Origin of the sequence: Lysinibacillus antri (assembly GCF_003977595.1) — a bacterium.
Taxonomy (GTDB): Bacteria; Bacillota; Bacilli; order Bacillales_A; family Planococcaceae; genus Ureibacillus; species Ureibacillus antri.
In genome coordinates, this window is the sequence record NZ_RYYR01000009.1 from 1 (window position 1) to 164109 (window position 164109).

General features: G+C 35.7%; 161 protein-coding genes, 13 tRNA genes and 3 rRNA genes. 139 read left to right on the forward strand and 38 right to left on the reverse strand.

The annotated features are described in order from the left end of the window. The 16 genes from EK386_RS08075 to EK386_RS08150 form a co-directional block, all read left to right on the forward strand. A 23S ribosomal RNA gene (locus EK386_RS08075) occupies positions 1 to 87 on the forward strand; the annotation flags it as partial. Positions 88 to 148: 61 nt separating this feature from the next. Further along, positions 149 to 264, forward strand: a 5S ribosomal RNA gene (gene rrf, locus EK386_RS08080). Between the two features lie 218 nt (positions 265 to 482). Beyond that, a tRNA-Asn gene (locus EK386_RS08085) sits at positions 483 to 557 on the forward strand. Positions 558 to 642: 85 nt separating this feature from the next. Beyond that, positions 643 to 717, forward strand: a tRNA-Glu gene (locus tag EK386_RS08090). A 37-nt stretch (positions 718 to 754) separates the two neighbouring features. Next, a tRNA-Val gene (locus EK386_RS08095) sits at positions 755 to 830 on the forward strand. A 13-nt stretch (positions 831 to 843) separates the two neighbouring features. Beyond that, positions 844 to 927: transfer RNA gene (locus EK386_RS08100), tRNA-Tyr, on the forward strand. Positions 928 to 936: 9 nt separating this feature from the next. Continuing rightward, positions 937 to 1011, forward strand: a tRNA-Gln gene (locus EK386_RS08105). Positions 1012 to 1478: 467 nt separating this feature from the next. Beyond that, positions 1479 to 2384 carry an arginase gene (rocF, locus tag EK386_RS08110; protein ID WP_126658662.1) on the forward strand — a complete coding sequence of 302 codons (906 nt, stop codon included), beginning with the start codon at positions 1479 to 1481 and terminating at the stop codon, positions 2382 to 2384. Positions 2385 to 2538: 154 nt separating this feature from the next. Beyond that, positions 2539 to 3102, forward strand: a complete 564-nt coding sequence (gene sigW / locus EK386_RS08115; RefSeq protein WP_126658663.1) for an RNA polymerase sigma factor SigW — start codon at positions 2539 to 2541, stop codon at positions 3100 to 3102. Positions 3103 to 3114: 12 nt separating this feature from the next. Then, positions 3115 to 3723, forward strand: a complete 609-nt coding sequence (locus EK386_RS08120) for an anti-sigma factor family protein (RefSeq protein WP_126658664.1) — start codon at positions 3115 to 3117, stop codon at positions 3721 to 3723. Positions 3724 to 3989: 266 nt separating this feature from the next. Then, positions 3990 to 4826: a diadenylate cyclase CdaA gene (gene cdaA, locus EK386_RS08125; protein WP_126658665.1), complete on the forward strand. Its 837-nt coding sequence runs from the start codon at positions 3990 to 3992 to the stop codon at positions 4824 to 4826. Then, positions 4819 to 5859: a CdaR family protein gene (locus EK386_RS08130; RefSeq protein WP_126658666.1), complete on the forward strand. Its 1041-nt coding sequence runs from the start codon at positions 4819 to 4821 to the stop codon at positions 5857 to 5859. The genes cdaA and EK386_RS08130 overlap by 8 nt, the downstream gene beginning before the upstream one ends. Positions 5860 to 5953: 94 nt before the next feature. Further along, positions 5954 to 7306 (forward strand): phosphoglucosamine mutase, encoded by a 1353-nt coding sequence (glmM, locus tag EK386_RS08135; protein WP_126658667.1) that lies wholly within the window; start codon positions 5954 to 5956, stop codon positions 7304 to 7306. Between the two features lie 106 nt (positions 7307 to 7412). Then, entirely contained in the window at positions 7413 to 7937 is a 525-nt protein-coding gene (locus tag EK386_RS08140; RefSeq protein ID WP_126658668.1) for a type 1 glutamine amidotransferase domain-containing protein, read from the forward strand. Between the two features lie 504 nt (positions 7938 to 8441). Further along, positions 8442 to 10244, forward strand: a complete 1803-nt coding sequence (gene glmS, locus EK386_RS08145; RefSeq protein WP_126658669.1) for a glutamine--fructose-6-phosphate transaminase (isomerizing) — start codon at positions 8442 to 8444, stop codon at positions 10242 to 10244. Between the two features lie 155 nt (positions 10245 to 10399). Beyond that, positions 10400 to 11143 carry an amidohydrolase family protein gene (locus EK386_RS08150; protein ID WP_126658670.1) on the forward strand — a complete coding sequence of 248 codons (744 nt, stop codon included), beginning with the start codon at positions 10400 to 10402 and terminating at the stop codon, positions 11141 to 11143. A gap of 245 nt (positions 11144 to 11388) precedes the next feature. On the opposite strand, the gene EK386_RS08155 is transcribed toward EK386_RS08150, so the two are convergent. Further along, positions 11389 to 11694 carry a hypothetical protein gene (locus EK386_RS08155; protein ID WP_126658671.1) on the reverse strand — a complete coding sequence of 102 codons (306 nt, stop codon included), beginning with the start codon at positions 11692 to 11694 and terminating at the stop codon, positions 11389 to 11391. A gap of 282 nt (positions 11695 to 11976) precedes the next feature. Between EK386_RS08155 and EK386_RS08160 the strand changes: the two genes are divergently transcribed. After that, positions 11977 to 12612 carry a nitroreductase family protein gene (locus EK386_RS08160; RefSeq protein WP_126658672.1) on the forward strand — a complete coding sequence of 212 codons (636 nt, stop codon included), beginning with the start codon at positions 11977 to 11979 and terminating at the stop codon, positions 12610 to 12612. A 369-nt stretch (positions 12613 to 12981) separates the two neighbouring features. Beyond that, a complete protein-coding gene (locus EK386_RS08165; protein WP_126658673.1) occupies positions 12982 to 13365 on the forward strand; it encodes a YkvA family protein in 384 nt (127 codons plus the stop codon). 194 nt (positions 13366 to 13559) lie between these two features. Here EK386_RS08165 and EK386_RS08170 read toward each other — a convergent pair whose 3' ends face one another. Together EK386_RS08170 and EK386_RS08175 are read right to left on the reverse strand one after the other, a co-directional pair. Further along, entirely contained in the window at positions 13560 to 14237 is a 678-nt protein-coding gene (locus EK386_RS08170) for an ABC transporter ATP-binding protein (protein ID WP_126658674.1), read from the reverse strand. Further along, a complete protein-coding gene (locus EK386_RS08175) occupies positions 14238 to 15359 on the reverse strand; it encodes an ABC transporter permease (RefSeq protein WP_126658675.1) in 1122 nt (373 codons plus the stop codon). A gap of 383 nt (positions 15360 to 15742) precedes the next feature. On the opposite strand from EK386_RS08175, the gene EK386_RS08180 reads away from it, so the two are divergent. Both EK386_RS08180 and EK386_RS08185 read left to right on the forward strand, forming a co-directional pair. Next, positions 15743 to 16411, forward strand: coding sequence for a response regulator (locus EK386_RS08180; RefSeq protein WP_126658676.1), 669 nt, complete (start codon positions 15743 to 15745; stop codon positions 16409 to 16411). Next, complete coding sequence (locus EK386_RS08185; RefSeq protein WP_126658677.1) at positions 16408 to 17784, forward strand: sensor histidine kinase; 1377 nt, start codon at positions 16408 to 16410, stop codon at positions 17782 to 17784. The genes EK386_RS08180 and EK386_RS08185 overlap by 4 nt, the downstream gene beginning before the upstream one ends. 184 nt (positions 17785 to 17968) lie before the next feature. Here the strand turns inward: EK386_RS08185 and EK386_RS08190 are convergent, their stop codons facing one another. Next, the gene (locus EK386_RS08190) at positions 17969 to 19342 is read right to left on the reverse strand and encodes an aminotransferase-like domain-containing protein (RefSeq protein WP_126658678.1); all 1374 of its coding nucleotides are present in this window, start codon (positions 19340 to 19342) and stop codon (positions 17969 to 17971) included. Between the two features lie 136 nt (positions 19343 to 19478). On the opposite strand from EK386_RS08190, the gene EK386_RS08195 reads away from it, so the two are divergent. From EK386_RS08195 to corA, 14 genes are all read left to right on the forward strand, one after another. After that, positions 19479 to 20351, forward strand: a complete 873-nt coding sequence (locus EK386_RS08195) for a DMT family transporter (protein WP_126658679.1) — start codon at positions 19479 to 19481, stop codon at positions 20349 to 20351. Between the two features lie 138 nt (positions 20352 to 20489). After that, positions 20490 to 21050 carry a DUF4256 domain-containing protein gene (locus EK386_RS08200; RefSeq protein WP_126658680.1) on the forward strand — a complete coding sequence of 187 codons (561 nt, stop codon included), beginning with the start codon at positions 20490 to 20492 and terminating at the stop codon, positions 21048 to 21050. A 99-nt stretch (positions 21051 to 21149) separates the two neighbouring features. Then, positions 21150 to 21791, forward strand: a complete 642-nt coding sequence (locus EK386_RS08205) for an HAD hydrolase-like protein (RefSeq protein ID WP_126658681.1) — start codon at positions 21150 to 21152, stop codon at positions 21789 to 21791. 91 nt (positions 21792 to 21882) lie between these two features. Next, entirely contained in the window at positions 21883 to 22596 is a 714-nt protein-coding gene (locus EK386_RS08210) for a ZIP family metal transporter (protein ID WP_126658682.1), read from the forward strand. 91 nt (positions 22597 to 22687) lie between these two features. Next, positions 22688 to 23557, forward strand: a complete 870-nt coding sequence (locus tag EK386_RS08215) for an LppY/LpqO family protein (RefSeq protein ID WP_126658683.1) — start codon at positions 22688 to 22690, stop codon at positions 23555 to 23557. Between the two features lie 113 nt (positions 23558 to 23670). After that, the gene (locus EK386_RS08220; RefSeq protein ID WP_126658684.1) at positions 23671 to 24255 is read left to right on the forward strand and encodes a DUF6434 domain-containing protein; all 585 of its coding nucleotides are present in this window, start codon (positions 23671 to 23673) and stop codon (positions 24253 to 24255) included. Continuing rightward, a complete protein-coding gene (locus EK386_RS08225; protein ID WP_126658685.1) occupies positions 24248 to 24865 on the forward strand; it encodes a class I SAM-dependent methyltransferase in 618 nt (205 codons plus the stop codon). The genes EK386_RS08220 and EK386_RS08225 overlap by 8 nt, the downstream gene beginning before the upstream one ends. Before the next feature lie 19 nt (positions 24866 to 24884). Continuing rightward, complete coding sequence (locus tag EK386_RS08230; protein ID WP_246027622.1) at positions 24885 to 25655, forward strand: alpha/beta fold hydrolase; 771 nt, start codon at positions 24885 to 24887, stop codon at positions 25653 to 25655. Between the two features lie 78 nt (positions 25656 to 25733). Continuing rightward, entirely contained in the window at positions 25734 to 26363 is a 630-nt protein-coding gene (locus tag EK386_RS08235) for a DUF421 domain-containing protein (protein ID WP_126658687.1), read from the forward strand. Between the two features lie 125 nt (positions 26364 to 26488). Then, positions 26489 to 26896: a hypothetical protein gene (locus EK386_RS08240; protein WP_126658688.1), complete on the forward strand. Its 408-nt coding sequence runs from the start codon at positions 26489 to 26491 to the stop codon at positions 26894 to 26896. A 110-nt stretch (positions 26897 to 27006) separates the two neighbouring features. Beyond that, entirely contained in the window at positions 27007 to 27966 is a 960-nt protein-coding gene (locus EK386_RS08245; RefSeq protein ID WP_126658689.1) for a bile acid:sodium symporter family protein, read from the forward strand. Between the two features lie 227 nt (positions 27967 to 28193). After that, on the forward strand, positions 28194 to 28619 hold the full coding sequence (locus tag EK386_RS08250; RefSeq protein WP_439331226.1) for an SRPBCC family protein: 426 nt from the start codon (positions 28194 to 28196) through the stop codon (positions 28617 to 28619). Continuing rightward, positions 28619 to 28942: an ArsR/SmtB family transcription factor gene (locus tag EK386_RS08255; protein WP_126658691.1), complete on the forward strand. Its 324-nt coding sequence runs from the start codon at positions 28619 to 28621 to the stop codon at positions 28940 to 28942. The genes EK386_RS08250 and EK386_RS08255 overlap by 1 nt, the downstream gene beginning before the upstream one ends. A gap of 311 nt (positions 28943 to 29253) precedes the next feature. Then, on the forward strand, positions 29254 to 30216 hold the full coding sequence (corA, locus tag EK386_RS08265) for a magnesium/cobalt transporter CorA (protein ID WP_126658692.1): 963 nt from the start codon (positions 29254 to 29256) through the stop codon (positions 30214 to 30216). 6 nt (positions 30217 to 30222) lie between these two features. Here the strand turns inward: corA and EK386_RS08270 are convergent, their stop codons facing one another. After that, positions 30223 to 30489: a YqhV family protein gene (locus tag EK386_RS08270; RefSeq protein ID WP_246027623.1), complete on the reverse strand. Its 267-nt coding sequence runs from the start codon at positions 30487 to 30489 to the stop codon at positions 30223 to 30225. A gap of 114 nt (positions 30490 to 30603) precedes the next feature. Then, positions 30604 to 30831, reverse strand: coding sequence for a phosphate-starvation-inducible protein PsiE (locus EK386_RS08275; RefSeq protein ID WP_126658693.1), 228 nt, complete (start codon positions 30829 to 30831; stop codon positions 30604 to 30606). Positions 30832 to 31018: 187 nt separating this feature from the next. Here EK386_RS08275 and EK386_RS08280 point away from each other — a divergent pair, with 187 nt between their 5' ends. Beyond that, the gene (locus EK386_RS08280; RefSeq protein ID WP_126658694.1) at positions 31019 to 31519 is read left to right on the forward strand and encodes a pyridoxamine 5'-phosphate oxidase family protein; all 501 of its coding nucleotides are present in this window, start codon (positions 31019 to 31021) and stop codon (positions 31517 to 31519) included. 92 nt (positions 31520 to 31611) lie between these two features. On the opposite strand, the gene EK386_RS08285 is transcribed toward EK386_RS08280, so the two are convergent. After that, the gene (locus tag EK386_RS08285; RefSeq protein ID WP_370511991.1) at positions 31612 to 31878 is read right to left on the reverse strand and encodes a YunC family protein; all 267 of its coding nucleotides are present in this window, start codon (positions 31876 to 31878) and stop codon (positions 31612 to 31614) included. 149 nt (positions 31879 to 32027) lie between these two features. On the opposite strand from EK386_RS08285, the gene EK386_RS08290 reads away from it, so the two are divergent. From EK386_RS08290 to EK386_RS08310, 5 genes are all read left to right on the forward strand, one after another. Further along, a complete protein-coding gene (locus EK386_RS08290) occupies positions 32028 to 32759 on the forward strand; it encodes an urease accessory protein UreH domain-containing protein (protein ID WP_126658696.1) in 732 nt (243 codons plus the stop codon). Between the two features lie 175 nt (positions 32760 to 32934). Beyond that, the gene (locus tag EK386_RS08295; protein ID WP_126658697.1) at positions 32935 to 34656 is read left to right on the forward strand and encodes a methyl-accepting chemotaxis protein; all 1722 of its coding nucleotides are present in this window, start codon (positions 32935 to 32937) and stop codon (positions 34654 to 34656) included. A 92-nt stretch (positions 34657 to 34748) separates the two neighbouring features. Continuing rightward, positions 34749 to 34904, forward strand: coding sequence for a YpzG family protein (locus tag EK386_RS08300; protein WP_126658698.1), 156 nt, complete (start codon positions 34749 to 34751; stop codon positions 34902 to 34904). A gap of 173 nt (positions 34905 to 35077) precedes the next feature. Continuing rightward, positions 35078 to 35230 (forward strand): YpzG family protein, encoded by a 153-nt coding sequence (locus EK386_RS08305; protein ID WP_126658699.1) that lies wholly within the window; start codon positions 35078 to 35080, stop codon positions 35228 to 35230. A 115-nt stretch (positions 35231 to 35345) separates the two neighbouring features. Beyond that, positions 35346 to 35567, forward strand: coding sequence for a BCCT family transporter (locus tag EK386_RS08310; RefSeq protein WP_246027624.1), 222 nt, complete (start codon positions 35346 to 35348; stop codon positions 35565 to 35567). A 257-nt stretch (positions 35568 to 35824) separates the two neighbouring features. Here EK386_RS08310 and EK386_RS08315 read toward each other — a convergent pair whose 3' ends face one another. Further along, positions 35825 to 36220 (reverse strand): hypothetical protein, encoded by a 396-nt coding sequence (locus EK386_RS08315; protein WP_126658701.1) that lies wholly within the window; start codon positions 36218 to 36220, stop codon positions 35825 to 35827. Between the two features lie 352 nt (positions 36221 to 36572). Between EK386_RS08315 and EK386_RS08320 the strand changes: the two genes are divergently transcribed. The 11 genes from EK386_RS08320 to EK386_RS08370 all read left to right on the forward strand — a co-directional run bounded on the left by EK386_RS08320 (position 36573) and on the right by EK386_RS08370 (position 48325). Continuing rightward, positions 36573 to 37130, forward strand: a complete 558-nt coding sequence (locus tag EK386_RS08320) for a hypothetical protein (RefSeq protein ID WP_126658702.1) — start codon at positions 36573 to 36575, stop codon at positions 37128 to 37130. A gap of 130 nt (positions 37131 to 37260) precedes the next feature. Next, on the forward strand, positions 37261 to 38517 hold the full coding sequence (gene cypC / locus EK386_RS08325; RefSeq protein WP_126658703.1) for a CYP152 family fatty-acid peroxygenase CypC: 1257 nt from the start codon (positions 37261 to 37263) through the stop codon (positions 38515 to 38517). A gap of 113 nt (positions 38518 to 38630) precedes the next feature. Continuing rightward, positions 38631 to 39146, forward strand: coding sequence for a YfiT family bacillithiol transferase (locus EK386_RS08330; protein ID WP_126658704.1), 516 nt, complete (start codon positions 38631 to 38633; stop codon positions 39144 to 39146). Positions 39147 to 39397: 251 nt separating this feature from the next. Then, complete coding sequence (abc-f, locus tag EK386_RS08335; RefSeq protein ID WP_126658705.1) at positions 39398 to 41038, forward strand: ribosomal protection-like ABC-F family protein; 1641 nt, start codon at positions 39398 to 39400, stop codon at positions 41036 to 41038. A 117-nt stretch (positions 41039 to 41155) separates the two neighbouring features. After that, positions 41156 to 42760, forward strand: coding sequence for a spore germination protein (locus tag EK386_RS08340; protein WP_126658706.1), 1605 nt, complete (start codon positions 41156 to 41158; stop codon positions 42758 to 42760). Then, positions 42735 to 43850 (forward strand): GerAB/ArcD/ProY family transporter, encoded by a 1116-nt coding sequence (locus tag EK386_RS08345; RefSeq protein ID WP_281274252.1) that lies wholly within the window; start codon positions 42735 to 42737, stop codon positions 43848 to 43850. Before EK386_RS08340 ends, EK386_RS08345 begins: the two co-directional genes overlap by 26 nt. Beyond that, entirely contained in the window at positions 43847 to 45058 is a 1212-nt protein-coding gene (locus tag EK386_RS08350) for a Ger(x)C family spore germination protein (RefSeq protein WP_126658707.1), read from the forward strand. The genes EK386_RS08345 and EK386_RS08350 overlap by 4 nt, the downstream gene beginning before the upstream one ends. A 155-nt stretch (positions 45059 to 45213) precedes the next feature. Further along, on the forward strand, positions 45214 to 46071 hold the full coding sequence (locus EK386_RS08355) for an EAL domain-containing protein (RefSeq protein WP_126658708.1): 858 nt from the start codon (positions 45214 to 45216) through the stop codon (positions 46069 to 46071). A gap of 22 nt (positions 46072 to 46093) precedes the next feature. Then, positions 46094 to 47071: a GGDEF domain-containing protein gene (locus EK386_RS08360; RefSeq protein ID WP_246027626.1), complete on the forward strand. Its 978-nt coding sequence runs from the start codon at positions 46094 to 46096 to the stop codon at positions 47069 to 47071. A gap of 243 nt (positions 47072 to 47314) precedes the next feature. After that, positions 47315 to 47578 carry a CD3324 family protein gene (locus EK386_RS08365; protein ID WP_126658710.1) on the forward strand — a complete coding sequence of 88 codons (264 nt, stop codon included), beginning with the start codon at positions 47315 to 47317 and terminating at the stop codon, positions 47576 to 47578. A 111-nt stretch (positions 47579 to 47689) separates the two neighbouring features. Next, entirely contained in the window at positions 47690 to 48325 is a 636-nt protein-coding gene (locus EK386_RS08370) for a FusB/FusC family EF-G-binding protein (protein WP_126658711.1), read from the forward strand. A 140-nt stretch (positions 48326 to 48465) separates the two neighbouring features. On the opposite strand, the gene EK386_RS08375 is transcribed toward EK386_RS08370, so the two are convergent. Both EK386_RS08375 and EK386_RS08380 read right to left on the reverse strand, forming a co-directional pair. Continuing rightward, complete coding sequence (locus tag EK386_RS08375; protein ID WP_126658816.1) at positions 48466 to 49236, reverse strand: TSUP family transporter; 771 nt, start codon at positions 49234 to 49236, stop codon at positions 48466 to 48468. A 243-nt stretch (positions 49237 to 49479) separates the two neighbouring features. Further along, a complete protein-coding gene (locus EK386_RS08380) occupies positions 49480 to 50997 on the reverse strand; it encodes an NAD(P)H-hydrate dehydratase (RefSeq protein ID WP_158674395.1) in 1518 nt (505 codons plus the stop codon). Positions 50998 to 51372: 375 nt separating this feature from the next. Between EK386_RS08380 and EK386_RS08385 the strand changes: the two genes are divergently transcribed. The 12 genes from EK386_RS08385 to EK386_RS08440 all read left to right on the forward strand — a co-directional run bounded on the left by EK386_RS08385 (position 51373) and on the right by EK386_RS08440 (position 65275). Beyond that, positions 51373 to 53022 carry a peptide ABC transporter substrate-binding protein gene (locus tag EK386_RS08385; RefSeq protein ID WP_126658713.1) on the forward strand — a complete coding sequence of 550 codons (1650 nt, stop codon included), beginning with the start codon at positions 51373 to 51375 and terminating at the stop codon, positions 53020 to 53022. A gap of 104 nt (positions 53023 to 53126) precedes the next feature. After that, complete coding sequence (locus tag EK386_RS08390; RefSeq protein ID WP_126658714.1) at positions 53127 to 54056, forward strand: ABC transporter permease; 930 nt, start codon at positions 53127 to 53129, stop codon at positions 54054 to 54056. After that, positions 54056 to 54991 carry an ABC transporter permease gene (locus EK386_RS08395; RefSeq protein WP_126658715.1) on the forward strand — a complete coding sequence of 312 codons (936 nt, stop codon included), beginning with the start codon at positions 54056 to 54058 and terminating at the stop codon, positions 54989 to 54991. The genes EK386_RS08390 and EK386_RS08395 overlap by 1 nt, the downstream gene beginning before the upstream one ends. Positions 54992 to 55007: 16 nt before the next feature. Then, positions 55008 to 56054 (forward strand): ABC transporter ATP-binding protein, encoded by a 1047-nt coding sequence (locus tag EK386_RS08400; protein ID WP_126658716.1) that lies wholly within the window; start codon positions 55008 to 55010, stop codon positions 56052 to 56054. After that, positions 56054 to 56959, forward strand: a complete 906-nt coding sequence (locus EK386_RS08405) for an ABC transporter ATP-binding protein (RefSeq protein ID WP_126658717.1) — start codon at positions 56054 to 56056, stop codon at positions 56957 to 56959. Before EK386_RS08400 ends, EK386_RS08405 begins: the two co-directional genes overlap by 1 nt. A 434-nt stretch (positions 56960 to 57393) precedes the next feature. After that, on the forward strand, positions 57394 to 59028 hold the full coding sequence (locus EK386_RS08410; protein WP_126658718.1) for a peptide ABC transporter substrate-binding protein: 1635 nt from the start codon (positions 57394 to 57396) through the stop codon (positions 59026 to 59028). Between the two features lie 198 nt (positions 59029 to 59226). Beyond that, positions 59227 to 60156, forward strand: coding sequence for an ABC transporter permease (locus tag EK386_RS08415; protein WP_126658719.1), 930 nt, complete (start codon positions 59227 to 59229; stop codon positions 60154 to 60156). Beyond that, on the forward strand, positions 60156 to 61091 hold the full coding sequence (locus tag EK386_RS08420) for an ABC transporter permease (RefSeq protein ID WP_126658720.1): 936 nt from the start codon (positions 60156 to 60158) through the stop codon (positions 61089 to 61091). Before EK386_RS08415 ends, EK386_RS08420 begins: the two co-directional genes overlap by 1 nt. Positions 61092 to 61108: 17 nt before the next feature. Then, entirely contained in the window at positions 61109 to 62167 is a 1059-nt protein-coding gene (locus EK386_RS08425; protein ID WP_126658721.1) for an ABC transporter ATP-binding protein, read from the forward strand. Further along, complete coding sequence (locus EK386_RS08430; protein WP_126658722.1) at positions 62157 to 63065, forward strand: ABC transporter ATP-binding protein; 909 nt, start codon at positions 62157 to 62159, stop codon at positions 63063 to 63065. The genes EK386_RS08425 and EK386_RS08430 overlap by 11 nt, the downstream gene beginning before the upstream one ends. Before the next feature lie 379 nt (positions 63066 to 63444). Next, on the forward strand, positions 63445 to 64515 hold the full coding sequence (gene rsgA / locus EK386_RS08435) for a ribosome small subunit-dependent GTPase A (RefSeq protein ID WP_126658723.1): 1071 nt from the start codon (positions 63445 to 63447) through the stop codon (positions 64513 to 64515). Between the two features lie 151 nt (positions 64516 to 64666). Continuing rightward, positions 64667 to 65275: a DedA family protein gene (locus tag EK386_RS08440; protein ID WP_126658724.1), complete on the forward strand. Its 609-nt coding sequence runs from the start codon at positions 64667 to 64669 to the stop codon at positions 65273 to 65275. 36 nt (positions 65276 to 65311) lie between these two features. On the opposite strand, the gene EK386_RS08445 is transcribed toward EK386_RS08440, so the two are convergent. After that, positions 65312 to 66520, reverse strand: coding sequence for an MFS transporter (locus EK386_RS08445; protein ID WP_126658725.1), 1209 nt, complete (start codon positions 66518 to 66520; stop codon positions 65312 to 65314). A 519-nt stretch (positions 66521 to 67039) separates the two neighbouring features. On the opposite strand from EK386_RS08445, the gene EK386_RS08450 reads away from it, so the two are divergent. After that, entirely contained in the window at positions 67040 to 68290 is a 1251-nt protein-coding gene (locus EK386_RS08450; protein WP_126658726.1) for an MFS transporter, read from the forward strand. A 53-nt stretch (positions 68291 to 68343) separates the two neighbouring features. On the opposite strand, the gene EK386_RS08455 is transcribed toward EK386_RS08450, so the two are convergent. The 4 genes from EK386_RS08455 to EK386_RS08470 form a co-directional block, all read right to left on the reverse strand. Continuing rightward, positions 68344 to 69528, reverse strand: a complete 1185-nt coding sequence (locus EK386_RS08455) for an NAD(P)/FAD-dependent oxidoreductase (RefSeq protein WP_126658727.1) — start codon at positions 69526 to 69528, stop codon at positions 68344 to 68346. Between the two features lie 36 nt (positions 69529 to 69564). Next, the gene (locus EK386_RS08460; protein ID WP_126658728.1) at positions 69565 to 69987 is read right to left on the reverse strand and encodes a DUF1641 domain-containing protein; all 423 of its coding nucleotides are present in this window, start codon (positions 69985 to 69987) and stop codon (positions 69565 to 69567) included. Between the two features lie 434 nt (positions 69988 to 70421). Then, complete coding sequence (locus EK386_RS08465) at positions 70422 to 70985, reverse strand: isoprenylcysteine carboxyl methyltransferase family protein (protein WP_126658729.1); 564 nt, start codon at positions 70983 to 70985, stop codon at positions 70422 to 70424. Between the two features lies 1 nt (position 70986). Then, positions 70987 to 72069, reverse strand: coding sequence for a type III polyketide synthase (locus EK386_RS08470; protein WP_126658730.1), 1083 nt, complete (start codon positions 72067 to 72069; stop codon positions 70987 to 70989). Positions 72070 to 72392: 323 nt separating this feature from the next. Here EK386_RS08470 and EK386_RS08475 point away from each other — a divergent pair, with 323 nt between their 5' ends. Then, on the forward strand, positions 72393 to 73205 hold the full coding sequence (locus EK386_RS08475; RefSeq protein WP_126658731.1) for a cupredoxin domain-containing protein: 813 nt from the start codon (positions 72393 to 72395) through the stop codon (positions 73203 to 73205). A gap of 22 nt (positions 73206 to 73227) precedes the next feature. Then, positions 73228 to 74721, forward strand: coding sequence for a hypothetical protein (locus EK386_RS08480; RefSeq protein WP_126658732.1), 1494 nt, complete (start codon positions 73228 to 73230; stop codon positions 74719 to 74721). Between the two features lie 29 nt (positions 74722 to 74750). Here the strand turns inward: EK386_RS08480 and EK386_RS08485 are convergent, their stop codons facing one another. Continuing rightward, positions 74751 to 75446: a hypothetical protein gene (locus EK386_RS08485; RefSeq protein ID WP_126658733.1), complete on the reverse strand. Its 696-nt coding sequence runs from the start codon at positions 75444 to 75446 to the stop codon at positions 74751 to 74753. Between the two features lie 420 nt (positions 75447 to 75866). Continuing rightward, a complete protein-coding gene (locus EK386_RS08490; protein WP_126658734.1) occupies positions 75867 to 76622 on the reverse strand; it encodes a MerR family transcriptional regulator in 756 nt (251 codons plus the stop codon). A 178-nt stretch (positions 76623 to 76800) separates the two neighbouring features. On the opposite strand from EK386_RS08490, the gene EK386_RS08495 reads away from it, so the two are divergent. The 5 genes from EK386_RS08495 (at position 76801) to EK386_RS08515 (ending at position 81605) form a co-directional block, all read left to right on the forward strand. Beyond that, positions 76801 to 77454: a GntR family transcriptional regulator gene (locus tag EK386_RS08495; protein ID WP_126658735.1), complete on the forward strand. Its 654-nt coding sequence runs from the start codon at positions 76801 to 76803 to the stop codon at positions 77452 to 77454. Between the two features lie 158 nt (positions 77455 to 77612). Further along, a complete protein-coding gene (locus EK386_RS08500) occupies positions 77613 to 78812 on the forward strand; it encodes a quaternary amine ABC transporter ATP-binding protein (protein WP_126658736.1) in 1200 nt (399 codons plus the stop codon). Next, on the forward strand, positions 78805 to 79659 hold the full coding sequence (locus EK386_RS08505) for an ABC transporter permease (RefSeq protein WP_126658737.1): 855 nt from the start codon (positions 78805 to 78807) through the stop codon (positions 79657 to 79659). The genes EK386_RS08500 and EK386_RS08505 overlap by 8 nt, the downstream gene beginning before the upstream one ends. A 70-nt stretch (positions 79660 to 79729) precedes the next feature. After that, on the forward strand, positions 79730 to 80641 hold the full coding sequence (locus EK386_RS08510; RefSeq protein ID WP_126658738.1) for a glycine betaine ABC transporter substrate-binding protein: 912 nt from the start codon (positions 79730 to 79732) through the stop codon (positions 80639 to 80641). A 49-nt stretch (positions 80642 to 80690) separates the two neighbouring features. Beyond that, a complete protein-coding gene (locus EK386_RS08515) occupies positions 80691 to 81605 on the forward strand; it encodes a glycine betaine ABC transporter substrate-binding protein (RefSeq protein ID WP_126658739.1) in 915 nt (304 codons plus the stop codon). Positions 81606 to 81697: 92 nt separating this feature from the next. Here the strand turns inward: EK386_RS08515 and EK386_RS08520 are convergent, their stop codons facing one another. Further along, entirely contained in the window at positions 81698 to 81889 is a 192-nt protein-coding gene (locus EK386_RS08520; protein WP_126658740.1) for a hypothetical protein, read from the reverse strand. Between the two features lie 65 nt (positions 81890 to 81954). Continuing rightward, entirely contained in the window at positions 81955 to 83622 is a 1668-nt protein-coding gene (nagZ, locus tag EK386_RS08525; protein WP_246027627.1) for a beta-N-acetylhexosaminidase, read from the reverse strand. 233 nt (positions 83623 to 83855) lie between these two features. Between nagZ and EK386_RS08530 the strand changes: the two genes are divergently transcribed. Further along, on the forward strand, positions 83856 to 84803 hold the full coding sequence (locus EK386_RS08530; RefSeq protein WP_126658741.1) for a methyl-accepting chemotaxis protein: 948 nt from the start codon (positions 83856 to 83858) through the stop codon (positions 84801 to 84803). Between the two features lie 53 nt (positions 84804 to 84856). Here the strand turns inward: EK386_RS08530 and EK386_RS08535 are convergent, their stop codons facing one another. After that, positions 84857 to 85723 carry a GyrI-like domain-containing protein gene (locus tag EK386_RS08535; protein WP_126658742.1) on the reverse strand — a complete coding sequence of 289 codons (867 nt, stop codon included), beginning with the start codon at positions 85721 to 85723 and terminating at the stop codon, positions 84857 to 84859. A 228-nt stretch (positions 85724 to 85951) separates the two neighbouring features. On the opposite strand from EK386_RS08535, the gene EK386_RS08540 reads away from it, so the two are divergent. From EK386_RS08540 to EK386_RS20195, 11 genes are all read left to right on the forward strand, one after another. Continuing rightward, positions 85952 to 86611: a nuclease-related domain-containing protein gene (locus tag EK386_RS08540; protein ID WP_126658743.1), complete on the forward strand. Its 660-nt coding sequence runs from the start codon at positions 85952 to 85954 to the stop codon at positions 86609 to 86611. Between the two features lie 176 nt (positions 86612 to 86787). Further along, the gene (locus EK386_RS08545; protein ID WP_126658744.1) at positions 86788 to 88041 is read left to right on the forward strand and encodes an MFS transporter; all 1254 of its coding nucleotides are present in this window, start codon (positions 86788 to 86790) and stop codon (positions 88039 to 88041) included. Positions 88042 to 88101: 60 nt separating this feature from the next. Further along, positions 88102 to 88938: a putative RNA methyltransferase gene (locus EK386_RS08550; protein ID WP_179966015.1), complete on the forward strand. Its 837-nt coding sequence runs from the start codon at positions 88102 to 88104 to the stop codon at positions 88936 to 88938. A 57-nt stretch (positions 88939 to 88995) separates the two neighbouring features. After that, on the forward strand, positions 88996 to 89598 hold the full coding sequence (locus tag EK386_RS08555) for a lysophospholipid acyltransferase family protein (RefSeq protein WP_126658745.1): 603 nt from the start codon (positions 88996 to 88998) through the stop codon (positions 89596 to 89598). A 55-nt stretch (positions 89599 to 89653) separates the two neighbouring features. Beyond that, positions 89654 to 90121: a low molecular weight protein-tyrosine-phosphatase gene (locus EK386_RS08560; RefSeq protein WP_126658746.1), complete on the forward strand. Its 468-nt coding sequence runs from the start codon at positions 89654 to 89656 to the stop codon at positions 90119 to 90121. Between the two features lie 125 nt (positions 90122 to 90246). Next, positions 90247 to 90966 (forward strand): YebC/PmpR family DNA-binding transcriptional regulator, encoded by a 720-nt coding sequence (locus tag EK386_RS08565; RefSeq protein ID WP_126658747.1) that lies wholly within the window; start codon positions 90247 to 90249, stop codon positions 90964 to 90966. A gap of 210 nt (positions 90967 to 91176) precedes the next feature. Continuing rightward, positions 91177 to 92913, forward strand: coding sequence for a methyl-accepting chemotaxis protein (locus EK386_RS08570; protein WP_126658748.1), 1737 nt, complete (start codon positions 91177 to 91179; stop codon positions 92911 to 92913). A 153-nt stretch (positions 92914 to 93066) separates the two neighbouring features. Further along, positions 93067 to 94764: a M3 family oligoendopeptidase gene (locus EK386_RS08575; protein ID WP_126658749.1), complete on the forward strand. Its 1698-nt coding sequence runs from the start codon at positions 93067 to 93069 to the stop codon at positions 94762 to 94764. A 137-nt stretch (positions 94765 to 94901) separates the two neighbouring features. Beyond that, positions 94902 to 95981, forward strand: coding sequence for an AI-2E family transporter (locus EK386_RS08580; protein ID WP_126658750.1), 1080 nt, complete (start codon positions 94902 to 94904; stop codon positions 95979 to 95981). A gap of 79 nt (positions 95982 to 96060) precedes the next feature. Beyond that, positions 96061 to 96516 carry a hypothetical protein gene (locus EK386_RS08585; protein WP_126658751.1) on the forward strand — a complete coding sequence of 152 codons (456 nt, stop codon included), beginning with the start codon at positions 96061 to 96063 and terminating at the stop codon, positions 96514 to 96516. A 12-nt stretch (positions 96517 to 96528) separates the two neighbouring features. Continuing rightward, entirely contained in the window at positions 96529 to 96690 is a 162-nt protein-coding gene (locus tag EK386_RS20195; protein WP_158674396.1) for a hypothetical protein, read from the forward strand. 35 nt (positions 96691 to 96725) lie between these two features. Here the strand turns inward: EK386_RS20195 and EK386_RS08590 are convergent, their stop codons facing one another. The 4 genes from EK386_RS08590 to EK386_RS08605 form a co-directional block, all read right to left on the reverse strand. Beyond that, a complete protein-coding gene (locus tag EK386_RS08590) occupies positions 96726 to 98840 on the reverse strand; it encodes an MMPL family transporter (RefSeq protein WP_126658752.1) in 2115 nt (704 codons plus the stop codon). Positions 98841 to 98938: 98 nt separating this feature from the next. Next, positions 98939 to 99955 carry an inorganic phosphate transporter gene (locus tag EK386_RS08595; RefSeq protein ID WP_126658753.1) on the reverse strand — a complete coding sequence of 339 codons (1017 nt, stop codon included), beginning with the start codon at positions 99953 to 99955 and terminating at the stop codon, positions 98939 to 98941. Positions 99956 to 99974: 19 nt separating this feature from the next. Continuing rightward, complete coding sequence (locus EK386_RS08600; protein WP_126658754.1) at positions 99975 to 100595, reverse strand: DUF47 domain-containing protein; 621 nt, start codon at positions 100593 to 100595, stop codon at positions 99975 to 99977. 257 nt (positions 100596 to 100852) lie between these two features. Then, complete coding sequence (locus EK386_RS08605; protein ID WP_126658755.1) at positions 100853 to 102013, reverse strand: class I SAM-dependent methyltransferase; 1161 nt, start codon at positions 102011 to 102013, stop codon at positions 100853 to 100855. A 275-nt stretch (positions 102014 to 102288) separates the two neighbouring features. Between EK386_RS08605 and putP the strand changes: the two genes are divergently transcribed. The 11 genes from putP (at position 102289) to zupT (ending at position 114380) form a co-directional block, all read left to right on the forward strand. Continuing rightward, a complete protein-coding gene (gene putP, locus EK386_RS08610) occupies positions 102289 to 103776 on the forward strand; it encodes a sodium/proline symporter PutP (RefSeq protein ID WP_126658756.1) in 1488 nt (495 codons plus the stop codon). 371 nt (positions 103777 to 104147) lie between these two features. Beyond that, positions 104148 to 105425, forward strand: a complete 1278-nt coding sequence (gene hflX, locus EK386_RS08615) for a GTPase HflX (protein WP_126658819.1) — start codon at positions 104148 to 104150, stop codon at positions 105423 to 105425. A 321-nt stretch (positions 105426 to 105746) separates the two neighbouring features. Next, positions 105747 to 107234, forward strand: coding sequence for a peptide MFS transporter (locus EK386_RS08620; protein ID WP_126658757.1), 1488 nt, complete (start codon positions 105747 to 105749; stop codon positions 107232 to 107234). Between the two features lie 185 nt (positions 107235 to 107419). After that, complete coding sequence (locus tag EK386_RS08625; RefSeq protein WP_126658758.1) at positions 107420 to 108283, forward strand: DUF6612 family protein; 864 nt, start codon at positions 107420 to 107422, stop codon at positions 108281 to 108283. A gap of 224 nt (positions 108284 to 108507) precedes the next feature. Then, on the forward strand, positions 108508 to 109461 hold the full coding sequence (locus tag EK386_RS08630; protein ID WP_126658759.1) for an ABC transporter permease: 954 nt from the start codon (positions 108508 to 108510) through the stop codon (positions 109459 to 109461). Continuing rightward, entirely contained in the window at positions 109451 to 110404 is a 954-nt protein-coding gene (locus EK386_RS08635; protein ID WP_126658760.1) for an iron chelate uptake ABC transporter family permease subunit, read from the forward strand. The genes EK386_RS08630 and EK386_RS08635 overlap by 11 nt, the downstream gene beginning before the upstream one ends. Further along, the gene (locus EK386_RS08640; protein WP_126658761.1) at positions 110401 to 111165 is read left to right on the forward strand and encodes an iron ABC transporter ATP-binding protein; all 765 of its coding nucleotides are present in this window, start codon (positions 110401 to 110403) and stop codon (positions 111163 to 111165) included. Before EK386_RS08635 ends, EK386_RS08640 begins: the two co-directional genes overlap by 4 nt. A 184-nt stretch (positions 111166 to 111349) precedes the next feature. Then, on the forward strand, positions 111350 to 112342 hold the full coding sequence (locus EK386_RS08645) for a siderophore ABC transporter substrate-binding protein (RefSeq protein ID WP_126658762.1): 993 nt from the start codon (positions 111350 to 111352) through the stop codon (positions 112340 to 112342). 60 nt (positions 112343 to 112402) lie between these two features. Beyond that, positions 112403 to 112735 (forward strand): antibiotic biosynthesis monooxygenase family protein, encoded by a 333-nt coding sequence (locus EK386_RS08650; protein ID WP_126658763.1) that lies wholly within the window; start codon positions 112403 to 112405, stop codon positions 112733 to 112735. A 79-nt stretch (positions 112736 to 112814) separates the two neighbouring features. Further along, positions 112815 to 113435, forward strand: a complete 621-nt coding sequence (locus EK386_RS08655; protein ID WP_126658764.1) for a phosphatase PAP2 family protein — start codon at positions 112815 to 112817, stop codon at positions 113433 to 113435. A 126-nt stretch (positions 113436 to 113561) separates the two neighbouring features. After that, the gene (zupT, locus tag EK386_RS08660) at positions 113562 to 114380 is read left to right on the forward strand and encodes a zinc transporter ZupT (protein WP_126658765.1); all 819 of its coding nucleotides are present in this window, start codon (positions 113562 to 113564) and stop codon (positions 114378 to 114380) included. Between the two features lie 95 nt (positions 114381 to 114475). Here zupT and EK386_RS08665 read toward each other — a convergent pair whose 3' ends face one another. The 3 genes from EK386_RS08665 to thrC all read right to left on the reverse strand — a co-directional run bounded on the left by EK386_RS08665 (position 114476) and on the right by thrC (position 117285). Further along, complete coding sequence (locus EK386_RS08665; protein WP_126658766.1) at positions 114476 to 115123, reverse strand: NAD(P)-dependent oxidoreductase; 648 nt, start codon at positions 115121 to 115123, stop codon at positions 114476 to 114478. 195 nt (positions 115124 to 115318) lie between these two features. Beyond that, complete coding sequence (gene thrB, locus EK386_RS08670) at positions 115319 to 116236, reverse strand: homoserine kinase (protein ID WP_126658767.1); 918 nt, start codon at positions 116234 to 116236, stop codon at positions 115319 to 115321. Further along, positions 116233 to 117285 (reverse strand): threonine synthase, encoded by a 1053-nt coding sequence (gene thrC, locus EK386_RS08675; RefSeq protein WP_126658768.1) that lies wholly within the window; start codon positions 117283 to 117285, stop codon positions 116233 to 116235. Before thrC ends, thrB begins: the two co-directional genes overlap by 4 nt. Before the next feature lie 449 nt (positions 117286 to 117734). Between thrC and EK386_RS08680 the strand changes: the two genes are divergently transcribed. Both EK386_RS08680 and EK386_RS08685 read left to right on the forward strand, forming a co-directional pair. Next, positions 117735 to 118589, forward strand: coding sequence for a MurR/RpiR family transcriptional regulator (locus EK386_RS08680; RefSeq protein ID WP_255507946.1), 855 nt, complete (start codon positions 117735 to 117737; stop codon positions 118587 to 118589). A gap of 238 nt (positions 118590 to 118827) precedes the next feature. Further along, positions 118828 to 119751 carry a manganese-dependent inorganic pyrophosphatase gene (locus EK386_RS08685; RefSeq protein WP_126658770.1) on the forward strand — a complete coding sequence of 308 codons (924 nt, stop codon included), beginning with the start codon at positions 118828 to 118830 and terminating at the stop codon, positions 119749 to 119751. A 180-nt stretch (positions 119752 to 119931) separates the two neighbouring features. Here the strand turns inward: EK386_RS08685 and EK386_RS08690 are convergent, their stop codons facing one another. Next, positions 119932 to 121314 (reverse strand): FAD-dependent oxidoreductase, encoded by a 1383-nt coding sequence (locus EK386_RS08690; protein ID WP_126658771.1) that lies wholly within the window; start codon positions 121312 to 121314, stop codon positions 119932 to 119934. A 132-nt stretch (positions 121315 to 121446) separates the two neighbouring features. Between EK386_RS08690 and EK386_RS08695 the strand changes: the two genes are divergently transcribed. Both EK386_RS08695 and EK386_RS08700 read left to right on the forward strand, forming a co-directional pair. After that, positions 121447 to 122151, forward strand: a complete 705-nt coding sequence (locus tag EK386_RS08695; RefSeq protein ID WP_126658772.1) for a DsbA family oxidoreductase — start codon at positions 121447 to 121449, stop codon at positions 122149 to 122151. Between the two features lie 137 nt (positions 122152 to 122288). Then, positions 122289 to 122927, forward strand: a complete 639-nt coding sequence (locus EK386_RS08700) for an FMN-dependent NADH-azoreductase (RefSeq protein WP_126658773.1) — start codon at positions 122289 to 122291, stop codon at positions 122925 to 122927. A 57-nt stretch (positions 122928 to 122984) separates the two neighbouring features. Here the strand turns inward: EK386_RS08700 and EK386_RS08705 are convergent, their stop codons facing one another. Both EK386_RS08705 and EK386_RS08710 read right to left on the reverse strand, forming a co-directional pair. Further along, on the reverse strand, positions 122985 to 123329 hold the full coding sequence (locus tag EK386_RS08705) for a DUF2500 domain-containing protein (RefSeq protein ID WP_126658774.1): 345 nt from the start codon (positions 123327 to 123329) through the stop codon (positions 122985 to 122987). 243 nt (positions 123330 to 123572) lie between these two features. After that, positions 123573 to 124100, reverse strand: a complete 528-nt coding sequence (locus EK386_RS08710; protein ID WP_126658775.1) for a YceI family protein — start codon at positions 124098 to 124100, stop codon at positions 123573 to 123575. A 190-nt stretch (positions 124101 to 124290) separates the two neighbouring features. Here EK386_RS08710 and EK386_RS08715 point away from each other — a divergent pair, with 190 nt between their 5' ends. From EK386_RS08715 to EK386_RS20430, 9 genes are all read left to right on the forward strand, one after another. Then, positions 124291 to 124599 carry a winged helix-turn-helix transcriptional regulator gene (locus tag EK386_RS08715; RefSeq protein WP_126658776.1) on the forward strand — a complete coding sequence of 103 codons (309 nt, stop codon included), beginning with the start codon at positions 124291 to 124293 and terminating at the stop codon, positions 124597 to 124599. Between the two features lie 76 nt (positions 124600 to 124675). Next, on the forward strand, positions 124676 to 125596 hold the full coding sequence (murB, locus tag EK386_RS08720; RefSeq protein WP_126658777.1) for a UDP-N-acetylmuramate dehydrogenase: 921 nt from the start codon (positions 124676 to 124678) through the stop codon (positions 125594 to 125596). Positions 125597 to 125663: 67 nt separating this feature from the next. Then, positions 125664 to 126422: an exodeoxyribonuclease III gene (locus EK386_RS08725; protein WP_126658778.1), complete on the forward strand. Its 759-nt coding sequence runs from the start codon at positions 125664 to 125666 to the stop codon at positions 126420 to 126422. 128 nt (positions 126423 to 126550) lie between these two features. Further along, the gene (locus EK386_RS08730) at positions 126551 to 126832 is read left to right on the forward strand and encodes a late competence development ComFB family protein (protein ID WP_126658779.1); all 282 of its coding nucleotides are present in this window, start codon (positions 126551 to 126553) and stop codon (positions 126830 to 126832) included. Between the two features lie 167 nt (positions 126833 to 126999). Then, positions 127000 to 127410 carry a transcriptional regulator MntR gene (mntR, locus tag EK386_RS08735; RefSeq protein WP_126658780.1) on the forward strand — a complete coding sequence of 137 codons (411 nt, stop codon included), beginning with the start codon at positions 127000 to 127002 and terminating at the stop codon, positions 127408 to 127410. Between the two features lie 33 nt (positions 127411 to 127443). Further along, positions 127444 to 128298, forward strand: coding sequence for a CvfB family protein (locus EK386_RS08740; protein ID WP_126658781.1), 855 nt, complete (start codon positions 127444 to 127446; stop codon positions 128296 to 128298). Positions 128299 to 128394: 96 nt separating this feature from the next. Beyond that, the gene (locus tag EK386_RS08745; RefSeq protein ID WP_126658782.1) at positions 128395 to 129306 is read left to right on the forward strand and encodes a DUF1002 domain-containing protein; all 912 of its coding nucleotides are present in this window, start codon (positions 128395 to 128397) and stop codon (positions 129304 to 129306) included. A gap of 74 nt (positions 129307 to 129380) precedes the next feature. After that, a complete protein-coding gene (locus tag EK386_RS08750) occupies positions 129381 to 129662 on the forward strand; it encodes a GNAT family N-acetyltransferase (protein WP_126658783.1) in 282 nt (93 codons plus the stop codon). Positions 129663 to 130113: 451 nt separating this feature from the next. Then, a complete protein-coding gene (locus EK386_RS20430; RefSeq protein ID WP_246027628.1) occupies positions 130114 to 130410 on the forward strand; it encodes a YbyB family protein in 297 nt (98 codons plus the stop codon). A gap of 35 nt (positions 130411 to 130445) precedes the next feature. Here EK386_RS20430 and EK386_RS08760 read toward each other — a convergent pair whose 3' ends face one another. From EK386_RS08760 to EK386_RS08770, 3 genes are all read right to left on the reverse strand, one after another. After that, entirely contained in the window at positions 130446 to 131594 is a 1149-nt protein-coding gene (locus EK386_RS08760; RefSeq protein WP_126658784.1) for an MFS transporter, read from the reverse strand. Positions 131595 to 131732: 138 nt separating this feature from the next. Then, positions 131733 to 133253, reverse strand: coding sequence for a succinyl-CoA:acetate CoA-transferase ScpC (gene scpC, locus EK386_RS08765; RefSeq protein ID WP_126658785.1), 1521 nt, complete (start codon positions 133251 to 133253; stop codon positions 131733 to 131735). 302 nt (positions 133254 to 133555) lie between these two features. Continuing rightward, entirely contained in the window at positions 133556 to 134206 is a 651-nt protein-coding gene (locus tag EK386_RS08770) for a LytTR family DNA-binding domain-containing protein (RefSeq protein WP_126658786.1), read from the reverse strand. Between the two features lie 638 nt (positions 134207 to 134844). Between EK386_RS08770 and EK386_RS08775 the strand changes: the two genes are divergently transcribed. From EK386_RS08775 to EK386_RS08785, 3 genes are all read left to right on the forward strand, one after another. Then, entirely contained in the window at positions 134845 to 135639 is a 795-nt protein-coding gene (locus tag EK386_RS08775; protein ID WP_126658787.1) for a helix-turn-helix transcriptional regulator, read from the forward strand. A 146-nt stretch (positions 135640 to 135785) separates the two neighbouring features. Continuing rightward, positions 135786 to 136550 carry a membrane protein insertase YidC gene (gene yidC, locus EK386_RS08780; RefSeq protein ID WP_126658788.1) on the forward strand — a complete coding sequence of 255 codons (765 nt, stop codon included), beginning with the start codon at positions 135786 to 135788 and terminating at the stop codon, positions 136548 to 136550. A gap of 174 nt (positions 136551 to 136724) precedes the next feature. Beyond that, entirely contained in the window at positions 136725 to 137570 is an 846-nt protein-coding gene (locus EK386_RS08785) for a M15 family metallopeptidase (RefSeq protein WP_126658789.1), read from the forward strand. A 121-nt stretch (positions 137571 to 137691) separates the two neighbouring features. Here the strand turns inward: EK386_RS08785 and cls are convergent, their stop codons facing one another. The 3 genes from cls to EK386_RS08800 all read right to left on the reverse strand — a co-directional run bounded on the left by cls (position 137692) and on the right by EK386_RS08800 (position 141366). Then, positions 137692 to 139149 (reverse strand): cardiolipin synthase, encoded by a 1458-nt coding sequence (gene cls, locus EK386_RS08790; protein WP_126658790.1) that lies wholly within the window; start codon positions 139147 to 139149, stop codon positions 137692 to 137694. Positions 139150 to 139224: 75 nt separating this feature from the next. Further along, positions 139225 to 140031, reverse strand: a complete 807-nt coding sequence (locus EK386_RS08795; RefSeq protein ID WP_158674398.1) for a YwqG family protein — start codon at positions 140029 to 140031, stop codon at positions 139225 to 139227. 168 nt (positions 140032 to 140199) lie between these two features. Next, the gene (locus EK386_RS08800) at positions 140200 to 141366 is read right to left on the reverse strand and encodes an MFS transporter (protein WP_126658792.1); all 1167 of its coding nucleotides are present in this window, start codon (positions 141364 to 141366) and stop codon (positions 140200 to 140202) included. A gap of 434 nt (positions 141367 to 141800) precedes the next feature. Here EK386_RS08800 and EK386_RS20570 point away from each other — a divergent pair, with 434 nt between their 5' ends. Then, on the forward strand, positions 141801 to 141932 hold the full coding sequence (locus EK386_RS20570) for an Lmo0850 family protein (protein ID WP_255507945.1): 132 nt from the start codon (positions 141801 to 141803) through the stop codon (positions 141930 to 141932). 95 nt (positions 141933 to 142027) lie between these two features. On the opposite strand, the gene EK386_RS08805 is transcribed toward EK386_RS20570, so the two are convergent. Beyond that, the gene (locus EK386_RS08805; RefSeq protein ID WP_126658793.1) at positions 142028 to 143221 is read right to left on the reverse strand and encodes an FtsW/RodA/SpoVE family cell cycle protein; all 1194 of its coding nucleotides are present in this window, start codon (positions 143219 to 143221) and stop codon (positions 142028 to 142030) included. Positions 143222 to 143529: 308 nt separating this feature from the next. On the opposite strand from EK386_RS08805, the gene EK386_RS08810 reads away from it, so the two are divergent. The 7 genes from EK386_RS08810 (at position 143530) to EK386_RS08840 (ending at position 151891) form a co-directional block, all read left to right on the forward strand. Further along, positions 143530 to 144279, forward strand: coding sequence for a hypothetical protein (locus EK386_RS08810; RefSeq protein ID WP_126658794.1), 750 nt, complete (start codon positions 143530 to 143532; stop codon positions 144277 to 144279). Between the two features lie 166 nt (positions 144280 to 144445). Continuing rightward, positions 144446 to 145519, forward strand: a complete 1074-nt coding sequence (locus tag EK386_RS08815) for a D-alanine--D-alanine ligase (RefSeq protein WP_126658795.1) — start codon at positions 144446 to 144448, stop codon at positions 145517 to 145519. A gap of 11 nt (positions 145520 to 145530) precedes the next feature. Then, a complete protein-coding gene (locus EK386_RS08820; RefSeq protein WP_126658796.1) occupies positions 145531 to 146901 on the forward strand; it encodes a UDP-N-acetylmuramoyl-tripeptide--D-alanyl-D-alanine ligase in 1371 nt (456 codons plus the stop codon). Positions 146902 to 147143: 242 nt separating this feature from the next. After that, positions 147144 to 147833 (forward strand): alpha/beta hydrolase, encoded by a 690-nt coding sequence (locus EK386_RS08825; protein WP_126658797.1) that lies wholly within the window; start codon positions 147144 to 147146, stop codon positions 147831 to 147833. Positions 147834 to 148294: 461 nt separating this feature from the next. Continuing rightward, positions 148295 to 149815: a degradosome RNA helicase CshA gene (cshA, locus tag EK386_RS08830; RefSeq protein ID WP_126658798.1), complete on the forward strand. Its 1521-nt coding sequence runs from the start codon at positions 148295 to 148297 to the stop codon at positions 149813 to 149815. 110 nt (positions 149816 to 149925) lie between these two features. Then, a complete protein-coding gene (locus EK386_RS08835) occupies positions 149926 to 150405 on the forward strand; it encodes a PH domain-containing protein (RefSeq protein ID WP_126658799.1) in 480 nt (159 codons plus the stop codon). Then, the gene (locus EK386_RS08840; protein WP_126658800.1) at positions 150398 to 151891 is read left to right on the forward strand and encodes a PH domain-containing protein; all 1494 of its coding nucleotides are present in this window, start codon (positions 150398 to 150400) and stop codon (positions 151889 to 151891) included. Before EK386_RS08835 ends, EK386_RS08840 begins: the two co-directional genes overlap by 8 nt. Positions 151892 to 152000: 109 nt before the next feature. Here the strand turns inward: EK386_RS08840 and EK386_RS08845 are convergent, their stop codons facing one another. Beyond that, on the reverse strand, positions 152001 to 152603 hold the full coding sequence (locus tag EK386_RS08845; protein ID WP_126658801.1) for a rhomboid family intramembrane serine protease: 603 nt from the start codon (positions 152601 to 152603) through the stop codon (positions 152001 to 152003). 229 nt (positions 152604 to 152832) lie between these two features. On the opposite strand from EK386_RS08845, the gene acpS reads away from it, so the two are divergent. From acpS to EK386_RS08950, 21 genes are all read left to right on the forward strand, one after another. Further along, positions 152833 to 153201 (forward strand): holo-ACP synthase, encoded by a 369-nt coding sequence (gene acpS, locus EK386_RS08850; protein WP_126658802.1) that lies wholly within the window; start codon positions 152833 to 152835, stop codon positions 153199 to 153201. Between the two features lie 96 nt (positions 153202 to 153297). Beyond that, positions 153298 to 154311 carry a LolA family protein gene (locus EK386_RS08855; protein WP_126658803.1) on the forward strand — a complete coding sequence of 338 codons (1014 nt, stop codon included), beginning with the start codon at positions 153298 to 153300 and terminating at the stop codon, positions 154309 to 154311. 205 nt (positions 154312 to 154516) lie between these two features. Continuing rightward, positions 154517 to 155644, forward strand: coding sequence for an alanine racemase (gene alr / locus EK386_RS08860; protein WP_126658804.1), 1128 nt, complete (start codon positions 154517 to 154519; stop codon positions 155642 to 155644). Positions 155645 to 155786: 142 nt separating this feature from the next. After that, on the forward strand, positions 155787 to 156077 hold the full coding sequence (locus tag EK386_RS08865) for a transcriptional regulator (protein ID WP_126658805.1): 291 nt from the start codon (positions 155787 to 155789) through the stop codon (positions 156075 to 156077). 5 nt (positions 156078 to 156082) lie between these two features. Further along, positions 156083 to 156433 carry a type II toxin-antitoxin system PemK/MazF family toxin gene (locus EK386_RS08870; RefSeq protein ID WP_126658806.1) on the forward strand — a complete coding sequence of 117 codons (351 nt, stop codon included), beginning with the start codon at positions 156083 to 156085 and terminating at the stop codon, positions 156431 to 156433. 277 nt (positions 156434 to 156710) lie between these two features. Next, on the forward strand, positions 156711 to 157112 hold the full coding sequence (locus EK386_RS08875) for an anti-sigma regulatory factor (protein ID WP_126658807.1): 402 nt from the start codon (positions 156711 to 156713) through the stop codon (positions 157110 to 157112). 13 nt (positions 157113 to 157125) lie between these two features. Next, entirely contained in the window at positions 157126 to 158124 is a 999-nt protein-coding gene (locus EK386_RS08880) for a PP2C family protein-serine/threonine phosphatase (protein WP_126658808.1), read from the forward strand. A gap of 56 nt (positions 158125 to 158180) precedes the next feature. Beyond that, on the forward strand, positions 158181 to 158525 hold the full coding sequence (locus EK386_RS08885; RefSeq protein WP_126658809.1) for an STAS domain-containing protein: 345 nt from the start codon (positions 158181 to 158183) through the stop codon (positions 158523 to 158525). Beyond that, a complete protein-coding gene (gene rsbW / locus EK386_RS08890; protein WP_126658810.1) occupies positions 158512 to 158982 on the forward strand; it encodes an anti-sigma B factor RsbW in 471 nt (156 codons plus the stop codon). The genes EK386_RS08885 and rsbW overlap by 14 nt, the downstream gene beginning before the upstream one ends. After that, positions 158960 to 159742 carry an RNA polymerase sigma factor SigB gene (gene sigB / locus EK386_RS08895; protein WP_126658811.1) on the forward strand — a complete coding sequence of 261 codons (783 nt, stop codon included), beginning with the start codon at positions 158960 to 158962 and terminating at the stop codon, positions 159740 to 159742. The genes rsbW and sigB overlap by 23 nt, the downstream gene beginning before the upstream one ends. 239 nt (positions 159743 to 159981) lie before the next feature. Further along, the gene (locus EK386_RS08900) at positions 159982 to 162153 is read left to right on the forward strand and encodes a Tex family protein (RefSeq protein WP_126658812.1); all 2172 of its coding nucleotides are present in this window, start codon (positions 159982 to 159984) and stop codon (positions 162151 to 162153) included. 135 nt (positions 162154 to 162288) lie between these two features. After that, positions 162289 to 162750: a SprT family protein gene (locus EK386_RS08905; RefSeq protein ID WP_126658813.1), complete on the forward strand. Its 462-nt coding sequence runs from the start codon at positions 162289 to 162291 to the stop codon at positions 162748 to 162750. A 309-nt stretch (positions 162751 to 163059) separates the two neighbouring features. Further along, positions 163060 to 163134: transfer RNA gene (locus EK386_RS08910), tRNA-Asn, on the forward strand. Position 163135: 1 nt separating this feature from the next. Next, positions 163136 to 163210, forward strand: a tRNA-Glu gene (locus tag EK386_RS08915). Between the two features lie 28 nt (positions 163211 to 163238). Continuing rightward, positions 163239 to 163314, forward strand: a tRNA-Asp gene (locus EK386_RS08920). Positions 163315 to 163317: 3 nt separating this feature from the next. Continuing rightward, positions 163318 to 163392 (forward strand) — tRNA-Gln (locus EK386_RS08925). 7 nt (positions 163393 to 163399) lie between these two features. Beyond that, positions 163400 to 163474: transfer RNA gene (locus tag EK386_RS08930), tRNA-Lys, on the forward strand. Positions 163475 to 163531: 57 nt separating this feature from the next. Further along, positions 163532 to 163617: transfer RNA gene (locus EK386_RS08935), tRNA-Leu, on the forward strand. Between the two features lie 25 nt (positions 163618 to 163642). Further along, positions 163643 to 163719: transfer RNA gene (locus tag EK386_RS08940), tRNA-Arg, on the forward strand. Positions 163720 to 163736: 17 nt separating this feature from the next. Next, positions 163737 to 163810, forward strand: a tRNA-Gly gene (locus tag EK386_RS08945). A 128-nt stretch (positions 163811 to 163938) separates the two neighbouring features. Further along, positions 163939 to 164109 (forward strand): 16S ribosomal RNA (locus EK386_RS08950); the annotation flags it as partial.

A 164109-nucleotide genomic window follows, 5' to 3' on the forward strand; every position in this document is an offset into this window, starting at 1 on the left:
TCAAAGACGATGAGGTAGATAGGTTCGAGGTGGAAGTGTGGTGACACATGGAGCTGACGAATACTAATCGATCGAGGACTTAACCAAATCTTGAAATGCAATCAATGTCTTTATCCAGTTTTGAGAGAACGAACTCTCAATTAAATAGTCTAGTGATGATGGCAAAGAGGTCACACCCGTTCCCATACCGAACACGGAAGTTAAGCTCTTTAGCGCCGATGGTAGTTGGGGGCTTCCCCCTGTGAGAGTAGGACGTTGCTAGGCTCAAAAAGTCGTTGCTGATTAAGTCAGTAGTGGCTTTTTTATTACGTTTTTTTGCTTACAAAAATTTCTTTCTTCTTATCCATTGTGATGTTTTGCAATAGACTATGATGAAACGAAACATAGTAATGGATAAAAAATATATAAAAATACTTGCAATAATTCTGAATATAGCTATAATAATAAATGTACTTAATTGAATATTAAGTTAATAATAACGTTCCGAAGTAGCTCAGTGGTAGAGCAACCGGCTGTTAACCGGTTGGTCGTAGGTTCGAGTCCTACCTTCGGAGCCATTTTTTTTGGAAAAATGACCTAAATAGTTGCATTTTCTAAACGATGTTGCTATAATAATTCTTGTCGGTTTAATACATATAAATAGGCCCGTTGGTCAAGTGGTTAAGACACCGCCCTTTCACGGCGGTAACACGAGTTCGAATCTCGTACGGGTCACCAATTTTATACAACAATAAATAACACCAGCTTAAAATATGGAGGATTAGCTCAGCTGGGAGAGCACCTGCCTTACAAGCAGGGGGTCGGCGGTTCGAGCCCGTCATCCTCCACCATAAGTGTTATTCCGGAGGGGTAGCGAAGTGGCTAAACGCGGCGGACTGTAAATCCGCTCCTTTGGGTTCGGCGGTTCGAATCCGTCCCCCTCCACCATTTTCCTATTGGGGTATAGCCAAGCGGTAAGGCAACGGATTTTGATTCCGTCATGCCCAGGTTCGAATCCTGGTACCCCAGCCATTTTACTAAAATATACATATTATAATTCCAATCCTTTACTCTGGTGAGTAGGGGATTTTTTATTGAGAAATTCCTGAAACTTGCCAAGGGAGTATAGCTCCTCGAGGTGGATTACAGCATGTATCTTCTCAATGCAAAGTACACCATGCTAGTATTTGTGTGATTTTATTAATATCAATATCTAATGTGTTTTCATTCAAGTAAAAGTCTACATACCATTAAGAACAGACTAATTCACTGATTTGATTTACACACTGTAAATAGATTTATTTCTCAAGTAAATATTAAATCTCAATTACCACATAGTCATTAATAAGTAACATGAACCTCAGTTATTGCCTGCAACGAAAGATACTTTCTTCCCTTATAAATAACCTAAAAGAAGTGAATAAATATTCATAGTAGTGTTTTGTTGAGTAAAACACTTTTTCTTATATAGAATAGTATTACTACAAGGAGGAATTTTCATGAAAAATAGTAAAATTTCAATCATCGGAGTACCATCAGATTACGGGCAACATCGTCGAGGTGTGGATATGGGGCCAAGTGCTATTCGCTATGCAGGTGTTGTAGAACGTTTAGAGGAATTAGGATATGAAATATTGGATGAAGGAGATATTCTTCTAAAACGAGATAAGGTGAATAAACATGAAGATACACAACTGAAAAATTTTAAAGAAGTAATTGAAGTTAGTACACAACTTTCTGATAAAGTTCAAGAGGTCATGACAAAAGGAAGGTTCCCTCTAGTTTTAGGTGGGGACCATAGTATTGCGATTGGGACACTTGCAGGTTTGGGAACGAAATATAAAAACTTAGGTGTTATTTGGTACGATGCCCATGCGGACATGAATACACCTGAAACATCCCCTTCAGGCAATATACACGGAATGCCTTTAGCCATCAGTTTTGGGATAGGGGATGACCGATTAGTAAATATCAGCGGATATGGTCCAAAAATTAAGCCTGAAAATATCATTATTATTGGTGCTCGTTCAGTCGATCCTGGAGAACGTGAATTAATTAAAAAACATGGTATAAAGGTATATTCTATGCATGAAATTGATCGAATGGGCATGACAAAGGTAATTGAGGAAACGATTGAACATTTAAAGAAACAAAATGTTGATGGAGTCCACTTGTCATTAGACTTAGATGGTATCGATCCTATCTATACACCGGGTGTAGGAACACCTGTACCAGGAGGTATTACGTATCGGGAAAGTCATTTAGCGATGGAAATGCTAGAAGAAGCGGGCTTTATTACGTCTGCTGAGTTTGTCGAGGTGAATCCAATATTGGATGAGCGTAATAAAACCGCCGATGTAGCAGTGGCCTTGATGGGTTCGTTGTTTGGTGAAAAGTTAGTGTAATATAGTGTTTTAGGCTTATTATTGTATTGGATATAAATACTAATTTAGACTTTTTTAGTAAATATAAAAATTTGCTATAATATTTAAATTAGATGAAACTTTTTATAAGTCATTACGTAAATAAATAGTAAGCTGAGTAGGAGAGGGAACACAAATGGATGCGTTAGTGAACAAGAGAATAAAGCAAGTGCTAAAAGGTGATCAAAACGCATTTTCTGATGTTGTCAGCCTCTACCAGCATAAGCTTTACCAAATATGTTATCGTATGCTAGGAAACAAACAAGAAGCGGAAGATATTTCGCAGGAGGCATTTGTTCGGGCATACATAAATTTACATTCATTCGATCAAAAAAGGAAATTTTCAACTTGGCTTTATCGAATTGCCACAAATCTGTGTATTGATAGAATTAGAAAAAAGAAACCTGATTTTTACCTTGATGCAGAAGTTGCTGGAACAGAAGGACTTGATATGTATTCGCATATTGCTGCGACAGACCAATTACCAGATGAAGCCGTAGAACAAATGGAACTTCAAGATCGAATACAATATGAAATAAGCAGATTGCCAGATAAATATCGTTCGGTTATTGTATTAAAGTATATGGAAGAATTATCACTTCAAGAAATAAGTGAAATACTGGATATGCCTTTAGGGACCGTTAAAACGAGAATTCATCGAGGTCGTGAAGCTCTAAGAAAGCAATTAAACAATCTGTAGGAGGGGTTAGGCATGAGTACGTGTCCACAATTCATAGTTGACTATATGCACGAATACTTAGATGGCGATATTAGTCGTGACCATGAACAACAACTCAAGAAACATTTGCAAATGTGCCCTGACTGCAGGGAACATATGCACCAGTTAAGTGACACGATTGCTTTTGTAAAGAGTGCAGCGCAGATTACAGCACCTCCACATTTTGAGGAACAAGTAATGAAGCGTCTGCCAAAAGCGAAGAATAGGGTAGGCGTACAAAAATGGTTTAGAAGGCATCCAATCTTAGCAGCGGTAGCGGTATTTTGCCTCTTTATGAGCGCTACGATGCTAAGCAGTTATCAAAATGATGAGTTTTCGGTAACAAAACAACCAAACCTAGTTGTGGATGGTCAAACAGTAATTGTACCAGCTGGAGAAGTTGTAAAAGGTGACATCGTTGTGAAAAATGGTGATCTTGTGGTCGAAGGTGAAGTGGACGGGAATATCACAGTCATCAATGGACAATACATGGCATCTACGGCAGTTGTAACGGGTCAAATAGAAGAAATTGACGAAATGTTCGAGTGGTTATGGTATGAAATGAAAGATATGACTAACGATTTCATGGCACTATTTAAATAAAGAAAGTGAATTTTGAAAAATGAATATGTAGTAAAAATAGTTTTTCAAAAGTCTACTCGATTGAGTGGACTTTTTTCTTGAAAAGGTCTACTTTATACGAAGTGTGGTATACTGTTTTTAACATAAGATGGAATGATTTCTTGCACGATTGGTGTTAATCCTTTTGCTAAATAAACAAACGATACAGGAAAGTCTAATTTTACGTAATAACACCAACGAATAAATGATATAAATGAAATAAGCAAGGAAAAAGTGGGGGATGCCACATGCAAATAATTGAACAGTTTACAGACTTTACACCTGTAAATGTTGTATTTAGTTTTTTGGACGTACTCCTTGTATGGTACGTAATCTATAAATTATTAACCCTCATTAAAGGAACGAAAGCCGTTCAGTTATTGAAAGGGCTATTTGTTATTATTTTTGCTAGATTTGCTACAGTAGTCTTTGGTCTAGATACATTAGGTTGGTTGTTACAAGAAGTAATTGACTGGGGTTTCCTAGCAATCATTATTATCTTTACGCCAGAAATTCGTAGAGCTCTCGAACAACTTGGGAGAGGGAAAATATTTCAACGTTCTACAAGTCAATTAGAAGATGAGCAAACGCGTTTAATAGAGGCCATGAAAAAGGCTGTCAGTTATATGGCAAAGCGTCGCATTGGAGCATTAATCTCTATTGAAAAAGAAACGGGTCTAAATGAGTATATTGAAACCGGCATAAAAATGAATGCCGAAATTACAAACGAATTATTAATTAATATTTTTATCCCAAACACCCCTCTACATGATGGGGCCGTCATTATTCAAAAGGATAAAATTTCAGCAGCAGCTTGCTATCTACCTCTTTCAGAGAGTAGTTTTATATCCAAAGAATTGGGGACACGCCACCGTGCCGCAGTAGGGTTAAGTGAAGTAACAGATGCGATTACTATAGTGGTATCAGAAGAAACAGGAGCCGTTAGCTTAACGAAAAATGGTAACTTGTATCGGAATTTGACAATCGAAGAATTCGAATCGCAACTTCGTAAAATGTGGTACGGGCCAGAACAAGATTCAGAATTAGCCTCTAAGTGGACTTGGAGGGGGAAAAAGAATGGATAAATTATTTGATAGTCATTGGGTATTAAGAATTACGGCTTTAATCTTAGCAATACTATTGTTTATATACGTAAAGGCGCAGATGGATGATGGAAAAAATACAGGGCCGAATGTAGAAATGGATATTATCACAGCAGTACCACTTGAAGCCTATTATGATACTGAAAATCTAATTGTTACGGGATTGCCAAAAACGGTTGATGTAACCCTTGAAGGCCCGGTACAACTTGTATTACAAGCGAAGTTGAAAAGAGATTTTAAAGTATTTGTTGACTTAAGCGAATTGTTAATTGGTAAACATACAGTAACCATTCAAACTGAAAATTTTTCAGAAAAGCTTGAAGTATCTATTGATCCTAAAATTGTTGACATCGTAATTGAAGAAAAAGTAACAGAAGAAGTTCGTATAGAACCCGAAATGAACAACCGTTTAATCGCGGAAGGTTTTATCATATCCAATATGAGTGCAGATCCAGGCACTGTATTTGTAACAGGGGCAAAAAGTGTTATTGAAGATATAAGCTATGTAAAAGCAACCGTTTCAGCTGAAGGAGGTCTAAAGTCATCCTTTGAACAAGAGGCGGCTGTGAAAGTTTTAGATAGTAACTTAAATAAGCTCGATGTAACGATTGATCGAGAAACGGTGAAAGTTAAAGTCGATATTAAAGAATATAGTCGAAAAGTACCATTGTTGATACGTCAAAAAGGAACACCTATTGAAGGGGTTAGAGTGAATAATTTGACATCTAATACAGAAACAATTGAAGTTTTCGGTCCAAAATCAATTATTGACTCTTTAACGGAACTAGTCGTAGAATTTGACATATCAGAAATACAACAGTCGGGTAGTTATGATGTGCAACTAAATGTACCGAATGGGGCAACTAGACTCTCTACCGAAAAGGTAAAAGTAAATGCCAATATTACGAAAACTACGGTTAATACAGAAGAGGAGCCACCTGTAGAGGATAACACGGAAGAAACCAATACAGATGAAACAAATCCCGAAGATGAAACAACGCAAAATGGAGAGTAAACGTTGAACAAATATTCGCTTTTAAACTGATAATATATTTGTTGTCAATGACGAATCAACGAATGTCTAGCATTGATTGAAGGAGAGAATAGTAATGGGAAAATATTTCGGAACGGATGGCGTCCGTGGTGTCGCAAATTCAGAATTGACACCAGAGTTTGCCTTTAAACTCGGGCGTATTGGGGGATATGTGCTGACTAAACATACTAAAGAACGCCCAAAAGTGATTGTTGGACGAGATACACGCATTTCTGGGCATATGTTAGAGGGCGCTTTAGTTGCTGGATTGTTATCAATTGGAATTGAAGTAATGCGACTTGGCGTAATCAGCACACCTGGAGTTGCTTATTTAACGCGTGTAATGAATGCAGATGCAGGTGTTATGATTTCAGCTTCTCACAATCCAGTAGCAGATAACGGAATTAAATTTTTTGGACCAGACGGATTTAAATTAACAGATGCTCAAGAAGCTGAAATTGAGAAACTAATCGACGTTGAAGAGGATACATTACCTCGACCAATTGGAGCAGATTTAGGATCTGTTAGTGATTATTTCGAAGGTGGTCAAAAATATATATCCTACTTAAAACAAACAGTTGATGAGGATTTCTTAGGAATTCATGTAGCTCTTGATTGTGCGCATGGTGCCACTTCACAATTAGCAACACATTTATTTGCAGATTTAGAAGCAGACATTTCCTCAATGGGTTCATCACCAGACGGTTTAAATATCAATGAAGGTGTTGGCTCGACACATCCTGACAAACTTGCAGCGTTTGTTCTCGAACGAGATGCAGATGTAGGACTAGCCTTTGATGGCGATGGCGACCGATTAATCGCAGTAGACGAAAAAGGTCAAATTGTAGATGGCGACCAAATTATGTTCATTATTGGGAAATATTTAAACAGTAAAGGACGTTTAAAGAAAAATACAATTGTGTCAACTGTTATGAGTAACCTGGGCTTCTATAAAGCACTAGAGGAAAGTCAAATGACAAGTGTAAAAACGGCAGTAGGTGACCGTTATGTAGTTGAAGAAATGCGTGCTAATGACTATAACCTAGGTGGCGAACAATCAGGTCATATCGTTTTCCTAGATTTTAATACAACAGGCGATGGTTTATTAACAGGTATTCAATTAGTCAACATTATGAAAGCAACAGGTAAACGATTATCTGAGCTTGCTGCAGAAATGACGATCTTCCCTCAAAAACTAGTGAATATCCGTGTGACAGATAAAAATGCAGTCACACAGAATGAAAAGGTTGCAAACGCCATTGCAGAAGTGGAAGCAGCAATGGCTGGGAACGGTCGTGTGTTAGTTCGTCCTTCTGGAACAGAACCGCTTGTACGTGTAATGGTAGAAGCTGCAACAGCAGAAGAGTGCGAAAGTTATGTCAACCGTATTGCTCAAGTCGTACGTGAAGAATTAGGCTTAGCAGAGTAAAATAAAAATCCAGCAACGAACTTTAATGTTGCTGGATTTTTTTCGTTTAGTTGCCTATAAAAATGGACATAGTAATGTTGACGAAATGCATGAAGGAGTGTTAGAAATGGCAAAAGTAGCAACATTAATTACGGATTTGTTTGAAGATATTGAGTATGTGAGCCCCAAAGAAGCGTTAGAAGAAGCAGGACATACTGTTGTAACTATTGATAAAGAGGGCAATAAGGCAGTTAGAGGGAAACAAGGGGAAGCACGTGTTGATATTGATTATGGCATTGCCGATGTAAATCCAGATGATTTTGATGCATTATTTATTCCAGGTGGTTTTTCACCAGATTTATTGCGTGATGATGACCGAGTAGTTGCTTTTGCAAAAAAATTTATGAGTGACATGAAGCCGGTATTTGCGATTTGCCACGGTCCTCAATTGTTAATTACAGCAAGATCCTTAGAAGGCCGCGATATTACAGGTTACAAGTCCATCCAAGTAGATCTAGAAAATGCGGGGGCAAACTTCCATGATGAAGAAGTGTTTGTCTGTCAAAAGCAGCTCGTTTCCAGTCGAACACCTAAAGATTTACCAGCCTTTAACCGAGAAATCGTCAATTTGCTAAAGGAAAGAGAACTTTAAGTAGGTAAATAAGATTTATCCTAATACCAATCCACTAGGGCTATTCTAGTGGATTATTTTTGTTATATGGACGAATCGAGTGAATGATTGACGAGACAGAGCATATTCTGTATGATGAAGGTGCTTGAAAAATCAAAGGCAAGTATCTTCAAGCGAGCGCGAGAAAAGGAGGAGACATTTGCGCTATACAAGAAACAAGGAAAACAATTACAGCGCCTGAGCTAAGGAAATCGAACGTACAAAAATCCTTAGTTGACGAGGTGGAGGATTATCGATCTTTTCGGCGGATACCTCCCGATCGCATGCCCGATTGTAACTTTCGTTTTTAAAACAAAAAAGTGATTTTTTGGCCAACAAAACGAAAAGGCAAATATAAAAATAAAGCAATGTCATTCAGCAATGCTTAGTTGTGAGTGAATTAGACAGAATTCCGACTCCAATTTTTAAGCGGTTGTTTTTATATTGTTTAAATTGATGTTGCTTTTACAAGGAGATATTTAGAATATGTGTGGAATCGTTGGTTATAACGGTGCATTAGATGCAAAAGAAATTTTATTAAAAGGTTTAGAGAAATTAGAATACCGCGGTTATGATTCAGCTGGGATTGCTGTTCGTAACGAAGAAGGAATTACAGTATTTAAAGAAAAAGGCCGCATTGCAGATTTACGCGCTTCGGTAAACTTGAACGTAAATGCGGACATTGGAATTGGTCACACACGCTGGGCGACTCATGGCGTACCAAATAAACTAAATGCACACCCTCATCAAAGTGCTTCTGGTCGCTATACTTTAGTGCATAATGGAGTAATTGAAAACTATCATTTACTACAAAAAGCGTATTTAAAAGGCATTCAAATGCAATCTGATACAGATACAGAAGTGATTGTACAATTAATTGATTTATTTGCGAATGAAGGATTATCAACAGTTGAAGCCTTCCGTAAAACATTATCTTTATTACATGGATCGTATGCCCTTGCATTACTAGACCAAGAAGATGCAGATACGATTTATGTAGCAAAAAATAAGTCACCTTTATTAGTCGGTGTCGGGGAAAGCTTTAACGTGGTTGCTTCTGATGCAATGGCGATGCTACAAGTAACAGACCAATTTATTGAACTGCGTGACAAAGAAGTCGTGTTGGTTCATAAAGACAGAGTAGAAATTTCAACACTAGAAGGTCGCGCGGTTGATCGCAAACCATTTACTGCTGAACTAGATGCAAGTGATATTGAAAAAGGCACATACCCTCACTACATGTTAAAAGAAATGGATGAGCAACCAGGTGTTGTGCGTAAAATCATTCAAGAATATAGTGATGCAAATGGTGAGTTGGCAATTGATGCGTCCATTTTAAAAGCAATCAAAGCGGCAGATCGTTTATATATTATTGCAGCAGGAACAAGTTATCATGCTGGATTAGTGGGAAAACAATATTTTGAAAAGCTTGCTGGCATCCCAGTAGAAGTGCATATTTCAAGTGAATTCGGCTACAATATGCCACTATTATCTGAAAAGCCATTATTCATTTTCATCACGCAATCTGGTGAAACAGCAGATAGTCGCCAAGTGCTTGTGAAAGTAAAAGAACTAAACTATCCAACGTTAACAGTTACAAACGTACCAGGTTCAACGCTTTCTCGTGAAGCAGACTACACGTTGTTATTACATGCTGGTCCTGAAATTGCAGTAGCGTCAACGAAAGCCTATGTAGCACAAGTAGCTGTATTAGCAATTGCTGCATATGTTGCTGGACAATCAAATGGAAAAGAAGTAAACGTCGACTTAAAACAAGAGTTAGCGATTGTAGCAAACGGCATTCAAACAATTGTTGACTCAAAAGAAGAGCTAGAGCAAATTGCAGAAGACTATTTGAAAATTGCACGTAATGCCTTCTTTATTGGACGTAACCTAGACTTCTGTGTAAGTGTAGAAGGTGCATTAAAGCTAAAAGAAATCTCTTATATCCAAGCAGAAGGATTTGCTGGTGGAGAATTAAAACACGGTACTATTGCCTTAATTGAAAATGGTACACCTGTATTTGCCCTTGCAACACAAGAGCAAGTTGCTTTAAACATTCGCGGGAACGTGAAAGAAGTCGTAGCGCGCGGAGCCAATGCATGTATCATTTCAATGGAAGGCTTAAACGAAGAAGGCGATCGTCTCGTCATTCCAAAAGTACATCCATTATTAACGCCACTAGTATCCGTAATACCTTTACAACTAATCAGCTATTACGCTGCACTACATCGCCGTTGTGACGTAGATAAACCACGTAACCTAGCGAAGAGTGTGACGGTGGAGTAATCAAGTTACTCATTAAAAATGAACCGAAATTCCTTATATCTAAAAGGGATTTCGGTTTTATTGTGGATTAAGAAAACTACTACCCCGTATTAAGAACCCCTAGTTTTCTTTACGCACTGCATTTGCTATGTTAGAGAAAAGAAAGGGGAGTTTTAATGAGAATTTTTGATGCACATTTTCATATTATTGATTTTGATTTTTCCATTATCGAAAACCAAGGATATTTACCCCCTAGTTATGTAGTAGAAGATTATCAAAGAGAGACTGCTGATTTAAATGTTTTAGGTGGAGCGATTGTATCTGGGTCATTCCAAGGATTTGACCAAGCGTATTTAGTAAAAGCATTGAAACAAATGGGCCCAACCTTTTGTGGTGTCACACAATTACCTTTTACGGTAACGGATGAAGAAATCCTACATTTAAATAAAAACGGGGTAAAAGCATTACGTTTCAATATTAAAAGAGGTGGCTCAGAAGATTTATCAAAGCTCGATTACTTTGCAAGAAGAGTTTATGATTTAGTTGGATGGCATAGTGAACTTTATATCGATGCAAAAGAGTTACCTGAAATTACATCAACGATTGAAAAATTACCAGCCATATCAATTGATCATTTAGGGTTATCGGAAGAAGGACTGCCACATTTATTAAAGCTAGTGGATAAAGGGGTACATGTAAAAGCTACGGGATTTGGTCGTGTAGAGTTGGACGTTAAAGATGCCCTAAAATCGATTTATGAAACGAATCCAGATGCGCTTATGTTTGGAACAGATTTACCATCTACAAGAGCAAAACGACCTTTTGAATACGGAGATATTGAATTAATTCAACAGCTATTTGACGAACAAGCAATTGGTAAAATCCTGTATACGAATGCTTTCAAATGGTATTTCAAGTAGTTGAGCTTTGATGGGAAATTGTACATGCTTGGAGTCATTTCGATTATTAAAAAAGAGTGTAAAGAAATAGAAATCTTTACACTCTAAAATCATTCTTAATTTTGTTTAAAGTATTCTAAAAAAGCACTAGAAATTTCAATGCCTTGATATGCTAAAAGTGTGATAGAAGTCATAGAGAACATTCCAATCATAATAAGGCGAATCCACATCATTTTTTATTTCCTCCTTTGAAATAAATTAATTATCTATTTCAAAGAGTGGATTAAGTAATTCGACTGATAAAAAATGGTCGTAAGTAACATAAGTCTTCTAGTAAATGTTGCAAACAGACTAAGGGTATTAGTAACACTTAAAATAATCATGACAAAAATTGCTTGTGGGATAAAGGCAAGATCCTTAAATTTCCCATTGTCATCAATTGGATAGTCTGAATTTTGGTCATCAACTAAATGGATCTGTTGCTCATCAATAGCTTGTGGATGGTCATAAATAATATGACTACAAAAGCTATACAGTAAAACCAAAACAATGAGGGTCAAGTATCTATTCAAAACTGCATGCCCCCTTAATAGCGTTCTTAAAAATAGTTATAACACAATTAATGAAATTAGTATATGTAAATATTAATAGTAATTAAGGATACATAATGGAAAAATGGCTAATATTAAGATTCATAGAAATGTCGAGATAAGTTAGCTGTATATGTGTACTAAGGTTGGTACAATTTTCATGAAGCATTTGAACTATTGGAAGAATAGCAATGTTTAAAGGCCTTTTTCTATAGTTTATAAAAACAAAAAACATTTAATTCCATGGAGAAGAGGAATAGAAACATGAGTTTTGTAGATTTAGTGACTTCACGTCATTCAGCAGTTAATTTTATTAAAGAAGAAAAAATGACAGAAGAGGATTTTAAACAAATATTTGAATTAACCAGGTTAACACCAAGTGCATATAACTTACAATTTACAAGTTACTTGGTAATAACAGACGAAGAGAAAAAGGAACGAGTAAAAGAGTTAAGCTATAACCAATATAAAATTCATACAGCAAGTGCTGTGATTATTGTAATGGGCAATAAAAACAGTATTGAGCTTTCAGAAGCAGAGAAAATCTACGGTCCAATGAAAATGCTAAAAATGATAGATGAACTAGATTATGAAATGACAATGGAGGCAATTAAAACTTATAGTGAGGGCTTAAAAGGAGATTTAAATAATTTAGAATTAGAATTAGCTCGAAACACTGGCCTTCATGCAATGTTATTTATGCTAAGTGCAAAGCATTTTGGATTTGATACTTGTCCAATGCATGTTCACAATGTAGAGGAATTAAGAAATGAGTTTAATATCCCTAATCATCTTGTACCCGTGATGATGATTACAATTGGAAAAAGCGTGGATAAAGAGCGTCCACGTGGTTATCGTAAACCTGTTGGGGAGTTTGTTAATTTTAACGGATATAAATAATGATTTTATCCCGCATTAACGGGCAGTAAAGACTCCCACCTCAAGACTTAAGTAGAACAAAAAGGATAGGTGGGAGATCAACTGCCCGTAAAAGCCCGATTGGTTCAACTAACAATCCGTGGGGGATGAAGAAAACCCCCACGGATTGAAGTTTCACTTTATATTGCTTTGAATCTACAAAGAGTTTTTATAAAAAGTATAATCACGATCTTGCTATACCATAATAAGGCCCAATTCTTGTAAAGGAATTGGGTCTTATTTAGCTAAATGGGTAAATTGCAAACAGTTTCAGAGTAGCAGTAGTTTAATTTTATAAACAAACTCTTTGTTATAATGAAAACAAAATCTTAGTTGTTATTAGGAGATAAAATGTTTAAGAAAATTAAGGCTTGGGCGAAAAATTTAAAACGGCAAATATTTGTGCTTTACTTGGCTTACAAAGATAAAAGAGTACCTTTGTTCGCTAAAGTTTTTACTGCTTGTGTTGTAGCATACGCGTTTAGTCCAATTGATTTAATACCGGATTTTATACCGATATTTGGCTATTTAGATGATCTAATTCTTGTTCCATTAGGCGTTTTGATTGCATTAAAAATGATACCAAAAGATGTGATATCTGATTGTGAGATTAAGGCAGAAGCAATGATGAAAAATGGTAAGCCGAAGAATTGGGTAGTCGCCTTAATAATAGTATTGATTTGGAGTGTAATTGCTTTATGGGCTGTTATGAAAATGTATCAGCTTTTCAACTAATGGAGGTTTTACTTTAATCATACGATCTGTATAAAGTCTCCCATCCGAAACTTCAATTTTATCTTTATACGCTAGCTTTTATGTCCTATGAGGTTGTGAAGCAAAGCAAACGTATTAAACGAAAATTGGTCACTTGAGGTCAGTATAATACCGAACTCAGGTAACCAATTAGATGCTTATTTAAACGCTCATGTCTAACTTTCTAACGTTAACATACCGTCTGCCATGCGGTACACTTTATCACAAAACTCCAACATACGCTCATCATGGGTTACCATAACAGCGGCTTTGTTACGGTCTTTTACTTCCTTTTTAATTTGTTTCACCACTTCAAATGCGCGATTTGAGTCTAAGCTTGCAGTTGGTTCATCGGCTAAGATGATATTAGAATTATTGACAAATGCGCGTGCAATGGCGACACGTTGGCGTTCACCACCTGATAATTCATTCGGAAACTTCGTTAATTTTCCGCCTAAACCTAAATTATTTAATAACGTTTTTGCCAAATCGATTTCTTTAGAAGTTACTTTGCCTTTCATTTTGCAAACGAGTAAAAGTTGATCTAATACATTTAAATATGGAATTAGATTGGACGTTTGTAATATAAAGCCAATGTCAGTTAAACGAAATGATGAAAGCTCTTTTTCCTTCATCTTCCCAATGTCTGTCCCATTCACTAATACTTCACCTTTTGATGGTTGCAGTAGGGCACCAGCGATGGATAATAAAGTACTTTTCCCTGACCCAGAAGGACCGATAATGGCGATAAAATCACCTGGCTCCACAGTGAGTGAGACATTTTTTAATGCGTCAACCATTGTGTCGCCTTCTTTAAATGATTTTGTAACATTTTTTAATACTAAACCTGTCATTTATTCCACTCTCCCAATCGCCGTTAATGGATCTATTTTCGTTACTTGTCTCGCTGAAATAACAGAACCTACAACAGATACAATTAATAAGATAACTCCATATAGAAGTACGATCTTAAAGTCTAAGTTAAAGGGCATAGCTTCTGGTAGGGCTAGAGCAGTCAAATAAGTCAATGCAATACCAGCGATAATACTCACTAATGATAAGACGAATACTTGAGAGATGATTGAATTTTTAATAAAGCGGTCAGAAGCACCAATCGCTTTCATAACACCAAATTGCTGTGTTTTTTGTAAAATGAATACGTAGAAGAATACCGCAATAATAACTGCTGAGATGACGAACAAGAATGCAAGCATCATATAAATTGTGGCACTTTCTTCTTTATAACCAGGCATACCCATAACGGCTTCTGATTTAGAGAAGGTTTCAATTAAATCATAGTTATCTTGAATTTTTTCTATTTCAATATTTTCACCTTGTAATGCAATCATTGATACCGGGCTTTCTAAACCATTGTCCGAACCAGGTGCTGCAAATGCATACGATTGCCAAGTTTCAATATGACCAAAAATTGTAGGTAAATGGTTAAATGTTTCTCCTTTTGTAAAGCCAATTACTTTTAGTTTTAGGTTTGAACTTGTTACAACAATTGTGTCGCCAATTTCATAACCTTTTTTATGTAATGATTCGTCTATTAAAACTCCGAATTTCTCATTTGGATTTAGTTGCTGTCCCTCAACAGCTGTTGGTTCGATAAATTTATCTGGTTCAATCCCGATAAAGGCAACGTCATTTTTTTCGTTTGCATCCGTTATGTTTTCATTATGAACAATAATTGTTGATTGTCCAAATTTTGCCGCTTCATCAACACTATATTTCCCTTCGATGTCGTCCGCAATTGAACCAGACACTTTTGTTTTCATCATAGATGCCTCAGAGCCTTTTTCATAAATAAAAACATCTCCATCGATATTTTTCATCGTTGCAGCCGCTAATGATGATAATCCATTACCTAGACCTGATAAAATAAAAACAAGCCATGCAATTAGCATAATAATTGCCCCGATCATTACAAAGCGTGTTTTTGAATGTTTCATTTCTTTCATTGCTAAAAACATTTTCATTTCCTCCTATTTCTAAAAATACCGATAGCTGATTTTTTGGGTTCTTAATTCATCGAAAAATCGATCCTCCTTTTTTATAAAGCATGTATGTTAAATACAATGTTTATGGAAATCGTATAAAAACTATTTTTGCATCTAATCGAAGTATAGAGGGTGAATATGAACTTTATATAAACTATTCATATTTTTATGATGGTTGACAGCTGCAATGTAGCCGATTAGAGTGTAATTTTGAATAAGATACCTAGTTTGGATGTTTGTTATTTAAATAGTTAGAAAATATGGATTGTACAAAAAGCTAATCTTACCTCCTTCATAATAACTGAAGTTTTGATGCTATTCGACGCATCTTATTTAAGAGAAAGGTTGTGACTCTAATGCGCATATTAGTCGTGGACGATGATCCGTATATCCAGAAATTAATTGGAATTCATCTGAAAAAAGATGGATTCAACACAGTATTTGCAAGTGATGGTCTTGAAGCGATGAACTTGTTAAATGAAGGGGATTTGGACTTGGCAATTGTCGATGTTATGCTGCCCAATATGGATGGTATTTCATTAACGAAGCAATTAGCAACGCGAGAAATTCCAGTGTTGATGCTTACCGCAAAAACGACGCTTGAAGATAAAGAAAAAGGCTTTTTAGCTGGGGCTGATGATTATATGGTAAAACCATTTGAGCCTAAAGAATTACTGTTTCGCGTACGTGCTATTTTACGACGGTTTCAAAAACTTGAACGAAGCCAAACAATGCTTGGTAATATGTTAATTAACCGACTCACTTTTGAGATTAAGGTTGGTGAACAAGTACTACTTTTACCACTAAAGGAATTTGAATTGTTAAGTATTTTGTGTAGCAGACCAGATATTGTATTTACGCGTGACCAACTAATGGAACATGTATGGGGGTATGATTATGAGGGTGATGATTTCACACTAACGACTCATATAAAGCGCCTCCGCTCACGTTTAGAGGAAGTCCATGCCCAAGTAAAAATTCAAACAGTACGAGGAATTGGCTATAAAATTGAGGAAATCAAATGAAAACATTATACAAACAATATATTGTTGTGACTTTAGTAGTCATCTTTGCAAGTCTTACCCTATCTATATTTTTGCTTGGTCAAATTTACAACAATCAAATTCGTGTAGATACAGATGAAAAAAACTTAGAAATAGCCCTTGAAGTTACTGAGATTGTAGAAACAATGCCAGCTGAACGAATGGATGAATATTTTCAGTCTGTCGCTAAGTTAGGTTATCAGATCGTTATAGTTGATGGAAACAAAGAAATTACAAACTATGGTAATGAATTCGCGAAAACGAAATTGAATAATGAGATGCTAGCCCTCGTCGGCTCAAATGCTATTTATCACGGAATTCGAAATTATAAGCAAAAATTCTCGATTATGAACCACTATGCTAATGATATACAAAATACTGTTGGTGTTCCATTTAGAATTGACAATAAAAATTACGCAATGTTTATTCGCATGGATAATGCCTCCTCGTTTACAGAAATGCATTATTTAATTGTCGGATTTTTATTAATTAGTGCAATCATTATTTTCGTTGCGATGATTTTATTAGCGCGCCAACTTGTGCAACCGTTAAAGCAATTACAGCGTGCAACAGAACAAATTGCACAGGAAAACTATGACATTGATTTAAAAATTAAACGGAATGATGAACTGGGTCAGCTTGCACTACACTTTCAAAAAATGGCACAACGTTTAGCGGAAAATGATCAATTAAAAAAGGATTTTATCAATAATGTGTCACATGATTTCCAGTCACCACTTCTTAATATTCAAGGTTATGCGAATGTCTTAAAAGATGCAGATAATACAGAAGAAGAACGTGTCCAATATTTAGGGATAATAGAGTCAGAAACGAAACGATTGTCAGCACTGACGAAGCAGTTATTGTTACTAAGTTCACTAGATCAAAAGAATTTACCGATTAAGAAGCAAACATTTTCACTGGATCAGCAGCTGAAGGAGCTTTTATTTGCAAAGCGTTGGAAGCTAGACGATAAGCAGATTGAACTTATGTATGAGCTAGAGCCGATTGAAATTTATGCAGACCAGCATTTACTCGAGCAAGTTTGGGATAATTTATTGTCTAATGCTATTAGTTATAGTGAGGTAAAGGGAAAGATTGTAGTGACTTGTTCACGCGAAGAGCATACAGTTGTTGTGTCGATACGTGATTACGGAATTGGAATACCTAAGGATGCGCTAGAAAGAGTAAAAGAACGTTTTTACCGAGTTGACACATCCCGTTCTAGTCAAGGGAGTGGCTTAGGGCTTGCGATTGTGACAGAGATCGTCGGACGCCATGATGGGGAACTGGTCATTGAAAGTGAGCTAGGTAAAGGTACGAATGTGACTGTGAGGTTGTTGGCTCGAAATTGAACCTATGATTGGTAGGGACAAGCAAGCACTACTAGCGTAATAATTTATCGCAATTAAGGCAGTCCTACCTTAATTGCGATATGGCTTTATAAGCTGGAAATGTATACTACTAACTAAATAGATATGGATCCAATAATGAAGGATGTAATAGTTATTTTATAATCTCTAACAGGCTTTCTAATTTTTAATGATACGATTTAAACGAGAGTGGATTATATTTCTTTTTTTCACATAGATCAATTATCGTTTCTGCTAATTGTTGAATACCAAAGTTTATCTTATTTTCATTTACTTGTGAAATGCTTAGTCGAATGGCTTTCTGTTTGTTTTCGGCTAAGTACATTCTTGAAGCATTATCAACATATATATGCTTTTCATGTAATAGGTAAATCAGTTTATCGACATCTATTTGGGAAGGTAAAAAAATAGTGAGGTAAAAACCGTTTTTAGGCTTTGTAAATTGCACATAGTTTGGTAAATACAATGAACAAGCTTCTAACAATGTATTCATTTTTTTAATGTATAGCGTTTTTACGGTTTCTAAATGATATTGAAACATGCCATTTCTTAAATAGATTTCTAAAGCTCCTTGTGACAATGGTGATGTATTGAAATCAGTGCTGAATTTATAATGAATAAAAGAGGGAATCATTTTTTCAGGGAGTACAACCGTAGCAACACGTAACCCTGGTAAAAATACTTTCGAAAAACTCTTAACATAAATGACTCTTCCGTTAGGCTCGTATGCAAACAAAGGATCTGCCTTTGAATCCTTATCTAATTCTGCTAAGTAATCATCCTCAACAATGTACACATCGTATTTTTCTGCAAGAGCAACGATTTTTTTCTTTTCTTCATTTGTATAATGATGTCCTAATGGGTTATGGCATCTTGGAATGAGGTAAAAGAATTTAATATCATTCGTTCGAAATAAGTTCTCAAGTCTTTCAAAATCAATCCCCGCCATTGTTAATTCAATTCCGAACGTGGTAATCTGATTTAATTGTAAAGAATCTACCATGCCAAAGTAAGTAGGTTGCTCAATCACTACATTTTTCTTCCCATTTGGAAATGGCATGAGAGATAAAATATGAAGTGCTTGCTGTGAGCCAGAAGTAATGACAAGTCGCTCCGGTTTCGTGAATACTTGTAACTGTTGTAAATACTTTGCAAGCTCCTTCCGTAGAGAAAGAAGCCCCTGTTGCTCACTATAGGTAAATAATTGTTCTTTATAATGGTCAATTGCCTGATTCATGCAATGCTGAAAATCTTCATAAGGCATAATCCGTTTATCTGGACCTGCTGATAAAAAATCTATCTCATTTTCATGTGTGCTTGGTGTTTGATAATAATCAACAACGTAATAGCCACTTTTTGGTTTTGCATAGACGATATGTTGTTTTTCCAATTCAAGTAAGGCCTTTACAACCGTATTTTTACTACATTGAAATTGTTCTGCGAGCTCCCGAATCGAAGGTAATTTATCTCCTGTTTTTAATTTTTTATCCTCAATTTGTTGTTTCACCCATTCTAAAATCCCTCTATATTTTGTAGACATCTATACTCTCCTTTGTATCTGTCCTATGACAGATATGGAATTCTTAAGTTTAAAAAAAAGAAGGCATTAAATACAATGAAGTTAACTTATTCCTAATTATGGAATACATTAATCTGCTTGTGAAGGGGGGATTTGAATGGAAAACAATATAAAAAGAGGTATGCTACTTGGATTATTGGGCATTGTTTGTTTTAGTCTTACATTGCCCGCTACAAGTATCGCTGTCCCTTATTTTGGTGCGACAATTGTTGGGTTAGGTAGGACAGTGATTGCAGCGATCATTGTAAGTATCATTTTTATCATAAAAAAAGAATCATTACCGAATAAAAACCAAGTGAAAAGCTTAATAATTGTCGCTGTTGGTGCTGTACTTGTCTTCCCGTTATTAACAACATTTGCGATGAAATCACTTCCTGTATCCCATGGTGCTATTGAGCTTGCTTTACTTCCACTTGCAACAGCAGGTTTTGCAATGTGGCGTGGAGGTGAGCGACCCTCCAAACGATATTGGATTGCAAGTGTTATGGGTGCAGTAATCGTATTTATTTACGCAGTATATTTAGGTTTAGGTCAATTGCAAAAAGGCGATATTGCCCTAATTGCAGCTGTCTTAGTCCTGGGGTTAAGTTATGCAGAAGGTGGAAAACTGTCAAAAGAGCTTGGAAGTTGGCAAGTCATTGCTTGGGCCATATTAATTGGAGCGCCATTTTTTATTCTTCCTGTTGGTTTAAGTATTTCCATTGATATTTTACAAGCACCTATAGAAGCTTGGGTAAGTTTATTTTATCTAGCTGTTGTGAGTCAGTTTTTAGCGTATGTTGCTTGGTACGGTGGGATGTCTCTGGGAGGGATTGCAAGAGTAGGACAGATCCAATATCTACAACCCTTTTTAATGATTGGGTTTTCTGTATTATTCTTAGGAGAATCGATTACATGGCTAACGATTATTTTAGCGATTATTGTTGTGATATGTGTAGTAATTGGAAAAAATACACCCGTAACAAAGTAAGTGTCAATCTAGATAATTCCATGCTGTTGATTAAATTCCTCCAATAAATAAATGTTAATAAAGCAATAACCATGTATGATTATTTAAAAGGAAACTTTCCCAAAATAATCTAAAGAAAGCAATGAGGGGGCAACGAATATGACTACTAAGAGCTTGTCAGTAGAACAACAAGAAGAACTATTAAATGTATTAAAGGAACGATTTGAGAAAAACATGCACCGTCATGAAAATGTTAGATGGGTCAAAGTTCAAGAAAAACTAGAAGAAAACCCTAAAAAACTATGGTCGCTCTATGAAATGGAACGAACAGAAGGCGAACCGGATGTCATTCTGTATGATGAGGATAATGAGGAATACATTTTTTGCGACTGTTCCAAGGAAAGTCCTAAAGGGCGCAGAAGTGTTTGTTACGACCGGGAAGCGTTGGATGCACGGAAGAAAAATAAACCAGAAACGAGCGCTATGGATATGGCTACTGAAATGGGTATTGAACTGTTAACAGAGGAAGAATATCGCGAGTTGCAGAAACTAGAACATTTCGATCTAAAAACGTCTAGTTGGGTAAAAACACCTGCTGATATTCGAGAACTCGGTGGTGCCATTTTTTGCGATTACCGCTATGGTCGCGTCTTCATGTATCACAATGGAGCGGATTCCTACTATGCTGCTAGAGGATTTCGTGGTTCACTTAGAGTTTAATAATATGTTAATGGAGCAAGGGGTTTAAGGTCCCTTGTTTTTTTGCGGAAAATTGTTAAGTTAAGAACAGCACTAAATTAAAGAAAGGGGCAATTTTATATGACACAAGCCATTATATTCGACATGGACGGTACACTCTTTCAAACAAACTTAATATTAGAGCCTGCTCTAGAAGCAACATTTAATAAGTTGCGCTCTGAAAATCTTTGGAAGGGCGCAACACCCATCGAACAGTATCGTGAAATTATGGGCGTACCATTACCAATTGTTTGGGAAACATTGTGTCCAATGCATTCATTAGAAACACGAAACCAAAGTAACGAATGGTTTCAACAAGAACTGATTGTGCAAATAAAAAGTGGGAATGGCGCCCTTTATCACGAAGTAGAAGACACTATGAAGCTTTTAGCAATGAAATATCCTTTATATGTTGCAAGTAATGGCGAAATGGCGTATTTACAAGCGATCATAGAACACTATCAATTAAACCGGTTTATTCAGAAAGTCTATAGTATCGAATGCATCTCTTCGAATAATAAATCAGATCTCGTTCAATGGATCATAAAGGAAAATCACATTACAAAAGGTTACGTTATAGGGGATCGTTCATCGGACTTTAAAGCAGCAAAGGACAATCAATTAACCTCAATTGGTGTACGTTTTGATTTTGCTCAAGAAAGCGAGTTAGAATTAGCCAATTATGTTGTGACTTCATTTAAAGAGATACTAACGATCGTATAGTGCAGTAAAATCAGAAATTAATAATTTGTCCCACATATATTCTATCAATCAGCCATATACGTTATTAATCCACTAAAAAAGGTGATAACGTATGTGGCTTTTCGCATTTATAACGTCATTTATTGCAATCCTTATCGGGGGATGCATTGCGTGGTTGTTGAAACGGTTCCAAAAGGAAATGGATACCACTTATGCAATTTGCGCAGGATTAATTTTTGGTTTAATTAGTATAGAAATCTTACCTGAAGCTATTGAGATAGGTGATTGGGTAATTAGCTTTCTTGGCATCTTTTTAGGATTTATTCTCTTCAAAGGGTTACATAGTATTTTTCATTTCAATCAATCAGAGGCGCTCCTTTCAAAGGAAAAACGTTCGATTCGTACGGGATTATTATTAATGTTTAGTATTGCGATTCATAATTTTCCAATAGGAATCATGATTGGTACCAATTTAGAAGCAGAGCTCACCATCCCATTATTACAAACACTTTTCTTTCATAGTATCCCTGAAGGTGTCATTTTATTTACCGTACTAATGGTAGCAGGAACCAACGTCATTCAATGGCTAACCCTAAACGTCTTTGTTTCCATCCCTGTTGCACTGGGTGTTTATATCGGGAATTATATTCGTATTGAATTTCAATTACTCTCTGCTTTTCTCATAAGCTTTACAATTGGGATTATGGTGACGGTTACCGTAACAGAAATTTTGTTTGCGGCATTTAAAAAATCTTCAACAGTAAAAATTGTATTGTTTACCTTTGTTGGTTTTGGAATCATGGGATTATATCTATACGTAATTTAAAAAATGCCCATCTTTAAAAATGGCCCTGTCAAAATAAGTTTACTTGAATAGACTTCTATAGAGTAAATTTACTAGGAAGGGATATGTCGAAATGGATAAAATGAATCAAGTTGAACCAAGCGAGCTATGCCAAGAATTTGCAAGAATTTTAGGTGCTACGCCTGGTGTGATTAATGGGGTTTGTACTGCCACTCGTTCAAGAACGAATATCCGCCCAACTGTATTAGGTCGTGCAGCAGAGTCCTTTATGTTTGTACCTCAAGCATTTTCCTTTGAAAAAGTGGACAGTAAAGGAAATGCGTTATGTCTTGGAGAAACAGTTATCCTTGAAGAAGAGGTAAACCCATTTATTTCTCGATTAAGAGAGAATGGAATCATTGTGACGGCCTTACACAATCACTGGTTATTTGAAGAGCCCCGACTATTGTACATTCATTTTCAATCCATTGAAGAGCCACTGTCCTTTGCGCGGAAAACGAGAAGAGCGCTTAGAGTCCTTACGAAAAAAGACGTAGGAAGTTTCCGTAAAAATTGGCAACCTTCAACACAGGAAGCGGAGGGAATTTGCGAACAATTCCATAAAATCCTTGGGGGCATGCATACCTTTGAAAATGGCGTCTGTACGGTGATGGATTCAAGATTTAATATTAAACCTCGTGTAATGGGAAGAAGAGGAAAGTCATTCTTATTAATTCCTCAAATGTTTGTATTTGAATCACTTGCATCAGATGGAACAGCGCTTTGTAGTGGCGAATCGGTTATTCTTCAAGAAGAGTTCAATCCATTAGCGAGTAAATTACGTGAAAAAAATATTTTGATAACGGCTTTCCACAATCACTGGCTATTTGAAGATCCGCGTTTAATGTATATTCATTTTGTGAAGATAGACGAACCAATTTGTTTTGCTAAAGATGTAAAAGACGCATTTGAAGTACTAACGGAAGATGTTGTGGAGTGTTAAAATAAGGTATAAAAAGGGCTTTCTTACAAGGGAGCCTTTTTGTATGGAGTTTAAAGAAACTTAAACTTTAACTATACGTTTATACAGATATAGAGATCCTTGGGGGAATAGTGATGAGGCCTGAATTAACGAAAAATATTACACTTCAAAACTTTAACGACTTTTATTGGCTAAAAGAAGAGTTGCAATCTTTTTGTAAAGAGGTGGGAATGAGCGCTTCCGGTTCGAAAATGGAGCTGACAGAGAGAATCCAAACGTTTCTTACTACAGGTGAAATGACGAAACCTAGCAGAACAAAAAGGGTACATAAGAAAAGTTCAGGACCATTAACATTAGATACGGTTATTCCGGAAAATCATCGATGTAGCCAAGAGGTAAGAGCCTTTTTTCAATCGGTCATTCCAAAATTCCATTTTTCAACCTATATCCAAAATTATTTTAAAACGAATATAGGGAAGACATATCGTGATGTGGTAAATGCTTGGTATGCAGAAGAAGAACGAAAAAAGGATCCTTCCTATAGTAAGGATATTGCTTCACAATTCGAATACAATCAATTTATTCGGGACTTTTTCGCAGATCCAAATAATAAAGGGAGAAATCGAAAAGAAGCAATTGAAGCTTGGAATACCATTAAGATGCTTCCTGGAAGTAACAAATATTTTGCGTTAAGTAAGGGGAAAAAAGAAGATGAATAATAAGTGGAATCGTTTCATTTATAAAATAGGCTCCCCAATCTATGACAAGTTCTTTAATTCAGGTATTTTTTTAAAGGCAAGAAAACAAGTATTTGAAACAATTCCATTTGAAAAGCAACAAAAAATTCTATTTGTAGGGGTTGGGACCGGTGCAGACTTAGAATTAATGGATCATAAAACTCTAGATATTACTGCAATCGATTATTCACCAGATATGTTAGCAAAAGCTCAAAATAAATTTAAAGGTTCTCAAATTCAATTTATCGTAATGGACGCGCAACAAATGGACTTTGAAAACGAAACCTTTGATTATGTGGTGGCAAGTTTAATTCTTTCCGTCGTACCTGATGCAACCCAGTGTTTTCAAGAGATGTCACGCGTGTTGAAGCAAGATGGGAAAATCATAATATTTGATAAGTTTGCGCCCAAAAATAAACAACTATCACTACCGAAACGGGTAGTAAGACCAATAATTAGCACATTAGGTACAGATATCGGTCGAAGCTTTGAAGAAATCATTCCCCAACAGAACCAAGTAAAAATTGAAGAGGATTCACCTGTCATGCTAGGTGGTATGTATCGAAAAATAATAGTCGAAAAAATCCTCTAGGAAAGGAGTTTTTTTAATCTTGTATTATCAAGAGTTTGGTAATCAAAATGCGCCGTTAATCGTTTTTTTACATGGCGGGGGAGTTAGCGGTTGGATGTGGGAAAAGCAGGTCCAATATTTTCAAAATTACTATTGTATTGTGCCGGATTTACCAGAGCAAGGTAAGAGCGCGGGCGAGGGACCATTTTCAATTCAAAAGAGTGCCGAACAAATAAACCAATTAATCCGACAAAAAGCAAGTGGTCAAAAGGTCATTGTCATTGGGTTTTCCTTAGGAGCACAGGTAGCGATTCAAATGCTAAGTTTAGATGCTAAGTTAATTGACTATGCAATCATTAATAGTGCATTGGTGTTACCGAGCCCATTAATTAAAAAACTCATAAAACCAATAATGAAGCTCACTTATCCGTTAATAAAAAATAAATTCTTTTCAAAACTACAAGCAAAATCACTCTATATTGATGAAAATAATTTTGAAAGGTACTACAATGAAAGCTCGACAATAAATCTACATACACTTACTCGTATATTAGAAGAAAATATGTCTTTTACCCTTCCAAAACAATTTAGTAAAGCAAAAGCGAAAATATTAGTAACGGTTGGTGAAAAGGAAAAGGCAATGATGAAAAAGTCGACATTCAAGATTATTGAGAGCAATCCAAATTGTACAGGAATTATCCTTTCAAACATAGGACATGGGCTTTCGATGGCCAATCCAACTTATTTTAATCAAATGATTGAAAAATGGATTTGTCATGGCAGTTTACCAAAGGAAAGTAAACAAATATAGTTGCATCCTTCTTCTAGCATAGTTCGTAAATATCCGTTGATACTAACGGAAAATATGTAATGAAAAAGGAGTATATAAATGGACTTTGATTGGATTTGGAAAGCAATTTTAATTGTCATTGGTGGAACACTGCTTTTAAGGGTAGCCGGGAGAAAATCGATTTCTCAAATGACCTTGGCGCAGACAGTAATCATGATTGGGATTGGTTCCTTATTAATTCAACCTGTAGCAGGAAAAAATGTTTGGGTAACCATTGCCGTTGGTGCTGTACTAGTTTTTACGTTAGTTGCCATCGAATTTCTTCAATTAAAATTTGACAGTGTTGAAAAATTTATAACAGGGAAGTCCAAGATTTTAATTGAAAACGGGACATTAAATGAAAAGAATTTAAGAAAATTACGTCTAACGGTCGACCAGTTAGAGATGAATTTAAGACAACAAAATGTAGCAACTATAAGTGATATTCAATGGGCAACATTAGAACCAAATGGCCAGGTAGGGTTTATTTTAAAGCCAGATGCACAACCAGTGACTAAAGGGGAATTTCAACAATTACGACAAGATCTCCAACAGATGAGTTTACTATTGCATTCCCTTTATCAGGCACAATCCAATTTAAACATTCAGCAACCTGAAAATAAAACCAATTTATTCTCAGAGGTTGCTCAAAATTCCCACGACTACCAACCTCCAAAACACCTACAATAATGATCTGAGTAGCAAGTCGGTGAATCATCGGCTTTTTTCGTATAATTATTAATATTTCCCCCACAATATACTGACATAGTTTTGTAGGAATGATTCAAAGCTCAATTACAAAGGGGGTTGATTTGTTGAATTTCCTTCGTGGTGATGCACATAAAATCTATCTACGGTTAAAAAGGGATCCAAAAACGATAAAAGAATCTAAATACTTACGAGATATTCAAGAAATCCGCGCATTTTATCAATCCATTGACAGTGACATCTTAAAGTTAATTTACTATCGTTTAGTAAAAGAAAATAATGGCTCTGGAATGATTCCCATTTATGTATCATCCATTCCATTTTTATTTTTAATCTTCTCTCAAAATTTACAGTCCATTCTTTTTGTAGAAGGTAGTAGAAATTGGATGATATTTATTATTATTTATATTTTAGGGATCACATTCAGTCTCTTTATGCATTTTCGAGAAAAGGCATGGGCAGCTTCTCATATTGAGATTATTCAAGACATACTAAAAGAACGTAACGATACTTAAAAAGTCCTAATGATAGGGCTTTTTTATTTGAGCTTTGGATTGAAACATTAACAATTAAAAACTTTAAGTGTATAGTGAGGGTAGGATTTATAAGGAAAGAAGGCTTTTGGATGCTTGACAGTATAAATAAATATCTCCAAAAAATGATGCCAATTCTTACACCTGTCAGCTTACTTATTGGGGTGTTACTTTCAGATATTGGCGGACAGTTGTTGTTTTTAGTCCCATGGCTTTTTGCGTTTATGACCTTTGCTGGTAGTTTAAGTATGAACTTTCAAGGGTTAAAGAGTTTTACGAAATATCCATGGGTTATATTAGGGACGATCGCTTTTTTACATATCATCATGCCAGTGTGGGCTTATTTTGTATCAACCGTTCTTTTTGACGATCATTTAGTAACGATTGGCTTTGTCCTTTCTGTAGCCGTTCCCACAGGAGTGACAAGTTTCATCTGGGTAAGTATTTGCCGTGGCAATTTACCACTATGTTTATCCATTATTTTAATCGATACAATTTTATCGCCAATTGTGATGCCATTGTTAGTGAAACTTGTTGTAGGACGTACAATTGAAATCGATACGTGGTCGATCATGCTTGATTTACTTTGGATGATTGTATTACCTTCCATTGTTGCTGTATTGCTGAATGAATGGACGAAGGGGTCAATTAATGTCACTGTAGGAAAAAAACTTGCGCCCTTTCAAAAGTTAAGTTTATTTTTAATCGTCATGATTAATAGTAGTGTTATCGCACCTTACTTAAAAAATGTCACGTGGGAGATTGCTGGCATTATTGCTGTCGTGTTTGTACTGGCAATCTCGGGTTATGCCATGTGTCTAGTACTTGGTCATTTCCTTTTCAAAGATCCAAGTATCATCACAACGGTTGTCTTTACTGGAGGCATGCGCAATATTGCGGTGGGCGTTGTTGTCGCAAGTACCTACTTCCCAGGAAAAGTCGTTATGCCAGTTGTGTTTGGCATGCTCTTTCAGCAAATCATCGCGTCCCAGTTTAGTAGAGTATTAGATAAATATAAAGTGAAATACGAGAAAATTCCTGCGAGTTCATAAATAATAGCCAAAAGCTGCGAGTTATTAGCCAAAGAGAAAAGAATATTAGCCAAACTGGGGGCAATATTAGCCAAAGTCGCCCCAATATTAGCCAAACTCGAACAAATATTAGAATTTCTAAAACAGGAGACGATTATGGCTCCTGGTCGTTTGACATGACACCTTTTGGTTATATATAATACGCAATGACACTAAAAGGTTACATATTAACCGTAAAAAGGAGCAACATAAGAATGACAACAAATTTACCAGACATTATTCAAACAGTGACAATACAAGCACCGATCCAAAAGGTATGGGATTATGTATCGACTGCGGAGGCAATTGCAGAGTGGTTCATGCCAAGTGATTTTAAACTAGAAGAAGGATACGAGTTTACAATTCAATCCCCATTTGGTCCTTCACCATGTAAAGTGATCGAAATTGATGAACCAAACAAATTAGCTTTTCAATGGGACACAGATGGTTGGATCGTATCATTTCTTTTAAAAGAAGTAGACGGCGTAACGGAATTCACCCTTATTCATGGTGGATGGAAAGCAGAAGGTGTGGTTGTACCGAAAGCAGGAAGACTAAATACAGAAATCCGCAATACAATGAATCAAGGTTGGGGTGGCATTGTACAAAAACTAAAACAAGTGGTGGAAGGCTAATGTCCGCCTCTGCTCAAAAGTACGATGTGTTTTTTGCTATAGCAGACCCAACGAGAAGAGAAGTACTTTATTTATTATCTAAAAAAAATCAATCGATTGCGGAAATTTCCTCCCATTTTGATATGACAAGAACAGCGGTTGTAAAGCATTTAGCTGTATTGACGGAAGTTGGACTTGTACGCGGAGAAAAAAGTGGACGGGAAAAAATCTACTCCTTACAATCGGAGCCATTAGAAGAGCTAAAAGATTGGTTAGCTTATTTTGAACAATTCTGGCATAACAAGTTAAATAAGCTGAAATTTATTGTTGAAAATGACACATAAGAAATAATCAAGATTCCACAAAAAAGTGCTATTCCTCATAACATTAGAGGACTAGCACTTTCTCTTTTGTAGAACGCCTGTAGATTTAAGCACAAGGTTATCCAGTAAATCCGCAACTAATTTTCCGTAGCTATAATTATAATTCTCCAAGCTAAAACTGTTCGTAATAACTTTTGTTGTTCCTAATCTCCAGCGCTTAAAATGATTAACATTTGATAAAACTGTTAAGGTGAACATACGTTAACTGCTCCAAAATCTATATCTTTTTTTTACTATAACAATTGCGAATAATTGAAGAAGGGTTTTATTCGATGATAAATTTTTTAGGAATAACAAATGATGATCATCTTGAAAAAAATATCGACATTCACAGCGCAGTACTATCCGATTACAAATGGTTTTGGGTGGATTTTAGTGAACCAACAGAAGAAGAATTAAAGCATCTCTCGGATACATTTCATTTTCACCCACTGGCCATAGAAGATTGTGTACATGATTTCCAACGACCGAAGTTAGATTATTATAATAACTACACATTTTATGTAACCCATCTTGTTCGTGAAGACAATGAAAAGCTTGTAAAGGAAGAACTTGATTTTTTCGTTGGAGAAAATTGTATTGTGACCTTTCATAAAGTGCCATCCCTAGAGGTGACGAAAGTATGGAATCGGATCATCACGCTGGATTCGCTCGTGAATTGGGATGCTCATTATGTGTTTTATGAAATTTTAGATAAAATTGTAGACAACTATTTCCCACTGATTTATAAAATTGAAGATGAATTAGAGAAGATGATTGAAAACACAAATAACAACTCCATGAACCAGTTAATGAATGAATTATTTGAAACGCGAAATCGGCTACTGAATTTATTGCATACGGTAAATCCAATGCGTGATTTGCTCTATCGTATGTTAAATTCACATCATCTAAATTTAAATCGAGTTGAGGAAAGAAGAGAGTACTTTTCCGATATTTATGATCATCTCTTAAAATTATCTGAAATGGTCATGACAAATCGTGAAGTAACAGCAGATATTCGGGATAGTTATTTATCGCTAAACTCCCACCAAACAAATAATGTGATGAAATTATTAACCATTATTACGTCGATTTTCGCGCCCCTAACCTTTATTGCGGGAATCTATGGGATGAATTTTGAAAATATCCCTGAATTGCGTTGGGAAAATGGTTATTTTTTTTCCCTAGGACTCATGGCGGTTATTGGTGTTGTAATGCTTTTATGGTTTCGAAAAAAAGGTTGGTTTAAATAGTAAGCATTATTTCATTTTTAAGCTAATTAATATGAGCAATACACCACTAAATAAGCAAACCATTTTTAAAAAGGATATTTTCTCACTGAGCCCGGCGATCCCAATACCAGTCGTAATAATGAGTATCGTTGGACCAACAAGAGCAAGCATGGAATTAATGGCCAACGCCTTCTCCACGGACTGGAATTTATACATTAAGCCAGCTGCAGTAATTTCGATGCTTCCAGAAAGAATTCTTAAAATCACCATATAAAGTAGCGCACTTTCTAACATAACATCCTCCATTGTCGTGGCATTTGTAGAAAGTGTATGTTTGTCCAGTACTAAATATTTGTCCTAAAAAAGTGAAATAAAAAAGGAGGCTTTCAAATTAGGCCTCCTTTTGTCTTACATTTTTGCCACAATGCCGTGGATTGTTTCTTTTAGTTCTGGATCGTATTCAGCAAGTTCAACAAGATTTGCTAAACGTTCTTTTAAAATATGACGCTCAACTACTAATTGTTCATCAAGTACACTTACGAATAATTCAATAATTAAACGGTCACGAATTGATAATGCTTCGTCTACACGTTCTGGTGAGATTTTAGCATCTGTTTTTAATGCATTACTAGCCATTTGTTTTACCCCCTAGTTTGTTTACTATAAATGATTCTATCATATTCTTGTGTTTTTAGAAATAAAGTGCGAAACAAGTTTTTAATATAATTTACTTGTTACATAATTTTATGCAAAAAAGTATATGAAAATAAAGGGATTTAAAGAAGTATATAGAATATATATTTAAAAAGGGGGAGTAGAGCTTATGAGAGGTATTATGAACAACAAGAAACGAGAAATATCAGAAGAGGATGCGTACCACTTTTTAAAACATGCACAAGTAGCGCACGTCGCGACGATCGGAGAAGATGGATATCCATATGTCATTCCCTTTGTTTACGTGTACGAAGAAGGTACAAAACTATATATACATATAGGAAATTTACGCGAAAGCCATTTTTGGTCAAATGTACAAAAAAATCAGCGTGTAAGTATCGAAGTGAGCGAAATGGGTGATGTGGTTCCGGGGAAAAAGTATGCCTGTCAATCTGCATTAGGCTATACGAGTGTAGTAATTTTTGGGACAATTAAACATATTCAAGAAGATGCAAAAAAAGAATGGTTCTATGATTGCCTGTGGAAAAAGTATGGCGATCCAAATTGGACATTTGAAAAGGGTGGATATCCAATCCTACCAAAAACTGAATTGTTTGAAGTGGAAATTGAAAAGATGACGGGCAAATTTAGTGATGCAATGGGTCACTAAAATGGAGCACCTATTTAGCGAATGACGCGAAAATAGGTGCCATTTTTATTGAATTAGTAAAATAAAAATAACCAGAGAAAAGTATTCCCTGGCTAAATCATTTTTAATAAAGCTTCTTCTCCAATCATACCTTTTACAATGCCTAATTTTTCTGCTTCATAAGTAACGGATTCCAGTGGTGCTTTTAATAATTCGTCAATTGTTCGTACACCAACAGCGCGGCCGGCAATGATTTTTCGATCAGCTAGTTTACTGTTTAAAAGGCCAACGTCTAGCGCACCACACATGATATACCCGTTTTCATTTGATACAGTTAACAAAGTTGTTTTCGGTAAAAGCACCGTCACAGCAGTAAACATATGTCCATTTAATTCGATTGGTTCAATGGATACCAAATAAATCGCTCCTTTCCTCTCTATAAAATATGGAGTTGGGCGAAAAGTGTTCCCCTTTATTTCTTTATTTCAATGAAGCAAAGTAGTAACTTTAAAGGGAAGGAGGTTTTGCTATGTATCAATTCCTTTTTGAAATAAGCAACTTTTTTAGCAAACCTATCACAACATTTATTAATACATACGAGCATTCTCCATTCGTGACGGCCTTTCTTTTAGGGGTGATTGGAGCATTTGCACCATGCCAGTTAACAGGAAATATAAGTGCAATCACTTTTTACGGCCAACGTAAAATACAAAAGGATATTTGGCTAGAAGTTTTATTTTTTATTTTAGGGAAAATAATGATTTTTAGTGTTATTGGGTTGTTTGCATGGAACTTTGGTCAAACTTTCGAACGTGAAATGACAAACTATTTCCCGCTATTTCGAAAAATGATTGGCCCTCTTCTTCTCTTAACAGGTGTAGTGTTAATTGGAGGAGTAAAACTTAAGTTTATAAATCGACTTACCCAACGAATTCCTGTAATCATGAAAGAAGGCAAGGTCGGTTCGTTTCTATTAGGAGTTAGTTTCTCTTTAGCGTTCTGTCCGACGATGTTTGTGTTATTTTTTGTTTGGCTTATGCCGGTAGTTGGATCCTCATCGTATGGTTTTACCCTACCCGCTATTTTTGCTATAGCTACTTCTATACCTTTACTTGTTATTTTTGCACTTATTGAAGCAGTGAGCGTGAAGGGAGTGGTTATGAAGAAAAGTAAAAAAGTGGGTGTTGTAGTTCAGAGGGTTGCTGGTATTCTCCTAATGATTATTGGTTTATTCGACACAATTACCTATTGGGGAATCTAGTTTTGCGTTATTGAAGTGTTGAGTCATTATTATATGTATAAAATATTTGGAAAAATCTATATAAATTGAAACTATTTTTATAGAATTTTCGTAATACTACATACATAATATTATTAAAGTCCTATGGGATAATTTGATTCGTTAGGAAAAAGGATTCTATAAAAAGAGGGGTACTATGAAAAGTTTACAAACCAAAATGCTCGTGATTTTTTCATCTATTTTCATCATTTCAACCGTCATTATGAGCTATACAATCTATCAATCATCTACTAGCCTTGTGGTCAATTCGATTAGTACACAGGCAAAATTAATTGCTGAAAAGGTTGTAGAGAAAATCGATATCGAGCAATATGAACAAATTTCACCTGTAACAGGAGAAACGAATTACTATAAGGAATTACGTGAACAACTTAATGAATTAAAAGAATTGAATGGATTAAAGTACCTTTATACAATGAATCGAATGAGCAAGGACGATGGAGCATATGAATACTTTTATGTGGTAGACGGTGCGCCTTTAGACTCGGACGACGCATCCGCGTTAGGTGAAGTTGAGGAGCATGAATATGAAAGTTTAATCCAAGCATTTGAAACAAATGAAGCACAAATCGGAGAACTATCTTATAGTAAAGAATATGGAGCAACGGTAACTGCTTATGTACCTATTATGCAGAATGGAGAAATAATGGGTGTTGTAGGCGCAGATTTCAATGCAGATCGCATTTATGAATTAATGAATGAGGAAAAGAAAAGTACAATTATTTTTACGATTATTGTCCTACTCGTAATTATACTGGTAATTTATTTGGTTGCGCGTATGATTAATCGTCCACTAAAACAACTGACTTTAGAGATGCGAAAAGTAAAAAATGGTGACTTTACGGTTCAGCTTGAAACGACACGTAAAGATGAAATCGGTGAATTAACACACTCCTTTAATGACATGGTAAACAATGTGAAGGGTATGATTCAAACGATTAATCAAAGCTCAAGAAAATTAGCAAGTTCTTCTGAAGAAATGTCAAGTACAGCAGAACATAATTCCAGTATGACAGAGACACTAACAACTGCAATTCAAGGAATCATGCAAGGGGCAGATCGACAAGTATCGATTATTTCGAATGCAGCAGAAACGATAAAAGAAATGTCCGGTGAAATTCAAAGGATTACCCATAACATAGCTGAAGTATCGGCCTCTTCAGAATTGGCAAATGATGTTTCAGAAAATGGGAAAATGCAACTGGAGCATGCCATTAAACAAATGGAGCAAATTAAAAATGCTCAATATCATTCCTCAGAGGTAATTAAAGAATTGGGCGTTAAATCCAATGAAATTAATGAAATTGTTGTAATGATTACAGATATTGCAAATCAAACCAATTTATTAGCATTAAATGCTGCGATTGAAGCTGCTCGTGCGGGTGAATATGGTAAAGGATTTGCAGTGGTTTCAGATGAAGTACGGAAATTAGCGGAGCAATCTGGAGATGCAGCCAACCGTATTGCAGGTCTTATTAATGAAATACAACTAAAAACAAGTGACGCCATTAAAACAATGGAAAATGGAAATAAAGAGGTAGAAGAAGGTACAGCAGTCATTGTCAATACAAATGCTATTTTTAACAAAATCAATCAAGCTATTCATGTAGTAACAAATCAAATTGAAATGGTAAATGACTCCATTATTCAACTTTCTACTGGTAGTACTAAAATTGTAGAAGTGGTTGAAGAAGTACATGATATTGCAAAACATTCTTCAGATCAAACGACGAATTTTGCAGAGCTCACGGAGGAACAATTAGCCTTAACGGAAGAAGTGTATGCTTCCATTGAACAGTTACGAGAAATGTCTGAGCAGCTTGATGTGATGGTAAGTCAATTTAAAATTGAACGTTAAAATGCATTTACTCAGTATAGAAAAAACATCGCCGTTTATACTATTAAAGATTTCACAAAGGGAATCAACCATGATGAACAGGGGTGTTACCGATGGGTAAAAAGGGTATACTTGATCCTAATTCTGCTAAGAATCACCGTAACTGGGAAAAGCCGAAATTTCAAAAATCTCAAATGAATGGTGAAACGAAAGTGACACCACATAACCAACGTTTGAGGGAAGGCGATTTTGACGCTAGACAGCTATAGTGCATCAGGAGGATTTCAGTGAATCACATGCCCGGGAATTAGTTTCCGGGTTTTTTTATTTTTTCATACTGGATAATCATTTTTCAAAATAAATCGTATAACCTATAAAAAATGATCAATACTATTAAAGATTTCACAAAGGGAATCAATTATGATGAATAGGGGTGTAACCGATGAGTAGGAAGGGTCCATTTGGTCCGAATTCTCAGAAGAACCACCGAAACTGGGAAAAGCCAAGAGTTCATAGATCTCGAATGAGTGGGCAAATGGAGGTATCTCTCCAAAACCAAATTTTGAGAAGTGAAGCAAAAGCTAGACAGTTTTAGATCATCATGAAGATTTCAGTGAGACACATGCCCGGAAATCAGTTTCCGGGTTTTTTTAATACCCATTTTCTTATAAACGTACTGCTGTGTGGGATGGCTAATTTAGGGGATGTTAATGGCGGCAATATCGGCAGTTTTGTTATATGCGGGTGGACTAGATGTTCTGCAAACTGCCTCATTAATTGCTGCATTACCATTTGCCGTTATTGTGTTGTTACTTGGTATTACCTTATGGAAAATGCTCAAGCACGAAATTATTCCAATCAAGAAAAACGATATTAAACGGTACAAAAAATTACGAGAACATCTCAAACAAGAAAACAGTAAAAAGAAATAATCCTCAGATTAAAAACATTATTATTAGCTATGCTATAAAAGATTTCACTACAACAATCCGACATGATAAACGGGAGGGATTTCCGTTATGATTAACGCAAAGGACAACTCAACGTCTGGTAATCCGCCCAAAAATGTTAAGAAAAGCATCTATCTCTAACCTTCGTAATGAAACTTTGAGATTACTTTAAGCTTGACAGATCATGAGGATTAGTGAAATGTAGCCCGGAAACTAAAGACTTCCGGGTTTTTTTCTATTTAACTTAAAACTGTAAGATGGTCATTCACTTCGCTGCTAGGAGGTGCAATTAATGCCTTTGCATCCGAGTTTAAAGCGTTATAAATTTTTGGATTTGCAAGTAAATCCTTTTGCAAAAAAGTAAACCGTTTAATTTCAGAAAATCGGCAGTCATAAGCCAATTTATTAATATGTTGAATAATTAGTTGCGTTTCTCTTGAATATAATTCTTTATTATCCTCATTGTTAAGCTCATCCACACAATTCAATAATGCTAATGCTTCCATATTTAGTTTAGATCGGATATGAGGGCGTCTAAATTTCTCAGCATGTAGTTCCAATATCTTGCGAGCTCCTGGATAGTCACTTCTACCAATGGCCTTCTCTAACAATAAAATTTCGCGGTCTATTATCATAATAATTTCCTCCTTAAAATAGAAAATATTACTACTGTTAATTTGGATTATATCACACAAAATGATCTATTTGGTATAACCAGGAATTAAAATAATGAGTCGAATTTATTACAAAGTAGGTAATTTAATAAAAATGCTCTAAAAATCAATTATTTACTGGTATATTTCTATTTGTCTTATAGTTTATAGAATAATATACCTCTTGTAACGTCTATCAATTATAGAGTACAACACTAGCACTGCCAACGAACTAAGTCTCTAGACTGATAGATAACTATTTCTATAGTCGGTTACAATTTGGAAATAATTCACTTATAGTAGAATGGAGACACAATTACGAAGGAGAATTTTTATGGAGAGGAAAAAAGTATACTTATTACTTACGGATACGGGCAGTATGTTGACGAAGATGATAAAACTATATACGAAAAAACCGTATAACCATGCTTCTATTGCATTCGATGAACAATTTGCCGAAGTATACAGTTTCGGACGTAAAAAGCCTCGTAATCCTTTCATCGGCGGTTTTGTAAATGAAGATGTACGCCAAGGTATTTTTATTAATGCAAGGTGTGCGATTTATAGCTGTGAAGTAACAGAAGAACAAATTCAAAAGATGCGCGCATTTATCGAGCAGATTGAGAAAGACCGCAATCGATATCGGTATAATTTTCTAGGACTCTTTTCTTTTATTGTTAATAAACCTCTTAACCGAAAAAACGCTTATTTTTGCTCTGAGTTTGTTGCAGAAGTATTAAATGAAGGCGGTATTATTCGATTTGAAAAGCCATTATGCCTTATTTCCCCTCATGATATCCAATGCATCCATACGTTAAAATTAGAATACGAAGGACAATTAGCGGAATTATTCGGTACGGAATCATCAAAATCTTATTCATTCATTTTATAATTACTCACCTCCAATTCAAACTGTTGGAGGTGTTTTTTATCTTCAGTGTTGAGATTGTTCGTACTTTTCTATACATAAACTGCAAATCTTTAGAAAGACTAGAAATAGAAGATAAAAAGAGGTGACAATTATGGAAAATCAAATGCCACGTGAAGAAGGGTTTGACCACAGTTTTGGCTTATTAAAAGAAGGATATAACTTTATAAAAAATAGAAGCGAAAACTTAAATAGCAATGTTTTTGAAACGAGGATTCTTGGTAAAAAGGCGATCTGTATGACTGGGGAAGAAGCGGCAGCGTTGTTTTATGATGCTACAAAATTTCAAAGAACTGATGCCGCACCAAATCGTATTGTGCAATCATTGTTTGGAAAAGATAGTGTGCAAACGTTAGATGGGGAAGAGCACAAAAACCGAAAAGCGTTACTCATGTCTGTCATGCATCAAGAGTCTATTACCAATCTATTAGAAATAACATCAAATCAGTGGGAACAATCCATCGATAAATGGACTAAAATGGAACAGATTGAACTGTATGAAGAAGTGAAAGAGCTGTTGTGTAAAGTGGCATTTAAATGGATTGGTGCTCCTTTACATGAAAATGAAGTGAAAACGATGACAAAAGAGTTAGCGGCGATGTTTGAGTCTCCTGCTGCTATTGGACCTGCGCATTGGATGGGTAGAACGTTACGAAATGTCATTGAAAAAACAGTCCAGCAAATGATTCAAGATACGCGAGACAAAAAGGTACAGTATCCAAAAGACTCTGTTTTACACAAGTTTGCCTTCCATAAGGATGTAGATGGACAATTATTAGATGCTGAAACGGCGACGGTAGAAGTAATTAATATGTTGAGACCGATTGTGGCAATCGCCATTTATATTAATTTCACAGTACTTGCGCTGCTACAATTCCCTGAACAAAAGGAAAAGCTAAAAAATTATCCGGATTATGCAAAAATGTTTGTGCAAGAAGTGCGTCGTTATTACCCGTTCTTTCCATTTGTTGCGGCCAAAGTGAAGAGTGACTTTACTTGGAATGGGTACGATTTTAAAGAAGGCACGTTAACATTACTCGATCTCTATGGCACAAATCATGATCCACAAATTTGGGATAATCCTGATGAATTTCAACCTGAACGATTTGCCAATTGGGAGGGAACACCTTTTAGTTTTATCCCTCAAGGTGGGGGAGACTATTATTTAGGACACCGATGCGCGGGTGAAGGCATTACGATCGATGTTATGAAAGTTAGCTTAGATTATTTAGTAAATAAAATCGAATTTAACATGCCTGAACAAAACTTAGATTTTGAAATGGATGATATACCAAGCATCCCGAAAAGTAAGATTGTGCTTAGCCATGTGAAACGAATAAATACGCAATAAGAATGACAGCAGACTTGGTCAACACCCAACGTCTGCTTATTTCTATTTTTTGAAGGAATCTGAACAATTATCTCGAACCATTACATAAAACGATAGAGAAAAGAGTGATACATATGAGCAATATGAAATATCCAATTGGACAATTTGAAGCGCCGACATATATAACGAGGGAACAGCTGAATGGATGGATCACGGATATTTCAAATTATCCGGATCAATTGATGAAGGTTGTTGGAAATATAAAAGAAGATGATTTAAATCGCACTTATAGAGAAGGGGCTTGGACAATTAAACAGCTAGTGCATCATATAGCAGATGCACAACTGAACTACTATATGCGTATTAAGCTAGCGTTAACGGAAAACAACCCAACGATAAAACCATTTGAAGAAAATGAATGGGCGCAGTTACCAGATACAGAGCTTCCAATAGCGGCTTCATTAAAAATGATTGCTGGCATGAATGAACGATTGGCTTATTTGCTTCAAAGCATTACGGATGACCAATTTAAAACGATCTTTACACATCCTATAGTAGGGATCCAAACAATTCAAGAAACAATTGCTTTTTGTGTATGGCATACAAATCATCATTTAGCGCATATCAAAAATGCCTTAAAGGACAGCTAGTTTATGTTATAATGGCAATATCAGGTATGAAGGGAAGATGGGTGGCCAATGATTAACTAATCTTATTTTTAAATTTTGAAGTGAATGAAAAAATTTCAAAACAAAAAATAGGATTAGTCTGCCCATTTTTCCATAATCGTTCGTGAAGCTATGTTCGTCGATAGCTTTTTTTGAGCATGATAAAAGTGCGACTAATCCTTCCATTTATAAGATGGGAGGATTTTTTTCTCCCATTAAAAGGAGAGACGCTTATGCAAGAAATTTTAAAAATACAAAATATCAGCTATGAATTAATGGATAGAGTTCTTTTTGAAAAAATGAGTGCTACTGTTCATCAAGGGGAAGTAATCGGGATTATTGGTAAGAATGGTGTGGGTAAATCCACATTACTTCAACTAATAGCAGAAACACTTCAGCCAACGACAGGGCAATTAATATGGTTACAAAATGGACTATCTATAAAAACCGTTGAACAAGAAATAGAAGATTACACATCACCCGTGCTGGATACAGAGGAAGCTAAAATTTTATCAAAGTGGCAAGTTCCTTCGAATGATTTTTCTTCCCTTAGTGGAGGAGAAAAATTAAAAGCCCGACTTGCAAAAGGTTTTGCAACAAAGGCACAACTTCTTCTTCTAGATGAGCCAACAAATCATTTAGATCAACAAAGTACACAATTTTTAATTGATCAAATTCAACAATATAACGGTACAATTCTCCTTGTATCCCATGATCGACACTTCCTAGATAAGGTCGTTACAAAAATATGGTCGATCGAAAACAAACAACTAATTGAACATAAGGGAAACTATACAAGTTATATGAAGATTCGTGAAAAAAGAAGACAATCCCAAGCTAGGGAATATGAGAAACAACAACAAATGATTCAAACCATTGAAGGTCAATTAAACGAGCTTTCTAATTGGTCCCAAAAAGCCCATGCCCAATCTACAAAACAAGAAGGCTTTAAAGAATATCATCGTGTCAAAGCAAAGCGAACAGATGCCCAAATTAAATCTAAGCGAAAACGACTTGAAAAAGAACTGGAGAAGGCAAAAGTTGAAAAAGTAGAAGCAGAATACGAAGTGAAATTCACCATCAATGCTCATGAGAAAAAAGGGAAGCGTTTTTTAGAAGTAAAAAATTTAAATAAGTCTTACGAGAATAAGATCCTTTTTAGAAATGTTAATTTTACAATTCAACACGGGGAAAAGGTAGCGTTAGTCGGTCCAAATGGAAGCGGCAAAACGACACTACTTAACATTTTAATGGGACTTGAATCTTATGAAGGGGACGTTTGGATCTCCCCATCCGCAAAAATTGGCTACCTTACACAAGCAGTATTCGATTTACCACTAGATAAAACGCCTAAAGAACTTTTCTACCAGGAGACCTTTGAACAACGGGGAAAAGTCCAAAATTTAATGAAGCATTTAGGGTTTTCCAAAAGTGCATGGGAAGAACCAATTCGCCATATGAGTATGGGCGAACGAGTGAAGTGCAAGCTGATGGTATACATTTTAGAACAAAAAGATGTACTGATACTAGATGAACCAACAAATCATCTAGACCTCCCATCACGAGAACAACTAGAGGAAACCTTATCAAACTACGATGGTACATTGCTCATTGTATCTCATGATCAATATTTTGTAGATAAAACAACGACTTCCAAACTAAAAATCGGTAATGGTCATGTTCACAAGGTTTTAAACAACACGGTGGAGAAAAAAGATAAACAAGAAGAAACGATTTTAAAACTAGAAACAGAAAGACAAGAAGTATTAGGAAAGCTAAGTTTTATGACACCAAAAGATTCACAATACGCTGAGTTTGATCGAAAGTTTAATGAACTAACGAAGCAAATCAATAAATTAAAATCGAGTAAATAATGTTTGAAGGAGCCCTAGATATTTTTTGGGCTCCTTTCCTTTTTTGTGTATGGGAAATATTTCACGAAACATACTAATCATACTATTGTTCCAAAACAATGAAAGTAGGTGATTTGTATGTCACCGTTCTTTAAGAAGAGGACGAAAGCTACTCAACCGAAGCAAACAATTCCTAAAAGTGAAATTATGATTAATAACGAAAATAAACAAGTTTCCTCATGCCTAGAAAAAAACGTAGAGCATTTTGAAGAAATTTTTAAAAATGATATGGATTTTCTCGTTCGAAAATTCTACCTTTTTGAGACAAAACCAGCAGCACTTTTATGCTTAAAATCGTTAGTTGGCAAGGAAGAAATTGAACGAGATATTATTAGACCGCTACAAGAGAAAATTTTAGGTCCAGAAAATCAGGACGTTCATTACATTACTGAAAACATCCTTTACTCTTCTGATGTGAAAATCGGAAAAGAGATATCGAACCTGATTGCAGCAATCACTACAGGAAAAGCGATTATTTTTATTGATGGATTAAGTGAATCCCTTGAAATCGATGTGAAGTTACCGGATAAAAGAAGCATTGAGCAACCCGAAACGGAACGCGTTGTACGTGGTCCGAGAGATGGATTTATTGAACAAATCAATACAAATATTGCATTGTTACGCTATCGGTTACCTGTACCAGAATTCAGGATTGAAAAGACTGAGGTCGGAACTCGAACAAGAACGAATGTCGCGGTATGTTACATGGAGGATATTGTAAACGAAGACCTTTTGCAGGAAGTAAAAAAAAGAATTGATGCCATTCAAATGGATGGGGTTTTAGATGCGGGATATATCGAACAATTTATACAGGACAATCCGTGGTCCCCATTTCCGCAAATTCAAAATACGGAAAGACCGGATAAGGCAGTGGGTAATATCTTAGAAGGACGAGTTGCAATTTTGGTAGAAGGGAGTCCATTTGTTTTAATTGCTCCAGCCACATTTAATCAATTTTATCAAACGAGTGAAGATTACAATGAACGATGGATAATTTCTTCTATCGTTCGTTTCATTCGTATAATGGCACTTATTTTCTCGTTAACCTTTTCTTCATTCTATGTGACAGTACTTTCATTTCACCCTGAATTAATACCTGCAAGCTTCGTTGTCGCAGCATCTAGTGGTCGGCATGGGGTACCGTTTCCGGTATTTGTTGAGGTGCTATTAATGGAACTTGCAATGGAAATTTTGCGAGAAGCTACAGTACGAATGCCTCAACAAGTCGGTGGAGCATTATCCATTGTAGGGGTTTTAGTTGTAGGACAAGCTGCTGTACAGGCGGGATTTGTCAGTCCCATAACAGTAGTAATTATTGCGTTATCAACAATCGGCTCCTTTGCAACACCTTCTTACAATGCAGCTACGGCTTTTCGAATGTTACGGTTCTTCTTAATAATTTTAGCCGGGACATTTGGTTTGTTAGGTTTAGCAGTAAGTTTAATGCTTGTAATAAATCATATGATTAGTCTTCGTTCTTTTGGTGTTCCATTTATGTTTCCGTTTGCGCCTGGAAATGCAAATGCAATAAAAGATTCAATTATTCGAGCGCCATTTCACTGGTTAAAAACACGACCAGAAAGTTTAAATCCGAAAAATAAAAAACGAGTTGGTGGGCGAGTGAAAGATAAAGCTCCTTATAATTTTCTAAATGAGGATGGTGATAACTCTGAAGAAACATAGTGATTCACTTACCTCTACTCAATTGGCTATTATAATAATGGGTACAATTCTAGGTGTTTCAATGTTAGCAATACCAAGAGCTATAATAGATAAAGTTGGGAATGCAGCACCACTTGCAAGTCTAGTAGGTATTGGTCTATCATCTATCGGTTTACTAGGACTAATCTATCTAGGAAAGAGATTCCCGCAACATACTTTTATTGGTTATAACAAGATTATTTTAGGTAAAACAATTGGAAGTTTATTTATGATTGTTTATCTAATGCTGTCTGTTATTTTAATTGGATTAGACACTAGGCAGTTTGCAGAAGTACTTGTGGGAGGATTACTTCCAAATACACCGATTCACTTTTCAATATTTTTTATGCTACTTCTGTGTGCAGTCATCAATTATAGTAATGTATCGACTTTTGCCTATATTCACTTTTTCTATCTTCCATTAATCATTTTACCTTTGTTGGTAGTGATTTTGCCTACTTTTAAGGATATCGAGTATTATCATTTATTACCGATTAATGGACATAACTTATCGCTAAACGGTTTTATGTCTGGGGTAGTTACTATGATGGGAGGTATATCAAATTATTTTGTTATTTCAATGGTAATCCCTTACTTGAAAAATCCAAAAAAGAACGCAAAGGGTGGGATTTGGGGATTTTTCATCGGAACATTTTTAGTTTTATTACTCAATACGGTAGCGCTTGGAGCATTCGGTGATCAAAAAATTTTAGAAATGATGTGGCCAACACTAGTACTAGCAAGAATGGTTGAAGTTCCGGGGGAGATTGTAGCGCGGATAGATGCAATTTTTATTATCTCATGGATCTTTGCAGTTTTTACAACACTTCTTTCCTATTATTTTATCGTTGTTCGCGGTGTAGCAGAAATGATAAATTCAAAAAATTATCGGTTCATTTCTGTCGGTACGTTTCTAATAGCATTTCTGATTGCCCTCATTCCAAGCGACATTTACGATGTTTATAACTATCTGCTATTCCTATGGGTAGGTGGTGTAATTTTTTATATTTTATATGTCATATTGTTAGTTGTGTTAGCGAAGGTCCTGCGAAAGAAGGGAAGTGCAGTATGAATAAACGTGTAATTCTTATATCTCTTCTTTTTTCAACCTATTTTTTAACGGGATGTTGGGATCGCTATGAACTCGAAGAAAGAGCAAATATATTAGGCTTGGCTATTGATGTGATGGATGAAGAAGCAGAAAATTTTACGGTGCCTGAAATCACTTATAAGGAAGAGAATATTCCAGATGAATATAAGGAACCTATTATTAAATTAACTGCTCAATTAGCGGTTCCAGGGAAGATTAAACTCGGTCCAGAAGGTGGTGGGGGTGGAGATGGGTCTGAAAAAACTGCATGGGTCGTACAAACTGTAGGCTCTTCATTGAAAGATGCGATGACGAACTTGCAACAACAGCTAGCTGAAAAATTGTACTTAGGCCATCTCCAAATTATTGTCTTAAATGAAAAAGTGGCGAAAAGAGGAACGGAGGATATTAATGATTTCCTTAAACGAGAATACGAAGTCAGAAGAACAGCTTGGATGGTTGTTAGTGAAGATAAAGCTGAAGAAGTGCTACAGGCAGCTCCTCCTATTGAAACTGTTCCAGCTTTGTATTTATCGGACACACTGAAGAACTCAATGCGTTTTGGGAAACTACCTAGAGAACATTTGGGGAGATTCTGGTTAGATATAGAGGATATTGGAATTGGCGGTTCTATTCCATATATAACAGTGATTGAGAATGACCGTATTATGGTGAGTGGATTAGCTTATTTTAAAGGGGATAAAATGGTAGGGCATATGACTCCCTTTGAGATAGGGGTTTACTTAGCGATGCAGGGGAAAAATCCAGGTGGCTATGCGATAGCAGTAAACACGGATGATGGAGGAATCTATATCGGTGAGTCATCTGTAAGGAGATCCGATATAAAGATAAATGTAAAAGATGGACAACCCAGTGCACAACTAAATGTCGAAGTTGAAGTGACCATTGAAGAGGAAACGAAGGCAAATGATCTGGATAATAAAAAGGTAAAGAAAATAGAAAAGGAAATGGAGAAAAGTGCTGTTGAGAAATTTGAAAAAACCATTAATAAGTGGAAAGAAAATGAATCAGATGTTCTTGGTATAGGGGCAAGAACTCGTGCGGAATTTCCGCATTACTGGGATGAACAAGTGAAAACCGATGAAAATTGGAGCCAAATCTTTAAAGAGATGAATATTGAAGTAAATGTAGAATGTCAAATTGAACGTGCTGGAATGGAATGGAAGTAATAGTTTGAAGGCTTCAGATGAGTGAAGCCTTTTTCTTATGGTTCTAAGCGAGCCGCTTGCGCTTTTCTTTTTACAATCATTAATGGAAAATTAATACGGTATTAATAGTTGAGGCATATAATAGGAAATAATCCCCTTAAGAACAAGGAGTCATTATGAATTCTGTATCGTATCCAAGAGGCTATTCTCTTAATCTATTTTCCTACCTCAAATATTTGAATAAACGTCGTCATGAAGATTTTCTTTATTACAAAAGATATAATGAGCTGAAAAAAATTATAAAAAATGAAAAGCTCAACACGTTATTTCAACCTATTGTTAATCTCCAAACGAATGAAACGTTTGGTTTCGAGGCATTAAATCGCCCTTTGCAATCACAGCTATTTGCAAATCCTGATCAATTTTATGAATTTGTCGGACAAACGGATATGGTCTTTCAGTTTGAAAAGTTTTGTAGAAATCTATCCCTTAAACGGTTTATTGCTCGACTCACCCAACAAGAAATAGAAAGGGATTTTACGTTATTTCTAAATATCCATCCCCACGTTTTACTAGACAAAAACTATCACGGCGGTGAAACGTTACAACTATTGAAGGAAATTGGTATACAGCCCGATCAGGTAGTGTTTGAGTTAACGGAACGAAGCGCTGTAACGGATTTTAAAGAATTTGAACGGGTTCTTTCGAATTATCGTTCTCAAGGTTACCGTATTGCAATTGATGATGTAGGATCTGGCTATAACAGTTTGAAAACGTTAATTTACTTAAAACCTGAGTTTATTAAATTAGATCGTTCATTAATTCAATACATAGATAATAGTCAAGCAGGGCAACAATTAGTCTCGCTTATTTATAACTATGCAGTGCAATCCAATACAAAAATCATTGCGGAAGGTATTGAGAGAATAGAAGAAATACAATATCTTCAATCTGTAGGGATTCATTTTGGACAAGGGTATGCACTTGGAAGACCAGATGAAAATATAAAACTGGGAAATGTTCCGCTCTTATAATAAGTGTAAGGATGAGGAAATGGTGAAAAAAGGTAAAGTGGTAACAAATATCGGGCGCATTGCAAAAACAGTCCCCTATATTGACCCGTTTGTAAAAAATAAGGAAATAGACAAATTATTTACCGAAAACCCAGATATGCGATCAATTGTAGTCGCTCATCAAGAGAAGCCAGTTGCACATATTACAAGAACGCATTTTTATCAAAAGATAGGTACTCAATATGGCTATAACTTATATATGGGAAGAGAAAGTAAACTGATTGCTAATACGAACCCATTGATCGTCGACTACTATCAATCCATTACAGAAGTTAGTAAAGTCGCAATGGAAAGAAAAGAAGAAGATCTATATGATGATGTCATCGTTACAAAGGATGGTAAATTTGCAGGGGTTGTCAGTATTCGTGCATTATTAATGAAGTTTGTAGAAATTCAAGTAGAGCAAGCGAGTTACTTAAATCCATTAAGTAATTTACCTGGCAATCATTTAATTGATAAAAAGTTAAATGAGACGTTACGACTTGAAAAATACAGCATCATCTATTTTGACTTAGACCATTTCAAAGCATATAACGACCTTTATGGATTTAAAAAAGGTGATAAGGTGCTATTACATCTTACTGAGATTTTAAAAAGATCCATTCAACAAGGAGGATTCTTTTTAGGACATATCGGTGGAGATGACTTTATGGCCATTATTCCTCATTATGAAGTAGACGATCTATGTGCTAAGGTTATTAAAGACTTTGATGAAACGATACCGAAATTTTATAAGTCGGAACATCTAAATGATCCAAATTTCAAAATGAAAGGTCGATCAGGAGAGATGGAAAAATTCGCAATTATGTCCTTATCAATTGCTGTCCTAACAAATGAATTCATCCAATTTGAAACGATAGAAGACCTATCAAATAGCGTTGCCGCTGTAAAAAGAAACTGTAAAAAAATCAAAGGAAGCTGTTATTTAATTGATGAATGTGATTGCATTCAGAAAGTATAAAATATAATCGGATGCGAAAACGTCAATTGTTTTCCATTCGATTTTTTCGTTATATAATAAGAGAAAATATTGAAGGATGTGATGGCAATGGCAAATAGCAATTTGTCACTTAATGCAAAATCTCATGCAAAGCCTATGAATAATATGGCGATACTTTGCGTGAGATAAGGTTTTGTCTATCGCCTAGTTATTCACAACGCTTTGCCCTTTCACTTTGAACAATAAAGTAAAGGAGAGTAACAAATGCGTTACGTGAATGCACTGGATATTTTACCAAAAGAACTATTAGAAGAACTTCAACAATATGTTCAAGGAGATTTAATCTATATTCCAAAACCTGAAAATAAACGCACAAAATGGGGTGTTTTATCAGGTGAAAGGAAGAGATTGCAAGAACGAAATGAACAGATCAAGAAGCTCTATAAAGAAGGCAAGTCGATACAGACGCTGGCAGAGCAACATCATCTATCTGTAGAGACAATCAAAAAAATAATCTATAGAAAATGATTAGCTGGTGCATATGCCAGCTTTTTTTATGTACAGTTTATTTTTAAAAATTGTTGCCAATTGTAGTTTTCTTCACTTTTTTGTACGCTATAGCGAGAAGGAGTGTTTAATATGGAATTTATAACGACCTCGCAATACCAATTAGTAAAAAAACAAGCTAAAAAAATCGTAAATGCCTTTACATCATCCAAAGATCAAAAAGTCATTGATGCAATACAAGCGCTTGTCCAAGAAGAAATCAACGACAAAATCCAATTTCATGACATAGAACAACAATTAACACTACAACCGATTTTTGATTTAAAAACAAAAGAACAAGCAGAACAATTTATTCAGCATATAAAACCTTATGTGATCCCGTTCCAGCAACCGACAGAAAATGAATTAAAAAAGCTTTTCCCAAAAGATAAAAAACTTAAATTGCCAAAGCTTGCCCAAATCGATTGGCAAGAAATTTCGTATTTAAGTTGGTTTGATTCAGGGACAAATCGAAAGTATCTTGTTTATCGAGAAGAGGGCGTACTAAAGGGAGTGCGCGGTGTATTTAGCAATCTTGAAAAAGTGGGAATATGTACAGTTTGCAATCGGCATGCAAAGGTGGGGCTATTATTAGTCTCAAAATCAGGTAATGTGATGGGGACGTATACAAAGCGCGGAAATTATATTTGCGAAGATAGTGATGCGTGTAATGAGGCGTTATCCGATTTAAATAAATTTTATAACTTTGTCGAAAACCTAAAATCATGAAATAACAGACCATTATATACGACTTAAATTTTATTAAGTGTCGTCTACGCATAATTTTAAATAAGTCGTATATAAAAGTCGGCAATCTCTTTTCTGGACGACTATCAAATGAATTGTAGTTTGTCCCGTTTAATCAATACTTAACGATTAAAATAATCAAACGTATTCTTTGCTAGCAATAAAATAGTTACAGCAATAAATAGTAATCGCACATAATTACTACCACGCTTAATGGCAAACTTAGAACCGCAAAGCGCTCCGAAAATTTGAGCGACTCCCATAATTAGTCCATAGGCAAAGTTAATTTGTCCTAAAAATAAAAACATCACCAAGGCACCAATATTACTAGCGAAGTTTAAAAATTTTGCGTTTCCAGCTGCCTTTAAAAAATCAAATCCAATCATTAAAAAGGCGAAGATCAAAAAGGAACCTGTACCTGGACCAAGAAACCCATCGTAAAAGCCAATAGCAGAAACCAAAAGTAAAAAACCGATATACTTTTTCGTCGTTAACTTTTTGAATGTTGAAATGCTACCCCAATCTTTTTTGAAAATTGTATAAATCGCTACTAGGGCTAGCATGATGAGCATGAGCGGTTTCAATAAATTCGGGTCTAATAAATGAACGATCCATGCCCCAACCATCGAAGCAACAAAGACAATCGGAAATAATTTCCCAATCGTTTTTAAATCCATCTTCCCCGAGCGATAGAAGGTAATCGTACTCGTTAAGGACCCCATTGTTCCGGCTAATTTATTCGTAGCCACCGCAGCAGAGGGACTTAATCCTGTAAACATCAACGCAGGTAGAGATATTAGACCGCCCCCACCAACAACGGAATCAATAAATGCAGCTAAAAATCCAAAAAGAAATAAAATTAAAATAAGAGACGGATCTAAATCAAAAATCATCAATTCAATCAACCTTCCATATGCTGTATACACCTTTGAAGTATCCAAACTAATATTAGACCTAACAATTTAGGGAATCAAGCCGTCTATATAGATTTACTAGATTGGGTGAGGATGAGAGATGAGTGTTTAGTAAAAATTACTAAGCCTCCTTAAAAATTAATAATGCGCACAATCCCACATTTCATCAAAAAAGAACCCTTCTAAATCGTGTTACTTAGAGAGATTCCTTTTTAACATTCGCTATAAGTTTTTTGCAATGTACTCAATCACATCAGTTGGTGTAATGCCATAGTGAGAGCGCTCATTTCCTAATTTTTCAGCAGCTATCGCATGATAAAAACTCGCCGCTTGCATTGCTTCGAGAGGGGAGGCACCTTGAGCTAAAAATGAAACAATTAACCCTGTTAACACATCACCACTGCCACCTTTTCCTAACGCATCATTACCATGAGGGTTAATCCAAAGTTCGCCCTTAGGTGTGGCCAATATTGGACGGTGCCCTTTCAATAATAGATAGATTTCGTGCTGCGTTGCGAACTCTTTTGCAATTTGTAGCCTGTTTTTTTCGATTTCAGCAACAGTAGGCCCGGTTAATGTTGCCATTTCACCTGGGTGTGGCGTTAGAATGACATTTTCAGGCACCTTTTTATTAGCATCTATAAGCTGTTTGAAAAAATAAATTCCATCTGCATCGATGACGATGGGCTGTGTAGTTACTTTAGAAAAGAGTGATTCTAAAAGTTCCTCTCCATTGATTTCCCTACCAAGACCTGGTCCGAACGCAATCGATTTAAATTTAGAAAAGTCTAATGTGTGAGGAAGTGTTATTTTAATCTCGCCAGTTAAAGGGAACAACAAGCTTTCGGGACATTGAGCTGCTACAATGGGATAAATTGTTTCGGGAGTTGCTAATGAAACGAGTCCAACCCCTGAATGAAAGGCAGCTTTAGCTGAATAAATCGGGGCACCGACGTAAGGAGTACTTCCCCCAACAATAAGACAATGACCAAATGTCCCTTTATGACCGTGTGGATCTCTTTTTGGAAGTGCTTGATATGCAACTTTTTCGTCTAAAAGTTGTGGTAAATCTAAATTTAATGACACGACGAGGTTCTCCGGTACAGAAATTTCCGCAGCTTTCCATTCCCCAATAAACTTTGGCCCGTCCCCAACAAAAAAACCAATTTTAGGCATTACAAAGGTAATCGTTTTGGATGCCTTTACAGCAATATTGTTTACTTCTCCGGTAGTTGCATTCACTCCTGATGGTATATCTACAGCATAGATTGGTTTTGGTGATTGATTAACCAATTCAATTATTTCTTTAATTGGACTACGAACTTCACCATTTATGCCAGTGCCGAGTAAGGCGTCAATTATAACATCTGCTAAAAGGATGTGGCTGTTAAGTAGTTCAATGTTTTCCTCTGTAAAAAAGTGAAGAGGGAGACCGCGTTTCTTATATACATTAAAATGAATTTTTGCATCTCCGGTTAATTTAGATTGTTCAGTCGCAAGCCATAACTGCACAGGATAGCCTATATCCATTAGTTTTCTAGCGATAACAAAACCATCCGCGCCATTATTTCCAGACCCTGCAAGAATGACAATGGTTGTTTTTAATTCTGGAAAATCACGGACAATTTCTTGCACAACTGCCCCTCCAGCGTTTTCCATCAGCACAACTCCAGGTAGCCCTATCGTTTCCATCGTGTACTGATCAAGGAGTTGCATTTCTTTTTGACCTGCAATATACATGTACATACCTCCAGTAAATTACATTTCTTCAAACTTTATATAAAATTTTTTATTATTCTAATTTTAACATATAAAATATAGTTGCTAATATTTCCATGGAGTTATATAATTGATGCAATTTTCAGGCAATTATAGAAATGATTGATGTACGTACATCTTTGTGATGTGTAATATAGTTTGCTACTTTGATATATTAGCAATTTAAATCGTTAAGCAGATAAAATGCTTATATAAAAGTGATTATATTAGAATAGCGAATAATTTAAATTTTCCTAGAATAATAACTTTTTAGTTTATTTGTAAAAGATTATTTGATATGATGGTCTTGTTCTCTATTATCTGAAAATAGAGAAAAGAAAAATAAGGGGGATTCACATGCAAAAAAAGAATCTATTTTTAATGCTGATGTTACTATCTTTAACACTAGTTTTAGCAGCATGTAACTTCGGTGGAGAAAAAGAAGAACCAGCAAAAGAAGATAAAGATGGTACTACTGAAGAAGCTACAGGTTCAAAAGAGCTTAACTTAGTTGTTACTTCGGAGCCACCGTCAATGCACCCGCAATTAGCGACAGACAGTACTTCAAGTGCTGTGTTAAAGCAAATTTTTGAAGGTTTAACAACTTATAAAGATGGTCAAGTAGTTAACGGTATGGCTGAAAAAATTGAAACAAGTGAAGATGGTTTAGTTTATACATTCACTTTAAAAGATGCAAAATGGACAAATGGAGAGCCAGTAACGGCTGAAGACTTTGCTTATGCTTGGACTTTTGCAATTACTCCAGAAAATGCATCTGAATATGCTTCTATCCTATTCCCAATTAAAGGCGCTCAAGCTTTCAACGAAGGTAAAGGTTCATTAGAAGACGTAGGTATTGAAGTAGTAGACGAAAAAACATTAAAAGTAACGTTAGAAAACCCAACTCCATATTTCTTAGAGTTAACAGCGTTTAAAACGTACTTCCCAGTTCATAAAGCAACAGCAGAAGCAAACGAAACTTGGTATGCTGAAGCTGGTGAGAACTATGTTACAAACGGACCATTTACTTTTGCTGAATGGCAACATGGTGGTTCAATGACTTTAGAAAAAAATCCTAACTATTATGCAGCTGATTCAGTTGCTTTAGACAAAGTAAACTTCACAATGGTTGAATCTGAAACAACTACTGCAACTATGTTTGAAGCTGGTGAAATCGATTTCATCGGTGCTCCATTCCAAACCGTAGCGCTTGATTCAATTGATCGTTACAAACAAGATGGAATTTTAAATATTTCGGACTATGCAGCAATCTATATGTACAAATTCAACACAACTGCTGAATTTACGTCTAATGCAAACATCCGTAAAGCATTAGCATTAGCAATCGACCGCCAAGGGTTAATCGATAACATTACAAAAGGTGAACAATCACCAGCTCTAGGTATGGTACCTGCAGCGATTAAAGGCTTTGAAGAAGATCGTGGTTATATTAAAGATAACGATATCGAAGAAGCGAAAAAAGCTTTAGAAGCTGGTATGAAAGAACTTGGAATTTCTGATCCAAGCGAAATTAAACTTAACCTTTCATTTAATACAAGTGAAGCACATGCAGCTATCGCGCAATTCATTCAAGAAGGCTGGCGTACAAATCTAGGAATCGAAGTAACTCTTGATAACTCAGAGTGGCAAGTATTCTTAGATAAATTAAGTACTTTAGATTACCAAATCGGTCGTTTAGGTTGGATTGCTGACTACAACGATGCATACACATTCTTAGAAATGTATGACTCTGCGAAAAATGGTAACAACGATACTGGTTGGGAAAACCCAGAGTATACTGCTTTAATAAAACAATCTAACGCTGAAGCAGATGCTGACAAACGTTTCGAAATTTTAAAACAAGCAGAATCTATTTTAATGTCAGAATTCCCAGTAGCACCAATTTACTACTACACTAACCTTTCTGTTAAGAAAGACTATGTTCAAAACATGGAACAAGATCAACTTGGTAACATTTACCTTAAATATGTAGATGTAACAAAATAATCTATTCATTTAGGAAAAGGTTACTACCTTAAGGCTGCTTATAATCGAGTAATCGATATCAAGCAGCCTTTTTACGGCTAAAAAATTTAAAGGAGGGACTTAGAATGCTAAAGTATATTTTTAAAAGATTTGTTTATATACTCATTGCACTATTTATTATTGTATCGGCGACATTCTTCTTGATGAAATTAGCACCTGGTAGTCCATTTGCGAGCGAACGTAGCTTTCCACCGCAAATAGAAGAACAATTGAATGCGAAGTATGGGTTAGATAATCCGTGGTATATCCAATATAAAGATTACTTAGTAGACACGGTTACATTTGATTTTGGAGAATCGATGAAATACAAGGGAAGGTCTACGAACGATATTATTTCTGAAAGTTTCCCAATCTCATTAACATTAGGAATTGAAGCGATGATTTTAGCCATTGGTATGGGCGTTTTACTTGGTGTTATTGCGTCGCTCTACCATAATCGATTCCCGGATTATTTAGCATCTACGATTGCAGTACTTGGAATTTCTGTACCATCATTTATATTGGCAGGCCTTATGCAATATTTCCTAGCCTTTAAATTAGGCTTATTCCCTGTTAGTGGATGGAAAGGGTTTATTTACAGTATCTTACCTGCTTTTGCAATCGCTATCACGCATGCAGGATTTATTGCGAAGTTAACTCGTTCTAGTATGCTTGAACAGAAAAATAGTGATTATGTCAAAATGGCGAGAGCAAAAGGGTTAGGGAAGTGGACGACTGTTTTCCGTCATACGCTACGTAATGCATTATTGCCTGTTGTTACATATTTGGGGCCTTTAACAGCTGGAGTGGTGACAGGTAGTTTTATTATCGAACAAATTTTTGCAATTCCTGGTTTAGGAAAGCATTTTGTTACGAGTATTACGAATCGTGACTATACAGTAATCATGGGCACAACGGTCTTCTATTCAATTATTCTTTTATTTGCAGTGTTAATTGTTGATATTTTATATAGCGTCATTGATCCACGAATTAAACTGAAAGGGGCGAAAAAGTAATGACACAATCAAAGCAACAATTCGACAAAATCGCACCTGAAATGTTTACGATTGTTGGGGGGCGACAAGGTGAAACGGAAAAACTATCTGATAAAACGGTGTCATTTTGGAAAGAGGTTTTCTTACGGTTCTCCCAAAATAAATTGGCTATTTTTGGTATCGTTGTTTTAGTTATTGTAACACTGATGGCTATTTTCGTTCCAATTTTTTCTCCTTATAGTTACCGTGAACAATTAGGGATTTATAACGCTGCTCCTTCAGCTGCCCATTGGTTTGGGACAGATGATTTAGGGCGGGATGTCTTTGTCCGTGTATGGCAAGGTGCTCGAATCTCCTTATTCATTGGGATAACAGCCGCGGTTATTGATTTAGTGATCGGGGTTTTATGGGGAAGCATTTCTGGTTTAGCTGGTGGACGTGTAGATAACATTATGATGCGTATTGCAGACGTTTTATCGGCGGTACCATATTTATTAGTGGTTATTATTTTATTAGTCGTGTTAAAACCAGGCTTAATACCGATGATTATTGCTTTATCAGTTACGGGATGGATTAATATGGCACGTATCGTTCGCGGTGAAGTATTATCGATTAAAAACCAAGAATATGTACTGGCAGCTCGAACATTAGGAGCAAGCACATGGCATTTAATTAAAAAGCATTTAATTCCTAATGCATTAGGTGCCATTTTAGTAACAATGACATTAACAATTCCTTCTGCAATATTTACGGAAGCCTTTTTAAGTTATTTAGGATTAGGTGTTCCTGCTCCGATGGCGAGTTGGGGAACAATGGCATCGGAAGGAAATAAAGCGCTTACTTCTGCACCGTGGCGCCTTATCTTCCCGGCATTATTTATTTCATTAACGATTTTTGCTTTTAATGCTGTTGGTGATGGATTGCGCGATGCCCTAGATCCGAAATTACGTAAATAAGAGAGGTGACCACAAGATGAGTAAAAAACTGTTAGAAGTAAATAATTTGAAAATTAACTTTAAAACATATGCAGGAATTGTTCAGGCCGTTCGCGGAGTTAGTTTTGAACTATATGAAGGGGAGACTCTTGCAATCGTAGGGGAATCTGGTTCGGGAAAAAGTGTAACAAGTAATGCGATTATGAAACTCATTCCGGAGCCCCCAGGTATTTATGCAGATGGACAAATATTATTTGAAGGGCGAGATTTAATTCCGCTAAAAGAAAAGGAAATGTCAAAAATACGTGGAAATGATATTTCAATGATATTTCAAGATCCAATGACGGCATTAAATCCAACGATGCGTGTTGGAAAGCAAATTACTGAAGTAATCCTGAAGCATAAAAAGGTAACATCGACGGAAGCGAAAGCAAGAGCATTAAAATTACTAGAGTTAGTTGGTATTCCAATGCCGGAAAAGCGTTTTCGTCAATATCCGCATGAATTTAGTGGGGGGATGCGTCAGCGGGTTGTCATTGCGATTGCATTAGCTGCAGATCCGAAATTATTAATTGCCGATGAACCAACAACTGCCCTTGACGTAACAATTCAAGCGCAAATTCTTGAACTGATGAAAGATATCCAAAAGAAGAGTAATACATCCATTGTGTTTATTACCCATGATTTAGGCGTGGTGGCTAATGTGGCAGATCGTGTTGCGGTAATGTATGCTGGACAAATTGTTGAATATGGAACGGTCAATGATATTTTCTATAACCCGAAACATCCGTATACGTGGGGATTATTAGGGTCGATGCCAGATTTGAAAAATAATGTGAAAGAGGCATTACGAACAATTCCGGGGTCGCCACCAGATTTAACAAATCCTCCTAAAGGGGACGCCTTTGCCCCTCGAAATGAGTATGCAATGGCCATTGATTATGAAGTGGAGCCGCCAATGTTTCAAGTGTCAGAAACCCATTTTGCGAAAACGTGGTTGTTACATCCGGATGCGCCAAAAGTGGATGTACCAGAAGCGATTTCTCGTAGGATTGAAGGGTATTTGAAGGAGGCAAGAAGCTGATGGCAAATAAATTACTTGAAGTGAAAAACTTAAAGCAATATTTTGGTCCTGCTAACAACCCAATAAAAGCAGTAGATGGAATTAGTTTCGAAATTTATGAGGGAGAAACTTTGGGGTTAGTAGGAGAATCGGGATGTGGCAAATCCACTACAGGACGTTCGATTATAAGGTTGTATGATATTACAGATGGCGAGATTTTATTTAAAGGGAAAAACGTTCTCGATACGAAATCCCGAAAAGAAATGAAAGAATTTAATCGAGAAATGCAAATGATTTTCCAAGACCCTTACGCATCATTAAATCCTCGTATGACAGCAGGAGAAATTATTAGTGAAGGGTTTAACATCCATGGCTTATATAAAAATAAACAAGAAAGACAGGCACGTGTAGCTGAACTTCTTGAAGCGGTAGGGTTAAATCGTGAGCATGCTAACCGTTATGCCCATGAGTTTTCGGGTGGTCAACGCCAACGTATTGGGATTGCGCGTGCATTAAGTTTAGATCCTAGCTTTATTATTGCGGATGAACCGATTTCTGCACTGGATGTTTCCATTCAAGCGCAAGTCGTGAACCTATTAAAACAACTTCAAAAAGAAAGAAATTTAACGTATCTATTCATTGCGCATGATTTATCCATGGTCAAATATATTAGTGATCGAATCGCTGTAATGTATAGAGGGAAAATTGTTGAATTGGGTGAAGCAAATGAAATTTACCATCATCCAATACATCCATATACAAAATCGTTATTATCAGCAGTGCCACTTCCGGATCCGATGACAGAAAGAATGCGTGAGCGTATTCCGTATACTCACGAAGAACCTGGCGAAACGGCAACGATTCATGAAGTAAAACCGGGACATTTAGTCTTTGGAACACAACAACAAATCAATAAATGGAAATAAAATATGAGATGACAGTTCAAAGTGAAAATGAACTGTCATCTTTTTTGTTGTTTTGGGAAATATAATTTAGAAATTAGTTCGGTAAGCGCTACCAAATTATCTGCGAATTTTAAAATTAATCTATATTCAAAATGATTAGAATAATAAATTTATTATGTGTATGTTATATCTAAATAATTTATAATTAATCAATTATACTACGGTCAGAGGTTGTATTGTCCGTTTCAAAACAACTTTTTCTAGAAAAGTCCAATTAAAAAAGGAAAATATTAATTTATTAAAAAAATATACTTTTTAGTTTATTTAGTATTAACTTTTTGTTAATATAATATTTATCATTTGCTTTTTTCTGAAAAATGAACAAAATTCACGTAAAGTTTTCTGAAAAATGGGAAATATAATTTTTAATAAAATTGATTGGGGGTATTTACAACATGAAGAAAAATAACTTTCTACTTCTATCCCTGTTATTAGCTCTTTCTGTCGTTTTAGCAGCTTGTAACTTCGGAGGATCTAAAGAAGATAGTGGTAGTACATCGACTGATGGGACAAGCTCAAAGGAATTAAATTTAGTTCTAACATCTGAGCCACCATCATTACATCCGCAATTAGCAACAGATAGTGCTTCAAATGCAATTTTACAAAACGTTTTTGAAGGTTTAACAACTGTAAAAGACGGAGAAGTAGTTAAGGCTATGGCTGAAGATATTCAAGTAAGTGAAGATAATTTAACATATACGTTCACTTTACGTGATGCAAAATGGTCAAACGGTGATACTGTGACTGCTCAAGATTTTGAGTACGCTTGGAAATTTGCTTTAAACCCTGCAAGTGCTTCTGAATATGCATCGATTCTTTATCCTATTAAAGGTGCACAAAGCTACAATGAGGGTGAAGGGGCAGTTGAAGATGTAGCGATTAAAGTGGTGGATGAAAAGACTTTAGAAGTTACTTTAGAAAACCCAACACCATATTTCTTAGAATTAACAGCGTTTAAAACTTATTACCCAATTCACAGCAAAACAGCAGAAGCAAATGCAAATTGGGCTGCTGATGCAGGTGATAACTATATTACAAATGGTCCATTTACTTTAGCTGACTGGCAACATTCTGGTTCTATTACGTTAGAGAAAAATGAAACATACTGGGATGCAGCAAATGTAGCTTTAAACAAAGTAAATATTTCAATGGTAGAAAACGAAGCAACAGCAGCCACTATGTTTGATGCAGGGGAAATCGACTTCTTAGGTGCTCCTTACCAAACTGTTGGTTTAGACGTAATCAACCGCTATAAAGAAGAAGGTATTTTAAATATTCAAGATTATGCTGCTATTTATGTTTACAAATTTAATACAACTGGCGAATTTACTAAAAATGCAAATATTCGTAAAGCGCTTACATTAGCAATTGATCGTCAAGGCTTAATTGACAACATTACAAAAGGTGAGCAAACACCAGCTTTAGGTATGGTACCAAAAGCAATTAAAGGTTTTGAAGAAGATCGTGGTTACTTTAAAGACAATGACTTAGAAGAAGCGAAAAAAGCTTTAGCAGCTGGTATGCAAGAACTTGGCATTACTGATCCAAGCCAAATCCAAATTAACCTTTCTATTAATACAAGTGAAGCACACGCAGCAATTGCTCAATTTGTACAAGAAGGCTGGCACAAAAACTTAGGTATTGATGTAACAATCGATAACTCTGAATGGCAAGTATACCTAGATAAAGTAAGTAACTTAGACTATGATGTTGCGCGTATGGGTTGGATTGCTGACTATAACGATGCTTACACATTCTTAGAGCAATATGACTCTGCGAAAAATGGTAACAATGATACTGGTTGGGAACACCCTGAGTATGCATCATTATTAAAACAATCTATTACTGAAACAGATGCTGATGCTCGTATTGAACTATTAAAACAAGCAGAAGCAGTTGCAATGTCTGAATTCCCAATTGCACCTGTTTACTATTACACAAATCTTTTTGTGAAAAAGGATTATGTTGAAAATATGGCACCTGATTCATTAGGTAACGTACAACTTAAATATGTAGATATTAATAAATAATAACTACTGTTTACTTATTTCGTAATTGTACTTAGGCTGCTTAATCGATTTTCGATCTAAAGCAGCCTTTTGTACTGTTACATTTGATTGCAAATAGGAAAGCATAAATGTGAATTTACAGAAGAAATGACATCGATTTGTCGCATAGGGACAACAAATCGTGTTTTTCTAATTTTATCCTAGAAGGAGGGGACGAAATTGTTAAAATATATTTTTAAAAGATTAGTTTATATTTTAATCGCATTATGGGTAATTGTAACGGCAACGTTTTTCTTAATGCAATTAGCACCCGGAAGTCCATTTGCTAGTGAGCGAAGTTTCCCACCGCAAATAGAAGCGCAATTGAATGCTAAATATGGATTAGATAATCCTTGGTACGTTCAATATAAGGATTATTTAATCGATACTGTAACTTTCGATTTTGGTGAATCAATGAAATATAAAGGTCGTTCAACTAACGACATGATCGCGGAGAGCTTCCCGATTTCTTTAACATTAGGTATTGAGGCAATGATATTAGCGATAGGTTTCGGTATATTGTTTGGTGTAATATCGGCACTTTATCATAATAAGTTTCCAGACTATCTAGCTTCTACGCTGGCAGTATTAGGTATATCAGTACCGTCATTTATTTTGGCAGGTTTAATGCAATATTTCTTGGCGTTTAAACTTGGAATGTTCCCAGTAAGTGGATGGAAAGGGTTTGCTTATAGTATTTTACCTGCTTTTGCAATCGCTATCACACATGCTGGATTTATCGCGAAACTAACACGTTCAAGTATGTTAGAACAAAGTAATAGTGATTATGTAAAAATGGCACGTGCAAAAGGTCTTGGAAAATGGACAACAGTATTTAAACATACGTTAAGAAACGCATTACTACCAGTAGTTACATATTTAGGACCATTAACAGCGGGGGTTGTAACAGGTAGCTTCATTATTGAACAAATCTTTGCAATTCCAGGATTAGGAAAGCATTTCGTAACAAGTATTACAAACCGTGATTATACGGTTATTATGGGTACGACAGTGTTCTATTCGATTATTTTATTATTCGCTGTATTGATCGTTGATATTTTATACAGTGTTATTGATCCGAGAATTAAATTGAGAGGAGCGAAAAAATAATGGCACAAAAAAATCAACAATTTGATAAAATTTCCCCCGAGATGTTTAAGATTGTCGGCGGTCGCCATGGTGATACAGAAAAGTTGTCAGATAAATCCGTATCGTTCTGGAAAGAAGTAAGACTTCGCTTCTCTCAAAATAAGTTAGCGGTATTTGGTATTTTTGTTTTGGTTATCGTGACATTATTGGCAATTTTTGTACCGATATTTTCACCATATAGTTACCGTGAGCAATTAGGTATTTATAATGCTGCACCATCAGCGGCTCACTGGTTTGGTACGGATGATTTAGGGCGTGATATTTTTGTTCGTGTATGGCAAGGGGCAAGGATTTCCTTATTCATCGGGATTACAGCAGCGGTAATTGATTTAATTATTGGCGTATTATGGGGAAGTATTGCAGGTTTAGCTGGTGGACGCGTTGATAACATTATGATGCGTATTGCCGATATTCTGTCAGCAGTTCCTTATTTACTAGTTGTAATTATTTTATTGGTTGTCTTAAAACCAGGTTTAATCCCAATGATTATTGCGTTATCGATCACAGGTTGGGTTAATATGGCTCGTATCGTACGTGGTGAAGTATTATCCATTAAAAATCAAGAGTATGTATTAGCTGCTAGAACGCTTGGAGCGAATACTTGGCATTTAATTATGAAACATTTAGTTCCAAATGCGTTAGGCGCTATTTTAGTAACGATGACATTAACAATTCCGTCAGCGATTTTCACTGAGTCGTTTTTAAGTTATTTAGGTTTAGGGGTTCCGGCACCGACAGCGAGTTGGGGAACGATGGCTTCTGAAGGGAATAAAGCATTAACTTCAGCGCCATGGCGTTTATTCTTCCCAGCGTTCTTCATTTCCTTAACAATTTTTGCGTTCAATGCAGTTGGAGACGGCTTACGAGATGCACTAGATCCAAAATTACGTAAATAGAAGAAGGTGAAAAAAAGATGAGAAAAAAAGTGTTAGAAGTAAACGATTTAAAAGTCAACTTCAAAACTTATGCAGGTATTGTACAGGCTGTTCGTGGAGTTAGCTTTGAACTATATGAAGGTGAAACATTAGCAATCGTTGGAGAGTCAGGGTCCGGGAAAAGTGTAACAAGTAACGCCATTATGAAACTTATTCCGCAACCACCTGGTATTTATGCTGGTGGAGAAATCCTATTCGAAGGCAAAGATATTATTCCATTAACGGAAAAAGAAATGTCAAAAGTACGCGGAAATGATATCGCAATGATTTTCCAAGATCCGATGACGGCTTTAAACCCAACAATGCGTGTAGGGAAACAAATTACAGAAGTGATCTTAAAGCATAATAAAAAAGTTTCAAGTGCAGAAGCGAAAGAGCGTGCAATTAAATTATTAGATTTAGTTGGAATTCCAATGCCAGAAAAGCGTTTCCGTCAATATCCTCATGAATTTAGTGGTGGGATGCGTCAACGTGTAGTAATCGCCATTGCTCTTGCGGCAGACCCAAAACTACTAATTGCCGATGAACCGACAACAGCACTTGATGTAACAATCCAAGCGCAAATTCTAGAATTAATGAAAGATATTCAAAAGAAACGTAATACATCCATTATTTTCATTACCCACGATTTAGGGGTTGTAGCCAATGTTGCAGATCGTGTAGCGGTTATGTATGCTGGGCAAATTGTCGAGTATGGCACAGTAAATGATATTTTCTATAATCCTAGACATCCATATACATGGGGACTATTAGGGTCAATGCCGGATCTGAAAAGTAATGAAAAAGAAGAGTTACGTACGATTCCTGGTTCGCCACCGGATTTAACTAACCCTCCAAAAGGGGATGCCTTTGCACCAAGAAATGAATTTGCCATGGCAATTGATTATGAAATGGAACCACCAATGTTTAAAGTGTCTGACACACATTATGCAAAAACGTGGCTATTGCATCCAGATGCACCAGAAGTTCAAATTCCTGAGGCAATTTCACAAAGAATTGAAGGGTATTTAAAGGAGGCGCAAGAAAATGGCAAATAAGTTGCTCGAAGTAAAAAACTTAAAACAATATTTCGGCTCTCCGTCAAACCCGATAAAAGCAGTAGATGGTATTAGTTTTGATGTATACGAAGGTGAGACACTCGGTTTAGTAGGAGAATCGGGTTGTGGAAAATCAACGACAGGTCGATCAATCATTCGTTTATACGATATAACGGATGGTGAAATTCTATTTAAAGGTAAAAATATTCGTGAAGCGAAATCTCGAAAAGAGTTAAAAGAATTCAACCGAGAAATGCAAATGATTTTCCAAGATCCATATGCATCACTTAATCCGCGTATGACGGCAGGAGAAATCATTAGCGAGGGCTTTGATATTCATGGTCTATATAAAAATAAACAAGAGCGTCGTGAACGAATTGGCACATTGCTAGAGGCAGTTGGTTTAAATCGTGAACATGCGAACCGCTATGCACACGAATTTTCCGGTGGGCAACGTCAGCGTATTGGGATTGCTCGTGCGTTGAGCTTAAACCCAAGCTTTATTATTGCCGATGAACCAATTTCTGCCCTTGACGTGTCAATCCAAGCACAAGTGGTTAACTTATTGAAGCAGTTACAAAAAGAACGCAATTTAACGTATTTGTTTATTGCCCATGACTTATCGATGGTAAAATATATTAGTGACCGTATTGCAGTTATGTATAGAGGGAAAGTTGTGGAGTTAGGGACGTCAGATGAAATTTATCATCACCCAATTCATCCATATACAAAATCTCTTTTATCGGCGGTACCTCTTCCTGACCCAGTGACAGAAAGAAAACGTGAGCGAATTCCATATGTCCATGAAGAAACGACGGAAGAAATGAAGGTCCACGAAGTACTACCAAATCACTTTGTATATGGTTCGGACAGTCAAATTAGAAAGTGGAAAAACTAATAATCACCTGAGAGTTTAATAACATGACGTTTTATAATAGTAGGTGAGGCATACTTAATTAAGAGATGCCTCGCCTTCTTTATTATTCGATGGAGTATTATTGACATGTTCATCATCCATGAATATAATAAAAAGACAAATAAAGGGAGTAGGTGATGTAATTATGGCAAATGTATATGCGATTGTTGAAAAGCGATTTGGTTTGTCTAATTTCATTCATCTCAAAAGTAACGATTTATTTGTGCTTGGTCATAATTAGGCTAGGCTTACTTTCTTATACTCTTGAATGTGATGAAATCTTATGACTGCCAAATCGCAGAACATAAGGTTTTTTATTTTGTCTAAGTTTTGGATCAATCACAATCAGGAGGAATACCCTTTGAATTTACAAACATTAGGATTTACATCGCACTTTGAAGAGCAATTTACGCAATTTAAAAATAATGAAAAATATGTAAACTGTGTGCCAGCACGAGTTGTCATCGAACATAAACATTCGTATCGGGTGCTTTCAACACAAGGAGAATGGCTTGCGACGGTAGCTGGTCATTTCGCTTATGAAGCCTACTCTAGAACAGACTATCCCGCAGTAGGTGATTGGGTGCTTGTTGAAAAAATGGCGGGTGAAGATCGTGCAGTTATTCATCAGTTATTTACGAGAAAATCTTCATTTTCCCGTAAAATCGCAGGGACTGAAATTGAAGAACAAATTGTCGCATCCAATGTGGATATTGTGTTACTCGTAATGAGTTTAAATGAAGATTTTAACTTACGCAGATTAGAGCGGTATATTATTGCGGCATGGGATTCAGGTGCAAAACCTGTCATAGTATTAACAAAAGCAGATATGTGTTTGGACATCGAATATTACTTACGAGAAATCGAAGCAATCGCCATGGGAGTTGACATCATTGTTACAAGTGCTCTTACTGGGGAGGGAATTGAACAAGTTAGGTCATTATTTACATCGGGTGTTACGGGTGCACTACTTGGCTCTTCTGGAGTAGGGAAATCGACATTAACAAATGCACTATACGGTCAAGATAAAATGAACGTTGCAAGCATTCGAGATGATGACGCAAAAGGGAGACATACAACAACCCACCGAGAACTAGTCATTTTACCGAATGGTGGTTGCTTGATTGATACACCAGGCATGCGAGAGCTCCAACTATGGAATCAGAGTGACAGTTTAGCTAGTGGTTTCCAAGATATTGAGTCTCTTTCAGCACATTGTCGATACCGAGATTGTACGCATACAAACGAACCTCATTGTGCGGTCTTACACGCTATTGATAATGGCGCGCTAGAGTTATCTCGCTTACAAAGCTATTTTAAACTACAAAAAGAACTAGCATTTATGGAAAGAAAAACAAACACACAAGCACGGCTAGCTGAACAACGAAAATGGAAACAAATTTCAAAAGGCTTAAAGAAAAAGTATAAATAATTTTTTTCTCAAAAGATTAGTTATAAGTTACAATATTGTAAGGCTTGCGGGACTTTCTCGTTCGCCTTTTTTTTGTTATTGTGTATGAAGACAAGAAAACTTGAATAGGGTTTACTATAGACAAGTATTTTAGTACATAAGGAGAGTTTTAATGGAGAATTGGATTACAACGATTATGGAGGATTTTGGATACATAGGTGTTTTCCTATTAATCATGTTAGAAAACTTATTTCCTCCAATCCCTTCAGAGGTCATTTTAACCTTTGGAGGATTTATGACGACCTCTACAAATTTAACGGTAACGGGTGTTGTCATTGCTTCAACAGTGGGATCCGTTGTCGGAGCAATTATCTTATATGGTATCGGTGCAATTGTTGGAATTAAAAGAATTGAACGCTTTGTCGATAAGTGGGGAAAAGTTTTACGGTTAACAAGTAGAGATATTCATAAAGCAAATTCTTGGTTTGAGAAATATGATGTCTGGACGGTATTCTTCTGTCGATTTATTCCATTAATACGAAGCTTAATTTCATTACCAGCCGGATTAGCAAAAATGAACTTCGGTGTATTCTTACTACTAACAACTTTAGGTACATTAATTTGGAACTTGGTATTGGTCAATGTAGGAGCTGCTGTAGGTGATTCTTGGGAGGTTATTGTCCACTATATGGATATCTATTCTAACATTGCTTATGCGGCATTAGCGTTAATTTTTATTGTGGTTGTGATTCGATTCTATAGGAAAAAGATGAGAAGTTAAATGTTAGGAGGGAATCCGTATATGGACTCCCTCCTTTTAGATTGGTTTTTCCACTTTATCTTTCGGTAAAAAGAAGGCGGCGATTAATAAGATCGGTAGAATGGATACAAGTTTAATTGTATTCGCAATCCCAATGCTATCTAATAGTAAACCTATCACTACAGCACCAATAGCGCCCATTCCAAATGCAAACCCCGTAGTTAACCCCGCCATCGTTCCAATTTTACTTGGAACGAGCTCCTGTGCGTAAACCACTGTAACGGAGAAACTGATCATAATTAATGTTCCAATGATGATTAGAAAAATCAGCACGACCCATATTGGCATGTATGGTAACAATAAACAAAATGGAAGTGGCCCTACGACAGAGAGTAGAATGACATTTTTACGTCCAATTCGATCTGATAGGGACCCACCAAAAAAAGTACCTACCACGCCACAAGCCATGAAAATAAAGATAAAGATTTGTCCCATTCTCAATGTTAAATCATAATGGTCCATTAAGTAGAATACATAGAAACTTGTTATATTCGTTGTATAAAATGAACGAGCAAAAATAATGACCATTAATAACGTTAAGGCAATTCCTACTTGTTTTTTCGTTAAAGGTGGTAATGAGGAGATTAATACTTTTTTCTTTTTGTTTGATAACTTTTCTGCCTCTAATCTACGCACATACCATCTAGAAATTTTCAGTAAAATGGCAATCCCTAAAGTTGTGAATAATAGTACGATTGCTGCGCCACGCTGTCCATATACATCTAAAATGAATGCACTAATTAACGGTGCTAAAGCTTGTCCAGAGTTTCCACCAACTTGATAAATCGATTGGGCAAGGCCACGTTTATTCCCAGCAGACATGAATGATACTCGAGAACCTTCAGGATGGAAAACGGCTGATCCAAAACCTAAAAATAACACAGAAATCAGGATTAACCAATATTGCTCAGCTAATATGAGCATAGTCAAACCAATAAACGAGCACATCATGCCAATAGGTAACGCATAAGGCATTGGTTTTTTATCACTAACAAACCCCACAACCGGTTGGAGGGCAGATGAAAACATATTTAAGACGAAAGAGATAATGCCAAGCTCCGTGAAAGATAGTCCTAAATCGCGTTCAAGTAAAGGAAACATCGCTGGTACGACAGACTGCATCGTATCATTGATTAAATGAGCTACTCCTATGGCAATCATAACCGGATAAATAGGGTTATTGAGAGTAGCTTTTGTATCATTCATAATAGTCACCTTCTAATCTAAATTCGTATTTACAATTATACCCCTAAATAGCTAATTTCATAGAAAAGTGTATTATTTCTTATAATTTCCATTTCTAAAATTGATAGAGGGATTTGGTTATGCTATAATTTCATCATCTTATAAAGAAATGGAGGGTTCCTACAATGCAATCAGTTAGACTACGTATCCAAACTTCGAACCGTTAATTTAATACGTTCAAGGCTCTCGTGCTAGAGTAAATGGGATTAGTCTGACTTTTTTAGGAAACCTTTATTTTACGTTGTGAAAAGTAGGGATACGTGTATCTTCTATTTTTCGAAATTATGCATAAGAAATTGAATTGATTTGTTTGGGTTAGTTTCAACAAATCTCTTTTTCCTATGTCTTAATAAATCGGTTTTTTTATCCCTTTACTTACGAACACAGGAGCAAACCTGTGTTTTTTTCTATTTAAAATAGTCTTGTGGCGAACGGTTCTACTGGCAAATGACAACTTAAAAATAAAAAGGATGTTAATTTATGAATCAAAGAGAACAACTCGCAACACAAAATTGGAAGAAAAACATTACATTATTTTTAACAAGCCAAACAATTTCGCTGTTTGGCTCGTCCCTCGTACAATATGCCATCATGTGGTACATTACGTTAACTACGCAGTCTGGCATCATGATGACTATTTCGATTATTTGTGGGTTTGTACCTGCATTTTTCCTGTCACCCTTTGCAGGAGTATGGGCAGATCGATACAATCGGAAATTGTTAATTATTTTCTCGGACTCGATGATCGCCATTGCGACACTTATATTAGCGATCTTGTTTTTAAATGGGTATGATTCTATGTGGCTTTTATTTGTTATGTATGCAATTCGAGCTGTTGGAACAGGTATTCAAATGCCAGCAGTTGGAGCAATTTTGCCGCAAATCGTTCCTGAAGATAAACTCACGAAAGTAAATGGAGTAAATGGAAGTATTCAAGCGATGATTATGCTGCTTTCTCCAATGGCTAGTGCTGGATTACTTTCTATTGCAACGATCGAAGTAATTTTCTTTATTGATGTAATTACGGCTGCAATTGCGGTATTAACATTGGTACTATTTTTAAAAATTCCTGCTCATAAAAAGGCGCAAGAACAACAAACGACAAGTTATTTCAATGATTTTAAAGCAGGGCTAGACTATATAAAAAATCATGAGTTTCTTAAAAAGTTTTTTACGTTTTTTGCTTTATTTTTAATATTAGCGGCCCCGGCTTCGTTTTTAACGCCCCTACAAGTAACTAGAACATTTGGTGCAAATGAATGGTATTTGTCAGCGATTGAAATAGCCTTTTCAATCGGAATGATGATTGGCGGGATTGCCATTGCCACATGGGGTGGATTTGAAAATCGAACGCATACAATGACGCTTTCCGCTTTTGCATTTGGAATCTGTACATTATTCCTAGGGATTGTGCCGGTATTTTGGATTTATTTAATATTCATGGGACTCATTGGGGTTGCCATGCCGATCTTTAATACTCCAGCTACGGTATTACTTCAGGAAAAAGTAGAAGGGGATTATCTTGGACGTGTGTTTGGGGTCATGACAATGATTTCAACTTCTGTTATGCCATTATCCATGCTGGTCTTTGGTCCACTTGCAGATATGATTGATATTGAATGGCTATTAATTGGAACAGGGATTGTCATTTTTATCCTGAGCTTCTCGCTTGTAGGAAGTAAGGTATTGATGGAAGCTGGAAAACCGGTTGATAAACAAGTAAGTGAGTAAGTAAAAAAGAAGATTTCGGCGATAAGAACCGAAATCTTCTTTTATATTTTCTATTAATACGCTAATCCGTATAACGCTTTAATGTGAGATAAGTAACGAACGTGACTTGCTTCTTTCATTAAAGAGGCTGGTAGACCTTTAAGTGGAATGTTATTTCCTCCAACAGTAGCTACACCATCTTTGCGTCCAAGGCTAGCTAATGTACCAGAATTAATCGGGTTAAATGTTTCAAGCTTTTGACCACGAATTAAAGCAAATAAGTTATAACCAGCTGTTTCGCCCATTTGCCATGCAACTTGTGCAGTTGGTGCGTATAATGGACGTCCACCATCAGCAGGTAGGGCAACTGAAGCATCTCCCACAACGAATACTTCTGGATGAGAAGTTGATTGTAAGTATTCATTAATGATCGCTTTACCACGGTCACATGCAAGACCAGATTCTTGAACAAGAGGAAGTGCCGCAACACCACCAGTCCAAATGAATGTGTTGGCTGCGATCACAGAACCGTCTTTTAGTGAAATTTTATTACCTTCTACACCTGTTACAGGTAAACCAGTTAAGAATTCAACCCCGCGTTTTGATAAAGATTCTGTAGCACGTTGGATTAAATCATCTGGAAGTACAGGAAGAATTTTTGGTCCGGCTTCAACTAGCTTAACGTTGAATTCATTGAAATCAACGCCGTATTTTTTCGCAATTTTAGGGAAGTTATCAATGATTTCACCAACAAGTTCAACACCTGTTAGACCGCCACCACCGATGACGATTGTTGCATCAGCTGGATTTTTTGATTGTGCATAAGAAGCAATTTTACGTTCGATATGCGCGTTGATTTGATTTGCATCGTCAACAGATTTTAATACCATGCTGTTTTCTTCAAGTCCAGGGATACCAAAGTAACCCGTTTGACTACCTAAAGCAACTACTAGGATATCGTATTCTAAGTATGAGCCGTCAGTAAGGAATACTTCTTTACTTTCAACGTTGAAAGATTTTACTTCCTTTACAACGATATTGATGTCTTTTCCTTTAAATAATTTCTCTAAAGGTAAAGCAATCGCAGGTTCTTTAATTGTACCACCAGCAAGACGGTGTAATTCTGTAATAATTTGGTGAGTAGGATATTTGTTCACCACTGTAACGTTTGCTTCGTTTTTACCTAAAAATTCACGTAATTTTAGAGCAGTAAGTAATCCGCCGTAACCTGCACCTAAGATGACGATTTTTTTTGACATGTTAATCCTCCGTCCTTATTAAGTTTATAATAAAACTTATTGTTGACTTTTACGTTCAGCTTGAATTTCAATAAATGCATTTGCAATACGGAATATCTTTTGCACTTCTGGGTCTTTCATTAATTTTAATAAACCGAATAAACCGATAGATTCATTTGTAACTTCTGCACGATCTTTCGCTTCGATAGCAGCAGAAGCCAATCCTTTTACGGAATCGATTACTGGTACTGCTACTTCTTTAATACCGTTCACTGTATCATTTTTTAATACGTCATCAGTAGCTACTAATTGTGCTAAATCATATGCTTTCGTTAGAAGTGTAACTACTTCGGCTAATTTTGGTAATTGCTCTACTAATGTAGTTAGCGATTCCTGAACTTCAGGCTTTAATAACTGATCAAGTAAATCTAGTTTCCCTTGTCCAATAGCTTGCTGAGCTTGAGTCAATTCTTCTGACATATCCAATTCTCCTTTACAATTAGCACTTATATGCTAGTTTATTTACAAAAGTTTGAAAAATACTTCACAAACATTCACACAACTAAAAATCCAATTATCTTTTTAACGGTCATTTTTAAACGATTTAGAATTAATTGGTACGTCTCCATGATAATACAAATATGAGGTAAATCAAGCTAATTTACAAAAACAATAACTGAAGAAAAAATAGTAACTTACTTTTACGTTTAAAGGAAATATTTAGTCTATTTACATATTACTATTTCTACAAATTGCGACTTCATTTGACAAATTTATTGCAAAAAAACGAACATTGTGTGCGTGTCAATTAAATTATACGACTTATCATAGATAATTTCTAATAAGAATCCTTGGTTTATGTCGATTTTATGATAATTAAAGGAATAAATCGTTTTTTTAAAGCTAATTTTTGTTTACTGTTGGTGGTCGTTCACTATAGGTGAAGACAGTTTCTTTTTAAACTCTTTTGAATAGTTGGTAGCTTCCATTAATGCTTTTTCTTCAATAGGTATACGAACTGCTAGCATCGCGAAATTTAAAAGAGTAAAACAAATTGCCGTAAAGTACGATTGGAACATTAATGGTAATAATATTATTTCAATAGAAACTACTACATAATTGGGATGTCTAAAAAATACATATGGTCCTCTTTTAATGACATTAGCTCCAGGTAAGATGATAATTTTTGTATTCCAAAATTGGCCAAGAGAAGCTAAACACCATATACGTAGAGCTTGAGTTAGTAAAAATAAAATAAATAACCAAGAAAAGAATGGGGAAAGCATAGGTCTAAAAATAACTACTTCAACAATTAAGCTTAGAAAAAAACTAACATGAAGGGCAATCATATAAGGGTAATGTGATTCACCGACTTCATAAGCCCCGAGAGCCTTCATTTTTATTTCATTGCCTCTAGCTACATATAGTTCAACTAGTCTTTGTACGATGACAAACGCCAAAATAAGCGTAAAAATCATTTTAATCCCTCCACTCGAGTAAAACTGCTTCGCCGCTAAATCCAGGTCCAAGGGCAACTAATAATCCATGACTGTTAGGAATGGTCTCCTGTAACATATATTGTTCTAGAACATATAGAACGGTAGGGGAGGACATATTCCCGTGATTTTTTAAAACATTTCTAGAAACTTGGGTATGTTCCTCAGTTAGGTTCAACGCTTCCTCATATGCCTCTAACACCTTTTTTCCTCCTGGATGAGCAACAAAGTTTTTCAATTGTTCTTTGTTAATCCCTTCTAGAAGTAAAAAATCATTAATAAAAGGACCTAACCATTTACTTATAATAGAAGGAATATCTCGAGAGAAAATAACATGAAGTCCATCGTTTTTAATATCCCATCCCATTACATCTTCGGAATCTGGCATCCATTTTGATGCCGTTTTTAATATATGAGGTACAGGTTTTATTGATTTTACTGGTACTTGGTCGCCACAAACTAAAATACAGGCGACCCCATCCGCAAATAATGAAGCACCAACTAAGTTGCTCTTTGAATAGTCGTTTTGCTGAAAAGTTAAGCTAGATAATTCTACACACACCACTAACACCTTTTCATCCGGATGGGCTAAACAATAGTCAAATGCTCGACTCACACCAGATGCACCGCCCGCACAACCAAGACCCCAAATAGGCAATCGTTTCAGTTGGTCAGAAAATGGTAGTTTATTCATGACTCTTGCATCAATACTTGGTGTGGATATGCCTGTGCTAGATACAAAAATAATGGCATCAATATCTTCAGTTGATAAGGGATGCTCGAGAAATTGTGTGTTTCCCAAACAAGATTGAATGACTTCTACACTATATTCTGTTGCTAATTCAATATATAAATTATTTCGTTCTTCAAAGGTGTGCTGGGATCGATGCCAATCTAGAGGAACGCAAAATTGACGTTGTTCAATCTCACCATTTTCAAATACTTTTAATAATCTTTCTAGTTGTGGAATTTTGTCTTGAAAAAGTTCTTTTGTTAACTCTTCAATATTGGATTGCTTTAATTTATAGGGTGGGTTATATGTACTGACCGAAGCAATTCTTGGCATGGGAAATCTCCTTTTTTAAAGTAGTTTTCTCCTCCTAAATAGTAAATATGCAAAAAGAATTTTTATATAAATTCGATGGTTTTAAATATATCAATATAATTTTATGGAGATATAAGGTTTTTATAGTATAAATAGTGATAATGATTTTTTAAAGAAAAATTGATTAATTCGATTGTTTTTTCGTATTTATTGATGTTGTATGATTCTTACAAATTATCTGGAAGAAATATATAATTTTCAATTGTATAATTTTTTATGTTTCAATATACTGTAATTGTAATACTTTATTGTAAAATTTTAGTTATTAAATGGGGGGTATATTTATGAAGAAAAAGTTATCAATCTTTGCATCGTTATTTGCAGCAGTGGTTGTTATGACAGCTTGTACAGAGGTAGAAAAGACTGAAACGGACACTGAACAAACAGAAACTACAGGTGAGACTAATTCGATCGTGATTTCAGGTGATGTAGTTTCAGAACAAGGTGGATGTGTATTATCAAGTAGATTCTCTCCTGGTGATAAAATTATATTTCGTAACAATATTGTAGATGGTACGACAGGTGAACAAGTAGTTGATGCGAAAGTGCAGGTACATCTATCAACTGGAGAAGTTCTAGATATGGCTTATGGTGAACATGGAGACGACAAGTTTTGGGTTGTTGCCTATCCAGTTACAGCAGAAACTCCAACAGGTGTCTTAGAATATAAAGTTACAGCATCATATAACGATGCGTCAGCTGAGTGGGAGCCATTTAATGTAGCTCCATCGAAACTTCAAATTGTGTCTGATACTGTTGCAACGGCAGGTCCAGCTCCAGAAAAGGCTGAGGAAGAAGTAGATTTATCGAAAGTAGAAACGAATCAAAAGGTTGAAATTATCGGTGTGAACTTTGATTTTAAAGGTGCAAATGATGAAAAGACATTCTATGTAAAAGCAGGGGAAGAAGTAACACTTTCTTTGAAATCAGAAGAGGGAGTGCATGGTCTAGCGATCTCTGATTTAAAAGTAAATTTAGATAAAGATGGTGAAGTAAAATTCACACCAGAGAAAGCTGGAGAGTATGACATTGTTTGTAGCGTGTTCTGTGGTGCAGGACATGGCGATATGAAGGCGAAATTAGTCGTAGTAGAATAATAGAAAAGAGGGAGAATAGATCTTGAAAATCCCAACTTATAAACAACTATTCATAGCAGGGACTTTAGTAAGTATGTTGGCATTGGTTGCTTGTTCAGGGGCTGAAGAAACTACAACTACTCAAAAAGATCAAACAACTGAAACCACAGAAAAAGCTGAAGTGAAGTTAAAAAATAATATTTCCTTATCTGTTGATCGTGGATTTGTTCGAGATGAAGTTAAATTTGATGCAACAGATCTTGAACCAAACAAAGAAGTAGAACTTACTTGGAATTCTATTGATGGAAAATATATTGTTGAAGATTTATATGCTGTTGTAGGTCCAGAGTTCACTGAGGAAGAGATCACATTAACGAAAGGGAAAGCGGATGCAGAAGGTAAATGGTCTGGATCATTTAAAGTTCCAGAAGGTTTTGGTGGAGACTTTACTATTTGGGTAAAGCAAGATGGTGAAAAAATTGGGCAAGTGGGGTATACGGTAGATCCATCATTTGTTATGGAACCAGAGTCAGGTCCAGTTGGTACAGAAATCACGATTAAAATGGAAGGTCTAGGTTGGAGTACGTACATGCGTAACTGGCAACTAACTTATGATAATAAATATACAGGTTTAGTAACGGGTATTTCAACAAACGGTACAGCAGAGGCAAAAATTCGTGCAGCTGGGGATGTTGGAAAGCATGCTATTCGTTTACGTACAGGTTATTTAGGTATGCAATATATTAATTATTTACAATCACCATATCCTGATAAACCAGCACCTGATTTCCTATTCGAAGTGACAGAAGGTGTTGCTTCAACTATTGAGAATCATGTGGAAGAAACGCCAGTAGCAGCTGATGGTGGGGTTGTAATGCCTGAGCTGAAAAATAAAGATAAGGTAAAAGTTGATTTAAGTGTGACAGAAGGAATTGTAGGAGCGCCTGTTAAATTAACTGCATCTAACCTACCTGCCGAAAAAGAAGTTGAGTTTGTTTTCAACACAATGCGTGGAAGTCGTGTAAGTGGTAACGGCTTTGGCGAAGAAACAACTGTACTTGGAAAAGCGCCTATTGATAAAGATGGGAAAATAGAATTTGATTTCCCAATTCCTGATGATTTAGGTGGTATTCCTCATCGTATTGACTTAGTCGTTGATGGGGAAGTATATGGACAAACGTATTTGAGAATTTTACCATCCATCGTTAGTATGGAACCATTATCCGGGCCAGTGGGTACAAAAATTTCAATTACTATAAAAGGTGGCGGTTGGACTGAGTTTGATAATGCCTATTATTTAACTTACGATAATGCGTATACAGGTTATCTTTGTGCCTTTAATAGTGCTGGTAACTTAACGTTTGACGTAATAGCAACAGGAAGCACAGGATACCATATAATTGACTTATATCCTGGTATTTACAAACAAGAAATTAAGGATACAGATATGACATTAATTCCGCAATTAACATATTCAACAGATCATCCGGGATCTGCAATGCCAGCGATTCGTCTTGCATTTAAAGTAACTGAATAAGGTAATACATTCGGGGCACTGATTTCAAATCAATGCCCCTTTCTAGTGCCATTTATTAGTTTTTGATTTTCATTTAAATTAATCGTTTTTAATAGAAGCTCTAAGTAAAGTAGAAAGTAATCGATACAATCTTTTACAAGTTCAGCATACGTAAAAAATGCATCTGTTTTTTGGTAATGAAGGTAGTCGCATTTTAATACTTCAAGTAACTTTTTTGAAAATAGATGGATGTTGGTCGCGTGATATTGTTCTAAACAGGCGGTTAAACTACAAAATAGTATGGCATCCTCATTTTCGGGATGTTCTAAAATAGCAATATCCTTAAGTAAAATTTCGAGAGACTTAATATATCCAAAAAATGCAATATCCTGATTTCCTAAAATTTCAGCGTTGATGGATTGGGTATAAAGGTTTTGAAATTTTTTTGTTGTATTTTTTACCAAGGAGTTTTCATTGAAGCCATATTTCGGAATGGAGCCTAAGTATTTTGCGTGAATGGCCGTTGCATCTTCGCTAAAATCATTTAAGATAAAGTACTGCTCTTTGCAAGAAGGGCAGGCTAAAGAGAGCACTCTTATTTGAAAGGTATTATTTTGTAAAAAATAAGTGTTTTCAGCGTTCGGATGAATATCTAAATTACAATGAGGACATTTATTAATTACTATGTATTCCAGATCGAGATATTCATAATGGATTTTCTTTAGTTTTGTTTCGTGCTTTTGCATATTTGAATAGTCTCCTTTAATGTCCTAAAATTGTTCGATCAGTATAGAATATAGGTAGTATTAACAGTATGGTAGCCAATTTTCCTAGGAAAAATTCGTATTATTGTAAAAAAAAGGATTTCTAAATAAGTGAGCAGGTATAAACACGAAAAAACATAAATAAAAAACCCGGAAAATTAATTCCGGGTTTGATTGCACTTACTATTCATCCTCCATGACACACTGCCTCGCTTTTCGCATTTAATCTTAAGATAAACCTAAGACAACCGTGCTTTAGCTATTCAGTTTTCGATGGTCCTTAAGAGTAACGATCATTCGCACTCATCGGGTTAACCCTCCTAGTCACTTGGATTGGAAGTGAAATCTTTAATAGTATAGATTGATGGCATTTTTTTATACACATTATTTATGAAATTTTACTTATTTCAAATAAATTAAAATAGCATCTCGTAAAAATTCAGTCGCTCCTTCTACGGTTTTATCATAGTAGGCTGTAAATCGTTCGTCAGCTACATACATTTCAGCAAGTCCAGCATGAGCCTCTTTAGAATAAGTTGGCCAAGAATACATTAACCATTCTTTATGCTTTTTCGCCACTTCTTGTGCTAAATCAGATGCAGGGTCGCCAGTAGCAAAAGCTTTCGGAAGGAGCTCTAAAATTTCGTTCCCTAATTTTTCTAAAGCTTCATAATCTTCTTGTGACATTCCACGAAGTTTCGCATTAGAGGCTTCAACCGTTTCTTTATCATACTTTTTACGAATCTCATCCCCATACTTTTCTTCATTTTCTTTTATTAGTTTATTTTTAAAAGCGTCAAATTTTTCTTGATTACTCATTGTTATTTCTCCTTTCTCATGAGCAATGGTTTTTTCAACCGTTGCAATTAATTGATCCAGGTGGGCACGTTTCTGTACGAGTTTTTGGTAATGCTGTTGAAGTGCATCGGTTGAATTGAAATTTGAATCGTTCATAATAGAAAGGATAGTTTCTAAATCAACATCTAACTCTCGAAAGAACAGAATTTGTTGAAGACGATCCAATTCTTTTTGACCATAAATACGGTATCCAGAACTACTGATTCTTGCTGGCTTTAATAAATTGATTTCATCGTAATAGCGTAATGTTCGCGCGCTAACATTCGCTAAATTGGCTAATTTACTTATTGTGTACTCCACTTTACCCCCTCCTGTTGATATCATCTTAAAGGTTGACGTAACGAGAAAGTCAATGATAGTTTGAAAATTATTTTAAAAAAATTTTCCACATGATGAATTAGTAAGTAGTAATATATTCATGATGAGAGAAAGAAGTATAATGAATAAGAATGAATGGGTCTGTGAAAGGTGATTATACATGGAAAATAAAAGGCTTCAAGTGAAACAACCAAAGTATCAAAAAATTGCAGCAGACATTGCGTCGAGAATTGTGGAAAAAAAATACTTAGTCGGCGAAAAAATTTATGCCAGATCTTCTTTAGCAAGTCAATATGGCGTCTCAGCTGAAACTTCAAGACGGGCAATTGCAGTCCTACAAGATTTAGAAATTGTGGAAGCAACAAAGGGGAGTGGCGTGGTCATTAAGTCCTATGAAAAAGCGGCTCAATTTGTGCAACAGTTTTTAGAAGTACAATCCATTCATCAAGTGCAAATCGAAATTATGGAAAGTATTAAACGACAAAAAGAAGAACTCAATATTTTACAAGAAACAACGGAACGTCTTGTAAGTCGTACGGAACGTTTCAAATCGGTAAATCCATTTGTCCCATTTCAAGTTGAAGTAAAGGATGATTCACCATATATTTCACAATCGATTGGGTCAATTAATTTTTGGCAAAACACGATGGCTACTGTTGTTGGGATAAGGAGAGGGGACGAAATTATGGTTTCCCCTGGACCATACGCAACCTTTCAAACGAATGATATTATTTACTTCATTGGAAATGATGAAAGTATCGAACGTGTTCAAAATTTTTTATATCCGAATAATGCTCCTACAGATGCTAAGTAAATAGTGTCTGTAGGCTTTTTTTTTACCCAAAGTTCAATACGAGTTTAGTAGATAAAGAGGTTGTAAGTTTGACAAAAGTAACAACCCTTTGTTACGATTAAGTTGTTACTTAGTGGTAAACATTATGTAAAACTATAAAATTTTAGAAAGGAACTTTTATGGAGAAAATTAAAATAGAAAATGTTACAAAGATTTTTGGAAAGCATATTAACAACGCATTAAAGCTTGTTAATGAAAAGAAAGACAAGACAGAAATATTAAAAGAAACAGGTGCTACCATTGGCGTTTATGATGCAAGTTTCACTGTTAATGAAGGAGAAATCTTCGTTATTATGGGGCTTTCAGGTAGCGGTAAGTCAACATTAGTACGTTTATTAAATCACCTCATAGAACCTACAAGTGGAAACATTTACATAGATGGTGAAAATATCTCCAGTATGAATAAAAAGCAACTCCGAAATATACGCCGAGAAAAAATGAGTATGGTTTTCCAAAACTTCGGTTTATTCCCACAACGAACAGTCTTAGCAAATACTGAATATGGATTAGAAGTGCGCGGTATTTCAAAAGAAGAAAGAAGAGCAAGGGCAGAAAAGGCTTTAGAAAATGCAGGATTATTACCATATAAAGATCAATATCCTAGCCAACTTTCAGGTGGTATGCAGCAACGTGTTGGTTTAGCAAGAGCATTAGCAAATGACCCTGACATATTGCTAATGGATGAAGCTTTTTCTGCACTTGATCCACTAATCCGCAAAGACATGCAGGATGAACTATTGGATTTACAACAAAAAGTGAGAAAAACCATTATTTTTATTACCCATGATTTAAACGAAGCACTCCGAATCGGCGATCGTATTGCCTTAATGAAGGACGGAAAAATTATTCAAATTGGTACCGGGGAAGACATTTTAACAAACCCAGCGAACGACTATGTGAAAACGTTCCTTGAGGATGTCGACCGTTCGAAAGTGTTAACGGTAGAGAATGCTATGATTCGTCCAATAAGTGTCAATGTCGAGCTCGACGGACCAAAAGTAGCTTTGAAACGTATGCGTGAAGAAGAAGTCAGTGTGCTATTAGCGATTGATAAAAAACGTGAATTTATTGGTTACATAACTGCAGATGATGCATTAGAAGCAGCAAAACGTGGCGAAAAAAATGTTTTAAGCATTTTAAAAACCGATATGCCGACAGTACCATCTGATATGTTAATTCAGGATGTACTAGGGTTAATTTCAGAATCGCCAACTCCAATTGCCGTATTGAAGGAGAAAAAATTAGTCGGTGTATTAATAAGAGGCGTTGTCATCCAGTCCCTCGCTTCAACTTCAGAGGAGGTAGGGGCTCATGAGTAAAATTTTAGATAATATCCCGAGTTTACCAGTAGCAGAACTAGTAGAAAACGTGATGGATTGGTTAACAGATAGTTTTTCTTCGCTATTTGACTTTGTACAAAAGAGCGGAAAATCCTCTATGGAATCGATTACTGATTTACTTGTAATGATCCCGCCAGTTGTATTTATCTTAGTGATTGCATTGATTGCATTTTTGGCAACAAAAAGAAAGTTTGGTTTAGCAATATTCTCAATCGTTGGGTTGTTCTTTATTTATAACCAAGGTCTATGGGAAGAATTGATGAACACCATAACGCTAGTAATCTTTGCAAGTATAATAGCGATCATTGTAGGGGTTCCGTTTGGGATTTTGATGGCTAAAAGTCAAATTGCAGAACAGATTATCAAACCAATTTTAGACTTTATGCAAACGATGCCTGGATTTGTTTATTTAATTCCAGCCGTTGCATTCTTTGGAATTGGCGTTGTACCTGGTGTGTTTGCATCGGTCATCTTTGCATTGCCACCAACTGTACGTTTTACAAACCTTGGGATTAGACAGGTACCAAGGGAATTAGTAGAAGCGGCCGATTCTTACGGTAGTACAGGTTGGCAAAAGTTATTTAAAGTGGAACTACCACTTGCTAAGTCAACAATTATGGCGGGTATTAACCAAACGGTGCTTCTTTCATTATCGATGGTTGTAATCGCATCAATGATCGGTGCTCCAGGATTGGGTCGAGAAGTGTTATCAGCCCTACAACGTGCGCAAGTAGGGAATGGTTTTGTAGCGGGTCTTAGTCTAGTAATCTTTGCTATTATTATTGACCGCTTAACACAAAGCTTTAATAAAAAGAAAGCACAATAGTTTAGTAACTTGTAAATAGTCAATCGAGGATTCGGTTGGAAAGTCATATTAAATCAAGGGAGACATTAATATGAGTAAATTAAAAACGATAGGGATAACAACAGGCTTATCCGTTTCTTTACTACTGGCTGGATGTGGTAGTGAAGAAGAAACAAAAGGAAACGAAACAGCAAATGACACGCAAAATCTAGGCGAAGCATTAGAATATACGATTACAGGTATTGAACCAGGCGCTGGATTGACAGGGCTTGCGAAAGATACTTTAGAGGCATATGAAAACTTAAAAGGTTGGGAATTGCAAGAAAGTTCAACAGCAGGAATGATGGGTGCTTTAGATGATGCAATTAAAAATAACGAACCAATTATTATTACAGGTTGGGGACCACATTGGATGTTTTCGGCATATGACCTGAAATTTTTAGAAGATTCAAAAGGTTTATTAGGTGGAACAGAAGATATTCAAACCCTTGCTAGAAAAGGTTTGGAAGAAGACATGCCAAGTGCTTATACAATTTTAGATCGTTTCTATTGGGAACCAAAAGATGTTGAAGCAGTGATGTATGAAGCACAAGAAATTCCATTTGAAGAAGCTGCAAAGAACTGGGTAGAAGAGAATCCAGATAAAGTGAAAGAATGGACAGATGGTGTAGAGAAGGTAGACGGACAAGAGATTGAATTGGTGACAACACCTTGGGATACAGAACTTGCCTCTTCAAATGTCATGAAGGAAGTATTAGAAGCACATGGATACAAAGTAACGATCACACCTGTTGACCCTGCAGTGATGTTCCAAGCGATTGCAGCAGGTGAAGGAGATGCAACTGTTGCGCCATGGCTACCTACGACACATAATGCGTTTTATGAAAAACATAAAGATGACATTGTGGATTTAGGTGAGAATTTAACAGGTACACAAAATGGATTCGTTGTACCCGCATATATGGATATTGATTCCATTGAAGACTTAATGCCGAAAGAATAACTACTTGAAGAGAAACAACTAAATAATGAACAAAGAAAGGAAGAAAAGAATGAATACAAAAAAATTAAAAATGATGGGCTTAGCACTTGGTGTTGGAGCTATGCTAGCGGCATGTAGTGGATCCGATGAAGGAGAAAAGACAACAGAAAAATCAGGGGATTCCAATGATTCGGCAACAACTGAAGAGTCAAAAAAAATTAACTTAGCCTATGTAGAATGGGATACAGAAATCGCTTCGACACATGTAGTAGGTAAAGTATTAGAAGATTTAGGTTATGATGTTACATTAACACCTTTAGATAACGCAATTATGTGGGAAGCTGTCGCAAACGGTGAAGCAGATGCCATGGTAGCTGGTTGGTTACCGCACACACATGCTTCTCAATACGAGCAATACAAAGATGATCTTGTAGAATTAGGGGAAAACTTAAGCGGAGCAAAAATTGGTTTAGTCGTGCCATCTTATATGGAAGACGTAAACTCGATTGAAGATTTAGCTGATCAAGCAAATATGCAAATTACAGGGATTGAACCGGGTGCAGGGATTATGGCTGCAACTGAAAAAGCTTTAACAGAGTACGAAAACTTAGCTGATTGGGAATTATTACAGTCTTCATCAGGTGCTATGACAGTCGCACTTGATCAAGCCATTAAAAATGAAGAAGAAATCGTTGTAACAGGGTGGTCTCCACACTGGAAATTCGCTTCGTATGATTTGAAATATCTAGAAGATTCAAAAGGTGTTTATGGTGGGGAAGAAACGATTAATACATTTGCGCGTAAAGGGTTAGAAGAAGAGATGCCAAATGCATTTAAAGTTATTGATGCTTTCCACTGGACTTCTGCTGATAATGAATCCGTAATGCTTGAAATCAATGCTGGTGTAGATCCAGAGGAAGCTGCGGCGAAATGGGTAGAAGAAAATGCGGAATTAGTTGCAGAATGGACAAAAGGAATCGAATAAACAAAACAAACTCGCTACGGGACTTAGAGGTCTCATAGCGAGTTTTAATTTATCCGTAAGTCCTACTAGACTGTATCATCAATGAAATCGCCTTAATCTACACGCTTTTGAGTAGTACTTTCTTGTTTTATATCATACGGTACCTCTATCTGTGGGTTGAATTTGTAATCCTTTGCCTGCGTAGGGAAGATGATCGTGTTATAAACATCTACACTTTCCAATTCAACTACTAGCTGTGTCGATTCAATAAATGCAGGAATCGCACGTTCATCAATAAAGTCCACAGTAAAAAACCTCCGTTAGTTCGTTTGTTAAAACAATAACGTTATTATTATCTATATACCTAATTTTATGAATTATATTTTTCAAGCATTTTTTGAATTGTACTATTAATTTCATGGACATTGATTGTATCAATTTTAGAGTTATCTAATTTATATGTCTCCTTTAATAGCAGTATCCGTTTTACACTTTCATCAATGCGGTTTTCCGTAATTTCACCTTTTTGTACGGCCTGTTTCAATGCATTAATAGTAGAGGATACGTCATCATAGTGATGAGCAATTAAAACAATGTCGCTACCAGCCTTTATGGATTGGACGGCAGCATAGGATAAAGAATAATTGTTCGTAACGGCCTTCATGGTCATATCATCCGTAATGACAACCCCATCATAGCCCATTTCTGAACGTAAAATATTGGTAATAATTTCCGCCGACATAGAAGCTGGATATTGAGGGTCTATTTCAGGTAATAGAATATGTGCAATCATCACTACATCCGTACCGTACTTGATCGCCTCTTTAAAAGGAATAAGTTCAAGTGCATCAAGTTGCTCTTTTGATTTGTTCACAATTGGTAAGTCTAAATGTGAATCAACCGATGTATCCCCATGACCAGGAAAATGTTTTACAACGGGAATGACATTTTGAGATTGCATGCCCTTCATTGTTTCAATGCCATATGAGCTTACTAGTTCTGGATTGTTTCCGAAAGAACGATCACCGATAACCGGGTTATTTGGATTGCTATTCACATCTAACACGGGTGCAAAGTTTAGGTTAAACCCAAAATTTGATAACTCTTTTCCAAGTATTGTTCCAATTTCATAAGCAAATGATACATTGGATTTTCCAATTACTTGACTAGAAGGTAGTGAAATAAACTCATTTGGTAACCGTGAAATACGTCCACCTTCTTCATCAATACCTAAAAATAAAGGGAAATCATTTTTTGAATTAATGGATTTAATATCATTTAGCAACTGCAATATTTGATTGGAGGAAGTGAGATCTTTTTTAAAGAAAATAAGACCGCCAACTTTGTGCTGCTCCAATAGTTTATAGTCAGCGGGTGATAATGTTGGTCCCGATATCCCAGCAAAAATCATTTGGCCGATTTTTTCATCAAGTGTCATGTTTGAAATTATTTTCGCTAGTTCTTGGCTTTTTACTGCTGTAGTCGTTAGTAGAGAAGTGTGATGAACTGTTGGATTTTGATTTTCTTCAGTTGGTCGGTCTACTATCCATTTAAGGTGATAGGCAGTATTAACTTCATAGGTAAGTATGATTTGATTGGTTTGGGAATCTTGATAATAGGTTATTTGATCAGGTTCTCCAGCAAACTGTTTAATATCATTGAGTCGAATATTGGCTAATTCATGATGATAGGAACGGATATCAAATAGTTGACCATTTTCCATGCCAACTGAAATTTGTTTAGATGGAAAGTCTGCATAATCACCAACAGATGTAGATGTAACGGATTCAGGCTCACCTAATTGTTCTATAACATCATCTAAAGTTGCTCCGTTTTCAAATGGTACATAGGGAGTTTGTCCAAGTTGTGCAACATCAAAAATCTTTTGAACGAGCTTAGAGGGATCAATAGTATCAGATGTATCTTGTTTTTCAGATTGCCCCTCCTTATTTTCAACAGATAAATATTTATATGAAAACACCGTTGCAATCGCAATTAACATGCATGTGATTAGGATGACAGCTATTTTTTTGTTCAATACATTCCCTCCCTTATTCGGTATGTTAACAAATCTTGTGACAAATTAACATTGACGAATCTCAACACGATTTCCCAGGAAATTCACCTATTCGTGAAAATTCGAAAATAATTGACTTCATTCTACTACTAACATGTTGGTAGAATAAAAGGGTATCAGATATTCAATCGAGTATATGCTATAATGAATGATAAAAGATATATTCTAAATGCATCTTTAAGGGGGATGGAAGTATGCTATCAATTTTTAATTCTAATAAAGAAGAAATCGAACTATTTAAAAAGAAAATTGACGAATTAAATTCTAAGCTAGATGAAAAAGAACATGCTTTTCAAATATTTTTAAATGAGTTACACAAAGAGTTGGTTTCGACGATTGAGCAACACGATAAAGTGAATAATCAACATACAGTTCTAGGGGAAATGGTCAAAGATATTTTAAATGAGTTTAATCGAGTGGAAGAAAGTACGGTCGAATCCAATGAAATTTCAGATATTGCCCTAGAAAAAGGAGAACAACTCATCGAAGCCTCTAAACAAATGGTGAATGTGTCGGAAGTAAGTAAAGATGCGGTGTTAGCAGTAGAAGATTTAATTGGCAAATTAGGAGCAGAATCGAAAAAAACGTCTGATAATATGAATGTTTTAAGTGAACGTTCAAAACAAATAGAAGATATCGTAAAAGTTATTAGTGACATTTCGAACCAGACGAATCTGTTAGCGTTAAATGCATCGATTGAGGCGGCAAGAGCAGGAGAGCACGGAAAAGGGTTTGCTGTTGTTGCGGATGAAGTAAGAAAGTTAGCAGAAAGTACGAAGAGTAGTACAGAGGATATCGTAAACCTTACGAAGGAAACACAATCCCAAATTTTGAGAGTATACGACAATACAAAAAATAATATGAAAATGATTGAACAGGGCGTCAAAACGAGCTTAGAAACATCCGATCAAATCCACTCTTTAATTAAAATGATCGCAAATGTGCAAAATGATATGCATGAACTTCTAACGTATATAAAAAATCAAAAAGCATCTAACCAAGATGTTTTAAACAATTTTAAAAAATCGACGACTATTTTTGATAATACAAATAAGGTATTAACAAGTCACATTGAAGAGTCCGACATTGTGACAGAAAAGCTATTAGAGGCTGTGAATAAAGTAAAGAAATACCCAAATTAAACTGCACTAGGTATACAAAAGATAATTTTTTGTGTACCTAGTGCTTATAAGGTCTATTTAATTGGAATCCATATTTCTGAATAATAATCCGTTTTAGAAGGGTCATCATTTGAATAAACTTCAAGTTCTGCTGATCCTGCTGGTTGATATGGATTTGATGGGAACCATTCTGAGTAAATTTTCTTCCACGTTTCCTGCATTGCATGAGGCATAGGACCATGTACTTCGAATATTACCCATTTAGACGGCGGAATTTCATATGCTAGAAGACCTTCCGGAACATCCCCCTCATGATTTGTCGCAATCCAATAATCCATTAAGCCAAGGCTTTTTTGTTCCTCCTCAACAATACATACACCAAGGACTCCATTGACCGCGCCGTTATTTAATTCAATTAATCGATTATTTGTACCATCTGCATGTACATCATCCCAGAAAACAGGGATCTTTTGTGTATTTTCTCCATTTTGACAGTTATAAGTTCGTTTGACACCGACAATTTGAAAGGCATCTTTTTCAATAATTTTGTAATTCATTGGCTCTGCTCCCTTTAAACTTATTTGAATGATGAGGCGATTATAAGATTGAATTGAGCCTTTCTTTTTTCGTGCGTCTGTTGGAGTTATGCCGTGCTGCTTACGAAAGGCTTTTGTAAAGGCTTCGGGTGTTTCATATCCATATTTGTAAGACAGATCAATTATTTTTTCTTCCGTGTTAATTAGTTCCTCTGCAGCCAGTGTTAAACGGCGTCTACGGATATAATCACCAACCGTTGAATCGGTTAAGATAGAAAATGTTCGTTGAAAATGGAAAACCGAAGAATTAGTTACTTTCGCTATTTGCTCAATGGATAGAGATGTATTAAGCAAATTTGTTTCGATATAATCAATTGCTTTTTGTATGGATTCAACCCAACTCAAATTCATCACCTCATAAGTATCGTAAATTAATTTTTTGACCTAATCCTGTCAATCCGTGCTTTTTTTGGACGGTCTTCTATATTAAAAATCTTCCAATCTAATAAAGAAATTACATTATTTTAAATAAAATCACTAAATTGACATGTCTAATGTTGCATAGTCAGTAGACAATATTTTTGATAATATTAAATTTGCAGGTAGAAGGAAGTTAGGAGGAGAAGAAAAGAAATGTGGATTTTTGTATTCATTATCCTAATCGGGGTTTGTTTTGCCATTACATTATACATATATGATAATAGTGAATTTAGAAAATTAACAGGATATTCTTTTTTCTCTCTTTTCACAGACAAAAAGGGAAGAACTGCATATAAACTTGTTCAAAGCCTACATAAATCAAATGGAAAAAACAAGGTCTTATTAGATATTTCGCTCCCTACAACAAATCATAAAATTGATGCCATTTTGGTCCATCAATCGGGTATATATATATTAAACCTACAACAGTTTAATGGTTGGATTTATGGTCGTGAGCAAGATGAAGCGTGGGCAGAAGCACGACATAAAAACAAACTAAATAAGTTTACTAACCCATTAATACAAAATAAACTGGCAATATTGGATTTAAAAGAATTATTATCACAACCAAACAGTGAACATTTTCATTCAATTGTTGTTTTTTCAAACGATTGTTCATTTAGAAAGGTTATTATACATTCAGACAATACTGATGTATTGAAAATGAAAGAGTTAAAAAGTTACTGGAAACATTCAACAGAAGTCATTTTATCGGATGATGAAATTTCCAATATTTATAATGAGCTAAAAAAGTATATGAAGTTTAATATAGCAAACAGTAAAACGGTAAAAAGCAAAGTTGTTCCAAATTAAATAACTAATTTTAAACCAAGTCTATTTTTAACGGACTTGGTTTTTTATTGTTTCTAAGATGATTTTTAGTTGGGTAATTCTAATAAAAGTAGTTTAAAAGTATTATATTAGAAGTTTCTATAAACTTTGTTATTTCCTTCATGTAGAATATAAGAAAAGTCAAATTAGGTGAATAAATGAAAAAATTACATTATAGCTGGGTTGTACTAGCGGTTACATTTATTGCGATTATTGTCGCGGGGATCATTCGTTCCTCGTCAGGCATTTTTATAGATCCTTTTGAAACAGAGTTTGGATGGGATCGACCTTCCATTTCCTTTGCATTTGCAGTGGGGTTAGTTTTGTATGGTTTTTCAGGACCTTTTATGGCGGCATTTGTAGATATTTTCGGTTTAAAGAAAATGATGCTGTATTCCATGAGTATTTTAATTGTTGGTCTTGGTTTAACCTTTGTCATGACGAGCAAATGGCAGTTAATTTTAATTTGGGGCGTCATGCTTGGAATTGGGTCAGGTTTATTTTTAACCGTATTAAGTACACAAGTGGCCAATCGCTGGTTCGTTAAAAGACGAGGATTAGCATTGGGTATTTTAACTGCGGCTACAGCTACTGGGCAGCTCATACTATTACCAGTCCTTGCTAGTATAGTAGATAACTATTCTTGGCGAGCAGCTATTGGCTTAATTTTCGTATTGGCCATTGCGATGATTTTCCTCATTTCAATTTTTATGAAAAGCTGGCCAAAAGACGTTGGGATCACTCCATACGGTAATGAAAGTTTAATTATAGAAGAACCACCTATCGTAGTAAATCGCAATCCATTTAAAGTAGCAATTGCATCTCTTTTAGAAGGGTTACGAGTAAAGGAGTTCTGGTTGTTAGCCGGAAGTTTTTTTATATGTGGTTTATCAACGAGTGGACTAATCGGAACGCACTTTATTTCTTATTGTGTTAGTTTTGGGATTCCTCTTGTAACGGCAGCGGCTATGCTTTCCTTTATGGGGGTATTTGATTTAATCGGTACAACAATTTCGGGATGGTTATCTGACCGTTTTGACAATCGATGGCTCCTTTTTTGGTATTACTTGTTACGAGGAATTTCACTCGTCTTTTTACCGTTCGCGTTAGCACAAGGCTCTTATACATGGCTCGTAATATTTTCGATTTTTTACGGTTTAGACTGGATTGCAACAGTTCCACCTACTGTAGGATTAGCGAGGCAAACATTTGGCATTCAAAAAAGTGCGATGATGTATGGATGGATCACTGCAGCCCATCAAGTAGGGGCAGGGGTTGCCGCATTTTCAGGTGGGGTCATTTATAAAGTGTTTGGGTCCTATATGTGGGCATTTTTACTAGCAGGGGGTTTTTGTTTATTAGGTAGTTTGTTTGTCATTTTAATAAAAAAACAACCTAGTGCATCAGTTTAGTTTTTCATTGTGATTTAATAGATGTTATGATACCTAAAGCAAGCAAAAAGGAGCATTCATGTGGGAAAAGTATCAAAAAGAATCGCAAGTACGATATTAATGCAAAAACATCATACCCTTTTTTCCTGTCCAATTTGTAAAGAAGACATGGATGTACAGGATGATGGACATATTATTTGTAATCAAAACCATTCCTTTGACATTGCAAAACAAGGCTATGTCAATTTCATGATTAAGCCAGCGCCCTCTATGTATAGTAAAGAGTTGTTTGAATCGAGACAAACAGTAATTAATAGCGGTTTGTATGATCCAATACAAAGTGCAATTGCAGATCAAATTGAAAACGAAACTTATACGATATTAGATACAGGCTGTGGGGAAGGGTCGCATTTAGATCGAATCTGTACACATTTAGAAAAGAATCCGTTAGCTATTGGAATCGATATTTCAAAAGAAGGGATTCAAGCGGCGGCAAAGTTTTATGAAAATAAAATATGGTGTGTAGGCGATTTAGCCAATAGTCCGTTTAAAAAAGAGTCGTTTGATATTATTTTAAATATATTATCACCAGCAAATTACGAGGAATTTCGTCGTATATTAAAACCGAATAGCAAAGTGATAAAAGTTGTCCCACAATCCAATTATTTAAAAGAAATCCGAGAGCAAGCCTTTGCTAATTCTGAAAAAGAAAGCTATTCAAATGATCAAACAGTAGAACGATTCAAGGAGCATTTTAAAAACGTTCAACAACAACGAATTACGTATCAAATGCCTCTAAGTGAGGAGCTTTTACCAAAACTACTTGAAATGACACCATTAGGATGGCATCTCGATCACGAAATTTCCCTTAAAGAAATTACAATTGATTTAGATATTTTAATAGGTGAAAATCATTAAGGGAAATTTCGAATAATAATAGTAGAAATAATAACAATATGAAGAGGTTGGATAGCAGTGTTATATGATATTGGAGCAAATTTAGTGAATGTCTTTTTATCACTTAATGGATCAAAGGCAAAAGTTTATGGGAAAGAAAATATCCCAAAAGACGGCGGTTATATTGTCGCTTGTACACATAACGGATATGTGGATATTTTAAATCTAGGTGTTTCTTTATATCCGACAAAAATCCATTTTATGGCGAAGAAGCAGCTGTTTGAAATGAAAGTATTAGGACCATTAGTTTCACGTTTAAATGCCTTTCCTGTAGATCGTGACAACCCAGGGCCAAGTGTGATTAAAATTCCTCGTCAGCTTATTAAAGAAGGAAAAGTAGTAGGAATCTTTCCAAGTGGTACACGTTCAACGGAAAATGCAGAATTAAAACAAGGAGCCATTACGATTGCCCAATTAGCAAAGGCACAAATCGTTCCGGCAGCATATGTTGGTCCAAAGAATGTAGGTGGTGTGTTTAAACGTCAAAAGGGCTACTTAATTTATGGAGAGCCTTTTACCGTGCCTTCAGGAAAAGAAGCAAGAGACGAGGCAACACATTACTTAGAAAAGGAATTAACTCGTTTAACAGAAGAATTAAATTCAAAAATAAAAGATAAATAATAGCACTTTCCCATTAGTGGAAGGTGCTTTTGAGCATGTAAAGGAGGACTAAAACATGATTCGTGTTTTATTTGTTTGTTTAGGAAATATTTGTCGTTCCCCAATGGCAGAGGCAGTTATGCGCGATTTAATTGAGAAAAAAGGACTTAGTGATAAAATTAAAGTCGATTCCGCAGCAACAAGTTCATGGCATATTGGTGATTCTCCACATAAAGGGACACAAGCAAAACTAAAGGAATATGGTATCTCTACTAGTGGTATGAAAGGACGCCAATTAACAACAAGTGATTTTGAAGCATTTGATTATATTATTGGAATGGACAGTAGCAATGTGAAAAATATTCGAGACATGTTGGGACAACCAGATGATGTGAAGATTTTCCGCTTTCTTGACTTAACTCCACACAAAAAGGATGTTCCGGACCCATACTATACAGGTGATTTTCAAGAAACATACGATCTAGTTTTAGAAGGTTGCGAAGTACTATTGGATAAAATAACTAAAGATATTGAGAATAATTAATTGTCATATAGACTTTTTATTTCTTGACGAATTGTTGTATAATATTACAGTCTTATTTACTTTAATTAGGAACTTCAACACTATGTATTTATAGATTTTTAAAACATGAAAGAGAGTGAAATCCGATGGGTCGTAAATGGAATAATATTAAAGATAAAAAAGCGGAGAAAGATAAAAATACCAGTCGAATTTATGCGAAATTCGGAACGGAAATTTATGTTGCTGCTAAAAAAGGTGAACCAGATCCAGAATCAAACACAGCTTTAAAAGCAGTTTTAGAACGTGCGAAAACATACAATGTGCCAAAACATATTATCGATAAAGCAATTGATAAAGCAAAAGGTGCTGGCGGAGAAGACTATGATGAGCTTCGTTATGAAGGCTTTGGTGTCGGCGGAACAATGGTAATCGTGGATGCCCTTACGAACAATGTAAACCGTACAGCTTCGGATGTTCGTGCTGCTTTTGGTAAAAATGGCGGTAACATGGGTGTAAGTGGTTCTGTAACGTACATGTTTGATTCAACAGCTGTATTTGGGGTAGAAGGTAAGTCTGCTGATGAGGTTTTAGAAATCTTATTAGAAGCTGACGTAGATGCACGTGACGTATTTGAAGAAGAAGACGTAACAATTGTTTATGCTGAACCAGATCAATTCCATGCAGCACAAGAAGCATTAAAGCAAGCAGGAGTTGAAGAGTTTACAGTAGCAGAATTGACGATGCTTCCTCAAACAGAAGTAGCATTATCAGGTGATGATAAAGTGAAATTTGAAAAAATGATCGATGCTTTAGAAGATCTTGATGATGTACAACGCGTTTACCACAATGCAGATTTAGAAGATTAATCTATCATATTTAGGTATATTGATATAATGCATTAATAAAATTTATTGAGTACACTATTTCTATAAACGGATAGTGTGCTCTTTTACTTTTAGTGAAAAACGACGTTAAGCAGAAAATTGTTACGAAACAGACTGATTTAGCATTGTGTAATTTTAAAAATATGTAATAATGAAAGTAATAGCAAAAACTATTTTAAAGGGGTGAGATAGTTGAAGCGCTCAATACAGGGGAAACTATTTACCTTTTCATTCCTACTAGTATTGGTACCTAGCTTAATAATTGGGGCAGTTAGTTACTTTGAAGCAAAAAATAGTATGGATGACTTAGGGGAACAAGTAATAAAAAATAGTGTTGAATCCGCTTTACAACTGATTGAATCTACTAATCACGAAGTTGAAAATGGTACGCTTGAACTAGAAGAAGCGCAAGAACAAGTGAAAGCAGCTTTAATTGGGGAAATGAATGCAGAAGGAAAACGCGAATTATCTTATCCAGGTGACTTAGGGGAAAATGGTTATATATACATTTTAGGTCATGACGGTACTTTACTTGGCCATCCAACAAGAGAAGGGGACAATCTTTGGGATTCTCAAGATGGCTCGGGACAATATTTTATTCGTGAAGTAAAAGACAGAGCGATAGAAGGCGGCGGGTTCACTTATTATGAATTTGAGCTTCCAGGACAAACTGTTGTTGCACCAAAATTAATCTTCTCAAAACTAGATCCAAACTGGAACTGGATTGTGGCATCGGGTACATACAATCAAGACTTTAACGCACCAGCAAACGACCTATTAATGGTAATTATTGCAACTATCATTGTAGCAATGTTAGTTGGAGCGATGGTGACGATGATGTTCTCCAAACATATTGCATTACCATTAGTAAAACTCTCAAGTCGAGTGGATGAAATAGCGAATGGTAATCTAACGGTAGAAATAAACGAATTACAACGAAAAGACGAAGTTGGTTTATTAAATAATGGATTTAAGAAAATGGTTGAGCAATTAAAAAATGTCATATCGGGTGTAGAATCTACAATTGTTGAAATCCAAAGTACCTCTTCAAACCTTTCTTCCATTGCAGAAGAAACGACTGCTTATGGTGAAGATATTGTGAAAGCGGTAACAGAAGTAGCAAGAGGAGCTTCACAACAAGCATCAGATGCAGAAGAAACGAATCGTACAACAATCGATTTAGCGAAGGAAATTGAAGTTTTAAACGAGAAAAATGAATTTATGTTAGAATCTTCAAAACTAATGAAGAGTTCTAATGAACAAGGATTAGAAAACTTAAATGTCCTAAAATCGCGCTCAAGTGAAACCTATGAATTAATATCCAAAGTTCAAACGGTTATTGAAAGTTTAATTTTGAAAGTGCGCGAGATTGAGGGAATCGTTGGTACCATTAATGAAATTTCAGATCAAACCAACTTGTTGGCATTAAATGCATCCATTGAAGCGGCTAGAGCTGGAGAACATGGAAAGGGCTTTGCAGTTGTTGCTGAGGAAGTACGCAAACTCGCTGACCAAACAAGTGAGGCCACAGATCTTGTTCGCAACACATTGCGCGGTATAGTAAACGAAACAGATCTCGTAACAAACGAGATGTCACGAACATATTCAATCGTTCAAGATCAAAACAAATCAGTGACCGATACAGAAAATTCCTTTAAAGAAATAGAAGGAGCAGTAGATAATATTATTAAAACAATAGAAGATGTAGCAGTGGGAGTCGGTCAATTAAATGAATCAAAAAGTTTAATGACGCGTGCAATTGAAAGCATTACGGAAATAAGTGAACGCAATGCGGCTACTGCTGAAGAAGTTACAGCTTCTGTTGAAGATCAGCAAAAGGCAATTCACCTTGTAACAGAGGCATCTAACGACTTAGCAGAGGAATTGTCTGCACTTCAAGATTCAATACAACAATTTACAGTAAGGTAAACCAAAACTCAAGGGGGACAAGCCTCCTTGAGTTTTTCTATCCAAACAAAAGGGCAAAAGTTTTCTATTAATCAATTATCAGAATTGTTGAACTTTATGGAGAAAACAAAGATAATAAAATAGAATGTTAAAACTATGAAAGAGGTGCGCGAAATGGTTACATTTAAAGACTATGAGTACGAAAGACCAAATTTAGAGGAAATGAAAAAAGAAGTCCGTTCCTTAATCGAACAATTCAAACAAGCAGACTCTGTGGAATCGCAAAGTAAAGTAATCGAAAAAATTAATGACTATCGAAATGACTTTTCTACCCAGTCCAATTTAGTTTATATTCGTGCATCAATCGATACGAACGATGAATTTTATCAAAACGAGCGAGATTATTTAGATGAAATATCGCCTCAAGCAGAGGAGCTTGTATTTGAGTACTATAAAGAATTAGTGAAATCACCCTACCGAAAACAATTAGAGGAAAAATGGGGCACACAGCTTTTCGCCTTAGCAGAAAATCAAATTAAAGGTTTTTCACCTGAAGTAATTGAGTTGATGCAAAAGGAAAATAAGTTAGTCTCAGAGTATAACAAACTAGTTGCTTCTGCACAAATCGAATTTGATGGTAAAACGTTAACATTAGCACAATTGACACCATATTCTGAGTCGACAGATCGACAAGTACGTAAAGCAGCAATGGAGGCGCGTTTTAATTTCTTTTCAGACAATGGAGACAAATTCGATGAGATTTTTGATAATTTAGTTCAGCTTCGTCATAAAATAGCGACGACATTGGGCTATAAAAATTATGTAGAACTTGGTTATATCAATATGAATCGCATTGACTACGATGCAGAGATGGTAGCAAATTATCGTAATCAAGTTCATAAACAAATTGTTCCTGTCGCGACAAAATTATATGAACGCCAAGCTAAACGTATTGGTATTAACGATTTTAAATATTATGATGAAGGGCTAAATTTTTTAACTGGAAACGCAAAACCGAAAGGAGAACCAAACTGGATTGTTGAAAATGGGAAGAAAATGTATGAAGAATTATCAAAAGAGACAGGCGAGTTTTTCCACTTTATGATTGAGCGCGAACTAATGGACTTAGAGGCGAAAAAAGGGAAGGAAAGCGGAGGCTATTGTACGTTTATCGACAACTATAATTCTCCTTTTATTTTCTCAAATTTCAATGGAACTTCTGGTGATATTGATGTGTTAACTCATGAGGCGGGTCATGCATTCCAAGTTTACTGTAGTAGAAATATTGGGATACCTGAATATTTATGGCCTACGTATGAATCTGCTGAAATTCATTCAATGAGTATGGAGTTCTTCACATGGCCTTGGATGGAGCTATTCTTTAAAGAGGAAACGGATAAATATAAATTTGCCCATTTAAGTAGTGCACTTCTTTTCTTACCATATGGCGTAGCAGTGGATGAATTCCAACATGTTGTCTATGAAAACCCAGGAATGACGCCGCAGCAACGAAAGCAAGCGTGGAAGGAAATTGAAGAAAAATATTTACCACATCGCGATTACGATGGGTATGATTATTTAGAAGCAGGCGGGTTCTGGCAGCGACAAGCTCATATTTATGCAAGCCCGTTTTATTACATTGATTATACCCTTGCTGAAATTTGTGCATTCCAATTTTGGAAACGCTCAAGAGAAGACTTTGAATCGGCATGGAAAGACTATATCCACCTTTGTGGGTTAGGTGGGTCCATGTCATTTACAAAACTAGTTAAAGAAGCCGGATTAATTTCACCATTTGATGATGGTTGTGTGGAATCAGTAATTGATTCAATAGAACAATATTTAAATTCAGTAGACGATACAAAATTATAATCGATGCCCTCTCGAAATTTTTCGAGAGGTTTTTTCCTTTTAGTGACACTTTATCTAATATAAATACGTAAATAGATTTATAATGGACGAATAGGGAATTATTAGTTGTGGAACAATGTGGAAAGAGGTGTGAGTTTATGACGAAAAAAGTTTGGTTCCAGGTAGGTATTGGAATTTTAATATTAATTTTAATCATTAAATACGTGATGGAGATTCATGAAATTTTTAGTCCAATTGTTATTTTGATTCGGACAATCTTTATCCCACTACTACTAGGAGGGGTACTCTATTATATCTCTGAGCCGCTACAACGGTTTATGGAGAAAAAGGGGGCACCGAGGTGGGCTAGTATTTTAACAATTATTTTACTATTAGCGGGCATGGTGACTGGTCTTTTGTTAATGATTGGAAATCCAATTTCGCACCAAGTAAATAATTTAGTTAAAAATGCGCCTTATATTGGGGATAAAATAATGGATGCAGCGGATTTTGTTCTTAAAAATAGAGATAATCTACCACCACAGATAGCAACGTTTGTAGATTCAGTGTCGAATTCGATTCAAGACATTGCAATGACAGGCAGTAAATATGTTGTTACCATCGTAAGTGGGACAGTATCCGCTACCTTTACTTTAATTTTAGTGCCATTTTTCTTTATTTACATGCTGAAGGATCATGAAAAATTTGCGCCGAATATTTATAAGATTTTTGCAGGTGAGCGTCGTACATGGGTGAAAAATACATTGGCGGATATTGATAATGTGCTACGAAACTATGTACAAGGACAAGTATTAATAAGTTTAATTCTAGCTACTATGATGTATATTGGCTATTTAATTATCGGATTAGAATATTCCTTGTTACTGGCGATATTTGCCTTCTTTATGAATATGATTCCGTTCATTGGGCCTTGGATTTCGCTAGCGCCTGCAATTGTTGTAGCACTCATTCAAGATCCAATTTTAGTAATTTGGGTAGGGGTCATCACACTAGTTGCTCAACAATTAGAAAGTAATTTAATTACGCCAAATATTATGGGGAAATCACTTGATGTACATCCACTTACGGTTATTACAATTGTATTAGCAGCGGGGAATATAGGTGGTTTTATTGCCATTATTATAGCGATCCCTACTTATGCCGTAATTAAAGCGATTGTAATTAATATTTATGAAGAACGTAAGAAGATTAAAGAAGCAGCAACGAAATCTGTATAGTTAAAAAACATGATTTGAGTGTACTGCTTTTCATTTTAGTGTATTGTAAATAGAAGATTGTATAATGAAGGAGTCATGTATGTTAACATTTGAACAAAAACAAGCTGTAATTGAATCTTTCCCAGAGCTAACGAAAAAAGAGATTTCATTAAAACGTCTAAATTATCATTTTGAAGATAGTTTGTATGAAAAAACAATTGTCGTTGAAAAACTACATCCAAATGGGAATGGGTTTGTCTATGTAGGGGACTTATTAAAATATGAGAAGATCGCCAATGATAAAGGTTTAGTGAATATTCGTGATTTTGATGAAGAGTCATTAAAAACTATTATCCGTGATGCGATTGATTATTTATCAGAAGAAGAAGCTCCGATTATTGAAACATGGGTATCTCGAGAAGGGACAACGATTGAATTAGTCCATGATCAACGAAACTGGGATATTTACTATCAAAATAATTTAGAAGAAACGTTTGGTACGAAAGAAGCTGCAGTTGCATACCTACGTGAAGAAGGGTTTAGACATAAGGGATAGGGGATTTTTGAAATGAATGGGAAGAAAGTGACCATTATTTTTGTTGGGATGATCTTGCTCGTTTGTTTAGCGATCTTTATTGTGTTTCGTTTGTTTTTTGCGACGTATGATCCAACAAGCGTAGAAAATGTAGATGAGCCAACTATTTCTACTGAAATAAATGAAGCGAGCTAAAAGGATTAATTCCATAGCTCGCTTTTTTACTTTAGCTATTTATGTTTGTTTTTTACAAATGGGAACCACCAATTCCAATCGCCAAGTAATTTCATTAAGCTTGGTACGAGCATTAAGCGGATAATCGTTGCATCAATCGCAACTGCAATGGCAATTCCTACACCGATTTGTTTAACAGGGACAACATCCGTAAAGGCAAAAGCGCCCGTAATGACGATCATAATAAGCGCAGCTGATGTAATAATTTTACTTGTGGATACCAGTCCATCAACAGTAGCTTGTGTATTTGTTAAACCTTTTTGGTATTCTTCTTGTATACGTGAAATTAAAAAGACTTCATAATCCATACTTAAACCGAATACTAAACAAAAAACAATTACAGGAATGATTAAGGCAATGATACTTTTTTCAAAGCCTAAATGTCCGTATTGGAAAAGGTACACTAAAATACCAAATGCGGAACTAAGACCGATAATGTTCATAATGATTGCTTTTAAAGGAATCAATAATGAACGGAAGGCAATCATTAAGATAATAAAGGTAGAAACTAAAATAATGGAAACCGCCAGTATGATTTTATCGGAAATTTCATCAAAGATTTCTTGATTAAACTTTGGATGTCCTGCTAAAGCAAATGTTACCCCAAGATCTTTGTCTTTCCATTCGCGGACCCACTTTTGTGCTTCAGTAGATGAGCCTTCTGTATCCAATGAAATCGTCATATACATTTGATTACCTTGTATAAAATTTTCCTGCACAATTTCTAGAACACCAGGTACTTGTGGATTGGCAATCGCTGCTTTCCACATTTCAACCGAATCGACTTGTGCAGTCGTATAAATGGAACCTACTTCGGTAACTAATGGATCGCCCAACAACTTCTCTTGAATTTCAAATATTTTGTTCAGGTCTTCATCCGTACCCCAGCCGTCTTGTCGCTCGGCAAGTAAGTACACCGTTGCATCTTTACCAAAATCAAATGTCTCTTGTAATTGATCATATGCTTGTCTTGATTCATAGGAAGTAGGTAACGACTCTGCAGAAGGAATATTTAACTCGATATCTTTCAATGGAATCATGCCGATACCAAGAAGTAATAATGCAAGGATGACAATCGAAACAGGATATTTCATGACAAAACCTGCAAATGTTCTCCACTTCGAAGCAACGGGTTTAACCCGTAAAATTCTTCCTTTGTTTAATCGATCACCGAGAACAATTAGAAGGGAAGGCAATAATGTAATTCCAGCTAATACGGCTAAAAATACAGCGATAGTACCACCTAAAGCTATGTTTTGGAAAAGTTCCACTTGGATAATGGCCATGGCACCAAGACCAATCATGACACAAATAGCAGAAAAAATAATGGAACGCCCTGCAGTTTGTATAGTTACTTGAACCGATTCTTCTATTGAAGAATGGATTCGTTCTTCACGGTAGCGATTAATAAAAAGTAACGCAAAATCAATGCTTAAAGCAAGTCCAAGCATCGGGACAATGTTTAGTATGAAAATGGATAAGTTAAACGTATCACCTAGTAATGTCAGGATACCAAGCGAGGCAACAACACTTACTAATCCGATAATAATTGGTAGAAGAGAAGCAACAATCGTACCAAATGCAAGAAGTAAAACGATGACTGCAATAGGTAAACCGATCGCTTCTGCACTAGCTAAGTCCTTTTGGCTAGCAAGGTTAATATCCTTTGAAATAACAGGCTCTCCTGTTATAGAAACACCTTTTTCTCCATCTAAAATTTCTCTTGTTTCGTCTACTATTGAGTTATAATCATCAACTTCCTCACCAAAGTTTAAGATTGCATAAGAAAATTCATCTTTATTGAGTTGTTCGACACCAACTGGGGAAAGTATGTTATCAATTTCTTCGATTGTCTTTAAATTTGAAAGCACTTGTTCAATTTCTTCATCTGTTTTGTTTTCGAATAAGACAATAATGGATTTTTCAGGTAAGTCAAAGGTAGTCGAAAGCTCTTTCATCATCCGAGAGTGATCACCCTCGACAAAAAAGCCATCTCCTTCTAGTTTTTGTGGTAGCTGAATTGCAAAGATAACCATCCCAATAAAGAAGATAGTCCAAATCGCTATCACTGTTTTTACGTATTTTGTTATAAATCTAGAGAATAATTGCACGAACTACTACCGCCTTTCAAAGTCTTCTTTTAACAGTGTAAAGGAGTTTCCCATATAAAAAAATGCTAAACGACAAAAAATCGTTTAGCATTATATTTCTAAAAGAAAATATTTAAAATAAAGAAAATAATTGCTGCCATGATCGCAGAAATCGGCATTGTAATAATCCACGTTAAAACAATTTTACGAGCAACGCCCCATTTTACGCCTTTTACTCGTTGTGCAGAACCAACACCCATAATGGCTGATGAAATTACGTGAGTTGTGGAAACTGGTAAATGAATAACTGTTGCCCCGAAAATCACTGATGCAGAAGCTAAGTCTGCTGCAGCTCCATTTACAGGACGAATTTTCATAATTTTACCACCAACTGTTTTGATGATTTTATAACCACCAACTGAAGTACCAAGACCCATTGCGATAGCACAGGCAATACGAACCCATTCTTGTACTTCGTCGTCTGTTTGCAATCCAGCTGCAATTAATGCCATTGTAATAATCCCCATTGCTTTTTGAGCATCGTTGGTACCATGCGTAAAGGATTGGATAGCAGCTGTGAAAATTTGTAGTGTTCTAAAGCCCTTATTTGTTCGATACAAATTTAAGTTTTTAAATAGTATCTTAAAGAGGGACATGAATAAAAATCCGATAGCAAATGCAAGAAATGGTGATGCAATTAATCCGATTAAAATACCTGAGAATCCACCGTAGTTCAAAATACTAAAACCAGCAGCGGCAATAGCAGCACCGGCAATTGAACCAATCAATGTGTGAGAAGAACTTGATGGAATACCAAAGTACCATGTAAGCAAGTTCCAAGTAATTGCTGATATTAGTGCTGCTAAAATAACGACCGTACCTGTTGTATCATCTGGCGTTGCGTTTAATGAAAAGGGATCGACAATATCTTTAGCAATCGCTTTTGCAACCCCTACAAATGTAATCGCTCCGACGAAATTCATTATTGCGGCTAACATGACAGCAACGCGTGGTGGTAATGCTCTTGTAGATACTGACGTAGCAATGGCGTTAGCTGTATCATGGAAACCATTAATAAAGTCGAAAGCTAGAGCAAAAATTACAACTAATATTGTAATAATTAATATTGTATCCATTTAATAAATCTCCTGACTCTTAAGCGTTTCGCATAATAATTGTTTCTAATGTGTTCGCTACGTCTTGACATGAGTCAGCGATTTCCTCAAGTTGATCATAAATGTCACGCATTTTAATTAAACGAATTGGATCTTTTTCTTTTAAGAACAACTGTTTAATAGAAGAACGAGAAATCTCATCACATTCGCGTTCATAATCTTTAATTAAAATAATGTGCTTACGCATTGAAAGTAAATCTTTTTTGTTTAATAAATCTGTTGCTGATACAATTTCATCCGCACTTTTAGAAATAAAATCTAAAAATTTTCTCATGGACTCATCAATGTCTATAAAAGAGAACATTTCGAAATGTGCGAAACAATGTTCAGCTCCATCTAAAACATCATCCATTTTATTAGCTAATGCTAAAATGTCTTCACGTTCAATTGGTGTCATAAATGATTTGTTTAACATAACAATCAATTCGTGAATTAATTTATCCCCGCCAGTTTCGTACTGCTTCATTTTAATACTTAGCTCTTTTAAGTCAGCAACAGTCTCGATACGGTAGTCTCTTGCAAAATGAACCGCTTCTCGCATATTTTCTGCAATTTTGTGTAGAGATTCGAAAAATGGATCTGTTTTTCTTGAGTTAAACATGGAATTGCCCCCTGATATACGTATAATTTTAATTTTTTTAAAATGTAAATTAAAACCTCAATCATCATAACAAAATATTTTAAAAAACGACATAAAATATGAATTGCTTATTACAAAATTTACATTCCTGTAATATTTAAATAGCCTTATTTTCTGCTTGAGCTAAAATGCGATAAAAAACGAAAAAGCAACTATACTAAAAGGGTGTAATCCCTAATTAATATACTTGCCCATTGCGTGAGATTTATGAAAGGAAATTATAAATAGTCTTTAAGTTCGTTTTGTAGAAATGGTTTAGCAGATAAAAATTGAATAAAGTTATCATATCTTATTCGTTGTTCAGCTGTTGGTTTCTTGCCAGTGTAATAAGCTCTAATTAGTATGTTTTTTGGTGTATGTTCAATATCAATAAACTCTAACAATTGTGTATCGTAGCCAACCAAAGTTAATAGTTCTGCTCGAATAGAATCTGTTGCAAGTGACGCAAACCGTTCTTTGATCAGTCCGTGTTGGCTCATTATTTCTAATGAAGGTGCGTTTAGCTGTCTATTCAACTCATGCTGACAACAAGGAACACTTAAGATGACTTTCGCTCCCCATTTGACGGCATGTGCTAAGGCCATATCTGTTGCTACATCACATGCATGTAAAGTGACAACCATGTCCACTGCCGATTCTTCATTATAGTCGTTAATATCACCTACTAAGAATTCTAAATTGTCATATCGTAAGTCTTTTGCAATTTCGTTACATTCTTCGATGACTTCTTTTTTTAAATCTAGCCCAGTCACTCGAATATCTAACCCTTTCTCGACCTTTAAATAATGGTAAAGTGCAAAGGTTAAATAGGATTTTCCAGACCCGAAATCTAATATGCGTATTTGACGATCTTTTGGTAAGTGTGAAAGCGAATCATTGATAAATTCTACAAAGCGATTGATTTGACGAAACTTATCGTACTTTTGTTTTTTAACCTTTCCTTCATCCGTTTGTACACCGAGGCGAATAAGAAAAGGATAGGGTATCGAATCATCAAGCAAATATTGTTTTTTTCGATTGTGGGATAAATTAACTTCCTTAGTGGATTCAGCTTTTGTTTCTTTCCAAAGCACTTTATTTTTTTTTGAAAGTTGAACTTGTATTGATTCATTCACAAATTGCGCATGAATTTGGCGAAACTGTTGTAATAATATATCAAAGGTGTGTGTAAATTCTTCTACAATAATATTTTCGTGCTTTAAGATCCGTTCATACTGATATTCAATTTGAATATGATAAGTCCCTTTTAATTCGATTGGTTTTAGTTTGATCCGCTTAATTTCATTGGACTTTTGTCTTGGTTGACTAATTGTTGCGTTTATTAGTTGTTTGTTCTCAATCCGGTTAAGAAACTCTTCCTTCATTTTTTCAAAATCCATTATAATCCGCCTTTTTATTCATTTTTGGCATAAGTTTAACATAGGAACAAATTAATGTGTTAATGACTAGTGTGTATTAATTGTATGACTATTAAGAATAATATAATAATAAAACTATTCCAAAAACTTAATTTCTAAAAAATACTAGATTACTTTGTGACAAATTTGTGATAAATTATACACAAGTGGTACTAGTATTTTAGTCAACTTAGGGGAATTCTAGATAAGTCACTATACCATTAAAATAAAACGCTTACATCAAGGGGGATGACAACATGTCAGATTACAGTTTTCAGTTATTAGCAATCGTCATTTATATGCTAGCTATGATTATTATTGGTTGGTATGCATATAAAAGAACGACAAACCTTAATGATTACATGTTAGGTGGACGAGATTTAGGACCAGCCGTTACAGCATTAAGTGCTGGGGCAGCCGATATGTCCGGATGGTTGTTAATGGGTCTACCGGGTGCAATTTATGCAGCAGGAATCGTAGAAGCATGGATTGCAATCGGGTTAACAGTAGGTGCTTGGTTAAACTGGTTATTAGTAGCTCCACGCTTACGTGTTTATACACAAGTGTCGAAAAATTCAATCACGATTCCAAGTTTTTTAGATAACCGTTTACGAGATAATACGAAATTAATACGAATCGTATCAGGAATCGTTATTTTAGTCTTCTTTACTTTCTATGTATCATCAGGTATGGTTTCAGGCGGTAAATTCTTTGAAAGTTCATTTGGATTTGATTATCATACAGGTTTATTACTTGTAGCAGTCGTTACAGTTGGGTATACATTATTTGGTGGTTTCCTTGCCGTTAGTTACACCGACTTCTTGCAAGGGTTAATTATGTTCTTAGCTTTAGTATTAGTTCCTGCAATTGGTATCTTCTTTACAGGTGGTATTGGCGAAACAATTGATTCAATTAAAGCAGTAAGTCCAGAACATTTTAGCTTATTCGCTTCAACAGCTACAGTTGCGGGTGTTGTATCATCTGTTGCGTGGGGTCTGGGGTATTTTGGACAACCTCATATTATCGTACGTTTTATGGCCATTAAATCGGTGAAAGAAACAAAACAAGCGCGCCGTATTGGGATTGGCTGGATGATTTTAAGTTTAGTTGGAGCAATGGGTACAGCTTTAGTTGGTTTAGCATACTTCCAACAAACAGGGCAAACAATTGAAGATCCTGAAACAATCTTTATTGTAATGGGGAAAATCTTATTCCACCCATTTATTGCAGGGATTATGTTAGCAGCAATTTTAGCAGCAGTAATGAGTACCATTTCATCTCAATTAATTGTTACTTCTTCAGCTTTAATAGAAGATATGTACAAAGCGTTATTTAAAAAAGATGCATCAGATAAACATTATGTAATGGCTGGACGTCTTGCGGTTCTAGTTGTGGCAGTGATTGCAGCAATTTTAGGATGGAACCCAAATAGTTCGATTTTAGATTTAGTTGGATTTGCATGGGCTGGATTTGGTGCAGCTTTTGGACCAACAATTTTACTTGCATTATACTGGAGAAAGTTAACAAATGTTGGTGCTCTTACAGGGATGATTGCAGGTGCTGTACTAGCATTTATTTGGGGACAAAGTGAAACATTGTCAGGTATGTTATATGAAATCGTTCCTGGTTTCTTAATTAACTTAATTGTTACAGTTATAGTAAGTTTAATCACATTCAAACCAAATAAAGAAATTGAACAAGAGTTTAATGAAACATTAGACCTGTTAAAATCAGAAAGAGAATAGAAAATTTTTAAGCCCTCAAGCATTTCTTGTTTGAGGGTTTTTACCTTTAAGAAAGTATAGATGTTCGGACTTTCGCATTTTTTAGTGTCTAGCTACAGCGGCTAGCTCCTCGAAAACTTCAACTTTCTCCTACGCATGCAAGCATGCTTGTCGGAAGTTTCCGAAGTACATGGATGTACGAGTGTCGACAATGTCACAAAGGCACTTTGCGACGAGTAATCGCAGGAGCACCGATGTGACGTTTTTGTCGACCGTTTTTTTCGGAGCTGGGTGAGCCGCTTTCGCATTTCTGATTATATGAACGGATATAATATATGGTACGATGATTGAAGCAAAACCCTAATGTTGAGGGAGGAATGATTTTGAGTAATATGAAAGAAGTAGAAATTATCATTGAAAAAGCAATATTAGTAGGCGTGAACTTAGGAAGTGATTCAAACTTTAACTATTCTATGGAAGAATTAGCAAGTTTAGCTGAAGCGCTTGATGTAGAAGTGGTTGGGCAAGTAACCCAAAATCTTGACCGGGTAAATCCTTCACATTATGTAGGGACAGGGAAAATTGAGGAAATAAAAAATTACATCGATGGCATTGATGCCAATTTGGTGATATTTAATGATGAGTTATCACCTTCTCAAATTCGAAATCTTGAACATGATTTAGAATGTAAAGTAATTGACCGTACAATGTTAATTTTAGATATTTTCGATCGCCGTGCACAAACAAAAGAGGCACAAATGCAAGTGGAATTGGCACAGCTTCAATATATGCTACCTCGACTAGTGGGCTTACATGCATCTTTATCGCGTCAAGGTGGTGGTACTGGTGGCGGATTTAGAAACCGTGGTGCCGGTGAAACGAAGCTGGAATTAGATCGCCGAAAAATTGAAGATCAAATCGCGAAATTAAGAAAAGATCTTGAAAATGTGAAAGAACAACGCGAAACACAACGAAAAAAACGACGCAAAAATGCAATTCCAGTTGTCTCTTTAGTAGGTTATACGAACGCAGGGAAATCAACCATATTAAATCGACTGCTTCGTAAAATTGGACAAGAGGATAATAAAAAGGTGCTCGAAAAGGACATGCTCTTTGCGACGTTAGATACATCCGTAAGAAGTATTGAATTGCCAGATAAAAAGACGTTTCTTTTAACAGATACAGTTGGATTTGTTAGTAAACTGCCTCACCATTTAGTAAAAGCTTTCCGTTCAACATTGGAAGAGGCAAAAAATGCGGACCTATTACTACATGTAGTGGATGTATCCAACGAACAATACCGTTTTATGATGGATGTAACTAATAAAACATTAACGGAAGTCGGTATTGAAGGTATTCCAACGATTTATATTTATAATAAATCCGACTTAGCAGAAGTAAAATATCCGTTAGTGAGTGGGGATAATATTTGGATATCCGCTCAAAATGGACAGGGATTAGACGAGCTCATTGAAATCATTCGACAACATATCTTTTCAAACTATGTGACGTGCGATATGTTAATCCCTTTTGATAAAGGCGATATTGTTGCATACTTAAATGCCAATGCATTAGTAAAAGAAACGGATTATGAAGAACACGGAACGAAACTGACAGTGGAACTTAAAGATGCCGATTTAAAAAAGTTCGAACAGTATGTAATAAAATAATGATTGTAGGTAACGATGAATATGTCGTTGCCTATTTTTTTTTGGTACCTGGCACTCAAACAATTACTAATATTCAGAATTGTTTGAGTGCCAGGCACCACCAATCGAACTAAATTATATTGATATAGGTTATTCCTCGCTCCCCCCATATAGAAATGTTAGAAAATAATGAACAAAGGGAAATTTTGAACTTCTCGATAATATATTGAAAAAGTGTTCGTAATGCTTTATTGTAATGAAGTGTAATCGTCAGACAACTGACATCTCGTAAATTGTCTGAAAACATGAAAAATAAATCAAAATGAAACGAGGGGGATTTACATGTACAATAAGGATAAAATTGTAAAATCTGTTCCTCAAAAAGGATTCTTTGGGCATCCCAAAGGATTATTTACACTGTTCTTTACAGAGTTTTGGGAACGTTTTTCATACTATGGAATGCGTGCCATTCTTCTTTTCTATATGTACTACGAATTACATGATGGAGGTCTTGGGCTAGATCAAGGAACCGCCAATTCAATCATGGCCATTTATGGATCATTAGTATATATGTCAGGTGTAATTGGTGGATGGTTTGCAGACCGTGTTTGGGGAACACGTAAGACCGTATTTTACGGCGGAGTTCTAATTATGATAGGTCATATTATTCTAGCTTTACCACTTGCCTTTACAGGATTATTAATTTCTATGCTATTTATCATTATCGGGACAGGCCTATTAAAATCAAACGTATCCACGATTGTTGGTGATATGTATGCAGAAAATGATAATCGTCGCGATTCAGGTTTTAGCATTTTCTATATGGGGATTAACATGGGTGCATTTTTAGCTCCATTCGTCGTAGGGACAATTGGAGAAGAAATTAGCTTCCATTTAGGCTTTGGTGTAGCTGCTATCGGGATGTTCATTGGTTTAATTGTGTATTACGTGACACAAAAGAAAAACCTTGGATTAGCAGGTATTGAAGTTCCGAATCCAATGAATGCACAAGAGAAAAAGAAAGCCATCCGAAATTTCTCATTAGGGATTATAGCAATTTTAGTTGTAGGAGGTATTTTATACACTACCGATAATTTAACGATGGCGATCTTTAGTTTAATTATCACAACGCTTGGTGTATTAATACCAACCATCTTCTTTATCGTCATGTATCGTAGTCCAAAGACTAATAAGGATGAAAAATCGAGATTGCTTGCGTATATTCCATTATTCATTGCTGCAGTTATGTTCTGGGCAATTCAAGAGCAGGGCGCAACGATCTTAGCAACATATGCGGATACGCGAACAGATTTAACGGTGGGATCGGTAGAACTTAAAGCATCTTGGTTCCAATCATTAAACCCATTATTTATTATCATGTTTGCGCCATTATTTGCTTGGATTTGGTTACGTCTTGGGAATAAACAACCGTCAACACCAAAGAAATTTGCGATTTCCTTATTTTTTGCTGGGGCATCGTTTTTAGTAATGATTATTCCCGCACAAATGTCAGGTGGAACAGAACTTGTTAGCCCATGGTGGTTGGTACTTTCATTCTTCCTTGTTGTAGTAGGGGAATTGCTACTATCTCCAGTTGGTTTATCGGCAACAACGAAACTAGCACCAGCTGCTTTTGCTGCACAAACAATGTCATTATGGTTCTTAACAAGTGCAGCTGCTCAGGCAATCAATGCACAACTTGTTCGAATTTATGAAGCAGTATCGGAAATTACGTATTTCGGTACACTTGGAGCAATTTCCATTGTACTAGGTATCATCTTATTAGTAATCACGCCGATTATTTCAAAAGCAATGCGCGGAGTAAATTAATAGTAGACCGAAGTGAAGTGACGCACTTCGGTTTTTTATTATCGTTTATATAAAACTAGTTATTCTGTCATGAAGGATAAGAGAAGGGGTAAGACTTAAGCATAAAATATTGAATGAAAGACACTTATTCAATTACTAATTCGTTAGATAATGGTACCCTTTAATCATGAAAGGATGGGATAATAGTGAAAAAATGGTCAACAGTTTTACTAGCAACACTACTAGCATTAGTACTTGCAGCTTGTGGAGATAAGGCAGAACCACAAACGGGCACGAAAGAAGAAAATAAAAGTGAAGTTACATTAGAAGAAGTTTATAAAAAAGCAATGGAACGCCAAAATGAATTAGAAAGTGTAAGCGCTGATTTGAAGTTAGATCAAACGTTAGCTTTTGGTTCAGGGGACGAAAGCTTTGATATGACATCTAAAAGTGAAATGAAAATGGATACAATTGTCGAGCCACTTTCGATGTATATGAATGGAACAATGACAATGGTGGACCCTGAAACAGGAGAAGACGCAAATGTAGATATGGAAATGTACATGTCTGAGCAAGGTCTTTTCATGCATGATTCGGAATCGAAACAATGGATGAAGCTTCCTTCTGAACAATTCGACATGATTATTGGGCAAGCAGCAAATCAAGTCAATGCATCAGAACAATTGGAGCAACTAAAATCATTTATTGACGATTTTAAATTTGAACAAACAGATAGCGAATATATTTTAACGTTAGATGCTGCTAGTGAGAAGTTTAAAGAATATATGTTAGAACAAATGCAAGTAAACCAAATGTTAGGTTTACCAGAAGAAGAACAACAGTTACTAGATAACATGAACTATGAAGCAATTAGCTATGTGATCCACATTAATAAGGAAACTTATGATATTGCCAAAATGGATATGGTCATGGATGTGACGATTGATATTGAAGGGGAAGTGATGTCAATGTCAATGAATACAGACATTACCTTCAATAACTTTAATGGGGTTAAAAATATCGTCGTTCCTCAAGAAGTAATCGATCAAGCGGTAGAAATTCAACAATAATCCTGTAAACTCTCAATGGTAAAATCATTTTTTTAGTGCCAGGCACCCGTACAATTCGGAATTTTACGAATTGTTTGAGTGCCAGGCACCGCTGTGATAAATGTTCTCACTTAGTTGTTGGACAGGGGCAAATCCTATGTTATAATGAAAATTGTAGCTAATGATAATCATTTTCACTCTAAATTGTTATTACTATATAAATATGAAATTTATCGGGGATAAAAATGAGACTTTGGATTTTAATTGTAGCAGCAGTTATTTTATCAAGCATATCACTGTTCCTTGGTGCAACAAATATTACACCAACGGATTTGCTAGATTTTAGTTCTGATGAAGCAGAGATTTTTTATATTAGTCGTATCCCACGTCTAGTTGCAATTATTCTAGCGGGTATGGGGATGAGTATTGCGGGTTTAATCATGCAAAGTTTAAGTAGAAATAAGTTTGTGTCCCCAACGACAGCAGGCACATTAGATGCTGCTAAACTCGGAATTTTAATTTCTATGCTCTTTTTTGCAGGTGCTAGTTATACGCAGCAAATTATTTTTAGTTTTGCCTTTGCGTTAATCGGTACATTAGTATTTATGCAAATTTTGAACCGCATCAAGTTTAAAGATGCGATCTTTATCCCATTAATCGGGATTATGTACGGTAATATTTTATCGTCAATTACAGTGTTTTTTGCTTACGAAAATGATTTATTACAAAATATCGATGCTTGGCTAATGGGGGATTTTTCCCTAATTATTAAAGGTCGTTATGAACTTTTATATGTCAGTATTCCAGTATTAATCATTGCGTACATATATGCGAACCGCTTTACTGTAGCAGGTATGGGGGAAGATTTCGCAAAAAACTTAGGGGTTCGATATAAGTTTGTTCTGAACTTAGGACTAGTATTAGTAGCATTAATCTCAACTACTGTTGTTCTTACGGTAGGGGTTATTCCGTTTTTAGGATTAATCGTTCCGAACCTAGTGTCCATTTTTAAGGGAGACAATTTAGCGAAGACGTTGCCACATACAGCAGTCTTAGGTGTTGTGTTCTTACTCGCTTGTGACATTATCGGGCGCGTTATCATTTATCCATATGAAATACCAATTAATTTAACAGTAGGAGTAATCGGAAGTGCAATCTTCTTAATCATGTTGTTTAGGGGGAGAGCATATGCGAAATAGTACAAAAATTATTATTCTAGCCGTACTTGCCCTAATTTTCGTGGGACTTTATGCGTTTTACGATATAAAAGGCGGCTTTAGTTATGCATTCCCTAGAAGGTTAATTAAAATATTGGCAATGTCCGTCACGGGTGTCGCAATTGCATACTCAACAGTGGTCTTCCAAACGATTACACATAATCGAATTTTAACACCGTCTGTTATGGGATTAGATTCTATGTATATGGTTGTACAAACATTTATTTATTTCTTCCTTGGATCGACGTCGATTTTAGTAATGAATAAATATTTGAACTTTAGTATTTCAATTATTGCGATGGTATTATTTGCTCTAATTTTATATCGTACCTTATTTAGAGCCGATAAATATCCAATCTATTTCTTATTACTTGTTGGGATGATTCTCGGTACGCTTTTAGGAAGTGCTACAACGTTCTTACAAGTATTAATTGATCCAAATGAATATTTAAACTTACAAAGTAAAATGTTTGCAAGTTTCTCGAAAGTAAATGCAGATTTATTATGGATTGGATTAGCTATTCTAATTGTCGCATTTATTTATGGATTTAGAATTATGAGCCAGTTAGATGTTATGTCGTTAGGGCGAGAAAATGCCATTAATCTAGGTGTCAATTATGATAAACTCGTGATGAATGTCCTTGTTTTATCCTCTGTCCTAATTGCAACTTCTACAGCCTTAGTTGGGCCAATCACATTTTTCGGTTTGATTGTGGCCAATCTGTCGTATCAATTTTTAACAACTTATAAGCATTCAGTTCTAATACTAGGCGCTAGTTTAATAAGTATAATTGCGTTAGTTGGTGGGCAGTTCATTATTGAGCATGTTTTTGAATTATCCACAACTTTAAGTGTCATTATTAATTTTGTCGGTGGAATTTACTTTATTTATTTACTATTAAGAGAGAGTAGGTCTGCAGGATGATTCAAGTAAAAGAGTTAAGTAAATTTTTCGGTAAAAAAGCTGTAGTCGATAACGTGTCGGTTACTATTGAAACCGGGAAAATCACGTCTTTTATCGGACCGAATGGAGCAGGGAAGTCAACACTACTTTCAATGGTTAGTCGTTTATTAAATGCTGATACTGGTGAAGTATTATTAGATACGAACGATATTCGACGTATTAAATCGGATGATTTTGCTAAACGAGTGTCGATATTAAAACAATCGAACTTTATGAATGTTCGTTTAACCATTCGTGAACTTGTTTCCTTTGGCCGTTATCCTTACTCGAAAGGACGTTTAAGTGAAGAAGATATAAAATTTGTTGATCAAGCACTTGATTATATGAATTTAACTGATATGCAAGATCAATTTTTAGATGAATTATCTGGTGGGCAACGTCAGCGTGCATTTATTGCGATGGTTATTGCTCAAGATACGGATTATGTATTATTAGATGAGCCATTAAATAACTTAGATATGAAGCATTCTGTTCAAATCATGAAAATATTACGTAAGCTTGTTGATGAACTAGGCAAAACGGTGATTATCGTTCTGCATGACATTAACTTTGCTTCGGTTTATTCAGATCGTATTGTGGCGTTAAAGGACGGCCGTGTCATTAAAGAAGGTCCTACTAATGACATTATTAATTCAGACGCATTAAAGCAAATTTACGACATGGATATCCCAGTACAGGAGCAAAATGGCTGTCGTATTTGCGTATATTTTAATTCTCATTAATAAGCTTCAGCGTATTTGATTAAGTGATTTAGGAAAGCATATGTTTTGAGAACATGCTATTCTAAATCACTTTTTAATTTGCAAATATTTTTGTGAAAACCGTTGACAGAAATTTTTAATGAGATATAATTCTATTTAGTTGATAATGATTATCAATATCGAAAGAACAGGAGAGAAGAAAATAATGAAGAATTATAAATGGTTAACTTTAATTTTAGCAATGCTAGTATTAGTACTTGCAGCATGTAGTTCTAAAGAAGAATCGACAGAAGGTACAGAATCAAATGCAACACCAGCTGAAGAAGCAACAGAAACAGAAAGTGCTACTACATATCCGTTAACAGTTAAATCAACAGTAGAAGGTTATGCAGATGTAACATTTGAAAAAGTACCAGAAAAAATTGTAGTTATGGACTACGGTTTCCTAGATACATTAGATACGTTAGGCGTTGAAGTAACAGGTGTAGCAAAAGGGAATTTCCCAGAACATTTAGCAAAATATGCTGATGATAAATATTTAAACGCAGGTACATTAAAAGAGCCATTATTTGAAGATATCGCTGCAATGGAGCCAGATGCAATTTTCATCTCTGGTCGTCAAGCAGATTTCTACGATCAATTAAGTGAAATTGCTCCAACAGTATTCGTTGGTGTTGATACAGCAAACTATTGGAATTCATTTATCGACTCAGTAAACATTGCTGCTGAACTTTTTGGCAAACAAGATTTAGCTGAAGAAAAATTAGCAGAAGTAGAAGCGGCAATTGAAGAAGTTAAAACAGTCGCTGGAGAAAATGGTAAAGCGTTAGTTACACTTTATAATGAAACATTATCTGCATATGGTCCTGGTGAAGGTTCACGTTTCGGATATGTTCACAGTGTGTTTGGTTTTAAAGCAGCAGATGAAACGTTAGAAGATTCAACGCATGGTGCACAAGTAACGTATGAACAAGTTTTAAAAATTAATCCAGATATATTATTCGTGGTAGACCGCTTATCTGCTACGGGTGAAAAATCAAACGTTAAAGAAGCAATTGAAAATGATATTATCAACAAAACAACTGCAGCTCAAAATGGTAAAATCGTATACTTAGATGGCGCACTTTGGTATTTAGTAACAGGTGGTTTACAATCTGAGTTAGCAAAAGTTGAAGAAATTAAAGAAAAATTAAAATAAGAATGTACTTAAGGCTGTCCATCAATTGGGCGGCCTTTCCTACAATAAGGGGATATATACATGTTTGTTCAAATGCGAAAATGGACAGTAACAGAAGGTAATTCAGATAAAGTTATTGAACGTTTCAAAAAGAAACCAGATCAAGGTCCTTCCTTAATCGAACAACGAGAAGGATTCATTGGTCGTGAGCTTCTTGTGAAAAATGTACGTCGTGGGGAAGAAGAAGTGTTAATGCTTGTTCGCTGGGAGTCAGAAGAGGCTTGGAAGGCTTGGGAAAAGAGTCCAGAGCATATTGCAGGGCACAAAGCTAAAATTAAAGAACATGGCGGAAAACCACCAAGACCAGAATATATTCTGGATATGGATCATGCAAGCTATACAGTAGTCGAATAACGAACATGACGTCCTTCTAAAAGGGCGTTTTTTCGTATTTGCCTGTGTGTTATGATGATTTTAAAGAAAGGAGGTACTTATGAAAAAACTAACATCTATTTTAGCCATTATTACGCTCTTTACTTTTTTTATTGTGTTAATGAATTATGAGAAATCATTCTTTGTGAACTTCGATGAACAAATGAAGGAACTATTTTTTGGAAATAGCATTATTGTTGCCTTTCATTACATAGGAAATACACCGGTCATTATTGCAGTTGCACTTATATTATTACTAGTATTATGGTTAAAACAAAGAAATTATCGAGGGATGCTATTTGTTTTATTAACTATTGCTGGAGGCAGGGTCCTTAATCAAATTATTAAAAATGCAGTAGACCGCCCAAGACCTGAAATGCTCGATCAACTTACATCCTTTAGTTTTCCTTCTGGTCATGCAATGCTTTCTTTGCTTTACCTGTTTACGATCGCCTACCTTTTATCGGAAACGCTAGCAAGTAATAAGAAAATCGTACTTGTCTGGTTTACTGCAATTATTCTCGCCTTCTTCATCGGATTATCGAGAATTGCAGAAAACAGACATTTTGCTACGGATGTACTTGCGGGATGGGCGATTGCCTATACATGGTTTGCCATTTGTGTATTTTGGTATGAACAAAGGAAGAGGAAATTTAATAAGATAAAAAGTAGCACCTTATAGGGTGTTATTTTTTTTATTAAAGTTTGCCTAAAAGAATAATATGTTACTTTTATAAAAAAAGTTGCACAAAGGAAACTTTAAAGTATATAATACTAGTATTAAAATAAAAGGAGACCGTAAACTCATATGGAAGGAAACGTCATTTTTGCTTTAAGTTTGACACTGTTTGCTGGCTTGGCTACTGGAGTAGGGGCATTAATTGCCTTTTTTACAACAAGAACAAATAAGAAGTTTCTGTCGGTTGCATTGGGCTTTTCTGCAGGGGTGATGATCTATGTTTCCTTAGTTGAAATCTTTGTGAAGGCAAAGGACTCGTTAGTTACTGCTTTGGGCGAAACACAAGGATATTGGATGACCGTTATAGGATTTTTTGGAGGTATGGTTTTTATTGCGTTAATTGACAAGTTTATTCCGAAGAAAAATAATCCTCATGAAGTGAAGACTGTAGAAGATGTGAATGCTGTGGCATTAAATAAAGGTGCAGTTGATGAAGAAAAGTTAATGAAGATGGGGGTATTTACTGCATTAGCAATAGGGATTCATAACTTTCCAGAAGGCATTGCAACATTTATGTCGGCTATGCAAGATCCAAATGTAGGGATTGCCATTGCGATAGCAGTAGCCATTCACAATATTCCAGAAGGGATCGCAGTAGCAGTTCCAATTTACTTTGCGACAGGTATTCGTAAAAAGGCTTTTAAGTTGTCCTTCTTTTCCGGGTTAGCAGAGCCAGTAGGGGCACTTGTGGCTTTCCTCATCTTAATGCCGTTTATTACAGATACAATGTTCGGCATTATCTTTGCGGGCGTTGCAGGGATTATGGTGTTTATCTCACTAGATGAGCTATTACCAGCTGCTCAAAAATATGATGAGACACATTTATCGATCTATGGTTTAGTAGCAGGGATGGCTGTTATGGCGGTTAGTTTATTATTATTAGCGTAAATAAAAATAGGGAGACGAATAAGTTGTGTACTTATCCGTCTCCCTATTTTCGTATAATCTGATTTTACTAGCTACTCGAGCCGCCTTCACTTTTCTCATGAGGCCGCCGTTGCATTTTCTGAAGCGACAGTAAATCGTTTATTTTCATGCAATGGGTTTTCAATTTCGTCTAGAACAGCAACGGCATAATCAGCATAACTAACATAGCTAAGTTGTTGTGAATTTAAGAGAAGGCGATCGTGACCTACAATGTAATGGCCAGTACGAGGACCATCTGAATCGAAAAGGGCAGATGAACTTAAAAAAGTCCATTTAATCGAGGAGTTTTGTAAATCGATTAAATTTTGTAATTGTTGAGCTGCGGTAATCTTTAATTCCTCAGGGAAATTGGGATTATCAATGAGACGGGTTTTACGTTCTTTATCAATGTATAAACTACCAGCACCACCACAGACAAATAATTTTGTATCTGTATTTTCTAGAAGGAATATTAAATGTCTACCTAATTCTACATGTAAATGTTCTTCTCCTGGATAAGTACCGAATGCATTAATCAAAACATCTAAATGACAAACATCGTCTCTTGTTAAATAAAAAGCATCCTTTTCAACCACTGTAATATTTTGAGCGAGTAAATTTTTTCGGTTACGTACGAACGCAGTAATTTCATGATTCCGCATTTTAGCCTCTGCTAAAATATTGCTTCCTGCTTTTCCTGAAGCGCCAATAATGCCAATTTTCATATTGAATTACCCCTTTCGAACGTATTTTTTGAAAAAAAGAAGAATCATCACGACTAAAGAAGGAGATAAGTTGGGCAAAAGTACTGCCATCATGAAAATCTTTGTAGAGGGTGGGGGAAAAAGAAAATAAAAAGATGCCCAATAATTCATTATATGATTTATTGGACATCTATATTAATTTTTTATAGCAGTATTTTAAGCTAATACATCGTTACCGATTTCGATTACTGAAATCCCTTGATGATCTGCTCGAGTTAACAAAATTTCATGTTCTGAAAATAGCTTTTTCATCTTATTAACAAACTGCTCAGCAATAGGAGTGGGGATTATAGAAATAACTGTTGGACCAGCACCACTTAAAGCTGTTCCATAAGCACCTGCTTCTCTTGCAGCATGATGGATTTCATCAAAGTTCGGTATTAATTTTGCACGGAATGGTTCATGGAATAAATCAGATTCCATATAACGACCAATCCGTTCATAGTCTTTGTTAATTAAAGAGGCAGCAAGCATATTCGCATTGGCACTTGCACGAACTGCATAACCGCGATCAAACTGTGCCGGTAATACTTTACGAGCTTCGGATGTTTTTAATTCTACGTTTGGAATAAATACAACAAAAGAAGCGTCTAACTCTTTAATATGAATCGTATCAACATTTCCCTCATCATCTAACACTGAAATTGTAAGTCCACCTAATACAGATGCAGTCGCATTATCAGGATGTCCTTCAATTTGAGAGGAAATATTTAACTTATCTTGTGTTGTTAAGTTTAAATCACAAACGAGATTTGCTAACTCGATTGCCGCTACAATAGCCGCTGCACTACTACCTAAGCCGCGTGCGAAAGGCAATTCGCTTTTCATTTCGATTCGACATGGTGGTAGTTGTTTATTGAAACGAGCAGCAGTCTCTTTGGCAATCGTATAAATTAAATGTTCTTCTATAGTAAAGTCTTGTGGAAGATGTTCGGATAGATGAATAATTTCCCACGTTTCTGAGAGCGACACTGTTAATTCTAAATATAAGGACAAACTAAGCCCAATGGAATCAAACCCAGGTCCTAAGTTAGCTGTGCTCCCAGGAACAGTGATTTGCCATTTTTTTCTCATAGAATTCCCTCAATATAGTTACGAATTTCTTCTTCATCGTTTTTAAGTGATACTAAATCCACTTTCGATACGTTCATAGCAGTATCTGGATCTTTTAAACCGTTACCTGTAAAGACTGTTACGACACGGCTACCTTTTTCGATTTTTCCACTGTTTACAGATTTGATGACACCTGCAAGGGATGCGGCAGAACCCGGCTCAACAAAGATCCCTTCAGTACCAGCAATTAGTTTGTAAGCTGCTAAAATTTCTTCATCTGTAACAGAATCAATGATACCACCAGACTCATCACGAGCGGCTTCGGCTAATTTCCAACTTGCTGGGTTACCGATACGAATGGCAGTAGCCACTGTTTCTGGATTTGCAATTGGTTCACCTTTCACGATGGCAGCAGCACCTTCTGCTTCAAAACCATACATTTTAGGAAGTCCAGTATTTTTAGCTGCATTATATTCTTTGAAACCTTTCCAGTAAGCAGTAATGTTCCCAGCGTTACCTACAGGAATGCAAAGGTAGTCTGGTGCTTGTCCTAAGCCATCCACGATTTCAAAGGCTGCAGTTTTTTGCCCTTCAATACGATATGGATTCACAGAGTTTACTAATTTAACAGGTGTTGTCTCACTTACTTGACGAACGATCGATAAAGCATCGTCAAAGTTTCCATCAATTTCGATAATTTTAGCGCCGTACATACAAGCTTGTGCTAATTTACCAAGAGCAACTTTTCCTTTAGGAATAACAACAATCGATTGGATACCCGCACGTGTTGCATAAGCAGAGGCAGCTGCTGAAGTGTTTCCTGTTGATGCACAGATAACACATTTTGCACCATCTTCAAGTGCTTTCGCTACTGCAAATACCATACCGCGGTCTTTAAATGATCCTGTTGGGTTTGCGCCTTCAATTTTTCCATATAATTCAATGCCTAATTCTTTAGACAAGTTTACTAAGTGTATAAGAGGAGTATTCCCTTCATTTAAAGTAAGTGAAGGTGTATTCTCAGTAACTGGTAAAAATTCTTTATATTCTTCAATAAGACCTTTCCACATAACGTTTTAGCTCCTTTTGTTCTCACTGGATGAACAGTTGTTTGTATATAGTAGACATTTTAACGCAAATTAGAGGTATATTTCAATAGGAATTGAGAAATTAACAAAGAAAAGCGGAAGCGGCTCGCCCAGCTCTTAAGAAACTGGAGACTTTCGACAAGCATGCTTGCATGCGTAGGAGGAAGTTGAAGTTTCGCAAAGAGCTAGCCGCTACAGCTAGACAACAAAGAAAAGCGGAAGCGACCCGGACCTCGTTTTTTGTCGAATTGTATCATAAAAAACTTTCAGAAAATTTGACAAAATGTTGTCTAATTCAATTTTTTTAGTTTAGTACAGCGGAGTTTTTTCTGAAAACTCATTGTATTCACTTAATAATAGTGATAACCTAACTTTTATTAAAAATAATTTGTATACAAAATACGACAAAAAGGAAGGATATGGAAACTTATATGAGTATTTGTGATGAAATAAAAAAGAGGTTTATTCGTTTGTCGAGAGGGCAGCGTAAAGTAGCACAGTTTGTAATTGATAATCAAAACATAATTGCTACACATACAGCTTCTGATGTTGGTAAGCTTATAGGAGTAAGTGAATCAACAGTAATTCGTTTTTGTTATGCAATGGAACTTTCAGGGTTTTCAGAGTTACAAGAAAGAATTAAACGAGACTTAATGGGGGATGAAGAAAGAAGTCAGTCTGATCACCCTCTAATCACGAAAAAGCAAGAGCATTTATTAAGTGATGTAATGAATCGTGATATTACAAGTATTTTAAATACTATTCAATTAGTGAATGAAAAAGATTTTGAAAAATCAGTAAAATGGGTGCATGAAGCAGGATTTTTATACGTATTAGGGTTTAGACAATCTTCGGCGACTGCCAATTTCCTAACGTGTACACTAGGAAATTACCGTAAGCACGTAAAACAAATTCAGCATGATGTTGAAAATATTGTTCAGCAAATCGGAAGTATGGACGAGCAGTCGTTGTTATTCGTAGTTGCTTTGGATGCAGTCCTTGAAGACGTGTTAACGATTGCGAAATTAGCAAAAAATAAAAATGTAAAAATTGTTGCGATTACAAATTCAAGTTTATCACCTATTCGTGACTATGCTGATATTATATTTACAGTAGGGGCACAAAAGCAATCATCAGCCGAAACAATTATTGCAGCACATTCATTTACACACGCATTAGTTGAAGGAATGGTATCGCAAAATAGAAAGCAATACACAGCATACAAAAAAGCAAATGCACAGATTGAAAGCAATTTCCTATTTTTAGAAAAATCGAAAATTATTTAAGTGATAGAACGTATTCGTAAATTGCGGGGGCATTTACGAATGCGTTTTTTTATAGAAAAGTGGAGGGCGTTCGCTCAGCTCTGAAAGAAACTATAGACTCGAATAACAACATCAATTTTTGTCTATTCTGTCATATATGATTCATGAGCTATGGAAATAAAGTTCTATTTTTCTAATTACACTCTGTTATGATAAAATGTAGTGGAATTATCAACATTATTTTAGGGGGACTCATTTGATGAGCAAAGTATTAGTTTTCGGACACAAAAATCCAGATACAGACACAATTACATCAGCAATCGTGTATGCATACTTAAAGCAACAACTTGGTGTCGATGCAGAAGCAGTGCGTTTAGGTGAAGTCAATAACGAAACAGCTTATGCATTAGAAAAATTCAGTTTCGAAGCACCACGTTTAATCGGAAATGTTGCTGAAGAAGCGAAAGAAGTAATCTTAGTTGACCATAATGAACGTCAACAATCAGCAGATGGTATTGAAGCTGTAAAAGTTACAGAAGTAATTGACCACCACCGTATTGCGAATTTCGAAACTTCTGATCCTCTTTATTACCGTGCAGAACCTGTTGGATGTACGGCAACAATTTTAAATAAAATGTTTAAAGAAAATAATGTAGAGGTACCATCAAATATTGCAGGCTTAATGCTTTCTGCAATTGTTTCAGATACGTTATTATTCAAATCCCCAACTTGCACAGAACAAGACGTACAAGCTGGGAAAGAATTAGCTGAAATCGCAGGAGTAAATGCTGACGAGTACGGTTTAGCTATGTTAAAAGCTGGTGCAGACCTTTCAGATAAATCATTAGAAGATTTATTATCATTAGATGCAAAAGAGTTTACTTTTGGTGATGTAAAAGCAGTTGTTGCTCAAGTAAATGCAGTAGATGTAAATGATGTATTAAACCGTCAAGATGAGTTAGTTAGCCTATTAAACCAAAATATTGAAGCGAACAATTTAAACTTATTCTTCTTCGTCGTAACAGATATTTTAAACAATGATTCAACAGCTGTCGTAGTAGGTAGCGCAAGTGAAGCGGCTGCGAAAGCTTTTGGAAAAGAACTAGTTAATAACCTAGTGGATTTACCAGGTGTTGTATCACGTAAAAAACAAATCGTACCTGTATTAACAGAGGGTCTATAAAATAAATAATCCCCGAACTTTTAGTAGGTCGGGGATTTTACTTTTTGCTAAATTCGCTACTTATCCGCCAAAAACGGGTTGATATCCGCCAAATTTAGCAATAAATCCGCCAAAATTGGCTAAATACCCGCCAAATTCAGTAATTTATCCGCCAAACTGGAAAACTCCCCCCGATTCACGCTACTTTTTCTTTAACTTCAATGGATACACTGCCGGGCCCTCAATGATATTTCCATTTTTATCGAACCGTGAACCGTGACATGGACAATCCCATGTTTCATCGCCTTCATTCCATCTTGTTTTACATCCTAAATGAGTGCATTTTGGCGTTTCAGATCGAGTTAAATACCCGCCAGCTAGGTTTGTTGTGACAAAGCCTAGTATTTTTAATGCTCTTAAGAAGTTCCGACCAAATTGCCCCCTTGATGGTGAATAAATGTCAGCGGCGCGATGTTTTTCTTTTGTAATCGAACTTGAAATAATTTCTCCAGCAACGAGTGAGTTGGATAAGCCCCATTTACGATATCCCGTAGCCACGTAAATATTTTGCTCGCCTTCTGTTAGGTGTCCAATGTAAGGCATTGAATCCGGTGTATCAGGATCTTGGGCACTCCAAGAATACGTTGGCTCTGGTAAGTCAAAAATCGAAGTCATTTCTATTTCAAGTGTTTTGTAATAATCCTGTGTATTTCTCTTCGTTCCAGCAGTATGGCTACTACCTCCAAAAATAAAATAAGGCGTATTGGACACTAATGCCGTACGAATCGTTCGTGTAGGATTTTCAACTGATAAGTATTGACCTTTCCATAATTCAGATGTTTTTGATGCTAATAAATAGGAACGTTCAACAGAAAGTTTTGTCGTATATAGTCCTTTGATCGATTCGATCGGATAATGGGAGCATAACACTAAATTTTTATAAGAAATGCGATGATCTTCTTCCGTTAACACATAGGATTCATCTAAAACAACCTTTGTCACTCTACTATTGACATACATTTGCGCCCCTTCTTTTAAGGCGAGCTTTGTAAAGTGAAGTGCAAAGTTAGTTGGATGAATTTGAGCAGTGTCTTCCATTTTAAGCGCCGACGTAATTAGAATGGGAAGTTCAGTATCGGTCGTTTCAATACCAGGCAGATTCAATTTCTTATATGCATCTAATTCATCCTGTAATGTTTGCTTCCCTTCATTTGTCGTTGCGTATAGATAAGAATCAACTTTTTGAAAAAGATCTACAGAAGCTTGGGATAGAGCATTTTCAATTGCTTTTTGATTGGCATGAAAATAAGTTTTTACATCTTCTTCTGAAAAAGCCTTCAGTAACTTCGAAAAAACAACGCCATGCTGTGGAGTAAGTTTTCCTGTTGAATGTCCTGTGGAACCGATTGCAATAGAAGGCTTTGCTTCAAGCAATACAACTTTAATTCCTTTTTTGGCGAGTAAATAGGCAGTATAAATTCCAGTCATACCACCACCTACAATACAAACATCACATTCTAATGAACTCGATATTTTTGATAGGGAAATAGAATTTACATTGGATAGCCATAATGAATTTTGCATAAGGGGGCCCCCAGTTATAGTGGTCTTTTCACCAAGTATTGGATAATTATGAGAACGGTATACACGCTAAAGCACATTTATTGTCTGATGAGCACTTGCCACGTAAAATGAAGGGAAAAGGAGGAGTCCTATATGAAAATTGAAGTATGGTCAGATTATGTTTGTCCATTTTGTTATATTGGAAAACGCCAGCTTGAAAAGGCGATAAAAGATTCAGGATACGAAGGACAGCTAGAAGTTGAATATAAAAGCTTTTTATTAGATCCAACAACACCTATAGATACAGAAGAACCAGTCTATTCTTCGTTAGCGAACAAATATGGTGTTACAGAAGAGCGTGCAAAAGAAATGACAAAGGGTGTAGCTGAACGAGCAAAAGAAGTGGGACTTGAATATGATTTCGATAACATGAAAAATGCAAACACTGTGGCAGCACATCGATTGGCAAAATGGGCGGCTACAAAAGGTAAAGGGGCACAAATGAGTGAAAGACTTCTTCAAGCCTACTTTTTAGAAGGTGTGGCCATTGGAAAGCATGAAGAATTATTAAAATTAGTCGAGAATATTGGACTAAATACTGCTGAAGCACAGGATATTTTAAATGGTGAACAGTTCGCCGATGAAGTAGAGCGTGACATTTACGAAGCTCAAAATATAGGGGTGCGCGGTGTTCCATTTTTTGTTTTCGATAATAAATATGGAATTTCAGGAGCTCAACCACAACAGCTTTTTGAACAAACGATTGCACAAGCTGCCAATGAAGCGGGCTTGAAACCAAAGCTGAAAATGATTGGAGATGAAGGGGAAGCTTGTTCAGATGGACAATGTGATTTGTAATTGTTCACCAAAAGAATGTTGAAATTCAGTCGAAAGTATGAGGCTTGTTTTCTTGAAATACTATTTTAACTCCTATAAGATAACATTATGTCTTGAAATCAAGATATATAAAGTTGAACTAAAGGAGTTAACATATAATGACAAATGTATTAGTAATTAAAGCAAATAACCGACCAGATGGAGTTTCAACGCAAATGTTTGAAACATTCGTTGAAGAAACAAAAAATGTAAATGGCCTTAATGTAACTACTTACGATGTATATGAAGAGGATACACCGTATTTTGGTCAAGATTTATTTAATGCTTTTGGAAAAGTACAAAGTGGTGAAGAATTAACAGATCTTGAATCTCGTTTACTTGCTGCAAAACAAAAAGCAATGGATGCTATTACAGCGGCTGACATCGTAGTACTTGCTTTCCCAATGTGGAACTTAACAATTCCAGCAAAACTACACACGTTCATTGACTATATTTATCAAGCTGGGTTCATGTTTAAATACACTCCAGAAGGGCAAGCAGTACAATTAATGACAGATAAGAAATTCGTTGTATTAAATGCTCGTGGAGGAATTTACTCAACACCTGAAGCACAACCAATGGAAATGGCAGTAAACTACATTAAAAACGTTTTCGGTGGCGTAGCAGGTATGGAACTTTTTGATGAAGTTGTAATTGAAGGACATAATGCTAATGCAGACAAAGCGCAAGAAATTATTGCAGAAGGTATGGAACGTGTTAAAGCATCAGCACATAAACTAGCAAAAGTAACAGCATAACTTATTTAACAACCCGACGTATAAATATGTCGGGTTGAATTTTTTAAAATAATAGTATTAATATTTTCGTTCGAAAGTGATGAAACGTGTACCTTGAAATGTTAGTAGTCCTAAATCATCCTCTGCCAAAAGCCCATATTGCTCGCCCGCAATCTGAAATTCCATTCGATCGCCGCTTTCTACTTCAAAAGTAGTATAATATGTTGTTCTCGTATGATCGCCAAAGACACTCGTACGTTTCGTAACGACTTTTGCAGGTACAGTCAGGGTAGGAGAAGCATTATTTTTAGCCCCTTGCTTAATAGATGAAAAAATCATATGTAAAACTGTACCAATTACAATAATAAAAATAACTCCAATAAATATTGGCACAAAGTTAAATAGCAAATCCCCGAAGAACATTGCATAAAACCTCCTTTTATTGTTTGTATATGACGCATTCTAATTGTCGAAATGAATAGTTCGTTCTGTCAGTTCATAAAATTTTTGAAGTAAGAAGAAAAACACAGTTAATCGAAGTTATGGTAGTTGGTTTTAATTCTATTAATGATATATACGAATGAAAGATGCGATGGTTACAAGTAATTTACAAACTAAAATAAAAAAAATCTAACTTATTAAAAAGTTAGATTCATAGAGTAATCGTTATATAGGGTAAAGTTGAAAATCAATTGTAACGTCAACATTTTCACTAATTAATAATCCACCAGATTCAAGTACCGCATTATACAGTAGCCTAAACTCTTTTCGATTTATACGGGTCGATGCAGAAAATGCGTATGTATCTTGCCCCCAGGGACTTTGCACGTGGCCATTATAGGTTGCTTGAAAGGTAATCGGTTTCATTACATCTTTTATTGTTAAGTTCCCTATTATATTATAGTTTTGATCGTTTATTTTACTAATAGTAGTCGCTACAAAATTGATTTTAGGATATTTATCTGCATGGAAAAAATCGGCGGAAACTAAATGGTTATCCCGAGCTTGATCTTTCGTTGAAATACTGGCAACATCAATTTCTATCGCTATTTTTGCAGTTGTTAAGTCTTCTAATGTGTCAGCTTCAATTACTGCTGAGTAGGAATCAAATACTCCTTTTACATTGGTTATCATCATATGTTTGACAGAAAATGTTATAGATGAGTGAGAGAAATCAATTGAATACTTAACCATAGATACACCCCAACTTTTTCTACTTTATTACTAAATAATAGCTGAAATTGAATAAGTGTACAATCGGTGTAAATAATAAATATTAAAGTTAGTGTCAGTTACTTTTTGTAACTTGATTTAAAATGGTACACTATAATGAGAACTTAAATTCTACCCAATAGACAAATGGAGAAAACAGGGGTGAAAAGTAGTGAAAGAAACGAAATTATGCCCTCGACTTTCAAAAGCAATGGAGCTATTAGGAAAGCGATGGACTACATTAATTTTATATCAATTGTTAGATGGCCCCCAACGTTTTAATGAGATTGAGTCAGCCTTGCCGGTAAGTGGTCGTTTACTCTCCGAACGGTTAAAAGAGTTAGAGAAAGAAGAGATTGTTCAACGGAAAGTGTACGCGGATGTTCCTGTGCGTGTGGAATATTCCCTCACTGAAAAGGGGAGTGCCTTAGAAGGGGCAATACGCGAAGTTGAAAATTGGTCACAAACATGGATAAAATAGTAATTTAAAATCTCTTGTCAAAAAGCGTTGTATTACCGATACTAAGAAGTATGACTTTAGAAAGGATTTTGCTTTTATGACAACACAAAGATGGGCAAATGACTTAGCCCAAATCGTTAATCCTAATAATATAAAATTAAATGAATCGTTAAAAAAATATACGATGACGAAACTGGGCGGAAACGCGGATATATTCGTCTTACCTGAAACAGAGGAAGAAGCAACGGCCATCGTGAAATATGCACACGAGCAGAATATACCTATTTTAATGTTAGGTAACGGATCGAACATGGTTGTGCGGGATGGGGGCGTTCGAGGGATTGTAATTTGCTTCCAGAAGCTAGATGAAATCCGAGTAGACGTCAATCAAATATACGCTCAAAGTGGTGCCCTAGTAATAAATGTATCCAAACTAGCAGCGATAAATGGGTTAACTGGTTTTGAATTTGCGTGTGGTATACCAGGTTCAGTTGGTGGTGCTATGGCGATGAATGCTGGAGCATATGGTGGTGAGATTAAAGATATTATTATCGATTGTACGGTACTAACAAAAGAAGGTGAGCGAATCGTCTTAACAAAAGATGAACTCGAATTAGAATATCGCAAAAGTATCATCGCAAAGAAAGAGTATTTCGTGTTATCGTCAAGATTCCAACTTGAACAAGGAATCCAAGAAGAGATTGATGCGAAAATTGCAGATTTAACTTTTAAGCGAGAATCTAAACAACCATTAGAGTATCCGTCAGCAGGAAGTGTCTTTAAACGTCCGCCAGGCTACTTTGCTGGAAAACTAATTCAAGACAGTGGCCTTCAAGGAAAAGGCGTGGGGGATGCAGAGGTATCAACGAAACACGCTGGATTTATTATTAATAAAGGAAATGCAACTGCTACAGATTATATCGAAACAATTAAAATGGTACAAAATGTTGTGAAAGATAAATTTGGAGTAGAATTAGAACTTGAAGTGAAAATTGTTGGGGAAGACTTGACAACCTAACAGATGGAAAAAAGCGCCTTTTTCACAAGAAAGGCGCTTTCTATCGTAGTAGAAAGGGATTAAACAAATGAAATTCATATCATGGAATGTCAACGGAATTAGAGCATGTATAAAAAAAGGTTTCCTAGATTATTTTAATGAAATGGATGCGGACTTTTTTTGTATTCAAGAAACAAAATGCCAAGCAGGTCAAGTAGAATTACAATTAGATGGATATTTTCAGTATTGGAACTTCGCCGAAAAAAAAGGATACTCTGGTACAGCCATCTTCACGAAGCATGAACCTCTTACTATTAAATACGGTGTAGGTGATGCAGAGTCAGAGGATGAAGGACGAATTATTACATTAGAATACAAGGACTTTTATTTAGTTAATGTATATACACCCAACTCGCAGCGAGATTTAGCTCGTCTACCAAAAAGATTGAAGTGGGAAGAAAACTTATTCCATTACCTAAAGACACTTGATCTCAAAAAACCTGTTATTTATTGTGGCGATTTAAACGTTGCCCATGAAGAAGTGGACTTGAAGAATGCAAAATCAAATATTGGAAATTCAGGATTTACATATGAAGAGCGAGGAAAAATGACTGAACTACTGCAATCAGGATTTACCGATACGTTCCGCTATTTCAACCCAGAAAGAACAGATGCCTATACATGGTGGAGTTATATGAACAAGGTACGTGAGCGAAATATCGGGTGGAGGATTGACTATTTCATTGTGTCTAATCGACTAATCGAAACGATTAAAGCAACAGACATCCATTCTCATGTATTAGGTAGTGATCATTGTCCCATCCTCTTAGAGTTATCTAAAAGCTAATAAGTAAAATATTCTAAGTTCCAAGAAAGATTGACAACTCAATAAATGGACTATAATCTCTAATAAAACAGTTATTTTGTAGAATAAAGTAGAAATAATAGAATGAAATGAGGGGTGATGAGCACACAATGACAGAGCCGATATTAGTAAATGTAACAGAAGAAATTGTATCCGGCCTAGTGAGGTTTTTATTACACGGTACAGACTACCAAACTTTTTGTCATTGTAACTACTGCGAAACAGAAATTACTGCGGATGTATTAAATAAATTACCAACATATTATGTAGCAAATAATGAGGCAAGAAATGAAGCCTTTAAACAATTAAAATCCCCAGAAAATATTGAAAAAATCAATCGTGAAATCATATTATCAATTTATGCAGTTGGGAAAAATAAAAATCATGCGTAATGTCCAATCAGTCTTTAATGACTAATTGGATATTTTTTTGGAAATAGAAAAGTTTAAAATTTGAAGCTGAGCGAACGCCTTTCGCATTTCGATATTGTTTTAAGTTACCTTTTTAGGTGTGTTGTAGTAAAATTAGTAATGACATTTTGAAAGTGAGGAGACTTGTTATGCCAACACCTAGTATGGAGGACCATATCGAGCAAATTTATTTATTAATACAAAGTAAAGGATATGCAAGGGTGTCTGACATAGCTGAAGCATTATCAGTTCTTCCTTCCTCCGTAACAAAAATGGTGCAAAAGTTAGATAAAGACGGATATTTAGTATATGAAAAATATAGAGGGCTTACACTAACATCAAAAGGTGAAAAGCTAGGGGAACGTCTAGTAAGAAGACATGAGTTACTAGAGCAATTTTTACGCCTTATTGGAGTAGATGAAGGACGAATATATGAAGATGTAGAGGGGATTGAACACCACTTAAGCTGGAATTCAATTGACCGCATAGCGGATTTAGTACAATTATTAGAAGAAGATCAAACAATTTTAAAGAAACTTGAAACATTGAAAGAACAATAAATGACATTAGGCAAGCAGAAAGGATCGACGAAATTGAACGAACTTAAATCAGGCCAAATAGTTGAATTAACTGTACTGGAAGAGCAAGGTTCTAGATGGATTTTAACAAACGGCGTATTAGAAATCCCTTTAAACAGTTCCGATGTACAAGAAAAACTAACGATAGGTGAGAGGCTAAAAGTATTCCTTTATGCAGATCGACGTGGTAACTTACAAGCAACAACGGTTATACCAGAAATTTTACAAGGTGAATATGGTTGGGCTCGCGTTATTAAAGTCTCAAATGAGGGGGCTTTCGTTGATATCGGTTCAACAAGAGAAGTACTAGTTGTGGCTGAAGATTTACCACCACTAAAAGAAGTATGGCCACAAGTAGGAGACCATTTATTTATTACACTACGCACAGATCGTAATGGTGACTTATTTGGACGATTAGTAACAGAGGAAAAGGTAAATGAGCTATATGAAGGTGCGTTTGAAGAGCTGCACAATAAAAATATTAAAGCTCGTGCGTATCGCTTATTGCCAGTAGGTTCCTTTTTATTAGGCATTGAAAATCCATACCGTATTTTTGTACACAACTCCGAAATGACAGCAGAACCAAGGCTAGGACAAGAAGTGAGCGTTCGTGTTATTGCAGTAAAGGATGATGGCTCATTAAATGGTTCGTTACTTCCAAGAAAACATGAACGACTTGGGAAAGATGCAGAACAAATTCTCGCCTACCTTCAAAGTGTTGGAGGTAAGATGCCTTTTGGAGATAAATCTTCACCTGAAGAAATTACAGAAATGTTCCAAATGAGTAAAGGCGCTTTCAAACGTGCTTTAGGGACATTAATGAAAGAAAAAAGAATTAAACAAGAAAATGGTTGGACAGAAATACTTTAAGCAAAAAAAGTAAAAGGGCAATATGGAACCTTTTACTTTTTTTAACGTACTAATTTTAGAGTAAGGCTTAGAAGTAATATGAAAGGGGAGTAGATTATGAAACATAAATGGCTTTCTATAATAACCGTATTTGCATTGATGATCTCAATAATTATTCCTACAAGTGCATCAGCTACTACGAATAATGTCAACGCAATAAATGAAAAACTAGGTGTACCGATTGTTGTTTATGGAGCAAATTTGTCTGAGGAAGAACGAGCAACTGTAAAAGAAGCATTGCAAGTTTCTAAAGAAGCAGAAATAGATGAAATTACAGTTTCAGGGGACGACCTAATCAAATACATTAAAGATAGTAATGCAAGTTCACGCATGTATTCTTCAGCTAAAATTACGCGACAAGAAGCCGGAAAAGGACTTGTCATCAGCATTGTGACACCAGAAAATATAACAGAAGTAACTTCAGAAGTGTATGCTAATGCAATGCTTACAGCGGGAATTGAAGATGCAAAAGTAGAAATCGCAGCACCTAAACCTGTAACAGGTCACTCTGCTTTAGTAGGGATTTATAAAGCATACGAAGTAAAAACAGGGGAAACATTAGATATTGAACGAACAGATGTAGCCAATGATGAACTTTCCATTGCAACACAAATTGCGCAAAACGCTAATATTAGCGATGAACAAATAGCAGAACTGTTAACGAGCATTAAACAAAAAATCTCTGAAATGGACCCTGCTACAAAAGAAGAAGTTGCTAAAATCGTGGAAGATCAATTAACTGCCTTAAATATTCAATTAAGCGACCAAGATCGACAACTCTTAATCGACTTAATGGATCGCATTAGTAATTTAGACATCGATTTTAATAAATTATCTGAGCAATTAACAGATTTAACAAAAGAGTTTGAAGAAAGATTTGGAGACGTTCTTCAAGATGAAGGGTTTTGGACGGGTGTAAAAAACTTCTTCAATAATTTAATTGATACGATCTCCTCATGGTTTAAATAATTGGAACAAGCGAGCAAATTAGTTAAGTTATGAACAATGCTATGTTATATTGAGAGCAAATGGGAGGGATGAACATGGAGTTTAAATTAGCTGAAAAAAGTCCAAATCACTTTTCATACGAGTATGAGCAAGAAGGAAAAAAACTAGCTGAAATTGAATGGAATTTGCGTGGAAATTTAATGGATATGACCCATACTTATGTTTCAGATGATTTGCGCGGGCAAGGGGTAGCTAAAAAACTACTAGATCAAGCTGCAGAGTATGCAAGGGAAAATAACTATAAAATGAATGCAATCTGTTCATATGTCATAGCGGCATTCGACAAAAGCAATGTATATGATGATGTGAAAGCATAGAATAAAGGCAATCAAGTTGAAATTTCAATTTTGATTGCCTTTTACTATTTTAAGTCTATTCTAATAAAAATGTGTGAAGGCAAAAATAAGCGTAGTTAGAACAGAGGATGCGGCAATGATGGATGTTACTTCCTTCCAATTGTAAGTATAATCATTTTTATTCATAAGTTCGTTCCTCCCTTTAATCGTTAATCCCGAATCCGAGTAATAATACTGTAGAATATTGGAGAAATATAATGAGAAATTAGTTGTTATGTCATTTTTTATGATATAATAGAAAATTTGCTATCATGAATAATTGGGTTGATATATAAGAATATTCAATAAATAGTAGAAATATGACCTTTTAATGTTAAAAAATTATTGGAGAAATATATACCAGCTTTAATTTGTTTTAAATTCTAATCAAATGGGGAAAAGTACGGCATACCGATTTATTGGAGGGATAAACATGGCAAAATTAAAAGGAAAAGGTGTAGTAGTTTCAGCATTGCTCGCGGGTGCAGCTTCTTATTTAAGTAAAAAGCAAAACCGAGAGAAATTAATGAATATGTTTCAAGGCTTGCAATCAAAAACAAGTTCGAAAACAGAGCATTCAAGTACAAAATATAACAACCTGACAGAAATTGCAGAAGCGGCTGCTGGTCCTACTTCAACAAAAATTCGCGAAAATAACTTCATTGCAGAGGGTGGGGGACAAACCGCACTCGCTTACTACAATGAGGACAATCAGCAAACAATTCATTAAATGTAAATAGTACGAAGAAGAAGTCGACAACTAGATTAGCGAGTTGTCGACTTCGTTTTTTTTATTAGCGTAATTAAAGCAAAGAGTAATAAAATCACCCCAGTTAAGAGAAAGCCACGCGAGATACTTAAGGATAACCAACCTAAGATAGAAGACCCGACCACAACGCCTAAAGAGAAGAACGCATAAAAATAGCCATATGCTTTACCTCTAGTAGCCTTAGTGGTTGAATCGATTAACAAGGAATTAATAGAAGGGAATAAAAAGCCAAAACCAATACCATAAGTAGCCATTGCGACGTATAGTAGAACAATGTCATTAGCGATACTTAATAGAAGTTGACTTCCCCCCATTAAAGCTATGCCTAGAGAAAGTGTGTAAATTGGCGTAACCCTATCAAAAATACGGTTAGTCGGAAGTAAAAATACTAACACTGCCACAACTCCAAAAGTACTTAATAAAGTGCCACTTACCTTTGCATCATAACTTAATGCTTCCACGTGTAAAGGAAGTAAATAGGCAATGACCCCTTGAGAAAACATTAAGAAAAAGGCTCCAGTCAAGGCCTTTATGACGCCTGTATGTAATAATAAATCGCTTATTTTAGAGGTAGGATTATGCTGTTTTACTTTGCGATTTGTATTAGTAGGAAATTTACTCAAAACAAAAATTGCTATGACGCCTAAAAGGAGCATAAAAATAGCTGTTATACTGAATACAAAAGGTACGGATGTACGACTAGCTAATATCCCACTGAATGCTGGGCCTGTGATGGCGGCAATTCCGACAAAAGCCCCTGATATGGCGCTACCTTTCCCACGTTCTTCTTTGTTAACAAGATTCGATAAATATGTAAACGCAGCTGGTACAATTAATCCTGCTACAAGCCCATGTAAAAATCGAACGACAAGTAATGATAGTGTGTCGTTAATCAAACCATAGGAGAAAAGAGATAATCCGGTTGTAAGGAGACCTATGATTAAAATAATGAACGGACCTTTTCGATCTGTCCAAATACCGGAGATGATATTGCCGAAAGTATTTGAAAAGGAATACATCCCAACCGCTAATCCTGTTACAAAAGAAGAGGTGCCTATTGATTCAGCAAACGTACTCATGATAGGCAATTGGGTGAATAAGTCAAAAAATGAAAAGAAAATAATTGCATATATAAAATACTTCAATATCCTCACTCCTAATGATAATTCCTCTCAATAAATAGTATAGCATTTAAAAGATATATTTGAATTATATCTTTTAGAAAAGGTAATGTGATAAATAAAAAACGGCAAAATCTGTATGATTTTGCCGTTTTAGAAACATTAAGCGTTCGAAGTTTCTTTTTTCATTGTTTTGTTTTTAGCAAGGTTTACATGCCAAGAAAGAGCTTCCTCTAAAATGTGAGGAGTTTGTGCATTACCAGTTGCTTCTACAGCACGGTTGTAGTAATCCCATAATTGCTCTTTGAACTCAGGGTGAGCACAGTTTTCAATAATTAAAGATACACGTTCTTTTGGAGCTAGTCCACGTAAGTCCGCAATACCTTGTTCAGTTACGATTACATCTACATCGTGTTCTGTATGGTCTACGTGAGATACCATTGGAACGATTGACGAAATAGCGCCACCTTTAGCGTATGATTTCGTTACAAAAATACCTAGACGAGCGTTACGAGCGAAGTCACCTGAACCGCCGATACCGTTCATCATTTTTGTACCTGAAACGTGAGTAGAGTTAACGTTACCATAAATATCTAACTCAAGAGCAGTGTTGATTGAGATTAAGCCTAAACGACGGATAAGCTCTGGGTGGTTAGAAATTTCTTGTGGACGTAAGCAAATTTTATCAGCATACGCTTCTAAGTTGCCGTATACTTTCTTTTGTAATTCTTCAGTAAGTGTAATAGAAGTTGCAGCTGCAAAGCGTACTTTACCAGCATCGATTAAGTTGAATACAGCATCTTGTAATACTTCTGAAGCTACAACTAAGTTTTCGAATTCTGAATCAGCAAAGCCGTCAAGTACCGCGTTTGCTACAGAACCTACACCAGATTGTAGAGGCATTAACTCATTTGTTAGGCGTCCAGCTTTAATTTCAGAGCGGAAGAAGTCTAATAAAAGGTTTGCCATTGTTTGTGTTTCCTCATCTGGAGGAACGATTAATGATGGCGCATCTGGCTCTTCAGATACTACGATTGCTTGAATTTTGTCTAAATCAACACGGATACCAATTTCACCAATACGTTGTTCAGCGTTTGTCATTGGAATTGGTTCACGTTGACCTTGTTCTGCTGGAATATAAATATCATGAATACCGATTAAACTTTCAGGGTGTGAAATGTTTAATTCGACAATAATGTTTTCGGCATATTGTGCGAAGATTGGTGAGTTACCAACAGAGTTTGTTGGAATGATTAATCCATCTTCAGTAATAGCAACTGCTTCTAAAATTAAGTGTTTGATTGGTCCGATAATACCTTGACGTACTAACTCAGCATTATGTGAAAGGTGAGCATCTACATAAGAAATTTCACCTTTGTTAATTAAACCGCGCATTACAGCGTCACCTTGGAAAGGACCACGCTTATTGATTACACCAGCAGCAGCTAAATAGTTGTCTACTTCAGGCCCTAAAGAAGCACCAGTATATACATCAATTTTTACTTGTTCATTTTTAGCTCTTTCTACTAATGCCATAGGAACTACTTTTGCATCCCCAGCACGAGTAAATCCTGACATAGCTACAACTGTACCATCTTCAATTAATGCAGCCGCTTCTTGTGCAGATACAACTTTATCTGCTAATTGTTTTAAACCTAAACGTTTCTCAACTCTTGGATCCATAAAAAAATCCTCCCCTAAAAAAATGATGGTTAAAGTAAAATAAGATAGAACTTTGTAGAATTTTCTATTAATTTAGTTGAATAATTTTTCAACCTGTATAAATTATAATATCACCAAATTGTCACACATTCTTTATGTAATGCATGAAAGTGCTTAAAAAACGCATAAGCGACAAGAAAACGTAATATAAGATAATATTCGGGTTTTAGTAACGGAAAAATGGATTCGACAAAGTGAATAAAAATACAAAACGACCTTCCTAAATGGCAGGAAGGTCGTCTGGATTATTATTTATTTAATAGTTAAAAGCCTAATGAACGACGGAAGTAGCTTGCATATCTTTGACTTACAGGAATTCTCGTACCGTCTTTCATAATTAATAAAAATGTTGAGTGTGAATCAGGTTGAATTTCTTGAATAAAATCAATGTTCACAATATAAGAACGATGGCATCGAATAAAAGAATCCGGTGCTAAAAATAATTCTAAATCACTTAAATTTAAACGATGATAGCCTTCACGGTTCATAGTTTTTACAAATGTTTTGCGAAGCTGGGTTTCAAGATAAATTACTTGATTATGTTTAATTGGATACCAGCAATCATCTATTTTAATTGTAATGTAATTTGTTAAAAATGGTGATGGCTTTTGCGGGAAGATAGCAGTAACTGCACCTTTTGTTTCTCCTTCTTCAATTAAAGGAATACTCATACCGTAATAAGGGACACCGAAAACATCAGATTCAATGTAAGTATTAATCTTTTGTCCGTATGTAAGAGCTTGATGAGCTGCAGATCCTTCTTTTACCGGGTCACCAGGTTTAATTTTTAGATCTACTTTTTTACTAGGTTGATAATACAGATATTCATTTGTATCTGAAATAGCAATTGACGTATTCTCAGGGAAGAAATCTTTTATGACATCCATAATTTCTTCAATTTGCTTTGGATCCACTATTTACACCTCATTTTTATATACATTTCATTATATATTGTTATTTTACTACATATTTATATAAATGAAATAGAGAAGATTGCGGGATAATTAAAGAATTTTAAGTTAGTAAGAAATTATTTTTCTTTTTTTTGTCACTTTTTTAGTTTTCATGTTTAAAATAGTGTACCTTATAGTTATATACATATACATTCTTTAGAATAAAAATAAAGTAAAATGCATTTTCACAGTGAAAAAGTTAGTAACACGCTCTTAAAACTATGACCTTAAAATGAGTTGAAAAAAAATGAAATTATGGTAATATTCACTTTAGTTGAAAGTAATTAATTCTTTATTCTCATTTATCTATTAATAAATAACCACATATTAGCATATCATACTCAATAAGTCATGGGTTGCCTGGCATGAAAATTTATTGTGAATTAATATACATAGTTTAGCATTCAAATGGACTCCCATTATCTATAAGAGACGCATAAAAAGAGACATCAAGGGAGTTTAATAGCTGAATGAAATAACAGCCTGGCGTTTTTAAACTCGTACAATTTAAAAATGCGCCAAGGTAGGATAGTAGATGTTCGTTATTGTTATAAAAAACAATTATGCGATTTGCATTCTGAAGAAAGATGGGATAATCTATGCAACTACACCAACATTCAATTTCTGAAACAATTTCTAAAAGGTACTTTCAAGAAATTGATAGCATAAACCAATATAACGGGATTGAGGATTTTTTTAATATTGAATCCAAGCTGTTATTTGAGATCTTTCACTTAGAGGCAACAAAAGCGAAAAAATCATTACATGAAATTATTGATATTCTTTCAATACGTTTCGGTAAACAGGTAATTAAAGTAGTACGTAATTATTTTGTAATTTTATCGTCAATTGTTGCTCGTAAGTTATTAGATAACCAAGTACCTTCTAAGAAAGCGTTTGCGTTTAATTTGGCTTGTGCTGATATGATTGAAAATAAGATGAAGGATGCAGAATTCATCCAGTTTGCGGATGACTTAGTAGACTTTTACGTTTATTTTATTGCAGACCGTAAACAACCTACATTCCGCCATCAAACAGTAAATAAAGTAATTATGTACATAAACGATGAACTTGAAAATGATCTAACAGTAGAGAGCATCGCGCAAAAATTCCATATAAGTACTAGTCATCTTTCTCGTATATTTAGAGAACATGTTGGGATCACTCTAGTAGAGTATTTAAACGTGCGCAGAGTTGAAGAATCTCAATATTATTTAAGACATACAAACAAAAGTATTACATCCATTTCGGAACAATTCCATTTTTGTAACCAAAGTTATTTCACAAGAATATTTAAGAAGTATACAGGCGTTACACCGAAACATTTCAGAGATGAATTACATCATGAGTTTTATCGATTTGAAATTCCAGAAATTGATTTAGAAAAAGTATAGGCAAAAATTCGATACAGTTGGCAAGGAATTGCCAGCTGTATTTCATTTCAGAAGAAGTTTAAGTGTATATAATGGCATCTGCTAATTGATATTCACATTTCCTTTACTGTATACTTCGACTTAGAAACTGTTTAGTAGGTGGAAAAATGAAAAAGCTACAACTCTTTTCAATGTTAGGTCTAATGGTGCTTGTGCTCTCAGGATGCCAAGCGGTTGAAAATCAAGAAGGATTTTTTTATGGTACATTTGTTAAACCAATGGACTGGCTACTAGATTCATTAGGTAATAACATATTTAACGGAAGTTATGGTTTAGCAATTATTGCAATTACAGTGTTTATACGATTGATTTTAATGCCGTTTATGTTAAAAAACTATCGCCAACAATCGAGAATGAAAGCAAAAATGGATGTTGTTAAACCGAAAATGGACGAGATCCAACAACGATTGAAGGAAGCAAAGACAAAAGAAGAACAAATGGCTATTCAGCAAGAGATGCTAACGCTATATCGTGAAAATGGGATTAATCCACTGAATATGGGATGTTTACCAATTGTTATTCAAACGCCAATTATCATGGGGTTATATTTTGCCATCCTTTACTCAGGGGATGTTAAAAGCCATGAATTTTTATGGTTTAATTTAGGCTCTCCTGATATTATAATGACGGCTATCGCAGGTATTGTTTATTTCATTCAAGCAAAAGTTTCGTTATGGACAGTTCCAGAAGCTCAAAAAGCGCAAATGAAATTAATGATTTACATTTCGCCAATTATGATTGTGTTCATTTCCTTCTCGTCTATGGCGGCACTTCCACTTTATTGGTCAGTGAGTGGTTTGTTACTTATTGCGCAAACTTATATTGGACGAAAATATTACTCAGAACATCCAGAAGCGAGTCAATCAAAATAATAAAACGGACAATACGCCGAGGTCGAATGTGCCTCGGTTTTTCTTATTGCCTTTTGGTTGGTGTAGCATACAGAATTTTTGAGAATATTAGTCGAAAATTGAATGGATAAATAAAGCGAAATAAATTAAAGAATGCTAAAATAAAAGCATTGTATAGGAAAGAGGCAATGTGGCATGAAGCGATCTAAATATCTCGATAATCAAAAAAAATCAAACAAAGGTAAGTTCATCTTTGGAGGAATTGTTGTAGTAATTATCCTCGTAGTTATTTATTTTTTAGTAAGCGGTAATAATACTTCTGAAAGCAGTAAAGACGAACCTGAACAAACATCTGAGCCAAAAACAGAAGAACCGTCTGAAGGTGAAGAAAACGTGCAGGAAGATCCAAAGGAAAACGTAGAAAATCCGAGTGTCTCAACCGAGGAACCAAAAGGAAATGCAGTACCAAATGAAGGGGTAACAAATGGTGGCTACATCGAAGGACAATCTTTACCGACCGAGCCAACATATGTGAATAACGTGTTAATTGCAAATAAAAAATATCCACTTCCACGCGACTTTGACCCTGGGGAAGATCCAACGGCACGTACAGCATTCGATCAAATGGCACAAGATGCAAGAACGGCTGGTTTTGAAATAGTTGCTTTTAGTACATATCGTTCCTATGAGTATCAAGAAACTATCTATAATAATTACGTAAGTCGTGATGGAAAAGAAAATGCAGATCGCTATAGTGCAAGACCTGGTTACTCAGAACATCAAACCGGTTTAGCATTTGATATCGGAGAAAAAGATAAAAAAGATTTGTGGTTAACAGAACAATTTGGCGAGACTCCGGCGGGTAAATGGCTTGCTGATAATGCACATAAATATGGGTTTATTTTACGATATCCAAAAGGCAAAGAAGCCATTACAGGGTATATGTATGAGTCATGGCATTTCCGTTATTTAGGCGTCGATTTAGCTACAGAAGTAAAAGCATCCAATTTAACATTAGAAGAATATTTAAAGATACAATAAAAGGATGGTGTGCATTTTTGCACACCATCCTTTTTCTAAAAAAGATAAGAAAGTATAAAATTTTAGACTTAGGACAGTGTCTAGTTTCAGCGCCCTAGTCCCTCGGAAACTTCCACTTTTCTTACAAAATTGGTGTTAGTAATCGGGATATAGATTCTTTAAACTTAATGAGTCCAGAACGATTTTCATATTTTTCTGTCGTTAATTCTGTACAATCTTGAATATCCTTTTCAAAAACTTCTGCTAACTCATGAGAAATGAATGGATCGTAAATAAACGCATTGACCTCAAAATTTAAACTAAAGCTTCGTACATCAATATTAGCTGTACCTACAGTAGAGGCTTCATCGTCAATAACAATTGTTTTTGCATGAATGAATCCTTTTTCATAAATATAAATTCGTGCCCCTGCTTTTAGTAACTGACCAACATAAGAATAAGTTGCCCAATAGACAAACATATGATCAGGTTTATTAGGAACCATGATACGAACATCGATACCAGATAGGGCAGCAATTTCAATAGCCGTTAAAAAGCTATTATCAGGAATAAAATAAGGGGTTTGAATATAAATATATCGCTTTGCATTCATCAATAATTTTAAATAGCCATTTTTAATGGTAGGCCATTCTGTATCAGGACCACTCGATACAATTTGCATTGCTACATTCCCTTTTTTAGGGATAGCAGGAAAGTAGCTTTCCGAGTAGTCAATATTATTTTCACTCGCTTGGTTCCAATCAAGCAAAAATCGCGTTTGTAGAGGGTGTACAGAACTTCCTTCAACTCGAATATGTGTATCTCGCCAGTAACCGAACTTTTTATTTAACCCTAAATATTCATCTCCTACATTAAAGCCACCAATATAACCAATTCTTCCATCAATCACAACGATTTTACGATGATTTCTAAAATTTAAACGAGGATTCAGTAATGGAAGAATAGACGGAAAGAATACTTCTACCTCTCCCCCTAAATTTTGTAGCTCCTTAAAGTGCCTTTTCTTTAACCCACGAGAACCCATTTCATCATAAAGTACGCGAATTTTCACGCCTTGTTTTGCTTTTTTCTTCAGAATGGAGTAAATTCGGTCCCCAAGGTTATCGAGTTTGAAAATATAGTACTGAATGTGAACATGATCTTTCGCGTTTGAAATATCTTCAATCAATGCTTCGAACTTTTTTGTACCATCGTCAAAAATTTGCACGTCGTTATCTTGCGTAAGAACAGCATCACTTGTACTTAAATTCATGTGAATGAGGCTTTTGTACTTTTCTACTGTATCTGTATTAAAATCCAACGTGTTATTATCCAATGCTTCAATCTGGTAACAAATTAACTTATCAATGCCGATATCTTTTTGTCCTTCCCATCGAAAAAGATGTTTTTTTCGCATTTGTCTACCTAATAACAGATAAAGGATGAAGCCGAAAAGTGGAATGAAAAATAAAACGAGAATCCAAGCCCAAGTGGAAGAAGGGTCTTTGCGTTCTAAAAAGATAACAGTAATTGCGAAAATAATATTTAAAATTAGGATCATTATCGGGAAAAAAGTTATGGTACCAAACAAGAGGTTCATTGAAATGCACCTACTTTGATTTAATTAAGTATATTATAGCGTATATAAATGTTGGAAAGTAAATATTTACATTACTTAATACTGCTCTGCATGGAAATAGACTTCAGTAAAATCCAATTTCATTAACTTTTCTCGATTAATAAAAACCTTTATGATCCCAGTATCTCCATAAACAATGCCTTGTTCATCATTTGTAACAATTTGTAGTAGTAAAGTGTCAAACCTTTTTAAAAATTCAGAATTTGTTCTTGAATCTTCTTCAATAAAATAAGGATATCCCCCGATTTTATGTTCAGCGCCTAAATAGGTTTCAAAATATAAATCTTCTAATGTCTGTTCATCATCACTAATGTGCCCATAATCGGAGAGTGGAAATCCTAAATATTGCTTAAGGCGATAATCGGTAGCAGTCACAGGTTCCATATGATCTGAAAAAATTAGTCCCATTTCATTTTGAATAGGAAAGTCGCTTCCTAAGTTACTTAAATAAGAGAAGTCTTGAACAAGTTCTCCTTCCGGCAATATGCTTGGGTAGTAACGTATTTTAAATTCTTGTTGAAAATATAATTCTTTTACTTGAGCTTCAGGAAAACAGAGGTCTTTTGAAATAAATATTTGTAGTATACCTTTTTCCGGGAACGGCGGTAGAAATATTGAATCACTAAAATTGATTTGTGCTAATAAGTGCATATAATTTCCTTTTAAATCTTTTGGATGTACATGAGTTTTTGGTAAATAGGGGTATCCAGCAAATTTGCTTTCGGTAGGGGAAGTGATACGGCGGTAAGGCGTAATTAAAGTATTCTTTAATAGAGAGGGTACTAATTTGTCTCGAAAGCGTTCCATCTGATGAGGTAAATTAATAAAATCTTTAGTTTCCACCATTATTCCTCCAACAAAGTACACTCACTTTATTATGATGATAAAGGAAAGTAACCTTTGTTCAATTTTGAATTACTTTACTATATTTTCCTCAAAAACTTTAGCAAATAAACGTCTGTAAAGAAAAATAATAAAACATTGCGCATAGTAATATACGCAATGTTTTGGCTAATCATGTTCAATTCTTAAAGATTTCTTTGAATTTTTAAAAAGGAAAATGAATGCGATTGATAAAAGTGCAAGTGAAACGGCAACATAGTAAGTAATTGTTATATCCACTTTAAATAACGAGGTGAAAAATAAAGGTCCAATGATTCTCCCTAAATTATCCATCGAATACGTTAAACCGGCTGCTGTCCCGTACTTCCCTCCAGATTCTTTTGAACTTAATGACACAACGCATGTTCTCGCTAAAGCATTTCCCGCAGTGAATACGCATAGAGCGAGTCCTGCAAATACTAGGTTTGAGGTTAAGGTCATAAGTAAAAGTCCGATGGCGGTAACAATCTGTGCTCCAGTTAACCACTTTGTTTCAGTGCCATCTTTAATTTTGCGAACGACACCACCTTGAATGGCAGCATCGACAAATCCACTAAACATAAACAAAAATCCAAGTTGAAGCGGAGTAATGTTTATCTTTTCGATTTGGAATAATTGAAATGTCGCTTCTACACCAGCTAACGTAAACGTTACAAGGAATGAAAAGAAAAATAAATAGCGAACGCGATAGTGTAATAGATGGGATGCCCCTTCTGGAATAAATGAGCGTTTATTTGCTTCACCGAGACGCTCAGGTTCTTTTAAAACGGCTAGAGCATAAATGAATAGGGCCCCAATTAAAATTGCAGAAGTAATAAATGGGAGCTGCAAGTCAATATGACCTAACAAGCCGCCAATTGCAGGACCAAAAATAAAACCGAGACCGATCGACATTCCCATAAAGCCCATGTACATATTCCGTGTTTCATTTGTGGACATATCACCAATAAATCCAGTAACAGATGTATACAGTGCCCCAGAGAACAATCCACCAATTACACGGGAAATATAAAGCATGAATAGGTTATTAATAAATAGGCTAAAAACAACAAAACTTAAACAAAAGCCGATTAGACCAATTAAAATTAACTGCTTTCTCCCGATTTTATCAGAGAGCTGTCCCCAAAGTGGTGCAGTAAAAAAGCTGGCGAGTGCATAGATTGTCAGCAGGCCACCAACATGTACTTCATCCCACCCTTGTTGAATAATCACCTCAGGTAACACGGGAATGATAATGCCGAACCCTAAATAAACTAAAAATTGGACGGACATTAATAGTAATAGCGCCTTTTTCATGAAAACCCTGCTTTCTAGTTATTAAATTATGACAATTGTACCTTGAGTAAAACATATTAACAAGTTCTATAAAAAAGCGAAAGCGGCTGGTTCAGTTTTCGAAAATGTGAAATATTTGTTACAACGATTAACATATGGAAAATTAGGGGATAGTAGTAGAAAGATAAAAGGGTAGAGGAATCGACTATTTATAGATTATAGGACCTTTACATAAGGAAGTATATGGACCATTGCAATTGTAGTCAGATCAAATAAATTAAAGTTGAGAAGCTTTTTGGTTGACATTTATAAAGTTGTAACATAATTGAAAAACATATTTACAATAAAACGTGTTATGATGAACATAAGTTAACTTGTCAGACCTCTTAAATAAATGAAACCTTTTTACTGTTCAATCGTTAAAAATTATATATAGCGGAAGGTTAGGTGGAAGCATGACGAAGGAAGTAGACTTAAAAAAGATCGTTATGAATTTATCGAAATTAGGTGTTACTGCAACTGTTACAAAGTCACGTCTTGAATTACTTAAAGTATTAACACCACCAACACAAACTCCCCAAGTATAAAGATAAATATAGTACCTAAACATTTTTGTTATAAAAAAATCCCTGGCTAATTTGTTAGCCGGGGATTTTTATTTATATAGCGTGCTTCGCCTTTTTTATAAATCGTCATCGTCATTTGCGGAGAACATGTATGTTCGATAATGGAATTTCATACTAAATACTAATCCAATCGCAAGGGCGTTACCCATTAATGAACTCCCACCGTAACTCAAGAACGGAAGGGGAATCCCTGTAATTGGCAGTAGTTGAATCGTCATACCAATATTTTCAAATACGTGGAATGTAATCATAGCGATAATTCCTGCACAAACATAAGTACAAAATGGATCTTTTAATGTTAGGGTAGTTTTCGTTAAATGATAAATTAATAAGAAATATAAACAAATTACAAAACTAGCACCAATGAATCCCCATTCCTCACCTATTACAGTGAAAATAAAATCGGTATGGTTTTCTGCTACATAAACTTCACGATCTAAATAACCTTTTCCGAAGATTTCCCCTGAACCTATCGCGTTTAAGGAAGTGATCAAATGGTATCCCCAGTCACCTGAATACGAGTAAGGGTCCAACCAGGAATAAATACGGGCAAACTGATAGGGACTAAAACCAAACTTCTCTTCTAAAAAATCCTGCATGTATATGGCCATCCATAAAAGAGATCCACCAACTGTAACACCTACTGTAAATACAGGAAGAATAATTCGCCAAGATATTCCTGCAACAATAACTAATGCGGCAGTAATGGCTAAAAATACTAAGGATGAACCTAAATCAGGTTGGGTCATGATAAAAGCTAAAGGAACCATAAGAGTAATACCAATTTTACCCAATAAAATAAAATCCGTTTTGATTGTCTTAATGGAGTATTGTTCATGATGTTTACTAATTAACTTTGCAAGAGCTAGAATGAAAAATGTCTTCATGAACTCAGAGGGTTGGATATTTCCGATTGGTAAATGATACCAGCTTTTTGCTCCGTTTATCGGCTCGCCTATTTGACCTTTGCCTTCAGGTAAAAAGATAAGGATAAGTAAAAGCAATATTCCAAAGGCGTATAAATACCACGACATTTTTTTATATTGCTCCGGTTCAAAGTACATGACAAATGCTACGATAAAAGCTCCAATGACATACCATTGAAGTTGTTTAATAACAAAGTTTGTTAAACCATACTGACCTGTTGTTTGGGCAGAGGAAATGGCTAGCAAACTGACGATTAAAAAGATTAACAATATAAAAGCAAGCTTCCAATCAAATCGGCCTGCAAAATTTCGGTTAGTTTCCATTATTTTCACCTATTTAAACTTTTAATAAGTTTTAAATTTCATCTTTTCTTTTGCACTTTTTACTTTAACATAACTACATAAAAAAGGGCACTTTCGATTATGTACACTTCTTTTCTTTTATTTAAACAACAAGAGATACTTTAACTAGTAATCAGCCAATTATCAACATCAAATTTGGTCATGATTAAAAAATTTGATTTCCCTATGATCTCTCGCATAATTGTAACGAAAAGGGAAATGAAAATGTTTCAAAAAAACAGTTTACATCATATAATAACAATTGTATTGAACAATTGGAGTGTGATCGTATGGCAAAAAAACAAAAAACTGCTGAAGACTTTATTCATCACATCTACATACATATGAATGACGTCGAGCATTTCGTAATTTTTAGTGGCTTGTCTCTAAAGCAGTTTATTAATGCGGTCGAACCAATAAAAAATCTATTGCTACTAAAACATGATTACGATGACGGCTTATTCAATATGCATACACAATTTGACTTTGTGCCAAATGAAGATTTGAATAAATTTGTAAAGGAAATGGTGGACTCTAAAAAAGATTTGTGTTGGATAGACTTTGAAAATGAAAAACAATTAAACCTTTTAACACCTTATGAACAAGGGGAATTACTTTATTTAGGTCATAAAAAAGAACCGATACAATCACCATTCTTCTCCAAATTGCAAAATAAGTACGTATTTTACAGTTCTATTAATGACAAAATGACGAAACTATATTTTCGTTTTTTAAATGATACAGAAACGATCATATCAAATGTTTTGAATACATTAATTAAAGAGAAAGAAGGAAATGGTAGCTTTTGGCGGAGAAAATCAAAAGATTCTATTCCGCAAATCGATCCGATTATATTAAAGGCTTATCGACCTTTTACAAAAGAAGGGGTGCTTTTATCCTTGTATAAGATGGAAAAACCAAACAACTGCTACGGTATCGAACTACGTACACTTTCTGACTATGAATATCCAGATGAAGTTTGGGATGATTTAGATCTCATTTTAAAACAAAGCTATGATGAACTTATAAAAATTTCTTAAACTTTCTGTCACTGTTTCGTTATAGACAGGGAGTTTTTTTCACTTTAGTGCATTTAAGGTATGGAAGTATAGTGCATTTGTTTATTTGTATTGTTCTCGGAAGCTAACGAGCGCATTTCGCTTTTCTTTGCTAAACTAGAAATACTCAATTTTTGGAGGTCAAATTATGAAAAAACGAATTGGTTTATTATATGGTGGCAAATCTGCCGAGCATGAAGTATCACTTTCAACTGCCACTGCTGTTTCAAAAGCGATTGATTATGCCAAGTATGAAGTGCACCCTATCTATATTACGTTAGATGGACAATGGCTAAGAGGACCTGAATTAACTCAAGCTGTTGAATCAACAGAACAATTACAACTTAAACCTAATCAAATCTTACCGAACAATATTACAGAATTTGTGCTGGATAAAACGTCACAAACTCAATTTGATGTAGTGTTCCCATTGTTACACGGTACAAATGGGGAAGACGGCACGGTACAAGGTTTATTAGAAGTACTAAATCTTCCTTACGTAGGTAATGGTGTTTTAGCATCATCTGCAGGGATGGATAAAGTTGTAATGAAACAGTTATTTGGCGTGGCTGGATTGCAACAAGTACCATACGTATATTTCTTACGTAAAGAATGGGATCAAAACCAAGATGAATTAATCGCGAAATGTGAACAGGAACTATCTTGGCCAATGTTTGTTAAACCAGCAAACTTAGGTTCGAGTGTAGGAATTAGTAAAGCTTCCAATGTTGAAGAGTTAATAAAAGCGATTCAATTTGCTTTCCAATATGATCGAAAAGTAATTATTGAAAAAGGTTTAAATGCTCGTGAAATTGAGATGGGTGTATTAGGGAATGACCGTCCAAATGTGTCAGTTGCTGGTGAAATTAAACCGATGACAGAGTTTTACGATTACGATTCTAAATATAAAGACGGTTCCACAGCGTTAATCATACCTGCAGAAATCCCAACAGATGTTGAATCGACAATGAAAGAAATGGCGATCAAGGCTTTCAAAATACTAGATTGCGCGGGACTTGTCCGATCCGATTTCTTTGTAACAGAAAATAATGAAGTGTATATAAACGAAGTAAATACGATGCCAGGATTTACACCAGTAAGTATGTATCCTTTATTATGGCAACATACTGGGGTAAGTTATCCACAATTAATCGATACGTTAATTGAGTTAGCAATCGAACGCCATACGGAAAAGCAACAATTACAATATAATCGAGATTAGAGTGAAGAACGATGAAGAAAACGTTAAATGAAATTGCCAATTGGCTAACTGTTGATGTAGGCGAATTTGGAAATCAAATAATTACAGGTATTTCAATCGATACACGTTCCATCCAAAAAGGAGATTTATTTATTCCTTTTAGAGGAGATTCTGTAAACGGACATAAATTTGTAGCGCAAGCATTTGAAAAGGGTGCTGCGGCATCTTTTTGGCTGAAGGATGAGCCGAATCCTCCTAAAAACAAACCAATAATATTTGTAGAAGATTCAGAAGAAGCTTTACAACAGATGGCACGTTGTTATCGTGAGGAACATCAAGCAAAATTTATTGGTGTGACGGGATCGAATGGGAAAACATCCTCGAAAGATATTTTGGCGAGCATGCTTTCCCCATTTTACAAGGTGCAAAAAACAATCGGGAATTTTAATAATCAATTAGGGTTACCAATTACGATATTATCTCTTGATGAAGATACTGAAATTGCTGTGTTAGAAATGGGTATGAGCGGATTTGGTGAAATTGAATTTTTATCTACCTTAGCGAAACCGCACCTTGCGATTATTACCAATATTGGAGAAGCCCATATGCAGGATTTAGGTTCGCGTGAAGGGATTGCGAAGGCGAAATTTGAAATTATTATCGGGTTAGATTCACAAGGTGCTTTATTTTATGATGGGGATGAACCATTACTGCAAAACTTAGTGAATCATACACCATCTCTTTCTTCCATCTCGTTTGGATTTGAAGAGCATAATGATTTAGTAGTGACGTCCATCGAAACGACAGAAAAGGGAAGTTCTTTTGCCGTTCGAGGCAAGTTAAATGGGGAGTTCTTTATTCCTGTGCTTGGGAAACACCAAGTAAAAAACACGTTAAATGCTATGTTAGTTGGAAAAACATTGGGATTATCAGAAGAACAAATTCGAACAGGTCTCGCTCAAGTAAACTTAACTGATATGCGCATGCAATTAATACCAGCTACAAATGGTATCTTATTTATTAATGATGCTTATAATGCAGCTCCGACATCAATGAAGGCGGCAATTGAGTTTGTCCAATCTACAACGATGCGAAAAGAAAAGTGGCTTGTTCTTGGGGATATGCTTGAGCTAGGGGAAAATGAAAGACAGTTCCATGAGGATATCTCAGAAGTAATTGACAAAGAGGAAATTGCTAAAGTTTGCTTATTTGGTCCAAGAATGAAATGGTTATTTGAAAAGCTACAACATCAATTCTCACAAGAAGATGTTATTTATACAGAGAATGATTATGATGAAATTGTTCAATATATAAATAAATATGCAAGTACAGATTCATTAATATTACTAAAAGGATCACGGGGAATGAAGCTCGAAACAATTTTAAAATCGTTTACTGCGTAGTGTTTTCGAGATGCTTTTAAACCGAATATTGGTTTAAAAGCATCTCTTTTATATGTGCTTATAAAGGACAAAAAATTGAAAACCACCTATTTGACATACAGCTTATCTATTATTAAGTTCAAACAACACTTAATTTGCGTTAAGTCGTATGTAAAATGAGGATTTTAAAAAATTTACTTTGATTACTAAAGGAGATTGAATTTTCATTTGGAGTTTATCGGAGTTTGAACAGGAGGAAATGCATGAAAAGAGGCATCCTAATGCTTCATGGATTCTCTGGCGGGCCGTATGAAATTATGCCACTTGCCAATTACATAAAAGATCATTTAGATTGGCCTATAGAAACACCAACCTTTGCTGGTCATGGAGAAGCGTTATCGTTAAAAGGTAACAAGGCGGAACATTGGCTAATGGATGCCGAAATTGCTTATCGAACATTAGCGAAGCAAGTGGATGAAATTACTGTTATCGGTTTTTCAATGGGAGGAGTCATTGCGCTTTATTTAGCGAAACGATACAAAGTAAGCAAATTAGTGTTATTAAGTGCAGCTGCAAAGTATATCGCGCCAGCACAACTATTAAAGGATTTGCGTTTGATGGCAAGAGAGGCAATCAATGGTCAATTAAAAGATAACGAATTATTTCAGCGGTATGAGAACAAAATAAATAATGTACCTGTTAGTAGCACGGTTCAATTTATGAAGATTGTACGACAGGTGGAGCCTTATATTGGATCGATTAATACCCCGACATTTATCGTGCAAGGTCAATGTGATGGTATCGTTCCTTATGCAACGGCAAACATTTTATATGATCAGTTAAAAGTACAAGATAAACAATTATTTTTTTCTCCAAAAGGCAAACATCATATTTGTTTCAGTGATGACTGTAATGTTTGGTTTCCAAAGGTGCTACATTTTATGTGTAAATAATCCCGCAAATCGAGCAATGCTACTGTCGAGACTAAGCTGGACGAGCACCTTTCGTTTTCAAGTGGCAGTCATTATATGGAAAATGGAGGTAAATGTACTAACATTAAGAACAACTGGAGCATTATCGTTGCAATGCGGATACGAGCCGTGTTAGACTATGTAAAGCAATGGATACATTTTGTGCGAAGGCTCTTCACTTGTTTTATCGATGAAGAGTGCTTTTTTTTGAATTTAACGGTTTTATTCTATTGTTTGAAATTAACTCAAAGAAAAAGTGTAGAATTGAACCGCTCGGCAAAGACCGGGTTTTCCTTTTCATATATAATCGCGTCATCGCGCTCTGTATGTACAGAGTATTATTAAGTATCGGAAACGTTCCAAACTTAGGCTCGAAGTTTGCCGACATTTCATCTGAAAATGTAACCATTTGTCAACTTAATGGAAAAAGGAGATTGAAGAGTTTGACAAATTTTTCAGAATTAAATATTAGTGAATCGACATTACGTTCATTGCAACGTATGGGATTTGAAGAAGCCACACCAATCCAAGAAGGTACAGTTAGGTTTGCTATGGAAGGCCGCGATATTATCGGGCAAGCGCAAACAGGTACTGGTAAAACGGCAGCATTTGGTATTCCACTAATAGAAAAAATTGATCCAAAGAATCCAGATATTCAAGGATTAATTATTGCACCAACTCGTGAATTAGCAATTCAGGTTTCAGAAGAACTTTATAAACTTGGTTATGATAAACGTCTAAAAATATTATCAGTTTATGGTGGACAAGATATTAGTCGCCAAATCCGTGCGTTAAAAAATAAACCTCATATTATTGTAGGTACACCAGGTCGTATTATTGACCATATTAACCGTCGCACGTTAAAGCTTGAAAATGTTCAAACGCTTGTATTAGACGAAGCTGACGAAATGTTAAATATGGGATTCATCGATGATATTAATTCGATTTTAGAAAATGTCCCATCTGAACGACAAACATTATTATTCTCAGCAACAATGCCACCTGCTATTCGTAAAATTGCTACGAACTTCATGAAAGATCCAGAAGAAGTTAAAATCAAATCAAAAGAAATGACAGTTGAAAATATCGAACAATATTTTGTAAAAGCACAAGAACGTGAAAAATTCGATGTTTTATCTCGTATATTGAATGTACACCAACCAGAACTTGCGATTATCTTCGGACGAACAAAACGTCGTGTGGATGAATTATCTCAAGCGTTAAGCCTTCGCGGATATTTAGCAGAAGGAATTCATGGTGATTTAAGCCAAGCGAAACGTATGTCTGTATTACGTCAATTTAAAGAAAATAAAATTGACATTCTTGTTGCAACAGACGTAGCTGCTCGTGGTCTTGATATTTCAGGTGTTACGCACGTTTATAATTTTGATATTCCTCAAGATCCAGAAAGCTATGTTCACCGTATCGGTCGTACTGGTCGCGCAGGTAAATCAGGTCTTGCAGTAACATTCGTAACACCACGTGAAATGGGTTATTTACGTATCGTAGAAGAAACTACAAAAAAACGTATGACACCACTTCGCCCACCTACAGAATCAGAAGCTTTAGTTGGTCAACAACAAACTGCAATGGAATCATTAGTTGAGATTGTCCAAGCGAATGATTTAGGTGACTATCGCATTTTGGCTAACCAATTATTGGAAAATCATGATGCGATTGATTTAGTTGCAGCTGCTATTAAATCAATGACAAAAGAACCTGATGATACGCCAGTTACAATTTCAGAAGAACGTCCATTACCAATGCGTAAAGAACGCTCTGGTGGATCTGGTCGCGGTCGCAGCGGAGACTCTCGTGGGGGTCGTCGTGACTTCGGTCGTGGCGGACGTAGTAGTGGTGGCGGAAGTCGTCGCGAAGGTGCACGAAAAGAAGGTGGAGGTCGTCGTGAAGGCAGCGCACGCCGTGAAGGAGATCGTCGTCCCCGTCGTCGTCGTGAAGAGTAAATTTAATTAAATACCAAAGGAGGCGTTCGAAAATTACTTTTCGAACGCCTCCTTTTTTGAAACAAAATTCCTTCTCATACGTATAATTGGATAGAGAAGAGGTGTTTTCTGTGAGAAATCAACTAAAGTTCCAAATTCCTAAAAAAGGTTTAACGGTATGGCGGTTATATGGGTGTTTTAACACCTTTTTTGTTTTGATTCTAGCGGGTGTGATCATTTTTTTGACGTATAAATTTGATTGGCCAATATTTATTTATTTTATCGCAATTGCGCTTGTCTTGATTGTTGGAATCACATCAATCTGGTTATTCCCCACAATTCGCTGGGATCATTGGCGATATGAAGTGCGTGAACATGAAATTGAAATTCAAAGTGGATTATTTATCGTGAAGAGGACGTTAATTCCGATGGTTCGTGTTCAGCACGTTGATACCGCACAAGGACCTATATTAAAGAAATATGATTTAGCTAATATTTCGATATCTACAGCTGCAACTACGCATATCATCCCGATGCTGATAACTACTGATGCTGATCAGTTGCGTGCACGTATTTCAGTACTTGCAAGGGTGGCTGAAGATGATGTCTAACAATGAATTTAAACTTCATCCGGTTTCAGCAATTATCAATTTTGTTAAAGGTTTAAAAGATCTAATCATCCCATTTCTAATTATTTTTGTTGCAAATGGTTTTAATATTTCCTTTAATCCAAAAGATGAAGGTTTTTGGTCAGATATTATCCCGCTAATAATTTTTAGTGTCATAACAATTATCTATTTGTTTTCTGGGATTATAAAATGGTGGACATTTGTCTATTGGTTTGAAGAAGATGAGTTAAGGGTAAAATACGGACTTTTTGTAAAAAAGAAACGTTATATTCCGTTTGATCGTATCCAAAGCTTCAATTATAAAGAAGGCATTTTCCATCGCATTTTCGGGCTTGTTCAAGTCATGGTTGAAACGGCTGGTAGTACAGATGGAAAACCGGAAGTGGTATTAACTGCAATTACAAAAGACGCAGCAAATCAAATCGAACAAGAAACTCGCAAAGCAAAGCAAGTGCGTAAAGAGCCGATAGTAGTTGAAGGTAATAGCCATACAATACGATCAGAAGTAGAGGAAATATCGAAAACAAGAATCATCCATAAAATGAAGGCAAAAGATTTAGTGCTACTAGCTACCACATCTAATAGTGTGGGGGTTGTTCTAGCTGGGGTTGCAGCAATACTATCTCAGTTTTCGGAATTCATCCCGTATGAATGGATTTTTGAAGAATTTACTTCATTAATTAAATTTGGGTTTGTTGTTGTAGCGCTCTTAATTTTTGTAGCCTTTTTCATTGCTTGGCTTATATCCGTCGTTATTACATTTATTAATTATTATGATTTTACGGTCGTTGAAGAAGATGACCGGTTAACGATTACGCGAGGGTTATTAGAAAAGAAGCGTATTACCATTCCTTTAAATCGAATCCAGGCAATTAAGATTGTTGAAAATCCTTTACGTCAAATGTTTGGATTTGCAGCTGTCGTTGTTGAAAGTGCTAGCGGTGGATTTGGAGAAAATGATAAAAAAATGACGCTTTTCCCATTAATTTCGAAGAAGGAACTTTACGAACCATTAAGTGAAATTCTTCCAACCTTTGAATGGGAACAACCTTTAACACAACCACCAATTAAGGCAAAACCGTTTTTCTATCGTCTTGATTTTGTTTGGATGATCCCGGTTATTGCATTGGCCTCATATTTCTGGTTCCCATATGGACTTTTATCCATGCTTATTGTGGTTCCTTCTATACTCATTGGGTTATGGCAATTTAAGACAACGGGGTTTGCAATAAACGGACACCAATTAACGATTGTTTATCGAATGATTAGTCGTGTTACGTTTGTCGTTGAGAAAAAAAGGATTCAAGCAGTCGAAAGTAGACAGAGCTATTTCCAAAAGAGAAAAAACATCGCTTCTGTCCAAGCGACGGTCATGTCTGGGATGACTGGGGCAACCGCAAAAGCAGCAAACTTAAATGTAAGTGATGTAGAGGAAGTATTGCAGTGGTATGAAAAATCTAATTCTTAAGTAGAAAAGAGGGTGTGAGCAATGGACTCATACCCTCTTTTACGTTCTGAATTATCCAGTTTGAGTTTCCAGTTTCTTTGGGGGCTAAGCGAGGGCGCTTCCGCTTTTCTTATTTCCGCCAACTGACGATCTTTTTTGGTGAAAAGTAGGTTAAACCTAGGAGGAATCCTGTAGCTAATCCACCTAAATGACTTGCGGCGTTCACATTTGGAGATAAAAACGTCATAATGACACCAATGATTATTAAAGGCATAATAATTTGCTTTAATTGAGGCATTGTGCGACGTGTATAGTAGACTAGTGCCCCAAAAGCACCGAATATCCCAAATATAGCACCACTAGCACCGACACTTGCATAGGAAGGGTCTTGTGTAACGAATGTCGCTACATTTCCGAAAATCCCTGCTAGTAAGTAGATCGTTAAAAATCGTGCTTTTCCAGCTATTTTTTCAAGTTCTGGACCAAATAAAAAGAGGGAAAACATATTAAATAATACATGCATGAATCCGCCATGAATGAAAATGGAAGAAACAATCCGCCACCATTGACCATCACCGATTAAATAGTTCACACTCATCCCAGTATATAGAACGATATCCCCAAATCCTGGTATAATTGTTAGAATAAAAATAATGAAGTTGGCCCCGATAATAGTTGATACAACTGGATAGAGCTTTAAGAATTGTTTGAAACTTTCTCTACGAATAAACATATATACACCTCAAATCAAATGCGCCTTGGCGTATTTACGACTGTCGCAAGCTTTCGTCGCAGCTAAAAGATTTGCGCCCAGATTTTATCGAGCTTGCTCAATGAATTTCCTTTGAAAATCTGTGGCATCCGCCGGTGGCTATAACTTCATTTAGTGGGGAAGCCCCCACTAAATGAAGTTAATAGCATTATACATTGTAATTAAATAATAATAAAAGGAGAACTACCATATGATAAAAGGAATCGGTTTAGATATAGTTGAGATTATAAGAGTAAAAAAAGCAATAGAGCGCTCAGAAAAATTTCAAAATCGAATATTATCTGAGCGTGAGTTGAATATATTTAACCAACTATCAGAAACTCGCCAAGTAGAATTTTTAGCGGGGAGGTTTGCTGCAAAAGAAGCCTATTCAAAAGCAAATGGGACAGGTATAGGAAAAGGATGTGAATTTCACCAGATTGAAATATTAAAAGATGCATTAGGGAAGCCTATATTGTATTTTGATGGAAATCTTGTGAGTGGACATGTTAGCATTACACATTCAAAAGAATATGCAGCAGCACAGGTTCTCTTAATAGAAGAACAATTAATTGAATAATTTATTGAGAAGTTGTCCAAAAGTGATAGCATAAAGTGAGACAACCACTCATATATTTGACGTATCGGAGCTCAAAGTAGAAGAAAGGATGGAGTTTTGCGACACAAATTAATCGCTTTTATCGTCATGTTGTTAAGTGTGCTAGTACTTGCGGCTTGTGGGGAGGATTCACCGGAGAAAGTTTTAAAGGATTTAAACAACAAATGGAATGATGTAAAAGGGTACGAGCTTGATGCCACGATGGAGATCAAAACTGGAAATGAGCCACGAGTGTATGATGTAAACGTTTGGCATACTGAACCAGATTTCTACCGTGTGAAAGTGACTCAACAAGGTGAAGATGTAACACAAATGATCATTCGAAATGAAGAAGGAGTATTTGTTGTAACACCGTCTTTACGAAAAACGTACAAGTTCCAAAGTGAATGGCCGAAACAAAATAGCCAAGCCTACTTAATTGGTGCACTAGCAGAGGATTTATTAGCTGATGACAAAGTGGTAATGGAAGAAGATGAAAAGAACTATATCTTTACAGCTGCAACAAGAAACAATCATAAGAGCATTATGCCGACACAAAAAATTGTTGTAGATAAGAAAACGATGCTTCCGACTTCTGTTTCTGTATTAAACGAAGCAGAGGAAGAGCAAATGCTTATATCATTTAAAAATATTGATTTAGGTATGCAACATAAAGAAAGTGAATACGCAGTTGAGAAGTTTTCTGACGACAAAGATGCAAAAGATACAGCAAGCGCTGATGTTGAACCAACTGTGTTTGAAACACATTATCCTAATTTAGATTGGAATAATACGAAACTCATCGACGAGAAAACTGTTTCTGAAGATGGAATCGACCGTGTAATTTTAACGTTCGAAGGGGACAAATCATTTACACTTGTTCAACAACCGATTGTATATGAAGAAGATGCAACGCTACCTGTATTTGCACCTGGGGATCCAGCAGATTTAGGATTTACAATTGGGGCTATTACAGACAATTCCATTAGCTGGGAGCGCGATGGTGTATCATTCTTTATCGCTTCTGACAATTTAACGAAAGATGAAATGATGGAAGTTGCGGCCTCTGTAACTACTGGAGGTTTAAAATAAATAGATAGTTTAATTTGTGGGGCAGCTCACAAGATAAGTTGTGCCAAACGTTTGGACAAAGCGTTTGGCGCAATTATAAATCCTTTTTTAAAGAAAGTTTCCTATCTACAGGTGAGAGTAGATATGTTGGATATTAAATTTTTATCAAAAAGAAAAAAATTCTAAAATTTGAAGTTTATAAATTGAAAAAGAAGGTAAATAAATAATGCAGAACAAACAACACTTCCGTCCAACAAAAGCAATCATTGATTTACAAGCAATTAAACAGAATATTTGTCATTTGAAAGAACATCTAAAACCTAATGTTCAAATTGTGGCAGTAGTGAAGGCGAATGCTTACGGACATGGGGATGTAGAAGTTGCGCGGGCAGCAATAGAGGCAGGGGCAAGTATGTTAGCTGTTGCTACACCCGAGGAAGCGCTTCATATCCGAAAGCATTTTCCTACTACTGATGTATTAATATTAGGTTATTCACCAAGTTCATTTGCGGAGGTTGCAGCAAATGAAAATATTATATTAACCGTTTATTCAAAAGATTGGGTACAACAAGTCTGTACGCAATCAAACTCCTCAAAACCATTAAAATTACATATTAAAATTGATACAGGCATGGGTAGAATAGGGGTTACCTCAATTGAAACCTTAATGGATCTTTATAATGAAATCAACAAATCTTCAAATTTAGTTGTAGATGGGATCTTCACACATTTTGCAACAGCAGATGAAGAAGACGATTCATACTTTAACAAACAAGTAACAATGTTTCAGCAATTTATCGCCACACTACCGAAAAAACCAAGAATAGTTCATGCAGCCAATACAGCAACAATGCTTATTAAAGATCCACAACTTCAATTTGATGCAGTTCGATTTGGCATTTCGATGTACGGTCTTGCACCTTCTGCCTATGTAAAAACAAAATTACCGTTTCCATTACAGTCAGCCTTCTCGTTAGAAACTGAATTGATTGAAGTTAAACAAGTAGAGGCAGGTCAATCCATAGGGTATGGGGCAACTTTTACAGCAACAGAATCGTCCTATATTGGTACGCTTCCAATAGGTTATGCAGATGGGTTAATTCGCAAATTTAGCGGGCAACATGTGCTTATTGATGGGAAAAGGGTTCCAATAGTTGGTCGAATTTGTATGGACCAATGTATGATATTATTACCAATTGCATATAATATAGGTGAAAAAGTAACTTTAATTGGAAAACAAAAAGATGAAGAAATTACAATGGATGAATGGGCTTCGAAAGTCGATACGATAAACTATGAAATACCTTGTATCATAACTAGTAGAGTCCCAAGAGTTTATTACACAAAGCAGTAAAATACGACAAAATCTCCAACAAAAACCGATATAACTACACAGTTTGCCACATTTTTTACTAACCTATCTTTTCAACTCATCTATTGGATGATAGAATGATATAGAAATGACAAATGGTACGGTTTTTGTGGAGGTGCTTGTTTTGTACGCGAAAAAAGTTGAAAACGTAAGGGAAGTAGAGATTAAGCTTCCTCAAGAAATGATGTTAATGGAGTTTAACCATACACTTGAGCAAAAATCTGGAGACAACGAAAGCCCTGTCTATATCTCGTCTCGTAGATTATCAACGCACAAGCAACCAAATCAAATACGGGAAGCTTTAATGAAAGGCTATGTGGAGATGTCACAAATAAACTTAAAAATTTGTAGTGAATGTCTACATGTAGAATATGAAGCGGAGCATATGGTAGAGCGTCTCGTAAGCGGGGGATGACATTTTTGATTGTGAAACGAGGGGACGTTTTTTTTGCAGATTTATCACCTGTTGTGGGATCTGAACAAGGCGGTACTAGGCCCGTATTAATCATTCAAAATGATATAGGAAATCGTTTTAGTCCAACTGTAATCATTGCGGCCATTACTGCGCAAATTCAAAAAGCAAAATTGCCGACTCATGTCGAAATCGATGCGAAGAAATATGGTTTCGAACGAAATTCGGTAATTTTGCTTGAGCAATTGCGCACTATTGACAAATCAAGACTTACTGATCGAATTACGCAACTTGATGAAGAACTGATGGAAAAAGTGGATATCGCATTAGAAATAAGCTTAGGGTTACTCAAATTTTAATACATAATTGTAAAAAGGCACTTTCTGCAAAATATCGCAGCTAAAGTGCCTTTTGTTATGGGAAATTTTGATAAAATGGTGATATAATAAATTTAATTTTCAAAAATTAATATTAATTCTATAATTGATAGAAGTATCCTCGATAAGATATATTATAGATAATAGTTTAGTAAATACATAGTAAATCTTCAATTTTTTCTCTATTCAGGCTACTAGTGAGAAGTGTTCTTCTTCCGTATGGAGAAAAGTGAAAATATGTATATATGGAGGTGCAGTCATGGATAATAAGTCGACAATAGAAATCGTAACAGAACTAGATATTGTAACTGCACGTCGACTTGGTCGTAACAAAGCAAGAGAAATTGGTTTTGACACAGTAGATCAAGCTAGGATTACGACAGTTATAAGTGAACTGGCAAAAAATATATTTTTATATGCGCATATTGGAAAAGTGGTTATTGAAGTTTTGGAGTATAACGGTAAAAAAGGGATTGGTGTTAAAGCAATCGACAAAGGTCCTGGAATTAAAGAAGTACGGAAAGTTTTAGAAGATCGCTATCTAGCTCCAGATAGTGTTGGTGCTGGATTACCTGCAGTTAAGCGACTAGTCGATTACTTTGATATTCAATCAGAAGTTGGAATGGGGACAACAGTGGAAATAAAAAAATGGCTAAGATAGGCGTGAATTAAAATTGGAACAACTTAAAATTCAATATAAAAAGATACTATCGGATTATATTCAAAATTTAAATGAGAGCAATTTATATATTGGCCAAAATTTTATTAAACAACTGATTCAAAAAAATGTGAGTCCAGAAGAAGTAATAAGTATACATAAACAAGCAGTTATAGAAATCTATGGTGATTTACCAGATTCGATGAAACATTCATATGATTTTTTAATCGAAGTCATGCTGAACTTTGGCTTGATGTTTAAAGAACACCAAAGTCTTCTTATGAAACAGGAAGAATTACGTATTGAGATGGATATTGCGACAAAAATCCAAAACTTATTATTAGAGACATCTATTCCAAAACCAAACTCTCTTGATATAGGAATGATTTCAATTCCGGTAAGAAAAATGAATGGAGATTACGTACACTTTAGGCATGCGGATGATAGTTATTTAAGTGTGGCCGTAACAGATGTGGTGGGTAAAGGGGTACCTGCTGCTCTTTGCATGTCCATGGTGAAATATGGACTAGATACGTTAGAGTATGCACCGATTAATCCTTCCTATGTTTTAGAGGTGTTAAATAATATCATAGAAAAAAGTGTAGACGATAGCATGTTTGTATCACTGTTTTACGGTCGTTATAATTTGAAAGATGATACATTTACATACAGTTCAGCGGGGCACGAACCTGCCATTTACTTTAATGCTGCAGAACAAACTTACTATGATTTAGAGTCTAAAGGTCTATTGTTAGGGATATTAAGACAAGTAAAATATAATCAATTTGACATCAAACTACAGGACGATGATTTTCTTATTATCGTAACAGATGGCGTAACGGATTTTAGAGAATTAGAGAATTTTAACTCTCGAGAGTATATTAAGAGTCTTGCCTTGTCTTGCTGTCATTTAAGTGCACAAGATATGTGTAAAACAATTTATGATGATTTGCAAAAGAAACAAGAATTAGAAGACGACTTTACGATCGTAATTATAAAAAAGAATAGAAAATAGGTTTAAATACAATAGTACAGGGAAATGTATCGTAGTTAAATTGGAGGTGTCCGAAAATGAATGTAAATGTACAGTTTCGGGAAGATGGCGAAATAATAAAAGGGTTTATCGAAGGGGAAGTAGACACCTATACAGCACCGCTTTTACGCGATGAATTAGATACAATACGCATTTTTGAAGGGGTATTGATTGAGTTAGATTTATCCCAAGTGAATTATATGGATAGCACAGGTCTTGGAATCTTTGTTGCCTTTTATAAAAAGGTATTGAAACAAAACGGAAATTTAAAATTAGTTGCATTATCTAGTAGACTTACTAGACTCTTTGAAATTACTGGTCTTAGTGAACTAATGGATATTGAGTCAAATAAGAGGGTGAAAACTATAAATGAGAGCATTTGACTACATTGAATTAAGAATCCCTGCTAAACCTCAATATGTGAGTGTCATGAGACTAACGATTTCCGGATTGGCAACACGTGTAGGCTTCTCTTACGACCAAATAGAAGATATGAAAATAGCAGTTAGCGAGGCAATAACGAATGTTGTTCAACACGCTTATAACGATGGTGAAGATGGAGACATCGTAATTGGAAGTGCATTATACAGCGATAAGATTGAGGTAATGATTTCCGATTGTGGCAATAGCTTTAACTTTGAAGTGGTTAGAGCGAATATAGGACCATACCATGAAAATGATAATGTTGAACGATTACGTGAAGGTGGACTAGGGTTGTTTTTAATGGAAACATTAATGGATGAAGTGAGGTTTAACAATGATGGTGGAGTAACTGTTTTCATGACGAAGTATGTCAATAGAGAGCAGGTGGGAGAAGATGTTGAATCCGTCTCAACTTAACACGACATCTACGGATAAAGTGAACAAATGGATAGAGCAATATCAATTATCAAATGATGATGTTGCTCTAACAAATTTAGTAGTACACTATAAAACCCTAGTAGAATCAATTGCAAAGAAGTATTCATATGGAAAAACACATTATGAAGATATCGTTCAAGTGGGGATGCTTGGATTATTAGGTGCAATAAAAAGGTTCGATTTGTCAGTTGGTAAAAGTTTTGAAGCCTTTGCAATACCAACAATAATTGGAGAGATAAAACGTTTTCTGCGGGATAAAACGTGGGATGTCCATGTGCCTAGACGAATAAAAGAACTAGGACCTAGAATTAAAACGGCTGTAGAAGTTTTGACAACGACACTTCAAAAATCTCCAGCTATTCATGAAATTGCTACATACTTAGATGTTGAAGAAGAAGACGTGCTAGAGGCGATGGAAATGTCCAAAAGTTATCATGCGCTATCGATGGATTATTCCGTTGAATCAGAACAAGACGGAAGTACAGTTACGCTATTTGATATCATTGGAAAAGAAGATGATGGTTTTGAAAGGACAAACCGTCGAATTATCGTTTCTACGGCAATGGAAGTATTAGATGAAAGAGAAAAAGAAGTCTTAAAATTAACCTATATCGATCAACTCAGTCAAAAAGAGGCTGGTGATTTACTCGGAATCTCTCAAATGCATGTCTCACGTATACAACGAAAAGCTATAAAAAAGTTACAGGAAAAAATCGATGCAAATTCTGATGTTTCGTAGTTTTTCACTATTTGTAGTGTGGAAAACTTATTGTGAAAATATTGATCAATGAAGTCTACTCGAGTGTTATGTAAAGAGTAGACTTTTTTACTGAACAAAAAGCATGGATGTTGAGGTGTGAATAGTGTTTTGCTATAGGCGCTAGTTCCTTCTGCTTGTCTAAATAAACAATGTCTACAATAGTAGAAAGTGGTAATGTTATTATAAGGATATGTAAATGTGAAAGGCAGGAAATAATAATGGACCATAACAAAATGCTTCAAATAATTGCGACAGATACAAAAGTAAAACCAACTCAAGCAGATGCAGTTATAAAATTATTAGAAGACGGTAATACAGTACCATTTATTGCGCGTTATCGTAAGGAAGCTACTGGCTCATTAGATGAAGTACAAATAAAATTAATTGAAGATCGATATCATTACCTACAACAGCTCGAACAAAGAAAAGAAGAAGTACTTCGTTTAATTGAGGAACAGGGAAAATTAACGGAAGAATTAGCGACTTCTATTCAAGGAGCAACGGTATTACAACGTGTTGAAGATTTATATCGACCATATAAACAAAAGCGCCGGACAAAAGCAACCATTGCAAAAGAAAAAGGATTAGAACCTTTAGCAGACGAATTAATGAAGTTCTCAAAAGAATCGATTGAAACCTTTGCTGAGACGTTCATTAATGAAGAAAAAGGTGTATCGACTGTTGAGGAAGCTTTAGCAGGGGCTAAGGATATACTAGCGGAAAGGTTTGCAGATGACGCAGCGGTTCGAGACAAAATACGAAAACTAACGTGGAGAGAAGGGCGCATCACCACTTCTGTAAAAGACGCAGAAAAAGACGAGAAGCAAGTGTTTGAGATGTATTATGAATATGAAGAGCCTGTTAAATATATCGTCCCACATCGTACTCTTGCTATTAATCGAGGAGAAAAAGAAGATATTTTAAAAGTGTCGATCCATGTACCAATCGAACAAGTGCTGCAAATTATGGAACGAGAGTGGCTGCCACAAAACTCAACCTCTTCCTCTGTTGGGCATGTAAAAGAGGCCATTGAAGATAGCTATAAACGCCTCATTCAAAGCTCTATTGAACGTGAAATTCGAAATGAATTAACAGAGAAGGCAGAAGAACAAGCGATTCATATTTTTTCTGAAAATCTAAGAAGTCTTTTATTACAACCTCCATTACGTGGGAAAGTGGTGCTTGGAGTAGACCCAGCATACCGTACAGGTTGTAAACTGGCGGTGGTAGATGAGACGGGGAAAATGTTAGAAGTAACAGCGATTTACCCACACCCACCAAAACCAGATATAGCAAAATCAAAAGCTGTAGTAAAATCATTTTTAGATAAATATCCAATTAGCATCATTGCAATCGGGAATGGGACAGCTTCTCGAGAAACGGAACAATTTATTGCAGATGTACTAAAAGAAGTACACAATGATGTGGCCTACGTCATTGTCAATGAAGCAGGTGCCTCTGTCTATTCGGCTTCAGAGGTAGCGCGTAATGAATTTCCAGACTTACAAGTTGAACAAAGAAGTGCCGTTTCGATTGCAAGACGACTACAAGATCCACTATCTGAATTAGTGAAAATAGAACCAAAAGCAGTAGGGGTAGGTCAATATCAACATGATGTATCGCAAAAGAAATTGGCAGAATCATTAACTTTTATTGTGGAAACAGCAGTGAATCAGGTAGGGGTAGATGTAAATACAGCCTCATCTTCTCTTTTGCAATATGTCTCCGGTTTATCGAAAACAGTAGCAGAGAATATCGTGAACGTTCGAAGTGAAGGCGGAAAATTCACATCTCGAGCGCAATTAAAGAAAATTCCGCGTCTAGGAACCAAAACGTATGAGCAAGCAATCGGTTTTTTACGTATTCCAGAAGCGAAAAATCCCCTTGATGCAACAGGAATCCATCCTGAAAGCTATAAATTAGCAGAAGATATATTATCTGCGGTAGGCTTAACGAAAAAAGATGTTGGAACGCCGAAATGTGAAGAGGCGCTTGCTAGTATCGATATTCAAAATTTAAGTTTCCAGTTAGATGTTGGGGAAATCACAGTGAAGGATATAGTAGATACACTAATGAAACCAACACGAGACCCACGTGATGCGTTCCCACAACCACTATTAAAAACAGACGTACTGAAGATGGAAGACTTACAAGTTGGCATGGAATTACAGGGTACAGTTCGGAATGTTGTAGATTTTGGTGCGTTTGTAGATATTGGTGTAAAACAAGATGGACTAGTTCATATTTCGAAATTACAAAAACGACGCATAAAGCATCCATTAGAAGTTGTATCTTTAGGAGATATCGTTACAGTATGGGTAGACAAAGTTGAGGTGGAAAAAGGTCGTATAGCTTTAACGATGATTCCACCTGAAAAACAAACTGATTAAAATTATTGAGTGCACAGAATTTTCAACTGTGCACTTTTTAGATTTTTTAAATGATTATATAATTATGTGAACAAGTTGATCTAAAAGAGGATGCATACCAAGTACGATTTAAGCAAATGATGAAAGGAGAAAAAAATGACAGATCAAGAATTGCAAACATTAGTAGAAGAGCTTTCATTAGAGAAATTTAATGTTCCCTTTTTACATGAAGCATATTTTAATAAAAGACTCAAAACAACGGGGGGGCGCTATTTATTACATTCCCATAACATAGAATTAAACCCCAAATCATATGAGGTGTTTGGTATTGAGGAGTTGCGCGGGATTATTTTGCACGAATTGTGTCATTATCATCTTCACATAAGAGGGATGGGGTACAAACATCGAGACGTTGATTTTCGGACATTATTAAAAAAAGTAGGTGCCCCACGTTTTTGTTCTACAATTGAAGAAAATAAAAAACAATTAAATACGAACTTACATATATATGAATGTTTGAGTTGTCAACAACAATACCCAAGAAAGAAGAGAATGAATATAGAGAAATATAAATGTGGAAAATGTCATGGCAAACTGAAGAAAGTGATTGAATCATAGGAATTGGTCGAAGATAGGTAGTTGAGTAAAAAATGTTAGATATGAAAAAGTTTTTTCGAAAAAACAGTTGCATTGTTAGCGATATTGTTATAAGATATTCCTTGTCTTTAAAAGGTTATACTCTTTTAATCCAATGAATGAAATGCGCTGACATTGTACAATTTATATAATGTTGTTATTTTTGTATTATAGTTAAATGAACTGCAGCTTGATTTTTTCATTGGTAAACAAATGCGAAAAAGAAAATGGTTGACATTGATATCCGATGTCTCTATAATAATAAAAGTCGATAAGATGAGTAGCAAATATTCCGAAGTAGCTCAGTGGTAGAGCAACCGGCTGTTAACCGGTTGGTCGTAGGTTCGAGTCCTACCTTCGGAGCCATGGCCCGTTGGTCAAGTGGTTAAGACACCGCCCTTTCACGGCGGTAACACGGGTTCGAATCCCGTACGGGTCACCACTTAATTATTTTAATAAGTTATATTTTAGGTCCCGTGGTGTAGCGGTTAACATGCCTGCCTGTCACGCAGGAGATCGCCGGTTCGATCCCGGTCGGGACCGCCAGATTGGGGTATAGCCAAGCGGTAAGGCAACGGATTTTGATTCCGTCATGCCCAGGTTCGAATCCTGGTACCCCAGCCATTTGCAAGAGCCATTAGCTCAGTGGTAGAGCATCTGACTTTTAATCAGAGGGTCGAAGGTTCAAGTCCTTCATGGCTCACCAGTTTAATATTTGACATTTGTGTCATTTAGTGTATAATAGGTTATGTCTTCATTGAACGCGGTCGTGGCGGAATGGCAGACGCGCTAGGTTGAGGGCCTAGTGGGGGTAACCCCGTGGAGGTTCAAGTCCTCTCGGCCGCACCAAGTTGCACTACTTTTCAAAAAAAATGCGCCCGTAGCTCAATTGGATAGAGCGTCTGACTACGGATCAGAAGGTTGTGGGTTCGACTCCTGCCGGGCGCGCCAAATAATATTAGCAATTTGCGGGTGTAGTTTAATGGTAAAACCTCAGCCTTCCAAGCTGATGTCGTGAGTTCGATTCTCATCACCCGCTCCATAAAATGAACTTTGAAAACTGAACAACAAAACGTTAATGAAATAAAGTTTCTCATTTTAAGGTGAGAAACACAATTTGGACATCATAATTGATGCCAGCAAGAAATTTGAGCTAATCAAATTTTCTCTTTTATGGAGAGTTTGATCCTGGCTCAGGACGAACGCTGGCGGCGTGCCTAATACATGCAAGTCGAGCGGACCTTAAGGAGCTTGCTCCTAAAGGTTAGCGGCGGACGGGTGAGTAACACGTGGGCAACCTGCCCTATAGTTGGGGATAACTCCGGGAAACCGGAGCTAATA

Coding starts and splice junctions, on each gene's coding strand:
- EK386_RS08160 (WP_126658672.1), top strand. CDS start 11,977: ATGAGTTTTGTAGATTTAGTGACTTCACGTCATTCAGCAGTTAATTTT.
- EK386_RS08205 (WP_126658681.1), top strand. CDS start 21,150: ATGACACAAGCCATTATATTCGACATGGACGGTACACTCTTTCAAACA.
- EK386_RS08285 (WP_370511991.1), bottom strand. CDS start 31,878: ATGTTTACTGCTGTGACGGTGCTTTTACCGAAAACAACTTTGTTAACT.
- EK386_RS08150 (WP_126658670.1), top strand. CDS start 10,400: ATGAGAATTTTTGATGCACATTTTCATATTATTGATTTTGATTTTTCC.
- EK386_RS08310 (WP_246027624.1), top strand. CDS start 35,346: ATGGCGGCAATATCGGCAGTTTTGTTATATGCGGGTGGACTAGATGTT.
- corA (WP_126658692.1), top strand. CDS start 29,254: ATGATAAATTTTTTAGGAATAACAAATGATGATCATCTTGAAAAAAAT.
- EK386_RS08845 (WP_126658801.1), bottom strand. CDS start 152,603: ATGTTTATTCGTAGAGAAAGTTTCAAACAATTCTTAAAGCTCTATCCA.
- EK386_RS08345 (WP_281274252.1), top strand. CDS start 42,735: ATGGTGATAACTCTGAAGAAACATAGTGATTCACTTACCTCTACTCAA.
- EK386_RS08165 (WP_126658673.1), top strand. CDS start 12,982: ATGTTTAAGAAAATTAAGGCTTGGGCGAAAAATTTAAAACGGCAAATA.
- EK386_RS08280 (WP_126658694.1), top strand. CDS start 31,019: ATGAGAGGTATTATGAACAACAAGAAACGAGAAATATCAGAAGAGGAT.
- EK386_RS08560 (WP_126658746.1), top strand. CDS start 89,654: ATGATTCGTGTTTTATTTGTTTGTTTAGGAAATATTTGTCGTTCCCCA.
- EK386_RS08340 (WP_126658706.1), top strand. CDS start 41,156: ATGTCACCGTTCTTTAAGAAGAGGACGAAAGCTACTCAACCGAAGCAA.
- EK386_RS08905 (WP_126658813.1), top strand. CDS start 162,289: ATGACAGATCAAGAATTGCAAACATTAGTAGAAGAGCTTTCATTAGAG.
- EK386_RS08380 (WP_158674395.1), bottom strand. CDS start 50,997: ATGTATATTGCAGGTCAAAAAGAAATGCAACTCCTTGATCAGTACACG.
- EK386_RS08565 (WP_126658747.1), top strand. CDS start 90,247: ATGGGTCGTAAATGGAATAATATTAAAGATAAAAAAGCGGAGAAAGAT.
- glmS (WP_126658669.1), top strand. CDS start 8,442: ATGTGTGGAATCGTTGGTTATAACGGTGCATTAGATGCAAAAGAAATT.
- cypC (WP_126658703.1), top strand. CDS start 37,261: ATGGAAAATCAAATGCCACGTGAAGAAGGGTTTGACCACAGTTTTGGC.
- EK386_RS08450 (WP_126658726.1), top strand. CDS start 67,040: ATGAATCAAAGAGAACAACTCGCAACACAAAATTGGAAGAAAAACATT.
- EK386_RS08420 (WP_126658720.1), top strand. CDS start 60,156: ATGGCACAAAAAAATCAACAATTTGATAAAATTTCCCCCGAGATGTTT.
- EK386_RS08620 (WP_126658757.1), top strand. CDS start 105,747: ATGTACAATAAGGATAAAATTGTAAAATCTGTTCCTCAAAAAGGATTC.
- EK386_RS08185 (WP_126658677.1), top strand. CDS start 16,408: ATGAAAACATTATACAAACAATATATTGTTGTGACTTTAGTAGTCATC.
- EK386_RS08815 (WP_126658795.1), top strand. CDS start 144,446: ATGAAAAAACGAATTGGTTTATTATATGGTGGCAAATCTGCCGAGCAT.
- thrC (WP_126658768.1), bottom strand. CDS start 117,285: ATGTGGAAAGGTCTTATTGAAGAATATAAAGAATTTTTACCAGTTACT.
- EK386_RS08785 (WP_126658789.1), top strand. CDS start 136,725: ATGAAGCGATCTAAATATCTCGATAATCAAAAAAAATCAAACAAAGGT.
- glmM (WP_126658667.1), top strand. CDS start 5,954: ATGGGAAAATATTTCGGAACGGATGGCGTCCGTGGTGTCGCAAATTCA.
- EK386_RS08410 (WP_126658718.1), top strand. CDS start 57,394: ATGAAGAAAAATAACTTTCTACTTCTATCCCTGTTATTAGCTCTTTCT.
- EK386_RS08275 (WP_126658693.1), bottom strand. CDS start 30,831: ATGGCTAGTAATGCATTAAAAACAGATGCTAAAATCTCACCAGAACGT.
- hflX (WP_126658819.1), top strand. CDS start 104,148: ATGAAAGAAGTAGAAATTATCATTGAAAAAGCAATATTAGTAGGCGTG.
- EK386_RS08840 (WP_126658800.1), top strand. CDS start 150,398: ATGTCTAACAATGAATTTAAACTTCATCCGGTTTCAGCAATTATCAAT.
- EK386_RS08545 (WP_126658744.1), top strand. CDS start 86,788: ATGAAAAAATTACATTATAGCTGGGTTGTACTAGCGGTTACATTTATT.
- EK386_RS08220 (WP_126658684.1), top strand. CDS start 23,671: ATGAGGCCTGAATTAACGAAAAATATTACACTTCAAAACTTTAACGAC.
- EK386_RS08190 (WP_126658678.1), bottom strand. CDS start 19,342: ATGTCTACAAAATATAGAGGGATTTTAGAATGGGTGAAACAACAAATT.
- EK386_RS08295 (WP_126658697.1), top strand. CDS start 32,935: ATGAAAAGTTTACAAACCAAAATGCTCGTGATTTTTTCATCTATTTTC.
- EK386_RS08200 (WP_126658680.1), top strand. CDS start 20,490: ATGACTACTAAGAGCTTGTCAGTAGAACAACAAGAAGAACTATTAAAT.
- EK386_RS08825 (WP_126658797.1), top strand. CDS start 147,144: ATGAAAAGAGGCATCCTAATGCTTCATGGATTCTCTGGCGGGCCGTAT.
- EK386_RS08175 (WP_126658675.1), bottom strand. CDS start 15,359: ATGTTTTTAGCAATGAAAGAAATGAAACATTCAAAAACACGCTTTGTA.
- sigW (WP_126658663.1), top strand. CDS start 2,539: ATGGATGCGTTAGTGAACAAGAGAATAAAGCAAGTGCTAAAAGGTGAT.
- EK386_RS08445 (WP_126658725.1), bottom strand. CDS start 66,520: ATGAATGATACAAAAGCTACTCTCAATAACCCTATTTATCCGGTTATG.
- EK386_RS08505 (WP_126658737.1), top strand. CDS start 78,805: ATGAGTAAAATTTTAGATAATATCCCGAGTTTACCAGTAGCAGAACTA.
- EK386_RS08685 (WP_126658770.1), top strand. CDS start 118,828: ATGAGCAAAGTATTAGTTTTCGGACACAAAAATCCAGATACAGACACA.
- EK386_RS20430 (WP_246027628.1), top strand. CDS start 130,114: ATGGCAAAATTAAAAGGAAAAGGTGTAGTAGTTTCAGCATTGCTCGCG.
- EK386_RS08705 (WP_126658774.1), bottom strand. CDS start 123,329: ATGTTCTTCGGGGATTTGCTATTTAACTTTGTGCCAATATTTATTGGA.
- cls (WP_126658790.1), bottom strand. CDS start 139,149: ATGAACCTCTTGTTTGGTACCATAACTTTTTTCCCGATAATGATCCTA.
- EK386_RS08315 (WP_126658701.1), bottom strand. CDS start 36,220: ATGATAATAGACCGCGAAATTTTATTGTTAGAGAAGGCCATTGGTAGA.
- EK386_RS08515 (WP_126658739.1), top strand. CDS start 80,691: ATGAATACAAAAAAATTAAAAATGATGGGCTTAGCACTTGGTGTTGGA.
- EK386_RS08600 (WP_126658754.1), bottom strand. CDS start 100,595: ATGTTTAACTCAAGAAAAACAGATCCATTTTTCGAATCTCTACACAAA.
- EK386_RS08800 (WP_126658792.1), bottom strand. CDS start 141,366: ATGAAAAAGGCGCTATTACTATTAATGTCCGTCCAATTTTTAGTTTAT.
- EK386_RS08255 (WP_126658691.1), top strand. CDS start 28,619: ATGTCCGCCTCTGCTCAAAAGTACGATGTGTTTTTTGCTATAGCAGAC.
- EK386_RS08730 (WP_126658779.1), top strand. CDS start 126,551: ATGACAGAGCCGATATTAGTAAATGTAACAGAAGAAATTGTATCCGGC.
- EK386_RS08710 (WP_126658775.1), bottom strand. CDS start 124,100: ATGGTTAAGTATTCAATTGATTTCTCTCACTCATCTATAACATTTTCT.
- abc-f (WP_126658705.1), top strand. CDS start 39,398: ATGCAAGAAATTTTAAAAATACAAAATATCAGCTATGAATTAATGGAT.
- EK386_RS08130 (WP_126658666.1), top strand. CDS start 4,819: ATGGATAAATTATTTGATAGTCATTGGGTATTAAGAATTACGGCTTTA.
- EK386_RS08390 (WP_126658714.1), top strand. CDS start 53,127: ATGCTAAAGTATATTTTTAAAAGATTTGTTTATATACTCATTGCACTA.
- EK386_RS08385 (WP_126658713.1), top strand. CDS start 51,373: ATGCAAAAAAAGAATCTATTTTTAATGCTGATGTTACTATCTTTAACA.
- EK386_RS08465 (WP_126658729.1), bottom strand. CDS start 70,985: ATGATTTTTACGCTTATTTTGGCGTTTGTCATCGTACAAAGACTAGTT.
- mntR (WP_126658780.1), top strand. CDS start 127,000: ATGCCAACACCTAGTATGGAGGACCATATCGAGCAAATTTATTTATTA.
- EK386_RS08690 (WP_126658771.1), bottom strand. CDS start 121,314: ATGCAAAATTCATTATGGCTATCCAATGTAAATTCTATTTCCCTATCA.
- EK386_RS08300 (WP_126658698.1), top strand. CDS start 34,749: ATGGGTAAAAAGGGTATACTTGATCCTAATTCTGCTAAGAATCACCGT.
- EK386_RS08405 (WP_126658717.1), top strand. CDS start 56,054: ATGGCAAATAAATTACTTGAAGTGAAAAACTTAAAGCAATATTTTGGT.
- alr (WP_126658804.1), top strand. CDS start 154,517: ATGCAGAACAAACAACACTTCCGTCCAACAAAAGCAATCATTGATTTA.
- EK386_RS08430 (WP_126658722.1), top strand. CDS start 62,157: ATGGCAAATAAGTTGCTCGAAGTAAAAAACTTAAAACAATATTTCGGC.
- EK386_RS08460 (WP_126658728.1), bottom strand. CDS start 69,987: ATGTCAGAAGAATTGACTCAAGCTCAGCAAGCTATTGGACAAGGGAAA.
- EK386_RS08645 (WP_126658762.1), top strand. CDS start 111,350: ATGAAGAATTATAAATGGTTAACTTTAATTTTAGCAATGCTAGTATTA.
- EK386_RS08700 (WP_126658773.1), top strand. CDS start 122,289: ATGACAAATGTATTAGTAATTAAAGCAAATAACCGACCAGATGGAGTT.
- EK386_RS08540 (WP_126658743.1), top strand. CDS start 85,952: ATGTGGATTTTTGTATTCATTATCCTAATCGGGGTTTGTTTTGCCATT.
- EK386_RS08225 (WP_126658685.1), top strand. CDS start 24,248: ATGAATAATAAGTGGAATCGTTTCATTTATAAAATAGGCTCCCCAATC.
- EK386_RS08350 (WP_126658707.1), top strand. CDS start 43,847: ATGAATAAACGTGTAATTCTTATATCTCTTCTTTTTTCAACCTATTTT.
- acpS (WP_126658802.1), top strand. CDS start 152,833: ATGATAAAAGGAATCGGTTTAGATATAGTTGAGATTATAAGAGTAAAA.
- EK386_RS08290 (WP_126658696.1), top strand. CDS start 32,028: ATGTATCAATTCCTTTTTGAAATAAGCAACTTTTTTAGCAAACCTATC.
- EK386_RS08475 (WP_126658731.1), top strand. CDS start 72,393: ATGAAGAAAAAGTTATCAATCTTTGCATCGTTATTTGCAGCAGTGGTT.
- zupT (WP_126658765.1), top strand. CDS start 113,562: ATGGAAGGAAACGTCATTTTTGCTTTAAGTTTGACACTGTTTGCTGGC.
- EK386_RS08580 (WP_126658750.1), top strand. CDS start 94,902: ATGACGAAAAAAGTTTGGTTCCAGGTAGGTATTGGAATTTTAATATTA.
- EK386_RS08820 (WP_126658796.1), top strand. CDS start 145,531: ATGAAGAAAACGTTAAATGAAATTGCCAATTGGCTAACTGTTGATGTA.
- EK386_RS08395 (WP_126658715.1), top strand. CDS start 54,056: ATGACACAATCAAAGCAACAATTCGACAAAATCGCACCTGAAATGTTT.
- rsbW (WP_126658810.1), top strand. CDS start 158,512: ATGAGAGCATTTGACTACATTGAATTAAGAATCCCTGCTAAACCTCAA.
- EK386_RS08530 (WP_126658741.1), top strand. CDS start 83,856: ATGCTATCAATTTTTAATTCTAATAAAGAAGAAATCGAACTATTTAAA.
- EK386_RS08305 (WP_126658699.1), top strand. CDS start 35,078: ATGAGTAGGAAGGGTCCATTTGGTCCGAATTCTCAGAAGAACCACCGA.
- EK386_RS08270 (WP_246027623.1), bottom strand. CDS start 30,489: ATGTTAGAAAGTGCGCTACTTTATATGGTGATTTTAAGAATTCTTTCT.
- EK386_RS08585 (WP_126658751.1), top strand. CDS start 96,061: ATGTTAACATTTGAACAAAAACAAGCTGTAATTGAATCTTTCCCAGAG.
- EK386_RS08485 (WP_126658733.1), bottom strand. CDS start 75,446: ATGCAAAAGCACGAAACAAAACTAAAGAAAATCCATTATGAATATCTC.
- EK386_RS08355 (WP_126658708.1), top strand. CDS start 45,214: ATGAATTCTGTATCGTATCCAAGAGGCTATTCTCTTAATCTATTTTCC.
- EK386_RS08120 (WP_126658664.1), top strand. CDS start 3,115: ATGAGTACGTGTCCACAATTCATAGTTGACTATATGCACGAATACTTA.
- EK386_RS08750 (WP_126658783.1), top strand. CDS start 129,381: ATGGAGTTTAAATTAGCTGAAAAAAGTCCAAATCACTTTTCATACGAG.
- EK386_RS08725 (WP_126658778.1), top strand. CDS start 125,664: ATGAAATTCATATCATGGAATGTCAACGGAATTAGAGCATGTATAAAA.
- EK386_RS08630 (WP_126658759.1), top strand. CDS start 108,508: ATGAGACTTTGGATTTTAATTGTAGCAGCAGTTATTTTATCAAGCATA.
- EK386_RS08595 (WP_126658753.1), bottom strand. CDS start 99,955: ATGGATACAATATTAATTATTACAATATTAGTTGTAATTTTTGCTCTA.
- EK386_RS08180 (WP_126658676.1), top strand. CDS start 15,743: ATGCGCATATTAGTCGTGGACGATGATCCGTATATCCAGAAATTAATT.
- EK386_RS20570 (WP_255507945.1), top strand. CDS start 141,801: ATGACGAAGGAAGTAGACTTAAAAAAGATCGTTATGAATTTATCGAAA.
- EK386_RS08210 (WP_126658682.1), top strand. CDS start 21,883: ATGTGGCTTTTCGCATTTATAACGTCATTTATTGCAATCCTTATCGGG.
- EK386_RS08495 (WP_126658735.1), top strand. CDS start 76,801: ATGGAAAATAAAAGGCTTCAAGTGAAACAACCAAAGTATCAAAAAATT.
- EK386_RS08575 (WP_126658749.1), top strand. CDS start 93,067: ATGGTTACATTTAAAGACTATGAGTACGAAAGACCAAATTTAGAGGAA.
- thrB (WP_126658767.1), bottom strand. CDS start 116,236: ATGAGAAAAAAATGGCAAATCACTGTTCCTGGGAGCACAGCTAACTTA.
- EK386_RS20195 (WP_158674396.1), top strand. CDS start 96,529: ATGAATGGGAAGAAAGTGACCATTATTTTTGTTGGGATGATCTTGCTC.
- EK386_RS08195 (WP_126658679.1), top strand. CDS start 19,479: ATGGAAAACAATATAAAAAGAGGTATGCTACTTGGATTATTGGGCATT.
- EK386_RS08235 (WP_126658687.1), top strand. CDS start 25,734: ATGGACTTTGATTGGATTTGGAAAGCAATTTTAATTGTCATTGGTGGA.
- EK386_RS08330 (WP_126658704.1), top strand. CDS start 38,631: ATGAGCAATATGAAATATCCAATTGGACAATTTGAAGCGCCGACATAT.
- EK386_RS08665 (WP_126658766.1), bottom strand. CDS start 115,123: ATGAAAATTGGCATTATTGGCGCTTCAGGAAAAGCAGGAAGCAATATT.
- EK386_RS08510 (WP_126658738.1), top strand. CDS start 79,730: ATGAGTAAATTAAAAACGATAGGGATAACAACAGGCTTATCCGTTTCT.
- EK386_RS08320 (WP_126658702.1), top strand. CDS start 36,573: ATGGAGAGGAAAAAAGTATACTTATTACTTACGGATACGGGCAGTATG.
- EK386_RS08775 (WP_126658787.1), top strand. CDS start 134,845: ATGCAACTACACCAACATTCAATTTCTGAAACAATTTCTAAAAGGTAC.
- EK386_RS08170 (WP_126658674.1), bottom strand. CDS start 14,237: ATGACAGGTTTAGTATTAAAAAATGTTACAAAATCATTTAAAGAAGGC.
- EK386_RS08400 (WP_126658716.1), top strand. CDS start 55,008: ATGAGTAAAAAACTGTTAGAAGTAAATAATTTGAAAATTAACTTTAAA.
- yidC (WP_126658788.1), top strand. CDS start 135,786: ATGAAAAAGCTACAACTCTTTTCAATGTTAGGTCTAATGGTGCTTGTG.
- EK386_RS08140 (WP_126658668.1), top strand. CDS start 7,413: ATGGCAAAAGTAGCAACATTAATTACGGATTTGTTTGAAGATATTGAG.
- EK386_RS08245 (WP_126658689.1), top strand. CDS start 27,007: ATGCTTGACAGTATAAATAAATATCTCCAAAAAATGATGCCAATTCTT.
- EK386_RS08745 (WP_126658782.1), top strand. CDS start 128,395: ATGAAACATAAATGGCTTTCTATAATAACCGTATTTGCATTGATGATC.
- EK386_RS08650 (WP_126658763.1), top strand. CDS start 112,403: ATGTTTGTTCAAATGCGAAAATGGACAGTAACAGAAGGTAATTCAGAT.
- EK386_RS08455 (WP_126658727.1), bottom strand. CDS start 69,528: ATGTCAAAAAAAATCGTCATCTTAGGTGCAGGTTACGGCGGATTACTT.
- murB (WP_126658777.1), top strand. CDS start 124,676: ATGACAACACAAAGATGGGCAAATGACTTAGCCCAAATCGTTAATCCT.
- EK386_RS08500 (WP_126658736.1), top strand. CDS start 77,613: ATGGAGAAAATTAAAATAGAAAATGTTACAAAGATTTTTGGAAAGCAT.
- EK386_RS08215 (WP_126658683.1), top strand. CDS start 22,688: ATGGATAAAATGAATCAAGTTGAACCAAGCGAGCTATGCCAAGAATTT.
- EK386_RS08440 (WP_126658724.1), top strand. CDS start 64,667: ATGGAGAATTGGATTACAACGATTATGGAGGATTTTGGATACATAGGT.
- EK386_RS08885 (WP_126658809.1), top strand. CDS start 158,181: ATGAATGTAAATGTACAGTTTCGGGAAGATGGCGAAATAATAAAAGGG.
- EK386_RS08470 (WP_126658730.1), bottom strand. CDS start 72,069: ATGCCAAGAATTGCTTCGGTCAGTACATATAACCCACCCTATAAATTA.
- cdaA (WP_126658665.1), top strand. CDS start 3,990: ATGCAAATAATTGAACAGTTTACAGACTTTACACCTGTAAATGTTGTA.
- EK386_RS08680 (WP_255507946.1), top strand. CDS start 117,735: ATGAGTATTTGTGATGAAATAAAAAAGAGGTTTATTCGTTTGTCGAGA.
- scpC (WP_126658785.1), bottom strand. CDS start 133,253: ATGGATCCAAGAGTTGAGAAACGTTTAGGTTTAAAACAATTAGCAGAT.
- putP (WP_126658756.1), top strand. CDS start 102,289: ATGTCAGATTACAGTTTTCAGTTATTAGCAATCGTCATTTATATGCTA.
- EK386_RS08365 (WP_126658710.1), top strand. CDS start 47,315: ATGCGTTACGTGAATGCACTGGATATTTTACCAAAAGAACTATTAGAA.
- EK386_RS08425 (WP_126658721.1), top strand. CDS start 61,109: ATGAGAAAAAAAGTGTTAGAAGTAAACGATTTAAAAGTCAACTTCAAA.
- EK386_RS08695 (WP_126658772.1), top strand. CDS start 121,447: ATGAAAATTGAAGTATGGTCAGATTATGTTTGTCCATTTTGTTATATT.
- EK386_RS08605 (WP_126658755.1), bottom strand. CDS start 102,013: ATGGATTTTGAAAAAATGAAGGAAGAGTTTCTTAACCGGATTGAGAAC.
- EK386_RS08875 (WP_126658807.1), top strand. CDS start 156,711: ATGGATAATAAGTCGACAATAGAAATCGTAACAGAACTAGATATTGTA.
- EK386_RS08810 (WP_126658794.1), top strand. CDS start 143,530: ATGGCAAAAAAACAAAAAACTGCTGAAGACTTTATTCATCACATCTAC.
- EK386_RS08655 (WP_126658764.1), top strand. CDS start 112,815: ATGAAAAAACTAACATCTATTTTAGCCATTATTACGCTCTTTACTTTT.
- EK386_RS08900 (WP_126658812.1), top strand. CDS start 159,982: ATGGACCATAACAAAATGCTTCAAATAATTGCGACAGATACAAAAGTA.
- sigB (WP_126658811.1), top strand. CDS start 158,960: ATGTTGAATCCGTCTCAACTTAACACGACATCTACGGATAAAGTGAAC.
- EK386_RS08370 (WP_126658711.1), top strand. CDS start 47,690: ATGGAATTTATAACGACCTCGCAATACCAATTAGTAAAAAAACAAGCT.
- EK386_RS08805 (WP_126658793.1), bottom strand. CDS start 143,221: ATGGAAACTAACCGAAATTTTGCAGGCCGATTTGATTGGAAGCTTGCT.
- EK386_RS08375 (WP_126658816.1), bottom strand. CDS start 49,236: ATGATTTTTGATTTAGATCCGTCTCTTATTTTAATTTTATTTCTTTTT.
- EK386_RS08635 (WP_126658760.1), top strand. CDS start 109,451: ATGCGAAATAGTACAAAAATTATTATTCTAGCCGTACTTGCCCTAATT.
- rocF (WP_126658662.1), top strand. CDS start 1,479: ATGAAAAATAGTAAAATTTCAATCATCGGAGTACCATCAGATTACGGG.
- EK386_RS08640 (WP_126658761.1), top strand. CDS start 110,401: ATGATTCAAGTAAAAGAGTTAAGTAAATTTTTCGGTAAAAAAGCTGTA.